Origin of the sequence: Serratia proteamaculans, from assembly GCF_008830365.1 — a bacterium.
Classification (GTDB): domain Bacteria; phylum Pseudomonadota; class Gammaproteobacteria; order Enterobacterales; family Enterobacteriaceae; genus Serratia; species Serratia proteamaculans.
This window is the reverse complement of record NZ_WBKI01000004.1, coordinates 1-230,686: the sequence shown is the minus strand read 5'-3', so window position 1 is coordinate 230,686 and position 230,686 is coordinate 1. Positions and strand designations below refer to the sequence as shown.

The window sequence follows — 230,686 nt, the reverse complement described above, 5'->3', positions numbered from 1 at the left end:
CCAGGTTAACGGTCTTAAGTTGCACAGGAATGACAGAACGTCACACCGGCCGGGTGCCACGTTCAATGATCACCCCAACCCGGCTGGCATGTGCAACCGCGCCCGGTTTGCTGACCTTAATACGGACCCACGGGGAATTGAAGCGCTGGAGTAATATTTCAGATATTTCCTCTGCAACCCGCTCCACCAACGCAAAGCGATTGGGTTCCACGTGCTGGATAATGGCTTCACTGATATCGGCGTAGCTCAGGCAGTCATTCACATCGTCACTGGCGGCGGCCTGGCGGTTGTCCCAACCCATTTCGATATCGAACACCAGCTTCTGGCGAATGTTTTGTTCCCAGTCATAAACGCCAATGGTAGTAATTACGGTAAGCTCTTCTATAAATACGATATCCATCACGTCATTCTCTGTTTTTGGCCTTGCCGGATACCACTTCCAGCGGAATATGAGTATTATCCATATATGTTGCGAGTAAAACGACCCTTATTAAACGGAACCGCGTTATGAGTGCTACCGCGCTTGGCATGATTATCTTCGCGTATCTGTGTGGCTCAGTTTCCAGTGCGATCCTGGTTTGCCGGATCGCCAGGCTGCCCGATCCGCGTGAAAATGGCTCTGGGAATCCAGGAGCGACCAACGTCCTGCGCATCGGCGGTCGCGTCGCTGCGGCGGCGGTGTTGGTATTCGATATTCTCAAAGGGATGCTGCCGGTCTGGTTGGCATACAAACTTGATGTCCCGCCGCTGTATCTCGGCCTGACGGCGATTGCCGCTTGCCTGGGACATATCTACCCAGTGTTCTTCCATTTCCGCGGCGGTAAAGGCGTGGCGACGGCGTTTGGTGCCATAGCGCCGATCGGCTGGGATCTTACCGGCCTGATGACCGGTACCTGGCTGCTGACCGTATTGCTCAGTGGCTATTCCTCGCTGGGTGCGATTATCAGCGCGCTGATTGCTCCGTTCTACGTCTGGTGGTTCAAACCACAATTCACCTTCCCGGTAGCAATGCTGTCGTGTTTGATCCTGATGCGACACCATGACAATATTCAGCGCCTGTGGCGTGGCCAGGAAGGGAAAATCTGGAGTGTCTTCCGCAAGAAGAAAACCGACGCGGCAGGGGCAAAGCAGGAAGAAGAGAAGAAAGAAGAGTAATTAAAAAGGCCGGAGAGCTCCGGCCTTTCGACTATTTATACTGCAGGCAATTCAGCCAGCGGCCAACGCGGACGCACCGAAACGCTCAGTTCCGGATTTGCACCGCTCTGTAACCGCACCAGACCCGCATAAGCGATCATCGCGCCGTTATCCGTGCAGAATTCCGGACGGGCATAAAACACCTCACCGCCGCGTTTGCGCATCATTTCCGCCATTTTGGTCCGTAGCGTACGGTTGGCACTGACGCCGCCGGCCATAACCAGTCGTTTGAAACCGGTTTGCTCCAGCGCGCGTTTGCATTTGATCGCCAGCGTATCGACCACCGCATCCTCAAACGCCCGGGCAATGTCCGCACGCGTTTGATCGTCATTACCGTTGGAGCGAATGGTATTGGCGGCAAAGGTTTTCAGCCCGGAGAAGCTGAAATCCAGCCCCGGACGATCGGTCATCGGCCGCGGGAAGGTGAAACGGCCCGCGCTACCCTGCTGCGCCATTTTCGACAACATTGGCCCGCCGGGATAGTCCAGCCCCAGCAGCTTGGCAGTTTTATCGAAGGCTTCACCCGCCGCATCGTCGACCGACTCACCCAGCAGTTGGTATTGGCCAATGCCGGTCACGCTGATCAACTGGGTATGGCCGCCGGAAACCAGCAGCGCGACAAACGGGAACGCCGGTGGATTATCTTCCAGCATCGGTGCCAGCAGGTGGCCTTCCATGTGGTGCACCGGTACTGCCGGCACGCCCCAGGCAAACGCCAGCGCACGACCAATGGTCGCGCCGACCAACAACGCCCCCACCAGGCCGGGCCCGGCGGTATAGGCAACGCCGTCGATATCGGCCGCGGTCAGGTTCGCTTCCATCAATGCCGCCTGAATCAAGGGCACGGTTTTACGCACATGATCGCGGGAAGCCAGTTCCGGCACCACGCCGCCGTAGTCGGCGTGCAGCTTCACCTGGCTATACAATTGATTCGCTAATAAACCGGCCTGATCGTCATACACTGCAATTCCGGTTTCATCGCAGGAGGTTTCTATACCCAGTACTCGCATTACATTTCCCATCATTCACGTGCGGCCGTCAGTTTAGCACAATCAGGCCTGTTTACCGCCAGCGCGGCGCATCTTGTCAGCCACATTGGGCTATGTTGATGATTCCAGCCATAAATGCCTATTTGATTAAAAACGAGCATTTTTTTCTGATTAGTCTATAATCAGCGCCCGATGCAAAATTGCGCATGTTTTACCAGGGTGGCCGCAGGTTTCAATTTGCTGTGGTGCTTTACAAAGCAGCATCCGTTGAAGTAAAATTCCGCACCATTTTGAAATTGCTGGCGCTTGGCCAGCAGCAAACCGAATTTTATTGAGGTGAGAGGCACATGCCTGTAATTAAAGTACGTGAAAACGAGCCATTTGACGTTGCTCTGCGTCGTTTCAAACGCTCTTGCGAAAAAGCAGGCGTTTTAGCTGAAGTTCGTCGTCGCGAGTTCTATGAAAAACCGACTACCGAACGTAAACGCGCTAAAGCTTCTGCTGTGAAACGTCACGCGAAGAAACTGGCTCGCGAAAACGCACGCCGCACTCGTCTGTATTAATTCTTCGGGGGTAACCCCGCCGCGTGAATTTCTGATTTTAAAAATCGCGCAGACCGAGTAGTTGCATACGAAGGCCGTGCTTTCCGAAAGGAATGCGCGGCTTGTTCTCGTTTATAGGCTAGTGAAGTAAGGGCTTATGGCTGGACGAATTCCGCGTGTATTTATCAATGACTTGCTGGCTCGCACCGACATCGTCGATCTGATCGATGCCCGGGTAAAGCTCAAGAAGCAGGGCAAGAACTACCACGCGTGCTGTCCGTTCCACCACGAAAAAACGCCTTCATTTACCGTTAATGGCGAAAAGCAGTTTTATCACTGTTTTGGTTGTGGTGCGCACGGTAACGCCGTCGACTTTCTGATGAATTACGACCGACTTGAGTTTGTCGAAACCATCGAAGAGCTGGCAACCATGCACGGACTGGAAGTGCCTTACGAGGCAGGCTCCGGACCGACACAAATCGAACGTCATCAGCGCCAAAGCCTGTATCAACTGATGGAACAGCTCAGTGCGTTCTATCAACAGTCACTGCATCAATCTTCCGGTACGCCGGCGCGTGATTATCTGCAACAGCGCGGGTTGAGTGACGACGTTATCCGCCATTTTGCCATCGGCTTTGCACCTGCCGGTTGGGATAATGCATTAAAGCGTTTTGGTCGCGACGCCGACAGCCGCAGCGCATTGAACGATGCCGGCATGCTGGTGACTAACGATCAAGGACGCTCGTACGATCGTTTCCGTGAACGCGTGATGTTCCCTATTCGTGACAAACGCGGGCGAGTGATCGCCTTTGGCGGGCGCGTGTTGGGTGACGGCATGCCGAAATACCTGAACTCGCCGGAAACTGAAGTATTCCACAAAGGTCGTCAATTGTACGGCCTGTATGAAGCGCAGCAGAATCACCCTACCCCGCAGCGTTTGCTGGTAGTGGAAGGCTATATGGACGTGGTGGCGTTGGCGCAATACGGCATTGATTATGCCGTCGCCTCGCTCGGAACCTCAACGACGGCTGAACATATTCAGCTGCTGTTCCGCGCCACCGACAACGTGGTCTGTTGTTATGACGGTGACCGAGCCGGCCGTGAAGCGGCCTGGCGCGCACTGGAAACCGCGCTGCCCTATCTGAATGACGGGCGTCAGCTGCGGTTTATGTTTTTGCCTGATGGCGAAGACCCGGACACATTGGTACGCAAAGAAGGCAAAGAGGCCTTCGAACAGCGAATGGAGCTGGCGCAGCCGCTTTCCACTTTCCTGTTCGAAACCCTGATGCCACAGGTCGATCTGAGCAGCCCGGACGGTCGCGCCAAGCTGAGCACGCTGGCACTGCCGCTGATTACTCAGGTGCCGGGCGAAACGTTGCGCTTGTACCTGCGACAACAGCTCGGCAGCAAGCTTGGTCTGCTGGATGATAGCCAGCTCGACAAGCTGATGCCCAAACAGGCTGAAAATGCGAATACCTACCAGGCGCCCCAGCTAAAACGCACAACCATGCGTATACTAATAGGGTTACTGGTACAAAATCCGCAACTGGCTACACTTATCCCTTCACTCGAGGGATTGGAGCAGACCAAACAGGCCGGTTTACCGCTGTTTGTCGAGCTGGTGCAGACCTGTTTAGCGCAACCGGGCCTGACTACCGGCCTGTTGTTGGAGCAGTATCGCGACAACAAATTGAGCCAGCAACTTGAAACCTTGGCGACATGGAACCATATGATCGTTGAGGAAAGGGTCGAACAGACCTTTTTGGATACCTTGGCCAGCCTTTATGACTCGGTACTGGAGCAACGGCTGGAGACATTGATCGCCCAGGCCAGAACGCACGGCCTCAGCCCGGAAGAACGTGAAGAAGTCCGTTCTCTTAACCAAGTGCTAGCGAAGAAAAACTGAATACCTAAACGGCTTAAGTGCCGATAAATGCGAGGGCAGAGCCCTGCAATATGCCGCCACAGTGGGCCGCGGCAACAACAAAAACGCCCCAAATGCTATTGTTGGCGGTTTCGCCGACCGACACCAACCCCAATACTCTGAAGTGTGGATACCGTCTTATGGAGCAAAACCCGCAGTCACAGCTAAAGCTACTTGTCACCCGTGGTAAGGAGCAAGGCTATCTGACCTATGCTGAGGTCAATGACCATCTGCCGGAAGATATCGTCGACTCCGACCAGATCGAAGACATCATCCAGATGATTAACGACATGGGCATCCAGGTGCTGGAAGAAGCACCGGACGCCGATGACCTGATGCTGGCCGAGAACACCACCGACACCGATGATGATGCGGCGGAAGCGGCTGCTCAAGTGTTGTCCAGCGTTGAGTCTGAAATTGGCCGTACCACCGACCCGGTGCGCATGTACATGCGCGAAATGGGGACCGTTGAACTGCTGACGCGCGAAGGCGAAATCGACATCGCCAAGCGTATTGAAGACGGCATCAACCAGGTTCAGTGCTCCGTTGCCGAGTACCCGGAAGCCATCACCTATTTGCTGGAGCAGTACGATCGCGTCGAAGCGGGCGAAGCTCGCCTGTCCGACCTGATCACCGGCTTCGTCGATCCTAATGCGGAAGAGGACATCGCTCCTACCGCGACGCACGTCGGTTCTGAGCTGTCGACCGAAGAGCAGAAAGACGACGAAGAAGAGGAAGACGACGAAGAAGAAGAAGACGACAACAGCATCGATCCAGAGCTGGCTCGTCAGAAATTCTCCGACCTGCGCGATCAGTATGAAGCGACGCGTGTTGTCATCAAAAAGAACGGCCGCAGCCACGCCAGCGCAGCAGAAGAAATTCTGAAGCTGTCTGAAGTGTTCAAGCAGTTCCGCCTGGTGCCAAAACAGTTCGACTTCCTGGTCAACAGCATGCGCATCATGATGGACCGCGTTCGGACTCAAGAACGTATCATCATGAAGCTGTGCGTTGAACAGTGCAAAATGCCGAAGAAAAACTTCGTTACCCTGTTCTCAAGCAACGAAACCAGCGATACCTGGTTCGCAGCCGCACTGGCAATGGCCAAGCCATGGTCAGAAAAGCTGAAAGACGTCGCGGATGACGTCCAGCGCAGCCTGCAGAAACTGCGTCAGATCGAAGAAGAAACCGGCCTGACCATCGAGCAGGTGAAGGACATCAACCGTCGTATGTCTATCGGTGAAGCGAAAGCCCGCCGTGCGAAGAAAGAAATGGTTGAAGCCAACTTGCGTCTGGTTATTTCTATCGCCAAGAAATACACCAACCGCGGTCTGCAGTTCCTGGATCTGATCCAGGAAGGCAACATCGGTCTGATGAAAGCGGTAGACAAGTTTGAATACCGTCGTGGTTATAAGTTCTCAACTTACGCCACCTGGTGGATCCGTCAGGCTATCACCCGCTCTATCGCCGACCAGGCGCGTACCATCCGTATTCCGGTGCATATGATTGAGACCATCAACAAACTCAACCGTATTTCGCGCCAGATGTTGCAAGAGATGGGCCGCGAGCCGACGCCGGAAGAGCTGGCTGAACGCATGCTGATGCCGGAAGACAAAATTCGCAAAGTGCTGAAGATCGCCAAAGAGCCGATCTCCATGGAAACGCCAATCGGTGATGATGAAGATTCACACCTGGGCGATTTCATCGAGGATACCACCCTCGAGCTGCCGCTGGATTCTGCTACCTCAGAAAGCCTGCGCTCTGCAACGCACGACGTCCTGGCTGGCCTGACCGCCCGTGAAGCGAAAGTGCTACGTATGCGTTTCGGTATCGATATGAACACTGACCACACGTTGGAAGAAGTGGGCAAACAGTTTGACGTTACCCGTGAGCGTATTCGTCAGATCGAAGCCAAAGCGCTGCGTAAACTGCGCCACCCAAGCCGTTCCGAAGTGCTGCGTAGCTTCCTGGACGACTAAGGTTTAGCTGCTTGCAAAAAACCCCGGCTCGCCGGGGTTTTTTATTGCCTAAAATCCATCAAACTTATTTCAATGCCAGGTACAGCTCGCGATAGCTCTCTGTAAGCTGCTCCAGCGTGGCACGGTTCAATCCACTGGGGTTCGGCAGCACCCACACTTCAGTTTTACCGATCGTCATGTCCTGACGTCCCCAGGACGCTTTACGCACCCCAAAGGCACTGCTGAACGCCTGTTTGCCCAAAATCGCCAACGCACTCGGCTGGTAACGCAGGATCTTTTCCTTTAACGCCTCACCGCCGCTGAGCAGCTCGTCACGCGTTACCTCACTGGCTGCCACAGTAGGCCGCGCCACCAAGGCGGTGATGCCACAACCGGTCTCCTGCAGCTGTTGCCATTGCTCCGGCGCTAACTGACTATCGGTAAAACCGGCCTGATGCACCACTTTCCAGAAGCGGTTGCTGCCGTTAGCAAAAGGGTAGCCTTGATGGGCCGAAGACAGGCCAGGGTTGATGCCGCAAAACACCACCCGCAGGTTGGGCGCCAGGAGTTCCATAGGGTTCGAGAGTCCATTAAAGGGATTTACAGCGGTTATCGCAAAATCCGCCAGCAATTACAACAGGCTAGAACTGCGCAGAAAAGCAACATACAGATGGTTAACAGTAGACCTGCGCCGGAGGATTACCGTATAATCTCGCCGCTTGGCCCCTTAGCTCAGTTGGTTAGAGCACGCGACTCATAATCGCTTGGTCACTGGTTCAAGTCCAGTAGGGGCCACCAAATTTTAGCTGATATAACAGCAAATCAAGCCACCTTCCTGAAGGTGGCTTTTTATTTTTAACTATCTAATGCCTCAAAATTGCCTCACCAGTCGCAGCAGCGGCCCCAATCGACACATGCACCATTATGGTTTTCTGTTCAAAAAGGATTTTTGATTATGGCCTTGAAGAAGTGCAAAGAGTGTAAAATGGCGTGTCATCATCCGCGGCCGTAGGCTTGTAATCTGTGGTATAAATCCGTGACCACTTCACCCCGTTTTCCGGCCTGTTAGAAGCACCGATAAAGCCATACCCTAAACCTGACGCACTGACATAACCGGTGGACGGTGCAGCATCACAAGGCAGGCTAATGACCCCGGCAGCAATGTTACCGCTAGTGGGTGGCTTGTTTTCTGATGCCGCATTAACACGATAAATCTGCGCGGTATTGCAATAGGCATTATCAAAGCTCGCGCACCTGCCTCCAGCCCAAACGTGCCCACGGCCATCAGTTGCCCGCCCTCAACGCCGACGTTTTTCGTCGCAGCACTGCCTAACGCCAGATTGCCACGAGCGGCGGATTTGTCGGTCAGGTCGGACAGATTGGCGGACTTTTTGGCGCTGGCATCGTTAACGGCCTTCGGCGTGGCGGCTTTGGTTTCTTCCGCGCTGGTTGTCGCGCTACTCAGTTGCACCAACCCTTTAGCGGTGGTGCTGGCGTCCAGGTGGCTGCGGGTTTTCTCATGCTCTTTGATGACGTCCGCAACAAAATCTTTGGTTGCCAGTACGGTATCGCCCCGGCAATCACGCTCATAGCGGCGGCGCTGCTAACTATCAGGATCATGCGCAGCGTCTGCGTGCGGCCGCTGCCCTCCTCCAGTTTCGGCTTGTAGCTTTCAGCCATATTAGCGACCGCAATCAGCGTGCCGAAATCGTCATACAACCCCATCTCACGAAGCCAGAACCCGCCCACGCTCGCCGGGACAATCAGCTCCGCTGACAATATGATTCTTTATCGCTTTATCAATGATCAATCCGTTGAGGGGAGCGCGATATTTCTCATTGATCAGCTTGGTCTGCGCCGGGTTCGGAGTGGGTAGGTGAAGAGGTGATCCGCTTCTCGCCCTATGAGCTACCGAGCGAATAAGCAAAAGCCGCCAGTGATTGGCGGCTTTTTTGTTACCGGTGGCTCAGGAATGTTTTTCGATAACCAAATCAACGCCTTCATTCAGCAACTCATTGATTGACTGCCCTGTGGCCTGTGCCGCTATCGCTAACGCCTGATGACGTTCCGGCGACAGGCGGGTGGTCACTTTGCCGCTGTACGATTTGTAAGGCGCAATGCCATCTTTTTCACACTCATCCAAAAAGACCGCAAGCGAGGTAGCACCTTCTTTCTTCAACTCTTCAACGCTGTAGGCGTAGAAGTCAGCCCCGCCATTCAGCCCGACAAACTCGCCCCGGAACATTTCGAGCTCTGGGTCGAAGTTGATGATGGCCACGTGGCCGTCAATTTTCATGGTATTGTTCATCATGATTTAATTCCTAAGCTATCCAACCAGATCCGTATGGAGTTAACCGCCCCCTTGTCAGTGGTAGGTCTGGGGTGTGGCCGGTGAAAGATACGTTTCTCACCTTTCAACAGCACCGCGATCCTAGAACCTTCCCTTTCATGAATTTCCGCTCCTAATGCGGTAAAAAGCGCCTCAATATCAGACCACTTTATGACACCATCGCAAGAACAACATAGTGTCAATTTTTAGTGTCACTATTACGAGCTAATTAACCGAGGTTACAAGCGCCCGAGAGCGCCGCTGTCACGTTGCATTCTAAATCTACGTGGGGATATTTGGATATTTAGATAAATCGCCGTGACGGGCCGCTGGCGATATCATGTAGAGAATCACCTTGCTTATATCTGTCCCAGATAATCGCCTTTTGTTCCGGCGTGTAGTAAATGCAAGTTCTTCGTTTCATGGCAACGTCCCCCATTAATTAAGGATAGCGTTGCATCGACCCGTTAAACTCACTGCGGAAAGCGGAGGTTAAGGTTTTCAGTAAGTTTGACACTTAGCAGGACGAAAACACATACACAAATTAACTTTGATACAAACCGCTATTTTACCTTTTTCTGGTACGATAATTCGTAAGTCATCTACCAGGACAAGGGGATTCCCATGATGATAAAAATCATAGGTTTCAGATTAACAGTTGTCTTCTTCCGTATCCGTAACTACTTTCGTTATTGCTCTTATCAGGACATCAAGCCGTGAATCAGCGTAAGTACATTCAGTCAGTAGAGAGAGCCATGTTGCTACTGGAAACTCTGGTATCTCGCAAAGAAGGATTCCGTCTGGCTGACCTTTCAGAACAGTTGTCACTGAATAAAACGACTTTGCACGGGTTACTCGCCACGCTTTCTTCACTGGGGTACGTTTCTCGTCGGGGTCAATACTATATTGCGGGGCTGCGGTTGCGGGATATTGCCCGGCCACTGACTGATACGGACCAGCAACTTCGCGAACAATTTACTCCGGCATTGCGCCGGTTGTCTGCGTTGAGTGGCGAAACCTGTTGGCTGGCAGTTCCTTGCGGTACACGTGAGTACCTCTATATTGAAGCGATTGAAGGCGGTAGTGCACTGCGTGTGGCTAGTCCACGGGGAACACGGGAAGGGCTGACCACTTCAGCAATCGGGCGTGTATTTCTGGCTTTTGATTATGACCTCACGAGAACCCTCAGAAAGGAGGGACTTATTACTGACAAGCTGAATAACATGCTGACACAGATCGCAGAATGTGGATATGCGCTTGATATAGAGGAGGCTGAGGAAGGACTCAACTGCTTGGCAATCCCCCTTCGTCATCATGGTTACGTCGTCGCTGCTCTGGGTATGGCTGGCCCCTCGTATCGCCTGCATCATGATTATCTCAGACGACTGGCTGTCAGAGTTATGCGAGAAATGTTCGACATTATCAAACTTTAAAGACGGATCTTAACCATTGCTTGGGTAAACAAATTAGATTCTTTATAAAAAATACTCTTTTAATGACCGGAGTATTTTATATGTTCGAACAAATTTCACGTGATGCCATCCGTAAAATCACTTCACTCGCTCAGGAACGTAAACAGGCCGTGTGTATCAGTATTGTGGACAATGCAGGTCTACTGAGAAGCTTCCTGCGTATGGATGGTGCTGTTGCCGGAGCAATTGATGTCTCGATCAAAAAAGCACGCACTGCGGCTCTGTTTGGTTCTGATTCAGCGACTCTGGGACTGGAGGCTCGTCCGGGTGGGAGCATATATTCACTTGAATCAACCAACGGTGGCCTAATCAGTTTTGGTGGCGGTGTTGTGCTTCGCGATGATCAGGGGGCCATACTTGGCGCTGTTGGTGTTGCTGGTGCTACTTTAGATTTAGACCAACAACTGGCTCTGTCCGGGGTAGCGGCAACGTCAGCAGCAGGAAGAGTGTAAAGCTATGCAGCGTATTCATCCCGGTTTGCTGGCATTGTCAGTGACAGCGTTTGCAATTGGCATGGCAGAATTTATTGTTGTAGGTATTTTGCCTGAAATCGCGACAGCACTGAGTATCGATTTACCCCGTGCCGGAAATCTTGTTGGTTTGTATGCGCTAGCACTGGCACTGGGCACACCATTACTTGTGATGGTAATCTCTGGTTTATCCCCAAAACCTGTCCTGATTGCCCTGATCGTCATATTTCTGGCAGGAAGTATGATCTCGGCAATGTCCGGTAGTTATGCTCTTTTTCTTGCCGGACGATTAATGACTGCCGTGGCCCATGGTAGTTTTTTCGCCATCGGAGCTACAGTTGCGGCCAGAATAGCCCCCACAGGGAAAGCAGGTAAGGCCATAGCTGTTATGTTTGCCGGACTGACGCTAGCCATGGTTATAGGTGTCCCGCTTGGCAGCTTACTCGGGCAAATAATGGGCTGGCGTGTGCCATTAATGATGGTCAGTATACTGGCTTTTATCGCATTACTGTCAACAATGGCCTGGTTGCCTGATATTAGAAAGGATGAATCAGGTAGTGTCAGCGAGCAACTGCGGGCGCTGTTGCACCCGGCTATCCTGACTATGATGGTTATTACCATCCTAGGGTTTGGAGCCAGCTTTGCTGCATTCACTTTTGTGATCCCCATACTGACCTTACTCAGCGGATTTTCTTCCGAAGCTGCGAGTATTTTGCTGATGGTCTTCGGCTTGGCCACACTGGTAGGTAATGTGACGGGCGGTCATTTTTCATCAACACGGGGCTGGGAAAGTACGCTGGGTATTCAGTTTGTATTACTGGCAGTGTCATTGATTGCTTTGGCTGTTCTTCTTCCATGGAAAGCCCCTGTCGCTGTGTTACTTTTCCTGTGGGGGGCTCTGGCATTTGGTATATCTCCGGCGGTGCAACAGGGTATGTTGTCAATGGCGGAACGATACACTCCACAAGCCGTTGGATTTGCTTCTGCTTTGAATATATCAGCTTTTAATCTGGGTATTTTTTTCGGGGAAAGCATCGGAGCTGCGCTCGTACATCATGACCTGCTGGCATATACCCCCTGGGCTGGGACAGGTATGTGTCTACTTGCGTTATTTCCTCTCTGGTTTCAGGTCAGATATACCAGACGGCATGATATCGCGGAGTAATTTCGTTTCTGGTGGATCATAGATATTTGCATTGTTAATTCTTTCCGCTGAATTTTTGGCCTTCGGAACGGGCAATGCGTATTTACACCGTAAGTTTTTCCCCTGCGGGCCAAGATTGAGTCCGCAGGGGTTTCCTGCAAATAACTCCCGCTTCGGGCACAGCGCTGCCGTGTTAGATTTGGCGAGAGTCGTCACATTGTGGCGCTTTTTTGTTTCCGCCCGCTCGCGTAATCACCCTCCACCATTCTGCCGCTGGTGCGCCAGCTGTTCGGCACGCAGCAGGATTTCCTGCAGGTCATCTTCGTCGATATCAAACAGTTCGCCCTGCATCAGCGCCTCGTGCAGATCGGCACGGGTGATAGACACCGCATCAATCGGCAGATTGGCTGGCTTGGCTTCGGCCGAGGCCAAGGGGTGCGGATAACGTCGTCCGGCCAGGTTATTGAAGATAATCGCCAGCACGGCCAATAGCACCGAGTTCAGCAGCACCGGGTACAGCACAAAGCTGTAGCCCAGTTGGTGAATACCCGGTCCGCCGAGGATCGCGGTCAGCGCGACCGCGCCGCCGGGCGGATGCAAACAGCGAAGTTTGAACATCAACCCAATCGCCAACGCCGCCGCCGCCCCACAGGCCAGGCCGGGATCGGCAATCAGCAGGCTGGTGCTGACCCCTACCGCCGCAGCCGAGACATTGCCGCCGACGATCGACCATGGCTGCGCCAGCGGACTGTTTGGCACGCCAAACAACAGCACCGCAGAAGCCCCCATTGGGGCAATAAACCACAGGTTGACCTCACCCAGGACAAAATGGCTGATCCAACCGGAAATCATTAGCCCTAACCCAGCGCCGACGCTGGAAAGCAAAATCTCTTTTTTGCCGACGGCTAAGGGATGCGGCCATAAACGTGCACACCCCATTTTCAAACTTTCTACCCACTGCTTCTTCATGTTACTTCACGCTGCCAAACTCAACTTAATGGCAACAAATATATCACAATGCCAGTGGCCATCGCCTGCAGCACGAGTCTTCGTTGAAATAACTTTCCGCTAACAGATTGATCTTTAGCCACTGCTCGTCAATTATCAAAGTTCGCCTCCCTTTGCCTTGAGGAAAACCCGATGTCTCAGCCGATTGCCGAACTCTATACCGATGCCAACTTTTTCAGCCCCTATGCCATGTCGGCGTTTATTACACTGACGGAGAAAGGCATTCCCTTCACTCTGAAGCCGGTCGACCTGTCGCAGGGGAAAAACCAAGAGCCGGCCTACGCGGCGCTGTCATTAACGCGCCGCGTACCCATGCTGGTGGTCGGCGAGTTTCAGCTGTCGGAGTCCTCAGCCATCGATGAATATCTCGATGAGATCCACCCGGCCCACCCAGTGTACCCGCGTGATGTCAAACAACGCGCCAAGGCCCGCGAAGTCCAGGCGTGGCTGCGTAGCGATCTGTTGGCACTGCGTGCCGAGCGGCCGACAGAGGCAGTGTTCCTTAACGCCAAGTTTCCTCCGTTGTCTGCTGCCGCACAGGCTGCCGCCAATAAGCTGATCGCCGCAGTCGAAAAGCTGCTGAGTCACGGCCAGGATAATCTGTTCAGGGAATGGTGCATTGCCGATACCGATCTGGCATTGATGCTCAATCGGCTGGTGATACACGGTGATGCGGTGCCGGAAAACATTCGCCACTATGCGCAGAAACAGTGGCAACGTCCTTCGGTGCAGGCCTGGTTGGCGCTGCAGGATAAAATGCGCGGGTAAAAAAACCGGCGGCCACGACGCCGCCGTTCTCAATTATCGAGAAACAACATCACTTCTTGAGGGAAGGCAATTCACCATCCAGAGGGCAGATAGCCAAACAGCGACGCAATCGCGTACACCGCGCTGCCCAGATACAGCAATACGATGCTGACCTGCAACAACGGGTGAGTGATCCAGCTGCACTGCCAGCGTGGCGTCTGGTCGCCGTGCTTACGCGCCCCACGCAGGATCAGCATCGGCATAATCGACAGGATCACCCCACTGAATACCCCGGCGAAATACAGCGCGTTAACGAAGGACACCAGCCCGCTGTATGCCAGCACAAACGGCGGCAACACCACCAGCATCAACACACCGAAGCGGCGCAGTGGCTGTTCGTCATTACCCAGGCTGAACTGGTCGAAAATATTGGTCAGGAAACTGCCGCCCAACCCCCAATAAGAGGTCAGCATCGCGCACAGAGCAAAGATGTTGGCGGAGAAGAACGCCCACTGTCCTAACGCCTGGCCCCAGGAGATGGTCGCCACATCAGAGATACCCGCCAACCCGCTGAGCGCAATCACCGACATCGGCACCGCCGCCAGCAGCACAAAGGTCACCGCCATGCCGACCATAATCGCCTTGGGCAGTTGCTCCGGCTTATCGGAGAAACCGCGTGCCATTTCCGGCACGATGTACTGCGCCGAGAAGCAAAACACTACCACGTTGAATACCGGCACCATAAAGCGCCAGTCACCGTCCAACAGGTTGCGCATCTGGCTGGTGTCTTTAAGCAGTGTGGCCGCCACCAGCGCGGTCAGCATCACCACCATACCGATACTGATAAACTTTTCGCCGCGGCCAATCGCCTTCAGCCCCAGGTACAACACCCCCGCCGCCGGCACGAAAAACAGCAGGCTGCCGATCGCCGGAGAGATGCCAAACAGGGACTGCAACAGCTTGCCGCTGCCGGTCATGTAGGCGGTCAGCGCCCCGACGCTGTTAACGCAAACCGAAGCAAACATCAGCCAGGCACCAATGCCACCGACATAACGTTTCGCCAGCCCGCTTAATTGCAGGTGGGCGCGGGTGCGCAGGGTAGATTCGGCAACGTACAGCATGGTGATGGTGGTCAGGCTGCCCACCAGCACCAGCCAAAACAACAGCGGTAAAAAACCGGCCTTGCTGGAAGCGTAAGCGATAGACAACACGCCGGCGCCAATGTTGGTGCCGACAATCATCGCCACCCCTTCGAGGAAACTCAGTGATTTGGTGGGTGCAGGTGCTCGCACCCCGGCGGCAAGCGCCGGAGAAACAGAGGTATTTTCAGCAGACATACGGCATCCTTTGTCTCCCGGCGGCCCTGGCCACCGGGATCGGTTAATTTCCCGGTGGTTAACAGCTCACATCGATACACAGGTATTTCAACTCCAGATATTCTTCAATCCCGTAACGCGATCCTTCACGTCCGAGCCCTGACTGCTTCACGCCGCCAAACGGCGCGACTTCGTTAGAAATCAGTCCGGTATTGATGCCGACCATGCCGTATTCCAACGCTTCCGGTACCCGCCACTGGCGCGAGGCGTTCTGCGTGAACAGGTAGGCGGCCAGGCCAAATTCGGTATCGTTGGCCATCGCGATGGCTTCCGCCTCATCATGGAAACGGAACAGCGGCGCTACCGGGCCAAAGGTTTCTTCTTTGGCGAAGCGCATTTTTTGCGTCACCCCAGTCACGACCGTCGGCTGGAAGAAGGTCCGTCCCAGCGCGTGTGGCTGACCGCCGATAGCGATCTGTGCACCCTTGATCAACGCATCGTCGATGTGGCTTTGTACTTTTTCCACTGCGTCCTGGTCGATCAACGGCCCCTGTGTGGTGCCCTCCTGGCTGCCGTCACCAACTTTCAGTTGTTCGACCGCCGCCACCAGTTTGTCCACCAGACGGTCATAAATACCGTCCTGTACATAGATACGGTTGGCGCAAACGCAGGTCTGGCCGCTGTTGCGGAATTTGGAGGCCATAATGCCCGCCACCGCCGCGTCCAGGTTGGCATCGTCGAACACGATCACCGGCGCATTACCGCCCAGTTCCAGCGACAGTTTTTTGATGGTTGGCGCGCACTGCGCCATCAGAATGCGGCCGACCTCGGTCGAACCGGTAAAACTCAGTTTGCGTACTACCGGGCTGTCGCACAGCACCTTGCCCACCTGAGCAGCATCGCCGGTGACCACCTGCAACACGCCCGCCGGAATGCCGGCATCCTGCGCCAGCTTGCCTAACGCCAGCGCGGTCAGCGGCGTTTGTTCGGCCGGTTTAACGATAATGGCGCAGCCTGCTGCCAGCGCCGGTGCTACCTTGCGGGTAATCATCGCCGCCGGGAAGTTCCACGGCGTGATCGCCGCGCAAACGCCAATCGGTTGTTTGACCACCACCAGGCGCTGTGAGGCCAGCGGCGCCTGCAATACCGCCCCGTCGACCCGTTTAGCTTCTTCGGCAAACCAGGTGATAAACGAAGCGGCATAGGCCACTTCGCCACGCGCTTCCGCCAATGACTTGCCCTGCTCAGCGGTCATCAGCTGAGCCAAATCTTCTTGCGCTGCCAGTACCTTGTCGGCCCAGGCCAGCAGCAGTGCGGAACGTTGCTTGGCCGTCAGTTGTTTCCAGCCTTGCTGCGCCACCTGCGCCGCGTTAATCGCCTGTTGGGTTTCCTCACCGCTGACCAGCGGAATACTGGCCAATTCGACGCCGGTCGCCGGGTTGATCACTGCTTCACGCTTGCCGCTCAGCGCATCACACCACTCACCGTTAATCAGGCACTGGCTGCGCAGCAGCTCGGGATTATTCAATTTCATTGCCGATCACTCCTTATTGGGCCAGCGCGCGAGAAAGAATGCCCAGCGCCTTGGTGAACTGATCTTCAGGAATGGTCAGCGGGTACAGGAAGCGGATCACGTTGCCATTGACGCCGCAGCTCAGTAGCAACAGGCCTTCTGCCAACGCTTTCTGCTGTACCTGACGGGTAATCTCCGCCGAAGGTTTGCCGGTCTTCGGATCGTTGAACTCCACCGCGACCATCGAACCCTGCGCACGGATATCCACGATCGCCGGGTTGGTCTGGCGCGCCTGTTGCAACACTTCCACCAGATGCTGACCCAGACGTTGCGAACGCTGGCACAGTTGTTCTTCTTCAATCACCTCCAGTACCGCCAGCGCTGCCGCCACTGCCAGTGGGTTACCGGCATAGGTACCACCCAGCCCACCCGGTGCCGGAGCGTCCATCACTTCGGCACGCCCGGCCACCGCCGACAGCGGCATACCGCCCGCCAGGCTTTTCGCCATGGTGATAAGGTCGGGTTTCACGCTGTAATGATCCATGGCGAACAGCTTGCCGGTACGGGCAAACCCGGTTTGTACTTCATCGGCAATCAGCAGAATGCCGTGCTCGTCGCACAGTGTACGCAGCGCTTGCATGAATTCGGCCGGTGCGATGTTGAAACCGCCCTCGCCCTGTACCGGCTCCAGCACGATGGCCGCGACCTGCTTGGGATCGATATCCGCTTTAAAGATGCGTTCCAGGCTGTTCATCGCGTCTTCGGTGGTCACGCCGTACAGCGCATTCGGGTATTGCCCGTGGAACACTGAACCGGGGAAGGGTCCGAAGCCCAGCTTGTAAGGTGCCACTTTGCCAGTCAGCGCCATGGTCATGTAGGTACGGCCGTGGAAACCGCCGCCAAAGGTGATAAGCCCTGGGCGACCGGTATGGGCACGGGCAATTTTGACCGCGTTCTCTACCGCTTCGGCACCGGTGGTAAAGAAGGCGGTTTTGCATGGGCCTTCGATTGGCGCACGCTGGTTGATACGTTCCGCCAGGGTTACGTAGCTTTCGTAAGGAACAATTTGGTAAGCGGTGTGGGTGAAAGCCTTCAGCTGCTTTTCAATCGCGGCGATCACCTTAGGGTGGCGGTGCCCGGTATTCAGTACCGCAATACCGGAGGCGAAATCGATCACTTCATTGCCTTCGACATCCCACAGCGTGGCGTTCTCTGCGCGCTCTGCGTAAAAATCACACATCACACCTACCCCACGAGGGGTGGCATCCTGACGACGTTGATTCAATTCTGCGTTTTTCATGTTGTTCTCTCCGGTCGGTGGGCGGTGCCATCTGTACGTTTCGTTCACATTTGTGAAACAATGACGTTTATTTACACAGGATGTGGCCCTATAATCGAGAGCCAGTTACGATTAATTGAGGGATCCAATTGCGCTCATTGAGTGGTGACCTGTTATTGCAGCGTCTCGGCGAACAGCCCGATGACAAGCTGCATAAACGGCTATATAACGCGATCCGCACCAGCATTCTGGACGGCAGCCTGCCGCCCTCCAGTCGCCTGCCCGCCTCACGCGATCTGGCGCAGGAGCTTAGCCTTTCACGCAACACGGTTTTAACCGTTTACGAACAATTGCTGGCGGAAGGATATGTTTTGGCGCGCGCCGGAAGTGGCACATTCGTCGCCGAAACCGTGCCGGACAGTTGTTTATCCACTGCCAGTGCTCCTGCCGGCAGTGACGGGGAGCAACGAGGTATTGAGCTGTCGGCGCGTGGCGCCGCTCTGTTGCATCACGCCAGCGCCAGCCCCAAACAATGGGGCGCATTTATCCCCGGCGTACCCGATGTGAATGCCTTCCCTCATCAGTTATTCAGCAAGATCCAGGCACGCATTAGCCGTCGCCCAGCCCCGCAGAAACTGACCTACAGCAACCAGGGTGGCAGCCCGGAACTGCAACATGCGCTGGTGGATTATCTGCGTGTGGCGCGCTCGGTACGCTGTTCGCCGGAGCAAATTCTGATTACCGAGGGCATCCATCAGGCGATAGATCTGGTGACGCGGCTACTGTGCAATCCTGGCGACGACGCCTGGATTGAAGAACCGGGCTATTGGGGGATCCGCAATATCCTGCGAATGAACGACGTGAATATCTGCCCGCTGGCGGTTGATGAGGCCGGCATGGTACCGCCTGAGCAACCCACAGGTGCACCGCGACTGATATTTGTTACTCCGTCGCACCAATATCCGCTGGGATCGGTAATGAGTCTGGCGCGGCGACAACGCTTGCTGGCGCTCGCGCGCAACGGCGGCAGTTGGATCGTTGAGGATGACTACGACAGTGAATTCCGCTTTTCCGGCCAGCCGATCCCGGCATTGCAGGGACTGGAAGCCGACGCACCGGTGATCTATATCGGCACCTTCAGTAAAACGCTGTACCCGGCACTACGGCTGGGCTACGTGGTGTTGCCAAAGCCGCTGGTCGCGGCGTTGAAAACCGCCCATGCCGAGCTGTACCGCGGCGGTCATCTGCTGATCCAGACCGCATTGGCGCAGTTTATTCAGGAAGGCCACTACACCGCGCATATCCGTCGCATGCGGTTGTTGTATGCCCGCCGCCGGGCGTTTTTGACCGCATTGATCGAACAGCACCTGGGCAAACAGGCGTTGAGCGAATTCAACAACAACGCCGGGCTGCACCTGATCCTTAACCTGCCGGACCAGACTGACGATGTCGCGATCGCCGCCGCCGCCAACGAACGCGGCGTACTGGTGCGGCCGCTGTCGCGTTACTACATGCTGCCCAACCATCGCCGTGGCCTGCTGATGGGCTTCGCCTGCGTGCCGGAAGAGCAAATGGCCGCCGCCTTTACCCTGCTGCTGGAATGCATCCGTCCCTGACCGCTGTTTTCCATCAAAGGCTCTGCAATTGCCACCCTTCCTGCCGCCATTGCAAACGGTGAGTTAATTTCAGTGCCTGCAAAAACGCTTCATCATGGGAGACCACCAGCATCGCGCCGGGAAAACTGGCCAACGCGGCCTCGATCGCCAGTGACGATGCCAGATCCAGGTGATTGGTCGGTTCATCCAGCAGCAGCAACTGCGCCGGTTCCTGCCGCCACAACATGCAGGCCAGCGCCGCTTTCAGCCGTTCCCCTCCACTCAGCGCCGCCAGGGGCAACAGTACGCGCTCGGCGTTTAGCTGCAACTGTGCCAACTGACTGCGCATCCTGCCCTCATTTAGCGGCGAATCCTGCAGGCCAAGATGCTCAACCACCGAGAGCGACAGATTGAGCTGCGAAAGGTTTTGGTCGAGATAAGCCGTCGGCAACGGACAGTGGCAACGACCGCCCCTGGCTGCCCATTGCCCCAGGATCACCTTCAGCAAGGTGGATTTACCGCAGCCATTCGGGCCGGTCAGCGCCACGCGCATCGGGCCATCGATACGTAAATCCAACGGCGGCATAGTGATAAAAGGCAGTTGCAGCTGTTCCAGCACCAGAACCTGTTTGCCCGCCGCCACAGCGCTGCCCGGCAGGGTCAACATTACCGGGCTGTCTTCCTCTACCCGCTGCCAGGCTTCATTTACTGCGGCATCGAGGGCGCCTTTCTGCTCCTGATGCTGTTTGCACAGCGTACCCAGGCTCTCTTTGGCCGCCGCCTTGTAAGCCACGCGCTCAAAGGAGGCGATGTTCAGCGTATCGACAGTTTTCAGCGTCTGCGCAGAGCGCCGCTGGCTAATGTCGTGCTCTTTCTGCTGTCGGGCACGAGTGCGCCGACGCTCCTGACGCGCATGTTCCAGCCCGGCACGTGCCGCCTGCTGCTCCAGCTCACGCTGGTGGCTATAATCATGGTAGTTACCACCGTAGCTGTGCAGTGCGCCGGGCGTCAGCTCGACAATACGCTGCATACGCGCCAGCAGTTGTCGATCGTGGCTGGCGACCAGCAAACCGCCGCGCCAGTTTTCTAACTGCCGATACAGCCCCTCGCGAGCGCGAGTATCAAGATGGTTGGTCGGTTCGTCCAATAACAAGAAGTCAGCATTGCCCAGCATCGCACCGCACAATGCGGCGCGCATCCGTTCGCCACCACTGAGATCCTTTGCCGGCCGTTGCGGATCGAAAGCCGGTAACCCGGCGGTGGAAAATGCAGCCTGCAAACGATCGTTCAGATCCCACTGCCCTTCCAGACGATCGATATCGTCCGGCTGCGGTCGCCCCTGCTCAAGGCGGGCCAGTGCGGCAAAGGTCTCGCCGTAGCCCAACAGTTGGGCCAGCGTAGTCTGTGGCGCGATGTCTGGCTGCTGCGCTACGTAGGCCAATGAAGCATGCGATTCGACATGCCCACCACCGGGCAGATCCAGCCCGGCAATCAGCCGTAGCAGACGAGTTTTTCCGACGCCGTTACGCCCAACCAGGCCGCAGTGCTGTTGATCGAAAGTGAGATCCAACGGGCCGAACAGCGTTTCGCCGTCAGCAAACTGGCAGGTCAGTTGATGTAAAACAAAATGAGGGGACTGCGCAAAATGAGCCATAAGCACTCCTGGATGAGATCAAAATATCCCCACATGGCACTGATGTGCGCTACGTGGGACAAGATATCAACAGGCGTGTTTGTTCATTTTCGGTAATGGCTCCGCAGAAAGAAGGAATTTCAACGCGCAAATGCTAACCGATTTGTTGTTCACGATGCAAACAACAATAAAGATCCATGACATCTATCACATTCAGCGCAACGCAGATTCCCAACGGCAGAGACAACGGCTAGATTTATCTCATCCGACCACTTGGTCGTACATAATAATAACAACTGATCATACCCAAAAGCTTTCGAGCTGCAGTTAGGCGGCAAGTTTGAGAGTCCCCTGGAGCTTACTTTGGTAAGTGACTGGGGTGAACGAACGCGGCCAACAACGCTGCAGTTTGAAAGATGCGGGGGGATGAGCGATGGAGACTGCAATGAGCAATTACCCACACCTGCTGGCGCCGCTGGATCTCGGCTTCACCACCCTGAAAAATCGGGTGCTGATGGGATCGATGCACACCGGCCTGGAAGAACTGCCCAATGGCCCCGAGCGTATGGCCGCTTTCTATGCCGAACGCGCGGCCGCCGGCGTGGCGCTGATCGTCACCGGCGGTATCGCCCCCAATGAAAAAGGCGTGGTGTACCGCGGCGGCTCCACCCTCAGCCAGCCACAGCAGCTCAGTCATCACCGCATTGTCACCGAGGCCGTCCATCGGGCCGGCGGCAAAATTGCGCTGCAAATCCTGCATGCTGGCCGCTATAGCTATCAGCCGCAGCCAGTCGCGCCCTCCGCGCTGCAGGCACCGATCAATCCCTTCGCCCCCACCGCGCTGAGCGAAGCAGACATCCTGCAGACCATCGCCGACTTCGCCCAATGCGCGGCACTGGCACAGCAGGCCGGTTACGATGGCGTCGAGGTGATGGGTTCCGAAGGCTATTTGATCAACCAATTCCTGGTGTCGCGCACCAACCAGCGCGACGACCAATGGGGCGGCAGCTTCAGCAACCGCATGCGTTTTGCCGTGGAGATCGTCCGGGCCGTACGGCAGGCTGTCGGCAACGACTTCATTCTGATTTACCGTCTTTCGATGCTGGATCTGGTGGAGGACGGTTCCAGCTGGCAGGAGATCGAACAGTTGGCGCTGGCGGTTGAGCAGGCGGGCACGACGATTATCAACACCGGCATCGGCTGGCATGAGGCGCGTATTCCGACCATCGCTACCATGGTGCCGCGCGCCGGTTTCAGTTGGGTGACCCGTAAGCTGATGGGCAAAGTGCGCATTCCGCTGATCACCACCAACCGCATTAACGATCCGGCAGTCGCAGAGCAAGTGCTGGCAGACGGCTGCGCCGACATGGTATCGATGGCTCGCCCGTTCCTGGCCGACGCCGCCTTTGTGCAAAAAGCTGCCGAGGGCCGTGCCGACGAGATCAATACCTGTATTGGCTGTAATCAGGCCTGCCTCGACCAGATTTTTGAAGGCAAACTCACCTCTTGCCTGGTTAACCCACGCGCCTGCCGCGAAACCGAAATGCCCCTGATCGCGGCAGAAAAACCGAAGAAACTGGCGGTGATCGGTGCCGGACCGGCCGGACTGGCGTTTGCCACCACTGCCGCCAGCCGTGGCCACCGAGTGACGTTGTTCGACGCCGCCGATCAGATTGGCGGCCAGTTCAATATTGCCAAACAGATCCCCGGCAAAGAAGAATTCCATGAAACCCTGCGCTACTTCCGCCGCCAACTGGCACTGCTGGAGGTGACACTAAAACTGGGCAGTTGGGTGACGGCGGCCGATCTGGCTGAATTTGACGAAGTGATCCTCGCCTGTGGCATTGTGCCGCGTACCCCGGAGATCCCCGGTATTGATAACGCCAGAGTCCTGACCTATCTGGATGTACTGCGTGACAAAAAACCGGTCGGCCAGCGGGTGGCGATTATCGGTGCTGGCGGCATCGGCTTCGACACTGCCGAGTACCTCAGCCAGCACGGGGTATCAAGCAGCCTGGATCAGGCTGAGTTTAACCGTGAATGGGGCATCGACGACCAGCTCAACCAACGCGGCGGGCTGGCAGCCCAGGGGCCCGTGGCGGCGCGTGCGACCCGGCAAATCTATCTGCTGCAGCGCAAAACCAGCAAAGTGGGCGAAGGCCTGGGGAAAACCACCGGTTGGATCCACCGCACCAGTCTGGCGATGCGCGGCGTGAAAATGCTCAATAGCGTGAATTATCAGCGTATTGACGATGAAGGGCTGCATATTTCGCGAGCCGAGCAGGAAAGCTGCTTGCCGGTCGACACGGTGATCATCTGCGCCGGGCAGGAACCGCGTCGTGAACTGCAGCAACCGCTGCTGGAGATGGGCAAAACGGTGCATTTGATTGGCGGAGCGGACGTTGCCGCCGAGCTGGATGCCCGTCGCGCTATCGATCAGGGCACACGGCTGGCGATGGCGCTGTAATGACAATCAGGGGCGCATTCACTGCGCCCCTCAATCAATCAGTAACGCGCACCGGATTTCACCGCTTTCAGGATCACGAACTTCTTGTTGGATGCGATCAGGGTGCAGTTGCCGAACAAACGCTTTAGTTTCTGGTGGTAATCCAGATGGCGGTTACCGACGATGCGCAGCTCACCGCCTACCTGCAGGCAACGCTTGGCGTCACAGAACATCTGCCAGGCGGTGTGATCGGTGATCGCATGCTGCTGGTGGAACGGAGGGTTACACAGCACCGCCTGCACGCTTTCACGCTCAATCCCCGCCAGCGAGTTATTCACTTCAAACTGACAACGATCCATGTCCTGCGGCAGGTTGTGTTCCACGTTAAGTTCGCTGGAGGCCACCGCCATGTAGGACTCATCAACAAAGCTCACCTGCGCTTGCGGGTTCTGCATCAATGCGGCCATGCCGATGATACCGTTGCCGCAGCCCAGATCGATGATGTGGCCTTCAATGTCATGCGGCAGATGATCCAGGAACAGGCGTGCGCCAATATCCAGATTGCTGCGTGAGAACACGTTGGCATGGTTGTGGATAATCCAATCGGTACCGTCCAGCACCCAGTTGGTGGTTACCGGCGCTGCCGGTGGCACGATGTCGGCGACGTCACAGTGGATCAACCGCGCTTTCTTCCATGCCAGGCTGGTGCGAGTAGGACCGAGCACCTTTTCAAACAGCTGCATGGTTGAGGTATGCACGTCACGCGCTTTGGCCCCGGCGATGATCACCGTGTCCGGTGCCACCACATCACGCAACGCACGCAGTTGCTGTTCCAGCAGTGCCAGCGCTTTAGGAATACGGATCAGCACCACCGCCGGTGACGCAGGTAATTCGGCCAAGGTGTCCAGCAGCGTAACCTGCTCCGGATCCAATTCATTGAGCTTCAGGTTATGGCGCGTGGCCAACTGGCTCATATAGGAATCGCTGATGCTGTAAGGCTGATGACCGTGCAGCGCACAGGCCAGCGTGCCAAAGTTGTCGTTGAAAATCAGCACCGGACGATCGCCAATGTTTACATTTTCAAGCTGTTGCAGCAGATATTCATCTGCCGCTTCCCACGCCTGTAGTTGGGTGGATTCTTCCTGTTGGGGATAACGTTCCAGCTCAAGTTGCTGTGTTCCCAGATCGAGTTGGCTCATTGCCCCTCCTGACTGATAAAATTTGGGCTGTTTATCCCCTAAAAACGTCCGGCAGTAAAATGTTTTTTCGGATAAATTGCCCTTTGCGGGCTTTGCGCGAAAAAACATCATACAATGACCCGCTGAATTATGGCCAATACGGGAAGACGATGTCCGAACTGACTTACTTGCAGGGTTACTCTGAACATCTGCAAAGCCAGGTGCAGCAGTTGATCGACCAGCAACGTCTGGGTGAGGTGCTGTTGCAGCGCTATCCCCAGGTGCACGACTGCACCACCGACAAGTCGCTTTATCAATTTACCGTCGATCTGAAAAACCAGTATCTGCGCAATGCCCAGCCGCTGAGTAAAGTGGCCTACGACGGTAAAATCCAGGTAATGAAACACGCACTCGGCATGCACACCGCCATTTCCCGCGTACAGGGCGGCAAGCTGAAGGCCAAGGCAGAAATCCGCGTGGCGACGGTATTCAAGCTGGCACCGGAGCCGTTTCTACGCATGATCGTGGTGCATGAACTGGCGCACCTGAAAGAGAAAGACCACAACAAAGCCTTCTACAGCCTGTGTTGCCATATGGAACCCAATTACCATCAACTGGAGTTCGATACCCGGTTGTATCTGACCCACCTCTCCGTGTTTGGCAATCTGTATGCATAGCAGGATTCGCCTTCGGTAAATGCCGTGATAATCTGATTCTTTCTACCCGTCGCCTGGGAACCGGAGATTTCTATGATTCGCTTTGCCGTTGTTGGTACCAACTGGATTACGGAACGCTTTATTGACGCCGCACACGAAAGCGGCAAGCTGAAGCTGACCGCCATCTATTCGCGCAAGCTCGAACAGGCGCAGGCATTTGGTGCCAACTACCCCGTCAGTCTGTTTTTCGATTCCCTTGAGGCGCTGGCCCAGTCGGACGCCATCGACGCGGTTTATATCGCCAGCCCCAATAGTCTGCACTGCCAGCAGTCGCTGCTGTTCCTCAGCCATAAAAAGCACGTGATTTGCGAAAAGCCACTGGTATCCAACCTGCGCGAAGCCGAGATGCTGGTGGCCTGTGCACGTGAAAATCAGGTAGTACTGTTCGAAGCCTTTAAAAGCGCCCATTTGCCCAATTTCCTGACGCTGCAACAAACGCTGCCGAAAATCGGCCGACTGCGCAAAGCCTTTATCAATTACTGCCAGTACTCCTCACGCTACCCACGCTATCTGGCTGGTGAAAACCCAAATACCTTCAATCCGCAGTTTTCCAACGGTTCGATCATGGACATTGGTTATTACTGCCTGGCCAGTGCCGTGGTGCTGTTCGGCGAGCCGAAATCGGTGATCGCCAGCGCGAGCTTGCTGGATACCGGCGTTGATGCGCACGGCACCGCCTGCCTCAATTACGGCGATTTCGATGTGACCCTCTCCCACTCCAAGGTGAGCAACTCGGACATTCCGAGCGAGATCCAGGGTGAAGAAGGTACGCTGATAATTGAGAAAATTTCGGAGTGTCAGGGCGTGGTACTAACGCCACGCGGTGGTCAGCGCCAGGATCTGACCCAGCCGCAGCATATCAATACCATGCTGTATGAAGCGCAAATGTTCGCCGAACTGGTGGAAAAACGTCAGGTGGACCACCCGGGGTTAGAGAATTCGCTGATTATCGCCCGCCTGCTGACCGAAATCCGCCGCCAGACCGGCGTGGTGTTTCCTGCCGACGGAGCATGACATGAAACCGTTATTACTGATGCAAACCGGCGACGCGCCGGAGGTGATCCGCCAGGAAAAAGCCAATTTCGACGGCATGTTCCTGCAACAGGGAAACATTGACGTCGATCGCGTACAGATCGTGCATCTTCCCGCAGGTGAACAACCGCTGCCGCCGCAACACTACTCTGGCGTGGTGATCACCGGTTCACCGGCGATGGTCACCGAGCAGTTGCCGTGGAGTGAACAGGCCGCCGAATGGCTGCGACAGGCCATGCTGATCAAACTGCCTATTTTTGGCGCCTGCTATGGCCACCAGCTGCTGGCCTATGCGCTTGGCGGGGAAGTCGGCTATCACCCGCAGGGCATGGAGGTCGGCACGCTGGAGATAGAACTGTTGCCAGCCGCCGCCAATGACCGGCGGATGGCGATGCTGCCACCGCGCTTCAAGGCGAATCTGATCCACGCGCAGAGCGTATTGACGCCCCCTGCCGGTGCCGTGGTGCTGGCGCGTTCGCAGCAGGATGCTTATCAGATCCTCAGTTATGGCGAGCAAGTGCTGACCACTCAGTTCCATCCGGAATTTAACGGCGCGGTGATGCACCAGTACCTGGGCTGGCTTGGCGAGCTGTATCCGCAGCAGCAAGCGGAGTATCAGCTTAAGCAACAGCAGGTTAGCGATACGCCGTTCAGCCGACTGCTGTTGCAAGGGTTTGTCGTCAGCCTCGGCGCACAAAAAGCCCTGGCCGGGTAACGCAATAAACGTTGACCACTGACACATTTTGCATTACTTTCTGCCGTGCAAAGGGGAGTAACTTCATTGCCGGTTAATCGTCATTACGGTGCGCAAGCACCCGGTTACCGGGCAACCTGATGTCAGGGCGCACTAAGGTGCACCTTCATCAACGTTGTAAGTGAGACCTTGCCGGAAGGCGAGGTTTGCTTGCAGCGTTCATAAGAGCGGCTAGCGTCTTCCGACGTTGGCCGTTTTTGTTTTGAAGGATACCTCTGATGATGAATACCGTTGGCACACCTTGGTTATGGGGCAGCTTTGCCGCCATCATAGTTGTGATGCTCGCAATCGACCTCCTGCTGCAGGGCCGCAAAGGCGCACATACCATGACGCTGAAGCAGGCCGCCAGTTGGTCACTGGTGTGGGTCAGCCTGTCTCTGCTGTTCAACCTGGGTTTCTGGTACTACCTGAACCAAACTGCCGGACGTGCCGTCGCCGATACTCAGGCACTGGCCTTCCTCACCGGTTACCTGATCGAAAAAGCACTGGCGGTTGATAACGTCTTCGTCTGGCTGATGCTGTTCAGTTACTTTGCCGTTCCGGCCAACCTGCAGCGTCGGGTGCTGATTTTTGGCGTATTGGGCGCGATCGTACTGCGTACCATCATGATCTTCGCCGGTAGCTGGCTGGTGACCCAGTTCCAGTGGCTGCTGTACCTGTTCGGCGCTTTCCTGCTGTTCACCGGTATCAAGATGGCGCTGGCGAAGGAAGATGGTGGAGCGATTGGCGACAAGCCGCTGGTGAAATGGCTGCGTAGTCACCTGCGCATGACCGACAACCTGGAAGGTGAGCGCTTCTTCGTGCGCCGCAACGGCCTGCTGTTTGCTACGCCGCTGGTACTGGTGCTGATCCTGGTGGAACTGAGCGATGTGATCTTTGCGGTCGATAGCATCCCGGCTATCTTTGCCGTGACCACAGATCCGTTTATCGTACTGACCTCTAACCTGTTCGCCATCATGGGCCTGCGCGCCATGTACTTCCTGCTGGCTAATGTGGCTGAACGCTTCTCGATGCTGAAATACGGTCTGTCGCTGATCCTGATGTTTATCGGCGTCAAGATGCTGATTATCGATTTATTCCACATCCCGATCGGTGTTTCGCTCGGCGTAGTCGCCAGTATCCTGACGCTGACGCTGTTGATCAACGCCTGGGTTAACCGCCGGAATGACCGCCTGGCCAATAATAAAGCTCCATAATCTGTTATCCGGGGCGCTAGTCGCCCCGCGATTGTTTGGCAATTCGTCCCAAACGCCAAACGTTATTGCGATCACACAAATGTAACCAGTATGTTATCAAGAGTTGATCCGCCCTTAGAATTTCACCGCTGGCCCTTTCCAACCCCATTGGTTTACTGAATACTGATTTGGCAAACACACTTGGTTACAGATACAAATAAAGTTGTCCGGCGAGGTTCCCGCCGAGATAAAGCTGTAAGCAACATCATCGGGAAGAAAAAGCACTATGCAAAAATTACTACAAAAGATCACTCAGGGCAGTCTGGTCAAACAAATCATGGTCGGCCTGGTGGCCGGTATTATTGTTGCGCTGGTCTCACCGGCAACGGCTTCGGCGGTAGGCTTGCTGGGTGCGCTATTCGTTGGCGCACTGAAAGCGGTGGCGCCGGTACTGGTGCTGGTGTTGGTCATGGCCTCAATCGCCAATCACAAACACGGGCAGAAAACCAATATCCGGCCGATCCTGTTCCTCTATCTGCTGGGAACCTTCGCTGCGGCGCTGGTGGCGGTCGTGGTCAGCTTTATGTTCCCGTCCAATCTGGCGCTGGTGGCCGGCAATGCCGACATCAACCCGCCGGGCGGCATTATAGAGGTGCTGAAAGGCCTGCTGCTGAGCGTGGTAGCCAACCCGTTCCAGGCGCTGATTAGCGCTAACTATATCGGTATTCTGGCCTGGGCTGTGGGTCTGGGACTGGCGTTGCGCCACTCCTCCGACACTACTAAATCGCTGATTAACGATATGTCGCATGCGGTCACCATGGTGGTACGTGCGGTGATCCGCTGTGCCCCACTTGGCATCTTCGGCCTGGTGGCTTCGACGCTGGCAGAAACTGGCTTCGGCGCGCTGTGGGGTTATGCTCAACTGCTGGTGGTACTGATCGGCTGTATGCTGCTGGTCGCACTGGTGCTGAACCCGCTGATCGTGTTCTGGAAAATCCGTCGCAATCCTTATCCGCTGGTGTTCGCCTGCCTGCGTGAAAGCGGCGTGACGGCATTCTTCACCCGCAGTTCGGCCGCCAATATTCCGGTGAATATGGAGCTGTGCAAAAAGCTGAATCTGAACGAAGACACCTATTCGGTTTCTATCCCACTGGGTGCAACCATCAATATGGCTGGCGCGGCGATCACCATTACCGTGCTGACGCTGGCGGCGGTACATACTCTGGGGATCCCGGTTGATGTGCCGACCGCGCTGCTGCTGAGCGTAGTGGCCGCCGTTTGTGCCTGCGGCGCTTCCGGTGTGGCCGGCGGTTCGCTGTTGCTGATCCCGTTGGCGTGTAACATGTTCGGCATCCCGAACGACGTGGCCATGCAGGTGGTCGCCGTCGGCTTTATCATCGGTGTTCTGCAAGACTCCGCCGAAACCGCACTGAACTCTTCTACCGACGTCCTGTTTACTGCCGCAGCCTGTCAGGCGGAAGACCAGCGTTTGGCAGATGAAGATCCGCTGAAGGTGCGTTAATTTCCGAGCTTATTCAACAAGGCGCTCATTATCGGGCGCCTTTTTTTGACCTAAATATCGCAGCCCTACAAAGTTACCCCGCTTTTAAAAATCGCCAGTTCACGGAAATCATTCACTTCATTACGCGCCGCCTGACCATTTGCAATCGCCACAATCAGATCGACAAACTGCTCCAGCAGACTCTCCATCGAGGTGCCGTGGATCAGCCGACCGGCGTCAAAATCAATCCAGTGGGGTTTCTTCGCCGCCAGTTCGCTGTTGGTGGCCAGCTTCACCGTCGGCACGAAACCGCCATAGGGCGTGCCGCGCCCGGTACTGAACAACACCATATGACAGCCGGCACCGGCCAGCGCGCTGGTCGCCACCGCATCATTACCCGGTGCACTGAGCAGGTTTAATCCGGGCTGCCGCAGGCGTTCGCCATATTTCAGCACGTCCACCACCTGGCTCTGCCCGGCTTTCTGCGTACAGCCGAGGGATTTTTCCTCCAGCGTGGTGATGCCACCGGCTTTATTGCCCGGCGAGGGGTTTTCATAAATCGGCTGGTTATGGGCGATAAAGTACTGTTTGAAGTCGTTAACCATACTGACGGTATTCTCGAAGGTCGCCCTATCGCGGCAGCGGCTCATCAGGATCCGTTCGGCGCCAAACATCTCTGGCACTTCAGTCAGTACCGTGGTGCCGCCGTTGGCGATCAGGTAGTCGGAAAAACGGCCCAGCAATGGGTTAGCGGTAATGCCGGACAGGCCGTCCGATCCGCCACACTCCAGTCCGAACTTCAACTCGCTCAGTTTGCCCGGCTGGCGACGATCGTCGCGCATCACCTGATACAGGGCATGTAACTGCTCCAGCCCGGCCTCGACCTCATCGTCCTGCTGCTGGCACACCATAAAGCGTACCCGCTGCTCATCGGTCGCGCCCAGCGTGCTGCGGAACACATCCACCTGGTTGTTCTCACACCCCAGGCCAATCACCAACACCGCTCCGGCGTTCGGGTGGCGCACCATATTTTGCAGCATGGTGCGGGTGTTCTCGTGATCCTGACCCAGTTGCGAACAGCCAAACGGATGGCTGAACAGATGTACGCCGTCGATCCCCTGCGCATCCTGAGTTTCCTTCAGAAAACGCTGCTGGATCTGCCGGGCAATACCGTTAACGCAGCCGACGGTCGGCACGATCCACAGCTCGTTACGGATCCCCACCTCCCCGCTGCGCCGGCGATAAAGCTGAACCTCTCGATCCGCAGCCTGTGGCGGTAACGTGGGAAAAGCCGGTTGATACAGATAGCTGTCGAGATCGCTCAGGTTGGTTTTGGCATTTTGCGAGTGAATATGTTCACCCGGCTCGATGGCTTCCAATGCATGCCCGATCGGCAGACCGTACTTGATGATCGCTTCACCGGCGGCAATCGGTTGCAAGGCAAACTTATGCCCGCGCGCCACCGGTTGTACCAGCCGAATGGCCTGTGTCTCCAGTTCCAGCGTTTCACCGGCGGCCAGATCGTGCAGCGCTACCGCGACATTATCCAGCGAATGAATTTTTACCATGCTTTGCATAAACCCACCTCGGGCAACGGCTACGCCAGTTCAATGGCGAAATAGTTTTTGGCATTGTCGAAGCAGATGTTTTTCACCATCTCACCCAGCAGCGTGATATCCGCCGGCACTTCCCCGTCCTCCACCCAGCGGCCCATCATCTGGCAAAGGATACGGCGGAAGTATTCATGACGGGTATAAGACAGGAAGCTACGGCTGTCGGTCAGCATGCCGACAAAACGGCTCAGCAGGCCCAACTGTGCCAACTGCGTCATCTGCCGCTGCATCCCGTCTTTTTGATCGTTGAACCACCAGCCAGAGCCAAACTGCATCTTGCCCGGCGTGCCTTCCCCCTGGAAGTTGCCAACCATGGTGCCGATCACTTCGTTGTCGCGCGGATTAAGGCAATACAGAATGGTTTTCGGTAACCCGCCCTGGCGTGCCTGGGCATCCAGCAGGCGAGAAAGCGGCTCCGCCAAGGGCCGGTCGTTAATAGAATCGAAGCCAATATCCGGGCCCACGTTGGCCAGCATGCGGCTGTTGTTATTGCGCAGCGCACCAATGTGATACTGCTGCACCCATTCGCGACGCTGATATTCGGCGGCCAGGAACAACAGCACCGCGCTTTTGAACTGAGCACTCTGCTCCGAGGTAAGCAGCTTGCCGCTCAGGCGTGCCGTTAAAATAGCGTCTAATGTACTTTCGTCCGCTTCGCCATACACCACCACGTCCAGCGCATGGTCAGCCACCTTGCAGCCATGAGCGGAAAAATGATCCATACGTTTTTTCAACGCGTCACACAGCGCACTAAAGCGGCCAATATTGATATCCGCTGCCGCTTCCAGTTTTTGCAGGTAATCATTGAAACCCGGCGCATCAATATTGAACGCCTTGTCCGGCCGCCAGCTTGGCAACACCTTGATGTCGAAGCTGCTGTCGGCCGCAATCGCTTTATGGTGGCGTAAATCGTCGATCGGATCGTCGGTAGTGCCGACCATCTTCACATTCATTTGCTGCATGATGCCACGCGCTCTGAAATCCTCCTGCGCCAGCAAGGCGTTGCCGCGCTGCCAGATATCGTCCGCCGTCGTCGGGGAAAGCAACATGCCGGTAATACCGAACGGGCGACGCAGCTCCAGATGGGTCCAGTGGTAAAGTGGGTTACCCAGGGTGTGCGGCACGGTGGCAGCCCAGGCGTCAAACTTTTCACGATCGCTGGCATCACCGGTACAGAGTCGCTCAGCCACACCGTTGGTGCGCATTGCCCGCCATTTGTAGTGATCGCCCTTTAGCCAGATTTCATATAAATTTTTGAAGCGGGTGTTCTCGGCGATCTGGTCCGGCGGTAAATGGCAGTGATAGTCAAAGATCGGTTGGTCTGCTGCATAGTCATGATACAAACGCCGGGCAAACTCACTGCCCAACAGGAAATCTTCGTTTAAAAACGTCGCCATATCTGGCTCCTCACCTTGCTTGCCGTTCGACACTCTGTCCAACGCGACAAAGTTATCACACCAATTTTACTGGGCGTCCAGCAAAATATCACCCTCTGCCTTGGCGCCATCGTCCATAAAAGGCCGTTAACCGGCAGTTTTACGGCAAAAAGCCGCCTGAATCGCATAATTATCCAGCAAACAGTATTGCCCAATTGAAAAACGGCTTTTGTGATATCACTCAACTTTTAAATCTGTATGACAAGTTATTGTCTCGCCACCCAGTCGTTCATGCGGCGGGAATACGTCGGTGACGAACAGGCCGGCGCAGAACAACGAAAAGGGGGAGCCCCTAAAACGCTGCCGCCATCTCGGCGCCACCTATTGAAGACTGGGAGATATTTTGGATGCGTAAAATTAAAGGGTTACGCTGGTACATGATCGGGCTGGTGACCATCGGCACCGTGCTGGGTTACCTGACTCGTAATGCGATAGCCGTTGCAGCACCGACGCTGGAAGGGACCTTACATATCACCACGCAGCAGTACTCATATATTGTCGCGGCGTATTCTGCCTGCTACACCCTGATGCAACCGGTGGCGGGATACGTGCTGGACGTACTGGGTACCAAAGTGGGTTACGCCATGTTCGCCATTCTGTGGGCGCTGTTTTGTATGGGTACCGCACTCGCCAACAGTTGGGGCGGACTGGCACTGGCACGCGGCGCCGTGGGTATGGCGGAGGCAGCGATGATCCCCGCAGGGTTGAAAGCCAGCAGCGAGTGGTTCCCGGCCAAAGAGCGTTCGATCGCCGTGGGCTACTTCAACGTGGGCTCGTCGATCGGCGGCATGCTCGCCCCACCGCTGGTGGTCTGGGCCATCGTGGCACACAGTTGGGAAATGGCGTTTATCATCACCGGCGTACTGAGCCTGATTTGGGCCATCTGCTGGCTGATCTTCTATAAGCACCCGAAAGACCAGAAAAAACTCAGCAATGAGGAACGCGATTACATTCTCGAAGGCCAGGAAGCCCAACACCAAACCGACAACGCCAAGAAAATGTCCGCCTGGCAGATTGTGCGCAACCGCCAGTTCTGGGGCATCGCACTGCCGCGCTTTCTGGCAGAGCCTGCCTGGGGCACCTTCAATGCCTGGATCCCGTTATTCATGTTCAAAGCCTACGGCTTTAACCTGAAAGAGATCGCCATGTTCGCCTGGATGCCGATGCTGTTCGCCGATCTCGGCTGCATCGTTGGCGGCTACCTGCCACCATTTTTCCAGAAACACTTCAAGGTGAACCTGATCGTGTCACGCAAGTTGGTGGTCACTATGGGGGCGGTATTGATGATTGGCCCCGGTATGATCGGCCTGTTCACCAGCCCTTATGCGGCTATCGCGCTGCTGTGCGTTGGTGGCTTTGCCCATCAGGCTCTGTCTGGCGCGCTGATTACCCTGTCTTCTGACGTATTTGGTCGCAATGAAGTGGCCACCGCCAACGGCCTGACCGGCATGGCCGCCTGGACCGCCAGCACCATGTTTGCCCTGGTGGTCGGTGCATTAGCCGATACCCTGGGCTTCAGCCCGTTATTCGCTGCACTGTCGGTATTCGATATCCTCGGCGCCATCGCTATCTGGACCATTCTGCAAAATCGACCGGCCTCCGAGCCGCAGGAAGACCCGCTGCAGCCGGCCCCGGCACGCAGTTAACCCCACCGCCCGGCCGCTGTGCCGGGCGTTCCCCCGCGTCCACTGGTAGCTCTGCCAGATAAGTGGTATAACAAATCCATGGTCACACGACCCTCCCTACCCTAAGAGTATTCACTATGGAATTCACTGAAACCAGACGCCTGTATCAGCAACTGGCCGCCGAGCTTAAGCAGCGTATTGAAAGCGGTCGGTACCCGGTGGGCGATAAACTGCCGGCCGAACGCTATATTGCCGAAGAGATGAACGTCAGCCGTACCGTGGTGCGGGAGGCTATCATCATGCTGGAAGTGGAAGGCTATGTTGACGTGCGCAAAGGCTCCGGGATCCATGTGATGTCCAACCAGCAGAAAAACCTGGTGATACCGGGTGACAGCATTGAGTTTGCCACCGCCGGGCCATTCGAACTGCTACAGGCGCGCCAACTGATTGAAAGCAACATTGCCGAGTTCGCCGCCACCCAGGTGACCAAACAAGACATCGTTCAGTTGATGGAGATCCAGGAACAGGCACGCAAGGAAGATCGCTTCCGCGATTCGCAGTGGGATTTGAAATTCCACGTGCAAGTCGCGCTAGCCACCCAGAACACCGCAATGGCCACCATCGTGGAAAAAATGTGGGTGCAGCGCGTGAATAACCCTTATTGGATCAAGCTGCATGAGCATATCGACGACCGCTCCATCGCCAGTTGGTGTGACGATCACGATCAGATCCTCAAGGCATTGATACGCAAAGATCCTTATGCCGCCAAACTGGCCATGTGGCAGCACCTGGAAAATACCAAGCAAATGCTGTTCAACGCCACCAGTGACGATTTTGAATACAACGCTGACCGCTATCTGTTTGCCGATAACCCGGTGGTTCATTTGGACAACGTGACCGCAGAAAATAAATAGCTCAGGCAGTCAAAAACCGTAGTGTTATGTCAGGTATTGTAAAATCCGCTGAATCGATGCCTGAACGGCGGTTTGCCGTGTAGTATTTCACCGCTGGCAACGTAGATTTCCCTGTTGCCAATCGTGCTATTTTGGTAAAGTTGAGCCACTTTTTTACCCTCTGCTACGGGGCGGGACGCGAATACATGCGCTGGTTGTTTGCCATGCTTATTGCTCTTTTTTGCTGGACCGGTTCGGTCTCCGGCCAAAAGCTATGCGCGGCGTCTTCCAAAGCCATTCCCACCGCACTGAACAGCCAGCCATCGCTAGCTGAACCGGTGTTTTCCCCAGAGGACCCGGTTTACCGGTCACCGGCAGAATTGCGACGTAAAGCGCCAGGTAAAATGCCGCTGCTGCTGCCGCGGGTACATTCTTACCCCGGTTCGCTACCCGTCCCCACCCAACTGCTGCCGGTTTATTCGTTAGCCACTGAGTTGGGCCACAACACTCGACTCCCGCGTCAGAAATCACCTGCGCCAAACCGGCTTGCCCAGGTCAACTGGACGCTGCATACCCCGCAGCAGCAAAACAGGCTGGGCGGCTGGAAAGAAAGTAATATGCTTTATCGTGGCACGCTGACGTATCACTCTTGACCGGTGTCGCACCGATTAGAACCCACTAAAAGCAACGCCGTTTCATCATTATCAGCAGCCAGGATCGCCCACGCGCTCTTCGCCTACTCCCGATCCGCCGCTGAGACAAAAACAAACAATGACGTTTTAGGAACACCGGATGGACATCATTAAAGAACTGTTACATGCCTTATGGCAGCAGGATTTTGAGACGCTGGCGAATCCTTCGCTGGTCTGGACTCTCTACGCCCTGCTGTTTTTGATCCTGTTCCTGGAAAATGGCCTGTTGCCTGCGGCGTTTCTGCCGGGTGACAGTTTGCTGATCCTGGTTGGCGTGCTGATCGCCAAAGGCACCATGAATTTCCCGCTTACCATTTTTATCCTGACCGTCGCCGCCAGTCTGGGATGCTGGGTCAGTTACATACAGGGCAAGTGGCTCGGCAATACCCGAACCGTGCAGGGCTGGCTATCCCATCTGCCGGCTCATTATCATCAGCGTGCCCACCAGTTGTTCCACCGTCACGGGCTTTCCGCCCTGCTGGTTGGCCGTTTCCTGGCGTTTGTCCGCACCCTGTTGCCAACCATTGCCGGTCTTTCCGGCCTGAGCAATGCGCGTTTCCAGTTCTTTAACTGGATGAGCGGTCTGCTGTGGGTGGTGATCCTGACCTCGCTGGGCTTTGCCCTGGGCAAAACGCCGGTGTTCCGCAAGTATGAAGACCAACTGATGTTCTGCCTGATGCTGCTGCCATTGGTATTGCTGGTGGTCGGGCTGGTGGGTTCATTGATCGTACTGTGGCGCAAGAAACGCGCCGACAGCCAGGGGAAAGGGGCGTGATGACCAGGCGCCCGCGCTGGCAGTACCTGTTGCTGATTGCGCTAGCCTTACTGGCGCTCGCCACGCTGCTAGTGCCCTGCATGGTGCGTACTGAAAGCGAACTGCGCATCCGTGCTGGCCAGCAAGGCCTTTCGCTACCCGACGGCTTTTATGTCTATCAGCGACTGGACCAACGCGGTATTCGCATCAAAAGTATCACCCCGGAAGGTGATGGCCTGGTGATCCGGCTGGACTCGCCGGAGCAACAGTTGCTGGCGCGCGAAGCGCTGCAAAACATTTTGCCGCCGGGCTACATTATCGCCCTGAGCGAATCCCCTGTTCCTACCCATTGGGTGCGTGAATTTGCACGCTCCCCACTCAATCTGGGATAATACCCCTTCAAATGAAGGGTTTTCCTTTCATCCGGCCTATCTGTTCAATTAACCATCAATCACCACCGAACTTAGGCGGATTCTTTGGGGGTCTGCGCTTTCCATGACTATGCTGAAGGTTAGCGTCAGTCAGCCGCTTAAGACTCCTGTCGCACTGCCCTATTGGCAGTCAGGAACAGAGGATGCGTGCCAATGCATCCCATTAATAAGGAACTGATAGTATGAAATTACGCCCAGCCATTTTACTGGCTCTCCCATTATTCGCCTTACCGGCTCTGTCGTTCGCAGCAGAAAACGGCTGTGTGACCAAGGCACAAGAAATTCAAAAGCAGATCGATTACGCCACCCAGCACGGCAATACTCAGCGTGTAGCCGGGCTGAAAACGGCCTTGAGCGAAGTGCAGACCCATTGCACCCCAGCCAGCCTGCAGGCCGATCGTCAGAAAAAAATCGATGAAAAACAAAGCAAGGTCACCGAGCGTCAGCAGGAGCTGAAAGAAGCCCAGCAGACCGGTAACCTGGAAAAAGTGGCCAAGAAGCAGAAAAAGCTGACTGAAGCTCAAGCCGAGCTGAAACAGGCCCAGGCGGAATAATTTTTTTACACCAGCGGATTTAACGCTGAGAGCCACGCCACACGGGATTTTTATTGCCTATAAAATGGATGCTTGGTGATATCAGCTACCCATCAGCCCTTTGCTCCGGCGAAAAAATCCGCTATGTTGAAAGTCTGTCGAAGTTAACGTTAAGGAATAATCACATGGCCCATGATTCAAATGCAGAAAACTTACGCGCTGAACTTAAATCCTTAGCCGATACGCTGGAAGAAGTGTTGAACTCTTCCACCGATAAGCCAAAAGCTGAACTGGAAAAGCTGCGTTCCAAGGCCGAAAGCGCGTTGAAAGATACCCGCGTACGCCTGAGCGATGCCGGCGACAAAATTGCCTCCCAGACCAAACAAATCGCCGGCCAGGCGGATGAGTACGTTCGTGATAATCCGTGGACTGGTATCGGTATCGGCGCTGCGGTCGGCGTAGTGCTGGGCGTTCTGTTAGCGCGCCGCTAATATGGCAGAACAACCGCAAGTTCGTGCACAGGGCCCCGCTAAAGGGGTCCTGGATGTCGCCCAGCGCATCATCACCATTCTGGTCGGTATGGTGGAAACCCGGGTTCGGCTGGCCGTGGTCGAGCTGGAAGAGGAGAAAGCCAACCTCATCCAGTTACTGATTATGGCCGGTATGACCCTGTTGTTCACCGCATTTGGCCTGATGAGTCTGCTGATCCTGATTTTCTGGGCTATCGACCCTATCTATCGTCTGATGGCGTTAGGCGCGACTACCGGGGTGCTGTTGTTCCTGGCCGTGGTTGGCGCTATCTGGACACTGGTCAAGGCCCGCCGCTCCACGCTGCTGGGTGCCACGCGCAAGCAGTTGGAGATCGACCGTTCCGAATTGGAAGGTGAAAAATGAATCGCCGCCGCTATCTGGAATGGAGAAAAGAGAAGCTCATTCGCAAGATCCAGCAGCAAAGGCTGGATCTCGCCGAAAACAAAACCCTGTGGCTGGAAAAGACCGAGCGTATCGATCGCGGTTGGCAAACCATTTTCGGCCTGCGTAAATACCTGGTAGTGGGCTCCAGCGTAATGGCGTTATATGGCGTCCGCCATCCCAGCAAGTTGATTCGCTGGTCACGCCGTGCTTTTGGTGCCTTTGGTACTATCCGCTTGATCCAGAAAACTTTTTCCAGCAAGTAGCTTTCCGCAATTCCATCAATACTTCCGATGTTTTGCCCCCCTTTTCACAGAGACTTTACGTTTCTGTCGGTAAAGGCTGGGCAACTTTCTGATTCCCCACGATTTGTTAGCAGGCTAAAGATTCAGTTTTTTTGAAAAAATACGACAGTTTTACTTGCTAACAAAGCGCACGCTTCCCGATTAACATTCACTCCATCAAGATGAAACGGGCAGGACAGGGTCAGAGACCCGGCATACCACCCACTAACATGACAAACGCCAAGACTGGCAAACAAAAATCACTTTGGAGTTGATGATGAAAAAATTAGAAGATACAGGTTTGCTGGTTGCTCGTATTCTGATGCCAATCCTGTTTATCGTAGCGGGCTACGGCAAAATGGGTGATGCATATGCCGGAACCCAACAGTACATGCAATCGATGGGCGTACCTGGCTTCTTGCTGCCACTGACCATCCTGCTGGAATTTGGTGGCGGTCTGGCAATTCTGTTCGGTTTCCTGACCCGTACCGTGGCACTGTTCACCGCCGGTTTTACCATCCTGACCGCATTACTGTTCCATACTAACTTTGCGGAAGGCGTAAACCAGCTGATGTTCATGAAGAACCTGACCATCGCCGGCGGCTTCATCGTACTGGCCGTTGCTGGCCCAGGCGGTTTCAGCATCGACCGTATTCTGAACAAAAAGTGGTAAGATTTTAATACCGACTCAGGGGCCCGCATGTCGGGCCCTTTTGCTTTTTCACTCGGACACGAAGGAGATTCCCATGGGACAACTCGTCGATGGCGTTTGGCAAGACATCTGGTATGACACCTCATCCACCGGAGGTCGTTTCAAGCGCTCAACCTCTCAGTTTCGCAATTGGGTTACCACAGACGGTCAACCGGGCGAACACGGCATCGGAGGTTTTAAAGCGGAGAAAGATCGTTATCACCTTTACGTTTCACTCGCCTGCCCCTGGGCACATCGCACCCTGCTGATGCGCAAATTGAAAGGGCTGGAGTCACTCATTCCGGTTTCCGTGGTGCATCCGCTGATGCTGGAAAATGGCTGGACCTTCGGCAACGACTTCCCTGAAGCCACCGGCGACAGCCTGTACCACTCAGACTTTCTCTATCAGCTTTACCTGCGCGCCGACCCACACTACACCGGCCGCGTAACTGTGCCGGTACTGTGGGACAAACAGCAACAGACCATCGTCAGCAATGAATCCGCCGATATCATCCGCATGTTCAACAGCGCATTTGATGGTGTTGGCGCCCGCGCCGGAGGCTATTACCCCGCCGAGCTGCGCGAAAAAATTGATGAACTGAACGGATGGATTTACGACCAGGTGAATAATGGCGTCTATAAAGCCGGTTTTGCCACCAGCCAGGAAGCCTATGATGAAGCGGTGAACGGGGTATTTGACGCGCTGGCACGACTGGAGCAGATCCTGGGGCAACAGCGTTACCTGACCGGCGATCGCCTGACTGAGGCCGATCTGCGCCTGTGGACCACGCTGATACGCTTCGATCCGGTGTATGTCACCCACTTTAAATGCGACAAACACCGTATCAGCGATTATCTCAACCTGTACGGCTTCCTGCGTGACATCTACCAGATGCCGGGCATTGCCGAAACGGTCAGCCTGCCGCATATCCGCAATCACTATTACCGCAGCCACGCCACCATCAATCCGCACGGCATTATTTCCATTGGGCCGGCGCAGGATCTGGACGAGCCGCATGGCCGCGACCGACGTTTTGCTTAACCCCCCCCCTTGCTTAGCCGCGAGGGGGCGTTTTACTGCCGTTCCAGTTGGGCGAACAGCCGTGGGATTTCACGCAGGAACCAGGCTTTCGCCTCCCCCATGCTGTCACGCCGCCAGGCCATGATGATATCGACTTCGCGGCTGTATTCCGGCCCCACCACGCGTAAGCGCCCTTCTTCTATGTCTTTCTCGACCATCGGGTAAGGCATGGTCGCCACACCCAACCCAGCCAGCAAAGCCAGGCGTTTGTCCTCAATGGTGCTGACCGTCAGACGCTGCTGTTTATCCAACAATTGCACGGTTAACACTGGACGCTCACGTGCAGTATCCGCTACCGCAATACCGCGGTACTTCACGCGTGTCACCTCAGACAACGGCTCCGGCTCCAGATGGATGGGGTGGTTCGGCGCGGCCACATACACGCTCATCACCTTGTACAGCTTGCGGGTGTTAATTTCGGATGACGCGCGGAAATGCATATCAGGAGCGATAACAATATCGGCACGCCCCTGCTCCAGCCTTTCCCAGGCGCCGGCCAGCACCTCAGTGAAGATCGACACCTGGGTATTGGCCTTCAGCGCCAGCTTATCGACCAATGGGAACAGTTTGCTCGGGGGTGACAGTGCCTCGCTGACGATAGTCAGGTGCGTTTCCCAGCCGCGCGCCAGCGCTTCGGCGTCGGTGGTCAACTTGTCTGCCGCTTCCAGCAGGACCCGCCCACGCTCCAGCAACATACGCCCGACGTTGGTGAACTTGGTGCGGTGACCGGAGCGGTCGAACAGCACCACGTCCAATTCTTCTTCCAATTTTTGCATGGTGTAGCTGAGTGCCGAAGGCACACGCCCCAGCTCATCGGCTGCCGCAGCGAAGCTGCCACGTCGGTCGATCGCATCCATAACCCTTAACGCTTCAAGCGTTAACGCCCGATCTCTGGCCATCGAATCTCTCTGTCAGGAAATTTGAATATGCCGACCAGATTAACTGGCTAACAATCCGGCGTCCAGATGCTTACCATCTAGATAATGAATTTAGAGAGCCGATTGCCATGATTACATGCAGAACAGCACAACAATGCGGGCAAGCTGACTTTGGTTGGCTGCAGGCTCGCTACACCTTTTCTTTTGGACACTACTTCGATCCCAAGCTGATGGGCTACGCCTCACTGCGGGTGTTAAATCAGGAGGTGCTGGCGCCAGGCGCTTCATTCCAGCCACGCACCTATCCCAGCGTAGATATCCTGAATTTGATCCTGCAGGGTAAAGCGGAATACCGCGACAGCGAAGGTAATACGGTGAACGCCAGGGCCGGTGAAGCCTTGCTTATGGCGACCCAGCCAGGACTGAGCTACAGCGAGCAGAACATCAGCAGTGATACGCCGCTGACCCGTCTGCAACTGTGGCTGGATGCCTGCCCGGAGCGCAGCAACGAGCGGGTACAGCGCCTGATGCTGCCACAGGCTGGCGTGACGCTGTTGGCTTCCCCAGACGGAGCACAGGACAGCCTGCAATTGCGCCAACAGGTGTGGATCCACCACCTGGATTTACAGCCGGGTGAACAGCAGACGCTGGCGCTGAACGGACCCCGTGCTTACCTGCAGTCGATCCACGGCACTATTGATGCCCATGGCGAGCGTAACGACAACCAACGCCTGACCTGCGGTGATGGGGCGTTTATCCACGAGGAAAACCGCCTGACTCTCCGTGCCGAAACGCCGCTGCGTGCACTGCTGATCGATTTGCCGGTGTAAGTCGGATCCAGAAAGGAAAAAACCCCGCGTAACTTGCGTTACGCGGGGTTTTCTTTATAGAGGGAGTTGACCGGTAAGCCGGGTTCTGTCGTGGACAGTCATTCCTCTAGGCCAGCAATCGCTCACTGGCTCAAGCAGCCTACCCGGGTTCAGTACGGGCCGTACCATGTGAACCCCTATTTGGCCTTGCTCCGGGTGGAGTTTACCGTGCCACGAACTGTTGCCAGTCGCGCGGTGCGCTCTTACCGCACCCTTTCACCCTTACCTGATCCCGCTTGCGCGGGCCATCGGCGGTTTGCTCTCTGTTGCACTAGTCGTAGGCTTGCGCCTCCCAGGCGTTACCTGGCACCCTGCCCTATGGAGCCCGGACTTTCCTCCCCTCCATCTGTCTCCCCCGAAAGGGACGGCAATGAAGCGGCGACTGTCTGGTCAACTCCGGCGCGGATAGTAGCGTCGCGCTCACGGCAGGTCAACCGCTTTACTGTTCTTGTTGCTCTAACGCGTATTTATACAACGCATTTTTCTTCACGCCGTGGATCTCCGCCGCCAGCGCCGCCGCCTTTTTCAACGGCAGCTCTTTTTGCAGCAACGCCAGGGTCCGCAGCGCTTCCAGCGGCAATGCATCATCCTGCGCCTTATGACCTTCGACGATCAACACCATTTCGCCACGACGACGGACTTCATCTTCCTGCACCCAGGCCAGCAGTTCGCCAACCGGCGCGCCGGTGATCGATTCCCAGGTTTTGGTCAGCTCACGCGCCAGTACCACATAACGTTGCGGCCCCCACACGGTGACCATGTCCTGCAAACTTTCCAGCAAACGGTGGGTTGATTCGTAGAAAATCAACGTACGCGGTTCCTCTGCCAGCGCCATCAGCGTATCCTTACGGCCCTTGGTTTTCGCCGGCAGGAACCCTTCGTAGCAGAAGCGGTCAGAAGCCAGACCTGCGGCACAGAGTGCCGTGGTTGCCGCACAGGCGCCCGGCAGGGGCACCACGCGGATGCCGGCTTCGCGGCAGCGGCGTACCAAGTGATAACCGGGATCGTTGATCAAAGGCGTACCGGCATCGGAAACCAGCGCTATGCTCTGGCCTTCCTGTAATTTCGCCAGCAGTTGATCGGCCTTTTGTTGTTCGTTATGGTCATGCAGCGCAAACAACCGCGCGCTAATCGCAAAGTGTTGCAACAGCAACCCGGTATGGCGCGTGTCTTCGGCCGCAATCAGATCAACGCTTTTCAGTACCTCTAACGCACGGTGGGTAATATCCCCTAAATTGCCGATTGGGGTGGGCACCACATACAGCGTTGATGCAGAAATGACTGATTGTTGGTGTTGATTCATTGTTTCATCCGGGTTGCCGATTTAATATTGAGCATCTTGAAAAAAACATCACTGGATACAGTATGCTTTCCTCAACATTCGTTCGTACCAAAGCAGGGCGTTCAAAGCCTGTCCGACTTACCGCAGTGATCGCAGCAGCCCTTTTCCTTGCAGGCTGTCCGAGTCAGGCCCCGCAGACGCCGCCCGCCAATATACAGGACGAAGCGAGCGCCAGTTCCGATTACTATCTGCAGCAGCTGCAGCAAAGCAGCAATGATAACAAGGCTGACTGGCAATTACTTGCTATTCGCGCGTTGTTACGTGAAGGGAAACTGCCGCAGGCCAGTGAACAACTGAACCAACTGCCGAAAAACCTCAGCAGCGTGCAGCAGGTGGAAAGCCAGCTGCTGACCGCAGAACTGCAGGTGGCAAACAAAAGCTACGTTAGCGCTCGCAGTACGCTGGGGCATCTGGATACCGGCTCACTGTCGGCCAACCAGTTGGTACGTTTCTATCAGGCGCAGATCGCCGCCAATCAGGGTAAACCCTCCCTGCCGCTGATCCGCGCTTACATTGCGCAAGAGCCGTTGCTGACCGGCAAGGCACATCAAACCAACCTGGACCAAACCTGGCAGTCGCTGCTGCAACTGACGACGCAGGACATGAACAGCCTGGTGATCAACGCTAATGAAAATGTATTGCAGGGCTGGCTGGATCTGCTGCGTGTCTATCAGGACAACAAGCAGGATCCCGATCTGCTGAAGGCTGGGATTAAAGACTGGCAAAACCGCTATCCACAGAACCCGGCGGCGAAAACACTACCGGCCCAGTTGAACCAGGTGCTGAACTTCACCCAGGCCTCCACTTCAAAAATCGCACTGCTGCTGCCGCTAAATGGCCAGGCAAAAGTGTTTGCCGATGCGATCCAAAAAGGCTTTGAAGCAGCCAAGAACGGTGTGACCCCTTTGGCCCCGGTGCAGCAACAGCAATCACAGCCTGACAGCGCGCCAGTGCAGAGCGCAGATCCCGCGTCAGCAGACCAGAACGCCAACGGTGCAGTCAGCACCTCGGCGCCGGATGCTGTCCCGGTGACGGCTGCCCAGCCTGCTGCACCTTCTACTGCGCCGATTACTCCGCCGCAGGCCGCTAACGCACAGATTAAAGTGTATGATACCTCCAGCCAACCGCTGGCCGCGTTGCTGACGCAGGCACAGCAGGATGGCGCAACCCTGGTGGTCGGCCCGTTGCTGAAAGAAAACGTCGATCAACTTGCCAGCAGTACTACCACGCTGAACGTGCTGGCGCTCAATCAGCCGGAAATGCCGAAAGATAACCCGAACATCTGTTACTTCGCGCTTTCACCGGAAAATGAAGCACGTGACGCCGCCCGCCACATTTGGGAACAACAGAAACGGCAGCCGCTGTTGCTGATCCCTCGCGGTGCCTTCGGCGACCGCGTTGCCAAAGCCTTTAACCAGGAGTGGCAGAGCCTGGGCGGACAGACCGTGCTGCAGCAGAACATTGGCTCCGCCAGTGAACTGCGCCAGATGGTCAACAGCGGTGGTATTCGCATGTCCGGGTCGCCAATCTCCGCCGCACCGGCACCGCAGGCCGTGACCATTGCCGGGCTGACCATTCCGGCACCGCCAAGCGATACGCCTGCAACCAACGGCGGCAGCGTAGACTCGGTCTATATCGTCGCAACCCAGTCCCAGTTGACGCTGATCAAACCGATGATCGACATGGCCACCAACTCACGCAGCAAGCCAGCAATGTACGCCAGCTCACGCAGCTACCAGGCCGGGGCCGGTCCGGACTTCCGTCTGGAAATGGAAGGCTTGCAGTTCAGTGATATTCCGTTGTTGGCCGGTGCTAACCCTCAGTTGTTACAGCAGGCAAGCAGCCAGTTCCGCAACGATTATTCGCTGGTGCGTCTGTACGCAATGGGGATGGATGCCTGGACATTGTCCAACCACTTTGCTGAAATGCGTCAGTTACCCGGTTTCCAGGTCTCCGGCACGACTGGCATGCTCACCGCCGCACCGGGCTGTGTGATCAACAGAAAACTGCCTTGGCTGCAATACCGTCAGGGCATGGTCGTTCCGGTCTCTTGAGTCAACGCGCCATAGGGGCGGGCTATGAGTTACAGGCCCGCCACTATCTGGAACGCGCCGGGCTCACCTTCTGCGCTGCCAATGTGGCGCTGCGCGGTGGTGAGCTCGATCTCATCATGCGCGATGGTCAAACCTGGGTGTTCGTTGAAGTCCGCTACCGCCGCAGCGATGCTTTTGGCGGTGCGGCCGCCAGCGTCACTTATCGCAAGCAGCAGAAGTTGCTGCATGCCGCCGCCGTTTGGCTGGCGGGACGCGGAGCCAGTTTTGACACATCGTCTTGCCGTTTTGATGTTTTGGCCATCACAGGTAGCCAGTTAGAATGGATACCCAACGCCTTCAATGCGGATTAATCGTGGTTTACCGGTGCAGACCGGCCCTTTGACTTAGTGGATTAATACAACGTGCTGGATAGAATTAAAGCCTGTTTTACCGAAAGCATCCAAACCCAAATTGCGGCGGCGGAGGCCTTGCCCGACGCCATCTCGCGTGCCGCGATGACGCTGGTTCAATCCTTACTTAACGGTAATAAAATTCTGTGCTGCGGCAACGGCACCTCGGCAGCCAACGCGCAGCATTTCGCCGCCAGCATGATCAACCGCTTTGAAACCGAGCGCCCAAGCTTGCCGGCCATTGCGCTAAATGCCGATAACGTGGTGCTGACGGCGATCACCAACGATCGGCTGCACGACGAAGTCTACGCCAAACAAGTGCGCGCGCTCGGCCATGCCGGCGACGTGTTGCTGGCAATTTCCACCCGCGGCAACAGCCGTGATATTGTGAAAGCGGTCGAAGCCGCGGTAACGCGCGACATGACGATTGTCGCGTTGACCGGTTACGACGGCGGTGAACTGGCCGGCTTACTCGGTCAACAGGATGTCGAGATCCGCATCCCATCACACCGCAGTGCACGCATTCAGGAAATGCATATGCTTACCGTAAATTGCCTATGCGACCTGATAGATAGTACGTTGTTTCCCCACCAGGACGAATAAGGAACTGAGATGAAGCTGAAAGCCACATTTGCAGTGCTGTCCAGCGCCCTGCTGTTACAAGGCTGTATTGCAGGCGTTGTCGTTGGCAGCGCTGCCGTTGCCACCAAAACCGCCACTGACCCACGCAGCGTGGGCACTCAGGTAGACGATGGCACACTGGAAGCCCGGGTTGAAAACGCCCTGAGCAAAGATCAGCAGTTGAAGAAAGATGCCCGGGTGGTTGCGACCGCCTATCAGGGTAAAGTGCTGCTGACCGGCCAGGCGCCAAATACCGATCTGGCCGCCCGCGCCAAGCAGATCGCGATGGGTGTTGAAGGCACTACCGAAGTGTACAACGAGGTCCGTCAGGGGACGCCGGTCAGTCTGAGCACCGCGTCTTCCGACACCTGGATCACCACCAAGGTCCGTTCGCAATTGCTCACCAGCGATGCAGTGAAGTCGTCCAATGTGAAAGTCACCACCGAAAATGGTGAAGTGTTCCTGCTGGGTCTGGTCACGCAACAGGAAGCACAATCTGCGGCTCAGACAGCCAGCCAGGTGGGCGGAGTGAAACATGTCACCACCGCCTTTACCTACGTGAAATAGCAAGTGCTCAATCCCCTCTCCCACGGGAGAGGGGAAAAATCTCACTCAATCCAGATTATGTTCTTTCAGAAACCCTTCCCCGCCCAACTGACGCATTTGACGCATGATCCACTGCTGCCGTTGTACCACGTAACCGGAAGGCGCATTGGCCTTGAAGCGGTGCGGGTTAGGTAATACCGCTGCCAGTAATGCAGCTTCTGACGCGGTCAGACGCTTGGCCGGTTTATTGAAAAAGCGCTGTGACGCTTCCTCCACGCCGAAAACACCGTCGCCGAATTCGACGATATTCAGGTATACCGTCAAGATCCGTCGCTTGGTCCACACTAGCTCAATCCCCGATGTCAGCCCGGCCTCCAGTCCCTTGCGCAGCCAACTGCGGCCATCCCACAGGAACAGGTTCTTTGCCGTTTGCTGGGACAGCGTAGAGGCGCCACGAATGCGCGTGGGCCTACGCTCATTGTGACTGAGCGCCTTTTCGATCGCCGCCACGTCAAAACCCCAGTGCTCCGGGAATTTCTGATCCTCCGCGGCCATCACCGCCAACGCCATCTGCGGGGAAATATCGTCAATCGACACCCAGTCGGAATGTGCCACATAACCAAAATCGCCACTCAGCCAGGCACCAAGCTGTCGTTCAACCATCACCGCAGAAAAAGGCACGGGCAGAAAAGCAAAGGCGACGATCCCCAGTAGCCACACGCCGACCAACGTAATTAATCCGCGTTTCAGCCAAAACCAGGGCCGGGAAAAAATCGATTTGCTCGCAGATTTTCTCATTCAGTCAAATCCAGCACCCGTGAAACCAGCTTATCAATTCCGCTGGCTGCCTCACCGATCGATTTCGCCAGCATATAGGCCGGCGTGGTCACCACTTTGTTCTCAGCATCCACCACAATGTCATCAACCGGACAAATCACCGGCTCACCGCCCATGGCATCAATCACTTCACCCAGGTCGGGATCGTTGCCAATGGTCAGCCGCACTTGTTGATCCAACAGTTTTGGTAGCAACGCGGGGGCAATACACATGAAACCAATTGGTTTATTTGCCTTATGCATTTGCTGCGTTAACTTAGCCAAATCCTTATCAATCCAGCATTCCGCCCCTTCACTGGCGAAACTGCTGAGGTTCTTTGCCGCGCCAAAACCACCGGGGACGATCAAGGCATCCAGTTGGCTGGCGTCGGCCTGCGAAAGCGGCTGGACTTTCCCTCTGGCAATGCGCGCAGACTCCACCAGAACATTGCGAAACTCTGGCACCTCATCGCCGGATAAATGATTAATAACATGAAGTTGAGGCTTATCAGGGGCAAAGCATACCGCCTGCGCCCCTGCCCGGTCCAACGCCAGCAGCGTCAGGACGACCTCATGGATCTCCGTACCGTCATAAACCCCACAGCCGCTCAGCACTACGCCAACGTTTTTCATCACCCTTCCTCCTGTCGATACTGTCAACTGGTAAGTGCTCTGAGTTGACAAACACTAATCTACATCACACATTTTAATGAATCTTCTAACAAGAGCGCTTACATTTGCTATGTTGTTGGCTGTATGATGTTTAGGAATTCTCTACAACCTGCTCGACCAGAACATTAAAACCAATACGCAGGTTCACAATTTCCCTGGTGTTGGCGCAATATTCGCGCACCCCGGCCTAGGTCGGGGTCATTTTTTTTCAGCTTCCGCTACCCACTCACGCAGTACCTGCACATCGTTGCGCCACTCTTGCTTCAACTCATCAACCCAATCCTGCACGTTATCCCACCATGCCGGCAACGTCGGGGTTTGAATTTGCTGTGCAATCTGTTGTAAATGACGCAGGCCAACCGAGCCGGCAGCACCTTTGATTTTGTGCCCCTCTTCGGTGATGCCCTTCTGGTCGCGTGCCGTCATATTGGAATCCAGCACCGCCAGATAACCCGGCATCATCTGCTCAAACATCTCCAGGCTCTGATGAATCAACTGCGGCCCCACCAGGTCCATGTACTGTTCCAGCATGGTGGTATCCAGTAAAGACTCATTAATCTTCATCGTCTTTTGCTCCGTTTTCTTTGTGGTGTGAGAGGGTTGATGATCCCAGTAATGTTTTATCACCTTGGTCAGCGCCGGTACGGACAACGGCTTGCTCAGCACATCGTCCATTCCCGCGTCGAGGTACTCTTTTTTGTCTTTCAGCACGTTGGCGGTCAGTGCAACCAACGGCGGCAGCGCCTGCCCGGTATAGCGTTCACGCAGTATCCGGGCGATATCCAGCCCGGTCATGTCCGGCAACTGGATGTCCAGCAGCACCAGATCGAACTCGTCCGGATCGAACATCGCCAGCGCATCCTGGCCGTTCATCGCCACTTCAACGCTGTTGCCCAGCTTCTCCAGCACCGAACGCGCCACAATCACGTTCAGCTCAATATCTTCCACCAGCAGGATGTGCAGCGCCGGCAATGGCTGCGCCTCTTCGACTGCGGTCTCACTTTCCGCTTCCTGTACCGCCGGTGCCTTGATGGATAAGGTAAAGCAAGAACCGTGCCCCTGTGCGCTGCTGACAGTGATATCACCGCCCATGCTCTGCGCCAGACGCTTGGAAACCGCCAGCCCAATGCCCGTACCGGTCGCCGGACGGCCGCCGTGCTGATCCTTCACCTGATAATACATGGCGAAGATTTTGTCCTGTTCATCCTGCGGAATGCCCATGCCGGAGTCTTCCACTTCAAACACCAGCCGATCCTGCTCTTCACGCCGCACACGCACCACAATTCGCCCCTGCGGGGTAAACTTCACCGCGTTGCCGATCAGGTTCCACAGGATTTGTCGCAGGCGGGTGCCGTCGGCAATGATTTGTTGCGGCAGCGGTTGTTGCGGCTCCATCACAAACTGCAGCCCTTTCGGCTGTACCAACAGGCCAGAGAGATTTTCCAGATCGGCCAGGAAGCCAGTGAAGTCCACCGGTTGATTGTCGAGCTGCACTTTACGACGCTCGAGCTTATCCATCTCAATAATGTCATTGAAGATATTACCCAGCGTGATGGCGCTGACATGGATGGTTTTGAGATACTTCAGCTGTTCGTCGTTTAATTCGGTATCGAGCAGAATGCGACTCAGGCCGACGATGCCGTTAAGCGGCGTACGAAGCTCGTGGCTGATTGTTGAGATGAAGGTGGTCTTGTCCCTGCTGGCATTCTCCAGCGCGTCCTGGTAGCGCTTACGCTCGGTTATATCGCGACCAAAGCCCATCAGGCCGTGGCGTTTGCCCACGCGGTCGTAAAACGGCACCTTGCGCAGCTCAAAACAGGCCTTGCGCCCATCCGGGTAAACCAGCCACTGTTCATAGGTCAGTGAGACGTTGTGACGGAACACTTTCTCGTCGGTTTCGATCACCTTCTCGGCGATTTCCTGACCGTAGACGTCAAATGGCGTCAGGCCGATCAGCTGTTTTTCGCTTTTGCCGGTCAGCAGTTCCATCGCCCGGTTACAGCCGGAGAACTCTTTGTCTTCGTTGCGGTAATAGACCAGATCCGGCGAAGCATCGAGGAAGGAACGCAACAGCGCCGACTGCTGACCCAGTTCAATCTGCGCCAGTTCACGCTGCTCCATCTCTCCCGTCAGCTTGTCCATCACCTGCTGACGCTCTTCTTCCGCCTTGATACGGTCGGCAATTTCCTGATTCAGTTGGCTGATATTGTCCTTCAACTGCTGGTTAAGCTCCAGGTCGCGGTGGCGCATCTCTTCCAGCTTATCCACCAGCCGCGTCAGGCGCTGGCGTGACTCCTCAAGCTGTTCGACCACCACCGACAGAAAGTAGACCGCCCATGGCGTAATCAGCAGGCCGAAGAAGATTGAACGCACCACGTCGATGCTTTCTACCTCTCCGCGCAGCAGCATGGTGACCGCCATCTGCACCACCATTGCCAGCACCACCAGTGCCGATGCCAGCAGCAGCGAAAAGCGTACCAGCCCCAGTTTTACCATTAAATCAACGTAGTACTGGGCTAACACCCGGATTTGCTTCATAGCCGCTCCCATCAGACAGAATCTTGTAAATCATACCGTAAAACCCCGATGAGATAAGAAAGCAAACGCCGAAGTGTGGGAAAGATTGCAAATCAAAACAGTGCGCAAGGACGGTATTGCTGCTTTTCTGTCAATGCACTGCCCTGCCCGCCATGCTGTTGCAGATAGCCCCCCACCGCCTGCATGCCGTTCCAACGGTTTTCGCACCACAATGGTGCCAACAGCGTCGGCTGGCGCGCGCTGGCGGAGATACGGTGATATATCACCTCTTTCGGCGTATGGCGGATCATCTCACCGGCGCTGGCGGCATAGTGCTCGAGCGACAGTTCTGGCAATCGCCCAGCCTGCCAGGCCCGCGCCAGGGTGCTGCCGGTCACGATATGCAGCGGGTGCAGCTTGATGCCGTCCACACCGCTGTCCACCACTTGCTTCAGGGTCGCCAGATGGTCGGCGGCCGTTTCCCCCGGCAACCCGACAATCAGGTGGCTGCACACCTTCAGCCCGCGTTCACGTGCCAGCCGGGCGGTGTGTTGATAACAGGAGAAATCATGGCCGCGATTGATACGTTTCAGAGTTTTATCGTGCGCCGTCTGTAGCCCCAGTTCCAGCCACACCTCATACCCCTGCTCAAGGTAGCCCGCCAGCAGATCAAGCGCCGCGGGCGGTACGCAGTCTGGGCGAGTCCCAACGCAGATGCCAACCATGTCGGCCTGCGCCAAAGCCTGCTGATACATCTGTGCCAGCAGGCTCACTTCTGCATAAGTACTGGTGTAGGCCTGAAAGTAAGCCAGATAACGCTTCGCGCGGTTGACCCTGACCGCCTGCAACGCCAACTGTTCGGCGATACTTTGCTGCTGCATCTGTTCATCGACGAAAGAGGCCACATTGCAGAAGGTACAACCACCGCGCCCCAGAGTGCCATCGCGGTTCGGACAACTGAAACCGCCGTGCAGCGTGAGTTTATGGATCTTTTCACCATAGCGGCGCTGGAGATCTGCGCCAAACATATTGACTAATTGCGGCAACTGCATAATCTTGGAGATCTCTGTGCTCAAAGCCCGTGATGCTAATAAGAAACGGCTTTTCCCGCGATGACAGAGATCAACGCTTTCCCCGCAAGGCTTCACCAGGCATAACTATTCATTATAAATGCAAATAAAATCACTCAGGCCGAGATGAATTTTTCTTATTCTCGCGCAACCGTTCACGTCAATATGACAAAGCGATGAAAAATAGTTATAAACAACGAAAAAGATTAACTTATTAGAATAAAACTCCGACATTCACACCCGCACTAGCATGGTGCAGAGATTCAGGCATTGCACTATAGTGAGACAGCTCACATTTCTCCGGGGTTCACCACTCCCCTGCGCAAGCTCAAAACTTGCCATAACATATTAAATATCAATTAATTGACCGCGATAAATCCCATAAGAAACCCCCTTAGGCCTATAGTTGACCTGCGTATTCTTTCTCGCTAAGTTGGAAGTCCGCTGGAAGCTTTCTGGACGGGCAAACGTCTCGTCATATTTATGCAGTAATTTAAGACTCCCTCTTAAAACAAGTCATTTACCACTTGTGAGAACCGTCACGAGAGGCCATTAACGGAGGGCGGAAAAGCAGATCGGCGCTATTAACCTTGCTGATTGGACTTCTGCCTGAAGGGAAGCCCCCTCGTGAAAGGTTGTGAGAGTCACGCAGAGCCTGGGGAGGTTCACTGATATGTTGTACGATAAATCCCAAGAGCGGGACAACTGTGGTTTCGGCCTGATCGCCCACATAGAAGGCGAACCTAGCCATAAGGTGGTGCGTACCGCTATTCACGCACTGGCCCGTATGCAGCACCGTGGCGCAATCCTTGCTGACGGCAAGACTGGCGACGGTTGCGGCCTGTTATTACAAAAGCCTGACCGCTTTTTCCGCATGGTGGCGGAAGAACGCAGCTGGCGTTTAGCCAAGAACTACGCCGTTGGCATGATGTTCCTCAGCCAGAACGAAGAGGAAGCCCGTGCCAGCCGCCGCATTGTCGAAGAAGAACTGCAGAATGAAACGCTGTCAGTGGTCGGCTGGCGTGAAGTGCCGACCAATCCGGACGTATTGGGTGAGATCGCCCTCTCTTCTTTGCCACGCATCGAACAGATCTTTGTTAACGCCCCGGCCGGTTGGCGTCCGCGCGATATGGAACGCCGCCTGTTTATCGCGCGTCGCCGTATCGAGAAGCGCGTCCAGGACGATAGCTTCTATGTCTGCAGTTTCTCAAACCTGGTAACGATCTATAAAGGCCTGTGCATGCCTGCGGATCTGCCGCGTTTCTATCTTGATTTGGCGGACCTGCGTCTGGAGTCGGCCATCTGCCTGTTCCATCAGCGTTTTTCCACCAACACCGTGCCGCGCTGGCCGCTGGCACAGCCGTTCCGCTATCTGGCGCACAACGGCGAGATCAACACCATCACCGGTAACCGCCAGTGGGCACGAGCCCGTACTTATAAATTCCAGACGCCGCTGATCCCGGATCTGCAGACTGCCGCGCCGTTCGTGAATGAAACCGGCTCCGACTCCAGCTCGCTGGATAACATGCTGGAACTGCTGCTGGCGGGCGGGATGGATCTGATCCGTGCCATGCGCCTGCTGGTGCCACCAGCCTGGCAGAACAACCCGGACATGGACACCGACCTGCGCGCCTTCTTCGACTTCAACTCGATGCACATGGAGCCGTGGGACGGCCCTGCCGGCATCGTGATGTCCGATGGTCGCTACGCCGCCTGTAACCTGGACCGTAACGGTCTGCGTCCGGCGCGCTATGTCATCACCAAAGACAAGCTGATTACCTGCGCCTCGGAAGTCGGGATCTGGGATTACCAGCCCGATGAAGTGGTAGAGAAAGGCCGCGTGGGCCCTGGCGAGCTGATGGTGATCGACACCCGCAGCGGCAGGATCCTGCACTCCGCCGAGACCGACAACGATCTGAAAAGCCGCCACCCGTATAAAGAGTGGATGGAAAAGAACGTCAAGCGTCTGGTGCCATTCGAAGACCTGCCGGCCGATCAGGTCGGTAGCCGCGAACTTGACGATTCACAGCTCGAGACTTACCAGAAACAGTTCGGCTACAGCAGCGAAGAACTGGATCAGGTGATCCGCGTGCTGGGTGAAATTGGCCAGGAAGCCACTGGCTCAATGGGTGACGATACCCCGTTCGCCGTGCTCTCCAGCCGTCCGCGCATCATTTATGACTATTTCCGTCAGCAGTTCGCCCAGGTGACCAACCCACCGATCGATCCACTGCGTGAAGCGCATGTGATGTCACTGGCGACCAGCATCGGCCGCGAAATGAACGTGTTCTGCGAGGCCGAAGGTCAGGCGCACCGTTTAAGCTTCAAATCGCCGATCCTGCTGTACTCCGACTTCAAACAGCTCACCACGCTGGAAGGCGAATATTATCGTGCCGATACGCTCGATCTGACCTTTGATCCGGCCGAGCAAGACCTGGAGCAGACCATTCGCGCCCTGTGCGACGAAGCGGAACGCAAAGTTCGCGACGGTGCCGTGCTGCTGGTGCTGTCCGACCGCGCTATCTCCACTAGCCGTCTGCCAGTGCCTGCACCGATGGCCGTAGGGGCGATCCAGACCCGTCTGGTAGAGAAGAGCCTCCGTTGCGACGCCAACATTATCGTTGAAACCGCCAGCGCTCGCGATCCGCACCATTTCGCCGTGCTGCTGGGCTTCGGCGCGACGGCGGTCTACCCGTACCTGGCCTACGAAACCCTGGCCAAACTGGTAGATACCCAGGCGATCGACAAGAAATACCGTGAAGTGATGCTGAACTACCGTAACGGCATCAACAAAGGCCTGTACAAGATCATGTCCAAAATGGGCATCTCGACGATTGCTTCTTACCGCTGTGCCAAACTGTTCGAGGCCGTCGGTCTGCATCGCGATCTGTCCGATTTGTGTTTCCAGGGCGTGGTCAGCCGCATCGGCGGTGCCAGTTTCAGCGATATCCAACAGGATCTGCAAAACCTGTCCAAGCGTGCATGGCTGAAACGCAAGCCGCTGGAACAGGGTGGCCTGCTGAAGTTTGTCCACGACGGCGAGTACCATGCGTACAACCCTGACGTGGTAAGCACACTGCAAACCGCGGTTCACAGCGGCAAATACAGCGACTATCAAACTTACGCCAAACTGGTGAATGAACGTCCGGTGGCAATGCTGCGCGACCTGTTGGCCATTACGCCGAAGGGCACGCCAATTCCAGTCGATCAGGTTGAACCGGCCGAATCGCTGTTCAAACGTTTCGATACTGCAGCCATGTCTATCGGTGCACTGAGCCCGGAAGCGCATGAGTCGCTGGCGATTGCCATGAACAGTCTCGGTGGCTTCTCCAACTCCGGTGAAGGCGGCGAGGATCCTGCGCGCTACGGCACCAACAAGGTGTCACGCATCAAGCAGGTGGCGTCCGGCCGTTTCGGCGTGACCCCGGCCTACCTGGTGAATGCCGATGTGATCCAGATTAAAGTGGCTCAAGGGGCCAAGCCGGGTGAAGGCGGTCAGTTGCCTGGCGATAAGGTAACCCCGTATATCGCCAAACTGCGTTACTCGGTGCCGGGCGTGACCCTGATATCGCCACCGCCACACCACGACATCTACTCGATCGAAGATCTGGCACAGTTGATCTTCGACCTCAAACAGGTCAACCCGAAGGCGATGATTTCGGTGAAGCTGGTTTCCGAACCGGGCGTCGGCACCATAGCTACCGGTGTGGCGAAAGCCTATGCCGACCTGATCACCATCGCCGGCTACGATGGCGGTACCGGTGCCAGCCCACTGTCTTCGGTGAAATATGCCGGTTGTCCGTGGGAACTGGGCCTGGTGGAAACCCAGCAGGCGCTGGTGGCTAACGGCCTGCGCCATAAAATCCGCCTGCAGGTGGATGGCGGCCTCAAAACCGGCGTGGATATCGTCAAAGCGGCGATCCTCGGTGCAGAGAGCTTTGGCTTCGGCACTGGCCCTATGGTGGCGCTGGGTTGTAAATATCTTCGTATCTGTCACCTGAATAACTGCGCAACCGGCGTGGCAACTCAGGACGAAAAACTGCGCCGCGATCACTATCACGGCCTGCCGGAACGTGTGGTTAACTACTTCCAGTTTATCGCGCGTGAAACCCGAGAAATCATGGCGCAACTGGGTGTCAGCCAACTGGTCGATCTGATTGGTCGCACCGAGTTCCTGACCGAGCTGGATGGCATTTCTGCCAAGCAGAACAAGCTCGATTTGTCGCCGTTGCTGCAAACCGCTACGCCGCACCCAGGCAAGGCGCTGTACTGCACTGAAAGCAGCAACCCACCGTTCGACCAGGGGTTGATGAACAAAGATCTGCTGGCGCAGGCGGAACCGCATATCGAAGCCAAGCACAGTAAGGCTTTCTACTTCGATATCCGCAATACCGACCGCTCAGTGGGCGCTACCCTGTCCGGTGCCATCGCTACCGTGCATGGCGATCAGGGCATGGCAGCCGATCCGATCAAGGCGTACTTCTCCGGTACTGCAGGCCAGAGCTTCGGCGTCTGGAATGCGGGTGGGGTTGAACTGACCCTGACCGGCGACGCCAACGACTACGTCGGTAAAGGCATGGCCGGTGGCCGTATCGCCGTACGCCCACCGATTGGATCTGCATTCCGCAGCCACGAAGCCAGCATCATCGGTAACACCTGTTTGTACGGTGCTACCGGCGGCAAGCTGTTCGCCGCAGGCCGTGCCGGTGAGCGTTTCGCCGTGCGTAACTCCGGTGCCATCACCGTAGTCGAAGGCATCGGTGACAACGGTTGTGAATACATGACCGGCGGCATCGTCTGCGTGCTGGGGAAAACCGGCATCAACTTTGGTGCGGGTATGACCGGCGGCTTCGCCTACGTGCTGGATGAAGACGGCGAGTTCCGTAAACGTGTGAACCCGGAGCTGGTAGAAGTGTTGGATGTCGAACAACTGGCGATTCATGAAGAGCACCTGCGTGGCTTGATTACCGAGCACGTTCAGGCGACCGGTTCTTCGCGTGCGGAAGAGATTCTGGCTAACTGGCCGGAATGGGCGCCGAAGTTCGCTCTGGTCAAGCCGAAGTCCAGTGATGTCAAAGCATTGTTGGGTCACCGTAGTCGTTCCGCAGCCGAGCTGCGGGTTCAGGCGCAGTAAGAGGTCATTAATGAGTCAGAATGTTTATCAATTTATCGACCTGCAGCGCGTTGATCCGCCAAAGAAACCGCTCAAGATCCGTAAAATTGAGTTTGTAGAGATTTACGAGCCGTTTTCGGAAACTCAGGCGAAGTCGCAGGCGGACCGCTGTCTGTCCTGCGGTAACCCGTATTGCGAATGGAAATGCCCGGTTCACAACTACATCCCGAACTGGCTGAAGCTGGCGAACGAAGGCCGCATCATGGAAGCTGCGGATCTGGCGCACCAGACCAACAGCCTGCCGGAAGTGTGCGGCCGCGTTTGCCCACAGGATCGTCTGTGTGAAGGCTCCTGCACCCTGAACGACGAGTTCGGTGCGGTGACTATCGGTAACATCGAGCGCTATATCAGCGATAAAGCGATTGAGATGGGCTGGAAACCGGACATGTCCCACGTGCTGCCTACCGGCAAACGCGTGGCGGTGATCGGTGCCGGTCCTGCCGGCCTGGCCTGTGCCGACGTGCTGACTCGCAACGGCGTGAAAGCGGTGGTTTACGATCGTCATCCGGAGATCGGTGGCCTGCTGACCTTCGGTATCCCGGCCTTCAAGCTGGAAAAAGAAGTAATGGTGAAACGCCGTGGCATCTTCAGCGAGATGGGCATTGAGTTCCAACTCAATACTGAAGTGGGCAAAGACATCACCATGGAGACGCTGCTGAGTGAGTATGACGCGGTGTTCCTCGGTGTCGGTACCTATCAGTCCATGCGCGGTGGCCTGGAGAATGAAGAAGCGCCGGGCGTCTATGACGCACTGCCGTTCCTGATCGCCAACACCAAACAGCTGATGGGCTATCAAGCCGAGCAGCACGAGCCGTATATCAGTATGGAAGGCAAACGCGTGGTGGTACTGGGCGGTGGTGATACCGCGATGGACTGCGTGCGTACCTCTGTCCGTCAGGGGGCAACCGACGTTATCTGTGCCTACCGCCGTGATGAAGCCAACATGCCAGGCTCCAAGCGTGAAGTGAAAAACGCGCGTGAGGAAGGGGTTGATTTCAAATTCAACCTGCAGCCGCTGAGCATCGAACTGAACAGCGCCGGTCGCGTGGCCGGCGTGAAAATGATTCGTACCCAGTTGGGTGCACCGGATGCCAATGGCCGCCAAACGGCTGAGCAGGTACCGGGCTCCGAGCACATCATCGATGCCGATGCCGTGGTTCTGGCCTTTGGTTTCCGCCCGCATCAGATGGACTGGTTGGCCGCTCACGGCGTTGAGCTCGACAAACAGGGCCGTATTGTGGCGCCGGAAAGCACCGATAATGCCTTCCAGACCAGCAACCCGAAAATCTTCGCCGGTGGCGATGCGGTGCGCGGTTCGGATCTGGTAGTGACGGCGATTGCCGAAGGCCGTAAAGCAGCCGATGGCATCATGAGCTACCTGGAAGTCTAAGCTCCTAAGCTTTCCCCCAAGGGCCCGCGGTTAACTCTGCCGGGCCCTTTGTTTTTTCCCGGGGCGCAGGCAATAAAAAAGGTCGCCAAAGCGACCTTTCGTGTTCACCACTGCGGGGTTATTTCACCACGCGCAGTGCTGGGCGACCACCACGTGGCGGCGGTGGTGGCTCATCATCCGGATCGTTACCTTCATCCAGATCAGGGCGATCACCATCAATTACCGACATCAGGCTTTCCGAAGGGATCGTCTCATTGTCCAAACCTTCAAACGTGCCTTCCGCTTCATAAGCGGCTTCCGGTTCGAACATGGTGCCTGCACCGTTTTCACGGGCATAAATTGCCAGCACCGCTGCCATTGGCACCAGGACCTCACGTGGCACACCACCGAAACGCGCGTTGAAATGCACTTCGTCGTTGCCTAATTCCAGGTTGCCTACTGCACGCGGCGCGATGTTCAGAACGATCTGGCCATCACGGGCAAATTCCATAGGTACCTGCACGTCAGGACGCGTCACATCCACCACCAGGTGCGGTGTCAACTGATTGTCCAGCAACCAGTCATAGAACGCCCGCAGCAGGTACGGACGGCGTGGAGTCATCTGAGACATATCCATAACGCTTAGCCCCGAGTCTGCAGGCGCATTTCGCGCTCGGGTTCGGTCAGGGAGGCCAGGAAGGCATCACGCTCGAACACGCGAGTCATGTAACCTTTCAGCTCTTTGGAACCGGCACCGCTCAGTTCAATGCCCAACTGCGGCAAACGCCACAGCAGCGGCGCCAGGTAGCAATCTACCAGGCTGAACTCTTCGCTCATGAAGTACGGGGTCTGGCCAAAGATAGGGGCAATCGCCAGCAGTTCTTCGCGCAGTTGACGGCGTGCTGATTCAGCTTCCTGACCGTTGCTCTGTTCGATTTTGTACATCAGCGAATACCAGTTTTTCTCGATACGCAGCATCATCAAGCGGCTCTCACCACGAGCAACCGGGTAGACCGGCATCAATGGTGGGTGCGGGAAGCGCTCATCAAGGTATTCCATGATAATACGGGATTCATACAGGGTCAGTTCGCGATCGACCAGGGTAGGCACCGTCTGGTAGGGGTTGAGGTCAATCAGATCCTGCGGCAGGTTATCCAACTCAACCTGCTCAATCTCAACGCTGACACCTTTCTCCGCCAGTACGATACGTACTTGATGGCTAAAAATGTCGGTCGGGCCAGAGAACAGCGTCATTACCGAACGTTTGTTGGCAGCGACAGCCATGAAAACCTCCAAGTTATCTAGAAAATACTGCGAATAGCCAACGGACAGGCTGCTATCCTGAATGATCTTGACCGCAGGCCAGCAACTTGCAGCGAAACCTTAGGTCATAAAAACGACCTCGGAGGTAGACTGATAACTGCTGCATGGCGAACAGGCGCAAAAGTGGATGATAGTTTACCAGATTTTGCTTGTTTTGTGGGGGCTGTACGGTGATTTCGTATTGAATTGTCTGATATACCAAAGATTTTAGTAGCGACAAGTTGATTTTCAGGCATAAAAAAACCCGGTGAAGCACCGGGTTTTTGGCGTAAATTCCACTGCCGAGGCAGTAAAAAATTAACGCTTGGAGAACTGCGGACGACGACGTGCTTTACGCAGGCCGACTTTCTTACGTTCAACCTGACGGGCGTCACGAGTAACGAAGCCAGCTTTACGCAATTCACCGCGCAGAGTCTCGTCGTACTCCATCAGTGCACGGGTGATACCGTGACGGATAGCGCCAGCCTGACCAGAGATACCACCACCTTTAACGGTAATGTACAGGTCAAATTTACCAACCATATCGGTCAGTTCCAACGGTTGACGAACTACCATGCGGGCAGTTTCGCGACCGAAGTACTGTTCCAGGGTACGCTGGTTAATTACGATGTTACCACTGCCCGGCTTGATGAAAACGCGAGCTGCGGAGCTTTTGCGGCGACCAGTGCCGTAGTATTGATTTTCAGCCATTGCCTATAATCCCGATTAGATGTCAAGAACTTGCGGTTGCTGTGCCGCGTGAGTGTGCTCGGTGCCCGCGTAAACTTTCAGTTTACGGAACATTGCACGACCCAACGGACCCTTTGGCAGCATGCCTTTAACCGCGATTTCAATCACACGCTCTGGATTGCGGGCAATCATCTCTTCAAAGGTCGCTTGCTTGATACCACCGACGTAGCCGGTGTGACGGTAATACACTTTGTCTGTACGCTTGTTGCCGGTTACAGCAACTTTTTCTGCGTTCAGAACGATGATGTAGTCACCGGTATCAACGTGCGGGGTGTATTCCGCTTTATGCTTGCCGCGCAGACGACGAGCCAGTTCAGTAGCGAGACGGCCTAAAGTTTTACCATCTGCATCAACAACGTACCAGTCGCGTTTTACGCTCTCTGGTTTAGCTGTAAAAGTTTTCATTAGAAAGCTTACCCAATAATTAGTTACACGTTGGTGAACACCCAAACGCTCGAAAACAGTTGAGGCTCACACGACCATACAAGTCCAGCAAACCTACCCCTTCGAATAGCCATTGCCGGCACTAAAAAGTTTTTGGGAAAAAAACTTTGTTGTAACGTGGGGTCGCAAGATTATAGAGAAGTCGCTCACAAAGATCGAACGCTTTTTGAATAGAAACGCAATTTAGCGCTAACGGCGGAAATGCGGGGACACCGGCGGTCAGGGTCCCCCTGGGCGTCACGGCAGATGCGGCAACTTCAGATACTCCTCGCTCTGCATTTCTTGCAGCCGCGACAGGCAGCGCTGGTACTCAAACTTCAGCCGTTCCCCCTGGTAAATATCGAACATCGACGCTTCAGCGGCGATCACAAGCTTGACGTGACGTTCGTAAAATTCATCCACCAACGCCAGGAAGCGACGTGCAGTATTTTCCTTCAACGGGCCCATTATTCGCACATTATACAGGATCACACTGTGGTATAGGCGCGACAATGCAATATAGTCCAACTGGCTACGCGCCTCTTCGCACAACGTGTGGAAATCTACTGCCAGCACGCCGTCTACCGCGCGGATCGCCTGCAACGGCCGGTGATTAATCTGCAATACCGGCGCCGCCTCCCCTTCCTTGCCGGCCAGCTTCACAAACATCCGGTCCATGGTCTGCCGGGTCTGCTCATCAAGCGGCGTCAGGTACAAATGGGCCTGAGTCAAAGTACGCAAGCGGTAATCAATGCCGGCATCAACGTTCATCACGTCACAATACTGGTTAATCAGATCGATCGCTGGCAGGAAACGCGCACGCTGCAAGCCGTTGCGGTACAGATCGTCTGGCGGAATATTGGAGGTCGCTACCAGCGTAATGCCACGGGCAAACAGCGCCTGCAACAAGGTTGCCAGCAGCATGGCGTCGGTAATATCGGAAACAAAGAATTCGTCAAAACACAGCACGTCGGTCTGCGCCTTGAAACCGTCAGCGATGATTTCAAGTGGGTTTTCCTGCCCCTGCAGCTCCGTCAGCTCTTCGTGCACCCGCAGCATAAAACGGTGGAAATGCAGACGCAGTTTGCGGTCCCCCGGCAGGCTGTGGAAGAACATATCCATCAGCCAGGTCTTGCCGCGGCCAACGCCGCCCCACATATATAAGCCCTGAGCCGGGCGCTGCTGAGCCGTTTCACTGCTCTTGCCCAGCCAACGGTTGAACTTGCCGCGCAGGCCACCGACCGACGCACTGACAGCGGGCGTCTGCTGCAATAATGCCTGATAGATATGATCCAGTTGAGTCACGGCCTCCATCTGGACTTCATCAGCCTGGTATTCTCCCGCAGCAAGCAGCCGCTGGTAGCGTGATAACGGTGATTGTGCCTGCATCTGTTCGATGTTCCCTAACAACGCTTAGAAATTATTTAGCCCATTTTCGCGGCAATTTTACGGGGCTTCTTGCCCTTATCGCTACAAATACCCGCTCAGGCCGCTACTGAAAACCCTGAAGAAAACAGGTCATGGCTCATCAGGATTCCACTCGGACAAGGTTAACGGTTATAGTGGATATTATTAAGTGAAAAATCCCTGCGGAACAACGAAGTCAAAATAGGAGTCATCATGACCTGGGAGTATGCGCTGATTGGTTTGGTAGTCGGTATCGTCATTGGTGCGGTAGCGATGCGTTTTGGTAACCGTAAATTACGTCAACAACAAGTTTTGCAAAATGAGTTGGACAAGAGCAAAACCGACCTGGAAGAGTATCGCCAGGAGTTGGTCGGCCACTTTGCCCGTAGCGCTGAGCTGCTGGACAACATGGCACGAGACTATCGCCAGCTGTATCAGCACATGGCGAAAAGCTCCAACAACCTGCTGCCGGACCTGCCAATGCAGGAAAACCCGTTCCGTTATCGCCTGAGCGAAGCCGAAGCGGATAACGATCAAACGCCGGTAGAGATGCCACGCGATTACTCTGAAGGCGCATCTGGCCTGCTGCGTGGCGAACGTCCGCGCCGCGACTAAACGCCGTTCTTCGCCCGTGGGCCAGTCCCACGGGTCTTTGCTTTCCCCGGTTTTTCTTCCCCACGCTGAGCTATTCTTAAAGCTGGCGCCTGAGTGAACTTTTCACGCAAATTCACGGTCTTATCCTTCACTATGGTAGTGCTGCTGCATTATCATCACCCTTTCACCGGCAGGTATTGAGAGAGTTATAATCAATGAATAAAAAGTCGTTAATTCTTAGTGCATTGGCAATGAGTATTGGCCTCACACTGACCTCCGTACCGGCAGCCACCGCGGCGATGCCCGTCGCCGTTCAGGGACAACCGCTGCCAAGCCTGGCACCGATGCTGGAAAAAGTTCTGCCCGCCGTCGTCAGCGTGCATGTTGAAGGCACACAGATACAGCGTCAGCAGGTTCCGGAGGAATTCAAACGCTTCTTCGGCCCCGATGCCCCAGGGCAGCAACAAAGTACACGTCCGTTTGAAGGGTTGGGTTCTGGCGTCATCATCGACGCCGCCAAAGGCTATGTGTTGACCAACAACCACGTGATCAACAACGCCGACAAAATCAGCGTACAGTTGAATGACGGACGTGAAGTGGATGCCAAGTTGTTGGGACGTGACGAACAGTCCGACATTGCCCTGCTGCAGCTCAACGATGTGAAAAACCTGACCGCGATAAAAATGGCGGACTCCGATCAACTGCGGGTCGGCGACTTTGCCGTGGCCGTCGGCAACCCATTCGGCCTGGGTCAGACCGCGACTTCCGGCATTATTTCTGCGTTGGGCCGCAGCGGCCTGAACCTGGAAGGGCTGGAAAACTTCATTCAGACCGATGCTTCCATCAACCGCGGTAACTCCGGCGGCGCACTGGTTAACCTCAACGGTGAGCTGATCGGCATCAACACCGCCATTTTGGCGCCAAGCGGCGGCAACGTGGGCATCGGCTTTGCCATCCCAAGCAACATGGCGCAGAACCTCAGCCAACAGCTGATCGAGTTTGGCGAAGTCAAACGCGGTCTGCTGGGCATCAAAGGCAGTGAAATGACCGCCGATATGGCCAAGGCGTTTAATACCGATACCCAACGCGGCGCCTTTGTCAGCGAAGTATTGCCTAAATCCGCCGCTGCCAAGGCGGGTATCAAAGCCGGTGACATTCTGGTTTCCGTCGACGGCAAGGCCGTCAGCAGCTTCGCGGAGCTGCGTGCCAAGGTGGGAACCACCGCGCCGGGTAAAATCATCAAGATCGGGTTGTTGCGCGACGGTAAGCCACAGGAAGTTTCCGTTACACTGGATAACAGCGATGGTGCCTCCACCAATGCCGAAACGCTTTCTCCGGCCTTGCAGGGTGTTTCACTCAGCAATGGTGCCATTCCAAGTGGCGACAAGGGCGTGAAGATCGACAGAGTCGATAAAGGTTCTGTGGCTGCGCAGATCGGACTGCAGAAAGATGATGTGATCATTGGTATCAACCGCCAGCGTATTGAGAACATCACTGCGTTACGCAAGGTACTTGAAGCCAAACCACCGGTGATGGCACTGAACATCGTGCGCGGCGGTGAAACAATTTATCTGCTGTTGCGTTAATCGGTAATTTGTTTAAAAACCGGGCTCGGCGACATACTGCGCCCGGTATTCTCATGTTATCCTCCGTGTATCTTTTACCTCACGTACTAAAACTCCATGTTTGCTAAGCTCTTGCGTTCCGTCGTTATTGGTCTAATCGTTGCCGGCCTGCTGCTGGCTGCGCTTCCCGTGCTACGTTCCTCCAATACCCTGTTCGCAGACAAACATGATAGTACCCGTGACGAAACACCGGTCAGCTACAACAAAGCGGTACGCCGCGCTGCGCCTGCCGTCGTGAATATCTACAACCGCAATATAAATGGCACCACCAACGTTTTGTCGCTGGGTTCCGGGGTGATCATGAACGATCGCGGTTATATCCTGACCAATCGCCATGTGATCAAAGATGCGCAACAAATTACCGTGGTCGTCCAGGATGGCCGCCGCTATGAAGCCTTGTTGGTCGGATCTGACAGCCTGACCGATCTGGCGGTGTTGAAAATAGATCCGGGCAACCTGCCGGTTATCCCAATCAATACCGCCCGTACCGCTCACGTGGGTGACGTCGTGCTGGCTATCGGCAACCCCTATAATCTCGGCCAGACTGTTACTCAGGGGATCCTCAGCGCCACCGGTCGTATCAGTATGAGCACCACCGGGCGCCAAACCTTCCTGCAGACCGATGCCTCGATTAACCGCGGCAATTCGGGTGGCGCGCTGGTCAACTCGCTGGGTGAGTTAATCGGTATCAATACCCTGACCTACGATAAAATCACCGATGGGGAAACGCCGGAAGGTTTGGGCTTCGCTATTCCCATAGAGCTGGCTACCAAGATCATGGATAAACTGATCCGTGACGGCCGCGTCATTCGTGGTTATTTCGGTATTCAGGGTAAAGAAATTATTCCCCTGCGCTCGTCCAATTCCGGCATCGATCGCCTGCAAGGCATTATCGTGACCGAAATTACGCCGAACGGACCGGCAGGTAACGCCGGCTTCCATATCAACGACGTGATTATCAATGTCGACAACAAACCGGCAATATCGGTATTGGAGACCATGGATCAGGTGGCGGAGATCCGCCCCGGTACAGAAATTCCGGTGGTCGTACTGCGCGAGGGCAAACGCATCACGCTGAAGATGACGGTGGGTGAATTCCCGGAAGATAACAATTAAAAAGGGCCCGGCAAAGCCAGACCCTTCAATACTACATTTCCGCCGGGGCAACACCCCGGCATCCAACAGATTATTCGCCTTTCACACGCTCGATATTCGCACCCAGCGCACGCAGCTTGTCTTCAATACACTCATAGCCACGGTCAATGTGATAGATACGATCGACCACGGTTACACCGTCAGCGATACAACCCGCAATCACCAGACTGGCTGAAGCGCGCAGATCGGTCGCCATCACCTGTGCACCGGACAGTTGCTCAACGCCGTGACAAATCACAGTGTTGCTCTCGATCTCGGCGTGTGCGCCCATGCGGATCAGTTCAGGCACATGCATGAAGCGGTTTTCGAAGATGGTCTCGGTGATCACACCGGTGCCTTCTGCGACCAGGTTCAGCAAGCTGAACTGGGCCTGCATATCGGTCGGGAACCCCGGATGCGGCGCAGTACGAATGGTCACTGCTTTCGGACGCTTGCCATGCATGTCCAGGCTGATCCAGTCTTCGCCTACTTCGATATCCGCACCAGCTTCACGAAGCTTGGCCAGCACCGCATCCAGCGTATCTGGACGGGTATCACGGCACATCACTTTGCCACCGGAAACCGCGGCAGCGATCAGGAAGGTACCGGTCTCGATACGGTCCGGCAGCACGCGATAAACACCGCCGCCCAGGCGCTCAACGCCCTCGATGGTGATGCGGTCACTGCCTGCTCCGGTGATTTTCGCACCCAGCGTGTTAAGGAAGTTGGCGGTATCGACAATTTCCGGCTCGCGAGCCGCGTTCTCAATCACGGTGGTGCCGGTCGCCAGCGTTGCCGCACTCATGATGGTCACGGTAGCGCCAACGCTCACCTTGTCCATAACGATGTGTGCGCCCTTCAGGCGGCCGTCAACGGAAGCTTTAACATAGCCTTCTTCCAGTTTGATCTCAGCACCCAGCTGTTCCAAACCCGTGATGTGCAGATCAACCGGACGCGCCCCGATCGCACAGCCACCCGGCAGGGAAACCTGGCCACGGCCAAAGCGAGCGACCAGCGGCCCCAGTGCCCAGATAGAAGCACGCATGGTTTTCACCAGGTCATAGGGGGCGCAGAATTCATTCACACCGCTGGCGTCAACAAACACCGAGCCATTGCGTTCAATCTTGGTGCCTAACTGGTTGAGTAGCTTAATGGTGGTATCGATGTCCTTCAGCTTCGGGACATTCTGCAGCTCGACCGGCTCTTCCGCTAATAATGCGGCGAACAGGATCGGCAGGGCGGCATTTTTAGCCCCGGAAATAGCAACTTCACCGCTGAGGCGGGTCCGGCCCTGCACACGAAATTTATCCATTTGACTACTCTCTATTATCTAAACTGACGCTGCCCGCCCCGCTGGGCAAACAGCCTTAAAATCCGTTGAGTTTGCGGTCTCGCTGCCACTCTTCAGGGGTGTATGCCTTAATCGACAAGGCATGAATGCGGTTGTCCGCAATGTATTCCATCAGCGGTGCATACACCGTCTGTTGTTTCTTGACGCGGCTCATGGCAGCAAATAGCTCACCGACCACAATCACCTGAAAATGGCTACCGTCGCCAGTAACATGTGCTTCATCCAGTGCCAATGCTCGCATCAACACGTCTTTAATCTCGTTATTTTCCATAGTATCCAGTTCTGCATCAAAAGGATCATAATCAGCCTGACATCTTAGTGGAATCAGACGTTTTCTTAAACTAAAGAAAAAGCCCCTGTGTAACAGGGGCGTTCTGAGGAGAAACCGTCTATAGCCAGCCGAAAGTAGGGCTAACCAGCGGTATCAACAGGCATTATTGCTTGCAGGTTGTACAGCGTGATCAAGGTTTTCAGGCGATCGCTGACGCCAGAAATTTTTAATTCCACACCGCGCTGACGCTGCTGTTCACGCAGATGTACCAGCAATGCCAGCCCGGAAGAGTCCACACGCTGCAGTTGCGTAACGTCGAGGACGGTTTTATCCGCCAGCAACGTTTCCCGCTGTTCCCACAGCGGCAACAGAGTTTCCCGATCCAGTTCACCGCGCAGGATCAGGGTCTGCTGCTGCGATTCAAAGCTGAGGACCGTGGTCATCAGTTTTTCTGATCCAGCGTGATTGGACGCTGCGCCGCTGCCTGCAGCTGTTTGGTCAGGCCGTCAATCCCTTGGGTACGCAGGGTAGATGCCCACTCGTTTTGCTTGGTGGTGATCATGCTGACGCCTTCGGCAATCATGTCATATGCCTGCCAGTAACCCGTTTTGCTGTTTTTGCGCCATTGGAAATCCAGACGCACCGGCGGACGACCGCCTTGATCAATGATGGTCACGCGAATGGCCACAATGTCGGCATTATCCAGCGGCTTTTCAGGTTCAATCTGGTAAGTTTGGCCGTGGTACATAGCCAGTGCCTGGCCATAGGCCTGCTCCAGATAAGCCTGGAATGCGGTGAAGTAAGCTTCACGCTGTGCCGGCGTCGCGTCTTTGTAATAACGGCCCAACACCAGCGCACCGGCGTATTTGATCTGCACAAATGGCATCAGTTCCTGATGTACTACGGAACGAAGGTAGTTAGGATCCTGCTTGATCTTTGGCTGCTCGGTTTTCAGACGGGTGAAGGTCTTTTGAGCCGCGTCTTGCATCAGGCTATAAGGATTGGTTTGATCGACCGCATTCGCCAGCGGCGCAACCACCAGCAGAGCAACCATAAGTAAACGTTTAAACATGCAGGTTTCCTCTCTTAATGAATAGGGGCAGCAGGTTGCGGCGCAGCAGTCGCGTCGCCCGCTTTGGCTGCGTCATCCTGACCGCCGCTCTTATACAGGAACTGGCCGATCAGATCTTCCAGTACCATGGCTGATTTGGTGTCCTGAATAGTGCCGCCGTCTTTCAAAATGGCGGTGCCCATATCCGGATCTTCAAAACCGACGTTCAGTGCCAGATATTGCTCCCCCAGCAGGCCGGAGGTGCGGATCGCCAGCGAGCTGGTGTCCGGGATCTGGTCGAATTTATCCTGGATGTCCAGGGCGACGCGCGGCGTATAGGTTTTCGGATCAAGCGAGATATCGGCCACCCGGCCTATCATTACCCCGCCGATCTTCACCGGTGAACGCGCTTTCAGACCGCCGATATTATCGAAGGTCGCGTAAATACGGTAGGTCGGTTCGTTACCAATCGACTTAATGTTCGCCACTTGCAGGCACAAAAACACGATGGCGCACAGCGCAATCAGCATAAATGCCCCAACCCAGATTTCACTCTTCTTCGTTTGCATCGAATCAATTCCCAAACATCAGTGCTGTCAGCACGAAATCCAATCCCAACACCGCCAGTGACGAATGTACCACGGTACGCGTTGTTGCCCGGCTAATCCCTTCAGAGGTCGGTACCGCATCATAGCCGTTGAAGATGGCAATCCAGGTCACGGTAATGGCAAAAACCACGCTCTTGATCAGGCAGTTGAGCAAGTCTTTTCTCCACTCTACCGCGCCCTGCATCGCCGACCAGAAGAAGCCACTGTCTATGCCCTTCCAGTCCACGCCAACCACCGAGCCGCCCCAGATGCCCAGCGCGACAAAGATAAGCGTCAACAATGGCATACTGATCAAACCGGCCCAGAAGCGCGGTGCAACAATACGCCGCAGCGGATCGACCGCCATCATTTCCAGGCTGGATATTTGCTCGGTCGCCTTCATCAGACCAATTTCGGCCGTCAGCGCGGAACCGGCTCGGCCGGCAAACAACAGTGCGGTGACCACCGGGCCCAGTTCACGCAGCAGCGATAACGCCACCATCATGCCCAGACTGGCTTCGGCGCTATACGTAGTCAGCACCAGATAACCCTGCAGGCCCAGCACCATGCCGATAAACACCCCGGAAACCATGATGATCAACAGCGACTGTACGCCCACGCTATGCATTTGCTTGAGCAACAGCGGCCACTGCTTACGCGGTTCAGGCCGCCCGACCAGCGCGTTGAACAACATCAATCCGGCGCGCCCAAAGCTGGCGCTGGTGTTGATGCCACGGCGTCCTAACGACGCTAACGCCTGTAATAACATCAGCTTATTTACTCCCTAAACCTAACAGCTCGGCCTGATAATCGCCGGCCGGATAACGGAAAGGTACCGGCCCATCGGCAATACCATCCAGGAACTGGCGCACACGCGCATCAGGATTGTTCTGTAATTCTTGCGCCGTGCCTTCGGCAATCACCCGATGATCGGCAACAATGTAAGCGTAGTCGGCGATGCTCAGCACCTCCGGCACGTCGTGCGAAACCACGATGCAGGTGATGCCCAGCGCGTGATTGAGCTCATCGATCAGCTTCACCAGCACACCCATGGTGATCGGATCCTGGCCGACGAAAGGCTCATCGAACATGATCATCTCTGGGTCGAGCGCTATCGCCCGCGCCAACGCGGCACGCCGCGCCATACCGCCTGACAACTCATTGGGCATCAGCTCAGCCGCACCTCGCAGCCCAACCGCCTCCAACTTCATCATCACCGTGCTACGCAGGATCGGTTCCGGCAAACGGCTGTGTTCACGCAGCGGATAAGCCACGTTTTCAAATACCGTCAGATCGGTAAACAGCGCGCCTGACTGGAACAGCATGCTCATTTTTTTGCGCGCTTCATACAGCTGATGGCGGGACAACGCGGGTATGTTATCGCCATCAAACCAGATCTCACCGCTGTCCGGTGCCAGCTGGCCGCCAATCAAACGCAGCAGCGTCGTTTTACCAATACCGGACGGCCCCATGATCGCCGTCACCTTGCCACGGGGAACCGTCAGGTTGATGTCTTCGAATATCAGTCGATCGCCGCGCGAGAAAGTCATGTCGCGAACTTCGACCAGATTCTCTGCCTTCTGGTGCATGTTAATGGATCCTTTACGGCTCATTTTTGCCAAATCTACCCGCGATGTTAAAGCAACGGGCGCAATGCGTCTCATCTTTACAAAAACTTACCGGCATTTCGCTACCAATGGTGCCATAGGTTTTACTTTTACGCGCCACCCGGTCAAAATTGGCGCCATAACGAAAAAAAACGAAAGTGTTCATATATTAGCCGGGAAATCCCGTTGCTGCGGCTTTAGTCTGCGCAACGGAGGGCAAAGCAAGATAGCCGAATTACGGCTTTTAACCAACGAACCGGGATAATTCCCAACAAAGGACCCTGCATGTTTCTCGCGATAGCTTTATTAATCGTTGGTTTATTTTTACTGGTATATGGTGCAGACCGCTTAGTTTACGGTGCTGCGGTCATTTCTCGTTCACTTGGTGTGCCACCGCTGATTATCGGCATGACCATCGTCGGTATCGGCACCTCACTGCCGGAACTGTTTGTGTCGACCACCGCCGCGCTGAACGGGCAAATAGATATGGCGGTGGGGAACGTATTGGGTTCCAACATCACCAATATTTTACTGATCCTTGGTGTTGCCGCGTTGATCCACCCGCTGGCTGCGCGTTCCGAAGTATTGCGCCGCGAACTGCCGCTGATGTTGGCGGTCACAGTATTGTGCGGTTTTGTGCTGATGGACGGCACGCTGAGTCGGTTGGATGGCGTGGTGCTGTTGGCCGCCGCCGCCGTATTCATTCTGTTGATGTTGAAAATTGCCCGGCTGGCGCAGCGCGAAGGCAACGACAGCCTGACCGTGGAACAAATGGCTGAACTGCCGCAGGACAGCAGCAACACCGTGGCGGTGTTGTGGCTGGTGCTGGCCTTTATCATTCTGCCGCTGTCTTCCAAAATGGTGGTCGATAACGCCACGGTGATTGCGCACTATTTCGGCATGAGTGAGTTGGTGGTCGGTTTGACCATTATCGCTATCGGCACCAGCCTGCCGGAGCTGGCCACCTCCATTGCCGGGGCACTAAAGGGGGAGGATGATATGGCGATTGGTAATATCATCGGCTCCAACATTTTCAATACGGTGATCGTACTGGGCGTCCCCGCCCTGCTGTCTCCGGGCAGTGTCGATGGCGCCGCCTTCCACCGCGATTACTGGGTGATGCTGGCAGTCAGCATTGTGCTCAGCGCCCTGTGCATTGGGCGTAAACATCGTATCGGTCATCTGGCAGGCGCTCTGTTATTATGTGGTTTTATTGCGTATCTTGCGGTGCTGTTTTTTAACCCTTTCAATTCATTTAGCTATAGCCTATAGCTTTCAAGTTGCAGCCAGGCGGCAACTTGAAAGCTGACGGGTATGACCGATGGGAATGAGCATGTCGAACATTCAGTTGCAACCGGGCTTTGATTTTCAGCAGGCAGGCAAAGAAGTGCTGCAGATTGAGCGTGACGGGCTGGCCCAGCTCGATCAATACATCAATGCAGACTTTACTCGCGCCTGTGAGTTGATCGCCGACTGCACCGGCAAAGTGGTGGTGATGGGCATGGGTAAATCCGGCCATATCGGCTGTAAGATTGCCGCCACCTTCGCCAGCACCGGCACGCCTTCGTTCTTTGTTCATCCTGCGGAAGCCAGCCACGGCGATCTCGGCATGGTGACCGCACAGGATATCGTGCTCGCCATTTCCAATTCGGGTGAGTCCAACGAAATTCAGGCGCTGATCCCGGTATTGAAACGCCAGCAAATCCCGTTGATCTGCATGACCAACAATCCGGAAAGTTCGATGGGCAAAGCGGCGGATATTCATCTGTGCATTAAAGTGCCGCAGGAAGCCTGCCCGCTTGGCCTGGCCCCGACCACCAGCACCACAGCTACCCTGGTGATGGGCGATGCATTAGCTGTCGCCCTGCTGAAGGCCCGCGGTTTTACGCCGGAAGATTTTGCACTGTCGCACCCAGGTGGCGCGCTGGGCCGCCGACTGCTGCTACGCGTGAGCGACATCATGCACAGCGGTGATGAAATTCCCCACGTCAGTGCCGATGCTTCGCTACGTGATGCCCTGCTGGAAATCACCCGCAAAAATCTGGGCATGACGGTCATCTGTGACGATCTGATGAAGATCGCCGGTATCTTTACCGATGGTGACCTGCGGCGGATATTTGATATGGGCATCAATCTCAACGAAGCCAAGATTGTCGATGTCATGACGCTCGGCGGCGTGCGAGTGCGCCCGAACCTGCTGGCGGTAGACGCGCTGAACCTGATGCAGCAACGCCATATCACCGCAGTACTGGTTGCCGATGGCGACCAATTGCTGGGTGTGGTACATATGCATGACATGCTGCGCGCCGGCGTCGTTTAATTATGGAAGAGAACTCAATGAGTCTGGTTGAAACCTGCTACGGGCCTGTAGAACAACACGTCATGGCGCGTGCCGGCAAAATCCGCCTGCTGATTTGTGATGTCGATGGCGTGCTGTCAGACGGCCTGATCTTCATGGGCAACAACGGCGAAGAGTTAAAAGCCTTCAACGTACGCGACGGTTACGGCATCCGCTGCCTGAAAACCTCGGATATTGAAGTGGCGATCATCACCGGCCGCTCTGCCAAATTGCTGGAAGATCGGGCAAAAACCCTCGGTATTACCCACCTTTATCAGGGGCAATCCGATAAGCTTTTGGCCTTCCGCGAACTGTTGGATACACTGTCGTTAACGGCAGATCAGGTAGCCTATATTGGCGACGACCTGATTGACTGGCCGGTGATGGCGCAGGTTGGCCTGTCGGTTGCGGTGGCAGATGCACACCCGCTGCTGTTACCACGCGCCCACTATATTACCCGCATTGCCGGCGGCCGCGGTGCGGTGCGCGAGCTGTGTGACCTTATTCTTTTGGCTCAGAACAAGCTGGAGGACGCCAAAGGGCTGTCGATATGAGTAAAACCAAACTTTGGATCACCATCCTGCTGGCGGTGATCGCATTGGCGCTGATTGGCTGGAACATGACTGATGTCAATGACGATGCCGTGCCGGGACCGGCTAACAGCCAGGATCCGACTTATCAGAGCCAGCATACGGTCACCATAGTGTACAATCCGACCGGCAAGCTGAGCTACAAGCTGGTGGCGGAAGACGTCAAGTATTATACCGCCGATGAATTAAGCTGGTTTACCCAGCCGGTGATGACGCTGTTTGATGAAAACGCGGTGGCTACCTGGTCAGTTCGCGCCGATCGCGCCAAACTGACTAAAGACCGGATGCTGTATCTTTACGGCCATGTCGAGGTGAACAGCCTGACCACCACCTCACAGCTGGAAAAAATTAAAACGGACAATGCTCAGGTGAACCTGGTGACCCAGGATGTGGCTTCGGATGACGAAGTGACGCTCTACGGGACGAACTTCACCTCTAACGGCATGAAAATGCGTGGGAACCTGCGGGCCAAAACCGCTGAGCTGATTGATAAGGTTAAGACCAACTATGAAATTCAGAACCAACAAACAAAGCCGTAATCTGTTGATCGGCAGCTTGATTTTGGCCGCCAGCGCCCCAGCCTGGGCACTGAAGTCCGACTCCAACCAACCGGTGAGCATTGACTCGCTGAAACAGTCTCTGGATATGCAGAGCAACGTCAGCACCTTTACCGATAACGTGGTGATCAAGCAGGGCACTATCGATATCAAAGCGGACAAGGTGGTGGTGACCCGGCCGGGCGGTGATCAGAACAAGACTTATATCGAAGCCTTTGGTAATCCGGTCACCTTCTATCAGATGCAAGACAGCGGCAAGCCGGTAAAAGGCCATGCGCAGAAAGTCCGTTACGATGTGGCGTCGCAGTTGGTGACCCTGACCGGGAATGCCTATCTGGAACAGCTCGACAGCAACGTAAAAGGCGATCGCATCACCTATCTGGTGCAACAGCAGCAAATGCAGGCGTTCAGCGACAAAGGTAAACGCGTGACTACGGTTCTGGTACCGTCGCAGTTGCAAGACAAAAACGGGCAAAAGAAGAGTAACTAATCATCTATGGCTACACTCATCGCAGAAAACCTGGCGAAAGCCTACAAGGGCCGTAAAGTTGTTGAAGACGTCAGCCTGAAAGTGAAATCCGGCGAGATCGTCGGCCTGCTGGGGCCAAACGGCGCCGGCAAGACCACCACTTTCTACATGGTGGTCGGTATCGTTCAGCGTGATGCCGGACGTATCGTGATTGACGAAGAAGACATCAGTCTGCTGCCATTGCACGCCCGTGCGCGTCGTGGCATCGGCTATTTGCCGCAGGAAGCGTCGATCTTCCGCCGCCTCAGCGTGTATGACAACCTGATGGCCGTACTGGAGATCCGTGACGATCTCAGCAGTGAGCAGCGTGCAGACCGTGCGGTAGAGCTGATGGAAGAATTCCATATCACCCACCTGCGCGACAACCTGGGCCAGGCGCTGTCCGGTGGTGAACGCCGCCGCGTCGAGATCGCCCGTGCCCTGGCGGCTAACCCGAAATTCATCCTGTTAGATGAACCCTTCGCCGGGGTTGACCCGATTTCCGTTATCGACATTAAAAAAATTATCGAGCACTTGCGTGACAGCGGCCTGGGCGTGCTGATCACCGACCATAACGTGCGAGAAACGCTGGACGTGTGTGAACGCGCCTATATCGTCAGCCAGGGCAAACTGATTGCTCACGGCACGCCGGATGCTATTCTGGCCGATGAGCAGGTGAAACGCGTTTATCTGGGCGAAGAATTCCGCCTCTGAGTGCCAGCGCGTCCTGATGGACGACTGTTAACGGAAGTAGACTGAAGATTATGAAGCAAGGTTTGCAACTCAGGTTTAGCCAACAACTGGCCATGACCCCCCAGCTCCAGCAGGCTATCCGCCTGCTGCAGTTGTCCACGCTTGAGCTCCAGCAGGAGATACAGCTGGCGTTAGAGAGCAACCCATTGCTTGAACAGACCGATCTGCACGAAGAAGTCGACGCCAAAGAGACCGTCGAAACCGAAGGTTTGGATACCCGCGAGGCGCTGGAACAGAAGGACATGCCCGAAGAGCTGCCGCTGGACGCCACCTGGGATGAAATTTACACCGCCGGTACGCCGTCCGGTACCCGTACCGATTACAGTGACGATGAGCTGCCGGTGTATCAGGGCGAAACCACCCAGACCCTACAGGACTACCTGATGTGGCAGGTGGATCTGACGCCGTTCTCCGATACCGATGCCGCTATCGCCACCTCGATAGTCGACGCCGTTGATGACACCGGCTATCTCACCGTGCCACTGGAAGACATTCTGGAGAGCATCGGTGACGAGAATGTGACAATGGACGAAGTCGAAGCGGTATTGAAGCGTGTGCAGCGTTTTGATCCGGTTGGCGTCGCCGCGCGCGATCTGCGCGATTGTCTGCTGATTCAGCTTTCCCAGTATGCCAAAGACACGCCATACCTGGCTGAAGCACGCCTGATCATCAGCGAACATCTGGACTTGCTGGCTAACCACGACTTTCGCAGCCTGATGCGAACAACCCGCTCAAAAGAAGATACACTGAAAGAAGCGATGCAGCTGATTCAGTCTCTCGATCCGCGTCCGGGCCAGTCGATCAACACCGGCGAATCCGAGTACGTGATCCCGGACGTGTTGGTGCGTAAGGTGCAAGATGTTTGGACGGTTGAGCTCAACAGCGACAGCATTCCACGCTTGAAGATCAACCAGCAGTATGCCGCAATGGGTAACAGCGCGCGTAACGACAGCGACGGCCAGTACATCCGCAGCAATCTGCAGGAAGCGAAATGGCTGATCAAAAGCCTGGAAAGCCGAAACGACACCCTGCTGAAAGTCTCACGCTGCATCGTCGAACAGCAACAGGCGTTCTTTGAACAGGGTGCTGAATTTATGAAGCCCATGGTGTTGGCGGATATCGCCCAGGCCGTGGAGATGCATGAATCGACAATTTCACGCGTGACCACGCAGAAGTTTTTGCACAGTCCGCGCGGCATTTTCGAATTGAAATATTTCTTCTCCAGCCATGTGAATACCGACAGCGGAGGCGAAGCTTCCTCTACGGCGATCCGGGCAGTGGTGAAGAAAATGATCGCGGCGGAAAACCCCGCCAAACCGCTCAGCGACAGCAAGCTGGCTACCCTGCTCTCCGACCAGGGGATCATTGTGGCGCGGCGTACCGTCGCCAAGTACCGAGAGTCTTTGTCCATCCCGCCGTCCAACCAACGTAAACAGTTGGTTTGACCTCTATTGAGAAGGAAGACATTATGCAGCTCAACATTACCGGACACCACATCGAAATCACCGAACCTTTGCGTGAGTTCGTGAACACCAAGTTCGCTAAACTCGAACAGTATTTTGATCGCATAAATCAGGTGTATGTCGTTCTTAGTGTGGAAAAAGTGCAGCAGATTGCGGAAGCGACGGTGCACGTGAATGGAGGCGAGTTGCACGCCACCTCGGAAGACGAGAACATGTATGCCGCAATTGACAGCCTGATCGACAAGCTGGCGCGTCAATTGAACAAACATAAAGACAAACTGAAACAACACTGACATTCTGGGCCGTTTCCGTCAGCGGGTACGGCTCAAACGTAGCCTCGGCCATCGGCGCGTTACCTGTATGGGTATCGCGCCGATAAGCCATCAAGGGTTAAACAAGGCGAAAAATCACCTCACAAGCCTCCTGCTTGCTGGTGTGGTTTTAAGTGAAGATGAGATGAACAACGAAACAATGCAATTAAGCTCGGTGTTAAACATCGAGTGCACCAGAAGCTCCGTCCATTGCACCAGCAAGAAACGGGCTTTGGAAATTATCAGCGAACTGGCCGCCAAGCAGCTCAACCTGTCACCACAGGTGGTGTTTGACGCGGTTCTCACCCGCGAGCGCATGGGCAGCACCGGTATCGGCAACGGTATCGCTATTCCCCACGGCAAACTGGAAGAGGACACACTGCGGGCCGTTGGCGTGTTTATCCGTCTCGACCAACCTATCGCCTTTGACGCCATTGATAACCAGCCGGTCGATCTGCTGTTCGCCTTACTGGTGCCGGCCGACCAGTGTAAAACCCATTTGCATACCCTGTCGCTGGTCGCCAAGCGCCTGGCCGACAAAACCGTATGCCGCCGCCTGCGGGCAGCGCAAAGTGACGAAGAGCTTTACCAAATCATCACCGAGTAACGCCCGGCTGGCGTGACTTCCAGCCCGGATAACGATACTGTTTAGCCACGATGGATCCCGGTTCAGATCGGGATCATAAAGTTTCTAGCGGTGGCGATAAACGCCACTGAGATGCCAGGGGGAGTTGCCACATGGTGCTGATGATTGTCAGCGGCCGTTCCGGTTCAGGGAAATCCGTCGCCTTGCGGGCGTTGGAAGACATGGGTTTTTACTGCGTTGATAACCTGCCCGTGGTACTGCTGCCGCAGCTTGCCAATACGCTGGCGGAACGCAATAGCTCCGCTGCGGTAAGCATCGACGTGCGTAACATGCCGGAATCGCCGGAAGTGTTTGAATATGCGATGACCCAACTGCCGGACAGCTTTTCACCGCAGTTGCTGTTCCTCGACGCCGACCGTAATACGCTGATCCGCCGCTACAGTGATACTCGCCGTCTGCACCCGCTATCCAGCAAGAACCTGTCGCTGGAAAGCGCCATCGATGAAGAGAGCGACCTGCTTGAGCCACTGCGCTCCCGGGCCGATCTGATCATCGATACCTCGGAAATGTCGGTGCATGAGCTGGCCGAAATGCTGCGTACCCGCCTGTTGGGTAAACGCGAGCGCGAGCTGACCATGGTGTTCGAATCCTTCGGCTTTAAGCACGGCATCCCGATTGATGCCGACTACGTGTTCGACGTGCGTTTTCTGCCAAACCCACACTGGGATCCGAAACTGCGTCCGATGACCGGCCTGGATAAGCCCGTTGCCTCGTTCCTCGACCGTCACACTGAAGTGCATAACTTTATCTACCAGACCCGCAGCTATCTGGAACAGTGGTTGCCGATGCTGGAAACCAACAACCGCAGCTATCTGACGGTCGCCATTGGCTGTACCGGCGGTAAACACCGTTCAGTCTATGTAGCGGAACAGTTGGCCGACTACTTCCGCTCACGCGGCAAAAACGTGCAGTCACGCCACCGCACGCTGGAAAAACGCAAACAATGACGGTCAAGCAAACGGTTGAAATCAAAAATAAACTGGGCATGCATGCGCGCCCGGCGATGAAGCTGTTTGAGTTGGTGCAGAGCTTTGATGCCGAGGTGATGTTGCGCAATGACAGCGGCACCGAGGCCGAAGCCAGCAGCGTGATTGCGCTGCTGATGCTGGACTCCGCACAGGGCCGTCATATCGAAGTGGAAGCCACCGGCCCGGATGAAACCAAGGCACTGGCCGCCGTGATCGAACTGATTAACTCCGGTTTTGACGAAGACTAACCGCCAGAGGGCGCTGCATGCTGCGCCCTCTGGCTTCCACCCTATAATTCCCCACTAGATCCGGCTTAAACAGTCCAGCGCCACCGCTTTGAAACTTTCGAAATTATCACTGCCCAACAGGCGGCTCATCGAACGCTCGCGCACAAAGGTGACGAACAGCTCGTAAATCGCCATCGCCTCTTCGTAATCGCTCTTGCTGATCGCCAGCAGGAAAATCACATGGGCAACCTCGCCCTCTCCCCAGGCCACACCCTGCGGCGCCAGCAGCGTCACTACCACGGTTTTTTTCGCCAGCAGCCCCAGTGAGTGCGGCAGTGCAATCCCTTCGCCCAGCAAGGTAGAGACAATCGCCTCGCGCTCCACCACCGACGGATAAAAATCATCGCCGACGTAGCCTTCACGTTCAAGCTGGCTGCATACCTTCTGGAACAATTGCGCCTGAGTCAGCGGCTCGTTGACCAGCATAAAATGCTCGGCGTCGAAGAATTTCTCCAGCATATAGGGCTTGGTACGATCCACCAGCACCAGCTTGCCCAGCTGTTCGAGCTGGTATTCGGTAGGGAACGGCGACATCACCACCACCGGCTTGTTCTTTTCGCTGACCCGCGCGTTGGAAATCACAAAGTCTTCGTCGATGTGGTTGAGCACCTCGTAATCACGCAGCGAAACGATGCGCGTCATCACCAGTTGCGGGTATTTACGTGCAATCTGCGCCTGGATCATACGTACCGTCGAGTTACCGGTATCGCACACCAGCATCACCTGCGGATGCCGCTCATAGCCGATGTTGTAATGCCGCTCCAGCCCAACGCCAATGTGCAGCACCAGATAGCCGATCTCGTTTTCGCTCAGGGTATAAGGCGTGTATTTCCCCCAGCTGGAGACCGCGGCCAGCGTCACATCATAGGCCATCGGGTAGTGCTGTTTAATGTTCGCCAACAGCGGGTTGGGAATATTAATCTGGTACTTTACCCGGGTGATCATGGTCTTGATATGGGTAAGCAGATCGGCACGCAGCTGCTTGTCGCCCTGCAGGTTGTAGTTATAGTGCGCGTTGATGTACGAAAGGATGTAATCCACCAGCGCTTCTTCATCATCGGCATTGATCTCGGTCGGCTGTACCTCCTGCACCCGCCGCGCGGCGATATTCACCCGCAGATAGGCTTCCTCCGCCATCGACACCTCTTTGCCGCTGGCTTTGCGCAGCTCCCCCGCCAGCCAGGTCGATACCTTGCGTACCGCGTCATCGCCGTCCTCAACGTCAAAGTCCGGCAGCGGATAACCGTCGGTAATGCGCCGCAGCGCCACCGCACAGTAGAAAATCAGATATTGCTCGCCTTCGTCGGTCAGGCGGATGGCATATTGCGATAGCAACGGATGCAACAGCCCGGCAAAGTTCGCTACCTGCGGTTGCAGCAGGATCTCATTGTTGAGCAGCGGATTCTCGGTGTCGGCCAGGTGCAGTTGGAATAACAGATCCGTCAGACAGGCGCGGATCGCCATCTCCGAACCAAACAGCTTCATGCCGTAGCGCGGTTTGGTTTCAATCGTCAACTGGTAGTGCGCCAGGCGCTCTCTCACCTCAGCCATGTCGTTTTGCAGCGTACCGCGGCTGACAAACCATTCATCGGCTAAATCTTCAAGCTTCAGAGAAAAGGCTGAGGTCAAAAAACGAATCAGCAGATAGTGCACCCGTTCCTGCGCACTGCGTGGCGTGGCATGTTTCTTACGTTCCCGATGCTGCAGGGCGCTGAACAGCGCGGCATCATCGATCTGCAGGCGATAGCCCGCCCCACGGCTATGCACAAAGTGGGCGCCGTACTTTTCCAGAATATCGTTCAACGCGGTGATATCGGCGCGCACGGTGCGGGTGGACACCGCGAAGCGCTTCGCCAGCTCATCCTGGGGCAAAGTCTCAGATTGCAGAGCATCGAACAGATAGGCCAAACGCGGGTAGGGAAATCGCACCATTCTCTTTCCGTCAATTAAGGTGCCCGCCTGGGGAATCAGGCGGGCAACGAGTTACTTCGCCACCGGCAAGAACACCATTTGCGAGGGGCTGCCCACCGGCGTATAGCCTTCAACAAAGCTGAGTTTGCCGCTGGCCTTGTCTACGCTGAAGCGGGTGACGTTATCGCTGCGTTGGTTCATTGCATACAGATAATGTCCGTCCGGACTTAGCGTTAACGAGCGTGGATAATCGCCGCGCGTCCAGGTTTCCGCCACCGACTGCAGTTCACCGTCACTGCCGACGCTGAACTGAGCGATGCTGTTATGCAGCCGGTTAGCAACATACAGATTTTTGCCGTCCTCGCTGAGAACCAGACCGGCAGCAAAGTTGGTGCCCTTATAGTCGGCGGGCAGCGAAGAGACGACATGTAACTGTTTCAGAGTACCTTTTTGGTTATCAAAACGGTAGCTGGTCAGCGTAGAAGCCTCTTCGTTCACCAGCAGCACAGTTTTACCGTCCGGATGGAATACAAAGTGACGCGGACCGGCACCCGCGGAAGACGCGGCGATCCACGGCGGATCGTTCGGTGTCAGCGTGCCGCTGGCATCGTCAAAGCGCCACTGGTAGATCCGATCCAGCCCGAGATCGGTGGAGAATACAAACTTGCCGCTCGGATCGCTGGCGATCATATGCGCATGCGGCCCATTGTGATCGCTGATGGCGAAACTGCCTTCCACCGCGCCTTCTGGCTTGCCGGCACCTGCCGGCCCCTGCTGTTGCTGCACCGAACTGGCTTTACCCAGCTTGCCGTCGCTCTCGATCGGCAAAGCAGCCACGGTGCCGCTGACGTAGTTCGCTACCAGCAGATAACGGCCGTTTGGCGTAGGAGAAAGATATACCGGCCCCGCGCCTTGTGAATCGACCTGGTTCAGCTGCGTCAAATTGCCATCGGATGGATTGATACGGTAAGCGATAATGCCGCCGTGTTTAGTGCCGTTAAAATTTGCCACTTCGCTGGCGACATACAGTGTCTGGCCTTTGGCATCCACGGTGAGCTGCGCCGGATTGCCCTGTTTGCTGACCAGCGTTCTGGCGCTCAGCACTCCGCTGGCCGGGTCAACCTGCACCCGGTAAACGCCTTCACCGTTGGGATTATAGGTACCGATATAAGCAAAATGAGATGACGTAGATTTCATTGCATCCTCAGCATGCAGCGCCGGGCTGGACATCGCCAGTAGCGCCAGGGTTAACGCGGTGCGTAGGGTTGGAGACTGCCAGTTTCGCATAGTTATCCTGATTATAGATAGCGGCGCGGTGTGCCCGCGCCTGTGGATACAGAGCCTGTCGCCTCCCTGCCTTACGTCATCCGATAATGCGTTTATCCCACCAGCTTTTTGGTGATTGCCAGCAGGGTTTTGACGTCCTGTGGGCGGGTATTGCCTGTGGAGGAATCGATGATTGAGCTGTAGATATGCGGAATCACCCGTTTCACACCGGCGGCCAGTGCGATCTCGACGATCGGCTCGAAGTTTTCCAGATCGATACCTCCGGTCGGCTCCAGCATAAAATCATGCTCGGCGCAGGCCTGGGCCACATACTGGTATTCTTCTTTGCATGCCAGCCCACCCATCGGGAAATACTTGATTGAGCTGCCGCCCATGTCTTTTAACAGGGCAATGGCGGTTTCCACCGGCACAATGCCGTCTGGCGCAGCAGCGCTCAGTGGGCCCGTCGAGATCTTCACCCAGCCGACGCGGCCGGTAGGCGATACCAGACCGTTCACCACGCTGTCATGTTGTCCCAACAGCGCGCGGCTGGCCCCGACACCGGTAAACACCTGGTTCACGTGCTGTGGTTGCACCCGTTGGGAAATCAGGCTGACCATCGTCGATTGTTTCGGATCGCCCGCGCCCAATCCCACTGACAGCGCATTTTCAATCAGCCGTGCATAGCGCTGCATGTCCGCCACCGCACTGTCGACGTCCGGGTAGTTCTTGGAGAGAACGCCCACCAGCACATGCCCTTCCGCTGCCGAATAGATGTCCTGCGCATTGTCTTTCGATCCGGCCAATACGTTGAGGCACACGCGATCGCGATAGTAGTTAGGTTGCAGCTTCATGCTTGTTTCTCCGTAAACAGATTTTTAATACAGGTGAAGACGGTCATCAGCTGTTGTTGGTCAACGCTGCGCACGTCTACTTCAATCTTGCCTTCGTTGGCCTTATAGCCACGGAAGTAGATGGCGATCTCGCCGGTTTTCAGCGCCTGCACGATGTCGTAGGTCGAATGCCCGAGCATCGCTTCGTCAAAGGTGATTTCCGCCCGCGCAATGTCGCGGCCGGCGCTGTCCCAGACGGTTTTGGCGCTGATGCCGGTCAGGGTATTCAGACTGTCGATAAACGGCGTCATTCTTTCTACCATTTGCTGGCCGGTGGTTTTCTCCAGCGTCAGATAGCTTTCGATCGCCTGCGTCAGGCCGAGAATGCCCTCTTTGCCGACTTTCATTGCCCGGCCGATACCGCCGGATTGCAGCTTCACCCATTCAACGTATTGCTTCTTGCCGATCACCAACCCACTGGTTGGCCCTTCGATGGCTTTGGCGCCGCTGTAAACCACCAGGTCGGCTCCCATCTGGTAGTAGCACAGCAAATCTTCTTCCGCCGCGGCGTCGACGATCAATGGCAGGTTATGTTTGCGCGCCACCACCACCGCCTGTTCAACGGAAAGAATGCTTTTCTGCACGCAGTGGTGCGACTTGATGTAGAGAATAGCGGCGGTCTGCGGCGTAATGCAGGCTTCGAGCTGCTCGGCAGAACACTCGTTGGCGTAGCCCGCTTCGACCACCTTGCCGCCCCCCAGTGCGACCATGGTGTCCACTGGCGCGCCAAAGTTAACGTTATGGCCACGCGGCAGCACAATCTCACGCGGAACGGTGATCGGCGCGGAGTGCAGGTTCACCAGCAGGTTGGCGTTATCTTTGACGATCAGGGCCGCCACCGACTGGGCGATGCCCGCCGAGGCGCAGGAAACGATCACCGCATCTTCGACGTTCAGCAGGTTGGCAATGTAGGCACCGGTCTTGTCGACCAGATCCTTGATTTCAAAATAGTGATTCAGGCCATAATCAACGGCGTCAATAACGTCCTGACGCGGCGTGGACACACCGAGCATGGTCATACGACCGGAAGTGTTAATGACCTGCTTTAAATTATATTTTTCATAAATCGAAGACATGAGCGGCTTTCCCTTCATCGGTTAATAGGATTTCCCCGGCCACGACGGCAGCCAGCGGAACCAGCAACTGTTGGCCGGTGGCCGATTGCCCTTCTGAGTCGGCAAATACCTGCGGCCCCTGGCGGAGATCAAACAAGGTGAAATCGGCATCGCAGCCCACGTCAAGCCGGCCCTTGTTGACCAGGCGCAGCGCCGAGGCGGCGTTCTCGGTCACGCAGGCGATCACCTGCGGCAGCGACAACCCGACGCTGAAGAATTTGGACATCACCGTCGCCAGGCTGTGTACCGGCCCGGCCATGCGGTTGCGGCAATAAATATCGGAACTGATGGTATGCGGCAAAATGCCCAGCGCAATCGCCTGCCGGGCGACTTCAAAGCTGAAACTGGCGGTACCGTGGCCGACGTCGAGCAACACACCACGCTTTAATGCGCGCTGGATAGATTCACGCAGTGTGCCCGCCGGGGTCAGAATACGGTTCGGTTTGCCGTTGTAGCAGTGGGTGATAATGTCGCCACGGGTCAGCAGATCGGCAATCTCGTCCAGATCCGGCGGGTTATTGCCGATATGCACCATCAGTGGCAATAGGTTGTTTTCCTGCTGGATCTCTTTGGCGAGTACCAGCGGCCGGGTGCCATTCTGCCCAACCACGCTGCTGCTCATACGCGCCTTGATGCCGATGATAAAGCCCGGGTGGTCGCCAATTGCCTGGCTGACTTTTTGCTTATCGATATCCGCCAGATCGGCCAGTTCGTTCTGCCGCAGCAGGCCAATACGTGAAATATTCAGGAAGGCGAAGACGTTGGTTTTGGCACTGCGTGTCAACGCATAAAACGCATCGATATCATCGGTGCCGGTGCTACCGGCGTCGACCACCGTGGTGACTCCGCAGGCGGTGCCGACCAAATCCGGTTGGTCATGGTAAATCGGCGAAGAGGGGTAACAATGCACGTGGGAATCGATCCAACCGGCGCTCAGGTGGTGCTGACCCGCCAGATCCCAGTGCCGATGAGCACTAACGTCGTCAGCCAACTGCCCTACCTCGGCAATCTTGCCATCCTGCACCGCCAAATCGACCAACCGGCCATCCGCCAGTCTGGCGCGTCTGATCACTAAGTCATACATACTGCATTACTCCTTTTCAAGCAGGGGAGCGGCGAACCGCTCCCCGACAATCACAGTCGCATTTAAGCGATGGCTACCGGGAAAATAGCCCCTAACAGCATCGCCCCGAGGATCGCCCCACCGGTGATTGGCTTATTCCAGATATAGAACAGCAGTGCGCCGAGCAGTGAACCAATGCCAATAGGGATTGAGGCGGTCATCGCAGATAGGATGATCAACGGCCCCAGGAAGCGGCCTGAGGAGTTACCGGCCCCCATCATCACGTCAGCCCCGTAGGTGGAGTTGCTCTGATTGATGGTGAATTTACGCGCCAGAATGATCAGGTAGCCAATCGCCAAACCAATCACCAGACCCGTTATCAGCGAGGCAGCAAAGTTGGCGACCGGGAAGATAATCCCCGCCCCCAGCAACAGTGCCGGCACCCCCAACCCTACACCGGTCTGGATCGCACCGCCGATGTCCAGGATCCCCACCAGCGAGCCTTCGATGATGCGCGCAAACAGGAAGCTGGCACCGAATGCCGCAACCGCGCCATAAACGCCGGTGTCCATTCCGGCCCGCAGCATGGATACGAAGGCCACTTCGTTAAAGGCACCGATGCCATACAGGTAGTACATGTGCGTCCCGGCGAACACGCCGGAAGAGAGCAGGCCAACAAAAATCGGGAATGACCAGTCGGCATACCAGAAGCCTTTTTGGGTTTGTTCTTCCATCATCCAGCTCCTTATTTACCGCTCAGGGTATTGTGAATGGCATCCAGCCAGCCCGGCACACCGAGGCTGAAGGACTCGAGGACTTTCATGTCGAAGCCGCGGAAGAAACCGCTCAGCACGAACAACAGCACGATCACCGCCATCATGATCTTGGTGATTTTGTTCCAGCCACTCTCTTCCACGCCTTTACCGATCAGGATACCCAGCACCAGACCCGGTACGGCGTTACCCATGATCAACTGCGCCAGGCCACCGAAGATGGTGCCCCAGAAACCGGAGCGACGCCCGGCGTCGATCGCCGCCAGCCAGAAGATCACCGGCATCACGGTGTTCACCAGCAGGTTAGCGGCCGGTACCAATACTTTAATCGCCGTGACCTGCAGCGCAGCAGGCACTGCAGAAGCAGTAGTGTTGAGGAAAGCCACTACCAGCATGCCGATAATGCCGCAGGCGATAGCCATTTTTTTCGGATCGTGCAGCGTTTGCGCCAGGTTGCGGTTTTTGACCATCAACGCCGCCGCCCCCCAATGTGGGATGATGCGGTGGTCAACGTCCTGCGTGAAGGCCCCCGCCGCCACGGAAGACGCCCAGGCGTTGAAGAAGAAGCCCAGACCGAATGAGAAATGAGAAGCCGGATCGCCCTCGCAGGAGTTCAGCTCGCCCAGGGTGCGGAAAGCGCCCATGCCCTGTGTGGTCGGGGCATGGAACATACGTGCGGCGCCGGCCCCTACGCCAACCCCCACCAGTCCACCTATAATAAGCGACTTAAATAAGATGATTAAAAACATCAGTATACCCTTTGATTTATGCTAACGTTTTTATTTCGCGACGAAGACAACTTTTTCTGTATTGATGATTGTCACGTTCACGGTTATTTCCAGAGTAACGGAATAGTTCTTTCTTTCGCGCGGCAGAAAGAAGAACAGAAATTTTTCTTTTGTTATTTTCTCTTCCGCTTTTAATACGCTGACATCCTGCGGTTCAATACGCAGCAGAATATTACTGGTGGATTTTAATACCGCGCCCTGCACATTGGCCAAGGCGGAAGCAAAAGCTTTCGCTTTGCTGTCGCCCTTACCCTCCACCTTTACCGACGTTGTATATTGCTCTTTCATTACGGATTGCCGTGTTTTTTAACGTAAGCTTCAACCAGCCTCTGGCCCAGTTCTTCTTTATCCATAAAACCGAAACCTAACACAGTGCAGCCTTCGTTAATTGCCGTCACACCTTCATCAATCGAGCGCATGCCGTATTTGGCTTTATAGCCGTATTTGGTTTGAGCGGTAATCGCACCAGCACCGCCGCTGCCGCAGAAAGAAATACCCAACTGCGCGCCTTCCGCTTTCATCACGTCGCCGAGTTTCATGTCTGCCGCTACGCCTGGGATCACAATGGCTTTTCCACCTGCGTTTTCAATGCCCTGCCCCACTTTTTGACCTTTACCCAAACGATCGCCAATCACTACGGTAATCTGACCCATGGTATTTCTCCTGATTAAATTAATTCGTTAACTGCTATTGGTTATTATCTTTTGCCACTTCAAAATGTACGGAAAGCAAATAAGCTTCTTCTATCGGTAGAGTGCTAAATGGATCCACGACCCTTTCCGCCATTTTCATTGATTCCTCTGAGATTTCATCAAACAATGATTTATCCACCTCAGGCAAAGGCTCGCCGGTTATTGAGCGTAGCACCATGGCGCGAATATGCGATTCCAGCATCTGTTGCTGTACGGCATTGGTATAAATGCCTTCTGCGCTCAGCATCGCGGTAATATCAGTAAGCACCTGCTCGGTTATCGCCCCGGCCTGACTGATATCGGGTTGCTCACTATTTTCTCTCGCAGCAGATCCATCATTCACTTTTCAGTACCCCTAGATCCAAACATGATTCTGTCAATCGCATAGCGCATCACCTGAATAACCCGCCTTCTCTGATGTCTTTACCCTAACCCCGGGAAGATTTTCTGTGTAGCGTGTTTTTTTCCAGTTGGAAGTGGAAATTCAGTGACCGTCAGGGATCCATTTCGCAAAATAGGTATTTGCCAGATAATTCAATTAAATTACAAAAAGATAACACCACAAACTGTTTCCAGTTCGCGCAGCGGTGGTGAAAAGCTTCGTGATCGGGATCTCTTTCTTTTCCCCGCTTAACCGCCTACTATCGGTAAGACAATTCGACATCAACAACACCCCCCGCTCCTCTGGCGCGGGGGGTGTTGCTTTTGTGCTGTTTTTCCGAATTTATGGGCGCGTAACCTGCGCCCTTTGATTTGACTGGAGAGTGGAATGACCAAACCAACCATTACTATTAATGAGCTGGATGCGGAGCGCCTGGATGCGCTATTGGCACAACCGGCCTATGCCAACACCGATGTCGCCGCTGCGCTGAACATCGAGCTGGATCGCGCCGAAATCCTGCCGCCGTCCCAGATCCCAGCCAGCGTGGTGACCATGAACAGCCGCGTACGTTTCCGCGACCTGCATACGGCAGAAGAACACGTGCGTACGCTGGTTTACCCGGCTTCGCTGAAGGATAGCCACGAGCAGCTTTCTGTGATGGCGCCACTGGGCGCAGCGCTGCTGGGCATGCATATAGGTAACCAGATTACCTGGCAGTTGCCAAACGGTGAAGAAGCGCATATCGAAGTGCTGGAACTGTTGTACCAGCCGGAAGCGGCGGGTGAATACCACCGCTAAATGGTTATCGGGGCGGTACCTTACCGCCCTTTCTGTCTGTGTCTTACAAGCTGATAGCGATCAAAACCAGGATCAACAACAACACGTAAATTCTGGCATGCAGCCTGTCGTTGACCTTCGGCAACCACCTTTTGGCAAACAGGATCCCCGAAATACCTGCAGCCACCAGCAGCCCAAGAATGGTGAGATTGACATAGCCCAGGTATTGCGGCCCGGTCATTTCCTTCCAACCCAATCCGACATACATCAATGCACCAATGACGGCGACCGGGATCGACAACGGATTGGCCGCGCTGACGCAATGCTTCATTTCGTAGCCATGCCGACGCAATAAAGGCACCGTCAGCACACTTCCCCCCACGCCGAGCATAGTAGCAATCACCCCGATTAATGGCCCCCCGATCCACAGGGTTGCCTTTGACAGCACCGCACGAGCCGGCTTGACTAAAAAACCCTGTCTGAACAGGCAATCTGCGATCGTCACCAGCATATAAATTACAAACAGCAGCCTAACCACCCCGTCTTCCAGCAAGCTGGAGGCAAAAGCCCCCAACGCAGCGCCAATGCCGATAAAATAGATCAGCGGGACGATGGTTTCACGCAGCAGGTTGCCGCTGCGCCAGTTGGTGAAGGTGGCATAGCCCGAATTCAGGATCATCACCGCCGTCGAGGTCGCCACCGCGATATGCATTGCCTGACCTGACTGTTCGCCCGAAGCGGCAACCAAATGATAAACAAAGGGCACCACCACAAAGCCGCCGCCAAAACCGAACAAAATGGTGGTGATGCCGGTAATAAAACCGGCACCGAGGATGACCAGCGTCTCAATCATGGCTATGCGCCCGAATGAAATCATCAAAACCGGCTGCGAACTGACCGGCCAACGCATGGAATGCATCGCCGACAAACAAAGCCAGGTAATGGCGGCGAATAGCATCATGGTCGACGAGTTCAATCCCCACCGCCTGTGCCTGTTCCAGGGTTTGTGCATCCGGGAAGCCCCAATAACGGTAGTCGCCTTGCCGTTCCACGGTTATCGGTTTCCGCTCACCCACCCGCATTAACTGATTCGCCAAAAAGGCGCCGGAACGGATCCCCAGCAGCAACATATTTTCCAAAAATGAAAGGTCATAGCGCAGTTCGGCGGGCTGGCGAGCGATCACCGGGCCGGCATCCCATTGCTCATCCATCTCGTGCAACGTTAATGCGCAGCGTTCCTCACCGTTCATCATGGCACGAAAGAGCGTCATGACGCCGCGATAATGCGGCAAATCCCCTGGATGCAGGTTCCACAGCAATTTACCGCGCTGGCTGAAAGCCCGTACATAGTCAGCAGAAAACTTCTGATAACAGCGCAATGAAATCACCGCATCCATATTTCCCAAGCTGCTGATAAAGGCGCGGTCATTGATATTCGTAATACGATGCGCATTCACCGCAGCGCCCGCCAGGAAAACCTGCGGTGCCTGATAAGCCCCCTGGCAAACATCGGCATGTCGGCTGGCAAAGGGAAAGACGAAGTCATTCAGCACCTGACGCTCATAAAGCCCCAGTTGCCGCACCGCAGGCTCCTGCAAACGGCTCGACGCTTTCGCCAGGGGAAAATAAACCGTAAAAGTACACTCCTTGTTTAAGGCGCTAATAACATCCTGACATGCCAACCAGGAAAAAATATCGTTGCCAACAAATAGCGCTACGTTTTTCATACTGTTACCTTCTTGGTATTAAATATGCTGTTATTGAAAACTATTTTACTGATATCCCGGGTTATGGATTCCATTGCCGAGGTATAAAAAAGATCCCCTTTCGCCGGAGCACCCAGAGAGTAAAGGTTTTGTTCATTGCCCTGTTCGTCCGGTATTTTTAGTGTCAGGGGATCACACTTCACGCCGCCAAATATATTTTCTTGCACCAGGCCACCCTGCAACAAAGTGTCGTTTAACCGGTTTGGTTTCATTTGATAAGAAGGGGCCGTGCAATTAAGCAGATATTGGGTATGAACCGCCGTATTATGGCAAAAAGCTTTAAAACCTTGATCGTTCTTCTCGATATTGATCACACCGCCAAAAGCACGCAGCCGTTGGCATTCAAATGCAGTGATAATTTTATTGGCATTTTTTAATGGCATGGCGTGCCGGTTGCGCATCCAAGACGAATTATAGAAGCGCATAAATACCTGTCGATTATTTTCATCCATTTTTACCCAAGCCTCACACACCGCAGGATGGATAGCGGCCAGGTAGCTACAAATATGCTCACGGGCGAAGCGCGCCCGGCTCAGGCTTTCAGCCAGATCGCGATAACAATCCTTACCGGCCCCCATCGCCGACAGCACCGTCAGCCGCTCCGGACCTGGGTAGTATTGCTCCAGCGCCGCGTTAATCACATGAACCAACTGATGCGCGTCGATATAGCTATGGTCGGCGACGAAACGGACCAGGCGTTGCCTGAATGCGGGTGGCGGTGCGCGCATCAGTGCAGGCTGCACGCTGGGGAATAATCCGGAACGCGACAAAGCGGATATATCACTCGCGCCCACCCGTTCAATCAGCTCGATAATCGCGTCTATCGCCGTCAGACTACAGCCAATCACACCGACTGCTGAAGCAGGGCTGATAGCCGGCAATTCCCGATTAGCCTGGTAGGCAATAACGCCATCAATCGGATACAGGCTTTCCGCTTCATTATGCCCCGAACACAACACTAACGCGTTCATCTGCTCCGCAGCGCCACCGGCGGTGGTCAACAAATACCCCCCGGAATGCGAGCCGATCGCTTCGACTTCAGCGGTAATAAAATTCAGCGTAACGTTGCTGTCAGCCGCCATAAACACCGACATATCGCGAATAAAATCGAGATAGTCTTTATAAACCCAGCGAGGCGGATAGCGGTCTTTACAGTAGCGAGGGAAATGCATCGAGATCCAATCGGAAAAATGCGCACGGTCAAAAATATCCGCCGACATGTTCTCCGGCGTCATATTGAGGATATGGCTATCGAAGTCACTACTGTAAGCCATGCCACCATTAAAACCTTGTTTGTCATAAACCTTCAGCGAAAGATGCTTATTGCAATTATTAATCGCCTTATTCTTAATAAAGTTATACGCAAAAGAAATACCCGCCGCGCCACCACCAATCACACCGATCTTATACATGAAATATCACCTTATAGTCACAGCATTAAAAGAATAACTATTGCTTCAGGTGTTGGAATAAACAGTCATTTATTCCTTATTAACTTCTTGTATTACACAGGTGAGATAACCCACCCTGCCCCGGCGTAAAATAATGAGGGTTCAATCAACAATAAAATACCTCGCCACCAAGGCAGCGTTATTTTTCTGCCCTGATAGTAGAGTGATGGCGACTGGCTTGCTTTATATGAAAGGCCAACTATCATTGCGTTTCGGCCAAACTACACAACGACAGGGTTTATGCGCAACGTACGTATTGATGACCTCGACCACGTGCCGAGGCCGGTGATTGCCATAGGGACCGACTACCCTTCAGGCCATCTGTTGCCCATGCACAGCCACAGGCGCGCTCAGCTACTCTATGGTGCCACCGGGGTGATGCACGTATTTACCCTCCAGGGTAACTGGCTTGTGCCACCACAGCGGGCGGTGTGGCTGCCGCCACAGATGCCGCACGAGGTGAGAATGGTCGGCGTCACGACCCGCAGCCTGTACATTGAACCGACGGCGCTACTGGCCTCTCAGCCTCAGGTTTGTCAGGTGGTTAGCGTGACACCGCTGATGCGCCAACTGTTGATGGCGGCAGTCGATATGCCCCTCGAGTATCAGCAGCAAGGTCGGGATGGCGCGCTGGTCAGTTTGCTGTTACATGAGCTTGCCCAGCTGCAGTCCCTGCCGCTGCACATCCCGCTGCCTGCCGATCGGCGACTGGGGGAACTGTGCCAGAGATTCCTGCAGCAGCCCGACGCGCACGACTCACCGCAGGTGTGGGCTACACGCCTGTATATGAGTATCCGCAGCTTCAGCCGCTTGTTCCGGGATCAAACCGGCATGTCATTTTCACAATGGCGTCAGCGGGCCTGCGTGGTGTTGGCGCTGGCCCAATTGGCCGAAGGCAGTAGCGTCACTCAGGTGGCTCTGGAATTGGGTTATGAAAGCAGCGCGGCGTTTGCAACCATGTTTCGCCGCGTGCTGGGGCAGGCGCCATCCTGCTATCTGGCTTCAGAACGGCGCGAAAGGGCTTAACGGAATTTCTTGTGGTTGGTGTCGCGAGTTTGCTTGAAGCCCTGCGCGACCTGTTTGGCTTCGGCCAGCTTGCCCTGGTTGGCCAGCGCCAGCGACTGATCGATCTGGCCGATCAACGTATCCAGCCCGTGGTGAAAATCTTTTATCTCTGGGCTATCGTTGGCTTTGTCTTCCATTTTCGGCGGCTTGCTTTGCTTGGCATCTACCGCCGCGGCACGCATATTCTGCAGGCTTTGTTTGAGAGTATCCGTGGAATCGGTGCTCAGCACCTTTTTGTAATTGCCTGCGATGGTATCCATATCGTCGGCCAGATCGGCCGCGACCGCCAGTGTACTGGCACCCAGCAGCGCCAACGCCAACAGCGCTTTCAGTTTGTTCGACATGCTTGCTCACCTTCCGGTTATTGTTTTATTTGACCCAGCCTAACCATAGGCAAGGGCGCTGAAAACCGAAACCGAAGATTTGTAAGCAAGGTTAAAACGGGGGAAGGAAAGAAGAGAGATGCGGCTGGCAACAGAAGCGGCCAGCCGTAGCAGAGATTACTGACCGGCGATTTTCATGTCCGGCAGCAATACGGAGCCGCACTGGATATTGCTGCGGGTTTCGATATCGCTGCCCACGCTGACAATATTGCGCAGCATGTCTTTCAGGTTACCGGCGATGGTGATCTCACTGACTGGATACTGGATCTCCCCATTTTCCACCCAGAAACCGGCAGCACCGCGTGAGTAGTCACCGGTAATGCCGCTGACACCCTGGCCCATCAGCTCGGTAACCACCAGGCCGGTACCCAACTGCTTGAGCATGCCGGCAAAGTCATTGCCCTGCCCGGCGATGCGCCAGTTGTGAATGCCGCCCGCATGGCCGGTGCTGTGCATGCCGAGCTTACGCGCCGCGTAGCTGGTCATCAGCCAGGTTTGCAGCACGCCATCTTTAACAATGTCGCGCCGTTGGGTACGTACGCCCTCGCTGTCGAACGGCGTGGAAGCCAGCCCTTTCAGCAGGTGCGGATGCTCTTCAATGGTCAGCCAGTCCGGTAAGATCTGCTTGCCCAACGAATCCAGCAGGAAGGTCGATTTACGATAGACGCTGCTGCCGCTGATGGCGCCAACCAGGTGGCCGAACAGACCGGTCGCCACTTCCGAGGCGAACAGGACCGGGGCAGTCATGGTCGACAGCTTGCGCGGTGCCAGACGCGACAAAGTGCGACGGGCACATTCCTGGCCCACCCATTCAGGGCTTTCCAGATCGCTCATGGCACGGCCGATGGTATAGGCGTAATCACGCTCCATATCACCGCCCTGCTCGGCAATCACACAGCTCGACAATGAATGTCGGCTGGAGCAATAACTTTGCAGCATGCCGTGGCTGTTGCCGAACACCTTGATACCGTAGTGGCTGTTAAAACTGCCGCCTTCAGTGTTGGTGATGCGTTTATCCGCCGCCAGTGACGCCTGTTCGGCGCGAGCAGCCAGTTCGATACCGCGATCGGCGTCCAGCTCTGCCGGGTGGAACAGATCAAGATCCGGTGCTTCAAACGCCAACAGGTCTTTCTCTGCCGGACCTGCATGCGGATCCACCGAGGTATAGCGGGCAATATCCAGCGCCGCCTGCACGGTGCGGGCAATGGCATCCGGGCTGAGATCGGTAGAAGAAGCACTGCCTTTGCGTTGCTGATGATAGACGGTAATGCCCAACGCACCATCGCTGTTGAACTCAACGTTCTCCACCTCGCCGAAGCGGGTGCTGACGCTGATACCGGTAGATTTGGTCACGGCAACTTCTGCCGCATCGGAGCCGGCGCGCGCCAGTTCCAAAGCCTGTGAGACGGCCTGTTCCAGCGCCTTGCGCTGTTCTGCAACTTGAGTGACTACTTTCATCAATCTGCCATACTTAATCAGAAAATCGTTGAGAAAAGTGCCGTGGCGGCGTGGTTGCGCGCGGAGTCACGCGCAAAAATCATGAGATTTATGCTTTTGAGTCTAACAGGAACCGCGTGGAATTTCGCATAAAGCCGGCAACCTGTTAGGATTAGCCTCTTTTTAACGGAGCCTACCATGAACAAACAGCCTGAAGACTGGCTCGACGATGTCCCGGAGAACATTGACGAGGAAGATGACGAGATTATCTGGGTCAGTAAAAGTGAAATTAAACGTGATGCCGAAGCGCTGAAAGACCTGGGTGTCGAACTGGTCGAGCTGGGTAAGAACGCGCTGGAACGCATCCCGCTGGATGAAGATTTGCGCGCTGCGATTGAACTGGCGCAGAAGATCAAGAAAGAAGGCCGCCGTCGTCAGCTGCAACTGATTGGCAAGATGCTGCGTGCCCGCGACATAGAGCCGATTCAGACCGCGCTCGACAAGCTGAAGAACCGCCATAACCAACAGGTTTCGCTGTTCCACAAGCTGGAAGCGCTGCGTGACCGCCTGGTGGAAGAAGGCGATGATGCAATCCCGCCGATCCTGGCGCTGTATCCAGAAGCCGATCGTCAGCAGCTGCGCTCACTGGTGCGTAACGCACAGAAAGAGAAAGCCGCTAACAAGCCGCCGAAAGCTTACCGTCAAATATTCCAATACCTGCGCGATCTGGCCGAGACCGCCCAATGATCGCCGCCGTCACCACGGGATGAACTCGATTCATCCCCGGTGATGTGCAGGTTCACCGCTGCTTTCACGAATATTGAAACGCAGGCTGCCTTCCAGCTCTTCCTCCGCCTCTTCAAACAGCAGGATAATCGCGCCAAAGCGTCGTTTGCTGCGGGCGTTGAGATGGGTGAATTCTATCTCCACCGGCAAGCCGATGTCGGCAGTCACCACGTCCCACAGTGCATCCAGATTGGCGCCAAACGCCTCATCCAGCGCAAACTTATGCGCAAAGTCGCGGTAAAACGCCGGCAAATCGTTAATCTGATTAAAATCGAACTCTACTTTTGCCATCAAGCTCACTCCACCCGAATGAAGTTTTTATAATGGTCACGCGTGACAAAAATCAGGCCATCGCTGGAATACAGCAAGCGATCGGCACCGCGCCGGCCGCATTGATAATTGATATCCGCCTCGCGCCATACCCGACTGCGGGCCGTGGGCAATTGCCCTTCTCGGTTTGAGAAACGGTCGCCGCCAATCGCCTTGCCCGGCAGCACCGAACACAGATTACCGCTACGTGCATCCCATCCCTGCTCACGCGCCTGCTTCTTGGTGATGTAATAGTCCGGCAACCGCTGATGCTGCTGCAGGTAGCTCACCACCCTTTTCTGCTGCGTCAGTTGGTCAATACTCTGACCTTCGGCCACCACTGGCACGTTGGCAATCACTCGATCGTTACCGCGCAATGCGTTAAAACCGGCTATCACAACGGCGATAACTATCGCCACGAGGATCCGCTTGTTCATTGCTGTCCCTGATTTATGGCCTACAGGGGTGCATCAGCACCCATGCTGGTTGGATTTATAGATGAAAAGGATGAAGCAGAGATGACTGGCATGTAACGTTTTCACTTCAGGGAAACCGCGCCGAACAACCTGCATCACCCGTTCAAGCTAATCATGCCATTTTGCCGCGCGTCTGGCACTCAGTGCAACTCTGAAACAGGGCCAACTCAGGCAAGTATAGCCCCGGCAGGGATATTTGAGGTATCAGTCAATCAGCGCATGGCGATAGCGGTGCAGCATGTCGGCCAGGCGTTTTACCGGCCCGGTGACGCTGAGCGGTGCCTGATAATCCACCAGTTTCTGCTGATAATCGTTCATTTCGCTCAACAGCCGATCGTAATAATAAGCACGTTTTACGTCGTTCTTCGCCGAGACCATATGGTCGGCGGTATTGCGGATCTGTTTATGGAATACCGAAAGCTCCTCGCTGACCGGGATCTCCGCTCGCTGCATACGCTGGTGAGCAATGATCAGGTTCAGCGCCAGCCGGTACTTGGCAATATCGTTCGGGAACATCATCAGCAGCTGATTCAACTGTTGATACAGCGCAGGCAGGTGGTTTTGCTGACGGCGTGAGGTCTTGGTGGTCAGCGCCGATACCGCACTGCCGACAAACTGGTTCAGCAGCGTGCGGCCGGTACGTTCGCGGGAGTTATCACGGATCAGCAACAGCACCATCAGGCCCACGCAACTGCCGAGGAACTGGCCGAGCGCACCATCGAGAAACTGTGTGACGTTGAACTCCATCGGGTTACTCAACACCAGAATATTGATGGTCCCCGCCAGCAAGCCGAGTGAACCCAACCGCCGTTTTTGTACTTCGATACCGATGAAAAACGCCAGCAGACCCAGGCTGAGGCACAGCAGTAAAATACTTTGCTGAGTCGCCGGCAGGATCACCATAAAGAACAGTGAACCGACCGGGATCGCCGCCAACATGCCCAGGATAAAGTCCATAGCCACCATACGTGGTGCCGGGGTACGCATCGCCAGCGAGGTGATCACCGCGATGATCACCATAAAACCGCTGCCGGAGGTCCAGCCTGTCCACAGCCACAGCAGGCTACCAAACGCCGTCGCCACAAAGGTGCGCAGGCCGTTAATTATCGCGTGGTGACCTTCCGCCGAAGTCGGTTTAACCACCACCTCACTGCTCAGCACACCCTCTTCAACCGCACTGATACTGCTGTTGGTGTGCACCCCTTTAGCCAGCAACAGGTAACGGGTAGCCGCCCCCACCCAACTGGTAATGGTCAGCAATGTTTCGTCGGTACGGTTGGTGGTTAACACCTGTCGCAACAGCTTCATACGCTTATGAATTTCCTGCGGCGTTTCCGCCGGGACCATCAGCAACTCACGGATATTTTCCTTCAGTGCATCCGGGTGGTTCAACAGGATTAAATAGGTTTCACAGGCCTGGGTTATCAGCGTCAGAGACAGCGTATGCATCGCCAGAACGCGCCGGTTTACTTTCTGCCAGCGTGATGACTCCATCATCAGGTGGCTGCGCATGCCGTTCAGCGCAGTGGTGCTCTTCACCAGATTGCTCCAGGCACGGTCGATGTCTTCTTTCTCGGCGTTGCTGATGCACATCTGCATCAACAGGTACTGATCCACCAGCAGTTTATCCACCGCCCGGTCGATATCCTGTTTGATCGAACGTGGTGAGAACAGCAGGTCCGCCAGCACGGCGCTGACGATCCCCAGCACGATCTCGCTGCAGCGCTCAATGGCGAACTGCGGCGCTTCCAGCAGGTGAGATTCACTGCTGGCAACGGTCACGATAATAATCAGCGCGGTATAACCCGCCAAACCCCAGGCATAGGAGTTTTCAACTTTCACCAGAGAGGAAACCCAGGTGCAAAAACCAGCCCAAATGCAGCACAACAACAACATCACCACCGGTGCACGCGCCGTAGTAACGATAATCACGATGCCAACAAAACAGCCAATAAAGGTGCCAATAATACGCAGCCAGCCACGATGACGAATAGCACCGGAAAAAGGCTCGCCACCCGCCGCAAAGGCCGTGCCGGCGGCCACGATGGCGGCGGTCATCGCCGACCAGCGTGGGGTTTCCAGATTGAGATGGAAACCGACAAACAGGGCAAACACCACCGCAAAGCTGAGCTTGAAGGCAAATCTCAGCCGGATAAAGGTTGGGTTATTCATTAACCGAACTCACGCAGCCGATGCATCAAACGCACAAAAGGCGAGCCGCTGTCGGTAGCACGATCGTTCTTACCGGTGATCACCACCGTGGCGGTGGTCCCCGCCGGGTACGGATGCAACTGGTCTTTGTCGTCCAGCAGGATCTTCACCGGCACGCGCTGGGCCAAGCGCACCCACTCCAGGTTGCTGTCGATCGACGCCAGCCCTTTGCTGTTCACGGTGCTGCTGCTGTTGTTGACGGCGGCAGCCACGCTATCGACGGTGCCGTGCATGATGCGATTGCTGCCCAGCGGGGTGATTTCCGCACGGTCGCCCTTGTTCAGGCCATTCAACTTGGTTTCTTCCAGGTAGGCCAGAATGTAGAAACTGTTTTTCTTCACCAGCGCCACCGCGACTGAACCCCGGGTGATGTATTCACCGGCATGTACGTTCAGGTTGGTGATCCAGCCATCGGCCGGTGCGCGCACCGTGGTGCGTTCCAGATCCAATTTAGCCAGTTCACGGGTCGCCACTGCCTTCGCCAACTGATGCTCTACGGTTTGCAGCACGTTGTTAGCCTGGTCGATCTCTTCCTGCGACATTGCCTGCACACCGAGGCGCACACGGCGACCGGCTTCACGTCTCTTTTCCGCCGCCAGCGTCTGGTAATAGGCAACGTCGGCGTTGGCTTCTGCCAGGGCCTGTTGGTAGCGCGGCTGGTCGATAACCAGCAGCACCTGCCCTTTCTTCACCAGTTGGTTGTCCACCAGAGGCACGTCGGTCAACAGACCGGTGACGTCCGGGGCAATGGCCACCACGTCGGCGGTGAACTTGGCGTCACGCGTCCAGGGAGATTCAGTGTAGAACACCCAGGCTTTGAATATGGCGACGATCCCCAGCAGGACCAGAATCAGAGTGATCGCGATTCGGGTTATTTTTATTGAAAAATTTTTCACAGCGACCTCAAACGAAAAGACAGGTAATCAGATAGAACAAACAGCAGTACAGCGCGGTGTTAAACAGCGCTGGATGCCAGACAAAATCGTAAATCCCGGTGGGTTGCAGCAGGCGGCGCAGTAAAAAAAACAGCGCTAGCGAAAGCAGCAACTCAAAAAATATCGGGGGAAACGACAGTCCGAAAATGACCATAACCGGAAGCAAACTCATCAATTTTTCCTTATCACTCACTGCACCGGGCGTTAAGAACTCTATCCATTCACATTCTCTTTACATTTTAGCCGACACGCACCACTAATTCCGGCCCAGGCAGGTCAGGAACCTGAAATAAGAGTAAACTCTGGAGCGTACATCCGCGATAGGGACTGCGAGGATACCGGAGGGATCGGCCATTATGGCGCTGCCGATCGCGCTCGCGCGTTGGTAAGGTCTTTCCACCCGACCGGTTTATATTAGCGTGCTTACTATCAACTCATCAACAATCTGTGATCTAAATCACTTTTAAGCCAGAGTGAATAATGGAAAGACTAAAACGGATGTCGGTATTCGCCAAAGTGGTTGAATGCGGGTCATTTACTGCGGCAGCGCGCCAATTGGATATGAGCGTTTCGTCTATCAGCCAGACCGTCTCCAAACTGGAGAATGAGCTGCAGGTCAAGCTGCTAAACCGCAGCACGCGCAGCATTGGCCTGACGGAGGCCGGAAAAATCTATTATCAGGGCTGTCGCCGCATGTTGCTGGAAGTCAGCGAGGTGCACGAACAGCTGTACGCGTTTAACAATACGCCGACCGGCACGCTGCGTATTGGCAGTTCCTCCACCATGGCGCAAAACGTGCTGGCGACCATGACCGCCGATATGTTGAAAGAGTACCCTGGCCTGACGGTGAACCTGGTGACCGGCATCCCCGCCCCGGATCTGATTGCTGACGGGCTGGACGTGGTGATCCGTACCGGCGCGCTGCAGGATTCCAGCCTGTTCTCCAAACGCCTGGGTTCAATGCCGATGGTGGTGTGTGCCGCCAAAAACTATCTCAGCCAGTACGGCACGCCACAAAAACCGAGCGACATGGTCAATTTTTCCTGGCTGGAATACAGCGTACGGCCAGATAGCGAATTCGAGCTGATCGCGCCGGAAGGCATCAGCACGCGCATCGCACCACAGGGACGCTTTGTCACCAACGATTCACAGACCATGATCCGCTGGCTAAAAGCCGGGGCCGGTATCGCCTATGCGCCGCTGATGTGGGTGATCGAAGAGATCAAACGCGGAGAGATCGAGATCCTGTTCAAAAGCTATCATGCGGATCCTCGCCCGGTGTACGCGGTGTACACCGAGAAAGATAAACTGCCGCTCAAGGTACAGGTGTGTATCGACTACCTGACCGAGTACTTTAAGCGCGTGGGGGAAGTCTATCAGGGCTATCGCTGAGCAGAACACGGCGCGCCAGGGCACCAAGCAGCAACAGCGCCAGCATGCCCAGCCCCCAGATTAACCAAACGGCGTAGCCCGCCCAGGTGAGCAACAGCGGGAAAGAGCCGGCCAGCCAGCGCCCCAGTTCTTGCAGCATCGGCAACCACCCCTCCAGCAGCGCCTGCGGCACCAGGCTGAGCAAGCCGGTAAACTGGGGCGCCAACTGCGCAGAGCCGTTCTCCGCCATGCCCACCAGTGCAGGTAACCAGCCCAGCACGCCGGAGACGCCCCAGGCTAGCAGCGTCCATAATCCCATTACCGCCAGCACGGCAGCCAGCGCCCACCCGTTCTTTGTCATGATTTCCCCCTTTCTATGTTGCACTAAACAGCAATGTAAACCATGGACTCCACTCCAGGGTAAAGCGCCGGGGAGGGGATTTACGTTTAATTACACCGCAACATTGGCAATGCTTTGATGCGATTAACAAAAGCACCATTGGCATTACTCCGCTCTGCAACGCTGCGCTATGCTGCGGTCACCTCTCCTCTGCATCGGGAATAAAAATGAAAAAAATCATACTGGATTGTGACCCTGGGCATGACGACGCCATCGCCTTGCTGCTGGCCTGGGGCAACCCGCAGATCGAACTGCTGGCGGTGACCACCGTGGTAGGCAACCAGACGCTGGATAAGGTCACCCGCAACGCGCTGGCCGTCGCGCGTATCGCCAATATCACCGACGTCCCCTTTGCCGCCGGCTGCCCGCGCCCGCTGGTGCGGCAGATTGAGGTAGCGCCCGATATTCACGGTGAGTCCGGCCTCGACGGCCCGGCATTGCCGGAGCCGACCCTGACGCTGGAGCCGCGCCATGCGGTGGACTTGATCATCGATACGCTGATGGCGCATCCGCCGGGTAGCGTGACGCTGGTGCCGACCGGCGGCCTGACCAACATTGCCATGGCGGTGCGCAAAGAACCGCGCATCGTCGAGCGGGTAAAGGAAGTGGTGCTGATGGGCGGCGGCTATCACGTGGGCAACTGGAGCGCGGTGGCGGAGTTCAATATCAAGATTGACCCTGAAGCGGCGCACATCGTGTTTAATGAAAAGTGGCCGCTGACCATGGTCGGGCTGGACCTGACCCATCAGGCGCTCGCCACGCCGGAGGTGTGTGAACGCATTGCCGCCATCGGCACCGGGCCGGCGAAATTCGTCGGCGAGCTGCTCGCGTTCTTCGGCAAGATGTACCAACAGGCGCAGGGATTTAGCGCACCGCCGGTACATGACCCTTGCGCGGTGGCCTACGTGATCGACCCTGAAGTGATGACGGTGCGTAAGGTGCCGGTGGATATCGAACTAACAGGTACCCTGACGCTGGGCATGACCGTGGCTGACTTCCGCGCCGCGCCGCCGCCGGACTGCCACACGCAAGTGGCGGTAACGCTGGATCAGGATAAGTTTTGGGATTTGGTGGTGGATGCACTGGAGAGGATTGGGGAAGTGCGGGTTTAGAGTGCAGGGCTTGCATGACGGCTACCGCCCCAACGGCGGCAGGCCTTGTATTCCGCCTCGTTATCGATGGCGTACCGATCGACAGCTGGTTTTTGATGCTGTCCGCCGTCGAGGCAATCACCCCGCCATTAAGCTGAGTGTGTTTGCCGACGTTAATATCAAACCCTTTATCACCCGCGAACAGCCCGCTTTGCTCTCCCACGCTGGCGTATTCGCTGTCTATCTTCGTTTTGTTAACGCTCAGCGAGGCCGAGCCCGTCATCGAACCGAAGGTGAAACTCGCTCCGCCGCTGACGTCTTTTTGTTCGCTGTGATATTCATCCGTGTCTTGCAAACTGCTCAGGGTCAGGTCACGCCCAACATCGGCGGTGATTCTATCCCCCAGCGCCTGCGCGCCGGACAGCACCGTATCGCGCCCGCTGTTCAGGCTCAGTTCATCCCGCGCATTCACCCGCGTGTTAACGTACTAACTGGAGATCCCCCCCGCACCCAGTGTGATCCAGTTGTAGCAGCGGGAAGTGGGAAGATTTAGGGCGTAGAAGCGAGAACCCCGGCCTTCGCCGGGGTTAGATGAAGCACGATTAATAAAAATCCTGATCTATGCTGCCTTCCGCTTTCAGGATCTCAAGGAACCGCTTATAGGCGGTTTCGTCATATTCTCGAAGGTCATCCAGTAAATTCTCTTCAATTAACGCTCTATGATAGATACCTGAGTAGTAATAAATAAAGCCATCGGGTATTGACGGATCAATAATTTCCACTCTATCTACAAGCTTACCTGTTATTCGATAAGGAACTAAGCCACCACTATTTTTCGGTAAACCAAGAAATATTGTTTCAGTGCAGGAACCATCCACTGACAAAACCCAGTAAATACCAAGTATGTCAATAATACGTCCACTAATTCGGCTTTTAATCTTCATTTGCCACCCCCAAAAGATGGGCCTGCCTGTAACTCAGAACGTTTAGGCGTAATGATTTTCATATCATATGCTTTATTAGTCACTGAGTTGTATTGATAATGAATTTCAATGTTACTTCCATCAGGAAGTTCATGGCTAACCGTCATTTTTTCAAATCCAGCAGATTTAGGGAAGCGAGGATCATTATTTAACCCCATTCCTTTATCTGAGAATTTAATCCCACTTGATGGGGCTTTTTCAATTTGATTCCACAATACCTGCTCATTCAGATCTCTCGGCGCTGTAAATTGTTTCCCAATTTTCGCCGTTGAGATCTTCTCCGCTGCACTGATCAGCATCTTATTGCTGATAACAGTGGCGCCCTTGCTTACCACAGCTAACGCTTTTTCTGCAGGGATCGACGTCAGTAGCGCTAGCGCGTAATCTTTCGCTTCTTCCGCTGTCAGCAATGCCATGATGGTATCGGAGCCAGGGTTGTTGCTCAGGATGGCCTTAACGATATCAGCGCCTTCCGGCAAATCACCTTTTACCATCCGGGCCAGATCGGCCTGAACCTGTTCCGGTGGCAGGTTCTTGTCCTGAGCATATTGCGCGTAGGATTGTACCGATTGACCGTAATTCACCATGCCCTTCCCGAAGTCATTCGGACTCAGCGCATTATTCTCCACCGCCGTCTTACCGGCCACGCTACCGCCCACGGCGCCCGCCGTGCTGTCCGCTATCAGTCCGCCCGCCAGCCCTGCCGCCAGTTGGCTCAGCGCGCTGACGTTTTGCTTCTCGGCCTCCGTCAGCGCCGGCGGCACCTTGCCATAATACTGCTCGCTGATAATTTTAGCAGCCAGTTCACCACTCGCCGCACCCGCAGCTCCCGCCGCCCCGATATCACCGCTGCAACCGGGATGATCCGGTTACTGCGGCGAGAAGAGGAAGTTCTCAGGGCATAGAAGCAAAGACCCCGGCCAAGGCCGGGGTTGCATCGATTTACGAAGATTCTTTTTCTGGATTTATATATGTATATCTACTGTCTATTTCCAAGCCAAGATCGTTGGCTATTTTAAGCACTTGTATATACTCATCTTTACTAATCACAACATCATGATCAGCGATATGGTCACATAGAGTTTCGAACGCTAATACATTCTCTGAGAACCCAATATACTCAAGAGCAAAGTCGACCAGAGAAGGATCCAACCGATCCTTTAGTCCTTCACCTAATGATCTAATTTTGTCATTAATATCCATTACATCCACTCTATTTCTTAATCTGTTTTAAGGCTGGAGGGGTAGGATTACTATCTGGGAACGCTGTTATAATTTTCCCATTAGCTGGCTCGTATACCACTCGAACTCTAACACCATCCCGCACTTCCCAAGCAGCCCATCTTGCCGGTTTCCCGGCATTCGTATACAGCCCGCCAGTCCCAGTCTGAGCGAACCATTGAGTATCAGGTGAAGTAGCTATATCACCTATCTCATGGACAACTTTGTCCGCTGACCAGTTTTGAGGGAAGACTGTTTTACCTGAATTTCCTGGATATAGATGTCCACCCTGCGTAGGGCTATCACCGTACAAGATATGCTGTTTAGCTTCTGGTGAAAGGATATCTACATATTTCTGATTCGATGCCGATAGCCCCAGATCAGAACTTTTTGCCACGGTTAGAACGGCTTTAGCAAGCACATACTGCACCAGTTTCGCTTCACTGGTTGGTACACCGCTGGCCATGATTTCTGCGGCTTTTGCTGGCGTCATTTCTCCATTTGCCGTCAACGCACTGACCGGCACCCCGAAGAACTCACCCCAGGCGGTCAACAGACCTTTAACCGCATCTTGGCCTTCCGGCATATCTCCCTGAGAGTTCTTGACTAGCGCTGCTATGATTTCATCCGGTGAAGCACCACCTTGCAGCATGGAGGCACCGAGCGAGGTTTGCGACATGCCTATATCCGCCATGCCCTTCCCGAAGTCATTCGGACTCAGCGCATTATTCTCCACCGCCGTCTTACCGGCCACGCTACCGCCCACGGCGCCCGCCGTGCTGTCCGCTATCAGTCCGCCCGCCAGCCCTGCCGCCAGTTGGCTCAGCGCGCTGACGTTTTGCTTCTCGGCCTCCGTCAGCGCCGACGGCACCTTGCCATAATACTGCTCGCTGATAATTTTAGCAGCCAGTTCACCACTCGCCGCACCCGCAGCTCCCGCCGCCACGTTATTGCCCGACACCAGCGCCACCAGGGCTCCCGCCACCGCATGCGCTGCCGCGTTCGCCGCCGTGTTGCCCTCCGTCCGGCTTTTGATTTCCTTCGCCAGATAGGGGGCCAGCGCACCACCCACCGCCGCCCCGATATCACCGCCGCTGAGCCCCGCCAGCGCCGCGCTGATGGCCGTACCCGCGGCCCAGAAGTTGCTGCCGACCCCATACGCTTCTTGCGCCGCCTTATACTCCGGCGAGGCCTCCAGCATCTGCTGCCGCTGCTCTGGCGAGGCACTCAGGTAAGCCGGGTCTTTGCTCAATTTCTCCGCCGCTGCACGCTGCGCCTGCAACAACTGCTTGTTGCCGTAGTCGCTCACCAGCTGCGTTGCCAGTTGCGTCACCCCCTGGGTAAACGCCAGATTGTCCTTCACCTTCGCTTCATCGAAGATTTTATCGATGCGTCCGTTGGCGTTGTCCGTATCCCGGCTTAACTCTGCGACATCCTGAGTTTGGTTCGCCGTATCGCGGATATCAATCTGGCCCGCAGCGATGGCCGACTGCGTGGTACCGCTCGCCTTGCCCTTCTCCTTCGCCAACCCGCCACCGGTTGGCCCGCCGGTCGACAGGCCGAACCCGCTGCTGCCGGCCTTGTATTCCGCCTTGTTATCGATGGCGTCCCAGCCCAGCGTACCGGTCGACAACTGGTTTTTGATGCTGTCCGCCGTCGAGGCAATCACCCCGCCATTAAGCTGAGTGTGTTTGCCGACGTTAATATCAAACCCTTTATCACCCGCGAACAGCCCGCTTTGCTCTCCCACGCTGGCGTATTCGCTGTCGATTTTGGTCTGGCTCATGCTCAGCGATGCCGACCCCGTCATCGAACCGAAGGTAAAGCTGGCTCCCGCGCTGCTGTCCTTCTGCCAGCTGTGGTAATCGTCGGTATCCTGCAGGCTGCTGATGGACAGGTCACGACCGGCATCCACCTTAATCTTGTCACCCAACGCCTGAGCGCCGGACAGCACCGTATCGCGCCCGCTGCTCAGGCTCAGTTCATCCCGCGCATTCACCCGCGTGTTAACGTACTCGGTGCTGTTACCGTCGCTGGCACCTTTCGACTGATAGCCGCTGGCCGAGGCACCAATGCCGGTCTCTTGTCCCAGCGAGATATGCACCCCGGCGCTCCAGCCGCTGCTGTTGTTCTTGCTGGTCTGCTCCCTGTTGTTGCTTGCCGCATCCAGCAACACGTCGTTTTGCGCCACCAACGTCACCTTGTTGCCAGTGATACCGCTGCCGCTGACATGCACGTCACCGCCGGCTCCGTTCGCCCCCGTGGCGACCAGCGCGACATTGCCGCCCGCCGTCAGGTTGCTGCCGCGTACCTGGTTTTGCGCCAGTTCAGACTCGGAGGTGCTTTTGCTGGCACCCACGCTCAGTTGCACTTTCACGCTATTGGACAGCTCACCGTTGGCCAGCCCCTGCGCCTGATCGGCGCTAGCCTCCGAGTTAACCCAACCGGCGCGCACGGCCTGTACCGCGTAGAGGGCTTTCAGCCTGCCGTCGCCGGTGTCCTCCACACGCTTCAGCGAATCATTGATCGCCAGCAGGGTATCGGTGATGGGGCTGGACACCGACACCGTCAACCCGCTCTGCTTCTGCTCGTAGCGCTCCTTGCGCCGCAGCAGGTCATTGCCCGGATCGATCCTGATGTCCCCCGCCACCACGTTCAGATTCTTATCCGCAATCACATCCGCGCCGCCGATATGCGCCTTGCCGCCTGCGATGATATTCACGTCGCCGCCGGTCGAGCCAATGGTGCTGACGCTCTGGCTTTGGGTGGTGCCGTCTTCGTTCAACTGGTGGCGCGACGAGGTGCTGCCGAAGGTTACGCCGATGCCGCCGCCGCTGAACATGCCGCTGGTTTTCTTCTCGTTCAGCCGGTAACTCGATTGTTCTTCGGTGGCCGCCACGATCGCGACATTATTGCCCGCCTGCAGGTTGACCTTGCCGTCGCCCACTACCGTCGAGCCCTGTACCTTCAGGTCGTTGCCCGCGTTGAGCGAAACGTTATTGCCGCTCAGCAAGCTGCCCTTCTCGCGGGTGGCATAGTCCTCTTTCACCGTATGGGTGGTGGTTTTGGACAGCAAGCCTTTCCTGGTTTTGGTCTCCTCGAAGAAGCTGTAGTCGCTCTCGGTGGCGCTGTTGAGCGCGATATCGCGCCCGGCGTTGACCGAGACGTCGCCGCCTGCCTGCACCTGCGCGGCGTTGAGGGTCGCGTCGCGTCCGGCCTGCATGTGCGTATCGCCGCCGCTGGCGATGTCAGTGCCTGTTGGCGGAAAGAGTCGTTCACCTGCTGCTTGCCGCCGTCGTGGCTCGCCTGATACTCCCGACTTTGCTGCGCGTTGAGGTTAAGGTCACGCCCGGCGTTCAGCCCGACATGGTTATCCGCCACTATCGCCGCCGCCTGCGAGTTCAGGTCACGCCCGGCCTGCAATTGCAAATCGCCGCCGCTGCTGAGGGCGCTGCGGGTAGCGCCACTGCCGATGCGCTCGTTGCCGTCGGTTTTCTGGCGTTGGCTCTGTTCGGCGGTGTGCAGGTTGATGTCGCGGCCTGCACTCAATGCGGCATCCCCCTTGCTGCCGATCTGGCTGGCTGCCAGGTTAAGATCCTGCCCGGCTTTCACGCCCAGCGCCCCGCCTGCGCTGATCTCACTGGCCTGGCTGCCGCGCACTTCGCTTTCTTTAAGCCCGCCCCCCCAGCGGCCGCCGTCCGCGCTGTCGGCGGTATAGGTGTTGTTGGCAATCAGGTTAACGTCGCCACCCGCTTGCAGGCTCATCCCACCACCGGAGGTCACTTTCGCGCCGGTGATGTCGATATTCCGCCCGGCCTGCATGCTCAGCCCGTCTTCGGCACTGATGGCGGCAATATCGCCGATTTCAGTGCGCGACAGGGTCAGGGACTCGCCGCCCAGAGAACCTTTGGCATCCCATTGACGGGTCTGGGTTTTATTGATGATGCTGCCGTCGAGGCTTTCCAGCGCCACCTGCCGGCCGCTGAGGGTGGAACCGACATTGTTGATATCGCCGATGGCGGTGAGTTGCAATTCGCCCGCGGCGTCGATCAGCCCGCGATTGATATTGCTGATGCCGCTCTGGCTGGTCGCGCTCAGCCGTTCGCCGCCCTGCAACGTACTGTCGTCGTTGCCGATGCTGCCGGCATTCAGATTAACGCTGTTGCCTGCAATCACGCTGCCACTGAGCGGTGCCAGATCTTTTTTGGCCAGGTACAGCTTCGGTGCCAGCACCGTCTGGCCATTGACCGTCACCTTCTCCCACCAGACTATGCTGCTGTCCAGTTGTGCCACCTGCTGCGGTGTCAAGCTGATCCCGAGCTGCAAATTCAGGCCGCTCTGCGCCTGGGCGGCATTGTCGATAAGCTGTTGCATCTGATGCAGATCGGAGCCGACGCCGTTGATATAGCGCTTGCCGGTCTGGGTCAGCAGGGCGTTGCTGATATAACGGGTATCGAACGCCGCATCACCAAGGAAGCGGTAGTCGTAGTCCGGATTCAGTTTGAGACGATCGAGGAAATAGGCCGAACCGATAAACTGCGTCTCGTTAGTGAAACGGCTGTCATTCTCGCGCGGCGCAGCGCCGGGCTGCTGGCCCAGCATGGCGTACAAATCGTTGAACAGGCCGCTGTCCAGTTGCCCCAGACCATCCAGTTTGGGGTTGGTGGTGATCAGATACGGGCTGTTCGGATCCTCGGTCGGGACGAAGCGGCCATTGCCGCCATTCGGCAGCGGGTAATCCGCCAGTTCGGCGGCGTTGTTGCCGAGCGAACCCAATGCACTCTGCAGACTGTCGCGCCATGCCGGGCCGCCGACGGCGACACCCTGATCGCCCGCCAGCCCCTGCTGTTGTGCACCGTCGATGGCACCCGGCTGTTGCAGGCTGTCGAGCGTCGGCCGGGCGATCGTATGCCCCAGGCTCCCGGCATTCGGCGTTACTGCCGTGTTGCTGATCGTGTCAGTAAAGCTGGCATTAACCGCACCGCCAGCCTGAATCACCGAACGGTAGACGCCGTCGTCGGTGCGTTCGGTCCGCACCTCACCACTGGCCTTGTAGTGAATATGTTTATCGTCGATTTTCCCTTTCGAATAGTCATTGATGGGGGAAACCTCCGATACCCGAGGTGGGCGATCCGAGCCCGGCAGCTCAGGTTTTTGATAGGTATAAGTTTGATAACGCGTTTCCGTGCCCGCCGCCCAGGACTGGTTATTCAGTGTGCCGCCGGAGAGCGCAATATCCCCGTTGGCCAGAATATCGCTGGCCAGGTTATCCAGGGTCGCGGCATTCACAGCCATATTGCGGCCGGCGGCAATGCGCGCCGCACCGCCCTCGCTGCTGACCGTCACTTTGCTGACCGACAGCGCTACCTCACGGGTGGTGGCATACGGCGAGGCGTAGGTGTACACCTTGGTGATTTCCCGCGCGTCATTCCCCGCCAATTGATGCCAGGTGGTGACGGTGTAGTAACCATACTCGTCGTCGTTAAAGAAACTCAACGGAATGCTGGCGGTAGCGCCGTTCAGCCAATCGTATTTCTGCGTCAGATCCTCCTGCGTAACCGAGGTTTTCAGGCCATCACGTTGATTAAGCAGGTGCGCGGTTTTTATCTGGATATCGCCGTTTTCGGTCTCGACGGTGCCGGAAGTATTGACGATCTCGCTGTTGGCATTGCCGTCGGCATCTTTCTGCATCCACAGGCTGTTGCCCGCCAGAATATCGCCACGCTGGTTGACGATGCGATCTGCCAGCAGTTGCATATTGCCGCCGCCGTACAGCATGCCGCTGTTAAACAGCTGATTGGCGGCAATCAGCAGCAGATCGCCGGCGGTACCGATAAAACCCTTGTTGGTAATGTCGCTGCGGCTGAGCAGTTGCACTCGCCCACCCGATTGCAAGCTGGCGCCATCGTTTTGTTTGATGCTCTCAGCCTCGAGACGCACCTCTCCGCCACCGCCGCGTACCGTGCCGGCGTTAGTCAGCAATCCATGGCTGCGCAGGTTCAGGCTTTGCCCCTGAGTGGTCCCTTGCAGCAGAATATCGCCGTCGGCTTCAAGGCTCAGCGCATTGCCCGCCGCCAGAATACCTTGCTGAGTAAAGGCCTCTTTCAGCGTCAGCGCGATATTGCCCAACGTCACCAGTTGCCCGTACTGATTCAACAGGCTGCCAGCCAGCACCGCATCACCGGCGCTGAACAGCTTGCCGCTCTGTCGGTTATTCATCTGCCGCGCTTCGATCGCCATCTGGCGCGTCGCCAGCAGCGTACCGGCATTCTCCAGGCTGTCCGCCTTCAGTTGCAGATTGCCGCCTTGCAGCGTCCCCTGATTGTTCAGCTTGTTAAGCGTCAGTTGGTTATCGCCGGCGGCGAGCAGTGTACCGCTGTTATCAAGCTGCGATCCGTTGACGATCAGGCTACCCGCCTGCAGCCAGCCAGCGTTATTCAGCGTTGGTGCCCGCAGATCCAACGCGCCGCCGACGATCAGTTTGCCCGGGTTGATCAACTGACGATCCAGCCGCAGTTCACTGCGGCCATCTCCCTGCATCTCACCGCCGTTGTTCAGCTCCGCCGCCGTCAGTTGCAGCGCATTTTGGCTGCGCACGTTGCCGCCGGCCAGGTTATTGAACACCCCACTCAGCTCAGCATTAAGGCTGTTTTTCCCCAGCAACCTGCCGCCGTTGTCCAATTGCACGGCAGTAAGCCGCAGATCCTCCGCCTGCATCAGGCCCGGATTCTCGATGCGTTCCGCATTCAGCCGCAGTTCACCGTCGCTCAGCATCTGTCCCGAGGCCTGCTGCACTGCTGCACCGGCGATCTCGGCATCGAGCCGGTTAACGCCGGCCAGCACGCCGCCGTTATTCAGATTATCGCCTTTCAGGCGCAATGCGGCGGCCTGCCAGCTGCCCTGATTGTTCAACGCCAGCGCCGTCAGCGCCACTTCGCCATTAGAGACGATTTTGCTGCCCGCACCGGCGTTGAGATCGCCGCTCAGATCCACGCGGATCAACTGTTGCGCCTGCAAGGTACCGGTATGATCCAGCTGCCGCGCCGACAGCAGAATGCGATCGCCCTGCCAGAGCCCGGCGTTATTGACCGCTGCCGCCGCGACGTTGAGTTCGCCGCCGCTCAGCAACCGGCCAGCGGCAAGGTTATGCAGATCCTGTTGCAGTTGCAGCGCCAGCTTTTTCACGCCGATCAGGTTGCCGCTGTTGTTCAACGCGTCGGCTTCGATCTGCGCACTGTCACCCTGAACTTCCCCCCGGTTATCGATGCTGTCGGTCTTCAGCCGCAGCGCACCTTCCGTCAAGACCTTACCGCGGTTGTCCAGCCTGTCGCCGTTCAACGCCAACGCCCCGCGGCTCAATATCTGCCCCTGGTTATCCATTTGGCCGCCCCGCGCGGTCAGCCCGTCAATTCCCAGCGCGCTGCCGGCGTTGTCCCAGCGTTGCGCGGTAATATCAATAGCCTGCCCCTGCAACTTGCCGGCGTTGTTCAGTTGCCCAGCTTGCAGCGCCAGCGCACCGCCGGCCAAGATCCTGCCCGACAGGTGGTTCTTCAGCTCATTGGCGGTGACATCCGCCTTGCCTTTGGCCTGCAACAACCCACCGTTGTCCAAATCGTCCGTATTGATTGCGACGTCGTTCGCCGCAAGCCGTCCGGCGTTATTCAGCACCGGGGTAGCCAGCGTCAGCGCGTTGTTCGCCACCAGCTCGCCCAGGTTATCTAGCGACTGCGTGAAGGCCAAATCCAGCGCCGCAGCACCTATTGATCCGCTGTTGGCCAGCCGTTCGCCGCGCAGGGTCAGTTGCTTGCCGGCCAGCAATTCACCCTGCTGGTCAAGACGATTTACGGCCAGCGTCAATTGCTCACTGGCGTGTAATTGCCCGCGCTGACTCAAATAATTCCCACGCCAGTCGAGGTTGCGCGCGCCGATCTCTGCGGTATTGTCCACCGTAGCGCCGCTGACCTTCAGATCCCCCAGCGTGCTGAACACCCCGGCAAGTTGCGCCCCCTCGGCGACGTTCAGAGACATGCCCTGTTTGGCCTGAGTTTGCCCGCTCGCAGCGGCAATCAGCCGTTGGCTGTCGATCGTCAGCTCGCGCTCCGCAGAAAGCAGCCCGCCGAGCCGCACCTCACCCGCCTGGAGCGCGATGTCGCCATCACTGAGTAGCGAGGAACCCTGTGCGGTTTTCAGCACGCCGCCATTAAATGCGACGCCCTGTTTGCCGGTAGTGCTGCCGGCCAGTAAAAACTCGCCCGCCTGCACCCTCAGCGGGCCGTCGGTATACAGCGCCCCGTCCAGGTTCAGGCCGTTTTTCACCGTCAAATCAAGTCGTTGTTGAGAACCGATCAGCCCCTGATTGTTCACGCCATCGGCGTTGATCGTCAGCGTACCGCCCGCCTGCAGTTTGCCGTTGTTATCCAACTGGCTGCCGGTCAGGTTCTGCGCCCCCTGCGCCTGCATCAATCCGGTGTTGGTCAGTTGTTGCGCCTGAACCCGGCTGTCGCGATTAGCGGCCAATTGGCCATGGTTATTTAACTTGTTAGCTTGCAATTGCAGGTCACGCCCGGCAGTCAACGTTCCCTGCCAGTCGCCATCACCGCTGAGCGTCAGCCCGATATCGCCTTCGGCGCTCACCCGGCTGGTCGTTCCACCATTGAGGCTAGCGGCGTTCAGTTGCAGATCGCCGCCAGAGGCAACCTTACCCGCCAGCGTCAACGCGCCGGCCTGCAGATCCAACCGCTTCAACCCGGTGAGCGTCGATGTACCGTCCAGCTGCAGGCCACCTTGCGCCTGCACCGTTATCGCCCCGGCCGTGAGGCGGCTGTTATTCCATTGCTGCTCCCCGGCGTTCACCTTCAGCGTTTGCGCGGCGGTGGCCCGTAGTTGCTGATCGGCGCCGGCCAGCAGTGTGCTGCCGTCGGCCTGCAGTTTGCCGGCAGCGTCAAGCGTCATATCGCCTGTCGCGCTCAGCGTGGCCTGATCCAGCGCGATATCGCCGCCGTTCAGGGTCATCGCCTGCCCGGCCTGGTGGCTGCCGCTCAGCGCCATGTCGGCCGCATTCGCGCTCAACGCGCCCTGCGCCAACGAATTGTGCAGCGTCAGCTTGCCCCTGGCGTCGAGGTTGATATCCCCCTCGCGGGCGTTAAGGTTGCCGAGGTTTACCCCCACGCCCTGTTCGCTGGACACCAGATGGATGCGGTTGGCATACATGCCGCCGAGCGCGCCGGTATCGATGGCCACCCTGGGTGCGGCGCCGTGGCCGGCGATCGGCGTGGCGTTGCCTGCGGCGTCTACCCGGTTGGCACCGAGCGTGACACGGGCGTCTTTGGCATGCAGTTTTGCGTTGATCTCGGTGGCGCGGGCGATCAGGGCGAATTTATCGCTCTGGCTGGCGTCCAGCCCTTTGCCCTGAACGGTGATCGCACCCTGAGTCACCTCCAGCGCCTGCAGCTTGCCGTCGGCACCCAGCACCGGTTTGCCGGTGGTCAACGTCACATTGGGGGTATTGATAAAACCGCAGCCGTCGCAGGTGATGCCATAGGGGTTGGCCACCATCACGCTGGCCTGCTTGCCCGCTACTTCCAGGTAGCCTTGCAGCTGCGAAGGATTGGGCGCCACCACTTCGCTAATGATGCCCTGTGCTGCCTTGCCGGCCTGCAGGTTGGGGTTATTCTGGATCAGGCCGCCCAGTTGGCTCTGGTTGAGCTGACCGGTAGCGTTATTGAGGATCAGACCTTCTTTGCCGACGTTGAAATCGTCGTATTTATTATGAGAAATACCGGCCTGGTTCGGTGTGGCGATATTAACCACCGGCACGCCATTGGCGGCCTGATCGACGCGGGTATTCCCTTCGGCGACGTTAATGCCTGCGGCAAAAACCGGGAGCAGCGGCTGGCCGGCCAGCAGGCCGCACAGGGTGTAGCTCAGCAGGCGCTGATAGGCATTGAGCGGTTGATTATGTTTGTGTTTCATCCCTGAAACCTTCCTGTACGTTAGGGTTAAAGTACGATATTGACCCGGTAATACACCGAAACCCGATCCGGCTTCAGCCAGTCAGGGTAAGCCAGCGGCCAGCCGACGGTCAGCTGGCTGCCGAAATGGCGGTTACGGCTGCCCAGCCCGATGGCACCGCCCCACAGCGTGCCGGAAGCGTTGGTGTCCAGCGCGTCGTGATGCAGCCAGCCGCCGTCCAGCGCGGCCAGGGCGTTGATACTGCCCAGATACGGCAGCGTCACCAGCGTCCGGTTAACTTCATTGCGCCAGTAGCCGCCCTGGTCGCCGGAAAGATACTGCTCTTTGAAGCCGCGCACCGAGCTCTCGCCGCCGATAGTCAGGCGCTCGCTGCCGTACAAACGTTGGGGTGTCCACTGGCCGTACAGGCTGGTGAGGTAAGTCCAGTCCTGCGTCAACGGCAAGTAGTAACTGCCGGAAAGCGAAAGCTTGTGAAACTCGGCGCGTGGCGCTTCCTTGATTTTGCCGCTGTCGTCTTCGGCACCCAGCCAGGGCACACCGCGGCTGTAAGCCGGGTTTAGCGTGGCAAAGCCACCCAGCAATTTCTGGCTATGGCTGAGCCCCAGCGTAACGCTGGTCAGCTTGCGGCTGCTGCTTTCCAGCCGGGTATCGTTGAGAGCGTTACGGTTAATGCGGTGCGTCAGCCCCAGAGACAGGCCGGTTTTCATTTCACCGTCGCGAAACAGTACCCGCGACAAACTCAATCGGTGAGTCTGGCTGTCGCCGCTGGATCGCCAGTCAAAGCCCTGATTGTCGATGGTGGTCAGGTAGTCGCTGTAGGCATAGTTATAATCCAACAGCCAATAGCCATAAGGCAGGCTGACGCCAGCCTGCACGCTGCGTGCGTCGTGATCCTTGGCGAAATCGCTGCTGCGCGCGCCGGAAACGAACCACTGGTCCGCCACGCCAAACAGATTATTGCCGGTCAGCGAGCCGTTGATTTGACCGGTGCCGGTGCTCTTCTGACCGCTATTATCAAACCCCAGCCCCAGCATCAGCGGGAACTCGGGTTTGGCGCTCAAATTGACCACCGAATAACCCGGTTTGCTGCCGGGCAGAATTTCAATCTGCACCGGCTGCTGCCGCAGGCGATTGAGCTGCTCCATGCCCTGTTCGATATCCCGCAGATTGAGAAGATTGCCCTGCAGGCCGGGGAAAGCCATTTTCAACATGCGATCGTCGCGCTGTTCCAGCAGGATCTTTTCCAGCTTGCCTTCCAGCACCAGCAACCGTAGCTCGCCACGCGACAAATCCTGCTCGGTCAGGAATGCGCGGCTGGTGATATAGCCGCGGCTGATATACCAATCGGAGATCTTCTGTATCAGCGTTTGGATTTGGCCCAGATTCAGGCATTGCTGCAGATAATCCTGAGTAAGTTTGCGTTGCGCACTGGCAGGCAGGTGATCCGCGCCTTCCAGCCGAATATGGTTGATGGTGAAGCAAGGGCCACCAGCGCTGGCATTGGGTGCCGGGGTTACGGGCAAGGTCGGCGTCAGGCTGCGTTGCAGTTCCTGCCGCTGCTGCTGGTTTTGGTCCAGCAATTCGCGCTGCTGCTGTTGGATGGTGTCACGATCCGCCGGGCTAAGCAGGTTAGCGCCGGTGGCGGAGGAGAATAAAATGCACAATAAAGCTGCCGAGAGCCGTTGAGTAACTGAATCCATTCAGAAGGTCATCCGTGTGTTTTTTCGGCATTTTAACGACAGAACGAGGGATGTAACAATATGCGAACCATTAGCCGCGCCCCGGATTTGGCCCTTCAGTAACGAACATTCCTAAAGCAGGTAGCGGAAAGTCACCTGGAAAGGGTAAATGTAGCTTATTGATTTTCTCTAGCAGAAAAAAACAGTGAATCACTCTTAATTTAAGCCAGAAGTAGGAAATTTGCTGTTAATGCGATTAGCACCGCAAAAAAGAGGCTAACAGGGGCCGTGAACCGGCCCCTGGAAATGTATTACGCGGTACCGCCAACGGTCAGCATATCCAGCTTCAGGGTCGGCTGGCCGACGCCCACCGGCAGGCTTTGCCCCTCTTTACCGCAGACGCCGACGCCTTTATCCAGCGCCAGGTCGTTACCGACCATCGAAATCTGTTGCATCGCCTCAATGCCGGAGCCAATAAGCGTGGCGCCCTTCACCGGCTTGGTGATGCGGCCATTTTCGATCAGATAGGCTTCGGTGGTGGAGAACACAAATTTGCCAGAGGTGATGTCTACCTGGCCGCCGCCAAAGTTTGGCGCATACAGGCCGTATTCAACGCTGGCAATGATCTCTTCCGGCGTCGACTTGCCCGCCAGCATGTAAGTGTTGGTCATGCGCGGCATCGGCAGGTGCGCATAAGACTCACGGCGGCCGTTGCCGGTCGGCGCAACGCCCATCAGACGCGCATTGAGCTTGTCCTGCATGTAGCCTTTCAGGATACCGTTCTCAATCAGCATGTTGTATTGGCCTGGCACGCCTTCGTCATCGATCGCCAGTGAACCACGACGCCCCTGCAGAGTACCGTCATCCACCACCGTACAAAGCTCAGAGGCCACTAACTGCCCCATCTGGCCGCTGAATACCGAGGTACCGCGACGGTTGAAGTCGCCTTCCAGACCGTGGCCCACCGCTTCATGCAGCAGGACGCCCGGCCAGCCCGCGCCCAGCACCACCGGCATATTGCCGGCCGGGGCCGCCACCGCGGAAAGGTTAATCAATGCCATGCGCACCGCTTCTTTGGCGTAGGCATCGGCGCGGACGTCGCCATCAGCGATTTCCAGGAAATAGTCATAGCCGAAACGGCCGCCGCCACCACTGGAACCGCGTTCACGCTTGCCGTCTTGTTCCACCAGCACGCTGACTGACAAACGAACCAGTGGGCGAACGTCCGCCGCCAGAGTGCCGTCGGTAGCCGCCACCAGGATCTGCTCGTACACGCCGGTGATGCTGGCACTGACTTCCTGCACCCGCTTGTCAGCCGCACGCGCGACCTTGTCAACACGGTGCAACAGGGCGATTTTCTCTTCACGCGGCAGACTTTGCAGCGGATCAAGCAGGGGATACAGCGCCTTATGGCTGATTTCACCCAGGGTATGCACCTGACCATTACCGATGTCACGCACAATGCTGCGCGCCGCATGGGCGCTTTGCTGCAAGGCGCTCAGGGTGATCTGATCGGCATAAGCGAAGCCGGTTTTCTCGCCGCTAACGGCACGCACCCCGACCCCTTGATCGATATTGTAGGAGCCATCCTTGATGATGCCGTCTTCGATCACCCAGGCTTCGTGGTAGCTCGACTGGAAATAGAGATCGGCATAATCGAGGCGGCGTTCGGCCAGTTGCCCCAGGACGGAAAACAGATCCTGGTGGCTCAGCTTATTGGCAGCAAGTAACTGCTCACTGACAAACGTCAGACTCATAATTTTTTCACTCTTTAATGGAGGATTTTTTGTCAAACGGCGCCGTCAGCGACGTCTGGAATCGGTTGTGTTGCAATACCGGCATCTGTTCGCGAATCGTTTTGAGCCCGGCAATATCGACCCGAACTTTCAATGCCGAGACCGCATCCGGGTTTTCAGCCAGAACCTTGCCCCAGGCGTCCACCGCAAGCGAATGGCCCCAGGTACGACGAGTCGGGCCATGGCTGCCAACCTGCGCCGGTGCCAGGATCACACACTGGTTTTCAATCGCTCTGGCGCGCAGCAGGATTTCCCAGTGCGCTTCGCCAGTCACGCGGGTAAAGGCCGCTGGTACGGAAATCAGTTCAGCGCCCTGCGCTCGCAACGCCTGGAACAGCGCCGGGAAGCGCAGATCGTAGCAAATGGTCATGCCAAGCCGCCCGACCGGGGTATCCACCACCGTGAGTTGCTGGCCATGCTGATAGGTATCTGACTCTCGATAATGGCCGTGGGAGTCGTTAATGTCCACGTCAAACATGTGCAGCTTGTCGTAACGCCCACGGATCTCGCCCTGGTCGTCAAACAGCAGGCTGCTGGTGGTGATCAGCGCAGGGTTTTCACGGCTGACCAGCGGCATCGAGCCGATCAGCAGCCAGACGCCATAGCGCCGCGCCATCTCGCGCACCGCATTCTGCAGCGGTCCGTCGCCCTGGTGTTCCGCATGTTCACGATAAGCCGCGGAATTGGCAAACAGCAGGGCGTTCTCCGGCGTCATCACCAGTTTTATCCCGGCATTGAGCTGCTTAATCTGCTGTTCAATCTGGGCCAGGTTGTCACGCACCCGATCACCACTGCACAACTGTAACAACGCAACGTTAGCATTTCTCATGGCGCCTTATTCTCCTTTGGCTTACGCAACACCTCATTGACCTTCGGCTGGTCCAGATCGCCACTGATATGGTAACGAATCAGTGAGATCTTGTTCCACAGCGGCCCCAGCACCTGCGAGGCAGCAAACACCGCCGCGCCGACGATCGGATTAATCACGAATGCGGTGGCGACACCGACAGTGGTCGAAATGGCCGGTGCGACAACCGCTTCCATATCAATCCGTCGGCGTGCCAAATCGACCTGACCGCTCATGGCGATATCCGCCGCCAGTCCGTCAACCAATAGATTATCGGTATGCATTATGCCATCTTTCAGCCACGCGGTGCTGCGGATGGAGTCAAAGTAGAAACCTTTGCCGAAGGTATCGCTGAAATCGAACTGCAACTTACGTAACAAGGAGTCGACGCTGACCAAACGCAAGAGCTGGCCAGCACGACCACCGCCCATGCTGTCGATCTCTCCCTTGCCCATATTGACCTTCAGTGCACCGCTGAGGGTATTCATCTGCGGTTTCCACGGCGTGCCACGCCAGTACAGATCAAAATCAATGTCATAAGGCGCACCTTTCAACGGCGTGGTGATGCCGAAGAAAGCGGCGGTTTCGTCAATTTTGCCGCCCAGCAGCTTGCCTTTCAGCGAACTGCGCTCTTCCTGAGCGTTCTGTTTCCACAGGCCGCTGGCGGTCATGCGCCCTTTGCCGGTGTCGATCAAGCCATGCTCCAGGGTCAGGGTATCGCCCTGATTGGCCAGATCTGCCTCCACCTTGCCGAGGTTTTGCCCCATCACCCAGCACGACTTGCAGCGCAGCATCAACGACGGCCAGTCACGGAAGGAAACCTTATCTACCACCTCCAGCGGGTTGGTTGCCGCGGTCGGGGTGCCCTTGCTGCCGCTAAACTGCGGATTATAATAAAGATAGTTGATATCGGCACGCCACGGCCCACGTTCTGTCACCCGCAGGCTGCCGTCGACTTCCTCGCCTTTGGCGCTGATCAGGGTGCCACCGAGCTGTTGCTCCGCCGAGAGTGTCAGCTTGTGCCAGGCCTGTCCGCCCAGCAGTAACTGCGGCGTTTTCAGGGCTACGGTGGTCGGGAAGTTAAAACCACCCACCTTGCCCGAACCGCCACTTTGTTTCATCGCCGGTGCCATCAGGCCCAGCCACTTCTCACCGTCCAGCGCCGGCAAATTCAACGTCAGTGATTTACCGGCCGGTAACGGCGGGGTCCCGCTGCCCTCGGTTTGCCATGCCGCGCGCGCCAGCGTCACCTGCTGTTTGGCGAAGGTCCATTCGCTGTTGAAATGATTTTGCTTGCCGGCGTTGCCAGTCAGCATGAACCCATTCAGGCCACCCTTCACTTTTACGCTCAACGGCAAGGACTCACCCGCCGGTTTATCTAACGGAGAAGGTAAGTGACTGCTTACTTTTTTGAGGTCAGCATCAACACCAATGTCATAGCTGGCTACGCCCTTATGCGGTAAGACAATGGCAACCTGACCCTGCCAGGGAGCACTGCCGCTCAACGCATCGGCCACTTCCTGCGGGATACCCGGGAATTTGCCCGGCTGCCAGTCGGCCTTCAAGCCAACATTGACCTTGTAGTCGCTTTTGCCTTCCAGGGTGGTGAAATTTACCGCGACCGGTTGCCCGAACCAGTTGGCCGACAACGTATCACTGCTCAGGTTGCCGTTATCGAAGCGGAACTTGCCGCTGACCCTTTGCAGCTCACTTTCAATCGGCTTCACCAGCAGTGAATTGTTGTTCAGCGCCACCTCGCCTGTGGCGCGAACCAGCTCACCGTTCAAGGGAATATCTAGGTGTAAGCGCCCACTGACATTGCCGCCAATCTGCAGCTCATCCAGGGCCGCACCCAGCGAATCGTGCAGCGGTGTTTGTTCGAAATAGTTATGGATTTCCGCGCCCTGGCCCGCCACGTCGGCATCAACCAGCAAACGTTCTTTCAGGTAGTCCGGAATAACGGCGGTGACATTCTTACCGTCCACTTTGCCCAGTTTGGTCTGCGGGGCATTCATCCACAGCCCTTCGTTGGCAAAGTCGAGATCGATAGCCAGATCGGTCAGCGCCGGCCACTCCGGCTGGAACTGGAAAGTGGAGTGGCGCAGCGGAACAAACACCTCAAACTGGCCTTCGTGTTTGCGGTAAGGGAAATGCTGTGGGTCACCGTTGTAAAGCAGCGTGGCGTTATCTACCTGCCCGCCCTGAATGGCACCGCTGAGGTAATCCACCAGGTGCTTGCCCATCAATGGTTCCGGGAAGTAACGCCAGGCGTCCGCCGCGTCATACAGGCGGATACCGGCCAGAATACTCAGCCACGGGTCGCCTTTGGCCGGTTGCTGGTAGCGGAAATCGCCGTTAACCCACAGTGATTTGGCCTTCACATCCAGATTTTTGCTCGCCAGTTCCCAGCCCTGATCGTTGTTCAACCAGGTCAGTGCACCACGCGCGCTGCTGACTTCCAGCGGAGCACGGAACATATCGCCGTACGGCAAGGTGCTGTCGTTGAGATCAAGCTGCAGGCGGCCATTCTCCACGCCACCGCTCAGTGCGCCAGAGAAGTGGTTAATCCCCGGCAGCAGTTTCCACGGCTGCCAGCTAACATCCTGCCAACGGGCCTGGAAGCGGGTTTTTTCCGGCTGTTTCAGCGGGATATCTAATGCCAGCGCGTTGAGCCGGCCTTGCGGCTGCAAATCGTTCCAGCGATCAAGTACGTCCGGGCTGAGGAACGAGAAGGTCGGCAACAGCGCAGCCAGGCGTTCTAGCTGAATATTGGAGGTGCGCACGCGCAGTTCTTCCGTCTGCCCCGGTCCCATAAACTCGGTGTTTTCCGGCAACCACAATGCAGAAAGCTTACCCTGCGGCCAGGCCTGACCGTCGGTGGCCAGGTTTAGCTGTGGCACTTCGACCTGCCAGCCGGTCCCCTGGCGGCTGAGCGTCAGCGCCAGATTGTCCACGTCCAGCCGGTGTGGCTGTTTCCCCACGCTCCAGTTGGCCGCGCCCTGCTTTAGCAACGCATTGCCACCGGCGATCTCCCCGTTTTTGATCTGCAGCCAGGCCGCCAGGCTAAAATCGGCGCTTTCCAGACCGGTATTAATGCGCAGCCAGCGGGTGAACCAGGGTTTCATGTCAATATTATCGGCCTGCATATAGACCGTACCTACATTCAATAAGCCCTGGTTATCACGCAGGTCCATACGCAGCTGTACCACGCCATGCTGGCCATTCAGCGTCGACAGGCTAATCTGCCCTTCGGCACGGTGGCGATCGCGGCCGTTAAGCCAGGTAAGCTGTGGGATCTCAAATTCGGCGCGCGCACCGGCGGGCGTAAGGAATGAAATACGGCTGTCGCGCAGGTTGAAGTGATCCAGCTGATGCAACAGTAAATCGCTGACTTTCCCCGGCTCGATGGTGCTGCCCTGGTGCTCGTCGCCACCCAGGGTAGTATTGAGATCGAACTGGAGTTGGTAGAAGGTGAGATCGCGGAACTGCCAGCGCCAGTGCAACAGCGACTGCCACACATCCAGCGCCAGCGTGACGCGTTCAATACGCAGGTTACTTTTAGGCAGCGTGGCGCGTACGTTGCGCATTTCCAGCTGCGGGCCGAATGTTTCCCAACTTCCCTGCATAAAGTCGACCTGGACCGGTACGCCGGAGAGGCTTTCGACCTTGGCCAACAGTTGCGGGCGATAGTTGTTCAGTTCAGGCAGCGCCAAACGCAGCCCGCTGATCAGCAACGCCACGACGACAATCAGACTGGCGCCTGTAGCTAACAAAATCCCAGGCAGTCGCCTCACGCAGTTCTCCTTGCTTCCGCTGCCTGGCAACGGGAATATCTATGCATGGGGGGCCCAGCACGCTGAGCCCCACTCATACCGGACTTTGGTCGCCAACAGGCGAACTACATCATGACAACATCAAACTGTTCCTGGCTGTACAAAGGTTCGATCTGCACCTTCACCTGTTTGCCAACAAAGATTTCCACTTCGGCCAGCGCATGGGATTCTTCGCTTTTCAGCGCCTCACCCACCGCCGCAGAGGCATAAACCAGGAAACGATCTGAATCATAAGCATGGTGCACGCGCACAATTTCACGCAAAATTTCGTAGCACACGGTTTCCACAGTTTTCAGAGTGCCGCGTCCATGACAGGTAGGACAATCATGACACAGCACATGTTCAATGCTTTCGCGCGTGCGTTTACGCGTCATTTCAACTAAGCCTAGCTGAGAGAAGCCGTTAATCGTGGTTTTTACCCGATCTTTACTCAGCGCCAGCTCCAGTGAATGCAACACCCGGCGACGATGCTCATCATTGTTCATATCAATGAAGTCAATGATGATAATACCGCCCAGGTTGCGCAACCGCAGTTGGCGGGCAATCGCCTGGGTTGCTTCGATATTGGTATTGAAAATGGTTTCGTCGAGATTACGATGGCCGACAAAGGCACCGGTATTGATATCCACGGTGGTCATCGCCTCGGTCTGGTCGATGATCAGGTACCCGCCGGATTTCAGCTCAACCTTGCGCTCCAGCGCCCGCTGGATCTCGTTTTCGACGTCGTACAGGTCGAAGATCGGCTGGCTGCCGGTATACAGCTCCAGCTTGGCGGTAATATCCGGGATGTACTCACCGGTAAACTCCACCAGCAGATCGTGGGTCAGGCGCGAGTCGACGCGGATCCTGTCCAGCGCAGCTCCAGCAAAGTCGCGCAAAATACGCTGCGCCAGTGCCAGCTCGCCGTACAGTTTGTATTTGGTCTGGTTGCGTTTTTTACGCTCCATCACCTTGGTCCACAGGCGTTTGAGGAAGGCGGCGTCTTGCGACAGCTCTTCTTCACCAATACCTTCTGCTGCGGTGCGGATGATAAATCCACCCAGTTCATCGCAGTAACCGGCAACGGCTTTTTTCAGGCGATCGCGCTCGGCTTCACTTTCTATACGCTGCGAAACGCCAACGTGCGCAGCCCCCGGCATGAACACCAGGTAACGCGAAGGTAAAGTGATGTCGGTAGTCAGACGTGCGCCTTTGGTGCCCAGCGGATCTTTCACCACCTGCACCATCAGATCCTGCCCCTGGCGCACCAGTTCGGCAATATCTCGCACGTGGAAATTTTTCTGCTCATCACCGGCGACACATTCGGTGTGCGGCATGATATCGGAGGCGTGCAGGAAGGCCGCTTTGTCCAGGCCGATATCGACGAATGCCGCCTGCATACCCGGCAACACGCGACTGACGCGCCCTTTATAAATATTGCCGACGATGCCGCGCTTGGATTCGCGCTCGATATGGATCTCTTGCAGGATGCCGCCATCAATATAGGCAACCCGCGTTTCAGACGGTGTGATATTAACCAGTAGCTCAGCTGTCATGCCTTCTCCTCAGAGCCGGTCGATAATGGCAGCGCCCATCAACCGGTTCTTACATCACGTAATGCGACAAAATGACTGAGCAGCTCATGTGTTTCGACTAACGGCAAGCCCATCACCGCATGATAACTCCCGGTTATCGTTCTGACGAAACAACCACCCTTTCCTTGAATTCCGTAGGCGCCCGCTTTATCCATCGGTTCGCCCGTTGCAATATAGTCGCAGATATCCTGCTGTGACAGGTTGCGGAATGTCACGTCTGTCACCACTAGCTGGCACAGAACGTCATGGCGATCGGCGATCGCTACCGCGGTCATCACCTGATGCTGTTTACCCGACAGCGCCGCCAGCATTTGGGCCGCATGCGCTTCGTTTTGCGGTTTTTCCAATACCCGACCATTGAGCACCACAATGGTGTCGGCGCCCAGCACCGGACAATCCTGTGGAGCCAGTGCCACGCCTGCTCTGGCCTTATCTTGCGCCAAACGACGCACATAGGCTTCGGCAGCCTCTCCTTCCTGCCGCTGTTCTTCGGTATCCGTCAGGATGATTTCAAACGCCACGCCCAACAGGGTCAGTAATTCACGTCGACGGGGAGAGCCGGAGGCCAGATAAAGCGAAGTCATTGATATACCCTTACTGTACGGCGAACTGACGGCGGATTTTGCGCATCAGCAGGAATAACCACGGCCACAAAATGCCGTTTACCACACTACTCCAGAACACCTCTGGGCGGAAAGAGACGTTGATCACTAAAAACTCGGCCCAGAACACCACAACGTCCATCGCCAGGGACAATAGCACCACGATCAGCGCCTGTTGCCAGAGAGCCATGTTGCGGAACAGTTGGAATTTGAACGCGACCAGATAGGCAATGATCCCCAGCGCCAACGCTCGCACACCCAGCGTCGAACCGAGGATCAGATCCATAATCAGCCCCAGCACAAAGCCGGTGCCGACGTTAACCCGGTGTGGCAGCGCCATCACCCAGTAGATCAGGATCAATGCCAGCCAGGAAGGTCGAAACATGTAGATCTGTTCCGGCCACGGCATGATTTGCAGCACCAGCGCCACCAGGAATGACAGCCAGATTATCCAGCGCCCATTACTGCGGTAGCGATTCATTGGGTGACTCCAGTGACCGGTGCGGCGGTTGGCGGTACGGCAGTGCCGGTTGCCGGTGCCGGCAGAGGCATTGGCGGCCCCATAGAATCGGCCGGCGGCAGCACCTGCGGCATCATCTGCATCAGGCGCTCGTTGGCAACACGGTGCACTTCGTCCGGCGGCAACGGCATATCGCCATTACGGTCGGCACCCCACAGCAATAACAGATAGCGCAAGCGCTGCAGGCCCGCCGTAGGGCGTGCCTGGATCACCGTGTAGGCACGCTGATTATCCACTTTGACCGAGGACACTACCGCCACCGGATAACCTTCCGGGAAGCGACCGCCCAGGCCGGAGGTAACCAGTACATCACCCACGCGAATATCGGTATTGTTTGGCAGATGCTCGAGCTGTAGATCATCGGCACAACCGCTGCCTGCGGCGATCACCCGGATATCGTTACGCAACACCTGGATCGGTAGTGCATGTGATGCATCGCAGATCAGCAGCACGCGGCTGGTGACCTTCGCCACCGCCACCACCTGGCCGACCACGCCTTTATCACTGATGACCGGCTGGCCTTCATAAACGCCGTTATCTGATCCTTTGTCGATCACTACCTGATCGCTGTAAGGATCGGAACCGGTCGAGATCACTTGGGTGACCATTTTGTGTTCGTCCTGGCGCAGCGGCGAGCCTAACAGCTCACGCAAACGGGCATTTTCCTGCTTGAATTGGCCAAGAAGAAGAACATCGCTGTTTTTCAGCAACAGTTCCTGTCGCAGAGCCCGGTTTTCCAGCTCCAGCTGTTGGCGGGTAGCCAGCGTTTCTGAAACGCTGTCCAAAACTTTGCGTGGCCCATTGGCCAGGAAATAGAAAGGGCTGACAGCCGTGTCCATGTAGTTACGTATTTTCACGAACGTACCGAGACGGCTATCGGCAACGATCAGGCAAATAGCCACAATCACTGCCAAAAAAAGTCGTAGTTGCAGGGAAGGTCCCCTGCTAAAAATCGGCTTCATAAATTATGCGTGTTCCTCGACAACAGAAAGAGGAACCGTACCTGATTTTCGCTTTGCGCATTCATCCGATACGATTCCTCCTTCCTGGGGCTGACTATTCTTCGCTGAACAAATCGCCGCCATGCATGTCGATCATTTCCAACGCTTTGCCGCCACCGCGAGCTACGCAGGTCAGCGGATCATCTGCCACGACGACCGGAATACCGGTTTCTTCCATCAGCAGGCGATCCAGGTTGCGCAGCAATGCGCCACCACCGGTCAACACCATGCCGCGTTCGGAAATGTCGGAAGCCAGTTCCGGCGGACACTGCTCCAGCGCTACCATCACCGCACTGACGATGCCGGTCAACGGCTCCTGCAGCGCTTCGAGGATTTCATTGGAGTTCAGGGTAAAGCCGCGCGGCACGCCCTCAGCCAGGTTACGGCCACGAACTTCGATTTCATGCACTTCATCGCCCGGATAAGCGGAACCGATACCGTGCTTGATGCGTTCTGCCGTCGCTTCACCAATCAGTGAGCCATAGTTACGACGCACATAATTAATGATGGCTTCGTCGAAACGGTCACCGCCGATGCGCACGGAAGAAGAGTAGACCACACCGTTCAGTGAGATCACCGCGACTTCTGTAGTACCGCCACCGATATCCACCACCATTGAACCGGTCGCTTCAGAAACCGGCAGGCCTGCACCAATTGCCGCAGCCATAGGTTCTTCGATCAGAAACACTTCACGCGCACCGGCCCCTTGGGCGGATTCGCGGAACGCACGACGTTCAACCTGAGTTGCGCCGACCGGTACACACACCAGCACGCGCGGGCTTGGCCGCATGAAGCTGTTGCTGTGAACCTGTTTGATAAAGTGCTGCAGCATTTTTTCAGTCACGAAGAAGTCGGCGATAACGCCGTCTTTCATCGGACGAATAGCCGCGATATTGCCGGGCGTACGCCCCAGCATTTGTTTAGCCTCATGACCCACGGCCGCAACGCTCTTGGGTGAACCGGCACGATCCTGGCGAATGGCAACCACCGAAGGTTCGTTCAGTACAATGCCTTGCCCTTTAACATAAATCAGGGTATTGGCGGTACCCAAGTCGATGGACAAGTCATTGGAAAACATGCCACGAAATTTCTTAAACATAACTAAAGGATAATCCTGCAAGCTGGGGGCGGAAAATAAAATCCGCCTACTTTACCAACCACACGAAGCAGCGACAAGGCGCAAAAACGTTCTACTTCGGTGAAAAATAGTCTGTATTGTTTCTGCTCGAATGCACGGAAATTGGATGAGGCCTGAATTCCCTGAACAAAGGCTCAGTTTACCACCCTGTCAGCGCACGAAACGGCGTAACACAGCTCATAAAATCTAACATATTCCCTGATTGCCGTTGGTGGTAAGCACCTACCAACGCTCAACAGAAAAGGACTGACAAGAGCCTATATCAAATAGGCGTCATTGTCGCAGGCAGTTTGGGGGTTATCCCAAAAAGACAGATAAAATAGCCCAGATGAATTGGCGCTCATTCTACGTCAATTTTTGCCCGGCATTCAGGTTAAACGCGATAACGACGCGAATATTTTTTGCGCCCTACGTCTATCGGTTCCGGCGACGCGAAAAAGTCGCCCTGCCCACCGAGGATCCCGCGATCTTTCAGCGTCTGCCATTCGTTGCGCGTCCGCACGCTGGCGGCAAAAACCTGGGTGCTGGTACCTTCGCAGGCGCCCGTCAGGCTCTGAACAAACAGCTGATTTTCATCACGCCGGTCAATACTCCGCACCAAACCAGGATGGAGCTTAACCAGTTCCACCGGTAAGGACTTGATATAGGAGGTACTCACCACGGTTAACCCCGCCTGGGACACCACCAGACGACAGCCCAATCCTGAGAGTAATCTCAGCACCGGACGTAAACGGTCGATATGTTGACACACGTCTGCCTCTGCAAGTTCAATCAGAATTCGCCGACGATGACTTTTTTCACACTGAAGCAGGCTATCTCGCAGCCAGCGCTGGAAAGAACGCTGCAATAAAGAGTCTACGCACAGCGTAAATGCCAGCGTTTCTTCGGGCCACAGTGCCAATAAAGGAAGGATGCGGCTCAGATGCTGACGATCGTAACTTTCCGCCAACCCCAACTGCTGTACCAGCGGCATATATTCAGATGGCAGCAGTTCCTGGGTACCATCATAAATCCGGCTCATGATCTCACGGTGATGGACTTCTCCGTCCACCGTCACCGCCGGTTTCTGGTACAACCGCGGGCCACCCCGCGCCAACACCTGCTCCAACAGGGTGCGCCATTTGACGCTGCCACGCCCTTTTTCCGGCACCTGGCTGTCATAAACATACCAGCCGTTTTCCCCCTGCAGCGTGGCATGACGCGTGGCCTGCTCTGCGTAATCAATTACCTGCTCGGTGGTTTGCCCGCTGCGGTATGCCACGATGCCGATATGCAAAAACGCTTCGCGATCGATAAGCGCGGTTGAAGGCAGGGCATCAATCGCGTGAACCAGCTGTGAAGCGATACCGTCAGCCTCTTTCAACGTGCGGTGCGGTAACAGCACGGTGAAATCACTGTGGAAATAGCGCGCCAACAGCGCAGCCGGATAGCGCATCACGAAGGTCGACAATAGATTGACCAGTGAATACATCAGTTCCTGTACCGCACTGTTACCGTGGATTTCCCGCAGCGTGTCGAAATCGGGTAATCGCACCATCATGACGATGCCGTGCGAGCCTTCCTCTTCCAGTTGGGTGGTCAGTTGGTTATCAAAGAACAATCGGTTGTTCAGCCCGGTTTTGGCGTCCTGCGCGGCAAAGGCGCGGATCAGCGTATCGACCCGGCTGCGCTCCTCGCGCGCTTCCGTCAGATCCGCCAACAGACGATCGAGCGCACCGCTGACGTTCGCCGGCCATTCACGTACGTCGCCCTGCATCACGCTCTCCCGCTCGCCATTAAGAATGCGGCGGGCGCGGCGCTCCAGCCTGTCCTCCCCATCGGCCTGCTCTCGCAGCCAACGTAAACTGAACAGCAGGATCACCACCATGATAACGATCGACAGCGTGACGGCCACGGTGGATTGCAGAGAACGTACGTCGCTGGCGAAAGGGTCAATATAGGTAATGCGTAGCGAAGCGCCGGGATGCTGCATCAGCGGCAGTGAAACTTGCCGGTAGCCATTGAGTGACTCCCAGGGCTGCTTTAGCGTCGGCAGATTATAAGAAAGGAGATTGCTGTGGCTGGTATCCACGCTGACGGCCACGATCCCAAGTGGGCGCATAACCAGAGGAAGCCATTTTTCCTGCTCCTGCGGAGGTTCATGCAACATCGCCTGATCGAGCGAAGTCATCAGCGAGTCGAAGCGGCGCTCCAGTCGCTCCTGAGTGACGTAAAAGTAACTGTATGAACAGCCCATCAGCATCAAAAACATCGCCAAAGCAACCAGCAGGGTGATCAATGCAGAGAGCTTGGTGGTGAATCGCATCCCTGTGCCTTGTCCGTTATCGTTACGTGGATTTTCACCTTTGGTCGTATAAAGGCCCCGAATTCGCTCAAAAGAATCCAATACAACACCCTGATTTTTTAATGATTCACTGGCTTTGCCCTGACGATACTCGCCGACAATTCATGTCGCTCAAGCTACCAAGCATCGTCGACGAAGAAAACCTTCAATCACCCTTTTTTGTCTTTAATCAGGACATACAATTCTTATATGCATATAGTCAATTAAAGACAGATTCAGAAAATTAGCTAACGAGAGGAAGAGTGACATGCGTGCACTGTTATTGGAACAACAAGACGATCAAACTCTGGCTCAAGTCAAAGATATCACCAGCGATCAACTGCCCGACGGCGATGTCACAGTAGACGTCAACTGGTCCAGCCTCAATTATAAAGACGCGTTGGCGATCACCGGCAAAGGCAAGATTGTACGCACCTTCCCGATGGTGCCAGGCATCGACTTCGCCGGTACCGTGCGCCACAGCCGTGACGATCGCTTTAAAGAAGGCCAGAGCGTGGTGCTTACCGGCTGGGGCGTGGGTGAAAACCATTGGGGCGGCCTGGCAGAACAGGCCCGTGTCTCCGGCGAATGGCTGGTGCCGCTGCCAAACGGGTTGGATGAACGCAAGGCGATGATCCTCGGCACCGCCGGTTTTACCGCCATGCTGTGCGTGATGGCGCTGGAAGAAGGTGGTGTTCGCCCGGATGACGGCGACATTTTGGTTACCGGCTCCAGCGGCGGCGTGGGCAGCACGGCGATCGCTATTCTGGCCGCGCTGGGCTATCACGTCACGGCAATCAGTGGCCGCGAAAGCAATACCGATTACCTGAAAGCGCTCGGTGCCAAAGAAGTGCTGTCGCGCAGCGGCTATCTCGAAGCCCCGCGCCCGCTGGAAAAACAACTGTGGGCCGGTGCAGTCGATACCGTCGGCGACACTATGCTGGCACGAGTGTTGGCGCAAATGAATTATAACGGTACCGTCGCTGCCTGCGGCCTGGCCGGCGGTTATCACCTGCCGACCACGGTGATGCCATTTATTCTGCGCAATGTGCGCCTTCAAGGCGTGGACTCGGTGCACACCCCGCTGCATCGCCGTCAAACCGCCTGGGAACGCCTGGCCGGTATCCTGCCAGACAGCTTCTACCAGCAAGCCACCCAGGAAATCACGCTGGAACAGGCGCCGGCCACCGCTGCCGCGCTGCTGGATAACAAAGTCACCGGCCGTACTCTGGTGAAAGTCCGCTAAGCCTGAACGCCCCCCAACAACGGGGGGCATGTCCCGTCTGCGAAATTTCATATTTTCCCGCGGTCTCTCGCATAAGGCCTGGTTTCACGCCATGCTTACTTCATATTCGCGGAGAAAAATAGCATGAGCAAACAACCTAAATTAACTGAGGTCGATGTCACGCCAGAGAGCGTGTTTTATCAACGGCGAAAAGTGTTGCAGGCGTTAGGCATCACCGCCGCGTCACTGGCCCTGCCGCTTAACGCACAGGCCGATTTGCTGTCATGGTTTAAAGGTCACGATCGACCCAAGGCACCGCCGGTCAAACCGCTGGAATTCAGCAAGCCGGCAGCCTGGCAGGCCCAACTGGCCTTGACGCCGGAAGATAAGGTCTCCGGCTACAACAACTTCTACGAGTTCGGTCTGGATAAGGCCGATCCGGCGGCCAATGCCGGCGGTTTGAAAACCGAAGGCTGGCAGGTGCGCATCGACGGCGAAGTCGCCAAACCGATCACGCTGGACATCGATGACCTAATTAAACGCTTCCCGCTGGAACAGCGCATTTACCGCATGCGTTGCGTCGAAGCCTGGTCGATGGTGGTACCGTGGATTGGCTTTGAATTGGGTAAGCTGATCAAGCTGGCGGAGCCGAACAGCAACGCGCGCTACGTCGCCTTCCAGACGCTGTACGATCCGGAACAGATGCCGGGCCAGAAAGATCGTTTTATCGGCGGCGGGCTGAAGTATCCGTATGTCGAAGGGCTGCGTCTCGATGAGGCGATGAACCCGCTGGCGCTGCTGACCGTCGGCGTGTACGGCAAAACGCTGCCGCCGCAGAATGGTGCGCCGCTGCGCTTGATCACCCCATGGAAATACGGTTTTAAAGGCATCAAGTCGATCGTCCATATCAGTCTGGTGCGCGATCAGCCGCCGACCACCTGGAATCAGTCTGCGCCTAATGAATACGGTTTCTATGCCAATGTGAACCCGCACGTCGATCATCCACGCTGGTCGCAGGCCACCGAGCGCTTTATCGGCTCCGGCGGCATTCTGGATGTTAAACGCCAGCCAACGCTGCTGTTTAACGGCTATGCCGAACAGGTGGCTTCACTGTATCGCGGCCTGGATCTACGGGAGAATTTCTAAGTGCGTTTGACTCCAATCCATATCAAATGGATCAAGGTCGCCATTTATCTGGCGGCATTTTTGCCTTTTCTCTGGCTGGTTCTGTCGGTGGATCAGGGCTGGTTCAGCGCCGATCCGGCCAAAGATATCCAGCATTTTACCGGCAGGATGACGCTGAAACTGTTGCTGGCAACCTTGATGATCGCTCCACTGGCACGCTATACCCGCCAACCTCTGTTGATCCGTTGCCGCCGCCTGGTGGGCCTGTGGTGTTTTGCCTGGGGTACGCTGCATCTGATAAGCTATTCGACGCTTGAATTGGGACTGAGCAATATTGGCCTGTTGGGGCGTGAACTGGCCACCCGCCCTTACCTGACGCTCGGCATCATCAGTTGGCTGATCCTGTTAGCGCTGGCCGCGACCTCAACGCTGTGGGCGATGCGCAAACTCGGCGCCAAATGGCAGACACTGCATAATTTGGTGTATCTGGTGGCGATCCTGGCACCGATTCATTACCTGTGGTCGGTCAAAACCTTTTCGCCACAGCCCTTCATTTATGCCCTGCTGGCCGTCGTGCTGCTGGCACTACGCTACAAGAAATTCCGTAATTGGTGGCGTTAAAAGGCGGAACTTTTCTGTGTTCTACCCCTCATAATGCGATAACACCCTCATCAGTTTGCAGGTTTTGGGTTGAATATCTTCGCTGATAAGACCAGTATTTAGCTGCGAATTGCTACGATATCGTTATAATGCCCGACCTTGTTCCTGTTCTCAGGGTGAATTTCCCCCTTAACAGGTGACAAATCGGTGACATCGGGTTATTTTCTACGATGATGGTTTTATTGCCGGAGATACCAGCACAATGGCGGATAAGTTTCACATTTTGCTTCTGAACGGCCCCAATCTGAATCTGCTGGGGACGCGTGAGCCGGAGAAGTACGGCAGCACGACGCTAACAGAGATTGTTAACGGATTGGAAAACCAGGCATCCGCACTGGATATTACCCTGAGCCATCTGCAGTCTAACGCTGAACATGCGCTTATCGACTGCATACATCAGGCACGCGGCAACACAGATTTTATTCTGATCAACCCTGCCGCGTTCACGCATACCAGCGTGGCGCTGCGCGATGCATTGCTGGCGGTGCAGATCCCGTTTATCGAGATCCACCTCTCCAACGTGCATGCCCGAGAACCTTTCCGTCATCACTCCTACCTTTCCGATATTGCGGTGGGTGTGATTTGCGGCCTCGGCGCAGATGGCTACACATTTGCTTTACAGGCAGCGGTTAACCGTCTGTCGAAAACCCACTAATTGCTACGCAAAAAGAGTACGGAATCACACTCATGGATATTCGTAAAATCAAGAAACTGATCGAACTGGTTGAAGAATCAGGTATTTCTGAACTGGAAATCTCTGAAGGCGAAGAGTCAGTTCGCATCAGCCGTGCCGCTCCGGCACAGGCTTACCCAATGATGCCGCAGGCATACGCAATGCCGGCACAGCCGCAGCCAGCACTGGCTACTGCCGTTGCTGCCGCGCCAGCCGAAACCCCTGCAGCACCAGCGGCCATGAGTGGCCACATCGTCCGTTCTCCAATGGTCGGCACCTTCTACCGCACGCCAAGCCCGGATGCGAAAGCCTTCATCGAAATTGGCCAGAAAGTGAATGCCGGCGACACGCTGTGCATCGTTGAAGCCATGAAAATGATGAACCAGATCGAAGCGGATAAATCCGGCGTGGTGAAAGCCATTCTGGTAGAGAACGGCCAACCGGTAGAATTTGACGAGCCACTGGTCGTCATCGAATAACGAGGCGAACATGCTTGATAAAATTGTTATCGCCAACCGTGGCGAGATCGCGCTTCGTATCCTGCGTGCTTGTAAAGAGCTGGGCATCAAAACCGTTGCCGTGCACTCCACAGCCGATCGCGATCTGAAACACGTACTGCTGGCTGACGAGACCGTGTGTATCGGTCCTGCCCCATCGGTAAAAAGCTATCTGAATATCCCGGCTATCATCTCTGCGGCGGAAATCACCGGCGCAGTGGCGATCCACCCGGGCTACGGCTTCTTGTCTGAGAACGCTGACTTCGCCGAGCAGATCGAACGCTCCGGCTTTATCTTCATTGGCCCGAAAGCCGAAACCATCCGCCTGATGGGCGACAAAGTTTCTGCCATCAACGCCATGAAGAAAGCCGGCGTGCCTTGCGTACCTGGTTCCGACGGCCCGCTGACCGATGACATGGATAAAAACCGTGCCTTCGCCAAGCGCATCGGCTACCCGGTGATCATCAAGGCATCTGGCGGCGGCGGCGGCCGTGGCATGCGCGTTGTGCGCAGCGACAAAGACCTCGAGCAATCCATTTCCATGACAAAAGCGGAAGCCAAAGCGGCTTTCAACAATGACATGGTTTACATGGAAAAATACCTGGAAAACCCACGCCATATCGAAATTCAGATTTTGGCCGACGGTCAGGGTAACGCCATCTATCTGGCCGAACGTGACTGCTCCATGCAGCGCCGCCACCAGAAAGTGGTTGAAGAGGCACCAGCACCAGGCATCACCAGCGAAATGCGCCGTTACATCGGCGAGCGCTGCTCGAAAGCCTGTGTTGAGATCGGTTACCGCGGTGCGGGTACTTTCGAGTTCCTGTATGAAAACGGCGAGTTCTATTTCATCGAAATGAACACCCGTATTCAGGTTGAACACCCGGTTACCGAAATGATCACCGGCGTGGATCTGATCAAGGAGCAGCTGCGTATCGCTGCCGGTCAACCGCTGTCGATCAAACAGGATGAAGTGAAGGTTCACGGCCACGCGGTGGAATGCCGTATCAACGCCGAAGACCCGAACACCTTCCTGCCAAGCCCAGGCAAGATCACCCGTTTCCATGCGCCAGGCGGTTTCGGCGTGCGTTGGGAATCTCATATCTACGCCGGTTATACCGTACCGCCGTACTATGATTCCATGATCGGCAAACTGATCACTTACGGTGAAAACCGTGACGTGGCAATTGCCCGCATGAAGAACGCCCTGGCTGAACTGATCATCGATGGCATCAAAACCAACGTTGAACTGCAGCAGCGGATCATGAGCGACGAAAACTTCCAGCACGGTGGCACCAACATCCACTATCTGGAGAAGAAGCTCGGTCTGCAGGAAACCTAAGGCAGGCTATTCGCATCGCCTGACAAAAGGCCGGTTAATCACCGGCCTTTTTCTTTTGTAACAGCTTGGCAAAAGCCGGCCTTGCCGTAGAATTCCTTACCTTTGGCAAAACCATCACCGTAAACCTATGGGGAACACTGATGGAAACACGCTTTATTCAAGCCCACCGCGAAGCACGATGGGCGCTCGGTCTGACGCTGCTGTATCTGCTGGCCTGGTCGCTGGCGGCCTACCTGCCGGACAGTGAATCTGGTATTACCGGCCTGCCGCACTGGTTCGAAATGGCCTGTTTGCTGGTCCCGCTGTTGTTTATCGGCCTGTGCTGGCTGATGGTGCGCGGCGTATTCCGTGATATTTCGCTGGAGGACGGCGATGCAAACTGAAGTCATTTTGCCGCTGGTTGCCTATCTGGTGCTGGTGTTTGGGTTGTCGGTCTACGCGTACAGCCGTCGTCAAACCGGCAACTTCCTCAGCGAATATTTCCTTGGCAGCCGCTCTATGGGTGGCTTCGTGCTGGCCATGACGCTGACCGCCACCTATATCAGTGCCAGTTCGTTTATCGGTGGCCCCGGTGCCGCCTATAAATACGGCCTGGGTTGGGTGCTATTGGCGATGATCCAACTGCCGGCGGTGTGGTTGTCGCTCGGTGTACTGGGCAAGAAATTCGCTATTCTGGCGCGCCGCTACAACGCCATCACCCTGAACGACATGCTGTACGGCCGTTACCAAAGCCGTCTGCTGGTCTGGCTGGCGAGTCTTAGCCTGCTGGTGGCGTTCCTGGGGGCCATGACGGTGCAGTTTATCGGCGGCGCACGCCTGCTGGAAACCGCCGCCGGTATCCCTTACGATACCGGCCTGCTGATCTTTGGTATCAGCATTGCGCTGTATACCGCCTTTGGCGGCTTCCGTGCCAGCGTGCTGAACGACGCCATGCAGGGTCTGGTAATGTTGATCGGCACCGTGCTGTTACTGGTTGCGGTGATCCACGCCGCCGGCGGTCTGCATAGCGCAGTGGACAAACTCCAGCAGATTGACCCGGCGCTGGTGTCGCCGCAGGGCGGTGAACAGATCCTCAGCCTGCCGTTTATGGCATCGTTTTGGATCCTGGTGTGCTTTGGCGTGATTGGCCTGCCGCATACGGCGGTGCGCTGCATCTCCTACAAAGACAGCAAGGCGGTACATCGCGGCATCATCCTCGGCACCATGGTGGTGGCGGTGCTGATGTTCGGCATGCATTTGGCCGGCGCGCTGGGCCGTGCGGTACTGCCGGATCTGAAGATCCCCGATCAGGTGATCCCAACGCTGATGATCACCGTGCTGCCGCCATATGCCGCCGGTATCTTCCTGGCTGCGCCGATGGCGGCAATCATGTCGACCATTAACGCCCAATTGCTGCAATCATCCGCCACTATTATTAAAGATCTCTACCTTGGCGTACGGCCGCAGCAAATGCAGAACGAACGCCTGATCAAACGCTTCTCCAGCCTGACCACGCTAATCCTTGGCTTATTGGTGCTGCTGGCGGCCTGGCGACCACCGGAAATGATCATCTGGCTGAATCTGCTGGCGTTCGGCGGTCTGGAAGCGGTGTTCCTGTGGCCACTGGTACTGGGTCTGTACTGGGAACGCGCCAACGCGCAGGGAGCACTTAGCTCAATGGTGACGGGTGCGGTATGCTATACGCTATTGGCCAGCTTCAAGCTGCAGTTGGCGGGGTTGCACCCTATCGTGCCTTCACTGCTGTTTGGCCTGTTGGCATTTTATATCGGTAACGTCGTCGGCGAAAAACGTCGGACGGCGTCATCATTACCCTCTTAAAAGAGAATTGCTATGCCTTGGATCCAACTCAAACTGAACACCACCGGCAGCCAGGCAGAAGACCTGAGCGACGCACTGGTTGAAAGCGGCGCGGTCTCGGTGACCTTTCAGGACACCCACGACAATCCGGTGTTCGAACCGCTGCCAGGTGAAACCCTACTGTGGGGCGATACCGATGTGATCGGCCTGTACGACGCCGAAACCGATATGGCTGAAGTGGTGGCCATGCTGGAACAGCATCCGCTGCTGGGCGCCGGTTTCCGCCACAAGATCGAACAGCTGGAAGATAAAGACTGGGAACGTGAGTGGATGGATAACTTCCACCCGATGCGCTTCGGCGAGCGTCTGTGGATCTGCCCAAGCTGGCGTGACGTGCCCGACCCAACTGCGGTCAACGTGATGCTCGACCCGGGCCTGGCGTTTGGTACCGGCACCCACCCAACGACGGCGTTGTGCCTGCAGTGGCTGGACGGCCTCGATCTGGCCGGTAAAACCATTATCGACTTCGGCTGCGGTTCCGGCATCCTGGCAATTGCCGCACTGAAACTCGGTGCAGCGCGCGCTATCGGCATCGATATCGATCCTCAGGCCATTCAGGCCAGCCGTGACAACGCGCAGCGTAATGGCGTTTCAGAACGTCTGGAGCTGTATCTGCCAAAAGACCAACCGGCCGATCTGCTGGCCGACGTGGTGGTCGCCAACATCCTGGCCGGCCCATTGCGTGAGCTGGCACCGCTGATCGGTTGCCTGCCGAAGTCCGGCGGCTATCTGGGCCTGTCCGGCGTGCTGGCGACCCAGGCCGCGAGCGTGGCGCAAGCCTATGAAGATAAATTCACGCTCGATCCGGTCGCAGAACGCGAAGAATGGTGCCGTATTACCGGTCAACGTAACTAATTCCATTTTTGCTTTGATAAAAACTACCGATAACTTAACAGGTTACGGTGGTTTTTTTTCGCCCCAAGATTTCACTGACTTATCCTGACAAAAAGCGAGCGTATTCTGCTGCAGGCGCGGGCCTGGCAGCAGATGCCGACAGCCGTCGGTCAGACTGCGGTACTGACTACACCGCTGGATATCAAAATCCTGCTGCCAAAAAGGGTTTAACTTCTATCGGTTCAGCGGTTCGTTGACCACTCCCCCTGTTCTGAAGGCGTAAGCTGGATGGTACTGGATAAGCCCGTCAGCGCATCTGCCGAGCAGATCGCCCAATTCCGCACCGCAGTTCAACATGCGAACAATCGCCCGCTACAGCCGCTGAATGGCCGCGTTATCATCGACTAAGGCTATAGGGAAGACTTCACCGCCGGTGTCATAGCCGGTGGTGAACCAGACCGCTTTATACCAAAACCCTCACCACGCAACTTCAACGTAATTGTGCCTATTCTCAATGGAATACCCTGATAAATGCCCTGAAATACTGTCAATATCCAGCTGAATCGAGACTCATTACAGATAAAATTCTGTTGTGTGGGGAATATTTTATTGCACGCAAAATAACCACATTTCGTCAACTCATTGTTAAATATATATAATATTTTTATAGATCCTGACGAGGTGCATTTTTATTGCCAAATAGCGCCTGATTGGTCAAAGTTTGGCCTTTCATCTCAACGCAAAAATGCGTAATATACGCGCCCTTGCGGACACAGTATGGTTACTCTTTGTCTATGCGCATTGGACACCACCAGCTTACAAATTGCTTGATTGCGGCCCCGATGGCCGGCATTACAGATCGCCCATTTAGAGCCCTATGTCATGCAATGGGTGCTGGGATGGCTGTATCCGAAATGCTCTCCTCCAATCCGGAGGTGTGGCGGACGGATAAGTCGCGTCTGCGTATGGTCCATAGTGATGAACCAGGGATCCGTTCCGTGCAGATTGCCGGATGTGATCCAGATGATATGGCCGCTGCGGCGCGTATTAACGTGGCCAGTGGCGCACAAATCATCGACATCAATATGGGTTGCCCGGCCAAGAAAGTGAACCGGAAGCTTGCAGGGTCTGCATTGTTGCAGTACCCGGATTTGGTTAAACAGATCCTCCACGCGGTAGTTAACGCTGTGGATGTGCCGGTAACACTTAAGATTCGCACCGGCTGGGAACCAGAACACCGTAACTGTGTAGAGATTGCCCAACTGGCCGAAGACTGTGGTATACAGGCCCTGACGATTCATGGCCGAACCCGTGCCTGCCTGTTCAACGGCAACGCGGAGTACGACAGCATTCGGGCAGTTAAGCAGAGTGTTTCCATTCCGATTATCGCGAATGGCGACATTACTGACCCGCATAAAGCCAGAGCAGTGCTCGACTACACTGGGGCTGATGCCCTGATGATAGGCCGCGCTGCTCAGGGGAGACCCTGGATCTTCCGGGAAATCCAGCATTATCTGGACACTGGGGAACTGCTGCCCCCTCCGCCGCTTGGCGAGGTTAAGCGTTTGTTGATAGGGCATATTCGGGAATTGCACGGCTTTTACGGCCAAGGCAAGGGATTCCGGATTGCTCGTAAGCACGTATCCTGGTATCTCCAGGAGCACGCCCCGAATGACCAGTTTCGGCGCACATTCAACGCCATAGAGGATGCCAGCGAACAGCTGGAGGCGTTGGAGGCATATTTCGAAAATCTTGCGTAACAAAAAAGAGCTGACAGAACTATGTTCGAACAACGCGTAAATTCTGACGTACTGACCGTTTCTACCGTGAACTCACAGGACCAAGTGACTCAAAAGCCTCTGCGTGACTCGGTGAAACAAGCACTGAAGAACTATTTTGCTCAACTGAACGGTCAAGACGTTAACGATCTGTATGAGCTGGTATTGGCTGAAGTTGAACAGCCACTGTTGGACATGGTGATGCAATACACCCGTGGCAACCAGACCCGTGCCGCCCTGATGATGGGCATCAACCGTGGTACGCTGCGTAAGAAATTGAAAAAATACGGCATGAACTGATACTAGTCAGTTTGCATGTTGAAAAGGCGCAACCTCGCAAGAGGCGGCGCCTTTTTCTTATTGGGTCTTCTGCCAAAGTGATGTCAATGCGAATAAGAATATTCGCATGCCACTCCTCCTTATCAGACCATATTCTGTGTTACAATATACATTCCTGGAGCCGCCTTCGCGGGCCTACAGCATCCCTCCGAAGCCTGATAGCAGCGCGAACCGCCCTTCGAGTGTAAAGATTTAGTCAATTATGGAATCTGGCTAAACGATAGTGATGTCTGGGTGTCTGAGTGGTCGTATCGCAATTGAGGGGATCCTTGTGCGTTACAGGTTGCTGCCCCTAATTAATGCATAAATGAGTTCATATGAAGCGTCCGCAAAAATTCAAAATGGCCCTACTGCATCCGCGCTACTGGCTTACCTGGTTCGGCTTGGCCTTTCTGTTCTTACTGGTTCAACTCCCCTACCCGGTGCTGCACAAACTCGGTATTTGGATGGGCCGCACCTCGATGAGATTCCTGAAGCGCCGGGTTTCCATTACTCGTCGTAATCTGGAACTGTGCTTCCCGGACATGGACGTGGCGCAGCGCGAACACAAAGTGACAGGTAACTTCGAATCCCTCGGCATGGGCCTGCTGGAAACCGGTATGGCCTGGTTCTGGTCAGATAAACGCGTCAAACGCTGGTTCAACGTTTCCGGTATCAATCATCTGAAAGCAGCCCAGCAGAATCAACGCGGCGTGCTGGTGATTGGCGTGCACTTTATGTCGCTGGAGTTGGGTGGCCGTGCCATGGGCCTGTGTCAGCCAATGATGGCGATGTACCGCCCGCACAACAATAAAGCAATGGAATGGGCACAAACCAAAGGCCGTATGCGTTCCAACAAGGCCATGCTCGATCGCAAAGACCTGCGCGGCATGGTTCAGGCTCTTAAACGCGGTGAAGCCGTGTGGTTCGCTCCGGACCAAGACTACGGCCCACGTGGCAGCGTGTTTGCTCCGCTGTTCGCCGTCGATCAGGCCGCAACCACCAGCGGGACCTATATGCTGGCACGCCTGGCCAAGCCTGCGCTGGTGCCGGTGGTGCTGATCCGTCGCGAGAAAGGCCGTGGATATGATCTGTTGATCCAACCGGCACTGGAAAATTACCCTATCAGCGACGAGATCGCCGCCGCGGCTTACATGAATAAAGTGGTTGAGAAAGAGATCATGCGCGCGCCAGAGCAGTATATGTGGCTGCATCGTCGCTTCAAAACCCGGCCGGCAGGCGCCCCGTCGCTGTACTGAGCCAAACCCCAAACCAAGGCCCGGCCAACGCCGGGCTTTTTTGTGCGCCGCATTTAGAAAACTACAGATTGGCGTTCGGCTTTACTGTAATCTCCTTTTTTACCCGCACAGGAAAAGGAAATGATGAAAGCTCAAGTTCGCATTGCTCTGGTCGGTGACTACAAACCCGAGGCCGTTTCTCACCAGGCCATCCCAATTGCTCTCCAGCTTACCGCCACACACCTTAACGTCGATATCCAATCTCACTGGCTGCCCACAGCAACCATTACTGCCCCCTCGGTACTGCAAGGCTATGATGCGATCTGGGTGGTGCCCGGCAGCCCGTATAATCATGACGACGGTGCCTTTATGGCGATCCGCCATGCCCGTGAGCAGAACGTCCCCTTCCTCGGCTCCTGCGGTGGCTTCCAGTATGCGATTGTGGAATACGCCCGTAACGTCATGGGCTGGCACGATGCCGGACATGCGGAAACCGACAGCGGTGGCCGGTTGGTGATTGCTCCGCTGAGTTGTTCGCTGGTCGAAAAAAGCGGTGCCATTCTTTTCCAACCGAATACGCTGGCCGCCCGTGTCTACGGCAAGCTGGAAACACATGAAGGCTACCACTGTAACTTCGGCGTTAACCCGGAGTTTGTTTCCGATTTACAGCGGCATCCGCTGATTATCAGCGGGCATGACAGCGAAGGTGACGTGCGGTCAGTGGAATTGCCGGGGCACCGTTTTTACGCTGCCACGCTGTTCCAGTCTGAACGTGCGGCATTACGTAACGAGCTCTCCCCGTTGGTGGTAGAACTGATCAAGACCGCTGCAACGGCCTGACAAAGCGGATAATGAGGGCCATGTCGATATGGCCCTCCATCGGCGATACAACCGCAGGCTTACCACATCAGTTGCCCTATCAGTGGGGCGGCAATCACTGTGATAATCCCCGCCAACATCATCACCAGGCTGGAGACGACGCCTTCTTCCTGCCCCATCTCATAAGCTTTCGCGGTACCGGCACCGTGCGACGATGCCCCGAGCCCGGCACCTTTAGCCAGACTGCTGCGCACCGCCAACCGCAGGAACAGCATGTCCCCCACCGCCATGCCGAACACCCCGGTGATCACCACGAACAGCGCCACCAGATCCGCCTGCCCGCCCATCTGTTTGGCGGCTTCCAGGGCAAACGGCGTGGTGATGGATCGCACCGCCAGACTGCGTTGCACCTCTTCCGGCAATGTCAGCAGGCGTGCCAGCCACACCGAGCTGTAAACCGCCACCAGCACCGCCGTCAGCACCCCGGCGCTGAGCGACAGCCAATGGCGACGAATGATATGCAGATTCTCGTACACCGGCACCGCGAAGGCGATAGTGGCCGGCCCCAACAGCCACAGCAACCAGTGAGTTTCGCCAATGTAATCCTGGTACGAAATATGGGTGACCACCAGCAACAGCACCAGGATCATCGGGGTCAGCACCAGTGGCATCAGCAGTAAGGTACGGCGGCGGCGGTAGAGTTTTTTATTGGCGAAGTACAGCGCCAGCGTCACCAGAAAGCAGGCGATGCTAAGGGTAAAATCATTCATCGCGCTGTTTTCGCCGCTGCAGCCAGACTTCCAGTCGATAGACCCGATCGACCACCAGACCCGTCGCGCCCAACGTCAGCGTAGTGCTGACCGCAATCACCAGGAAAATCTTCCAGCCTTCTACCATCAGCAGTTGGGCATAGTTAACCACCGCCACCACCGCCGGGACGAAGAACAACAGCATCTCGGCCAGCAGCCAGCGAGAACCCGCCCTGACCCAGTTCAACGGCAGAATACGCAGCAAGATCAGCGCCAACAGCATTAACATGCCGATAATATTGGCGGGCAGCGGCAGATGAAACTGTTGCACCAGCCGATCGGCAATCAAAAATAACACCGCGTATAAGACAACCTGGATCGGCACCTGCAAGCGGGCCAGCAAAGAGGGAGCAGCATGGCGTAACGCCAGTAACATGAAAGATGACCTTAAACAAAAATTCACGGTTTACAGTATACGCAGCCAGGAAACCTCCCATGAAATGAATTAAAATTATCAACATCATGCCATCAGGGAATAATTTCCCGAGGGTATTGTCCCTGAGGAGAACCCAACGTGGATGTCCGCACTTTGCGCTACTTCGTCGAAGTAGTGCGGCAACAAAGCTTTACCCGCGCGGCCGAAAAATTGTTCGTCACCCAGCCGACCATCAGCAAGATGCTGCGCCATCTGGAAGAGGAGCTGGAGTGCACGCTGCTGATCCGCGAAGGGCGCAAGCTGCACCTGACCGACAGCGGCCAGGCGGTGTATCAGCGCGGTCTGGCGATTATCGATGAATTCCGCCAGCTGGAGGCGGAGCTGGAAGACATCAGTTCGGTAAAAAAAGGGGTGCTGCGGCTGGGTATTCCGCCGATGGTTGGCCGGCAGATTGCCGATTTGATCCGTCAGTTCCGCCAGACCTATCCCGGTATCGAGCTGAAAATCTCAGAGCTGGGCGGGCTGTCGGTTGAGCAGGCGGTGATGTCCGGTGAACTGGATCTGGCAATGACTATTCTGCCGGTTGATTCCGATCAGCCACTGACCTTCCTGCCATTACTCGCTCACCCGATGTGCGTGGTCACACCGCGCACATCCCACTGGCTGAACCGCACCAGCATCAATATCAATGAATTGGCCAACTGGCCGATCCTGCTTTATAACGAAGACTTTGCGCTCTACAAAATGCTGATGAAAGCCTTCCGTCAGGCCGGTTTTGAGCCACAGATAGCAGTGCGCAGCGGGCAATGGGATTTTCTGGCGTCGATGGTGCAGGCAGGGGTCGGTATCGCCACCCTGCCGGAACCGGTCTGCCAGTGGCTGGATAAAGAAAGCCTGCTCTGGCTACCGCTGGAGCCACGTATGGAATGGAAAGTCGGGTTGATCTGGCGCCAGGGCAGTTACCTGTCGCACAGCGCCCAGGCCTGGATAGCCTGCTGTCGCGACTACTGGCCGCCGGTGAAATGAACGGGGCCGCATCTGCGGCCCCGTGGGTATTAGCCTTCGCGCTCTATCAACAGCGCTTCCAGCAGGTCGAGATCGTGCAACAGTTTTTGCAGCGTCTCATTGCTGATTTTCTGCGTGGCGCGCAGGTGATACAACTCACCACGTTCAGCACGCAGCGCCGTCAGGCGGAAGCGCCGCTCGAGGTTTTCCAGCATCAGCGCATTCTCGATATCGTCTTTGGTGGTGATACGCCGCCGTAGCGCCCCCACCACCCGCGAACTGATTTCTTTCAGCACCTGCGGATCGATATTTTCCTCGGTATCGACAGCCAGGCGTTCTTCCATTTTGTTGATGCTTTCGATCGCCACCTCAGCCGCCATGGCAATCGCCATCCGCTCTTCACTCTTGCTGACGCTCTTGTCTGCCACCTGTACGCCGCGCAACAACAGCGGCAGCGCCATGACACCGGCAATCAGCGAAAGCAGGATCACACCGGCGGCGATAAACACCAACTGATAGCGCGCCGGGAAGGCGCTACCGTCACTCAGCAGCAGTGGAATAGACAGCACACCGGCCAGCGTAATCGCCCCGCGTACCCCGGCGAACGACGCCACCCACAGTTCACGCGTGGTGAAATCACCAAACTGCAACGGCCGTTTTTTCATAAAGCGGCGGCTGGCGTTTTTCATCAGCCACAGCCAGGTGAAACGTAATATCAATAACGCGCCGTAGATAATGGCGACATCGGCAAACAGGTACCAGGTCTGAATGGTCGGATCCAGTTCCGCCTGCAGGATGGAGGTTTCCAGGATCCCCGGCAGTTGCAGACCCAACATGATGAATACCATGCCGTTGAATACAAATTCCAGCATCGCCCAGACGCTGTTCGCACGCAGACGCATCGCCAGTGGTGCGTTGCGGATCACGCCGGACTGGCTGATGGTCATCCCCGCGGCGACCGCAGCCAGGATACCGGAGACGCCAATGTGTTCGGCAATCAGGTAAGAGGCAAACGGCAATAACAGCAGGAACACGATTTGTGTCGCCGGGTCGTCACCACTCCAGCGGCTCATTACGCGCAACGACTTACTGTAGAGCCAGGTGACCGCCACGCCAGCCAGCAGGCCACCAATCGCCACCTTAAGAAACTCGAGGGTCGCGCCACCCACGGTAAACACCATGGTGCCCATCGCCACCGCAATGGCAAATTTGAGTGAAACCAGGCCGGACGCGTCGTTCATCAGCGCCTCGCCCTCCAACACACCCATGATCGGCTTCGGAATACGCCCTTTACCGACGATACCGGACAGCGCCACGGCATCGGTGGGCGACAGTACCGCCGCCAGCGCAAACGCCGCAACCAGCGGGATCCCCGGCACCATGGCGTAAATCAGGTAACCCACGCCGACCACGGTAATCAGCACCAGCACCAGCGCCAGACCAAGGATTTCACGGCCGTGGTGCAAGAATTCGCGGGTTGGGGTTTTCCAGCCATCGGCAAACAGCAACGGCGGGATAAACAGCACCAGAAACAGTTCGGGATCAAAATCGACGTGCAGCCCGAAATGTGGCCAGGCCAGCAGCGCCCCGATACCGATTTGCATTAACGGCAGCGGTACCTGGAACGGCAACATACGCGTCACCACCCCGGACAGGGAGACCACCAAAATTAAGATGAGGATTGTAAAAAAGATTTCCATGCTTTCCTTAGACTCTAGGGTTCAAACCACAACAGCACATAGCCGGAGTATGCCCCCGATAGTAGATCACTTTTTTTACAGCGGTTAAAGCTTGTTGTGCCATTCAAAATGCAGTAACGGCAGAAGGAGACTTATCTGAAGTAGAAATGGGGATAAAACATCCCCCGCCGAAGCGACGGGGGAAACGACAAACCGATTAGATTGCCCAACCGCCGGCATAGAACGCCACCAGGGCTACGGCGATCAGCACGGTGCCGATATTCAACCGACGCCATTCACCGGAGAAGATACGGCCAATCACCAGTGAGCTAAAGCCCAGCATGATGCCGGTGACGATATTACAGGTCAGTACGATAAACACCGCGCACAGCAGGCCGGACATCGCATCAACAAAGTCGTTGAAGTCCAGCTTGGTGACGTTGCTCAGCATCAGCAGGCCCACATACATCAGCGCCGGTGCGGTCGCGTAAATCGGCACCAGATAAGATAACGGTGACAGGAACAGGATCATCAGGAACAACAGACCGACCACGGTCGCAGTCAGGCCGGTTTTACCGCCTGCTGCAGTCCCTGCGGCAGATTCGATATACACCGCCGCCGGGGCTGCGCCCACCAGACCGGAGAAAATGCTGCTCAGGGAGTCCGAAGTCAGCGCTTTGCCGCCGTTGATAATCTGCCCGTCTTTATCCAGCAGATTGGCCTGACCGGCCACCGCACGGATAGTGCCGGTGGCGTCAAATACTGCCGTCATCACCAGCGCCAGCACGCTTGGCAATACTAACGGCTGCAATGCCCCCATGATATCCAGGCTGAAGATCAGCGAATGGCCGTTGGCATCCGCCAGGCTTGGCATGGCAAACAGACCCTGATATTTCACCGCCGGGTCAAACACCAGGCCAATTACCGAAATGGCGATAATCACCAACAGGATACCGCCCGGCACGCGCAGTTTCTCCAGACCAAAAATCACCGCCAGCCCGAGCAGCGTCATCACCACCGGGAATGAAGTGAAGGCGCCCAGCGCCACCGGCAGGCCATCCAGTGGGTTCTTCACCACCAGGCCCACGCCGTTAGCGGCGATCAGCAACAGGAACAGGCCGATACCAATGCCGGTACCGTGCGCCACGCCCATCGGCAGATTACGCAGGATCCAGGCGCGGATGCCGGTTATCGAGATAATGGTAAACAGCACGCCCATCAGGAATACCGCGCCCAACGCCACTGGAATGCTGATGTGTTGGCCCAGCACCAGGCTAAAGGCGGTGAAAGCCGTCAGTGAAATCGCACAGCCGATGGCCATCGGCAAATTCGCCCATAATCCCATCAGCAGCGAGCCCAGACCGGCGACCAGACAGGTGGCAACAAACACCGCCGTTGGCGGGAAACCGGCCTTGCCCAGCATGCTCGGCACCACGATCACCGAGTAAACCATCGCCAGGAAGGTGGTTAACCCCGCCACCACTTCCTGACGTACGCTGCTGCCACGCGCAGAAATATTAAAATAGCCATCAAGCCCGCCTTTTGGTTTAACGGCGTTATTCGCTTGAGAATTCGACATGTTGCTGTCCCCTGTGTTTCATTGCCAGCCCGTTTCAAAGGCTTGTTATTCCGCTCACGCCTGTTTTGTAAGGTATCGTTTGCTTTCCGGTACTTTACTCACGTCGCCAACTGGCGGCGCTCACAAAGGCAAACGATTAACTCTCAATGCGTGATGCGGGTGATTTGCGGTGGTTTATTCAAGGCAAACGATTATCCAGCCTTATATACCCTCTGATCAACCAAAGATCGCGGCAATTTATGCAGAAAAGTATTGGGATCCATCATTATCGAAAAGACGGTATTTGTCACATAGGTAAATCTGATGGGAAAGCCCCCCGAACGGAGGGCAAAAGGGTTACTGAGCCTGTGCGGCCTTTTCATCCATGTACATCAGTTCCCAGATATGACCGTCCAAATCCTGGAAACCGTGGCCGTACATAAAGCCGTAATCTTGTGGCTGGTTATAGGTGTTGCCCCCGGCGGCAATCGCCTTGCGCACCAGAGCGTCCACCGCAGCCCGATCGGGCTGCGACAGGCACAGCAAAACCTCGGTCGCCTTCCTGGCGTCGCCAATCGGATTCGGGGTGAACATTTTGAATTTGTCGTGGGTCAGCAGCATCACATAGATACTGTCGCTGACCACCATGCAGGCGGCGGTGTCATCGGTAAACTGTGGGTTGAAGCTAAAGCCCAACTGGGTGAAAAACGCCACCGATGCGGGCAGATCGCCCACCGGCAGGTTAACAAAAATTTGCGTAGCCATGGGCTACCTCCGATGAAGGTTGACCTCATCGAGTATAGCCCATTCCCTCAGCTCAGCAGGTCATAAGGCCCACCCTGCTCGAGCGCCCGCTGGTAGGCCGGGCGTGTATGAATGCGCTGCAGATAACCGCGCAGCTTAGGGCAACCGTCCAATGCACCGCGTGCCGCCATTGCTTCCAGTGGGAAACTCATCTGGATATCCGCCGCGCTGAACTCGTTGCCGACAAACCAGGTACTTTTGTTCAGGTGCTGTTCCAGATAGTCGCAATGCGGCGCGATCTGCTTATCCAGATACTCCCGCTGCACCCCTTTGCCAATGGCCCCTGCCACCGGCCGCAACAACCAGGGGATCGGCGGTTGCCCCAGCCGGCTAAAGACCAGTTTCATCACCAGCAGCGGCATTAGCGAACCTTCGGCATAATGCAGCCAATATCGGAACTGCTGACGGGCGTGGTAGTCCGTCGGCATAAACTGCCCCTGTGCATCATAGGCTTCCTGCAGGTATTCAATAATGGCGCCGGACTCCGCCAGCGTCAGATCGCCATCGACGATTACCGGCGACTTGCCCAGCGGATGGATCCTCTTCAACTCCGGGGGCGCCAGCATGGTTTGCGGATCGCGCTGGTAGCGCTGCACCTGATAGGGCACATCCAATTCTTCCAAAAACCACAGGATGCGTTGCGAACGTGAGTTATTCAGATGGTGAACAGTGATCATAAGGTGGCTCCTATCCGTTGCCACACCAGTTCGCCGATCTGCACGCCGTTGCCAAGCTGCAACGGTACAGTGCGAAGCTGGAGGCGATCGCCGGTGAAATGATAAAAGCGCACCTGTCGGCTACCGATCCAATTGGGGAACGAGCTACCTTCAACCTGATGCACTATCCGCTGGTCGCTCTCATCCACCTGATAGCGACCAAAATAACAAATCATATTGATAAAAGCGGCGTGGGTTTCCTGCCCGGTGCCCTGCGCCAGATCCTCGGCGGCAAAACGTGGCCGGGTGGCGCTGTAGAGCTGCGCCGCCATGGTGCCATTGGGCTCGTAGTTAATGCGACCCAACACCTGCTCGCCCAGCGGGTGATTGACCTTGCCGTCTTCCCCTTTGAACACGGAAGATACCAATGACCAGCTACCGATAAACGCGTTGACTGACATGCCACTTGCTCCTTTAAGGATATTGCTGCCCTAAAGGGTAGTGGCGAATTTTGCCGCACGCCAGCGGGAATAACTGCGCTCAAAAAATAAGTCAATTTATTTGATTGAGATTATCAAAACTCTCCGATTTTCTATTCAATCGCTTCAGCCTATTATCTATCACATCGAGAGGGAACAGCCTCTCACCTAAAAAATACCCTGAGGATTGAATCATGAAAAACATCAAAATTTTTGCTACTGCTCTGCTACTGACTACCGCCTCTTTCGCCAGCGTTGCTGCCGATCAGCCGACTAACCAGCCTGCGGCTAATGCCCAGAAAATCGGTGTGGTGTCCGTTAGCGGCGCTTCTAACCTGAGCACGCTGGAAACTGAACTGGCCAACAAAGCCGCAGCATCAGGCGCCAACTCTTACCGCATCATCTCCGCCGGTGGCCAGAACAAACTGTACGGCACCGCAGAAATCTTCAACTGATCGTCAGACAGTCAACTGACGGAAGAATGAAGCCCCGAAAGGGGCTTTTCTCGTTTCTAACGCGCGTCAAAGCGTGTCGCCAGCTTTTGCAGACGGAATTGTTCGGTGATGTAATCGACAAATACCCGGGTTTTGGTCGGCAGGAATTTGGTGGTGGGGAAGTACAGGCGCACGCTACCGCGATCGACATACCAGCCAGGCAAGACTCGCACCAGGCGGCCACTCTCCAGATAAGGCAGAGCGTTCGGCATGCTGATCAGCCCAATGCCCAGCCCCATTTCGGCAGCCCGTGCCGCCGCTTCCGGCTCATTGACCGTCATTTTTATCGTCATGGTCGGCGCGTGCTGCTCGTTATCCGCATTGCGCAGCGGCAGATTACGGATGCGCCCGGTTTGCGGTGAGCGAATAAAAATACCCGCATGACTCGCCAACTGTTCCGGCTGCTGAAGCGGCGGATGTTGTTGCAGATACGCCGTCGAAGCCACCAGCACACCGTGTGCCGGTGCCAGTTCGCGGGCGATCATCCCCTGAGCCAGCTCGATACCGCCGCCCATTGCCGCGTCAAAATGCTCGCCAATCAGATCAACCTGACGATTATCAAAATGCCAGTCTGGAACAATCGCCGGATAATGGGCAAGGAAGTCCGGCAGCATCGGCAAGACAAAATGCAGGCCGAAAGCTGTGCCCATACTGACCTTCAGTGTGCCCGCCGCGACCCCACCGCTACTGCTCAGGCCTTTCAAGGCGCACTGGATCGACAGCAATCCCCCGCTGACCTCCTGCAAAAAACGTTCGCCCTCTTCGGTCAGGGTCAATTTGCGCGTATTGCGCTGGAATAGCCGCACCCCCACCAACGACTCCAGTTTGGTAACGTTCTTCCCCACCGCCGCAGAACTGATCCCCAGCTTGCGACCGGCGGCAGAAAAACTGCCACTCTCTGCGCTACTGACAAAGCACTCCAGATGCCCGAGCATAATTTATTCCGTCGATTTCAAACCATTGGTTTAAGCTGATTATAGCTCTTTGTGGCTAGTTCCCAATTCGCGTTTCTCCGATACTGGACCGGTAGCTTTATTAACCTAATCCCACTCTGGAGAAACATCATGTCCGCAACTCTCTCTCTGCAAGGCAAAGTCGCATTCATTCAGGGCGGTTCACGCGGTATCGGTGCCGCCATCGCCAAACGCCTGGCGCGCGAAGGTGCCGCCGTGGCATTTACCTATGTCGCCTCTGCCGATAAAGCCGACGCATTGGTCAGCGAAATCACTTCTGCCGGCGGCAAGGCTTTGGCCATCAAGGCAGACAGTGCCGATGCCGCGGCTCTGCAGCAGGCGGTACGCCAGGCAGTAAACAGTCTGGGCAATCTGGATATTTTGGTGAACAACGCCGGTGTGCTGGCCATGGGCAGCACCGAAGAACTGCCGCTGGAAGATTTGGACCGTACGCTGGCGGTTAACGTACGCAGCGTGTTCGTCGCCAGCCAGGAAGCGGCGCGCCATATGAATGACGGTGGCCGCATCATCAATATTGGCAGCACCAACGCCGAACGTATGCCATTTGCCGGCGGCGCGGTGTATGCAATGAGCAAATCTGCGCTGGTCGGTCTGACCAAGGGTATGGCTCGCGATCTCGGCCCGCGCGGCATTACCGTCAATAACGTGCAGCCCGGCCCGGTAGATACCGATATGAACCCGGCCAACAGCGATTTTGCCGAGCAGTTGAAAGCGATGATGGCGATCAGCCGTTACGGCAAGGATGAAGAGATTGCCAGCTTCGTCGCCTACCTGGTTGGCCCCGAGGCAGGTTATATCACCGGCGCCAGCCTGAGCATTGACGGCGGCTTCTCGGCTTAATATCCCCAGATAATTAAAAAGCCCCTCTCGGGGCTTTTTTAGTTTGACTACAATGAAAAGACGCACCATTCGGAGTGTCTTCCATGAATGCCTTCTCTTCTCAACGATTGCTAGTCGCCTGCCTGGCATGTATCACGGCCATGCTGTTCGTCAGTTCGGTGCATGCAGCTCCGGTGAAGGAAAAGCCGCCGGCGCAGGAGGAGCGAGAGGCACTGGAAGTCAAAATGGTCGACATCATGCAGCCCTGGAAAGGAGATTTTCCCGGCATGCTCGACCGACGGGTGATCCGGGTGTTGACCACCTACAGCAAAACCTTTTTCTTCACCGTCAAGGGCACTCAGCGTGGCCTCACCCATGACATATTTATCGAGTTCGATCGCAACCTCAATCTCAAGTTGGCGAAGGATAAAAAGCTCAAACAACGCCATCTGAAGGTGCGCATCATCTTTGTGCCGGTAGCGCGCGATCAGCTACTCACGGCACTCAACGAAGGCAGAGGTGACATCATTGCTGCCAACCTCACGGTCACTCCCGCACGTCAGGAACTAGTGGCCTTCACCACGCCTCTTTACCCTAAAGTTCAGGAACTGTTGCTCTCTGGCCCCGCGTCGCCGAAGGTAGAAAACCTGGAGCAACTCTCCGGCAAGACGGTTTTTGTGCGTTTTTCATCGAGCTATCACGAAAGCCTGCTGGCCCTTAACGCGCGCTTTGCCAAAGAGTCACTTCCGCTCATGACCCTGGAAGCAGCTCCTGAATCGCTCGAAGATGAAGACCTGATCGAGATGCTGAACGCCGGTCTGATCCCGCTTATCGTGGTCGATCGCCACAAGGCCCTGTTCTGGAAACAGGTTTTCCCCAAAATTCAGGTGCACGAAAATGTGGTGCTGCGTGACGATGCCAACATCGCCTGGGCCGTTCGCAAGGAGAGTCCGCAGTTGCTCGCCCTGCTTAATGACTTCGTCAAGGACAACCGCCAGGGCAGCAAATTGGGCAACACCCTCCTGTTGCGCTACCTGAAGAGCGCCAAATATGTCAAAAATGCGGCGGCAGAGAGAGAACGCAGCAAGATGCTGGCGCTGGTAGACGTGTTCAGAAAATACGGCGATCAATATGATGTGGACTGGTTGCTGATGGTGGCTCAGGGTTATCAGGAGTCGCGCCTCAACCAGTCGGTCCGTAGCCGGGTAGGAGCCATCGGGGTGATGCAAGTGATGCCGAGCACAGGTAAGGAACTGAAAGTCGGTGACATCCGCAAGCTGGATCCCAATATCAATGCCGGGGTGAAATACATGCGCTGGATGATTGATCGCTACTACGCTGACGAACCGATGACCCCCCTCGACAAAGTGCTGTTCTCATTTGCCTCCTACAACGCCGGACCGGCCCGTATCGCCCGTCTGCGAACCGAAAGTGAGAAGCGCGGTTTTAACCCCAATGTCTGGTTTGGCAACGTGGAATACCTGGCCGCCGAGCGGATCGGGGCCGAGACAGTGACCTATGTCAGTAACATCTATAAGTACTACATCGCTTATCGCCTCATCATGGACGAACAGGGCCGCAAACAGCTGGCAATGGATAAAACCAGGAGTACGCCAGTACCAGAAAAGGCCAAAGGCTCCCCCGTCGAGCCGTGACTCTGGCGTGAAAGCGCTATCCCTTAAACACAAAAAAGCCCCTCTCGGGGCTTTTTCATCGGCTTCAGACAACCTGATATCAGAAAGGAATATCGTCGTCGAAGTCCATTGGTGGTTCGTTGCTGCTGGCTGCCGGCGCGTTGTTCTGCGCTGGGCGAGCCTGCTGGCCACCGCTGAACTGGTTGCCGCCCTGTGGCTGCTGAGGTTGACCCCAACCGCCCTGGCCACCCTGACCACCGGAAGCCTGGCCGCCGCCTGCAGGTGCACCGCCGCCTTGACGGCCGCCCAGCATCTGCATGGTGCCGCCAACGTTCACAACGATCTCAGTGGTGTATTTTTCTACGCCAGCCTGATCGGTCCATTTACGGGTCTGCAGAGCGCCCTCGATATACACCTGGGAACCTTTACGCAGATATTCGCCCGCAACTTCAGCCAGCTTGCCGAACAGCACCACGCGGTGCCACTCGGTCTTTTCTTTCTGCTCGCCAGTCGCCTTGTCACGCCAGCTTTCGGAGGTTGCCAGGGTAATGTTGGCCACTGCGCCGCCATTCGGCATGTAACGGACTTCTGGGTCTTGGCCCAGATTCCCGACCAGAATTACTTTGTTTACGCCTCTGCTGGCCATGAGAACTCTCCTGATGATTGATTTTTACACAGTATAAACGAGTAAGTTTAACACGCTCAGCCCGAAACGACACCCGTGTTGATAACTGCGTATTGTATTCCAGAATTGTCCTTTCTATCGACCTGATTGCATTCGTGTACTGGATATTCATTCAGGTTTTTTTGTGTCATAATTATGCGTTTCGTACTGGCTGTGCCGGTTTTTTGCGCGTTTGATCACAAAATCGCCCGTAAATCACCCAGACAGGCGCGGTGTATCATCAAGACGGGAAGTGTAAATGGACAATATCGAAGTTCGTGGTGCTCGGACCCATAATCTCAAAAACATCAACCTGATTATCCCGCGTGACAAGCTGATCGTCGTCACCGGTTTGTCCGGTTCAGGCAAGTCCTCGCTGGCCTTTGATACTCTGTATGCCGAAGGGCAGCGTCGCTACGTCGAGTCGCTCTCCGCCTATGCACGCCAGTTCCTTTCGCTGATGGAAAAGCCGGACGTCGACCACATTGAAGGTCTGTCACCGGCAATCTCCATTGAACAGAAGTCGACCTCACATAACCCGCGATCCACGGTCGGTACCATCACCGAGATCCACGATTATCTGCGCCTGCTATTTGCCCGCGTCGGTGAGCCACGCTGCCCGGAGCACCATGTGCCGCTGGCCGCGCAAACCGTCAGCCAGATGGTGGACAACGTGCTCAACCAGCCGGAAGGCAAACGTCTGATGTTGCTGGCCCCGGTGGTGAAAGACCGCAAGGGTGAGCACACCAAAACGCTGGAAAACCTGGCGACCCAGGGCTACATCCGTGCGCGTATCGACGGCGAAGTCTGCGATCTTTCCGATCCGCCAAAGCTGGAATTGCAGAAGAAGCACACCATCGAAGTGGTGGTCGATCGCTTCAAGGTCCGTGACGATCTGTCACAGCGCCTGGCGGAGTCCTTTGAGACTGCGCTGGAACTGTCCGGCGGCACTGCGGTAGTGGCTGATATGGACGATACAAAAGCCGATGAGCTGCTGTTCTCCGCCAACTTCGCCTGCCCCATCTGCGGCTACAGCATGCGCGAACTGGAGCCACGGCTATTCTCGTTCAACAACCCGGCCGGTGCCTGTCCGACCTGTGACGGCCTGGGGGTACAGCAGTTCTTCGATCCGGAGCGTGTGGTACAGAACCCCGAGCTTTCGCTGGCCGGCGGTGCGATCCGCGGCTGGGATCGCCGTAACTTCTATTACTTCCAGATGCTGCGTTCACTGGCAGAGCATTACGCGTTCGACGTCGAAGCGCCGTTCAACAGCCTGGATGCCAACGTGCAGAAAGCGGTACTGAGCGGCTCCGGCAAAGAGACCATCGAATTCAAATACATCAACGATCGCGGTGACACCACCGTGCGCCGCCATCCGTTCGAAGGCGTGCTGCACAACATGGAGCGCCGCTATAAAGAGACCGAATCGAGCGCAGTGCGTGAAGAGCTGGCGAAGTTTATCAGCAACCGCCCTTGCGCCTCGTGCCACGGCACCCGCCTGCGTGAAGAAGCACGTAACGTGTTCGTTGAAGACACCACGCTGCCGGAAATCTCCGATCTGAGCATCGGCCACGCCATGACCTTCTTCCAGAACATGAAGCTCAGTGGTCAACGCGCCCAGATTGCCGAGAAAGTGTTGAAGGAAATTGGCGATCGCCTGAAGTTCCTGGTGAACGTCGGCCTGAACTACCTATCACTGTCACGCTCGGCGGAAACCCTGTCCGGCGGTGAGGCGCAGCGCATCCGTCTGGCTAGCCAGATTGGTGCCGGCCTGGTGGGCGTGATGTACGTCCTGGATGAACCGTCAATCGGCCTGCATCAGCGCGACAACGAACGCCTGCTGGAAACGCTGATCCATCTGCGCAACCTCGGCAACACGGTGATCGTGGTAGAGCATGACGAAGATGCCATCCGCGCCGCCGATCACGTGATCGACATCGGCCCCGGTGCCGGTGTACACGGCGGCCAGGTGGTGGCAGAAGGCACCGTCGAAGACATCATGGCGCAGCCGGAATCACTGACCGGCCAGTTCCTCAGCGGCAAACGCGAAATTGCCATTCCTGAGCAGCGTGTGCCGGCCGATCCGACCAAGGTGCTGAAACTGAGCGGTGCGCGTGGCAACAACCTGAAAGACGTGACGCTGACGCTGCCGGTGGGGCTGTTTACCTGCATTACCGGGGTTTCCGGCTCGGGCAAGTCAACGCTGATCAACGACACGCTGTTCCCGATCGCCCAGCGCCAGCTCAACGGTGCCACCCTTGCCGAACCGGCCCCGTTCCGCGAAGTGACCGGCCTGGAGCATTTCGACAAGGTGATCGACATCGATCAAAGCCCAATCGGTCGTACTCCTCGATCTAACCCGGCGACCTACACCGGTATCTTCACTCCGGTGCGTGAGCTGTTTGCCGGCGTACCCGAGTCGCGTAGCCGCGGCTACAACCCGGGCCGTTTCAGCTTTAACGTTAAGGGCGGCCGCTGCGAAGCCTGCCAGGGCGACGGTGTGATCAAGGTGGAAATGCACTTCCTGCCAGACATCTACGTGCCGTGCGACCAGTGCAAAGGCAAACGCTATAACCGTGAAACGCTGGAAGTGAAGTACAAAGGCAAAAGCATTCACGAAGTGCTGGAGATGACCATCGAGGAAGCACGTGAATTCTTCGACGCAGTCCCGGCGTTGGCGCGCAAGCTGCAAACCTTGATGGAAGTTGGCCTATCGTATATCCGTCTCGGCCAGTCGGCGACCACGCTGTCCGGCGGTGAGGCGCAGCGCGTCAAACTGGCTCGTGAGCTGTCAAAACGCGGGACCGGCCAAACGCTGTATATCCTGGATGAACCGACCACCGGTCTGCACTTCGCCGATATCCAGCAACTGCTGGCGGTGCTGCATCAACTGCGCGATCAGGGCAATACCATCGTGGTGATTGAGCACAACCTGGACGTGATTAAAACCGCGGACTGGATTGTCGACCTGGGGCCGGAAGGCGGCAGCGGCGGCGGCGAGATCCTGGTTGCCGGTACGCCGGAAACCGTGGCTAACTGTGAAGCTTCGCATACCGCACGCTTCCTCAAGCCGTTACTGAAGAAGAAATAATCCCTGCCCGGCGGGCCGTTCCTGTGATGGCCCGCGCTATTTCCTGTTTCGCTCAAATTGAACAGAAACAGGCAAGATTTAGACATTTTCAGGCATTTCCCTCCCCGCTCGCAGCTTTTATCATCAATGTTCCCTCTGTGGCCACCTGCTGTATTCAGGCCGCGTCTCACCGGTATCCTGCTGCCGGAAGCCATGCCCTACCCACTGATGACTGGAGTGACCATGAACATTACGCACGCCTATGCCGCGCACGACGCCAAGTCCGCGCTCGTTCCTTTTGATTACACGCCGCGCGTCCTGCGCGACCACGATGTACAAATCAACGTTCTGTTCTGTGGCGTTTGCCATTCTGATCTGCACCAGGCCCGCAACGAATGGAGCAACACGATTTTCCCGGTGGTGCCCGGCCACGAAATTGTTGGCCGCGTGAGCGCCGTCGGCAACCATGTTTCACGTTATCAGGTCGGCGATTTGGTCGGCGTGGGTTGCATGGTGGATTCCTGCCGTAGCTGTCCGAGCTGTGAGGAAGGGCTGGAGCAATACTGTGAAAACGGCTTTACCGGCACCTATAACGGTCAGGATCGGCAAACCGGCGCCATCACCTACGGTGGCTATTCAACCGCGATGGTGGTGGATCAGGACTTTGTACTGCGGGTGCCGGAAAATCTCGATCCGGCCGGTGTAGCTCCGCTGCTGTGCGCCGGTATTACCACTTACTCCCCGTTGCGCCAATGGGGGGCCGGTCCCGGTAAAAAGGTCGGCATCGTGGGTCTCGGTGGGCTGGGGCATATGGGCGTCAAATTGGCCCGGGCGATGGGCGCGCATGTGGTGCTGTTCACTACATCTCAGTCCAAAGTGGAGGACGCCAAGCGCCTCGGAGCCCACGAAGTGGTGATCTCCCGCAACCCGGAAGAGATGGCGCAGCACACCAACAGCTTCGACTTTATTCTTAACACGGTGGCCGCCCAGCACGATCTGAACCCGTTCCTTAACCTGCTGCATCGCGACGGCACCCTGACGCTGGTTGGTGCGCCGGAACACGACCATCCATCACCGCAGGTGTTTAACCTGATTATGAAGCGCCGCCGCATCGCCGGTTCGCTGATCGGCGGTATTGCAGAAACCCAGGAGATGCTGGATTTCTGTGGTCAGCACGGTATTACCTCAGACATCGAACTGATCCCGATGCAGCAGATCAACCAGGCCTACGAGCGGATGCTGAAAAGCGACGTAAAATACCGTTTCGTGGTGGATATCAACTCGCTGCGAGCTTAACTCTAAGGGCGCCATTCATTGTGGCGCCCGATTTTTGCTTACAGTTGTTTAATCACCCGTGCCGGGTTGCCGCCGACCACGCAGTTGGCCGGCACATCTTTAGTGACCACCGCCCCGGATGCCACCACCACGTTATCCCCCAGAGTCACGCCAGGGTTAATCACCGCCCGACCGCCAATCCACACGTTGTCGCCAATGTGCACCGGTTTGCCGAACTCCGCCCCGCCAACGCGGGTTTCCGCATCCAGCGGATGGGTAGCGGTATAGATATGCACTCCCGGTGCCAGCATGCAGTTATCACCGATATGCACTTCACACACGTCGAGGATCACGCAGTCAAAATTGGCGTAGAAGTTTTTACCCAGGAAAATGTTGTAACCGTAATCGCAGCGAAAAGTCGGCTCGATGGTTCCTCCCTGATACCGGCCCAGCAGCTCGGCCAACCCCTGTTTACGCAGGTCAGCCTCGTCCGGGGAAGAATGGTTGTAATGGTGTACCAACTGGCGTGCTCGTTTGCGCTCGCTGCGCAGTAACTCGTCACCGGCGTCATACAGCTCACCGGCAATCATCTTGCGTTTCTCTTCACTCATGGCCATCTGACGGCATCCTTTGGTCTGGTGGTTTATCGAGTATAAAAGCCTAGCCGTTTCCGGCAGACAATCAACGGGGAACGTTCCCATTATCGAGTCGAGATCACAATTTGGCCGACAAAAGAAAGGATGAGTTATGGGAAAAGGCAGGCGACACGCCTGCCCTCAATGCTTAAGCGCGCAGTTCCTGGCGCACGTGGTCAGGTAACCCTTCAAGCACCAACTGATATGAACTGTCGATCAGGGTATAAAACTGCGAGTTGGGCAAGTTGCCGTCGAGAAACACCGTATTCCAGTGCGCTTTGTTCAGCCGCTCGCAGGCGACAATCTCCGGATGGTGTTCCCGCAGGCTTTCCGCCAGTTCCGGACTGGATTTAACCGCCAGCGCCGGCCGCCCCTGCACCTCGCACACCATGGCGAACATCACGTCGCCGACTTTGATCTGACTGGCCTGCCACTGGTTCTGATCGCTCTGTTCCGCGCCCGGCTTCGCCATGCAGTATTCCAGCAGTGCTGTGTTATTCATTGGGTTATTCCCCCTGTAACGTGGCCACAACACGGCGTGAACCGCCGTGAATGCGGTGCTCCCCCAGCCAAATTCCCTGCCATGTGCCCAGCATCAGTCGCCCGTGACCGACAGGCAGCGTCAAGGACGTGCCCAACAGAGAGGATTTGATGTGTGCCGGCATGTCGTCCGGCCCTTCATAGTCGTGCTGATAGGGTGCGTTCTCTGGCACCTGACGCAGGAAATGCTGCTCCATGTCGGCTCGCACCGTAGGATCGCAGTTCTCGTTCAGCGTCAGCGAGGCCGAGGTATGTTGCAACAACAGATGCAACAGGCCAGTTTGCAGGCGGTGTAAGTGGGTTAGCTGGTCGGTAATCTCTTCGGTAACCAGATGAAAACCACGCGCTTTTGCGCTGAGGATTAGCGTTTGCTGATGCCACATGAGTGAGCGCCCCTCAATCAGTATATTCTCTATCCAGTTTGCGGCAACTCCGGCGGCAAACCGACAACAAAAAAGGGAGCGATATCGCTATCGCTCCCTTCGCATTACGATGAACGTTAATTCACCCTAACAATATTACTGCACTGCGGCAAACGCCTCGGCCACCTGATGCACGTTGTTATGGTTCAGGCCGGCCATGCAAACACGGCCGCTGTGGATTAGGTACACGCCGAACTCTTCACGCAGGCGATCAACCTGTGCCGCGCTGAAGCCGGTGTAACTGAACATGCCGCGCTGTTCCAGCAGGTAATCGAAGTTACGCTGTGGCAGAGCAACTTTCAGCGCTTCCACCAGCGTTTTACGCATCTCAAGAATACGGGTGCGCATGGTTTCCACTTCTGCCAGCCATTGGGCCTTCAGTTGCGTATCGTTCAGCACCTTCGCTACCACCTGCGCACCGAAATTCGGCGGGCTGGAATAGTTGCGACGTACCGTGGCCTTCAGTTGGCCCAGTACGCGCCCGGCCGCCTCTTCGCTTTCGCAAACCACCGACAGACCGCCAACGCGTTCGCCATACAGCGAGAAGATTTTCGAGAACGAATTACTCACCAGGCATGGCAGACCGGCGGCGGCGATAGAGCGAATGGCATAAGCATCTTCATTAATGCCGCCGCCAAAGCCCTGATAGGCGATATCGAGGAACGGGATCAGTTCACGTTCGGCGATCACCTTGACCACTTCATCCCACTGAGCATTGGACAAGTCAGAACCGGTCGGATTATGGCAACACGGGTGCAGCAGCGCGATGCTGTGCTTCGGCAGTTGTTTCAACGCGCTCAGCATGGCGTCAAACTTCACGCCCAGACTTTCACTGTCGAAGTACGGATAGGTGTTCACCTTGAAGCCGGCACCGCCAAAGATGGCGATGTGGTTTTCCCAGGTCGGATCGCTGACCCACACCTGCGAATCCGGGAAGTAGCTTTTCAGGAAGTCGGCACCGACTTTCAGCGCGCCAGAACCGCCCACGGTCTGAATGGTGGCGATGCGGCCTTGTTGCAACATCGGGTGCTCGGCACCGAACAACAAGTGCTGAATGGCAGTACGGTAAGGCAGCAGGCCTTCCATCGGCAGGTATACTGACGCACCGTGATCCGCGCTATTCAGCTGCGTTTCCGCTGCGGCCACCGCTTTCATCTGCGGGATAATGCCCTGCTCATCATAGTAAAGGCCGATACTCAGGTTAACCTTGTGCGCACGGGGGTCTTTTTTGAATTTTTCCATCAGCGACAGGATCGGGTCACCTGCATAGGCATCAACGTTCTGGAACACGGGTTGTTCTCCTGGATTATTGTGGGTCGGGCACAGCGTTATGTTCCTAATATAGACGGAAAACGGCGATCGGTTTTAGCTTTATCTCGCCACCGGCAGCAAACCATTTTCCTTGATTCGATTGAGCACCACCGCCGTTTTGATATGCGCCACGCTTTTGTGCCGCGAGAGCGTCTGGCTAATCAGGTCATCCAGCGCCGGCAGGTCTGCCACCGCCACCTTCAGCAGATAATCGGCATCGCCGGTAGTTTTATAGGCGTCAAGAATAGCGTCCACTTCTTCCAGCATCTGGTGGAAACTGTCGATCTGCTCCTGACCGTGTTGGGTCAGGCTGACTTCTATCAGCCCCACCAGCCCCAGCCCAACGGCCTCCGGTGCCAGCCGTGCATGGTAGCCGCGGATCAGCTGCGCCTGCTCCAGGCTGATACGCCGCCGGGAACACTGGGAAGCCGACAGCCCCACCAGATCGCTCAGTTCCTGATTGGTCAGGCGACCATTGGCCTGTAACAGCGTCAGGATTTTCATATCAAAATCGTCAATGTTGTACATAGCCACCTGTAAACTGTGTTAATAAATGTTGACGTTACAGCCTATCAGTTTTTTGACTGTGGATACCCTTCCCCCGCCGAGGTTGTGAAGCGCACAGCAGCAATGCCGAACGTTTCCACCTGCTAATGGCATAAAAAGTGGGTAACTCGCGCAAGTCAGCAACAATGAACGGCTAAAGCGCGCATAAAACCACGAATGTATAAAAAGGACGCCGATGAAAAAGTTATTACCTCTCGCACTACTGATAGCCGCCGGGAGCGCCAGCGCCCAGTCGCACCTGGATAAGGTGATACAACAAGGCGCACTGGAAGTGTGCACCACCGGTGATTACAAGCCCTACACCTTCCTGAAAGAAGACGGCAGCTATGAAGGCATTGATATCGACATGGCGGAATCGCTGGCCAAGAGTCTGGGAGCCAAGGTGAAATGGGTGAAAACCAGTTGGAAAACCCTGACACCGGATTTTGTTGCCGGTAAATGCGACATTGCCATGGGCGGTATTTCCGTCACGCTACAGCGGCAAAGGCAGGTGTTCTTCGCCGACATGCTGGATACCGACGGCAAGATCCCGCTGGTGCGCTGCACTGATGTGAAGAAATACCGCACCATCGACCAGATCAATAAACCCTCCGTGCGCCTGCTGGAGCCGGCGGGTGGTACCAACGAAGCCTTCGTGCATGCCTATCTGCCCAAAGCCAAGCTGACGTTGACCCATGATAACGTGGGGATTTTCCAGCAGTTGGTCGACAAGAAAGCCGATGTGATGATCACCGACGCCTCCGAGGCGCTGTATCAGCAAAAACGTTATCCGAAGCTGTGCGCGGTTAATCCCAAAAAACCGATGCAGTACGGCGAGAAGGCCTACATGCTGCCGCGTGATGATTTGAGCTGGAAACTCTATGTGGATCAGTGGCTGCACCTGTCCAAAGCGACCGGTGAGTATCAGAGCATTATCGATCGGTGGTTGGCGGTAAAGAAGTAACGCGTTAATGATTGGGACCGGCAGGCGCCGGCCCCTCACAGACTATTCGCCGATGTATTCCATCGACACACGCTGCGTCAGTTTGGTAATCAGTTCATAAGCGCTGATGCCGGTGCAGTCGGCAATACGTTCAACCGGCAACGCCTGGCCCCACAGCACCACTTCATCGCCGACCTTGTCGGTAGCATCCGGCCCGAGGTCGACCGACATCATGTCCATCGACACCCGGCCCACGATCGGCACTTCACGGCCGTTAAGCCATACCGGTGTCCCCGTAGGTGCACTGCGCGGGTAGCCGTCGCCATAACCCATGGCTACCACGCCCAAACGCGTATCGCCTGCGCTGATCCAGGTGCCGCCGTAGCCCACCGGCTCACCGGCCTTGTGCTCGCGCACCGCGATCAGGTTAGATTTAAGCGTCATGGCCGGTTGCAGGTCATACTGACAGCCTTTGGAACCTTCCATCGGCGAGACGCCGTACAGGATAATACCTGGGCGTACCCATTCATTGTGCGCATCCGGCCACAGCAGGGTTCCGCCGGAGGCGGCGATCGAACGTTGCCCCGGTTTGCCGGTGGCAAAGCTTTCAAAACACTGCATTTGTTTCAGCGTTGTATCAGACTCAGGTTCATCGGCGCGACTGAAGTGACTCATGATATTAACCGGCTGCACCACGTTACGGCAGGCGCTCAGACGTTGGTAGAACGCCTCGGCCTGTTCCGGACGCACGCCCAGGCGATGCATGCCGGTATCCAGCTTCATCCACACCGGTACCGGCCGCGCCAGCGTGGCCTGTTCCAGCGCTTCAAGTTGTTCAATGCTGTGTACCGCGGTTTCGATATTATTAGCTACCAATACCGGCAGATCTTCGGCGGAGAAAAAACCTTCCAGCATCAGGATCGGTTTGACGATGCCGCCGGAGCGCAGCATCAGCGCCTCGCCAATGCGCGCCACGCCGTAGCAGTCGGCGTCTTGCAGGGTGTGCGCTGTTTCCAGCAGGCCATGTCCATAAGCGTTTGCTTTCACAACGGCAATCAGGCGACTTTGTGGCGCCTGACGGCGCACCTGTTGCAGATTATGTCGCAGAGCGCGGCGGTCGATTACAGCGGTTGCCGCTTTCATTTCACATCCTTAGCTGATTATTCGTCATCATATTGTGGTCCCGCGTAGTTATCGAAACGCGACCACTGGCCGTTAAAGGTCAGGCGTACGGAACCGATTGGACCGTTACGCTGCTTACCCAGAATAATTTCGGCAATCCCTTTCAGATCGCTGTTCTCGTGATAAACCTCATCACGGTAGATGAACATAATCAGGTCGGCATCCTGCTCGATGGAACCGGACTCACGCAGGTCGGAGTTGACCGGGCGCTTGTCGGCACGCTGCTCCAGGCTTCGGTTCAACTGCGACAGCGCCACCACCGGCACCTGCAGTTCTTTCGCCAGCGCCTTCAGCGAGCGAGAAATTTCGGCGATTTCCAGCGTACGGTTGTCGGACAGGGACGGCACGCGCATCAGTTGCAGGTAGTCGATCATGATCAGGCTCAGACCGTCATGCTCACGGAAAATACGCCGCGCACGGGAGCGAACTTCGGTTGGCGTCAGGCCAGAGGAGTCATCAATGTACATATTGCGCTTCTCCAGCAGGATACCCATGGTGCTGGAAATACGCGCCCAGTCCTCGTCATCAAGCTGGCCGGTACGGATGCGCGTTTGGTCTACGCGCGACAGCGACGCCAGCATACGCATCATGATCTGGTTACCTGGCATCTCGAGGCTGAAGATCAGCACCGGTTTTTCCTGCGTCATCGCGGCGTGTTCACACAGGTTCATGGCGAAGGTGGTTTTACCCATCGAAGGACGGGCGGCGACGATGATCAGATCCGATTTCTGCAAACCGGCGGTTTTCTTATTGAGATCCTGGTAGCCGGTATCTACCCCGGTGACACCGTCGTGCGGCTGCTGATACAGCTGTTCGATACGCGCAACGGTATCTTCCAGGATGCGCTCGATGCCTTTCGGGCCTTCATCTTTACTGGCGCGGTTTTCCGCGATTTGGAACACCCGGGATTCGGCCAGATCGAGCAGATCTTCACTGCTGCGGCCCTGCGGATCGTAACCCGCATCGGCGATCTCATTAGCCACTGAGATCATTTCACGCACTACCGCACGTTCACGTACGATATCTGCATAAGCACCGATGTTGGCAGCACTTGGGGTATTTTTCGATAATTCAGCCAGGTAAGCGAAACCGCCGACGGAATCCAGTTCGCCCCGCTGTTCCAGTGATTCGGACAGGGTGATCAGATCGATCGGTCGACTCATTTCCAGCAGGCGCTGCATCTCGGTAAAGATCAGGCGGTGCGGGCGACTGAAGAAATCGTTGGAGACTACGCGTTCCGACACGTTGTCCCAGCGTTCGTTATCCAGCATCAAACCGCCCAACACGGACTGTTCCGCCTCCAGCGAATGTGGCGGCATCTTCAGCCCTTCCATCTGGCGATCTCGTGGGCGATCTCTGGCTTCGTCTGCGTTTGTTCTGTTGGTTGGTTTTTTTCCTGCCATGAAACGTATTCTTTATCCGGTGGCGAATGGAGGATCCTGACGCGAGAGTATACGTGATTTTTATCTGTGATTCCTGCGCATAACCGATGCAAAAAAGGTATCAATCCGCAACAGGGCAAACTGGATAGTCGATGCTAAAACGCGTAGGGTGAAATCAGACTCCCACACGAGGTAATGAAATGGCAAAGCGCATCCAATTCTCCGCCACCGGCGGCCCGGAAGTATTGCAATACGTTGATTTTACCCCCGTAGACCCGGCAGCCGGTGAGGTGCAGGTCGAGAACAAGGCGATCGGCATCAACTATATCGACACCTACGTCCGCAGCGGTCTGTACCCGCCCGCCAAGCTGCCGAGTGGGTTGGGTACCGAAGCGGCCGGGGTGGTGATCAAGGTCGGTACCGGCGTCAGCGCAGTGAAACCGGGTGACCGGGTGGTTTACGCACAGTCAACGCTTGGCGCTTACAGCGAAGTCCACAATGTTGCGGTAGAAAAAGTGGCGCTGTTGCCGCATAACCTGAGTTTTGAGCAGGGGGCGGCCTCCTTCCTGAAAGGGCTGACGGTGCATTATTTGCTGCGCCAGACCCATGAGGTACAACCGGGCGAAGTGTTCCTGTTCCATGCCGCCGCGGGCGGTGTCGGGCTGATTGCCTGCCAGTGGGCCAAAGCGCTTGGAGCCAAACTGATCGGCAGCGTCGGCTCCGACGAAAAGGCCGAACTGGCAAAACACGCCGGCGCCTGGGCAACCATCAATTACCATAAGGAAGATATCGCCCAACGCGTGGCTGAACTGACACAGGGCGAGAAAGTCGGCGTAGTGTACGACTCGGTAGGCCAAAGTACCTGGCAGGCCTCGCTTAACAGCCTGAAACGCCGTGGCCTAATGGTCAGCTTCGGCAATGCCTCCGGCCCGGTCACCGGCGTCGATCTGGCGCTGCTTAACCAAAAAGGCTCGCTGTACGTCACCCGCCCTTCGCTTAACGGCTACATTACCAACCGGGCTGAGCTGCAATATGCCAGCAATGAGCTATTTTCGTTGATTGGCAGCGGGGCTATCAAGGTCGACGTGAAGGAAGAGCAAAAGTTTGCGCTGGCCGATGCGCAACGTGCGCATCAGGTGCTGGAAAGCCGTAACACCAGCGGTTCAAGCCTGCTGATCCCCGGTCGCTGAGTTCCTCATATCGCTGGATTTTGACCAACAAAAAGGGCTCCGTTAGGAGCCCTTTTTGTTACTGCGTTTGTAGGGGTAGAGCAGAGTCCGCCCGAGACAGCGGGTTGCTTGAGCAACACTCGTATTGGGTCAATGTCTCTTGCGGTGATGAAATCGGTCGCATCGCTGCATCGACAAATATCCTAACAGCCCGGAAAGGCAAAAAACACGGCTAATACGCCGCATTAACATTTAAAATACCAAGCTGTGATCGCCGCCGCATTCAGAGCAAGTCTGTTGCGTAGATTTCAGCGTGACTGACTGATTATTCGGCAAAAAATCAGTAGCGGCGTATTTGCGGTTTCTGCATCGAACGGTAGACCCAAACGACCACCACCGCCAAAATCAGCCACGGCAACAGCTTAATCACCATCGCAAACAGGCCACCGATCAGCATAAACGCCGCTGCCACCAATAACGCGGCGAACACACCCAGCAGCGAAACCCCAGTCACCATCAGCATGACGACAAAACCGACCAGAAAGAAGAGTTCCAACATGATTTTGCTCCTTCGCAAAACAAAGTATCTGCTGAGCTATTACAAAAAGCGTGCCAAAACTGCGTAAAAACTAAGTCATTGAAATTAAAAAAAAGGCATATCACATAACGCGACATGCCTGGTCAAAACAACTAACTTTTAGTCAGATTTTATCTCTGTCATGCCATCTCGGTACGCGGTAAGCGCACCAGGTCCAGTGCCTGCTCAACCACCCGGACATCGGCCCCTGGTTTGTGGGCATTTTCGCTCAAATGTCGGCGCCACTGGCGCGCACCCGGGATCCCCTGGAACAGGCCCAGAATATGGCGGGTAATATGGCCCAAATAGGTGCCGCTCGACAGTTCACGTTCGATGTAAGGGTACAGCGACTCAATAATCGCCACGCTGTCCATCACGTCGGTCTGGCGACCGAATAGTTCGCTGTCGACCCGCGCCAGAATACCTGGGTTCTGATAGGCTTCGCGCCCCATCATCACACCATCCAGGTGCTGCAGGTGCTCCTTCGCCTCTTCCAGCGTTTTTACCCCGCCATTTATGGCCAGAGTCAACGTTGGAAAATCACGTTTAAGCTGATAGACGCGCGGATAGTCGAGCGGCGGCACTTCGCGGTTCTCTTTCGGGCTCAGGCCAGACAGCCAGGCCTTGCGCGCATGAATGGTGAACATGTCGCACTCGCCGCGCCCGGCCACGGTGGCGATAAAATCACACAGGAACTCGTAGCTGTCCTGGTCGTCGATGCCGATACGGGTTTTTACCGTCACCGGGATCGACACCACGTCACGCATCGCCTTGATGCAATCGGCAACCAGCGTTGCCTGCCCCATCAGACAGGCCCCAAACATGCCATTCTGCACCCGATCGGACGGACAACCGACGTTGAGGTTAATCTCGTCGTAGCCGCGCTGCTCGGCCAATTTGGCACAGTGTGCCAGGGCGGCCGGATCGCTGCCGCCCAATTGCAGCGCCACCGGATGTTCTTCTTCGCTGTAAGCCAGATAGTCACCCTTGCCGTGGATAATCGCGCCGGTAGTCACCATCTCGGTGTACAGCAGCGTTTCCTTGGTCAGCAGGCGGTGGAAGTAACGGCAATGACGATCGGTCCAGTCGAGCATCGGCGCGATGGAGAAACGATTGGCGGCGTATTTTGGGGCGTTGTTGTCTGTCGTCATGCTGGGCTACTGGCTACCTGATTCTGTCTGGTTTCAACGAACGGCGTACTGCCGCAAACGGCTATTATAACGACAATCGGCGACATTGGGAAAACAGTCGTGCCGCCGGGTTAAAAAAGAACCCTAAAAAACGAATAAAAAAGCCCTGTAGGGTGTTCTCTCGACAGGGGCGCAGCTCTGCGCCCTTCCCAATGAGGAAACAACCATGAACAGTTTAGTGAAACGCCTGCTGTTGCCTGTGATTGCCGGTTCGTTGCTGTTTTCCGGGGCGGCTCTGGCGATGGGTGGTGACAGTAGCGACCAGACCACGCCTACCTGCCCGAAAGGCCAGATATACGATACAAAAACCAAGACCTGCATGGTGGAAAAAAGCAGCATGATCGACGACAACGATCGGGCGAACTATGCCTATGCGCTGGCAAAAAGCGGTCGTTACCAGGAAGCGCTCGATATGCTCAATACCCTGAAGGATCCCAACACCGCCGTGGCGCTCAACTACCGGGGTTATGCTACCCGCAAGCTCGGCCGCACCGATGAAGGGATCGGCTACTATTTAAAATCAGTGGCGCTGGATCCGAAATACCCAAAAGTCCGTGAATATCTGGGCGAAGCCTATATGGGCAAGGGCCGTCAGGACCTGGCGAAAGAACAACTGAAGGTGATCCAATCGCTGTGTGGCACGGGCTGCGAAGAGTACCGCGATCTGGCTGCGGCCATCGATAACCCCCCAGAATCATGATCTAGCCGAACCGGAGGCTAACATCAGTAGCGACGCAATCCGCAACGAAATCGGCCAGTATCTATCCCGCCTGTGGCGCTACGGCCTGGTGCTTTCCCACCGGCGGGATGTTGCCGACGATTTGGTGCAGGCCACCTGTGTGCGGGCGCTGGAGCGCGCCGCACAGTTTGCCGTGGGGACGCGTATGGACCGCTGGCTGTTTGCCATTCTTCACTCCATCTGGCTTAACGAGATCCGCGCCCAGCATATCCGCCAAGGGAAAGGTTTTGTCGACGTCGATGAACTGACCGGGGTAGAAAATAGTGAGGATCCTATTTGGGCTAATGAGGTGATGCAACGCGTGAACCGGCTGCCGGAAGCGCAGCGGAACACGCTGTTTCTGGTGTACGTGGAGGAGCTTTCCTACCGTGAGGCCGCCGAGGTGCTTGGCGTTCCCATTGGCACTATCATGAGCCGCCTGGCGGCGGCACGCCTGAGATTGGCAAACGATAGCGTGCTGCAAGCCCGCTCCCCGCAGGCAAAAGGAGAACAATCATGAGCTCAACCTACGCCGCGGATGAACTGTTGGTCGCCTACCTGGATAATCAACTGGATCCACAGCAGCGCCAGCTTCTGGAACAGCGCCTGGGCGGCGAACCGGCACTGGCCGAGCGTTTATCGTTACTGGCACGCAGCAACCTGCCCTTTAAGCAGGCATTTGAGCCTTTGCTTGATGAAGCGCCGGTACAACGGCTGCGGGCCGAAGGCCCCCTTACTGCCCCTGCAATGCAGCATGGTGTCAGCCGGCGTGGCCTGATAGCCGCCGCCGTCGGTTTTTTGGCACTCGGCATCGCAGGCGATCGCGCCTATTTACAGCTCAGCCAGCCAGAAGAGAACTGGCGCAGTTTGGTCGCCCAGTATATGGCGCTATACACACCTGAAACGCTGGCAGGCTACAATGACACGGCAACGCAGATCGCCCATCAGTTACAGCAAACCGGCGAGCGACTGGGTATCGCCCTCTCGGCACCGAAATTGATACTGAGCGGCGCCGAGTTGAAAAACGCCCGCGTGCTGGCTTACGACGATCGGCGTATCGCTCAATTGACCTGGCAGGATGCGCAGTATGGTGCGCTGGCATTGTGCATCATTCAGCAATCGGGCAAGCCGCTGCCCGCAGAGAGCGAGCGCCGCCAGGGCATGAACGTAGTCTACTGGGCCGATGGCCGTCATGGCTTTATGCTGATTGGCCATAATCCCGCGCCGGATCTGGCCGCATTGGCGGGTCGCTTGCAACACTCACTCGCCAGCTAAGGATTGACTGCCTCCGACTTCAGCCGCCAAGTGTGAACATCATCACAATCCAGGCTGGCGGCAGGCGGTAAACCAGTCGATTAGTGCGCCATATCAGAGGAAAAGGGGCCAACTCTCGGCGATTCGGCTGAAGCATGGTAAAATCGGCTTTTTTACGTACCGGGAAATTTGCCATGAACTCAAGCACCCAGGAAAAGCTGCTGGCGCAGGCTGAACAACTCTGTCAGCAACGCAATGTGCGATTGACACCGCAGCGGCTGGAAGTGTTACGCCTGATGGCACAGCAGCCCGGTGCCATCAGCGCTTACGACCTGCTCGATCTGCTGCGCGTCGCCGAACCTCAGGCCAAACCGCCAACGGTGTACCGTGCGCTGGATTTCCTGCTGGAACAGGGGTTCATTCATCGGGTTGAGTCAGCCAACAGCTACGTGTTGTGCCATCACTTCGAACAGCCGACGCATACTTCCGCGCTGTTTATCTGCGATCGCTGTGGTCAGGTGACCGAACGGACGACCGAAGGGGTCGAAGAGACGCTGCAAAAACTGGCGAAAGAGTCTGGTTTTGTCCTGCGTCACAACGTGGTGGAGGCCCATGGCCTGTGTGCGGGTTGCGTTGAGGTAGAAGCCTGTGACAGCAAGCATGACTGTGGCGAACACGATCACAGCATTGCCATCAAAAAGAAATAGGTTGGATTTTCAGGTACCTCCCTGTACCTGCGCCATAGCGTCAAGGGGATAAAAACGCCAGGCCTTTAAAAGTAGCCTGTGGCCGCAATCCGCTGCGGCCCATCGCGCTACCAGCGATACTTGTTGTGGTCTTCCCAGGATTTCACTTCTTTCTCGGCCGCCTCTTTCTGGTAGCCGTAACGTTCCTGAATTTTACCGACAAGCTGTTCGCGTTTCCCTTCAATGACCGTCAGATCGTCATCGGTCAGCTTGCCCCATTGTTCCTTCACTTTCCCTTTAAACTGCTTCCAGTTACCGTCGGCTTGATCTTTGTTCATAACCTCTCCGTTACCTGTGATTAGTCAGTTTTAAAAACTCGTCGCTGGGCTTAACTGAGTAATAATATTGGTCAATTGACCAGAACAAAAGGAATACTCATTCCCATTCATTCCGCCAGCCACATGATTAACTATAGCTACAGATAGCGATAAAAAGGAAAAAGTCAGGATAAAAACTCACAAAATAAATATAATTCAGTAAAAAATCCGACAAAACAGCAAGTAAGCGGAAACAATTTGGCTCAAGAAAATGTAACTTAATATGAATAAAAAACATAAATAAAATTAATAATTTATTGCTTTTTATCGTGCCGAATCCGCTGCAAACCAGGTCCCATCCACTCTGTGGCGATGCCAAATCCAACCGAGTGCGATGCCACGCAGTGAAAGAAATACCGCCAGCGCCAGCCATAGCCCATGATTGCCCAGTACCGGTAGGGTAAACAGCGTCAGGCCATAGCCAGCCGCCGCCACTGCCATGCTATTACGCATTTCTGCACCGCGTGTGGCACCAATAAACATGCCGTCCAGCAAATAGCACCATACCCCCACCAATGGCAGCACCACCTGCCACGGCAAATAGTGGTTCGCCAGCGCACGCAGCTCCGGTAAAGAGGTCAACGCCGCAATAATTTGTTGGCCGGCCACGGCATAGAGCAGGCCAAAGCCCAACGCCACCAGACAGGCCTGCCGGCAAGCCGCGCGCCATACTTTACGCAGTTGGCTATCGTCACGGGCCCCATAGGCATGGCCCGAATGTGCTTCCACCGCGTAGGCAAAACCGTCGAGCGCGTAAGCCGTAAAGGTCAGCAAATTCATCAACACCGCATTTACCGCGACCACCTCGCCGCCAAGCCGGGCACCGAAAATAGTCAGCGAAGCAAAGCACAATTGCAGCAACAATGAACGCAACATAATATCGCGATTCAACGCCAGCAGACGTCGCAGATTACCGCGCCAGGCCTGGCGCAGCATCGGCACAGAAATACCGCGTATACGCATCACTCGCCAGGATAGCCCTAACCCCAGCAGCAACGTGGCATATTCAGAGATAGCGGTCGCCGTCGCGGCCCCCTGCACGTTCCAACCCAGCCCCATCACCAGCCAGATATCCAATACGATATTCAGGAGATTGCCGACAATCAGCAGGATCACCGGCGCACGCACGTATTGCACGCCAAGCAACCAACCCAGGATCACCATATTGGCCAGCGCCGCCGGGGCACTTAGCCAGCGGATCTCGAGGAATAACCGAGCCTGCTCCAGCACCGCCCCGTCGCCACCGACGATTTTTAGCGCCAACTCAATCAGCGGATAGCGCAGCAGTACAATGGCCATCCCGGCCAACACGGCCAGCAGCAACGGTTGCATAAAGGCACGCGCCAGCCCCTGCGGATTTTGCGCCCCCAGCGCCTGTGCGGTCAGTCCGGTGGTACTCATACGCAGGAACAACAGCAGCATAAACAGGAAACTGGTCGCCATGGAGCCCACAGCTACACCGCCCAAATAGGTCGGGCTATCGAGGTGGCCGATCACCGCGGTATCCACCAGCCCAAGCAATGGCACGGTGATATTGGAAAAAATCATAGGCAGCGCAAGGCGCCACAGGGCTTTATCGGTATCGCTGGTGAAGGCAGAAAGCAGGCGCATAGTGAAATGTTCCCGTGTATACCCGTCATCTTTCAAGTTGCAGCGTTGTTATCTGCACTTGCTCACCCCAGTTACTTACCTGAGTAAGCGCCTGGGGATGAGCGAGTTGGCCGCCTAGCTGCAACTTGAAAGCTATAGGGTATATAGTGAATCAGATATGACATCGCCCCAGAGCTGGGGCGACTTAAATCAGAGGACGGTGTTCAAGCGTGGGGATTAAACCCAATCGCCGTTGCGGATCACACCGACCGCCAGACCTTCAATGGTGAAATTCTGCTGACGCAGATCGACCACAATCGGCTGGAATTCGCTGTTTTCCGGCAGCAGTTCAACTACGTTACCGTGTTTTTTCAGTCGCTTAACCGTGACTTCATCTTCAATGCGCGCCACGACGACCTGGCCATTACGCACGTCCTGGGTTTTATGCACCGCCAGCAGATCGCCGTCGAGAATACCGATGTCACGCATCGACATGCCGTTGACCCGCAGCAGGAAATCCGCGCTTGGTTTGAACAGGGAAGGATCGACCTTGTAGTGCCCTTCGATATGCTGTTGCGCCAACAGCGGCTCACCGGCGGCTACGCGGCCAATCAGCGGTAAACCTTCTTCATCTTCCATCAGCAGGCGAATACCACGCGAAGCGCCGGAGATAATCTCGATGACGCCTTTACGCGCCAGCGCTTTCAGGTGTTCTTCTGCGGCATTTGGCGAACGGAACCCCAGACGCATGGCGATTTCGGCGCGCGTTGGCGGCATGCCAGTGGACGAAATATGATCGCGAATCAGATCATAGACCTCTTGCTGTCTGGTAGTTAGTGCTTTCATTCCGCCCCCTGTTTGTTTATACAGTCTTGCTGTGAGTATATACAGGTAAGTGCGGCTTGGGAACTGAAGAGTGAATAAAAATCAGGGATTAGCGACCCGCGTCGCAACAGAACTCCCCCACTCAGGCAAAGTGCTGCCACAGCACCGAACCCCAGACAAACAGCGCCAGAATAATCGCCAGCAAGACCGCCGCCGAGCCCATATCCTTTGCCCGACCAGAAAGCTCGTGATGTTCGGTGCCCACCCGGTCGACAATCGCTTCAATCGCGCTATTCAGTATCTCGACGATCATCACCAGAAACACCGATCCGATCAGTAAAATGCGCGCTATCGCACCCACGTCCAGCCAAATCGCCAGTATGATAGCCAGCACCGTCGCCACCAATTCCTGGCGAAATGCCGCTTCGTGCTGCCAGGCGGCGGAAAAGCCTTTATAAGAGTAGCCGGCAGCTTTAATAATACGGGTCAGGCCGGTTGCTTGCTTTGTCATGTTTTTTAGTGCCTTTCGCAGAGGTAAGTCATAATTAAACAGGCTAAGCCAGGAAACGCTCCCGGCTCTCGGTTTTCCAACACCACAGATCTGCTACCCGGATTCTGGTATGCTTGCGGCGCATTGCTAACAAGAGGCTTCACGTTGTTATGTCAGGTTGGCGTAAAATTTATTATAAACTATTGAATTTACCACTCAAACTGTTGGTAAGAAGTAAGGTTATCCCTTCAGATCCGGTCACGGAGTTAGGGTTGGATCCCTCACGGCCGATTCTGTACGTTTTACCTTATAATTCCAAGGCGGATTTACTGACGCTGCGCACCCAGTGCCTGGCGCAAGATCTGCCCGATCCCCTCAATCCGCTGGAGATAGACGGTACCGTGCTGCCCAGCCACGTGTTTATTCACGACGGCCCGCGCGTATTCCGTTACTACACGCCGAAAGAAGAGTCGGTAAAACTGTTCCACGACTATCTGGATCTGCATCGCAGTAATCCGGACCTCGACATTCAGATGTTGCCGGTCTCGGTGATGTTCGGCCGCTCTCCGGGGCGCGAAGGTCACGGCACCCCGCATCTGCGTCTGCTGAACGGCGTCCAGAAATTCTTCGCCGTGCTGTGGCTCGGCCGCGACAGCTTTGTCCGTTTCTCCAATACTGTTTCGCTGCGCCGCATGGCGACTGAACACGGTACGGACAAAATCATTGCGCAAAAACTGGCACGCGTGGCGCGCATGCATTTCTCGCGTCAGCGTCTGGCCGCCGTCGGTCCAAGCCTGCCGGCCCGTCAGGACCTGTTCAACAAGCTGTTGGCGTCCAAGGCGATCGAAAAAGCGGTCGAAGACGAGGCTCGCAGCAAGAAGATTTCCCACGAAAAAGCCCAGCAGAATGCCATTGCGCTGATGGAAGAGATCGCTGCCGACTTCTCTTACGAGACGGTGCGCCTTTCCGATCGCGTGCTGAGCTGGACCTGGAACCGCCTGTATCAAGGCATCAACGTCACTAACGCCGAACGCGTGCGTCAGTTGGCGCAGGACGGCCACGAGATTGTTTATGTGCCCTGCCACCGCAGCCACATGGACTACCTGCTGCTGTCCTACGTGCTGTATCACCAGGGTCTGGTGCCGCCGCACATTGCTGCCGGCATTAATCTCAACTTCTGGCCGGCCGGGCCGATCTTCCGCCGTCTGGGCGCTTTCTTTATCCGCCGTACTTTCAAAGGCAACAAGCTGTACTCGACGGTGTTCCGCGAATACCTCGGCGAGCTGTTTACCCGCGGTTACTCGGTGGAATATTTCGTCGAAGGCGGCCGTTCCCGTACCGGACGTTTGCTGGAGCCGAAGACCGGCACCCTGTCGATGACCATTCAGGCGATGCTGCGTGGCGGTACCCGCCCTATCACACTGGTGCCGATCTACATCGGTTACGAGCACGTGATGGAAGTGGGCACCTACGCCAAAGAGCTGCGTGGTGCGACCAAGGAAAAAGAGAGCCTGCTGCAGATGCTGCGCGGCCTGCGCAAGCTGCGCAATCTTGGCCAAGGTTACGTCAACTTCGGCGATCCGTTGCCGTTGACTACCTATCTGAACCAGAATGTGCCGCAGTGGCGTGAATCGATTGATCCGATCGAATCCCAGCGCCCAAGTTGGCTGACGCCAACGGTCAACGATCTGGCGGCCAAGATCATGGTTCGCATCAACAATGCTGCCGCTGCCAACGCCATGAACCTGTGTTCCACGGCGCTCTTGGCCTCACGTCAGCGTTCGCTGACCCGTGAGCAGTTGCTTGAGCAGTTGGAATGCTATCTGCAATTGATGCACAACGTGCCTTATGCCAGCGACGTTACCGTGCCAACCCAAACGCCGGATGAGTTGCTCGACCACGCGCTGAACATGAACAAGTTCGAGGTGGAGAAGGATAACATCGGCGATATCATTATCCTGCCGCGCGAGCAGGCGGTGTTGATGACCTATTACCGTAACAATATCCATCACCTGCTGGTTCTGCCTTCGCTGATCGCCACTATCGTGATGCACCACCGCCGGGTTTCGCGCGCCGAACTGCTACGGCAGATTAGTCTGATTTACCCGATGCTGAAGGCCGAGCTGTTCCTGCACAACGATAAGGAACAACTGCCGGAAGTGCTGCGACCGCTGATCGATGAAATGATCCGTCAGCAACTGATCTGCGACAAGGGCGACGATCTGGCGCTGAACCCAGCGCGTATCCGGCCGCTACAGCTGTTGGCCGCCGGTGTCCGTGAAACGCTGCAACGCTATGCCATCACCATGTCAATCCTCAGCGCTAATCCGAGCATCAACCGCGGTGCACTGGAGAAAGAGAGCCGTATCATGGCCCAACGCCTGTCGGTACTGCACGGTATCAATGCGCCGGAGTTCTTCGACAAGGCGGTGTTCTCCACCTTGGTGGCGACGCTGCGTGAAGAAGGCTACATCAACGACATCGGCGATGCGGTCCGTGAGCACACCATGGAGGTGTACAACATGCTGAGCGATTTGATTACCCCGGAAATCAAGCTGACCATTGAAAGCGTCAGCATGCCGGCGGAAACCAACGCCCTGCCGGAGACGGCCGCAGTGGAAGTGAAAGAAGACTAATTCACTGATACTAAAACGAAAAAGGCACCCTCGGGTGCCTTTTTTATTGCTGTCAGTCGTTAGCCCTGCCAGTAGCTCAACGCGATGCCGAGAAACAGCACCAGCCCAACGTAGTTGTTGTCCAGGAACGCTTTAAAGCAGGCGTCGCGTTCGCGGGTGGCGATCTGCTTTTGCTGATGGATAAACAAAGCGCCTGCCAGCAACAGCGACCAATAAAAAGCGCCGCTCATCTGCGTCAGATAGCCGACCCACAGCATCAACAGCAGCGTGGCGAACTGCAGCAAACCGACGATCAGTTTGTCGTAGCGGCCAAACAATATGGCGGTAGATTTAACGCCAATCTTCAGGTCATCGTCACGGTCAACCATGGCGTACAGCGTGTCGTAAGCCACCGTCCAGCAGATATTGGCCAGCAGCAACAGCCAGCAGCTCAGCGGCAGTGATTCGCTAACGGCGGCATAGGCCATCGGAATGCCCCAGCCAAACGCCGCGCCCAACACAAATTGCGGTAGATGAGTGACCCGCTTCATGAACGGATAGGCCCATGCCAGCGCCAGCGCTGCCAATGACAGCCAGATGGTCATCGCATTCAGCGTCAATACCAGCCCAAACGAGATCAGCACCAGCACCACAAACAGGATCTTGGCCTCTTTCTCGCTCACCCGGCCACTCGGCATCGGCCGCCCGGCAGTCCGCTTCACGTGGCCATCTACGGCGCGATCGGCATAGTCATTCACCACACAGCCGGCGGCGCGCATCATGAAGACCCCGACCACAAACACCACCAGGACAGACAGCGACGGTACGCCCTTTCCCGCCAGCCACAGTGCCCACAACGTCGGCCATAGCAACAGTAAGGTGCCAATCGGCTTATCAATGCGCATCAGATGGCTATAAGCCTGCCATTTGCTTTGAATCACGCTTCCCTCCAAGGTATTTCCTCTCCTCATTATTCAGGGTCTACACTGCCCGCAGCGTACAGCGGTGAAGCCGGTAAAAACAGTTCGGTCAGCAACAGCGGTTTACCCGCCAGCCGCAGGCGGGAGCGGCGTGCCCACAACTCATCTTGCCGCCCCATGTGAATATAATCGCGGGTCAGGTCATCACTGCTGAACAGATAGCGGCCCAACGGCAATGTCCCCAAATCCACCAGCGCCAGATCCGGGCCGGTCAGCGTTTCCTGCGGGATCACCGTGCGCCCCAGCAGCCAGGGCTGGTTGTCGCCCAACAGCACCACTTCACGCAGCCAATAGCGCGGGCTGTCCGGCAGGTGTTCGGCCTCTTCACCCAGTTGCTCGCGGGTCAAAAAACATTCGCGCTGCGGCTCAACGTGCACCCGCCCGCAGTGGCGTTCAAAGCGACGCGTCATGGAGCCGGGCTCCATCAGCCAGTCGCTGATGGCGGCAGGCACCGGAGGATGTTGCGCAGATAACCACTCCAGCGGCGGTAGGATCGAATCCCTATTGCCAAACATTGTTCTACTCCATGCCTGACGCTGCGGCCGCGCCAGACCAGACAAACTGTAAACAGGCGCTCATTGTAACGCAGAAATTCAAAAGCGGCAGGCTGATTCGTGGGGTCACGCGCAGCAAAATACGCGCCGAAAAAGCAGCGCGATGTCATCTTTCTGCCATCTGTTTTCTTTACCTTCGTTCCCCGGAGCGATGGGGATTCTGTGATCTTCAGCAAACTTTCACCTCTACAGCATTGTTTTATCTACGCGCGTAGATACCCTTGTACTGCAGCGTTGAATCGCCATCAGTCCGACACTTTGTCAGCAAACTTTTTTGCCGACACCAGGGAAACCATCTTTACCGCGATCACGCCATAGGTGTGGCGCAGACGAAAAGAGGATCAATGCCATGAGCGAAACAACGCTTGCAACCCCAAAGGCCACCGACGAAACGTTGGCGGCCGATGAACGTTTGGCCACCAAAGAAGGGCGCGGTCAATTCTGGCGCGCCACTTTCTCGTGCTGGCTCGGTACGGCCATGGAGTATGTCGATTTTGCCCTGTATGGCCTGGCGGCCGGCATGGTGTTCGGCGACGTGTTCTTCCCCGAAGCCACCCCCATGGTGGCGTTGCTGGCCAGCTTCGCCACCTATTCCGTCGGTTTTATCGCCCGCCCTATCGGCGCGTTGGTTTTCGGCTGGATTGGCGATCGTAAAGGCCGCCGCGTAGTACTGCTCACCACGGTGGCGCTGATGGGCGTCTCTACCACGCTGATCGGGCTTATCCCCTCCTACGCACAAATCGGCGTCTGGGCTCCCATCTGCCTGGTGATCCTGCGTTTTGCTCAGGGCTTCGGGGCCGGAGCCGAGCTTTCCGGCGGTGCGGTGATGCTGGCAGAATACGCCCCAGCCAAACGCCGTGGCCTGGTCGCTTCGATCATTGCGATCGGCTCCAACAGCGGTACTCTGTTAGCCTCGCTGGTCTGGTTGCTGGTGTTGCAATTGGACAAGGCCGATCTGATCGCCTGGGGCTGGCGCATTCCGTTCCTCGCCAGCATCCTGATCGCTGGGGGGGCTTTGTACCTGCGCCGTCACGTGCGTGAAACGCCGGTGTTTGAACGCGAGCTACAACAAAACCGTCAGCGGATGCTGGACAACACTCCCGTCGCAGCGGATCACCGCAGCTATCTGCAACGCACCAAAGCCTTCTGGATCATGCTTGGCCTACGCATCGGCGAAAACGGCCCATCTTATCTATGCCAGGGCTTTATCGTGGGTTACGTCGCCAAAGTGTTGATGGTGGATAAGTCGGTGCCGGCGCTGGCGGTGATGATCGCCTCACTGTGCGGTTTCCTGGTGATCCCCCTGGCGGGTTGGCTTTCCGATCGTTTCGGCCGCCGTATTACCTACCGCTGGTTCTGCCTGTTGCTGGTACTGTACGCCTTCCCGGCGTTCTGGCTGCTCGATAGCCGCGAACCGGCAATAGTGATTTCGGTGATTGTGGTCGGCATGTGCATCGCATCACTGGGTATTTTTGGCGTGCAGGCCGCCTACGGCGTGGAACTGTTCGGTGTCAAAAACCGCTACTCAAAAATGGCGTTTGCCAAGGAACTGGGTTCGATCCTCTCCGGCGGTACCGCACCGCTGATCGCGACCGCGCTGCTGGCCGGTTTCGGTCACTGGTGGCCTGTTGCATGCTATTTTGTTGTAATGGCAGGCATTGGCTTAATCACTACCTTCTTTGCACCAGAAACCCGCGGTCGCGATCTTAATCTGCCGCAGGACGCGGTGTGATCAGGGTGCACAGGAACCCAACTTGGATAATCAATCCGCACGGCGTATCACCCGTGCCGACGTCGCCCGCGTAGCGGGTACCTCGGTTGCGGTCGTCAGCTACGTGATCAACAACGGCCCGCGTCCGGTGGCAGAAGCCACCCGTCTGCGGGTGCTGGCGGCGATCGAGCAAACCGGTTATCGGCCGAACGATATCGCCCGGGCATTGGCTTCCGGCAATACCCTCACCTATGGGTTAGTGGTGCCCGACATTTCCAATCCGTTTTTTGCCACGCTGGCACAGGCATTACAGCGCGAGGCATTCAGTCACGGCCGCGTGCTGCTGTTGGGTGACGCCGGGGACGACCGGCAACGGGAGCATGACCTGATTAACCATCTGCTGCGCCGTCAGGTTGATGGGTTGCTGTACACTAGTGTCGATCGCCATCCGTGGTTCGATCTGATCCGCGCCTCCGGTACCCCCTGCGTGATGATCGACACCATCGACAGCCATGCCGGCATCTGCGCCATTCGCGTCAATGAACGCGACGCCGCCTGCCAGGCCACTCGCCACCTGCTGCAGCACGGCTACCGGGAACTCGGCATTTTTGTTGGCCCGCTGACCATGCTCAATGCACAGGATCGTCTGAACGGCTGGCGCGACGCTCTGCTCGAAGCCGGTATCACGCCGCACGAAGAGTGGATTTTTGAAGCGCCCTATACCCGCCAGGGCGGCTATCAGGCCAGCCAGATAATGCTGCAAGGGCCTCGTCCACGGGCCATCTTCACCTCCAACGAGCAGCAGGCGCTCGGCTGCCTGTCGGCGCTGGCGGAATATCAGCTACGGGTGCCGGACGATCTGGCTATCATTTGCTTTAACGGCACCCAGCAATCCGAGTTCAGCGTACCGCCGCTCAGTGCGGTCGAACAGCCGATCGACGCCATGGCCAGGCAGGCCATCGCCATGCTGGCCGCCGGTGCCGCGCAGCCAGAGCTGCACGAGTTCGCCTTCCAGCTGCATATCCGCCGATCGTGCGGCTGCTAGTTTATTGATTCAGGTAACTGTTATGCGTTTGATTATTGATTGCGATCCCGGCAACGGCATTCCCGGTGCCAACGTTGACGACGGGCTGGCGCTGGCGCTGGCATTGGCGGCCAAACCGCAGCTCTCACTGGAGTTGATCAGCATCGTGGCCGGCAATACGCCACGCGACGTCGGCTTTGCCGTGGCCAACCATCTTTTACAACAAACCGGTTATCAGGTACCTGTGGTGGCAGGCGCGGCGCGAGCATTGAATGAAGCGCCAGAGCCCTGGCGCACTCATCTGGATCGTGCGATTACCGATCCGCAGCTGGCCACTCTGTGGCGTAATACGCCTTACCCGCAAGCAGCAACGACACCAGCACCGAACGCCGCCGTCGCGATCGGTGAACTGATCTGCAATCACCCCGGTGAAATCACCCTGGCGGCGATCGGCCCGCTGACCAACGTTGCCCATGCCCTGCAGCTGTACCCGCAGATGGCGCAGGCGGTGAAGGAAATCGTCATTATGGGAGGAGTGTTCAACGTCGAGGGCTACATCAAGGACACCAATTTCGGCCTGGATCCAGAGGCTGCACGGCAGGTACTGACCAGTGGTGCCAACATCACGCTCGCCCCGCTGGACGTCACCACGCAAACCATGCTGACCCAGGCAGACCTGCTACAAATGACCCAGCCGGACACGCCGCTGTGCCGCTACCTGCGGGCCACAACCCAGCCCTGGATCGACTATTCCCGCCATACCCGTCATCTGCCGGGTTGCTGGATCCATGATGCACTGGTCATCGCCTGGCTGCTGGAGCCGCAATTGGTCACTACGGAAGAGTATTTTGTCGATGTGGCGCTGGAAGGAGCCATGACGCGAGGCAGCTCCCGTCGCTGGCGACCGGAAAGTCTGCGCCTGTCGGTCGGCATGCCGGAACCCGAAGGCCAACCGGTGCGGATAATGCAGCAGGTGGATAACGCGCGTCTACTGGCGTTGATCGGCGAAACTCTGGCCCGCCGCGAATGAAAAAAGGTGCGCCGGGGCGCACCAATCATCAAGCCAGCATCGGTAGCGTCGGGTACTACCCCTTGCCTTTCACGCTGCCAATAAACGTTTCACGCGCTGTGGTAGAACCCAGTTTTTCAGCCTCATTCATCAGTTTCAGCGCTTTATCGATATCGCCCGCCTTCACCGCCTGTTTGATGCCGTTGTTAAAGTAAGTTTCAGTGTCATTCAGCATCGGTTCCGCCGGTTTGGTCGGTGCCGGAGTCGGTGCAGCCACAATCGCCGCGGTAGAACCCACCACCACTGGCGTCGTCGCCGGTGCCGGTTGCAGCATACCGATCATGATATTGCCGCTGCCCTGTTCAGCCGTCACTTTCAGTTTGATGGTGCCACTGGTGCTGTGGCTGGCAATTGGATCCGGAATATCCGGCACCGCGTTGCCCACGCCCTGCGCATAAGCCTTCGCCGGGTTAGTCAATTGGGTGGTTTTCGCCAGATCCTGACGGGTGGTGTACACCAGTAGATAAATTTGTTTCTGGCCGAGCGCCGGGGTCAGTTTCAACGTGCCCTCAAGGCGATCGGACGACATTGCCCCCGGAGGCTGATAAGGGAAGTAGCTGCTCGGGTAATAGGCGGCCGGACGCAGGTGCTCATCGAGCACCAGTACGCTCGGGGCGTAAATGGCGTTGTTCTTGCTGATGCTGCTCAGCGTGACTTCCAGCGACCCGCGATCGGCCGGCAGCGTATAGGCGGCGATAGCGCCCTGAATGTCACCCTGATTAATTTGCGGGCTGACATTATCCAGTTTTACGTCCTGGCTGACCGGCGGTACCAGCGGTTGCCATGGCAGGCTTTGCAGCGTGCTGGCGCTAATAGCCGGAGCGATGGAAACATTAGCCGGTGTATCGGCATTGGCCACCAGTGGCGCGCCCACGGTAAGCGCCAGTGACAGGCAGAGTGACAGCAGATTCTTTTTCATTGTTATTACCCCATGGTATCCGACGCGGCTCAGGCAAGAGAGACGGTGTCGGCGAATACAGGTTGGGGAGAGCACCTGGCTCTCCCCGTTATCTCATTACCACCAGATTTCCATCTGGGCGCCGAAGGTGACTTCATCGTCATTACCGCGGCTGAAGGTATGCATGCTGGTGTCGTTGTAGGCGGTACCTGAGGTGTAACCGGTGCCGGAATCGCTGTTAGCGTAACCCCATTTCTCATCCCACTTGGCGTAGGTTGCAAATACGCGGATCGCCGGACGAGACCAGATGCTGTTGCCCGCCTGCCACTGTTGCGCCAGGGTGACTTTGTACTGGCCGTTGCGATCGCCGGTACGCTGAGATTTCACGTTGTCGTAACCGGCTTCCAGCAGGGTGCTCATGATTGGCGTCCATTTGTACATTGGGCGCACGCCCACGGTGTACCAGGTGGTGCCGTTGTTGTTGTCGCGATCGATATCCTGGAACATGGCGACATACATCATCGCCCATTGATCGTTGAAGTCGATGGCGCCGTGATCCAGCACACGGATCATCTTGCCGTTGTTGTCGATGGTGGAGCCTTGACTACGGCCGTTGTTCTGCGAGGTCATAGAATCGGTGGCGTACTGCAGCACAAACTTGTTGTAGCCGGTCAGGATGCTCTGAGTATGTTCCGCAGTCACCAACCAACCGTCTTTGCTGGCACCGTCAGCCAGGCTGTAGCCGTCCTGCGCGTTAGCCCGACCGTAATCCAGGCCCAGTTCCAGGGTACCGCCCGGGTTCAATTCCAGACCGGCCAAACGCACGTCGAAGGTGTCGTTGACGGTAGGGCGTTGGTCCAGTTCATTATCCAGATAACCGTAAGAACCGCCGGATTCGGAGTTACGGGTCACGGCAGCAGACAGCTTGCCGAAGCCCAGATCGATGTTTTCCAGACCCGCCCCCGGGCCGGAGATATCCCAGTAGTAGAAGTCGATCATATGGACGTCATGACGCTGATAGAAACGCTTACCGGCCCACATATTGGCCCCCGGCAGCCATTCGATCAGGTTTTTACCCTGCACGTTCACTTCACGGAAGCCTGGCGTCACATCTTCCCAGTCAGAACGTTGTGAAACCGAGTAAGCCAGGTTGGTATCGAAGTAGAAGCTTTTATCACCTTCTTTCCACACTTCCTGACCCAGCTTCAGTTCGGCGTAAGTTTCACATTCGTTACCGAGACGGTATTTGCTGTCGGCGCCGGTGGCCTTGAAGCACTGTTGCTCACCACCGCTACCGGTCCAGCCGATGCCGGAACGCGCATAGCCTTTAAAATCAAGAGCCATTGCCTGAGTGGTGAGAACACCAGCGGCGATTGCCAGTGCCAGAGGAAGTTTGCGCAGAGTAGTCATCATTATTCTCCTGTTATACAGACTGTGATGCTTTAAACGCCCGGCTCCTGGTGCAGCCGTTTACATGCCGTACCGTCTTCACGGAACAGATGGCAGCGGTGAGGCGGCAGGCCGATAGCGAATGTTGCACCTTCTTCTACCAGCACCACGTCGTTCTGGCGGTAAACCAGGTTTTGACGAATTGCCGGGATTTGGATGTGGATTTGCGTCTCGTTGCCGAGTTGCTCCACCACCTGTACGTCACCGGTCAGCCGAACTTCAGAGGCGTCACCCGGCAACAGATGCTCCGGGCGAATGCCCAGCGACAGATTCGAGCCAACCTGTACCTCTGTGCCTTCGACCGGCAACCACACCAGTTGGCGGTTAGGCAGTTCGACCTGGACCTGTTGCGGTTCTGCGGCGGTCACTTTGACCGGCAGGAAATTCATTTTCGGCGACCCGATAAAGCCGGCGACAAAGCGGTTGGCCGGATAGTGATACAGCTCCAGCGGCTTGCCGATCTGGGCGACACGCCCGGCGTCCAGCACCACGATTTTGTCGGCCAGCGTCATCGCTTCAACCTGATCGTGGGTGACGTAAATCATGGTGCGCTGCAAACGCTTGTGCAGACGGGAGATCTCAATGCGCATCTGCACCCGCAGTGCGGCGTCGAGGTTGGACAGCGGTTCGTCGAGCAGGAATACGTCCGGCTCCGCCACCAGCGTACGGCCGATTGCCACCCGCTGACGCTGCCCACCGGACAGCGCTTTGGGCCGTCGGTCGAGCAGGTGAGCCAGTTGCAGCACTTCCGATACCTGATTCACCCGCTGGTTGATTTCCGCTTTTTTAGCCCCCGCCAGCTTCAGGCCAAACGACATGTTGTCGGCCACCGACAGGTGCGGATACAGCGCATAAGACTGGAATACCATGCCGATGCCGCGCTCGGACGGTGGCACCTCATTCATCCGTTTATCGCCGATCATCAGCTCACCGGAGGTAATGTCCTCCAGGCCGGCGATCATGCGCAGTAGAGTCGACTTGCCGCAGCCCGATGGCCCGACAAACACCACAAACTCACCGTCATCGATCGTCAGATTGACGTCCTTGGAAATCACCGTTTCGCCGAAAGCCTTATAAACGCTGCGCAATGTGACGCTAGCCATGCGTTACTCCCCTGCTTTCGCAGTTAACGTTTCGTGTAAAAATGGCGGACGCAAAACCCGCCAAAACCCATTGATGACCCTCTTGCTGCGCGCCGTGCTGCCATGCCAGTGGCAAGGTCGCCTCAGACGGCGCGGCCGCCTGAGTATAAGGCTGCAGGTTAATCAGCGCTTCAAGGCATTGATCCTGATGGGTAATAAGTAAGCGAACTACGCCATTACGCTGGCTGATGGCGCTCAGCTCACCCTGTTGGATCACCGGCAAACGGCGCAGCGCCAACAGAGACTGGCAGTAACGTAAGGTCGAGTGGTTGTCATGCTGTTGGCGGCTGATGGCCAACGCGCGGTGTTCGATCGCCACCTGCTGATACCAGTGGATCTCACCGGCGGTCACTTGCTCCGGCGCTTCATGCCAGGGCATCGGCGTTTGTGCACCAAGCGGATCCTGCAAACCGGCCGCGTGCGGCAGACCCAGCTCTTCTCCCTGATACAGACAAATCGGCGCGGGCAGCATAGCCAGCAACGTCAAAAAAGCATCGGCGGAACGCAAGTTACCCTGCCCCCAGTGGCTGACTACCCGAGGCTGGTCGGCATCACCGGTGCTCCACAGGCTGTCGGCCAGCGTGGCCCGGCGAGCATTCAATACCTCAACCAGTTTCTCCACGCTAAAAGGCACCACTTCCAGCGCCAATGGGCTGCGGAGGTACTGTTGCGGCGTTGCGGCGCGACGAATGTGGTTTGGCCCATCGCAGTACCACAGTGCCAGCCCTTGGGCGGCGACGGCGGCGTCATCTTGTGCCGCCAATGCCTGCGGCAATACCAGGCCGTCGATCGACAGCGTACTCAGGTAAGGCAATGCCGCAATCATGCCGCGAGCGTCGCCTACACCGTCCCCGTTTCCGTCGCGGAAACTGACCGGGTGGATCCGGTACAGGGTTGGCTGGGTGGCGGTAGGCATTGGCGACATAAATCCGGTTCCTGTTGCATTGGGCGTTGAAAATCAATGTGGCCGATAGTGCGGTAAACCCCACAAAGGGTAATCATCCGTAACAGGATTTTTCATGGGGGAGGAGATGGGAGGATGAGAGAACGACTGTGGCGGTGAGAAGTTCCACGCTTAAGACAAATCTGTGATCTGCCTGGCAAAAATCGTCCCCCTATTTTGTGTCTGACACCACAGAATAGAGAGCAATGTTAACTGGATCACACTCCGCAGGCTTGGGGCGTAGAGGGGGGGAGGATGAGAATGTGTCGCTTTGTGACCCACTATTACCGCGAAACCTCTCTCCTTGATTTACGTGCCCATAAAAAAGAAGGATTGGATTATGACTCGCAGCTTTACCACCGCCCGCACACTGGTGCTTTCGGCTCTGACCACCCTGGTGCTTTCTTCTTCCGCCTTCGCCAAGATCGAGGAAGGGAAACTGGTTATCTGGATCAACGGCGATAAAGGCTATAACGGCCTGGCCGAAGTCGGCAAAAAGTTTGAGAAAGACACCGGTATCAAAGTCACCATCGAGCATCCGGACAAGCTGGAAGAGAAATATCCGCAGGTGGCTGCCACCGGCGACGGCCCGGACATCATCTTCTGGGCCCATGACCGCTTTGGCGGCTACGCGCAGTCGGGCCTGCTGGCCGAGATCCATCCTTCCAAAACCTTCCAGGACAAGCTGTTCCCGTTTACCTGGGACGCGGTGCGCTACGATGGCAAGCTGATTGGCTACCCGATCGCAGTAGAAGCGCTGTCGCTGATTTATAACAAAGACCTGATCAAGCAGGCGCCAAAAACCTGGGAAGAGATCCCGGCGCTGGACAAAGAGCTGCGCGCCAAAGGCAAGAGCGCCATCATGTGGAACCTGCAAGAACCCTACTTCACCTGGCCGATTATCGCCGCCGACGGCGGTTATGCCTTCAAGTATGAGAACGGCAAGTACAACATCAAGGACGTAGGCGTGGCCAATGCCGGTTCACAGGCCGGGTTGCAGTTCATCGTCGATCTGGTGAAAAACAAACACATCAACGCCGATACCGATTACTCGATTGCCGAAGCCGCGTTCAACAAAGGCCAGACCGCGATGACCATCAATGGCCCCTGGGCCTGGTCCAACATCGAACAAAGCAAAATCAACTACGGCGTGACCCTGCTGCCAACCTTTAAAGGCAAGCCGTCCAAACCTTTCGTCGGTGTACTGACCGCCGGGATCAACGCCGCCAGCCCGAACAAAGAGCTGGCAACCGAATTCCTGGAAAACTACCTGCTGACCAACGAGGGGCTGGCGGACGTCAACAAGGACAAACCGCTGGGCGCAGTCGCACTGAAGTCTTATCAGGAACAGTTGGCGAAAGATCCGAAGATTGCCGCCACCATGGAAAACTCACAGAACGGCGAAATCATGCCTAACATCCCGCAGATGAGCGCCTTCTGGTACGCCGAACGCAGTGCGGTGATCAACGCCGTCAGCGGCCGCCAGACGGTGAAAGCCGCACTGGATGACGTACAGACACGTATTACCAAGTAACACACTACGTTGTGCGGGGTGCGGATCTGCGCCCCGCTGTAGATCCACAGAAAGGAACGCCCTATGCAATTAGCTCACGCCGGGTCACCTGCGCGCAAAAAGTCGAAGTGGTGGCAGAGTGACATACTGAAATGGCTGGTCATCGGCCTGTTCAGCCTGGTTACCTGCTATCTGATTGTGTTGATGTATGCACAGGGTGAATACCTGTTTGCCATTCTGACGCTGATCTTGGTCAGCGCTGGGCTTTACGTCTTCGCCAACCGCCGTGCTTACGCCTGGCGCTACGTTTATCCGGGCATCGCCGGTATGGGGCTGTTTGTCCTGTTTCCGCTGATTTGTACCATTGCCATCGCTTTTACCAACTACAGCAGCACCAACCAGCTCACTTTTGAGCGCGCCCAGTCGGTGCTGATGCAGCGTCAATTCCAGACCGGCAAGACCTTTACCTTCGGCCTGTATCCGGTGGAAAACCAACGCTGGCGTCTGCAGCTAACCCACCCGGACAGCGGCCAACAGCTGATTTCCCAACCTTTCAGCTTTGATGCCAACGCACCGCAAACGCTGAAACTGGTTGAGGAAGGCAGCGAACCGACAGGCGAACGCGCCACGCTGCGGGTGATCACGCAAAACCGCCAGGCGCTGAGCCAACTGGTAGCCCAGTTACCGGACGGCGGTGAGCTGCGCATGAGTTCCCTGCGCCAGTTTTCCGGCACCACCCCGCTGTACGCACTGGATAAGGACAGCAGCCAGCTGACCGACCAACAAACCCATATTCAATACCGACCTAACCCGGAGATTGGCTTCTATCAGGCGGTAAATGCCGACGGCAACTGGGCCAAAGAGACCCTCAGCCCAGGCTATACCGTGGCTATCGGTGGGAAAAACTTCCTGCGCGTCCTGCAGGATGAAGGCATCAAGAAGCCGTTCGTGTCGATCTTTATCTGGACCATCGTGTTCTCGGTGATGACCGTGATCCTCACCGTGGCGGTAGGCATGGTGCTGGCCTGCGTGGTGCAGTGGGATGCGCTGAAAGGCAAAGCCATTTATCGCGTGATGCTGATACTGCCCTATGCGGTGCCGTCATTTATTTCGATTCTGATTTTCAAAGGCTTGTTCAACCAAAGCTTCGGTGAAATCAACATGATGCTCAGCCATCTGTTCGGCATCAAACCGGCCTGGTTCAGCGACCCCATCACCGCCAAGAGCATGATTTTGATCGTCAACACCTGGTTGGGCTACCCGTACATGATGATCCTGTGCATGGGGCTGTTAAAGGCGATTCCTGACGATTTGTACGAGGCTTCGGCAATGGACGGCGCTACCCCGATGCAGAACTTTTTCCGCATCACTCTGCCGCTGCTGATTAAGCCGCTAACGCCGCTCATGATTGCCAGCTTCGCCTTCAACTTTAATAACTTCGTGCTGATCCAACTGTTGACCAACGGCGGACCGGATATGATCGGGACTACCACACCGGCCGGTTATACCGACCTGCTGGTCAGCTATACCTACCGTATCGCCTTCGAAGGCGGCGGCGGACAGGACTTTGGGCTGGCGGCGGCAATTGCCACGCTGATCTTCCTGCTGGTGGGCGCCCTGGCGATCCTGAATCTGAAAGCCAGCAAGATGAACTTCGACTAGGAAGAAAAATAATGGCTATGGTCCAACCCAAATCCCAGCGCCTGCGCCTGTGGATGACCCATACTCTGATGTTGTGCTTTATCGCCCTGATCATGTTCCCGCTGCTGATGGTGATAACTATCTCACTGCGATCCGGCAACTTCGCCACCGGCAGCCTGATACCGGAGCAAATTTCCTGGGATCACTGGCGCCTGGCGCTTGGCATGAGCGTGACGCACGCCGACGGCAGCGTGACCCCACCGCCCTTCCCGGTACTGTTGTGGCTGTGGAATTCGATCAAGATCGCGGTGATTACCGCCATCGGCATCGTTACGCTGTCTACCACCTGCGCCTACGCTTTTGCCCGCATGCGTTTTCGCGGTAAAAGCACGCTGCTGAAAAGCATGCTGATTTTCCAGATGTTCCCGGCAGTGTTGTCACTGGTGGCGCTGTACGCCCTGTTCGATCGCCTGGGCCAATACATCCCGTTTATCGGCCTGAATACCCACGGCGGGGTGATCTTCGCCTATATGGGTGGCATCGCGCTGCACGTCTGGACCATCAAAGGCTATTTCGAGACCATCGATAATTCGCTGGAGGAAGCCGCAGCGCTGGACGGTGCCAGCCCGTGGCAAGCCTTCCGCCTGGTGCTGTTGCCGTTGTCGGTGCCGATTCTGGCGGTGGTGTTTATTCTGTCGTTTATCGCCGCCATCACCGAAGTGCCGGTCGCCTCACTGCTGTTACGTGACGTCAACAGCTACACGCTGGCGGTGGGCATGCAGCAATATCTCAATCCGCAAAACTACTTGTGGGGCGACTTTGCCGCTGCGGCGGTGCTGTCAGCCATTCCGATTACCGCCGTATTCCTGCTGGCGCAGCGCTGGCTGGTTGGGGGCCTGACGGCCGGTGGGGTCAAGGGTTAAAGGTTTTTTGCCACTGTAATGCGCTTGCTGTACTTACGTTTTTTTCCGATCAATACCTGTGTCTTCGGCGGCCCCTACGGGCCGCCATTTTTATCCCTGTTTATTCTCTTTTTAAGCGGTCGGTATTGGCCAGATAAAGCGTTACCACTAGTAACAATATCGCGGCAGAATAAATTAGCGTATCGATTGGATTTTCATGATCCACAATGATCAAACGGATAATTGCGGTAATGCCGATATAAATAAAGTAACGCAGCGGGAAGTGATAACCCGACTCAAAATACTTCACAATCAAGGCGATAAACTCAAAGTAGAGGAAGTAAATCACAATCCCTTCAATCAGCAGATAGGACGTCGACTCCTCGTTGTTGACAAACAAGACTTTCGCCAAATGAATGGTTTCTTTAACCAAAAAGACGATCAGGATCGCTGCCAGCAGCAGCAGTCCGACATTCAACACCCGTTGCAACCCTTTGGCGATCGTCACCGAGCGGGAGGTTTTTGCCATAAATATTCCCCATCAATACAACTGTAGTTATCCGCGCATCCTAACATAGGCATTATCTTAAAAATTAAAATCCGCACGGTGCCAGGAAAAAATTAATACTATTCAGACTGTTATAAATAAATGTTTCGTATGGATATATTTGTAGCAAATTGAAATGTCAACTATGATGGGTCATAGATCTTTACATAAAACAAACAACTCGAATTAACAAGGGAATATTTATTTATGCGCGCTAAACTTAACGGACTGGTCGCCGCAGGCCTGTTTACCTGTGCATTAAGCAGTCATGCCAGCGGATTGGTCACCCCTGATAATGATCTGCGTAATGACCTGGCCTGGCTGTCCGACCGCGGTGTCATCAACGTCAGCCTGTCGACCTGGCCGCTGAGTCAGGAAGAAATCACCTCCGTTATTTCCCAGGCCAAACCGGTAACCAATACCGAGAAAAACGTCCTCGACCGCGTTCAACGCCGCGTCGGTGACTTAAAAGCCAATATTCGCATCAGCGGCTACGCTGCCACCGACAAGCCGGGCACACCGCAGGGCTTCGGTCAGAACCAGTACGCAGACCAAAGCCTGACTATCGGTGCCGGTGCCAACGGCGAGTTCTGGGACGTGCGCGTCCAGGGGTCGGTTGAGGGCGATCAACGCGTCAGCGACGGCTCCAAATTCAACCTTAATGGCTCCTATGGTGCAGTAAAAATCTGGAACCAATGGTTATCCTTCGGTGAAGTATCCCAATGGTGGGGGCCGGGCTATGACGGTAGCCTGATTCGTTCCGACGCCGCACGACCGGTTGCCGGATTTATGCTGCAGCGCGCCGACCAATCGCCGTTTGAAACCCCTTGGCTGTCGTGGATTGGCCGTTGGCAGTACCAGCTTACCGCTGGCCAGTTGTCACAGTATTCTTCGGTACCACACACCAAACTGATCGGCGGTCGTTTGACCATGATGCCGACCAACTTCCTCGAGCTGGGTGCTTCGCGCATCATGCAATGGGGCGGTGAGGGTCGTCCGCAGTCCTGGAGCTCCTTCTGGGATGCGTTTTCAGGCAATGACAACGATGACTCCGGCCAGGGCAACGATCCGGGCAACCAGCTTGCCGGTTTCGACTTCAAGCTGAAAATGCAGCCGCTGATTGGCCTGCCGGTCAGTTTGTACGGTCAGTTGGTGGGTGAAGATGAAGCCGGCATGCTGCCGTCGCAAAACACCTATCTGCTGGGCCTGGAAGGTCACCCGGAATGGGGCCCAACCACCATCAACTGGTATATCGAAGGTGCGGATACCCGCGCCGACATGAACCGCAAAAACTATGTTTACACCCATTACACCTACAAAGGTGGCTACTACCAGCAAGGCTACCCGCTGGGTCATGCCATGGGCGGCGACGGGCAAATGCTGTCCGGCCGTGTAGAGCTGGTGCTGGACGACAGCCAACGCTGGAGCACCCGTTTGGTGTACGCCAAAGTGAACCCGAATAGCCAGTCAATCAACCAGGCGTTCCCGAAATCTGACACGCTGAAAGGCATTCAGCTCGGCTGGGGTTACACCCTTCCTTCCCAGGTCAAATTCGATACCAGCCTGTGGTACACCGATAACAACGCCAGCACCGCCGATGACGTGGGCGCAGGCATCAGTTTCGAAGTGCCAATCAATCTGTAATCGTTCAGACGTAAAAAAACCCGCCGCGGCGGGTTTTTTATTGGCATCAATTCAGGCGGTAATTAACGCCATTCTTTGAAGCGGTTGATCAGCGCATTGGTTGAACTGTCATGGCTGCTGACCGCTTCGTCACCCGCCAGCTCCGGCAGGATACGGTTAGCCAGCTGTTTGCCCAGCTCCACGCCCCACTGATCGAAGGTGAAGATGTTCAGGATCGCGCCCTGGGTGAAGATCTTGTGTTCATACAGCGCGATCAGGCTACCCAGGCTGAACGGGGTGATCTCACGCAGCAGGATGGAGTTGGTCGGACGGTTGCCTTCAAACACCTTGAATGGCGCCACGTGCTTGACCTCTTCCGGCGTTTTGCCCTGTGCAGCGAACTCTTCTTCTACCACTTCCAGCGACTTGCCGAACGCCAGCGCTTCGGTCTGCGCGAAGAAGTTCGACAGCAATTTGGCGTGGTGGTCGCTCAGCGGGTTGTGGCTGATGGCCGGTGCGATAAAGTCGCAAGGCACCAGTTTGGTCCCCTGGTGAATCAACTGGTAAAACGCGTGCTGACCGTTGGTGCCTGGCTCACCCCAGATGATCGGGCCGGTCTGGTAATCCACCGGGTTGCCGTTGCGATCGACATATTTACCGTTAGATTCCATGTTGCCCTGCTGGAAGTAAGCGGCAAAACGGTGCATGTACTGGTCGTATGGCAGGATAGCTTCGGTTTCTGCACCGAAGAAATTGTTATACCAGATGCCGATCAGCGCCAACAGCACCGGCAGGTTTTGCTCCGCCGGGGTTTGCGCGAAGTGTTTGTCCATCGCGTGCGCGCCGCTCAGCAACTGCTCGAAGTTCTCGTAACCCAGTGACAGTGCAATCGACAGACCAATCGCCGACCACAGGGAATAACGACCACCGACCCAGTCCCAGAACTCGAACATGTTGGCGGTATCGATACCGAACTCACCCACTGCCTTGCCGTTGGTAGACAACGCCGCGAAGTGTTTCGCTACGTGTTTTTGATCGCCGGCAGTGCTCAGGAACCAGTCGCGCGCGCTGTGGGCGTTGGTCATGGTTTCCTGGGTGGTGAAGGTTTTGGACGCCACCAGGAACAGGGTAGTTTCCGGGTTCAGCGGCTGCAGCGTTTCGGCGATATGGGTGCCGTCAACGTTGGAGACAAAATGCATATTCAGGTGGTTCTTGTAAGGGCGCAGCGCCTCGGTCGCCATATAAGGGCCGAGATCCGAGCCACCAATACCGATGTTCACCACGTCGGTAATGGCCTTGCCGGTGTAACCTTTCCAGTCACCGCCAATCACGCGGTCACAGAACTGTTTCATTTTGGCCAGCACCGCGTTCACTTCCGGCATTACGTCTTTGCCGTCCACAATAATCGGGCTGTTGCTGCGGTTACGCAGGGCAACGTGCAGCACCGCACGGTCTTCGGTACGGTTAATTTTCTCACCGGCAAACATGGACTTGATCGCGCTTTGCAGATCGGTCTCTTTCGCCAGTGCCTGCAGCTTCTCCAGGGTCTCCGCGGTTATGCGGTTTTTAGAGTAGTCCACCAGCATCTGATCGTTGAAGGTGGCGGAGAACTTGGAGAAACGCTCACTGTCCTGAGCAAACAGATCGCTGATCTGCACATCTTTCATCTGTTCAAAATGTTGCTGCAGGGCTTGCCAAGCAGCGGTTTGACTAGGATTGATATTTTTCATAGCAACACTCTTAGGCTTGAGAATAAAGGTGACGTGGTTGTCCGATTGTAGCCTGTTCGACTGTGATTATGATCTCTTTTCTTGCGATAGGCGCTAACTGTCAAACGCCGCCGCATCGTTTCAGCTCTTCCCCTATACTTTTGGATAACAGCCTGTTATCAGGGTTAGTTAACTGTCACTAAACTGTGTCAGGTTATCACCACGTCATTGACGTAATTAGGCGAAGGATGCGCGACCAGCAGGCTGCGCTTTGAAACACGAAGGACACGACTATGGAATTATCTGCCCCGTTGATGTTAGTGGTTATTGGCTTGAGTTCACTGCTGGCGCAGTGGTTGGCCTGGCTGTTGCGCCTGCCGGCCATTCTGCCGCTGTTGGTGTTTGGCGTGGTGTTGGGGCCGGTGGTGCATCTGGTTCAACCGGACGCGTTGTTTGGCGATCTGCTGTTCCCGCTGGTGTCGCTGTCTGTCGCCATTATTCTGTTTGAAGGAGCGCTGACGCTGCGGGTCGAGGAAATACGTGGCCTCGGTGGCGTAGTGCGCAACCTGGTGACCATCGGCATGCTGATGACCTTCCTGGTGATCGGCGTAGCCTGCTGGTGGCTACTGGACTTTCCGCCCGAGCTGGCCGCGCTGATCGGTGCAGTCACGGTGGTTACCGGTCCGACGGTCATCGCCCCGCTGATGCGAGTGGTACGGCCCAACGCCAATATCAACCAGGTGTTGCGCTGGGAAGGCATAGTGATCGACCCGGTCGGCGCTATCTTCACCCTGCTGGTGTTTGAATTTATCGTACTGAAACAACATTCAGAGTCTTACACCCACCTGTTCTACACGCTGGGGATCACCGCTGCCGTTGGCCTGGTGGCCGGTGCGTTGTTCGGTTACCTGCTGGGTCTGGCGCTGCGCCGCGTCTGGTTGCCGGGCTACCTGCAAAACCTGGCGGTGCTGGCGATCATGCTGACCGCTTTTGGCGTGTCCAACGCCATTGCCGACGAGTCCGGGCTGCTGACCGTCACGGTAATGGGTATCTGGCTAGCCAATATGCGCGATGTAGATACCAGCGACATACTGGCATTCAAGGAAGAGCTGTCGGCGATCCTGATTTCAGCGTTGTTTATCATTTTGGCGGCGCGGCTTGATATCCAGGCGCTGTGGAATATGGGCTGGCCACTGCTGGGTCTGTTGCTGGTGGTGCAGTTTATTGCAAGGCCGCTGTGTATTGCTGTATCGACCTGGCGCTCTTCCCTGCACTGGCGCGATCGGCTGCTGCTGTGCTGGATTTCGCCGCGCGGCATCGTCGCCGCGGCGGTCAGTTCGCTGTTCGCCCTGACCTTGCAGCGTAGTGGCTACCCGGGAGCCGATCGGCTGGTAACCGTGGTATTTGCCGTGATCATCGGTACCGTGGTGCTGCAAAGTCTGACCAGCAGCATGATGGCGCGCTGGCTGCGGGTGCAGCAGCAAAAACCGCGCGGGGTATTGATCGTCGGTGCCAACAGCGTGGCGCGCATGCTGGCGCAGGCGTTGAGAAAAATGAATATCCCGGTGATCGTCACCGACAGCAGTTGGGAGTATTACCGTCAGGCGCGCATGGACGGTATCCCCGCCTATTATGGGCATGCTTACTCCGAGCATGCCGAGAACTACCTCGATCTCAGCGATACCGCGCAGGTGTTGGCGCTGTCGCCTAACCGCCATCAGAATGCGCTGGCGGTCTATCACTTCGGCCATATTTTTGGCGAAGGACAGGTATTCGCCATCCGCTCCGGCGCGCCGCTGAAAGGCCGTGGCAACAGTGGGGAAAGCTCACGCTTCCGTCGGCATGAAGTTTTGTTCAATCAAGAAGCCACCTACGGCCGGTTAAGCAGCCTGATCGCCCACGGCGCCACCATCAAGGCTACCAAGCTGAACGAAAACTTTGGCTGGCTGGAATATATTGAAAAAAATCAGGGGATTATTCCGTTATTTAGCCAACGGGAGGATGGCACTCTGCAACCCATTGGTACCGGTTTCGTCCCGGCGATGCCCTGTACGTTGATTGCGCTGGTGCAAGATGAAAATCCCTCAACGTCCGGACGTTGACAGCAGCGTGATTACCGGCTATTCCTAACAGCCTACTTGCGCACCCGGTGCGCAAGCCAGAAGAGGTGCGTCGCCCAGGTAGAGTGTCAGAGGAGCCGTTTTCCGATGACGGCACTTGAGGGGGAGCGACGCCGAGGTAAGGTGATGTGCGGCATTCATCGTATCGACCACAGGGGCTGAATCCTCTGGGTTGTCACCAGGGATTGTCCGTAATGACAATCAGCAAGGTGGGGCGCTTCTGGGTGTATCGTAGCTTTAACCCCTACGCCTGCCCCCGTTTATCGCTCCTCCCTTGTGCCAAGGCTATGAAAAAAGCGCTCTCTGAATAGAGCCACCCTGACACGAGGTTTTTACATGAACCAAGCAGCACCCCAGAATTCCACCGTTGTCGCCAAATTCGGCGGCACCAGCGTTGCCGACTTTGAGGCTATGAACCGCAGCGCCGACGTCGTACTCGCCAATCCGGAGGTACGCCTGGTGGTCTTGTCCGCTTCCGCGGGCGTCACCAACCTGTTGGTGGCTCTGGCCGAAGGCAGCGATGCCGACAAACGCCATTTCCAGCTCGATGAAATCCGTCGCATCCAATACGCCATCCTTGATCGCCTCGATAGCCCGACGGTTATTCGCGAGGAAATTGACCGCATGCTGGAAAACATCGCCATGCTGTCCGAAGCAGCTGCGCTGGCAACCTCAACGGCCTTGACTGACGAGCTGGTTAGTCATGGTGAACTGATGTCTACCCTGCTGTTCGTTGAGATCCTCCGCGCCCGCCAGGTACAGGCAGAGTGGTTTGACGTGCGTAAAGTGATGCACACCGACGACCATTTCGGCCGTGCTACACCAGATAACGCGGTGCTGAAACAACTGGCCCTGTCGCTACTCAAGCCACGCCTGCAAGAAGCGCTGGTGGTCACTCAGGGCTTTATCGGCAGCGAGCCGAAAGGCCGTACCACCACGCTGGGCCGTGGCGGCAGCGATTACACCGCGGCACTGCTGGGCGAAGCGCTGAGCGTCAACCGGGTAGATATCTGGACCGACGTGCCAGGCATCTACACTACCGATCCACGCGTGGTCCCGTCAGCAAAACGCATCGATAGAATCACCTTCGAAGAAGCGGCAGAAATGGCCACCTTCGGCGCGAAAGTGCTGCATCCGGCCACCTTGCTGCCGGCCGTACGCAGTGATATTCCGGTGTTTGTCGGTTCAAGCAAAGATCCGGCCGCCGGGGGAACGTTGGTGTGTAACACCACCGAGAACCCGCCGCTGTTCCGTGCGCTGGCACTGCGCCGCAAGCAAACCCTACTGACGCTGCACAGCCTCAACATGCTGCATGCCCGTGGCTTCCTGGCCGAAGTGTTCAACATTCTGGCACGTCACAACATCTCGGTGGATCTGATCACCACATCAGAAGTCAGCGTAGCGCTGACCATGGACACCACCGGCTCTACCTCTACCGGCGGCAGCCTGCTGACCACCTCATTGCTGACCGAGCTGTCATCACTGTGCCGGGTAGAAGTCGAAGAAAATCTGGCGCTGGTGGCGTTGATCGGCAACAAACTTTCCCAGGCCTGTGGCGTGGGCAAAGAAGTGTTTGGCGTGCTCGACCCGTTCAATATCCGCATGATCTGTTACGGCGCCAGCAGCTATAACCTGTGCTTCCTGGTACCGGGCAACGACGCGGAGCAAGTGGTACGTACCCTGCACCACAATCTGTTCGAATAATTCTAAAAATATATGCGCCAATAGGCGTATATCGTCGCCGTCAGTTTGGTCCCGGACAGCGCACAAGAACCGGAGCGTACTTAGAGTACGCGAGGATTCTGAGCACTGCCCGGGTTCAAAATGGCAAGTAAGATAGCCTAGTGAAGGGAAACCACATTCATGCTGGCAATATTCACCCGATTATTCCCCCTGTGGGCGGTGCTGCTTGCCGTCGCCGCCTACTTCACCCCCACCACCTTTACCAGTATTGGCCCCTATGTCAGCCCGTTGTTAATGCTGATCATGTTCGCCATGGGCGTCACGCTGCGGCTGGATGACTTCAGGCGTGTGCTGTCCCGCCCAGGCCCGGTGGCCGCAGGGATCTTTCTGCATTATCTGATCATGCCGCTGGCGGCCTGGCTGTTGGCGATGCTGTTCAACATGCCACCGGATCTTTCCGCAGGCATGGTACTGGTGGGCAGCGTTGCCAGCGGTACGGCTTCCAACGTAATGATCTATCTGGCCAAAGGCGATGTGGCACTGTCAGTGACCATCTCGGCGGTCTCCACGCTGGTGGGCGTCTTCGCCACGCCGCTGCTGACCCGCCTGTATGTCGATACCGAGATCAGCGTCGACGTCATGGGCATGCTGCTGAGCATTCTGCAGATCGTAGTGATCCCGATTGGCCTGGGGTTGATCGTCCATCACACCTTTACCAAAACCGTCAAACGCATTGAGCCCATTCTGCCGGCGCTGTCGATGGTGTGCATTTTGGCGATCATCAGTGCAGTGGTGGCCGGTAGCCAAAGCCATATCGCCTCGGTCGGGCTGGTGGTGATCATCGCGGTGATCCTGCATAACGCCATCGGGCTGCTGAGCGGTTACTGGGGCGGCAAGCTATTTGGCTTTGACGAATCTACCTGCCGCACGCTGGCAATTGAGGTCGGCATGCAGAACTCCGGGCTGGCGGCGACGCTGGGCAAAATCTACTTCTCACCGCTGGCCGCACTGCCGGGTGCCCTGTTCTCGGTGTGGCATAACCTGTCCGGCTCACTGCTGGCAGGTTACTGGTCCGGTCGGCCGATCAACAAAAAATAATTACACCCTGGGGCACAAATGACTGTGCCCCACCCCTTCTGCGAAATTTCGTATTTCCCACTGGTCGGATTGTCAGAATTACCCTCATCCTCTATTATCCCCCAATAAAATAAAAATTCAGATTCTTCCTATCCGTGCCGATAAAGTTTAAATGGCGGAGGAGTTAATTACTTTTTTTAGTTAATTAACTCAAGAGATCTGAAAATTAAAACAAGCAGCCTAATTATTATTTAGATATACACCCACCGTCTTAATTTGCCTGTGGCAAGTCGAGATATCACGCAATGTGCTTGTCGCTCGCTATTTCGGGCCGGCCGCTGGCCGCCCGTATATTGACCTCATGGATTGAGCAGGCCGCCCCGGCGGCTTCTCATAATGGATTACAATGATTAAAAAAACCGCCGCCCTGGTGCTGCTGTTCAGTACCGCGATCCCTGCCGCTACCCTGCCGGAAATGGAGCATTTCTCGCCGATGAGCGAATCACGCCGCGCTTTGCAAGATGGCACGCGTGAAGTCAATCAACAGATCGAGCAGCGACGCTACCAACAGCTTAAACAACAGCAATTACTGGCAGAACCCGAACCCGCGCCACCGACACTGCCACGTTCTGCCCAGTGCCTGCCCATCGACGGCGTGTATCTGCAGGGCGTTACTCTGCTGTCGGCGAAAGATTTGGCGGCACTCAGCGCATTGCCACAGCGTTGCATCAGCAGTAATGACATCAACCGTCTGACCCGCGAACTCACCCACTTATATCTTGATAAAGGCTATATCACCGCCCGCGTACAGTTTATTCGCCCCAATGCCGAGGGTGAGTTGGGCCTGCGGGTCACTGAAGGATTTATCGAAAAAATAGAAGGGGGAGATCGCTGGGTTAACAGCCAGTTATTATTCCCAGGACTGGAAGGTCAGCCGCTGAAATTAACTCAGCTCGATCAGGGATTGGATCAGGCCAATCGTTTGCAATCGAATAAAACCCGACTGGATATATTGCCGGGTACCCAAACCGGCGGTTCTATTATTCGGTTGCACAACCAACATGCCAAACCCTGGTTGCTATCTGCCACCCTGGACAACTATGGCCAGAAAAATACCGGCCAGTGGTTGGCGCGCAGCACCGCAACGCTGGACAGCCCGTTCGGCCTGTCGGACTTTGTCAGTCTGAACGTCGCCGGTACTCTGAAGGATCCGTCGCAGCGCTACAACCGCGCCTATACCCTGCTCTATTCTATGCCCTACGGCGCTTTTACCTTCAGCGGCTTTGCCAGCTATTCGCAATACATGAACCGTCAGCAGTTGGTGTTCAACAGCTATAAGCTGCACGGCCAGACTCAACAGTATGGTCTGCGCGGAGATTATGTGTTTTACCGCGATCGCGATCAGATCAACGCCCTGAGCGGCCAACTGACCCATAAGCGCATCAATAACTATTTCGAGAACGTACGTATCGGTCTCGGCAGCCCGACACTCAGCCTGTTCGAACTGGGGGTTAACCACCTGCAGATCCTGCCTACCGGGTTGATCAGCGCCAACCTCAGCGTAGAGCAAGGACTGCCGTGGTTCGGTGCCGATCGCCACAGCGGTGCCGGTCTGCCCGATGCCCAATTCACCAAGGGCAAGCTGTTCACCAACCTCACTCAACGCTTCACCCTGGCCGGTTCCAGTTACCAGCTCAGCAACCTGCTGTACGGGCAATACAGTCGCGATCGCCTGCCCGGCGTGGAATGGCTCAGCCTGACCGACCGCAGCGCGATCCGCGGTTTCAGCCGCAGCACGCTGTCCGGCGATAACGGTTGGTATCTGCAAAACACCCTGTCCCGCAGCTTTAATCTGGGCCAAAGCACCCTCACCCCTCGCCTCGGTGGCGACGTCGGCCGGGTGCTGCCACGTGACAATCGGCCTTCGGGCTGGCAAAGCAGCGCCGGACTGAGCGCCGGAGCCACCCTGCGTTATCAGCGCGCCATCATCGACGTCGAAGCCAGCCGAGGCTGGCTGTTGTCCAGTCACACCCTGCCGGACGACCCGATCCAGGTGCTGGCCCGCTTCTCGTACACCTTTTAGTCAGTTGTTTTTTTTGCAGTACCACACGGCGATATACGGAGATACATGGATGAAAAATAATAACTTCAGGCTTTCGGCGGCGGGCAAGTTGGCCGCTTCACTGGCGATCATTCTCGCCTCACTCGGCAACGGTTACGCCGGTGATATTGTGGCGGCCAACGGGGCTAACGGCCCCGGGGTTTCCACCGCCGGTAACGGCGCACAGGTGGTGAATATTGTCACACCGAATGACCACGGGCTGTCGCATAACCAGTATCAGGATTTCAACGTCAACCAGCCCGGCGCGGTGTTGAATAACTCACGCGAGTCCGGACTGTCTCAATTAGCCGGTCAGTTGGGCGCCAACCCGAACCTGAACAGCCAGGCGGCCAGCGTGATCCTCAACGAAGTGATCAGCCGTAATCCGTCGCTATTGCACGGCCAGCAGGAAATCTTCGGCATGGCGGCCGACTACGTGTTAGCCAACCCGAACGGCATCAGCTGTGACGGCTGCGGTTTTATCAATACCAGCCGCTCGTCACTGGTCGTGGGCAACCCGTTGGTGGAAAACGGTATGCTGCAGGGCTACAGCACGCTGGGTAATCGCAACACCCTGAGCCTGAATGGCAAACTGAACGCTGATGGCATACTGGACTTGATTGCCCCGCGCATCGACAGCCGCGGCGAGGTGATCATCACTGACAAAAATGACAAGGCGGTGTCGGCTATCAACGCTGTCACCGGCAATAACCGCGTCTCACGCGACGCACAGGTGCTCAGCAGCCAACAACCCTTGAGCGCGCTGGACAGCTACTATCTTGGCAGCATGCAGGCCGGACGCATCAACATCATCAACACCGCAGCAGGCAGCGGCGTGAAGCTGGCGGGCAAGCTGCAGGGCAGCGACGAAATCAGGGTGAAGGCAGGCAACATTCGTGCCGAAAGCCAGATTAGTGATGACAGCAGTAGCCGTAACAGCGGTGAGAACTATCAAAACTATCGCGGCGGCATCTACATCAACGACCGCAACACCAGCCAAAAGCTGACCCGCACCGAGCTCACGGGCAAAAATATCAGCCTGCTGGCCGATAACAGCAACCATCTGACCGCCACCGATATTCGCGGCGAAGAGGTTAATTTGCAGGGTGCCAGCCTGGCGCTCGACGGCCAGCAACTGAAGCAAACTCAGGGGCATACCAACGACCAATGGTTCTACTCCTGGCAGTACGACGTCACCCGCGAGAATGAACAGCACCAGCAGGTCGGCAGCAGCGTCAGCGCCAGCAAAAATGCCACGCTGACCGCCACCGCGCAGGATGTGAAGCTGCTCGGCGCCACTGTTGTGGCAGGTAACTCGCTGAAAATTAAAGCCAAACACGATGTACAGATCGCCGGGCTGGTTGAGCGGGAGAAAACCCATGAACGCGGTTATCAGCGTAACCATACTTCCAGCCTGCGAACCGGCAGTTGGAACAACAGCAATGAAACCGAAAACCTGAAGGCCAGCGATTTGCATGCCGGGGGGGATTTGACGCTGAGTGCCGGTAACCGTGTGCAGGCTCGGGGGGCAAAAGTGTATGCAGCGCGCGATCTGACAATCAATGCCAACGACCAGATCAACATCGACGTGCAGAAGACCGCCAACGCCAAATCGGTGCGTGACAATAAAACCTCATGGGGCGGCATCGGCGGCGGCGATAACAAAGACAACAGTCACCACCACGAAGTCAGCAACGCTTCCGACCTGACCGCCGATGGCACCCTGTGGCTGAACGGCAAACAGGGCGTGACCATTACCGGCAGCAAGGTCAAAGGCAACCTGGGCGGTTTTGTTGCAGCCAGCGCCGGAGGCCTGCGGATTGATAACGCGCTCAGCACCAACGTCGACAAGATCAATGCCCGCACCGGTACCGCCTTCAACATTACCAGCAGTTCGCAAAAGTCCAACAACAGCCACCAACAGTCCACTGCCAGTGAACTGGTTTCCGATACCAACCTGCAACTGGTCAGCAAACAGGATACCGACGTGGTGGGCAGCAAAGTAAGCAGCGCCGGCAAACTGGATATCAAAGCCGGCGGCAATATCAATGTCAGCGCCGCAGAGCAGCAGCAACGTATTGACGAGCAGAAAACCGCGTTGGCGATCAACGGCTATGCCAACGAAAAAGGCGATAAACAATACCGCGCCGGTTTACGCATAGAACATACCAGCGACAGCGAGAAAACCACCCGCAGCGAGCAACAGTCGTCGATGTTGAGCGGCGGCAGCGTGACGTTGAAGGCGGATAAAGACGTGACCTTCAGCGGCTCCAAACTGGTGACCACCCAGGGAGATGCCAGCGTCAGTGGCAACAACGTCGCCTTCCTGGCGGCTGACAACAAGACCACCAGCGACACCGAGCAAACCAAAGTCGGCGGTGGGTTCTATTACACCGGCGGCATCGATAAAGTCGGCTCGGGTATTGAAGGCGGTTATGAGAACAGTAAAACGCACTCGCAAAGCAGCCAGGCCGTCACCTCAGGCAGTGATATCAAAGGCAACCTGACGATTAGCGCCAATGACCAACTGACTCAGCAAGGTGCACAGCATCAGGTTGGCGGTAAATATCAGGAAAATGCCAACAGCGTGGCCCATCTGGCCGCCACGGACAGCGAAAGCAGCAATACCCGCAAAACCGACGTCGGCGTGGATATCGGTGCCAACGTTGATTACAGCGCCATCACCCGCCCGGTTGAACGCGCCGTGGGCAAAGCCGCCAAGCTGGACGCCAACGGCGTGATTAACGATATCGGCAGCATCGGTCTGCCAAACGTCGGGATCGACGTCGCTGCCAACGGCGGCAGCAGCGAAAACAGTAACAGCAGTTCGCAGGCCGTGGTCAGCACCATTAAGGCCGGGGAGATTGCGGTTAACGCTGGCGGGGAATTGCTGGATCGCGGAACCCAATATCAAACCACTCAGGGTACCGTAACACTGAAGGCGGACAGCCACCGCAGTGAAGCGGCAGAAAATAGCCAACAGCAGAGCCAAAGCGATACCCGTGGCGGCGCCAGCGTGCGCGTTTACACCAATACCGGCAATGACCTGAACGTCGACGGCAAAGGAGAAGGCGGCAACAAACACAGCGCCGGCACCGGCAGCCAGGCAGTGACTGGCAGCATCACCGCCGCCAATGGCATCGAAATCAACGTTAAGCAGGACGCGGTTTATCAGGGCACTTCACTGGATGCCGGCCAGGGTAAGGCTCAGGTGAAAGCCGAAGACGGCAACATCCGTTTCGAGCAGGCTACCGACCGCAGTCATGAGAGCCACAACGGTTTCAATGTCAAAGTGTCAGCCAAAGGTGGCTCCACCCCGGAGACCAAAAACTTCGGTGTTGGGCTGGGCGGCGATCGCAGCGTGGGGGAAAGCGACGGCAGCAGCGCACAGGTTAGCCACATCAGTGGGAAACAGGGCGTAGAACTGGAGGCCGGGCGTGGGCTGACGCTGCAAGGCAGCACGGTCACCAGCCAGGGCGACGTTACGCTGAAGGCAGGCGATAAGGTGGCGCTACAGGCAGCCGAGTCGCACCAGACGCGTAAGGACGATACGCTGTCAGGGAATATCGATATTGGTGGTAACAGCACCGACAGCGACAAAAAAAGTGCGGGCGGTATTTCCCTCGGCGGTGCATTTGACATCGCCAAGGTCGATGAATCCGCCACCACCCAGCAAGGGGGAAAAATCACCGGCGGTGGCGCAGTGAACATTACCGCCAAAGGCAGTGACGACCAGGCGTTACACCTGCAGGGGACCGAGGTCAAAGGCAACAGCGTCGCCCTGAATGCCGGGCACGGTGGAGTGATCTTGGAATCGGTGCAAAATCAGGAGCAGAAAAACAACTGGAACCTGGGGCTGAAGGCGAACGCCAAAGGCGGCCAATCCTTCAACAAGGACGCCAACGGCAAGGTTGATACCACCAGCGGCAGCGATACCCATACTCTGGGTGCCGGAGTGAAAGTCGGTGTCGACAAACTACAGAAAACTACCCAGGGCAACAGTCTGATTAATGCAAACGAAGTGACGATCAACAGCGGCAAAGACACCACCCTGGCCGGTGCCCGGATCGATGCCGAACGCGTACAGGGCAACGTCGATGGCAACCTGCACGTCGAGAGCCGCAAAGACAGCGAAAGCAGCGTTAAGGTCAACGTGGACGTCGGCCTGAACCACAGCAACGACCCGGCCAGCAGCATCACCTCCAAACTGTCGAAAGTGGGCACGCCGCGCTATGCCGGTAATGTGAAAGAGAAGCTGGAAGGGGGTATCAACAAGGTCGCTGACGCCACCACCGACAAGTACAACAGCGTGGCCCGTCGTCTCGATCCAAAACAGGACACCACTGGCGCGGTCAGTTTCAGCAAGGCCGATGGTAAAGTGACGTTGCCGGAAACGCTGGTCGGCGAAAAAGAGAAGGCACCGTTGTGGGATCGCGGCGCTCGCTTCCTCGGTAACAAGTCCAAAGAGAGCCTGACCGGCCCCGCCGGGCTGCAGGGTCAGTTCAAGGTCAACGCCGACGTAGTCAATAACGATGCGGTTGGCACGCAATCTGCCATCAGCGGGAAAAATGACGTGGCGCTGAACGTGCAGGGTAGCACCCACCTGACCGGCGCTGAGATCCGCAGCCAACAAGGTGAGGTGACGCTGGGTAACGGCAAGCTGGAACAACAGGACGTGGCGGGCAGCCGTTATCAGGGTGGCGGTCACCTGGATGCGGCCGCCTCTGCCGGTGGACTGTTGGGGATCGCCGGTAAAAGCGTGGTGAATCTGGAGACACCGGTCGGCGGCTACGGCAATAGCCAGACTGCCGATGCCAAGGCGGGTGTTTTCTCGGGTAAATAACTAGCGGTAAATGGTCCCCTCTCCCCCAGGAGAGGGAGACGCTTGCCTAAGCAATACCGTTGGCAGCCGGGGGCATTTTTTTACAGCGTGCTCGGCGTATCCTCCCACTCGCGCTCGTCATCCTTCTCATCCTGATCCAGCACGTTATACGCCACCGCACAGAACAGCGAGTTCAGGCGTTTCATGTCCCCCAACAGCCCCAGATGCAGCGAACTGGTTTCTATACTTTGCACGTTCTGTTGGTGTAAACGATCGACGTGCGCATGCGCATAACGGCGATCCAGTATGCGGAAGCGATGCTTGGAACGTCGTAACCGCTTGGCGCTGGTGAGGTCGCCGGACAGGAACACCGACAGGCTCAGCCGCAGGTTGCCGATCAATCGCTCATACAGCGTGTCCAGCTCCGCCAGCCCTTCGGCCGAAAACGCCCGCCGTGCCGCATGCGACTTCGATGCGATATCGCCGGTCATGCGTTCAATGATGTCCCCGGCCTGCTCCAGGTTGAGCGCCATTTCGATAATTTCGGCCCAACGGCGCGAGTCTTCCTCGCCCAGATCCTCTTTCTGGATCTGCGCCAGATACAGTTTGATGGCGGTGTAGAGTACGTCGACGTCGTCGTCCAATCGACGCACCTCTTTATCCTGCCCGATCTTACCGTGCAGCACTTCGCGGTGCAGGATCATCATGTGTTCTACCACGTCACCCATGCGCAGGGTTTCACGCGCGGCATTGGCCAAAGCCAGCGTCGGCGTATCCAATGCGCTGGCATCCAGATGCCGTGGTCGCAGCCGGGGATCGTCAGCCGCCACGTCGGCAATCAGCGCTTCACACAGCCGTGCCATCGGCCCGGCCAGAGGGATCAGCACCAGACAGCGGATCAGGTTGTAGAACACGTGAAAATAGATCACCAACTCTTCGTTCTCACCGGGTAGCCGGGCCATCGCGTCTGCCAGATAAGAGACAAAGGGCAGCACCAGCACACAGCCGATCAGCTTGAACAACAGGCTGCCCAGTGCCACCCGACGGCCGGCGGCGTTCTGGCCGCTGGTGTTGATCACCGCCAGCAGGCCACTGCCAAGATTGGCACCAATCACCAGACACAGCGCTACTTTCAGTGAGATCACGCCGGAAGCGGTCAGGGTGGCGGTCAACAACACCGCCGCCAGGCTGGAATAGCTGACAATGGCGAACAACGCGCCGGTCAGGGCATCCAGCATCACATCGCCGGTCAGTGACGAGAACAGTACCTTCACTCCCGCGCCCTGGGTGATCGGCGTTGCGGCGGCGACAATCAGCTCCAGAGCCAGGACAATCAACCCGAGGCCGATGCACACCCGGCCCATTTGCCCCACCCGGGTTTGCTTGCGGCTAAGAAACAGGAACACGCCGACCAGGATCAGCAACGGTGATAGCCAGGAGAGATCAAAAGTCAGTATTCGCGCCATCAGCGCGGTACCCACGTCGGCGCCGAGCATGATCACCAGCGCAGGCGTCAGCCCCACCAGCCCTTGAGCAACGAAAGATGTCACCAGCAGCGCAGTAGCGTTGCTGCTTTGCACCAGCGCGGTCACGCCGATGCCAGAGACGAACGCCAGCGGTTTTTTCTGCACGCTGTCGCTCAATACCCGACGCAAATTAGCGCCGTAGACCCGCATGATCCCGGTGCGCACGATGTGGGTACCCCACACCAACAGCGCCACCGCAGAAAGCAGATGAAGAAGGGTCAACACGGAAAATACGCTCCATTCACGCCCGGCAAGACACAGCAAGCTATCCTGCCTGCCAGGCGTGTATCGGGCAGGACAGCGGCAACAGGCTGCAGACCGCTTATTGGAGGGTTAACGCAACGGCAGGAATTACCCTGGAGTTATCATTGAATGCCGCAGCGATGTCATGCAACTTCCCGTAATGTAACAGTTTCTAAGTGTAGCCCAATTTCACTGCCGTCAGGCCGCAAATCTTCGACCGAACGGTTGAGCACATCGACCAGCAGCTCCACGCCACGGGCCTGAACCCGATAGCGCACCACGTTGCCCAACAGACTATGGCTGAGGATCACCGCGGCGATCCCCTGCCCTGCAGGCAGTAGGGTCATGGACTCCGGACGAACAGCTACCTTACCCCGGTAAGTACTGCCGGTCAAAACCGTCGCCTGTTCGGCGCTCAGCAGGTTGTAGTTGCCGATAAACCCGGCGGCGAAAACGTCGGCCGGCTGGGTATACAGGGTTTCTGCATCACCGCTTTGTACGATTTGCCCTTTGTTCATCAGCACGATGCGATCCGACAGCGTCAAAGCTTCTTCCTGATCGTGGGTGACGAAGATGGCCGTCAGGTTCAGCTCACGCTGGATCCGACGGATCTGTTCGCGCAGATGTTTGCGGATCCGCGCATCCAGTGCCGAGAGCGGTTCATCAAGCAGTAACAGACGTGGACGCGTCACCAACGATCGTGCCAGCGCCACCCGTTGGCACTGGCCACCGGACAGCTGATGCGGATAGCGCTTCGCCAGCTCGGTCAGTTCTACCAGCGCCAGCACCTCCTGCACCCGCTGTTGGATCTGCCCGGCCGCCAGCTTTTGCATTTTCAGGCCGAAGGCCACGTTGCCTTCCACCGTCATGTTCGGGAATAACGCATAGCTCTGAAACACCATGCCGATACCGCGTTTTTGCGGTGGCACCGGCACCAGATCCTGGCCCTCCAGCAGGATCTGCCCACTGTCGACCGAGGTCAGCCCCGCCAGACAGCGCAGCAGCGTGGACTTACCACAGCCGCTCGGCCCGAGCAGCGTGACAAACTCGCCCTCCTCGGCGGTGAAATCGATATCCTGAAACACCTGGGTCTGCCCATAGTGTTTGTTAAGGCGGGTGACATTGAGATAAGCCATCGGGTTAGCCCTTATTTTTATTCAGCAAGTTCGCCAACCAGGTGACGAGCAGCACCACGGCGAAATAAGAAATGACCAGTGCGCTGGTGAAATGGCCGCTGCCGTTACGCATGTTGAACAGGTAGACCTGCAGCGTTTCATACTGGCTGCCCACCAGCAGGTTGGCGAAGACAAATTCGCCAATCAGGAAAGAAAACGACAGCAGCACCGCGATCATCCCGCCTTTGCGCAGGTTCGGCAGCACCACCCACAATGCGGCTTTCCAGGTGCTGGCCCCCAGCAGATGCGCAGCATCCATCAGATCACGCAGGTTGATCGCCTGCATGTTGTTGCTGATGGCTCGGTAAATAAATGGCAACGCGATGGAGAAATAACAACCAATCAGGATCCATGGCGTGCCCAGCAGCGGCAGCGGATCGGCGGCGAACAGCTGCATCAGCCCGACCGCTGACACCACCGGCGGCACGGCGAACGGCAGCAGGATCAGTACGTTCATCACCGCATCCAGCTTGGGGAAATAGTAAGCAATCACAAACATCATCGGCAAAATCACCACCACCGCCAGCACCAGAGTACCGAAACAGATCAGCAGCGAGTGCCACAGCGCCAGCAGGAAGCGCGGATCGCTCCATAACGCCACCAGCCATTTCAGGGTAAAACCGTCCGGCAGAATGGTCGCACCCCATTGGGTGGCCAGCGCATAAATCAGCGTCGCCGCCAGCGGTAACAGCAGGATCAGCAACAGCAGGCCGCCCACCACACGGTGATAACCGGTTTCAAAACGCAACATGGCCGCCCTCCGCAATATTATGAGCTGGCATTGAGGTAGCTCCTGCGTAACAGCCACTGATGGATCAGCGTGATAAACGCCATCATCGCTACCAGCAGCATCGCCAGCGCGCTGGCCAGATTCGGATCGAGGGAGATATCCCCCGCCACCAGCGCAGAAATACGTATCGGTATCACGTTGAAATTGCCGGTGGTCAGCGCATACACCGTGGCATAGGCACCCAGCGCATTGGCCAACAGGATGACGAAAGTGCCCATCAACGCCGGGGCCAATACAGGCAGGCCGATATGCCGCCAATAGCGCCACGGGCTGGCACCAAGCAACGATGCCGATTCGCGCCAGTCTTCACGCAGCGCATCAAATGCCGGGTACAGCAGCAGTACCCCGAGCGGGATCTGGAAGTAGGTGTAGAGCACGATCAGCCCGGTTTTGGAGTAAAGGTTAAAGCTCTCCATCAGGCCGTACTTGCGCAGCAGTAAGGTCAGGCAGCCATTCAACCCCAGCAGGATGACAAAGGCGAACGCCAGCGGCACCCCGGCAAAGTTGCTGGTCATGTTGGTAAACGACATCACAAAATCATGGAACCGCGTCTGGCCCAGTTGGCGCAGTGAGTAACTGCCCACCAGGGCAATCAACAGCCCATAGACGCTCGACCAGAGGGAAATCTCCAGCGAGAACTGAAACGCCTGCAGATAGAACGGCGAAGTCAGCACATCAACATAGTTGCCCAGCCCCCAGCCGCTGGTCTGGCTGAAAAAGCTGCTTACCGCAATCCACACCAGCGGCGCGATTTGAAACGCGCCGAACAGCAGGATGAACGGCAGCAGGCATAGCGCAGCAATCCACTTAGCTTTCATTATTCGCCCTTATGCCAACAACGCACGGCAACGCGGCTTGTCATGCGCCACCTGTAGCAGCTCGCACAGCGTACCGCACAGGTCGGTTTGCTGCGGATTGGCGTCGCTTTGGCTGAATGCGCTACCGAAGACAAACAGCGGCACCTGACGCTCTTCCGGCAACACGCCACCATGGCTGCGATCGTCATTCATCCCGTGATCGGCGGTGACCATCACCTGATAGCCATCGGCCAACCAGTCGGCCAGATAGCGCGACAATACCCCGTCGGCATTGCGCGCCGAATTACGGTACTGCGGCGAAGATAGACCGAAGCGGTGCCCGGCGTCGTCAATATTCATCGGGTGGATCAGCAAGAAATCGGGCTGATGACGGCGGCGTAAACTTTCCGCGTCGTCAAACAGATGAGAGTCCGGGTAGCGGTCGTCATAATAAAAATGACCGTGCTGGATCGGCAGCCCGGTATCGTCGGTATGGCGATCGCGCGCGGCGTCGAACGGGGTACGGTTGTACAGCTCACTGAACCAATGATAGGCGGCCGCCGCGGTGGTTAACCCGGCGGCACGCGCATAATGAAACACGCTCTGCTGATGTGAGAGGCGTGACACCTGGTTATGCACCACGCCGCTCTCCACCGGCGGCACACCGGTGAGGATACATTCATACAGAGGTCGGGAGAGCGAGGGTAGCTCGCTCTCCAACTGATACAACCGTCCGCGCCCTGCCGCACATTCGGCCTGCAGATAGCCCATGGCGTCATGCGCCACCTGATAGTTCAGACCGTCCAGCAGCACGAGGATCGTTTTCATAATGGTTTAACTCACTGCTGCATAAACATAATGACGTTTTCCTGCCACTGACGCGGCAGCGTTTTAGCGCTTTGTTCCCAGGCCGCCGGATCGGCGATTGGGTGGGCATTTTTATACTGTTCGGCCGGCAGCAGCTTGGCTTTGACGTCGTCCGGCAGCGTCAGATGTTCTGCACGGATTGGGCGGGCATAGCCACGCGCCAGGTTAATCTGGCCGGCATCAGAGAAGATGTATTCACGCGCCAGCTTGGCGGCGTTCGGGTGCTTGGCGTATTTGTTGATGATGGTGGTGTAGCCGGAAGTGATTGAGCCGTCGGACGGGATCAGCACTTCAAAGCGGGTTTTGTCGATCTGGTCACGGTAGTTAAGCCCGTTGAAGTCCCAAACCACGCCGACCTGCACTTCGCCTTTTTCCAGCGAGGCGATCACTGGGTTACTCAGGCTCAAACGCCCGGCCTTGGCCAGCTTGCCGAAGAACTCCAGGCCCGGCTTCAGGTTCTTTTCATTGCCGCCCATGGCGTAAGTCGCGGCCAGCACACCGCTGGCCGCCTGCGAAGCGGTCCCCACGTCACCGATAGTGACCTGATAAGTCCCTTTCAGCAGATCCGCCCAGCTGTGCGGGATCTCTTTTACCTGTTTCTTGTTGATAATGAAGGCAATGGTGCCGGTATAGGCCAGTGCCCAGTGGCCGTCCTTGTCTTTCGCCCAGTCAGGCACCTGATCCCAGGTGGATGGCTTGTACGGCTGGGTCACCCCTTTCTGTACCGCAATCGGGCCGAAGGCCGCACCTACATCACCAATATCCGCCGTAGCGTTGCTCTTTTCCGCGTCGAACTTGGCAATTTCCTGCGCCGAGCTCATGTCGGTATCGGCATGCTTCAGGCTGTACTTGGTCAACAGATCCTGCCAGGTGTCTTTCCAGTTAGCCCAGCTGTCCGGCATGCCGACGCTGTTGACTTCCCCTTCCTTCTTGGCAGCCTGTTCCAGCGCCGCGAGGTCGGAATCGGCAGCCCAGCTCATTTGGCTGGACAGGACAATGGCACTGGTTAACACAGAAGCGCACAAACGTTTCATAACTGATGCTCCGGATGGTAGTGTGGAAGTGGCTGGACTAGTCCAGCAAGAACCAAGCCAATCTAACGGACGAATGTGATAATTATATGTCAGTCTAAAAAAGCAGCATTTTTATCGTATTTGGCGCGTCACAGGGCTGCCGTTGGTCTACCTTTAGCGGGGCAAGAAGCACTGAAATGGGGCAACTGTGCATGAATGATGTACCGACCACGGTGGCGGCGATCTGCCGAACATTGAGCGCCCGAATCGCCAACGGAGAATTTAACAAAGATGGCAAACTACCTTCTGAACGCGCCCTGAGTGAACAGTTTTCTACCACCCGCATTACGCTGCAGGAAGCGCTCGGCCAGTTGGAGGCGCAGGGAATGATTTACCGCCAGGTCAGGCGCGGCTGGTTTATCTCGCCGCCCCGGCTGGTGTACAACCCGTTGCAGCGCAGCCATTTCCACGCCATGGCACAGCAGCAGGGGCGTGATGCCTATACCGAGGTGATCGACACCGCTACCCTGCCGCTGTACGGCGAGCTGTGCCAACGGTTGGCTTTGCCACCCGGCAGCGAGGTTTACCGCATTCGCCGGTTGCGTTATATCGATGACCGCGCGGTGTTGTACTGTGAGCACTACCTCAATCCCGCCTACTTTGCCGGTATTCTGGACGAAGACTTAACCCAGTCGCTAACCGGGCTATATGCCGAACGCTACGATATTCGCTATGGGCGAGTACGTTTCGATATGCTGCCGACCCTGCTGCCGCAGGAAGCAGCCGCAATGCTGAAAGTGACCTACGGCAGCCCGGCGCTGTTTATTACCCGGGTTAACCGCGATCAGCACGATCGGGTGATTGATTGTGATTTGGAATATTGGCGTTACGACGCACTGCACATTGACGTGGAGGCACAATGACAGGGGCGCGACCAGCGCGCCCCTAAAGAAGGATGATCAGTCGGCGTCGTAGCCGAGGTTAGGTGCCAGCCAGCGTTCAACCTCGCTGACGCTCATGCCTTTACGCGCCGCATAGTCTTCAACCTGATCGCGCTGGAGCTGCGCCACCGCAAAATACTTGCTCTGCGGATGGCTGAAGTACCAGCCGGACACTGCCGCCCCCGGCCACATGGCGAAGGACTCGGTCAACACCATGCCGGTATGGCGATTAACATCCAGCAGGCGCCAGATCTCCGCTTTCTCGGTGTGCTCCGGACAGGCCGGATAGCCCGGTGCCGGACGGATACCCTGATAGTTTTCGCGGATCAGCTCTTCATTGCTCAGGTTCTCTTCGGTCGCGAAGCCCCAGTGCAGCTTACGCACTTGCTCATGCAGGTACTCGGCGAAAGCTTCGGCCAGACGATCCGACAGCGCTTTGACCATGATTTTATTGTAATCATCGTGCTGCGCATCATAGGCCGCCGCCAGTTCATCCTCTTCCAGACCGCCGGTTACCGCGAAGGCACCGAAGTAGTCGGCCTTGCAGCTGCTTTTCGGCGCGACAAAGTCCGCCAGGCAGTAGTTCGGAAAATCGGTTTTTTCGGTCTGCTGACGCAGGTGGCGGCTGACCACCAGCACCTCATCACGGCTCTCGTCGCGATACACCTCAACGTCGTCGCCAACGCGGTTGGCCGGGAACAGGCCATAGACGCCACGCGGGTTGAGGCTACCGTTGGCAGCCAGCAGGTCCAGCATCTGGTTGGCATCGGCGAACAGTCGCTTGGCCTCTTCCCCCACCACTTCATCTTCCAGAATGCGCGGATATTTACCCGCCAGCGACCAGGTCATAAAGAACGGTGTCCAGTCGATATAATGACGCAGCGTCTCAATGTCGGCCTCAACCGGATAAACACCCAACTGCTTTGGCACCGGCGGCTGGTAGTTTTCCCAGTCCAGTACCATGGCGTTATCACGGGCTTTCTGCAGGTCAACCGGCGGGGTACGCGGTTTTTTACGCGCGTGCTGGATACGCACGGTTTCATATTCTTTACGGGTACGCGCCACAAAGTCATCGCGTTGGGTGGCGGAAAGCAGTGCCGATACCACGCCCACGGTGCGCGAGGCATTCTGTACGTAAGTGGTTGAGCCGCTGTAGTTCTGCTCAATCTTCACCGCGGTATGGGCCTTGGAGGTCGTCGCCCCCCCAATCAGCAACGGCAGGGTAAAGCCCTGACGCTCCATCTCTTTTGCCACGTTGACCATCTCGTCCAGTGACGGGGTGATAAGCCCCGACAGGCCGATGATATCCACGTTTTGCTCACGCGCAGTTTTCAGGATTTTCTCCGTCGGCACCATCACGCCCAAATCGACAATTTCGTAGTTGTTGCACTGCAGTACCACACCAACAATGTTTTTGCCGATGTCGTGCACGTCGCCCTTCACCGTCGCCAGCAGGATTTTGCCTGCCGTAGAGCCTTTCTCTTTGCTGGCCTCGATGTACGGCTCCAGATAGGCCACCGCCTGCTTCATTACGCGGGCAGATTTCACCACCTGCGGCAGGAACATTTTGCCTTCGCCGAACAGGTCGCCAACCACGTTCATCCCCGCCATCAGCGGCCCTTCGATCACTTCGATCGGGCGATCCGCTCTCTGCCGGGCTTCTTCAGTATCCAATTCGATAAACTCGGTGATGCCTTTGACCAGCGAATATTCCAACCGCTTTTCGACCGGCCAACCGCGCCATTCTGCCTGCTGAACCGCCACTTCGTTGTCTTTGCTGCCGCGGTATTTTTCCGCCAGTTCCAGCAGGCGCTCAGTGCCATCGTCACGACGGTTGAGGATCACATCCTCCACCGCATCGCGCAGTTCGGCACTGAGATCGTCGTAGATCGCCAACTGCCCGGCATTAACGATGCCCATGTCCATGCCGTTGCGGATCGCGTGGTACAGGAACACCGCGTGGATCGCCTCACGCACCGGATCGTTGCCACGGAATGAAAACGAGACGTTGGAAACGCCACCGGAGATCATCGCGTGCGGCAGGTGAGTTTTGATGTCGGCACAGGCTTCGATAAAGTCGACGGCATAGTTGTTATGCTCATCGATACCGGTGGCGACGGCAAAAATATTCGGGTCAAAAATGATGTCTTCCGGCGGGAAGCCGACGCGCTCGGTCAGGATTTTATAGGCACGGCGACAAATTTCGAACTTGCGCTCGCGGGTATCCGCCTGGCCTGCCTCGTCAAATGCCATCACCACCACCGCAGCACCGTAGCGGCGCACCAGTTTGGCATGGTGGATAAAGGCCTCTTCGCCCTCTTTCATCGAGATCGAGTTAACGATGCCTTTGCCCTGGATACACTTCAGGCCTTTCTCGATCACCGACCATTTGGAGGAGTCGATCATGATCGGCACGCGGGCAATATCCGGTTCACCGGCGATCAGGTTAAGGAAGCGCACCATCGCCGCTTCGGCGTCGAGCATCCCCTCATCCATGTTGATGTCGATAATCTGCGCGCCGCTTTCCACCTGCTGGCGGGCAACGGCCAGCGCTTCGCTGTATTTTTCTTCTTTGATCAGTCGCTTAAAGCGGGCGGAACCGGTGACGTTGGTGCGCTCGCCCACGTTGACGAACAGCGTTTTGGCGTCGATGTTCAACGGTTCAAGGCCGGCCAGACGGCAGGCAACCGGGATTTCAGGCAGTTGACGTGGCGGTACGCCCGCCACCGCTTTGACCATCGCGGCAATGTGTTCCGGTGTGGTGCCACAGCAGCCGCCGATAATATTCAGGAAGCCGGCATTCGCCCACTCGCCAACCTGTTTCGCCATCTCTTGCGCATCCAGATCGTATTCGCCGAAGGCATTGGGCAAACCGGCGTTGGGGTGAGCAGTAACGTAGCTCTCCGAGATGCGCGACAGCTCAGAAACGTATTGGCGCAGTTCGTCCGGGCCCAGCGCACAGTTCAGGCCAAAGCTCAACGGCTTGACGTGACGCATCGAGTTATAGAAGGCTTCGGTGGTTTGGCCGGACAGGGTACGGCCGGAAGCGTCGGTGATGGTGCCGGAAATCATGATCGGCAGCGCAACGCCCAGGGCTTCAAATTCGGTTTCCACCGCGAAGGCAGCGGCTTTGGCGTTCAGGGTATCGAAGATGGTTTCGATCATGATCAGATCGACACCGCCCTCTACCAGTGCACGCGTCGATTCGCGGTAGGCTTCCACCAGCTCATCGAAAGAAACATTACGGAACGCCGGATCGTTGACGTTCGGTGAAATAGAGGCGGTGCGGTTGGTCGGCCCCAATACCCCAGCCACGTAACGCGGCTGCTCTGGCGTACGTGCGGTCCATTCATCGGCGCAGGCTCGTGCCAGGCAGGCAGCCTGATAGTTAATTTCGGCGGACAGCGACTCCATATGGTAGTCGGCCATGGCGATAGGCGTGGAGTTGAAGGTATTGGTTTCGAGAATATCGGCCCCGGCTTCCAGGTAGCCGTAGTGAATGGCGGTAATCACTTCCGGCTTGGTCAACACCAGCAGGTCATTATTGCCTTTCAGATCGCTCTGCCAGTCGGCAAAACGTTCGCCACGAAAGTCGCTCTCTTCCAGACGATAGCTCTGGATCATGGTGCCCATGCCGCCGTCCAACACTAAAATTCGCTGCGCTAACTGCCGGCGCAGTTGTTCTACTCGATTTGTCACTGTAGCCCCTTCAATTACCGATCCAGCCCATCGCTCAATTGCTGCAAAAACCAACGAGCCATCCTAGCACAGGTTGTGGTGGCAAAGGGGTGAGCGCTAATTGAGAGTTTTTCAGGTTGCCGGACAACAGATCCGATGAGCTGATTGATGGCTTGCAATTCATACGTAAAAAACGAAAATGAATTCCATCATACGGAAAAAGGAATGTGAAATATGGTCACCCCTGCTCCTGCCAAACGCGGCAAAAAGCCCCGTGCTGCATCCCCGGCCGCCAGTGCGCCCACCGGCCAGGTGCAGTCGTTGACCCGTGGTCTGAAATTATTGGAATACATTGCCGAAGCGCAGGGTAACGTGGCACTGACCGATCTGGCCCAACAGGCCGGCTTGCCCAATTCCACCACCCACCGCCTGCTTACCACCATGCAACAGCAGGGATTCGTGCGTCAGGTGGGCGATCTGGGCCTGTGGACCATCGGCTCACATGCCTTTGTAGTCGGTAGCAGCTTCCTGCAGAGCCGCAACCTGCTGGCGATGGTACACCCGACGCTACGCCGCCTGATGGAAGAGTCCGGCGAGACGGTCAATCTGGCGGTGCTGGATACCAGCGAGTATCAGGCAATTATTATCGATCAGGTGCAGTGCACCGCGTTGATGCGCATGTCGGCACCGATCGGCGGCAAACTGCCGATGCACGCTTCCGGCGCCGGAAAAGCCTTTCTTTCCACCCTGTCGGATGAGCAGGTCACCAAACTGCTGCATAAAAAGGGCATGCAAACCTATACCCAGCATACCCTGACGCCGCACAACCTGAAGGAAGGTCTGGCGCAGATCCGCAAGCAGGGCTTTTCCTTTGACGATGAGGAGCATGCGCTCGGCCTGCGCTGCGTCGCGGCCTGTATCTTCGATGAGCACCGTGAAGCCTTCGCCGCTATCTCGATCTCCGGCCCGGTGTCACGCATTACCGACAACCGCGTAATTGAGCTGGGTGCGTTGGTGATCCACGCCGCGAAAGAGATCAGCCTGGAATATGGCGGCGTGCGTTAAACATAGCCCTCTCTGGGGTGCAGTTTCTGCGCCCCGGCCTGTTTCGCCCGCTGCTGTTGTCAGCATGTAAAACGCTGTACCGATCCTGTTTATCCCGCCCAATAAAAACTTGAAGCCGATCACAGATAACGATCCTGCCTGCGAAAGCCCATTGCAACCGGCGAAACTTCCTTCGACAATGTTACCGATAACATGTTACCGGTAACAATTAGCATAGGGTAACGCCACTTGTCGTTTTGGAGCTAAGCCATGACCAATAATCAAAACCGTATTTACGTCATTATGGGCGTTTCCGGCAGCGGTAAGTCCGCCGTGGCCGCTGCAGCGGCCCGCCAATTGTCCGCCGGGTTCCTCGACGGCGATTTTCTGCACCCGCGTAGCAATATCCTGAAAATGGCCGCTGGTGAACCGCTGAACGATGAAGACCGTGCCCCGTGGCTGGCCGCACTCAACGATGCCGCCTTCGCCATGCAACGCACCAATAATGTCTCGGTCATCGTCTGCTCAGCGCTGAAAAAACACTACCGCGATCGCCTGCGCGCCGGTAATGGCAACCTGTCGTTCATTTACCTGCACGGTGACTTCCCGGTGATCGAAGCCCGTCTGGCAGCACGTAACGGCCACTTCTTCAAACCGCAGATGCTGGTGACGCAGTTTGCCGCACTGGAACAGCCGGGCGCAGACGAGAGCGATGTGATGTCTGTGGACATCAACCAACCGCTGGAAAGCGTGATCGCCGACACCGTTCGGCATATCCAGAGCTTCCTGCCACAGGACGTGTGCGCGTGAATACTGTAACGCTGGTCGGTACCGCAGTCGGCTCGGTTCTCTTACTGCTGTTTCTGGTGATGAAGGCGCGTATGCACGCCTTCGTTGCGTTAATGCTGGTGTCTATCGCTGCCGGGATCTTCTCCGGCATGCCGCTGGACCGCATCGCCGATACCATGCAGAAAGGCATGGGCGACACACTGGGCTTCCTGGCCATCGTGGTGGCCCTGGGGGCAATGTTCGGCAAGATACTGCACGAGGTCGGTGCACTGGACCAAATTGCGGCGCATTTGCTGAAACGTTTCGGCCAGAGCAAGGCCCATTATGCGCTCGGTATCGCCGGCTTGATCTGTGCCCTCCCGCTGTTCTTTGACGTGGCCGTAGTGCTGCTGATCGGCATCGTGTTTGCCGTGGCGCGCCGTACCGACGGCAACATCGTTAAGCTGGCTATTCCGCTGTTTGCCGGTGTCGCCGCCGCCGCTTCATTCTTGTTACCGGGGCCGGTACCGATGTTGCTGGCGTCACAAATGAAGGCCGACTTCGGCTGGATGATCGCCATCGGCCTGGTCGCCGCGGTTCTCGGCATGCTGATTGCAGGCCCGTTGTACGGCAGCTTTATCAGCCGCTATGTGAACTGGCCGATGCCGGCGGATGAAAACGAACCGACGCTGAACACCGCCAACCTGCCGTCATTTGGCCTTAGCCTGGCGCTGGTACTCTGCCCACTGGTGCTGGTCGGCATGAAGACCATTGGTGCCCGCCTGGTCACGCCTGGCTCGCAGTTACAGCAGTGGCTGGAGTTTATTGGCCACCCGTTTATCGCCATTTTAGTCGCCTGTTTAATCGTGATTTATGGCCTGGCAAAACCACGCGGCATGACCAACGAGCAAACGCTGGCCATCTGTTCTGCGGCGGTCCAGCCCGCCGGGATCATCCTGCTGATGACCGGTGCCGGTGGCGTATTCAAACAGATCCTGGTGGATTCCGGCGTCGGCCCGGCACTGGGTGACGCCATGATCGGCACCGGTCTGCCGATAGCCGTCGCAGCCTTTGTATTGTCCGCCATGGTGCGGGTGATCCAGGGCTCCGCCACCGTAGCCTGTCTGACCACCGTCGGCCTGGTGCTGCCGGTGACCAGCCAACTGGGACTCGGCGGCGGGCAACTGGCCGCGCTGGCAATCTGTATTGCCGGTGGGTCTATCGTGCTCAGCCACGTTAATGACGCCGGCTTCTGGCTGTTCGGTAAATTTACCGGGGCCAATGAGCTGCAAACGCTGAAAACCTGGACGGTGATGGAAACCATTCTGGGCAGCGTGGGCGGCATCATCGGCATGATCGCTTTCACCCTGTTTTAAAACACCATAACGACATAACAACGCCCCCGACCTTTGCACATCAGGGCCGCAAACCACCACCGGGGGCACCGCCACAGGCGGCGTCTATAACAATAGCATGTGAGGAAGGTATGATTAATCCAACCCTATCCCGTGTCACACAACGCATCATCGACCGTTCCAAACACAGCCGTGCCGCCTATCTGGCACGCATTGAGGCGGCTCGTTCACAAACCGTACATCGTGCACAACTGGCCTGCGGCAACCTGGCGCACGGCTTCGCTGCCTGCCAACCGGATGATAAAAACGCGCTGAAGAACATGGTGCATAGCGATATCGCCATCATTACCGCCTATAACGACATGTTGTCCGCCCACCAGCCTTACGAAAACTACCCGCAGCGGCTGAAGCAGGCGCTGCACGCGGTGGGTGCTGTCGGTCAGGTGGCCGGTGGTGTACCGGCCATGTGCGACGGTGTGACCCAGGGGCAAGACGGCATGGAGCTGTCGCTGATGAGCCGCGATGTGATCGCCATGTCCTCCGCCATCGGCCTGTCGCACAATATGTTCGACGGCGCATTGTTCCTCGGCATCTGCGACAAAATCGTCCCGGGCCTGGTGATGTCGGCCCTGTCCTTCGGCCACTTGCCGTCGCTGTTTGTGCCCGCCGGCCCGATGAGCAGCGGCTTGCCGAACAAAGAGAAAGTACGGGTACGCCAACTGTATGCCGAAGGCAAGGCTGACCGTCTGGCACTGCTGGAGGCCGAAGCCGCCTCCTATCACGGCATCGGCACCTGCACCTTTTACGGCACCGCCAACACCAACCAGATGGTGATGGAAGTGATGGGGCTGCATCTGCCGGGCGCTTCCTTCGTGCATCCGGATACACCGCTGCGCAATGCGCTGACCGACGCCGCCGCCCGTCAGGTGACCCGCCTGACCGAGACTGCCGGCAACTATCTGCCGATCGGCCAACTGGTGGATGAAAAAGTGGTGGTGAACGGCATCGTGGCACTGTTGGCCACCGGCGGCTCCACCAACCTGACCATGCATATGGTGGCTATGGCTCGCGCCGCCGGTATCATTATCAACTGGGACGACTTTTCCGAGCTGTCGGACGCCGTGCCGCTGTTGTGCCGTATCTACCCGAACGGCCCGGCGGACATCAACCAATTCCAGGCATCTGGTGGCGTAGCCCTGGTGGTACGCGAACTGTTAAAGCACGGTCTTCTGCACGAAGACGTGCATACCGTGGCCGGTTTTGGCCTGGCGCGCTACACCCAGGAGCCGTGGCTGGACAATGGCCAACTGGCCTGGCGTGAAGGGACGGAGACGTCGCTCGATGCCAAAGTGATCGCCAGCGTAGATGAGCCTTTCGAGCATCACGGCGGTACCAAAGTGTTGGCCGGTAACCTCGGCCGGGCGGTAATGAAAACCTCGGCGGTACCGACGGACAACCAGATTATCGAAGCACCGGCGGTGGTATTTGAAAGCCAGCATGACATCGTACCGGCGTTTGAAGCCGGCAAGCTGGATCGCGATTGTGTAGTGGTGGTGCGCTTCCAGGGACCACAGGCCAACGGCATGCCCGAACTGCACAAACTGATGCCACCACTGGGCGTACTGATGGACCGTGGATTTAAAGTGGCGCTGGTGACCGATGGCCGCCTGTCCGGTGCTTCCGGCAAGGTGCCTTCCGCCATCCACGTGACCCCGGAAGCCTACACCGGCGGCATGTTGGCCAAGGTGCTAAACGGCGACCTGATCCGTGTGAACGGCCGCACTGGCGAGCTGGCATTATTGGTCGATGCCGAGCAGTTGGCCCAACGCGCGCCTTACCAGCCCGACCTGAGCGCAGAACATATCGGCTGTGGTCGCGAACTGTTCGGTGCCTTGCGCAGCCAGCTTTCCGGGGCCGAACAGGGCGCCTGCTGTATTAAATTTTAACCGATAGCATGACCGTGCAGCCCGACGGCGACGGCCATAACTGGAGAAAACCATTGATGAAAAATTGGAAGACAAGCGCAGAACATATCCTGATGGCCGGACCGGTAGTCCCGGTGATCGTCATCAACAAGCTGGAACACGCGGTACCCTTAGCGAAAGCCCTGGTAGCCGGAGGCGTGCGGGTATTGGAAGTCACCCTGCGCACCGCCTGCGCGATGGACGCGATCCGCGCCATTGCCAAAGAAGTGCCAGATGCGATTATCGGCGCCGGTACCGTCATTAACCCGCAGCAGTTGCAGGAAGTGACCGATGCCGGTGCCCAGTTCGCCATCAGTCCGGGCCTGACCGCCGATCTGCTGGAAGCAGCCAGTGCCGGTTCAATTCCATTAATTCCCGGTATCTGTACCGTGTCGGAACTGATGCTGGGCATGGATCATGGCCTGCGTGAGTTTAAATTCTTCCCGGCAGAAGCCAACGGAGGCGTGAAAGCGCTGCAGGCTATCAGCGGCCCGTTCCCACAGGTGCGCTTCTGCCCAACCGGCGGCATTTCACCGAACAATTACCGTGACTATCTGGCGCTGAAAAGCGTGCTGTGCATCGGCGGCTCCTGGCTGGTACCGGCAGATGCACTGGAAAGCGGCGACTACGCACGCATCACCGAATTGGCGCGAGCCGCCGTTGCGGGTGCGAAAGCTTAATCGTATTGGGCGCGGTAATAAACTGCGCCCTTAAGCCGTGGCCGAGGTCGCAGGCAGCGCCGCCCCACTGCGCTGGCTGAAACGACGTTTTTTACGGTAAGCAAACACGTCCTCCACATGCCCATCGCGGATGCGCTGTTGCAACCCGCGCCAATAATCGGCCTCGAACAGGTCGCGATGCATCTCTTCAAACACCTGTCGGATGCGCCGGTCGCCACACAAGAAATGCCTGAACTCCTCCGGAAACACATCATTGGGTGACACGCTGTACCAGGGTTCGCTGGCCAACTCATCTTCCGGGTAGCGCGGCGGCGGAATATCGCGGAAGTTGACCTCGGTCATGTAGCAAATCTCATCATAATCGTAGAACACCACTCGCCCGTGCCGGGTCACGCCAAAGTTCTTGAACAGCATGTCGCCGGGGAAAATATTGGCGGCGGCCAGTTGCTTGATCGCATTGCCGTATTCTTCTATCGCATCACGCATTTGTTGTTCATCAGCCTGCTCCAGATACAGATTCAGCGGCGTCATGCGTCGTTCCATATACAGATGCTTGATCGCGATGCGATCGCCCAGATCCTCCAGCTTGTCCGGCACCTCACGCTGCAGTTCCGCCAATAATTCCGGACTGAGACGCGCCTTGTCGACGACAAAATTTTCGTACTCCTGGGTATCCGCCATGCGCCCCACGCGGTCGTGTTCCTTTACCAGTTGGTAGCACGCCATGACCTGCGCCTGCGTCACCTCTTTTTGCGGCGCAAACTCATCTTTGATCACCTTGAACACCCGATCAAACGACGGCAGGGTAAAGACCAGCATCACCATGCCCTTGACCCCTGGCGCGATGATGAACTGCTCCTGCGAACCGCTCATAAACGTCAGGTACTCGCGGTAACATTCTGTTTTCCCGTGCTTCTGGCAGCCGATCGCCATATACAGCTCGGCGGTGGTTTTGCCCGGCAGGATTTCGCGCAGCCACTCGACCATCGCCGCCGGCAGGGGGGCGTAAACCATAAAATAAGAACGGGCGAAGCCGAACACGATGCTGGCCTCGGCCTTGCTGGTCAGGCAGGTATCAATAAACAAGGCGCCAGAATCACTGTGGTGGATCGGCAACAGAAAAGGATAGACTCGGTCTGCCACTCGCAGCTTACCTACCAACCAGGCCGCTTTGTTACGGTAAAACAGCTCGTTGGCGATTTGGAACGTCGCTCCTGCCAACTGCTGCGCACTGAAGCTTTGCTGCAACGCCTGGGTGATGTAATCAATATCACGCAATAAGTTTTCCCACGGCAACCGCAGAGGCAAGTCGGTCAGCAGGTTGTACAGCATCGCCGAGACGTCGCCGTTGGCGGTGAAATCGCGTGACAGAGGACGCGGGATGTCGCGAAAGCGCCCTTCCGGCTGGGAACTGAAAACGAACAGTTTTTCCGGCGTCAGATCGCGGTGCCGGAACAACCGACAGTAGACGGAATTGAAGAAGCTTTCGGCGATCTCAAAGCGCGGGTACTCCGGCAGCAAATCGGTATACACCGCCTTCACCCGGCTGGGGAAATCCGCATCAAAATACTTTTGCCCGGTGATGCACTTCAGTTGCTCGACTACCAGGCCGACGTGATGATCATACAGGTGGATACGCTTTTTCATCGCCTGCTGCACTGCCGGCCAGTCCGCTCGCTCAAAACGCTGCTGCGCACCGGCGGTCACCTCCAGGAAGCGGCCGTACTGTGCATCAAAGCCCTGCAGGATCGTCTGCGCGATCAACAGCTCCAGTTTTGCCGCCATCCTTACCTCCCGCCAGAAAATAGAGCCTGCACAAGCAGGCTCCAGGTTACAACTTGTCAGCGTTGCCGCCTCAGAACTGCTGTTCTTCCGTCGAACCGGTCAGCGCAGTAACCGATGAAGCACCGCCCTGAATAATGGTAGTCACCTTGTCGAAGTAACCGGTGCCCACTTCCTGCTGGTGTGAGGCAAAGGTGTAACCGCGTGCCACGGCGTCGAACTCCGGCTGCTGTACTTTCTCGACGTAATGCTTCATGCCCTCACCCTGCGCATAGGCGTGCGCCAGGTCAAACATGTTGAACCACATGCTGTGAATGCCTGCCAGCGTGATGAACTGGTATTTGTAGCCCATCGCCGACAGCTCTTCCTGGAAGCGAGCGATAGTCTGATCGTCCAGGTTCTTTTTCCAGTTGAATGACGGCGAGCAATTGTAAGCCAGCAGTTTGCCCGGGAATTTGGCATGGATCGCATCGGCAAAGCGCTTGGCCGCCTGCAGATCCGGCGTGGAAGTCTCGCACCACACCAGGTCAGCGTACGGGCAATATGCCAGGCCACGGCTGATCGCTTGCTCAACACCAGCATGAGTGCGGAAGAAACCTTCGGCGGTGCGCTCGCCGGAAACAAACTCGCGGTCGTAAGGATCGCAGTCAGAGGTCAGCAAATCGGCAGCATCGGCATCGGTACGCGCAATCACCAGCGTCGGCACACCGAGTACGTCGGCCGCCAAACGTGCAGCAACCAGCTTCTGGATCGCTTCCTGGGTTGGCACCAGCACTTTGCCGCCCATATGGCCGCATTTTTTCACCGCCGCCAATTGGTCTTCGAAGTGCACCCCGGCAGCACCGGCCTCAATCATCGCCTTCATCAGTTCGAAGGCATTTAGCACGCCGCCAAAGCCGGCTTCGGCATCGGCCACGATCGGCAGGAAGTAGTCGGTGTAACCTTTGCTGCCCGGTTCAATTTTGTTGGCCCACTGGATCTGATCGGCTCGGCGGAAGGTATTGTTGATGCGCTCAACCACGCCCGGTACGGAATCGACCGGATACAGTGACTGGTCCGGGTACATCGCAGACGCGGTGTTGGCATCGGCCGCCACCTGCCAGCCGGACAGGTAAATCGCCTCGACACCAGCCTTGGCCTGCTGCAACGCCTGACCGCCGGTCAGTGCCCCCAGGCTGTTGACATAACCTTTGCGTGACTTACCGTGCAGCAGTTCCCACAGCTTAGCGGCACCGTTTTGCGCCAGCGTGCAGACCGGGTTAACCGAACCGCGCAGATTAATCACGTCTTCCGCACTGTACGGGCGGGTGACACCTTCCCAGCGGGCCGATTTCCATTCCTGTTCCAGCTGTTGGATCTGTTGAGCTCGAGAGGTAGACATAATTTTTATCCTTTTCAATAATGTAGGGTTAATGGTCAGGAACAGGTTCAGGCCAGCAGCTCATAGCCAGGTAAAGTCAGGAAATCGATTAATTCGTCTTGCGTAGTGATACGTTCCATCAGGCGCGCGGCTTCTTCGAACCGGCCAGCGTTAAAGCGCGCCTCACCCAACTCTTCACGTACCACCAACATTTCTTCTTTCAGCATCTGGCGGAACAGTGCCTTGGTGACCAGTTGGCCATCGCTCAGACTCTTTTCGTGGTGGATCCACTGCCAGATAGAGGTTCGGGAAATCTCTGCCGTCGCCGCATCTTCCATCAGGCCGTAAATCGGTACACAACCATTGCCGGAGATCCAGGCCTCGATGTATTGCACCGCCACGCGGATATTGGCACGCATGCCGGCTTCGGTACGTTCACCGTCACAAGGTTCCAGCAGCTGCGCAGCACTGATTGGCGCGTCGTTTTCACGCAGCACTTCCAGTTGGTTGCGGCGCTCACCGAGTACCTGGCTGAACACTTCCATGACGGTATCCGCCAGGCCTGGATGTGCCACCCAGGTACCGTCGTGGCCGTTATTGGCTTCCAGCTCTTTATCCGCCCGGACCTTGTTCAGCACCCAGGCATTTTTCTCCGCGTCTTTGCTCGGGATAAATGCCGCCATACCGCCCATGGCAAAGGCACCGCGCTTATGACAGGTCTTGATCAGCAAGCGGGAGTAGGCGCTAAGGAATGACTTGTCCATGGTGACCGACTGACGATCCGGCAATACTCGGTCAGCATGATTTTTCAGCGTCTTGATATAGCTGAAGATGTAATCCCAACGGCCGCAGTTCAAACCGACGATGTGATCGCGCAAGTGGTAGAGGATCTCGTCCATCTGGAATGCCGCCGGCAGCGTTTCGATCAGCACCGTGGCTTTGATGGTGCCACGTGGCAGGGAGAAACGATCTTCGGCAAAGCTGAAGACTTCGCTCCACCAGGCGGCCTCCTCCCAGGACTGGGTTTTCGGCAGGTAGAAATAAGGGCCGCTGCCTTTGGCCAACAGTTGACGATAGTTGTGGAAGAAATACAGTGCGAAATCAAACAGGCCGCCCGGGATCGCTTCCCCCTGCCATTGCACGTGCTTTTCCGGCAAATGCAGGCCGCGTACGCGAGCAATTAATACCGCCGGGTTCGGCTTCAACTGATAAATCTTGCCGGCTTCATTGGTGTAAGAGATGGTGCCGTTCACCGCATCATGCAGGTTGATTTGGCCATCGATCACTTTGTCCCAGCTCGGCGCCAGTGAATCTTCGAAGTCCGCCATAAACACCTTCACATTGGCGTTCAGGGCGTTGATCACCATCTTGCGTTCAACCGGACCGGTGATTTCCACCCGGCGGTCGCGCAAATCCTCAGGTATGCCGCGGACAGACCACTCACCATTACGAATGGAAGCAGTTTCCGAAATGAAGTTTGGAAGATCGCCTTGATCGATCCTCTGCTGCCAGCAGGCGCGCGCAGCCAACAGTTTGTTGCGCTGCGGAGTAAACTTACTCACCAGTTCCGCCAGGAATTCGACCGCGTCATCCGTCAACACCTGTCGTTCAGCAGCGGTGAAATCCTGCGTAAACGTTAACTCCGTGCCTACTATCAGTTGCGTCATTGTCTTGCTCCTTCCCATCGTTGCGCACCGCTGCCGCTAGCCAGCCCGGCGCATCTTCATCAAAAATCAGTGTGGATCAGGGCCGATAAAACGATCCTTAACTGGTCAGATCTCTTCTCGCTGGATCTAAGAATACCCAACTAAAAATAAAAATCAAAAACGATTTCCATTTTAATATAAAATATTTTATTAACCTTTCATTATCAATTAGTTAATATAAATAACAATAAGCACCAGTAAGGAAACCGGTTCCATAAACTGCCAAGAATTAATTTAAGTGATTGTTAGGAAATGACTTTTACTAGAATAGAGAAGAAAAGAAGGGATGCAGATGAGGGGTAAGTGACGTCGGCGGCCTCGATTCAGCCGCCGATTGGGGCAAAAAGGTTACTCGAGAGTTGGGTTCATATGACGCAGATCGTATGGCGTGATTTGGTAAACATAGTAGTTGAGCCAGTTGGCAAACAACAGATGACCATGGCTACGCCAGGAGGCTTTTGGTGTGAGTTCGGGGTTATCATCGGGGAAGTAATTCAAGGGTACTACAGGATTAAGCCCAGCCTCGTTATCGCGACAATACTCGCCCGCCAACGTCAGCGCGTCATACTCCGGGTGCCCGGTAACAAACGCCAGGCGCTTGTCTTTACTGGCGAACAAATAGGCCCCGGTCTGCTCTGATTCGGCCAAGATATCCAGATCCGTGTACTGGCGGATGATCTCCGTGGGGAAGTCCGCATAGCGTGAATGGGGAGCCAGGAAGGTCTCATCAAAACCGCGGGTCAGCAACGCGTGCTGTTGCAGTGTTTGATGCTGATAAACACCCGACAGTTTCACTTCACGGGTCATCTTCGGGATGCCGTACAGAATGTTCAATGCAGCCTGTACCGCCCAACACACAAACAACGTGGAGGTGACGTGGTTCTTGGCCCAATCAATCACCCGTTCAATCTGTGGCCAGTAGGCAACGTCGCAGAAATCAACCAGCCCTAACGGTGCCCCGGTGACAATCAAGCCATCAAAGTTCTCATCCTGAATGTCTTCAAAATCACAGTAGAAGTTGTTCAGATGCTCCGCCGGCGTGTTCTTCGACTCACGGCTATCGATACGCAGCAGCTGGATATCAATTTGCAGCGAAGAGTTGGAAAGCAGACGTAAAAATTGGTTTTCCGTCTCGATCTTTTTTGGCATCAGGTTGAGGATCAGCACTTTCAACGGCCTGATTTCCTGTGTTTTTGCCCGAGAGGATGTCATCACAAAGACATTCTCATTGCGCAAGAAACTTACTGCAGGTAACTCATCAGGAACACGAATCGGCATTGCTTAACCCTCACACATCCATTTAAACGTTTAGACTTCTAGATGCCCGAAGATAGCGTTTTTTGGGCACAATGTCGAGTGTTCTACAGGAAGGTGAAAATGTTTCATTGCGCTGGTATAGGTCGAATTCATGCGTTTTTTGAAGACGCAAAGCAAAAAGGCCATCCTTTCGGATGGCCTCTTGGCTTAATTGATGCTTGGCAGTGTCCTACTCTCGCATGGGGAGACCCCACACTACCATCGGCGCTACGGCGTTTCACTTCTGAGTTCGGCATGGGGTCAGGTGGGACCACCGCGCTATTGCCGCCAAGCAAATTCTTTTAATTCTTTTCGCCGAACTTCTAAACCCACTTTAATAAAGTGGTGCTGATACCCAGAGTCGAACTGGGGACCTCACCCTTACCAAGGGTGCGCTCTACCAACTGAGCCATATCAGCACACTAATTTGATGCCTGGCAGTGTCCTACTCTCGCATGGGGAGACCCCACACTACCATCGGCGCTACGGCGTTTCACTTCTGAGTTCGGCATGGGATCAGGTGGGACCACCGCGCTATGGCCGCCAGGCAAATT

205 protein-coding genes, 2 tRNA genes, 2 rRNA genes, 1 other RNA gene, 4 pseudogenes and 1 riboswitch are annotated in these 230,686 nt (G+C 56.3%); of the genes and pseudogenes, 99 read left to right on the top strand and 115 right to left on the bottom strand.

The window, feature by feature from the left end; all coding sequences use genetic code 11:
- Positions 1-40 precede the first annotated feature (40 nt).
- Complete coding sequence (folB, locus tag F8R23_RS16945; protein ID WP_006320572.1) at positions 41-400, bottom strand: bifunctional dihydroneopterin aldolase/7,8-dihydroneopterin epimerase; 360 nt, start codon at positions 398-400, stop codon at positions 41-43.
- Between the two features lie 107 nt (positions 401-507).
- Between folB and plsY the strand changes: the two genes are divergently transcribed.
- Positions 508-1,155 (top strand): glycerol-3-phosphate 1-O-acyltransferase PlsY, encoded by a 648-nt coding sequence (gene plsY / locus F8R23_RS16940; protein ID WP_129938863.1) that lies wholly within the window; start codon positions 508-510, stop codon positions 1,153-1,155.
- 35 nt (positions 1,156-1,190) lie between these two features.
- On the opposite strand, the gene tsaD is transcribed toward plsY, so the two are convergent.
- Positions 1,191-2,204, bottom strand: coding sequence for a tRNA (adenosine(37)-N6)-threonylcarbamoyltransferase complex transferase subunit TsaD (tsaD, locus tag F8R23_RS16935; protein WP_151415835.1), 1,014 nt, complete (start codon positions 2,202-2,204; stop codon positions 1,191-1,193).
- Positions 2,205-2,530: 326 nt separating this feature from the next.
- Here tsaD and rpsU point away from each other — a divergent pair, with 326 nt between their 5' ends.
- From rpsU to rpoD, 3 genes are all read left to right on the top strand, one after another.
- Positions 2,531-2,746: a 30S ribosomal protein S21 gene (rpsU, locus tag F8R23_RS16930; RefSeq protein WP_001144069.1), complete on the top strand. Its 216-nt coding sequence runs from the start codon at positions 2,531-2,533 to the stop codon at positions 2,744-2,746.
- Between the two features lie 136 nt (positions 2,747-2,882).
- The gene (dnaG, locus tag F8R23_RS16925) at positions 2,883-4,631 is read left to right on the top strand and encodes a DNA primase (protein ID WP_085119308.1); all 1,749 of its coding nucleotides are present in this window, start codon (positions 2,883-2,885) and stop codon (positions 4,629-4,631) included.
- Between the two features lie 158 nt (positions 4,632-4,789).
- A complete protein-coding gene (rpoD, locus tag F8R23_RS16920; protein WP_112347077.1) occupies positions 4,790-6,625 on the top strand; it encodes an RNA polymerase sigma factor RpoD in 1,836 nt (611 codons plus the stop codon).
- Between the two features lie 64 nt (positions 6,626-6,689).
- Here the strand turns inward: rpoD and mug are convergent, their stop codons facing one another.
- Entirely contained in the window at positions 6,690-7,178 is a 489-nt protein-coding gene (mug, locus tag F8R23_RS16915) for a G/U mismatch-specific DNA glycosylase (protein ID WP_129937266.1), read from the bottom strand.
- Positions 7,179-7,325: 147 nt separating this feature from the next.
- Between mug and F8R23_RS16910 the strand changes: the two genes are divergently transcribed.
- Positions 7,326-7,402 (top strand) — tRNA-Ile (locus tag F8R23_RS16910).
- Positions 7,403-7,694: 292 nt separating this feature from the next.
- Here F8R23_RS16910 and F8R23_RS24415 read toward each other — a convergent pair.
- The 4 genes from F8R23_RS24415 to F8R23_RS16890 all read right to left on the bottom strand — a co-directional run bounded on the left by F8R23_RS24415 (position 7,695) and on the right by F8R23_RS16890 (position 9,136).
- On the bottom strand, positions 7,695-8,075 hold the full coding sequence (locus tag F8R23_RS24415; protein WP_170287993.1) for a tail fiber protein: 381 nt from the start codon (positions 8,073-8,075) through the stop codon (positions 7,695-7,697).
- Positions 8,066-8,383: a phage tail protein gene (locus F8R23_RS24320; protein ID WP_314725597.1), complete on the bottom strand. Its 318-nt coding sequence runs from the start codon at positions 8,381-8,383 to the stop codon at positions 8,066-8,068. Before F8R23_RS24320 ends, F8R23_RS24415 begins: the two co-directional genes overlap by 10 nt.
- Before the next feature lie 187 nt (positions 8,384-8,570).
- Complete coding sequence (locus tag F8R23_RS16895) at positions 8,571-8,915, bottom strand: type II toxin-antitoxin system HicB family antitoxin (protein ID WP_232811084.1); 345 nt, start codon at positions 8,913-8,915, stop codon at positions 8,571-8,573.
- The gene (locus tag F8R23_RS16890; protein WP_129938862.1) at positions 8,912-9,136 is read right to left on the bottom strand and encodes a type II toxin-antitoxin system HicA family toxin; all 225 of its coding nucleotides are present in this window, start codon (positions 9,134-9,136) and stop codon (positions 8,912-8,914) included. The genes F8R23_RS16895 and F8R23_RS16890 overlap by 4 nt, the downstream gene beginning before the upstream one ends.
- Positions 9,137-9,649: 513 nt before the next feature.
- Between F8R23_RS16890 and F8R23_RS16885 the strand changes: the two genes are divergently transcribed.
- The 3 genes from F8R23_RS16885 to F8R23_RS16875 are packed head-to-tail and all read left to right on the top strand — an operon-like array spanning position 9,650 to position 12,040.
- A complete protein-coding gene (locus tag F8R23_RS16885) occupies positions 9,650-10,366 on the top strand; it encodes an IclR family transcriptional regulator (protein ID WP_242506436.1) in 717 nt (238 codons plus the stop codon).
- Positions 10,367-10,386: 20 nt separating this feature from the next.
- On the top strand, positions 10,387-10,857 hold the full coding sequence (locus tag F8R23_RS16880; protein ID WP_232811083.1) for a GlcG/HbpS family heme-binding protein: 471 nt from the start codon (positions 10,387-10,389) through the stop codon (positions 10,855-10,857).
- A 4-nt stretch (positions 10,858-10,861) separates the two neighbouring features.
- Positions 10,862-12,040, top strand: a complete 1,179-nt coding sequence (locus tag F8R23_RS16875) for an MFS transporter (RefSeq protein WP_129938861.1) — start codon at positions 10,862-10,864, stop codon at positions 12,038-12,040.
- Positions 12,041-12,271: 231 nt separating this feature from the next.
- On the opposite strand, the gene F8R23_RS16870 is transcribed toward F8R23_RS16875, so the two are convergent.
- Positions 12,272-12,988 carry an HPP family protein gene (locus F8R23_RS16870; protein ID WP_129937264.1) on the bottom strand — a complete coding sequence of 239 codons (717 nt, stop codon included), beginning with the start codon at positions 12,986-12,988 and terminating at the stop codon, positions 12,272-12,274.
- Between the two features lie 171 nt (positions 12,989-13,159).
- On the opposite strand from F8R23_RS16870, the gene yfcF reads away from it, so the two are divergent.
- Complete coding sequence (gene yfcF / locus F8R23_RS16865) at positions 13,160-13,795, top strand: glutathione transferase (protein ID WP_129938860.1); 636 nt, start codon at positions 13,160-13,162, stop codon at positions 13,793-13,795.
- A 71-nt stretch (positions 13,796-13,866) separates the two neighbouring features.
- On the opposite strand, the gene F8R23_RS16860 is transcribed toward yfcF, so the two are convergent.
- The 3 genes from F8R23_RS16860 to F8R23_RS16850 are packed head-to-tail and all read right to left on the bottom strand — an operon-like array spanning position 13,867 to position 17,903.
- Positions 13,867-15,111: an aromatic amino acid transport family protein gene (locus F8R23_RS16860; RefSeq protein WP_099062144.1), complete on the bottom strand. Its 1,245-nt coding sequence runs from the start codon at positions 15,109-15,111 to the stop codon at positions 13,867-13,869.
- A 58-nt stretch (positions 15,112-15,169) separates the two neighbouring features.
- The gene (locus tag F8R23_RS16855) at positions 15,170-16,624 is read right to left on the bottom strand and encodes an NAD-dependent succinate-semialdehyde dehydrogenase (protein WP_099062143.1); all 1,455 of its coding nucleotides are present in this window, start codon (positions 16,622-16,624) and stop codon (positions 15,170-15,172) included.
- 13 nt (positions 16,625-16,637) lie between these two features.
- Positions 16,638-17,903 (bottom strand): 4-aminobutyrate--2-oxoglutarate transaminase, encoded by a 1,266-nt coding sequence (locus tag F8R23_RS16850; RefSeq protein ID WP_151415833.1) that lies wholly within the window; start codon positions 17,901-17,903, stop codon positions 16,638-16,640.
- A gap of 128 nt (positions 17,904-18,031) precedes the next feature.
- On the opposite strand from F8R23_RS16850, the gene pdxR reads away from it, so the two are divergent.
- Positions 18,032-19,498, top strand: coding sequence for a MocR-like pyridoxine biosynthesis transcription factor PdxR (pdxR, locus tag F8R23_RS16845; protein WP_151415832.1), 1,467 nt, complete (start codon positions 18,032-18,034; stop codon positions 19,496-19,498).
- Positions 19,499-19,511: 13 nt separating this feature from the next.
- Here pdxR and F8R23_RS16840 read toward each other — a convergent pair whose 3' ends face one another.
- Positions 19,512-21,131, bottom strand: coding sequence for an ABC-F family ATP-binding cassette domain-containing protein (locus tag F8R23_RS16840; RefSeq protein ID WP_151415831.1), 1,620 nt, complete (start codon positions 21,129-21,131; stop codon positions 19,512-19,514).
- A 424-nt stretch (positions 21,132-21,555) separates the two neighbouring features.
- Here F8R23_RS16840 and F8R23_RS16835 point away from each other — a divergent pair, with 424 nt between their 5' ends.
- Positions 21,556-23,577 (top strand): oxidoreductase, encoded by a 2,022-nt coding sequence (locus F8R23_RS16835; protein ID WP_151415830.1) that lies wholly within the window; start codon positions 21,556-21,558, stop codon positions 23,575-23,577.
- A 38-nt stretch (positions 23,578-23,615) separates the two neighbouring features.
- Here the strand turns inward: F8R23_RS16835 and rlmG are convergent, their stop codons facing one another.
- Positions 23,616-24,755, bottom strand: coding sequence for a 23S rRNA (guanine(1835)-N(2))-methyltransferase RlmG (gene rlmG / locus F8R23_RS16830; RefSeq protein WP_112347093.1), 1,140 nt, complete (start codon positions 24,753-24,755; stop codon positions 23,616-23,618).
- 149 nt (positions 24,756-24,904) lie between these two features.
- Here rlmG and F8R23_RS16825 point away from each other — a divergent pair, with 149 nt between their 5' ends.
- The 5 genes from F8R23_RS16825 (at position 24,905) to sstT (ending at position 29,933) form a co-directional block, all read left to right on the top strand.
- Complete coding sequence (locus tag F8R23_RS16825; RefSeq protein ID WP_099062136.1) at positions 24,905-25,411, top strand: M48 metallopeptidase family protein; 507 nt, start codon at positions 24,905-24,907, stop codon at positions 25,409-25,411.
- Between the two features lie 72 nt (positions 25,412-25,483).
- Complete coding sequence (locus tag F8R23_RS16820) at positions 25,484-26,464, top strand: Gfo/Idh/MocA family protein (RefSeq protein WP_129937259.1); 981 nt, start codon at positions 25,484-25,486, stop codon at positions 26,462-26,464.
- A 1-nt stretch (position 26,465) separates the two neighbouring features.
- Complete coding sequence (locus F8R23_RS16815; RefSeq protein WP_129938854.1) at positions 26,466-27,197, top strand: glutamine amidotransferase; 732 nt, start codon at positions 26,466-26,468, stop codon at positions 27,195-27,197.
- 257 nt (positions 27,198-27,454) lie between these two features.
- On the top strand, positions 27,455-28,432 hold the full coding sequence (locus tag F8R23_RS16810) for a TerC family protein (RefSeq protein WP_099062133.1): 978 nt from the start codon (positions 27,455-27,457) through the stop codon (positions 28,430-28,432).
- Positions 28,433-28,697: 265 nt separating this feature from the next.
- Positions 28,698-29,933 carry a serine/threonine transporter SstT gene (gene sstT / locus F8R23_RS16805; protein WP_129938853.1) on the top strand — a complete coding sequence of 412 codons (1,236 nt, stop codon included), beginning with the start codon at positions 28,698-28,700 and terminating at the stop codon, positions 29,931-29,933.
- A 65-nt stretch (positions 29,934-29,998) separates the two neighbouring features.
- Here the strand turns inward: sstT and F8R23_RS16800 are convergent, their stop codons facing one another.
- Positions 29,999-31,489 carry a UxaA family hydrolase gene (locus F8R23_RS16800; RefSeq protein WP_151415829.1) on the bottom strand — a complete coding sequence of 497 codons (1,491 nt, stop codon included), beginning with the start codon at positions 31,487-31,489 and terminating at the stop codon, positions 29,999-30,001.
- A 20-nt stretch (positions 31,490-31,509) separates the two neighbouring features.
- Positions 31,510-32,922 (bottom strand): glucuronate isomerase, encoded by a 1,413-nt coding sequence (gene uxaC, locus F8R23_RS16795; protein WP_129937256.1) that lies wholly within the window; start codon positions 32,920-32,922, stop codon positions 31,510-31,512.
- A 386-nt stretch (positions 32,923-33,308) separates the two neighbouring features.
- On the opposite strand from uxaC, the gene F8R23_RS16790 reads away from it, so the two are divergent.
- From F8R23_RS16790 to F8R23_RS16740, 11 genes are all read left to right on the top strand, one after another.
- Positions 33,309-34,607 (top strand): MFS transporter, encoded by a 1,299-nt coding sequence (locus tag F8R23_RS16790; RefSeq protein ID WP_129938851.1) that lies wholly within the window; start codon positions 33,309-33,311, stop codon positions 34,605-34,607.
- A 116-nt stretch (positions 34,608-34,723) separates the two neighbouring features.
- Positions 34,724-35,500, top strand: coding sequence for a transcriptional regulator ExuR (gene exuR / locus F8R23_RS16785; protein ID WP_085119120.1), 777 nt, complete (start codon positions 34,724-34,726; stop codon positions 35,498-35,500).
- A 185-nt stretch (positions 35,501-35,685) separates the two neighbouring features.
- The gene (locus F8R23_RS16780; RefSeq protein WP_099062128.1) at positions 35,686-36,132 is read left to right on the top strand and encodes a hypothetical protein; all 447 of its coding nucleotides are present in this window, start codon (positions 35,686-35,688) and stop codon (positions 36,130-36,132) included.
- Between the two features lie 139 nt (positions 36,133-36,271).
- Positions 36,272-36,946, top strand: a complete 675-nt coding sequence (locus F8R23_RS16775) for a DedA family protein (RefSeq protein ID WP_085119124.1) — start codon at positions 36,272-36,274, stop codon at positions 36,944-36,946.
- Positions 36,946-37,317 (top strand): EnvZ/OmpR regulon moderator MzrA, encoded by a 372-nt coding sequence (gene mzrA / locus F8R23_RS16770; protein ID WP_099062127.1) that lies wholly within the window; start codon positions 36,946-36,948, stop codon positions 37,315-37,317. Before F8R23_RS16775 ends, mzrA begins: the two co-directional genes overlap by 1 nt.
- Before the next feature lie 221 nt (positions 37,318-37,538).
- Positions 37,539-37,910, top strand: a complete 372-nt coding sequence (locus F8R23_RS16765) for a DUF1090 domain-containing protein (RefSeq protein WP_112347102.1) — start codon at positions 37,539-37,541, stop codon at positions 37,908-37,910.
- A gap of 164 nt (positions 37,911-38,074) precedes the next feature.
- Positions 38,075-38,380, top strand: a complete 306-nt coding sequence (locus F8R23_RS16760) for an ElaB/YgaM/YqjD family protein (RefSeq protein ID WP_085119129.1) — start codon at positions 38,075-38,077, stop codon at positions 38,378-38,380.
- Position 38,381: 1 nt separating this feature from the next.
- Entirely contained in the window at positions 38,382-38,783 is a 402-nt protein-coding gene (locus F8R23_RS16755; RefSeq protein ID WP_099062125.1) for a phage holin family protein, read from the top strand.
- Complete coding sequence (locus F8R23_RS16750; RefSeq protein ID WP_099062124.1) at positions 38,780-39,067, top strand: YqjK-like family protein; 288 nt, start codon at positions 38,780-38,782, stop codon at positions 39,065-39,067. The genes F8R23_RS16755 and F8R23_RS16750 overlap by 4 nt, the downstream gene beginning before the upstream one ends.
- Before the next feature lie 295 nt (positions 39,068-39,362).
- Complete coding sequence (locus tag F8R23_RS16745) at positions 39,363-39,758, top strand: DoxX family protein (RefSeq protein ID WP_099062123.1); 396 nt, start codon at positions 39,363-39,365, stop codon at positions 39,756-39,758.
- A 73-nt stretch (positions 39,759-39,831) separates the two neighbouring features.
- Positions 39,832-40,818, top strand: coding sequence for a glutathione S-transferase family protein (locus F8R23_RS16740; RefSeq protein ID WP_151415828.1), 987 nt, complete (start codon positions 39,832-39,834; stop codon positions 40,816-40,818).
- 32 nt (positions 40,819-40,850) lie between these two features.
- Here F8R23_RS16740 and F8R23_RS16735 read toward each other — a convergent pair whose 3' ends face one another.
- Positions 40,851-41,756, bottom strand: coding sequence for a LysR family transcriptional regulator (locus tag F8R23_RS16735; RefSeq protein ID WP_085119136.1), 906 nt, complete (start codon positions 41,754-41,756; stop codon positions 40,851-40,853).
- A gap of 107 nt (positions 41,757-41,863) precedes the next feature.
- Between F8R23_RS16735 and F8R23_RS16730 the strand changes: the two genes are divergently transcribed.
- The gene (locus F8R23_RS16730; RefSeq protein WP_112347106.1) at positions 41,864-42,565 is read left to right on the top strand and encodes a pirin family protein; all 702 of its coding nucleotides are present in this window, start codon (positions 41,864-41,866) and stop codon (positions 42,563-42,565) included.
- A gap of 58 nt (positions 42,566-42,623) precedes the next feature.
- Here F8R23_RS16730 and rnpB read toward each other — a convergent pair.
- Both rnpB and rsmI read right to left on the bottom strand, forming a co-directional pair.
- An RNA gene (gene rnpB / locus F8R23_RS16725) (RNase P RNA component class A) lies at positions 42,624-43,002 on the bottom strand.
- A 41-nt stretch (positions 43,003-43,043) separates the two neighbouring features.
- Positions 43,044-43,907, bottom strand: coding sequence for a 16S rRNA (cytidine(1402)-2'-O)-methyltransferase (gene rsmI / locus F8R23_RS16720; protein WP_085119140.1), 864 nt, complete (start codon positions 43,905-43,907; stop codon positions 43,044-43,046).
- 62 nt (positions 43,908-43,969) lie between these two features.
- Here rsmI and F8R23_RS16715 point away from each other — a divergent pair, with 62 nt between their 5' ends.
- Genes F8R23_RS16715 through dolP form a run of 4 tightly spaced genes read left to right on the top strand, consistent with a single transcriptional unit; the run spans position 43,970 to position 47,577 of the window.
- Positions 43,970-46,000: a penicillin-binding protein activator gene (locus F8R23_RS16715; RefSeq protein WP_151415827.1), complete on the top strand. Its 2,031-nt coding sequence runs from the start codon at positions 43,970-43,972 to the stop codon at positions 45,998-46,000.
- Positions 45,997-46,350, top strand: coding sequence for a YraN family protein (locus F8R23_RS16710; protein WP_170925084.1), 354 nt, complete (start codon positions 45,997-45,999; stop codon positions 46,348-46,350). Before F8R23_RS16715 ends, F8R23_RS16710 begins: the two co-directional genes overlap by 4 nt.
- A gap of 51 nt (positions 46,351-46,401) precedes the next feature.
- The gene (gene diaA, locus F8R23_RS16705) at positions 46,402-46,992 is read left to right on the top strand and encodes a DnaA initiator-associating protein DiaA (RefSeq protein ID WP_004948462.1); all 591 of its coding nucleotides are present in this window, start codon (positions 46,402-46,404) and stop codon (positions 46,990-46,992) included.
- Between the two features lie 9 nt (positions 46,993-47,001).
- Positions 47,002-47,577, top strand: a complete 576-nt coding sequence (dolP, locus tag F8R23_RS16700) for a division/outer membrane stress-associated lipid-binding lipoprotein (protein WP_099062118.1) — start codon at positions 47,002-47,004, stop codon at positions 47,575-47,577.
- 45 nt (positions 47,578-47,622) lie between these two features.
- Here dolP and mtgA read toward each other — a convergent pair whose 3' ends face one another.
- From mtgA to mnmL, 4 genes are all read right to left on the bottom strand, one after another.
- Positions 47,623-48,354 (bottom strand): monofunctional biosynthetic peptidoglycan transglycosylase, encoded by a 732-nt coding sequence (gene mtgA, locus F8R23_RS16695; protein WP_129937251.1) that lies wholly within the window; start codon positions 48,352-48,354, stop codon positions 47,623-47,625.
- Positions 48,351-49,004, bottom strand: a complete 654-nt coding sequence (gene elbB, locus F8R23_RS16690; protein WP_151415826.1) for an isoprenoid biosynthesis glyoxalase ElbB — start codon at positions 49,002-49,004, stop codon at positions 48,351-48,353. The genes mtgA and elbB overlap by 4 nt, the downstream gene beginning before the upstream one ends.
- Positions 49,005-49,241: 237 nt before the next feature.
- The gene (gene arcB, locus F8R23_RS16685; protein ID WP_151415825.1) at positions 49,242-51,581 is read right to left on the bottom strand and encodes an aerobic respiration two-component sensor histidine kinase ArcB; all 2,340 of its coding nucleotides are present in this window, start codon (positions 51,579-51,581) and stop codon (positions 49,242-49,244) included.
- 92 nt (positions 51,582-51,673) lie between these two features.
- Entirely contained in the window at positions 51,674-52,612 is a 939-nt protein-coding gene (gene mnmL, locus F8R23_RS16680; protein ID WP_151415854.1) for a tRNA modification radical SAM protein MnmL/YtqA, read from the bottom strand.
- A gap of 691 nt (positions 52,613-53,303) precedes the next feature.
- On the opposite strand from mnmL, the gene gltB reads away from it, so the two are divergent.
- On the top strand, positions 53,304-57,764 hold the full coding sequence (gltB, locus tag F8R23_RS16675; RefSeq protein ID WP_129937250.1) for a glutamate synthase large subunit: 4,461 nt from the start codon (positions 53,304-53,306) through the stop codon (positions 57,762-57,764).
- 10 nt (positions 57,765-57,774) lie between these two features.
- Entirely contained in the window at positions 57,775-59,193 is a 1,419-nt protein-coding gene (locus F8R23_RS16670; RefSeq protein WP_151415824.1) for a glutamate synthase small subunit, read from the top strand.
- A gap of 118 nt (positions 59,194-59,311) precedes the next feature.
- Here F8R23_RS16670 and sspB read toward each other — a convergent pair whose 3' ends face one another.
- The 5 genes from sspB to zapE all read right to left on the bottom strand — a co-directional run bounded on the left by sspB (position 59,312) and on the right by zapE (position 63,036).
- A complete protein-coding gene (sspB, locus tag F8R23_RS16665) occupies positions 59,312-59,809 on the bottom strand; it encodes a ClpXP protease specificity-enhancing factor (protein WP_099062111.1) in 498 nt (165 codons plus the stop codon).
- A 5-nt stretch (positions 59,810-59,814) separates the two neighbouring features.
- Positions 59,815-60,456: a stringent starvation protein SspA gene (sspA, locus tag F8R23_RS16660; RefSeq protein WP_085119652.1), complete on the bottom strand. Its 642-nt coding sequence runs from the start codon at positions 60,454-60,456 to the stop codon at positions 59,815-59,817.
- A gap of 336 nt (positions 60,457-60,792) precedes the next feature.
- On the bottom strand, positions 60,793-61,185 hold the full coding sequence (rpsI, locus tag F8R23_RS16655) for a 30S ribosomal protein S9 (protein WP_112347113.1): 393 nt from the start codon (positions 61,183-61,185) through the stop codon (positions 60,793-60,795).
- Positions 61,186-61,200: 15 nt separating this feature from the next.
- Complete coding sequence (gene rplM, locus F8R23_RS16650; protein ID WP_012147045.1) at positions 61,201-61,629, bottom strand: 50S ribosomal protein L13; 429 nt, start codon at positions 61,627-61,629, stop codon at positions 61,201-61,203.
- 276 nt (positions 61,630-61,905) lie between these two features.
- Positions 61,906-63,036: a cell division protein ZapE gene (gene zapE / locus F8R23_RS16645; RefSeq protein ID WP_129938847.1), complete on the bottom strand. Its 1,131-nt coding sequence runs from the start codon at positions 63,034-63,036 to the stop codon at positions 61,906-61,908.
- A 231-nt stretch (positions 63,037-63,267) separates the two neighbouring features.
- Between zapE and zapG the strand changes: the two genes are divergently transcribed.
- From zapG to degS, 3 genes are all read left to right on the top strand, one after another.
- The gene (gene zapG, locus F8R23_RS16640; RefSeq protein WP_085119655.1) at positions 63,268-63,669 is read left to right on the top strand and encodes a Z-ring associated protein ZapG; all 402 of its coding nucleotides are present in this window, start codon (positions 63,268-63,270) and stop codon (positions 63,667-63,669) included.
- A 194-nt stretch (positions 63,670-63,863) separates the two neighbouring features.
- A complete protein-coding gene (gene degQ, locus F8R23_RS16635; protein WP_129937247.1) occupies positions 63,864-65,234 on the top strand; it encodes a serine endoprotease DegQ in 1,371 nt (456 codons plus the stop codon).
- A gap of 96 nt (positions 65,235-65,330) precedes the next feature.
- On the top strand, positions 65,331-66,389 hold the full coding sequence (gene degS, locus F8R23_RS16630) for an outer membrane-stress sensor serine endopeptidase DegS (protein ID WP_129937246.1): 1,059 nt from the start codon (positions 65,331-65,333) through the stop codon (positions 66,387-66,389).
- Positions 66,390-66,459: 70 nt separating this feature from the next.
- Here degS and murA read toward each other — a convergent pair whose 3' ends face one another.
- The 7 genes from murA to mlaF all read right to left on the bottom strand — a co-directional run bounded on the left by murA (position 66,460) and on the right by mlaF (position 71,256).
- Positions 66,460-67,719 carry a UDP-N-acetylglucosamine 1-carboxyvinyltransferase gene (gene murA / locus F8R23_RS16625; RefSeq protein ID WP_099062107.1) on the bottom strand — a complete coding sequence of 420 codons (1,260 nt, stop codon included), beginning with the start codon at positions 67,717-67,719 and terminating at the stop codon, positions 66,460-66,462.
- 55 nt (positions 67,720-67,774) lie between these two features.
- Positions 67,775-68,029 carry a BolA family iron metabolism protein IbaG gene (gene ibaG / locus F8R23_RS16620; RefSeq protein WP_012147051.1) on the bottom strand — a complete coding sequence of 85 codons (255 nt, stop codon included), beginning with the start codon at positions 68,027-68,029 and terminating at the stop codon, positions 67,775-67,777.
- Positions 68,030-68,169: 140 nt separating this feature from the next.
- Positions 68,170-68,472: a lipid asymmetry maintenance protein MlaB gene (gene mlaB / locus F8R23_RS16615; protein WP_129937245.1), complete on the bottom strand. Its 303-nt coding sequence runs from the start codon at positions 68,470-68,472 to the stop codon at positions 68,170-68,172.
- A complete protein-coding gene (gene mlaC / locus F8R23_RS16610; protein WP_129937244.1) occupies positions 68,472-69,101 on the bottom strand; it encodes a phospholipid-binding protein MlaC in 630 nt (209 codons plus the stop codon). The genes mlaB and mlaC overlap by 1 nt, the downstream gene beginning before the upstream one ends.
- A gap of 14 nt (positions 69,102-69,115) precedes the next feature.
- On the bottom strand, positions 69,116-69,649 hold the full coding sequence (gene mlaD / locus F8R23_RS16605; protein ID WP_112347120.1) for an outer membrane lipid asymmetry maintenance protein MlaD: 534 nt from the start codon (positions 69,647-69,649) through the stop codon (positions 69,116-69,118).
- Positions 69,650-69,653: 4 nt separating this feature from the next.
- A complete protein-coding gene (mlaE, locus tag F8R23_RS16600) occupies positions 69,654-70,436 on the bottom strand; it encodes a lipid asymmetry maintenance ABC transporter permease subunit MlaE (protein WP_129938845.1) in 783 nt (260 codons plus the stop codon).
- Positions 70,437-70,440: 4 nt separating this feature from the next.
- On the bottom strand, positions 70,441-71,256 hold the full coding sequence (gene mlaF / locus F8R23_RS16595; protein WP_099062102.1) for a phospholipid ABC transporter ATP-binding protein MlaF: 816 nt from the start codon (positions 71,254-71,256) through the stop codon (positions 70,441-70,443).
- A 4-nt stretch (positions 71,257-71,260) separates the two neighbouring features.
- Here mlaF and F8R23_RS24180 point away from each other — a divergent pair, with 4 nt between their 5' ends.
- From F8R23_RS24180 to npr, 12 genes are all read left to right on the top strand, one after another.
- Positions 71,261-71,539: a hypothetical protein gene (locus tag F8R23_RS24180; RefSeq protein ID WP_157765416.1), complete on the top strand. Its 279-nt coding sequence runs from the start codon at positions 71,261-71,263 to the stop codon at positions 71,537-71,539.
- A gap of 20 nt (positions 71,540-71,559) precedes the next feature.
- On the top strand, positions 71,560-72,546 hold the full coding sequence (locus F8R23_RS16590; RefSeq protein ID WP_112347121.1) for a calcium/sodium antiporter: 987 nt from the start codon (positions 71,560-71,562) through the stop codon (positions 72,544-72,546).
- Between the two features lie 61 nt (positions 72,547-72,607).
- On the top strand, positions 72,608-73,594 hold the full coding sequence (gene kdsD, locus F8R23_RS16585; protein ID WP_085119664.1) for an arabinose-5-phosphate isomerase KdsD: 987 nt from the start codon (positions 72,608-72,610) through the stop codon (positions 73,592-73,594).
- A gap of 17 nt (positions 73,595-73,611) precedes the next feature.
- The gene (kdsC, locus tag F8R23_RS16580; protein WP_151415823.1) at positions 73,612-74,166 is read left to right on the top strand and encodes a 3-deoxy-manno-octulosonate-8-phosphatase KdsC; all 555 of its coding nucleotides are present in this window, start codon (positions 73,612-73,614) and stop codon (positions 74,164-74,166) included.
- Positions 74,163-74,741, top strand: coding sequence for an LPS export ABC transporter periplasmic protein LptC (lptC, locus tag F8R23_RS16575; protein WP_151415822.1), 579 nt, complete (start codon positions 74,163-74,165; stop codon positions 74,739-74,741). The genes kdsC and lptC overlap by 4 nt, the downstream gene beginning before the upstream one ends.
- Positions 74,710-75,249: a lipopolysaccharide ABC transporter substrate-binding protein LptA gene (lptA, locus tag F8R23_RS16570; protein ID WP_085119667.1), complete on the top strand. Its 540-nt coding sequence runs from the start codon at positions 74,710-74,712 to the stop codon at positions 75,247-75,249. The genes lptC and lptA overlap by 32 nt, the downstream gene beginning before the upstream one ends.
- A gap of 6 nt (positions 75,250-75,255) precedes the next feature.
- Complete coding sequence (gene lptB, locus F8R23_RS16565) at positions 75,256-75,981, top strand: LPS export ABC transporter ATP-binding protein (RefSeq protein ID WP_085119668.1); 726 nt, start codon at positions 75,256-75,258, stop codon at positions 75,979-75,981.
- 50 nt (positions 75,982-76,031) lie between these two features.
- A complete protein-coding gene (gene rpoN / locus F8R23_RS16560; RefSeq protein ID WP_129937242.1) occupies positions 76,032-77,465 on the top strand; it encodes an RNA polymerase factor sigma-54 in 1,434 nt (477 codons plus the stop codon).
- A 23-nt stretch (positions 77,466-77,488) separates the two neighbouring features.
- Positions 77,489-77,776 carry a ribosome hibernation promoting factor gene (gene hpf, locus F8R23_RS16555; protein WP_012147063.1) on the top strand — a complete coding sequence of 96 codons (288 nt, stop codon included), beginning with the start codon at positions 77,489-77,491 and terminating at the stop codon, positions 77,774-77,776.
- A 163-nt stretch (positions 77,777-77,939) separates the two neighbouring features.
- Positions 77,940-78,401, top strand: a complete 462-nt coding sequence (ptsN, locus tag F8R23_RS16550) for a PTS IIA-like nitrogen regulatory protein PtsN (protein WP_099062098.1) — start codon at positions 77,940-77,942, stop codon at positions 78,399-78,401.
- A 131-nt stretch (positions 78,402-78,532) separates the two neighbouring features.
- The gene (rapZ, locus tag F8R23_RS16545) at positions 78,533-79,387 is read left to right on the top strand and encodes an RNase adapter RapZ (RefSeq protein WP_012147065.1); all 855 of its coding nucleotides are present in this window, start codon (positions 78,533-78,535) and stop codon (positions 79,385-79,387) included.
- On the top strand, positions 79,384-79,656 hold the full coding sequence (gene npr, locus F8R23_RS16540) for a PTS phosphocarrier protein NPr (protein WP_129937241.1): 273 nt from the start codon (positions 79,384-79,386) through the stop codon (positions 79,654-79,656). The genes rapZ and npr overlap by 4 nt, the downstream gene beginning before the upstream one ends.
- Positions 79,657-79,710: 54 nt before the next feature.
- On the opposite strand, the gene F8R23_RS16535 is transcribed toward npr, so the two are convergent.
- From F8R23_RS16535 to F8R23_RS16490, 10 genes are all read right to left on the bottom strand, one after another.
- The gene (locus tag F8R23_RS16535; RefSeq protein ID WP_129938844.1) at positions 79,711-81,627 is read right to left on the bottom strand and encodes a BglG family transcription antiterminator; all 1,917 of its coding nucleotides are present in this window, start codon (positions 81,625-81,627) and stop codon (positions 79,711-79,713) included.
- A gap of 51 nt (positions 81,628-81,678) precedes the next feature.
- Positions 81,679-82,893, bottom strand: a complete 1,215-nt coding sequence (locus F8R23_RS16530; RefSeq protein WP_151415821.1) for a lactonase family protein — start codon at positions 82,891-82,893, stop codon at positions 81,679-81,681.
- Positions 82,894-82,985: 92 nt separating this feature from the next.
- On the bottom strand, positions 82,986-83,726 hold the full coding sequence (gene dagF / locus F8R23_RS16525) for a 2-dehydro-3-deoxy-phosphogluconate aldolase (RefSeq protein ID WP_112347124.1): 741 nt from the start codon (positions 83,724-83,726) through the stop codon (positions 82,986-82,988).
- On the bottom strand, positions 83,723-84,841 hold the full coding sequence (locus F8R23_RS16520; protein WP_151415820.1) for a DgaE family pyridoxal phosphate-dependent ammonia lyase: 1,119 nt from the start codon (positions 84,839-84,841) through the stop codon (positions 83,723-83,725). The genes dagF and F8R23_RS16520 overlap by 4 nt, the downstream gene beginning before the upstream one ends.
- Positions 84,825-85,964 (bottom strand): amidohydrolase/deacetylase family metallohydrolase, encoded by a 1,140-nt coding sequence (locus F8R23_RS16515; RefSeq protein ID WP_129937238.1) that lies wholly within the window; start codon positions 85,962-85,964, stop codon positions 84,825-84,827. Before F8R23_RS16515 ends, F8R23_RS16520 begins: the two co-directional genes overlap by 17 nt.
- Positions 85,965-86,026: 62 nt before the next feature.
- Positions 86,027-86,677, bottom strand: coding sequence for a DUF4310 family protein (locus tag F8R23_RS16510; protein ID WP_037416299.1), 651 nt, complete (start codon positions 86,675-86,677; stop codon positions 86,027-86,029).
- Between the two features lie 11 nt (positions 86,678-86,688).
- Positions 86,689-87,465, bottom strand: coding sequence for a DUF4311 domain-containing protein (locus F8R23_RS16505; RefSeq protein ID WP_012147073.1), 777 nt, complete (start codon positions 87,463-87,465; stop codon positions 86,689-86,691).
- Between the two features lie 30 nt (positions 87,466-87,495).
- On the bottom strand, positions 87,496-87,792 hold the full coding sequence (locus tag F8R23_RS16500; protein WP_099062091.1) for a DUF4312 family protein: 297 nt from the start codon (positions 87,790-87,792) through the stop codon (positions 87,496-87,498).
- On the bottom strand, positions 87,792-88,157 hold the full coding sequence (locus tag F8R23_RS16495; protein ID WP_012147075.1) for a glycine-rich SFCGS family protein: 366 nt from the start codon (positions 88,155-88,157) through the stop codon (positions 87,792-87,794). Before F8R23_RS16495 ends, F8R23_RS16500 begins: the two co-directional genes overlap by 1 nt.
- A gap of 34 nt (positions 88,158-88,191) precedes the next feature.
- Complete coding sequence (locus F8R23_RS16490; RefSeq protein WP_112347127.1) at positions 88,192-88,539, bottom strand: glycine dehydrogenase; 348 nt, start codon at positions 88,537-88,539, stop codon at positions 88,192-88,194.
- A 426-nt stretch (positions 88,540-88,965) separates the two neighbouring features.
- Between F8R23_RS16490 and rnk the strand changes: the two genes are divergently transcribed.
- On the top strand, positions 88,966-89,376 hold the full coding sequence (gene rnk / locus F8R23_RS16485) for a nucleoside diphosphate kinase regulator (RefSeq protein ID WP_085119679.1): 411 nt from the start codon (positions 88,966-88,968) through the stop codon (positions 89,374-89,376).
- A 43-nt stretch (positions 89,377-89,419) separates the two neighbouring features.
- On the opposite strand, the gene F8R23_RS16480 is transcribed toward rnk, so the two are convergent.
- The 3 genes from F8R23_RS16480 to F8R23_RS16470 are packed head-to-tail and all read right to left on the bottom strand — an operon-like array spanning position 89,420 to position 92,533.
- Positions 89,420-90,208, bottom strand: coding sequence for a sulfite exporter TauE/SafE family protein (locus tag F8R23_RS16480; RefSeq protein WP_099065074.1), 789 nt, complete (start codon positions 90,206-90,208; stop codon positions 89,420-89,422).
- The gene (locus F8R23_RS16475) at positions 90,201-91,082 is read right to left on the bottom strand and encodes a formyltransferase family protein (protein WP_129937237.1); all 882 of its coding nucleotides are present in this window, start codon (positions 91,080-91,082) and stop codon (positions 90,201-90,203) included. Before F8R23_RS16475 ends, F8R23_RS16480 begins: the two co-directional genes overlap by 8 nt.
- Positions 91,079-92,533, bottom strand: coding sequence for an FAD/NAD(P)-binding protein (locus F8R23_RS16470; RefSeq protein ID WP_112347129.1), 1,455 nt, complete (start codon positions 92,531-92,533; stop codon positions 91,079-91,081). The genes F8R23_RS16475 and F8R23_RS16470 overlap by 4 nt, the downstream gene beginning before the upstream one ends.
- A 279-nt stretch (positions 92,534-92,812) precedes the next feature.
- On the opposite strand from F8R23_RS16470, the gene F8R23_RS16465 reads away from it, so the two are divergent.
- Entirely contained in the window at positions 92,813-93,598 is a 786-nt protein-coding gene (locus F8R23_RS16465) for an AraC family transcriptional regulator (protein ID WP_099065077.1), read from the top strand.
- Here F8R23_RS16465 and cybC read toward each other — a convergent pair.
- Positions 93,595-93,981 carry a cytochrome b562 gene (cybC, locus tag F8R23_RS16460; RefSeq protein WP_085119680.1) on the bottom strand — a complete coding sequence of 129 codons (387 nt, stop codon included), beginning with the start codon at positions 93,979-93,981 and terminating at the stop codon, positions 93,595-93,597. The genes F8R23_RS16465 and cybC overlap by 4 nt on opposite strands.
- A gap of 156 nt (positions 93,982-94,137) precedes the next feature.
- Entirely contained in the window at positions 94,138-95,478 is a 1,341-nt protein-coding gene (gene pmbA / locus F8R23_RS16455) for a metalloprotease PmbA (protein WP_099065079.1), read from the bottom strand.
- A 177-nt stretch (positions 95,479-95,655) separates the two neighbouring features.
- Here pmbA and yjgA point away from each other — a divergent pair, with 177 nt between their 5' ends.
- A complete protein-coding gene (gene yjgA / locus F8R23_RS16450) occupies positions 95,656-96,204 on the top strand; it encodes a ribosome biogenesis factor YjgA (protein ID WP_085119683.1) in 549 nt (182 codons plus the stop codon).
- 30 nt (positions 96,205-96,234) lie between these two features.
- Here yjgA and F8R23_RS16445 read toward each other — a convergent pair whose 3' ends face one another.
- The 5 genes from F8R23_RS16445 to aaeX all read right to left on the bottom strand — a co-directional run bounded on the left by F8R23_RS16445 (position 96,235) and on the right by aaeX (position 100,346).
- Entirely contained in the window at positions 96,235-96,534 is a 300-nt protein-coding gene (locus tag F8R23_RS16445) for a barstar family protein (protein WP_037416266.1), read from the bottom strand.
- A 5-nt stretch (positions 96,535-96,539) separates the two neighbouring features.
- Positions 96,540-96,989 carry a ribonuclease gene (locus F8R23_RS16440; protein WP_129937232.1) on the bottom strand — a complete coding sequence of 150 codons (450 nt, stop codon included), beginning with the start codon at positions 96,987-96,989 and terminating at the stop codon, positions 96,540-96,542.
- Between the two features lie 243 nt (positions 96,990-97,232).
- A complete protein-coding gene (aaeB, locus tag F8R23_RS16435; RefSeq protein WP_151415819.1) occupies positions 97,233-99,200 on the bottom strand; it encodes a p-hydroxybenzoic acid efflux pump subunit AaeB in 1,968 nt (655 codons plus the stop codon).
- Positions 99,200-100,135, bottom strand: coding sequence for a p-hydroxybenzoic acid efflux pump subunit AaeA (gene aaeA / locus F8R23_RS16430; RefSeq protein WP_112347133.1), 936 nt, complete (start codon positions 100,133-100,135; stop codon positions 99,200-99,202). The genes aaeB and aaeA overlap by 1 nt, the downstream gene beginning before the upstream one ends.
- A gap of 7 nt (positions 100,136-100,142) precedes the next feature.
- Entirely contained in the window at positions 100,143-100,346 is a 204-nt protein-coding gene (aaeX, locus tag F8R23_RS16425; RefSeq protein WP_012147087.1) for a p-hydroxybenzoic acid efflux pump operon protein AaeX, read from the bottom strand.
- Positions 100,347-100,654: 308 nt separating this feature from the next.
- On the opposite strand from aaeX, the gene aaeR reads away from it, so the two are divergent.
- Positions 100,655-101,566 carry an HTH-type transcriptional activator AaeR gene (gene aaeR / locus F8R23_RS16420; protein WP_129937231.1) on the top strand — a complete coding sequence of 304 codons (912 nt, stop codon included), beginning with the start codon at positions 100,655-100,657 and terminating at the stop codon, positions 101,564-101,566.
- Here aaeR and F8R23_RS16415 read toward each other — a convergent pair.
- Positions 101,529-101,906, bottom strand: a complete 378-nt coding sequence (locus F8R23_RS16415) for a hypothetical protein (protein ID WP_129937230.1) — start codon at positions 101,904-101,906, stop codon at positions 101,529-101,531. The two genes, aaeR and F8R23_RS16415, sit on opposite strands and share 38 nt — an antisense overlap.
- 206 nt (positions 101,907-102,112) lie before the next feature.
- Between F8R23_RS16415 and uriH the strand changes: the two genes are divergently transcribed.
- Positions 102,113-103,057: a uridine-preferring nucleoside hydrolase UriH gene (gene uriH, locus F8R23_RS16410; RefSeq protein ID WP_151415818.1), complete on the top strand. Its 945-nt coding sequence runs from the start codon at positions 102,113-102,115 to the stop codon at positions 103,055-103,057.
- Between the two features lie 70 nt (positions 103,058-103,127).
- Here the strand turns inward: uriH and F8R23_RS24435 are convergent.
- From F8R23_RS24435 to csrD, 16 genes and pseudogenes are all read right to left on the bottom strand, one after another.
- Positions 103,128-103,523 (bottom strand): annotated as a pseudogene (locus tag F8R23_RS24435) (hemagglutinin repeat-containing protein); the annotation flags it as partial.
- A gap of 115 nt (positions 103,524-103,638) precedes the next feature.
- On the bottom strand, positions 103,639-103,980 hold the full coding sequence (locus F8R23_RS16395; protein ID WP_129938842.1) for a hypothetical protein: 342 nt from the start codon (positions 103,978-103,980) through the stop codon (positions 103,639-103,641).
- Positions 103,977-104,783 (bottom strand): VENN motif pre-toxin domain-containing protein, encoded by an 807-nt coding sequence (locus F8R23_RS16390; RefSeq protein ID WP_244953398.1) that lies wholly within the window; start codon positions 104,781-104,783, stop codon positions 103,977-103,979. The genes F8R23_RS16395 and F8R23_RS16390 overlap by 4 nt, the downstream gene beginning before the upstream one ends.
- A 178-nt stretch (positions 104,784-104,961) precedes the next feature.
- Positions 104,962-105,222 carry a MafI family immunity protein gene (locus tag F8R23_RS16385; protein ID WP_129938841.1) on the bottom strand — a complete coding sequence of 87 codons (261 nt, stop codon included), beginning with the start codon at positions 105,220-105,222 and terminating at the stop codon, positions 104,962-104,964.
- Positions 105,223-105,232: 10 nt separating this feature from the next.
- Positions 105,233-105,499, bottom strand: a pseudogene (locus F8R23_RS24430) (EndoU domain-containing protein); the annotation flags it as partial.
- 447 nt (positions 105,500-105,946) lie between these two features.
- Positions 105,947-115,212: pseudogene (locus F8R23_RS16370) on the bottom strand (hemagglutinin repeat-containing protein); the annotation flags it as partial.
- A 26-nt stretch (positions 115,213-115,238) separates the two neighbouring features.
- The gene (locus tag F8R23_RS16365) at positions 115,239-116,912 is read right to left on the bottom strand and encodes a ShlB/FhaC/HecB family hemolysin secretion/activation protein (RefSeq protein ID WP_151415817.1); all 1,674 of its coding nucleotides are present in this window, start codon (positions 116,910-116,912) and stop codon (positions 115,239-115,241) included.
- A gap of 290 nt (positions 116,913-117,202) precedes the next feature.
- Positions 117,203-118,648: a metalloprotease TldD gene (gene tldD / locus F8R23_RS16360; protein WP_129937226.1), complete on the bottom strand. Its 1,446-nt coding sequence runs from the start codon at positions 118,646-118,648 to the stop codon at positions 117,203-117,205.
- A 7-nt stretch (positions 118,649-118,655) separates the two neighbouring features.
- Positions 118,656-119,516, bottom strand: a complete 861-nt coding sequence (gene nit1, locus F8R23_RS16355) for a deaminated glutathione amidase (RefSeq protein ID WP_129937225.1) — start codon at positions 119,514-119,516, stop codon at positions 118,656-118,658.
- Positions 119,513-123,328, bottom strand: coding sequence for an AsmA2 domain-containing protein YhdP (gene yhdP, locus F8R23_RS16350; protein ID WP_151415816.1), 3,816 nt, complete (start codon positions 123,326-123,328; stop codon positions 119,513-119,515). The genes nit1 and yhdP overlap by 4 nt, the downstream gene beginning before the upstream one ends.
- A gap of 104 nt (positions 123,329-123,432) precedes the next feature.
- On the bottom strand, positions 123,433-124,902 hold the full coding sequence (gene rng, locus F8R23_RS16345; RefSeq protein WP_012147102.1) for a ribonuclease G: 1,470 nt from the start codon (positions 124,900-124,902) through the stop codon (positions 123,433-123,435).
- Between the two features lie 38 nt (positions 124,903-124,940).
- Entirely contained in the window at positions 124,941-125,525 is a 585-nt protein-coding gene (locus F8R23_RS16340) for a Maf family protein (RefSeq protein ID WP_085119690.1), read from the bottom strand.
- A 10-nt stretch (positions 125,526-125,535) separates the two neighbouring features.
- Positions 125,536-126,024, bottom strand: a complete 489-nt coding sequence (gene mreD / locus F8R23_RS16335) for a rod shape-determining protein MreD (RefSeq protein WP_012147104.1) — start codon at positions 126,022-126,024, stop codon at positions 125,536-125,538.
- On the bottom strand, positions 126,021-127,025 hold the full coding sequence (mreC, locus tag F8R23_RS16330) for a rod shape-determining protein MreC (RefSeq protein ID WP_129937223.1): 1,005 nt from the start codon (positions 127,023-127,025) through the stop codon (positions 126,021-126,023). The genes mreD and mreC overlap by 4 nt, the downstream gene beginning before the upstream one ends.
- 94 nt (positions 127,026-127,119) lie before the next feature.
- Positions 127,120-128,163: a rod shape-determining protein MreB gene (gene mreB, locus F8R23_RS16325; RefSeq protein ID WP_151415815.1), complete on the bottom strand. Its 1,044-nt coding sequence runs from the start codon at positions 128,161-128,163 to the stop codon at positions 127,120-127,122.
- Between the two features lie 412 nt (positions 128,164-128,575).
- Positions 128,576-130,507 carry an RNase E specificity factor CsrD gene (csrD, locus tag F8R23_RS16320; RefSeq protein WP_151415814.1) on the bottom strand — a complete coding sequence of 644 codons (1,932 nt, stop codon included), beginning with the start codon at positions 130,505-130,507 and terminating at the stop codon, positions 128,576-128,578.
- A 286-nt stretch (positions 130,508-130,793) separates the two neighbouring features.
- On the opposite strand from csrD, the gene acuI reads away from it, so the two are divergent.
- From acuI to F8R23_RS16250, 14 genes and pseudogenes are all read left to right on the top strand, one after another.
- Positions 130,794-131,771 carry an acrylyl-CoA reductase (NADPH) gene (gene acuI / locus F8R23_RS16315; protein WP_129937222.1) on the top strand — a complete coding sequence of 326 codons (978 nt, stop codon included), beginning with the start codon at positions 130,794-130,796 and terminating at the stop codon, positions 131,769-131,771.
- Positions 131,772-131,894: 123 nt separating this feature from the next.
- Positions 131,895-132,896, top strand: a complete 1,002-nt coding sequence (gene msrP / locus F8R23_RS16310; RefSeq protein WP_151415813.1) for a protein-methionine-sulfoxide reductase catalytic subunit MsrP — start codon at positions 131,895-131,897, stop codon at positions 132,894-132,896.
- Positions 132,897-133,496 carry a protein-methionine-sulfoxide reductase heme-binding subunit MsrQ gene (msrQ, locus tag F8R23_RS16305; protein ID WP_129938838.1) on the top strand — a complete coding sequence of 200 codons (600 nt, stop codon included), beginning with the start codon at positions 132,897-132,899 and terminating at the stop codon, positions 133,494-133,496.
- 241 nt (positions 133,497-133,737) lie between these two features.
- The gene (gene aroQ, locus F8R23_RS16300) at positions 133,738-134,190 is read left to right on the top strand and encodes a type II 3-dehydroquinate dehydratase (protein ID WP_012147111.1); all 453 of its coding nucleotides are present in this window, start codon (positions 133,738-133,740) and stop codon (positions 134,188-134,190) included.
- 32 nt (positions 134,191-134,222) lie between these two features.
- Complete coding sequence (accB, locus tag F8R23_RS16295; RefSeq protein WP_012147112.1) at positions 134,223-134,687, top strand: acetyl-CoA carboxylase biotin carboxyl carrier protein; 465 nt, start codon at positions 134,223-134,225, stop codon at positions 134,685-134,687.
- Positions 134,688-134,697: 10 nt separating this feature from the next.
- On the top strand, positions 134,698-136,047 hold the full coding sequence (gene accC / locus F8R23_RS16290) for an acetyl-CoA carboxylase biotin carboxylase subunit (protein ID WP_012147113.1): 1,350 nt from the start codon (positions 134,698-134,700) through the stop codon (positions 136,045-136,047).
- A 140-nt stretch (positions 136,048-136,187) separates the two neighbouring features.
- Complete coding sequence (locus F8R23_RS16285; protein WP_112347145.1) at positions 136,188-136,430, top strand: YhdT family protein; 243 nt, start codon at positions 136,188-136,190, stop codon at positions 136,428-136,430.
- On the top strand, positions 136,420-137,865 hold the full coding sequence (gene panF, locus F8R23_RS16280) for a sodium/pantothenate symporter (protein ID WP_112347146.1): 1,446 nt from the start codon (positions 136,420-136,422) through the stop codon (positions 137,863-137,865). The genes F8R23_RS16285 and panF overlap by 11 nt, the downstream gene beginning before the upstream one ends.
- Positions 137,866-137,877: 12 nt before the next feature.
- Positions 137,878-138,759 (top strand): 50S ribosomal protein L11 methyltransferase, encoded by an 882-nt coding sequence (prmA, locus tag F8R23_RS16275; protein WP_099065502.1) that lies wholly within the window; start codon positions 137,878-137,880, stop codon positions 138,757-138,759.
- A gap of 114 nt (positions 138,760-138,873) precedes the next feature.
- Positions 138,874-139,146: pseudogene (locus tag F8R23_RS16270) on the top strand (carbonic anhydrase family protein); the annotation flags it as partial.
- 386 nt (positions 139,147-139,532) lie between these two features.
- Positions 139,533-140,498, top strand: coding sequence for a tRNA dihydrouridine synthase DusB (gene dusB / locus F8R23_RS16265; RefSeq protein WP_037410551.1), 966 nt, complete (start codon positions 139,533-139,535; stop codon positions 140,496-140,498).
- 21 nt (positions 140,499-140,519) lie between these two features.
- The gene (fis, locus tag F8R23_RS16260; protein WP_000462905.1) at positions 140,520-140,816 is read left to right on the top strand and encodes a DNA-binding transcriptional regulator Fis; all 297 of its coding nucleotides are present in this window, start codon (positions 140,520-140,522) and stop codon (positions 140,814-140,816) included.
- 356 nt (positions 140,817-141,172) lie between these two features.
- Complete coding sequence (gene lpxP, locus F8R23_RS16255; protein ID WP_151415812.1) at positions 141,173-142,093, top strand: kdo(2)-lipid IV(A) palmitoleoyltransferase; 921 nt, start codon at positions 141,173-141,175, stop codon at positions 142,091-142,093.
- Between the two features lie 120 nt (positions 142,094-142,213).
- Positions 142,214-142,912: a CTP synthase C-terminal region-related (seleno)protein gene (locus F8R23_RS16250; protein WP_422917688.1), complete on the top strand. Its 699-nt coding sequence runs from the start codon at positions 142,214-142,216 to the stop codon at positions 142,910-142,912.
- A 59-nt stretch (positions 142,913-142,971) separates the two neighbouring features.
- On the opposite strand, the gene F8R23_RS16245 is transcribed toward F8R23_RS16250, so the two are convergent.
- A complete protein-coding gene (locus tag F8R23_RS16245; protein WP_112347148.1) occupies positions 142,972-143,661 on the bottom strand; it encodes an LrgB family protein in 690 nt (229 codons plus the stop codon).
- Positions 143,654-144,076, bottom strand: a complete 423-nt coding sequence (locus F8R23_RS16240; RefSeq protein WP_099063569.1) for a CidA/LrgA family protein — start codon at positions 144,074-144,076, stop codon at positions 143,654-143,656. The genes F8R23_RS16245 and F8R23_RS16240 overlap by 8 nt, the downstream gene beginning before the upstream one ends.
- Before the next feature lie 138 nt (positions 144,077-144,214).
- On the opposite strand from F8R23_RS16240, the gene F8R23_RS16235 reads away from it, so the two are divergent.
- Positions 144,215-145,102 (top strand): LysR family transcriptional regulator, encoded by an 888-nt coding sequence (locus tag F8R23_RS16235; RefSeq protein WP_112347149.1) that lies wholly within the window; start codon positions 144,215-144,217, stop codon positions 145,100-145,102.
- A 29-nt stretch (positions 145,103-145,131) separates the two neighbouring features.
- Here the strand turns inward: F8R23_RS16235 and F8R23_RS16230 are convergent, their stop codons facing one another.
- The 5 genes from F8R23_RS16230 to F8R23_RS16210 all read right to left on the bottom strand — a co-directional run bounded on the left by F8R23_RS16230 (position 145,132) and on the right by F8R23_RS16210 (position 150,239).
- Positions 145,132-146,781, bottom strand: a complete 1,650-nt coding sequence (locus tag F8R23_RS16230; protein ID WP_099063571.1) for a Na+/H+ antiporter — start codon at positions 146,779-146,781, stop codon at positions 145,132-145,134.
- A 196-nt stretch (positions 146,782-146,977) separates the two neighbouring features.
- The gene (locus F8R23_RS16225) at positions 146,978-148,339 is read right to left on the bottom strand and encodes an NCS2 family permease (RefSeq protein ID WP_112347150.1); all 1,362 of its coding nucleotides are present in this window, start codon (positions 148,337-148,339) and stop codon (positions 146,978-146,980) included.
- A 336-nt stretch (positions 148,340-148,675) separates the two neighbouring features.
- Positions 148,676-149,083 (bottom strand): VOC family protein, encoded by a 408-nt coding sequence (locus F8R23_RS16220; protein ID WP_112347151.1) that lies wholly within the window; start codon positions 149,081-149,083, stop codon positions 148,676-148,678.
- Between the two features lie 47 nt (positions 149,084-149,130).
- Entirely contained in the window at positions 149,131-149,799 is a 669-nt protein-coding gene (locus tag F8R23_RS16215; protein ID WP_112347152.1) for a glutathione S-transferase family protein, read from the bottom strand.
- Positions 149,796-150,239, bottom strand: a complete 444-nt coding sequence (locus F8R23_RS16210; protein ID WP_112347153.1) for a lipocalin-like domain-containing protein — start codon at positions 150,237-150,239, stop codon at positions 149,796-149,798. Before F8R23_RS16210 ends, F8R23_RS16215 begins: the two co-directional genes overlap by 4 nt.
- 212 nt (positions 150,240-150,451) lie before the next feature.
- Here F8R23_RS16210 and bhsA point away from each other — a divergent pair, with 212 nt between their 5' ends.
- Positions 150,452-150,712, top strand: coding sequence for a multiple stress resistance protein BhsA (gene bhsA, locus F8R23_RS16205; protein WP_112347154.1), 261 nt, complete (start codon positions 150,452-150,454; stop codon positions 150,710-150,712).
- 56 nt (positions 150,713-150,768) lie between these two features.
- On the opposite strand, the gene F8R23_RS16200 is transcribed toward bhsA, so the two are convergent.
- Positions 150,769-151,686 (bottom strand): LysR family transcriptional regulator, encoded by a 918-nt coding sequence (locus tag F8R23_RS16200; RefSeq protein WP_129937215.1) that lies wholly within the window; start codon positions 151,684-151,686, stop codon positions 150,769-150,771.
- 129 nt (positions 151,687-151,815) lie between these two features.
- Here F8R23_RS16200 and F8R23_RS16195 point away from each other — a divergent pair, with 129 nt between their 5' ends.
- Both F8R23_RS16195 and F8R23_RS16190 read left to right on the top strand, forming a co-directional pair.
- Positions 151,816-152,565 carry a 3-oxoacyl-ACP reductase family protein gene (locus tag F8R23_RS16195; RefSeq protein ID WP_129937214.1) on the top strand — a complete coding sequence of 250 codons (750 nt, stop codon included), beginning with the start codon at positions 151,816-151,818 and terminating at the stop codon, positions 152,563-152,565.
- Between the two features lie 83 nt (positions 152,566-152,648).
- Positions 152,649-154,199, top strand: coding sequence for an MltF family protein (locus F8R23_RS16190; RefSeq protein WP_129937213.1), 1,551 nt, complete (start codon positions 152,649-152,651; stop codon positions 154,197-154,199).
- 79 nt (positions 154,200-154,278) lie between these two features.
- Here the strand turns inward: F8R23_RS16190 and ssb1 are convergent, their stop codons facing one another.
- A complete protein-coding gene (gene ssb1 / locus F8R23_RS16185; protein WP_085119715.1) occupies positions 154,279-154,824 on the bottom strand; it encodes a single-stranded DNA-binding protein SSB1 in 546 nt (181 codons plus the stop codon).
- A 277-nt stretch (positions 154,825-155,101) separates the two neighbouring features.
- On the opposite strand from ssb1, the gene uvrA reads away from it, so the two are divergent.
- Together uvrA and F8R23_RS16175 are read left to right on the top strand one after the other, a co-directional pair.
- A complete protein-coding gene (gene uvrA / locus F8R23_RS16180) occupies positions 155,102-157,933 on the top strand; it encodes an excinuclease ABC subunit UvrA (RefSeq protein WP_112347163.1) in 2,832 nt (943 codons plus the stop codon).
- Between the two features lie 222 nt (positions 157,934-158,155).
- Positions 158,156-159,208, top strand: coding sequence for an NAD(P)-dependent alcohol dehydrogenase (locus tag F8R23_RS16175; protein WP_099063616.1), 1,053 nt, complete (start codon positions 158,156-158,158; stop codon positions 159,206-159,208).
- Positions 159,209-159,246: 38 nt separating this feature from the next.
- Here F8R23_RS16175 and maa read toward each other — a convergent pair whose 3' ends face one another.
- The 5 genes from maa to F8R23_RS16150 form a co-directional block, all read right to left on the bottom strand.
- Positions 159,247-159,804 (bottom strand): maltose O-acetyltransferase, encoded by a 558-nt coding sequence (gene maa, locus F8R23_RS16170; RefSeq protein ID WP_112347164.1) that lies wholly within the window; start codon positions 159,802-159,804, stop codon positions 159,247-159,249.
- A gap of 166 nt (positions 159,805-159,970) precedes the next feature.
- A complete protein-coding gene (locus F8R23_RS16165; RefSeq protein WP_012147137.1) occupies positions 159,971-160,324 on the bottom strand; it encodes an MmcQ/YjbR family DNA-binding protein in 354 nt (117 codons plus the stop codon).
- 4 nt (positions 160,325-160,328) lie between these two features.
- Positions 160,329-160,745 (bottom strand): secondary thiamine-phosphate synthase enzyme YjbQ, encoded by a 417-nt coding sequence (locus F8R23_RS16160; RefSeq protein WP_017894193.1) that lies wholly within the window; start codon positions 160,743-160,745, stop codon positions 160,329-160,331.
- A gap of 135 nt (positions 160,746-160,880) precedes the next feature.
- Positions 160,881-162,074 (bottom strand): amino acid aminotransferase, encoded by a 1,194-nt coding sequence (locus tag F8R23_RS16155; protein WP_129937210.1) that lies wholly within the window; start codon positions 162,072-162,074, stop codon positions 160,881-160,883.
- An 81-nt stretch (positions 162,075-162,155) separates the two neighbouring features.
- On the bottom strand, positions 162,156-162,623 hold the full coding sequence (locus F8R23_RS16150) for an Lrp/AsnC family transcriptional regulator (RefSeq protein WP_099063584.1): 468 nt from the start codon (positions 162,621-162,623) through the stop codon (positions 162,156-162,158).
- Between the two features lie 214 nt (positions 162,624-162,837).
- Between F8R23_RS16150 and F8R23_RS16145 the strand changes: the two genes are divergently transcribed.
- On the top strand, positions 162,838-163,605 hold the full coding sequence (locus F8R23_RS16145; RefSeq protein ID WP_099063585.1) for a transporter substrate-binding domain-containing protein: 768 nt from the start codon (positions 162,838-162,840) through the stop codon (positions 163,603-163,605).
- A gap of 42 nt (positions 163,606-163,647) precedes the next feature.
- Here the strand turns inward: F8R23_RS16145 and alr are convergent, their stop codons facing one another.
- Together alr and dnaB are read right to left on the bottom strand one after the other, a co-directional pair.
- The gene (alr, locus tag F8R23_RS16140) at positions 163,648-164,727 is read right to left on the bottom strand and encodes an alanine racemase (protein ID WP_129937209.1); all 1,080 of its coding nucleotides are present in this window, start codon (positions 164,725-164,727) and stop codon (positions 163,648-163,650) included.
- A 17-nt stretch (positions 164,728-164,744) separates the two neighbouring features.
- A complete protein-coding gene (gene dnaB, locus F8R23_RS16135; RefSeq protein ID WP_085119722.1) occupies positions 164,745-166,169 on the bottom strand; it encodes a replicative DNA helicase in 1,425 nt (474 codons plus the stop codon).
- A gap of 179 nt (positions 166,170-166,348) precedes the next feature.
- Here dnaB and F8R23_RS16130 point away from each other — a divergent pair, with 179 nt between their 5' ends.
- Positions 166,349-167,338, top strand: coding sequence for a quinone oxidoreductase (locus F8R23_RS16130; RefSeq protein WP_112347168.1), 990 nt, complete (start codon positions 166,349-166,351; stop codon positions 167,336-167,338).
- A gap of 319 nt (positions 167,339-167,657) precedes the next feature.
- Here F8R23_RS16130 and pspG read toward each other — a convergent pair whose 3' ends face one another.
- The gene (pspG, locus tag F8R23_RS16125) at positions 167,658-167,876 is read right to left on the bottom strand and encodes an envelope stress response protein PspG (protein WP_112347169.1); all 219 of its coding nucleotides are present in this window, start codon (positions 167,874-167,876) and stop codon (positions 167,658-167,660) included.
- Between the two features lie 158 nt (positions 167,877-168,034).
- On the bottom strand, positions 168,035-169,045 hold the full coding sequence (gene dusA, locus F8R23_RS16120; RefSeq protein ID WP_129937208.1) for a tRNA dihydrouridine(20/20a) synthase DusA: 1,011 nt from the start codon (positions 169,043-169,045) through the stop codon (positions 168,035-168,037).
- Between the two features lie 205 nt (positions 169,046-169,250).
- Between dusA and F8R23_RS16115 the strand changes: the two genes are divergently transcribed.
- From F8R23_RS16115 to zur, 4 genes are all read left to right on the top strand, one after another.
- Complete coding sequence (locus tag F8R23_RS16115) at positions 169,251-169,784, top strand: tetratricopeptide repeat protein (protein ID WP_129936902.1); 534 nt, start codon at positions 169,251-169,253, stop codon at positions 169,782-169,784.
- A 49-nt stretch (positions 169,785-169,833) separates the two neighbouring features.
- On the top strand, positions 169,834-170,322 hold the full coding sequence (locus F8R23_RS16110; RefSeq protein ID WP_129936904.1) for an RNA polymerase sigma factor: 489 nt from the start codon (positions 169,834-169,836) through the stop codon (positions 170,320-170,322).
- Positions 170,319-171,077, top strand: a complete 759-nt coding sequence (locus F8R23_RS16105; protein ID WP_129938833.1) for an anti-sigma factor family protein — start codon at positions 170,319-170,321, stop codon at positions 171,075-171,077. The genes F8R23_RS16110 and F8R23_RS16105 overlap by 4 nt, the downstream gene beginning before the upstream one ends.
- A 173-nt stretch (positions 171,078-171,250) precedes the next feature.
- Positions 171,251-171,763 carry a zinc uptake transcriptional repressor Zur gene (gene zur, locus F8R23_RS16100; protein ID WP_012147151.1) on the top strand — a complete coding sequence of 171 codons (513 nt, stop codon included), beginning with the start codon at positions 171,251-171,253 and terminating at the stop codon, positions 171,761-171,763.
- A gap of 107 nt (positions 171,764-171,870) precedes the next feature.
- Here zur and F8R23_RS16095 read toward each other — a convergent pair whose 3' ends face one another.
- From F8R23_RS16095 to F8R23_RS16080, 4 genes are all read right to left on the bottom strand, one after another.
- Positions 171,871-172,080, bottom strand: coding sequence for a CsbD family protein (locus F8R23_RS16095; protein ID WP_012147152.1), 210 nt, complete (start codon positions 172,078-172,080; stop codon positions 171,871-171,873).
- Positions 172,081-172,383: 303 nt separating this feature from the next.
- Positions 172,384-173,730, bottom strand: a complete 1,347-nt coding sequence (gene dinF / locus F8R23_RS16090; protein ID WP_129936900.1) for an MATE family efflux transporter DinF — start codon at positions 173,728-173,730, stop codon at positions 172,384-172,386.
- Positions 173,731-173,946: 216 nt separating this feature from the next.
- Positions 173,947-174,555, bottom strand: coding sequence for a transcriptional repressor LexA (gene lexA / locus F8R23_RS16085; protein WP_012147154.1), 609 nt, complete (start codon positions 174,553-174,555; stop codon positions 173,947-173,949).
- 121 nt (positions 174,556-174,676) lie between these two features.
- Positions 174,677-175,045, bottom strand: a complete 369-nt coding sequence (locus F8R23_RS16080; protein ID WP_112347174.1) for a diacylglycerol kinase — start codon at positions 175,043-175,045, stop codon at positions 174,677-174,679.
- Positions 175,046-175,194: 149 nt separating this feature from the next.
- Between F8R23_RS16080 and plsB the strand changes: the two genes are divergently transcribed.
- Positions 175,195-177,660, top strand: coding sequence for a glycerol-3-phosphate 1-O-acyltransferase PlsB (plsB, locus tag F8R23_RS16075; protein ID WP_151415811.1), 2,466 nt, complete (start codon positions 175,195-175,197; stop codon positions 177,658-177,660).
- A 59-nt stretch (positions 177,661-177,719) separates the two neighbouring features.
- On the opposite strand, the gene ubiA is transcribed toward plsB, so the two are convergent.
- Entirely contained in the window at positions 177,720-178,592 is an 873-nt protein-coding gene (ubiA, locus tag F8R23_RS16070) for a 4-hydroxybenzoate octaprenyltransferase (RefSeq protein WP_112347176.1), read from the bottom strand.
- A gap of 17 nt (positions 178,593-178,609) precedes the next feature.
- Positions 178,610-179,134 carry a chorismate lyase gene (gene ubiC / locus F8R23_RS16065; protein WP_112347177.1) on the bottom strand — a complete coding sequence of 175 codons (525 nt, stop codon included), beginning with the start codon at positions 179,132-179,134 and terminating at the stop codon, positions 178,610-178,612.
- A gap of 388 nt (positions 179,135-179,522) precedes the next feature.
- Between ubiC and F8R23_RS16060 the strand changes: the two genes are divergently transcribed.
- Genes F8R23_RS16060 through F8R23_RS16050 form a run of 3 tightly spaced genes read left to right on the top strand, consistent with a single transcriptional unit; the run spans position 179,523 to position 182,938 of the window.
- The gene (locus tag F8R23_RS16060) at positions 179,523-180,905 is read left to right on the top strand and encodes an MFS transporter (RefSeq protein WP_129938831.1); all 1,383 of its coding nucleotides are present in this window, start codon (positions 179,523-179,525) and stop codon (positions 180,903-180,905) included.
- Positions 180,906-180,927: 22 nt separating this feature from the next.
- Complete coding sequence (locus F8R23_RS16055; RefSeq protein ID WP_129938830.1) at positions 180,928-181,929, top strand: LacI family DNA-binding transcriptional regulator; 1,002 nt, start codon at positions 180,928-180,930, stop codon at positions 181,927-181,929.
- A gap of 22 nt (positions 181,930-181,951) precedes the next feature.
- Positions 181,952-182,938, top strand: coding sequence for a nucleoside hydrolase (locus F8R23_RS16050; protein WP_129936896.1), 987 nt, complete (start codon positions 181,952-181,954; stop codon positions 182,936-182,938).
- 55 nt (positions 182,939-182,993) lie between these two features.
- On the opposite strand, the gene malM is transcribed toward F8R23_RS16050, so the two are convergent.
- The 4 genes from malM to F8R23_RS24410 all read right to left on the bottom strand — a co-directional run bounded on the left by malM (position 182,994) and on the right by F8R23_RS24410 (position 187,391).
- A complete protein-coding gene (malM, locus tag F8R23_RS16045; protein WP_129936895.1) occupies positions 182,994-183,896 on the bottom strand; it encodes a maltose operon protein MalM in 903 nt (300 codons plus the stop codon).
- 96 nt (positions 183,897-183,992) lie between these two features.
- Positions 183,993-185,288: a maltoporin gene (locus F8R23_RS16040; protein ID WP_129936894.1), complete on the bottom strand. Its 1,296-nt coding sequence runs from the start codon at positions 185,286-185,288 to the stop codon at positions 183,993-183,995.
- A 29-nt stretch (positions 185,289-185,317) separates the two neighbouring features.
- Positions 185,318-186,427 (bottom strand): maltose/maltodextrin ABC transporter ATP-binding protein MalK, encoded by a 1,110-nt coding sequence (gene malK / locus F8R23_RS16035; RefSeq protein ID WP_099063603.1) that lies wholly within the window; start codon positions 186,425-186,427, stop codon positions 185,318-185,320.
- Complete coding sequence (locus F8R23_RS24410; RefSeq protein WP_099063604.1) at positions 186,420-187,391, bottom strand: alpha-amylase family glycosyl hydrolase; 972 nt, start codon at positions 187,389-187,391, stop codon at positions 186,420-186,422. Before F8R23_RS24410 ends, malK begins: the two co-directional genes overlap by 8 nt.
- A gap of 358 nt (positions 187,392-187,749) precedes the next feature.
- Between F8R23_RS24410 and malE the strand changes: the two genes are divergently transcribed.
- The 3 genes from malE to malG all read left to right on the top strand — a co-directional run bounded on the left by malE (position 187,750) and on the right by malG (position 191,486).
- Positions 187,750-188,943: a maltose/maltodextrin ABC transporter substrate-binding protein MalE gene (gene malE / locus F8R23_RS16025; RefSeq protein WP_129938828.1), complete on the top strand. Its 1,194-nt coding sequence runs from the start codon at positions 187,750-187,752 to the stop codon at positions 188,941-188,943.
- A gap of 63 nt (positions 188,944-189,006) precedes the next feature.
- Positions 189,007-190,584: a maltose ABC transporter permease MalF gene (malF, locus tag F8R23_RS16020; RefSeq protein ID WP_129936892.1), complete on the top strand. Its 1,578-nt coding sequence runs from the start codon at positions 189,007-189,009 to the stop codon at positions 190,582-190,584.
- A gap of 11 nt (positions 190,585-190,595) precedes the next feature.
- Entirely contained in the window at positions 190,596-191,486 is an 891-nt protein-coding gene (gene malG / locus F8R23_RS16015) for a maltose ABC transporter permease MalG (RefSeq protein ID WP_112347184.1), read from the top strand.
- Between the two features lie 100 nt (positions 191,487-191,586).
- Here malG and psiE read toward each other — a convergent pair whose 3' ends face one another.
- A complete protein-coding gene (psiE, locus tag F8R23_RS16010; RefSeq protein WP_099063607.1) occupies positions 191,587-191,994 on the bottom strand; it encodes a phosphate-starvation-inducible protein PsiE in 408 nt (135 codons plus the stop codon).
- A 225-nt stretch (positions 191,995-192,219) separates the two neighbouring features.
- On the opposite strand from psiE, the gene F8R23_RS16005 reads away from it, so the two are divergent.
- Positions 192,220-193,656, top strand: a complete 1,437-nt coding sequence (locus tag F8R23_RS16005) for a capsule assembly Wzi family protein (protein WP_151415810.1) — start codon at positions 192,220-192,222, stop codon at positions 193,654-193,656.
- A gap of 62 nt (positions 193,657-193,718) precedes the next feature.
- On the opposite strand, the gene pgi is transcribed toward F8R23_RS16005, so the two are convergent.
- Complete coding sequence (gene pgi / locus F8R23_RS16000; RefSeq protein ID WP_151415809.1) at positions 193,719-195,365, bottom strand: glucose-6-phosphate isomerase; 1,647 nt, start codon at positions 195,363-195,365, stop codon at positions 193,719-193,721.
- A 272-nt stretch (positions 195,366-195,637) separates the two neighbouring features.
- Between pgi and F8R23_RS15995 the strand changes: the two genes are divergently transcribed.
- The 5 genes from F8R23_RS15995 to F8R23_RS15975 all read left to right on the top strand — a co-directional run bounded on the left by F8R23_RS15995 (position 195,638) and on the right by F8R23_RS15975 (position 207,168).
- Positions 195,638-197,446 (top strand): cation:proton antiporter, encoded by a 1,809-nt coding sequence (locus tag F8R23_RS15995; RefSeq protein WP_129936890.1) that lies wholly within the window; start codon positions 195,638-195,640, stop codon positions 197,444-197,446.
- Between the two features lie 52 nt (positions 197,447-197,498).
- A riboswitch (Lysine riboswitch) is annotated at positions 197,499-197,692 on the top strand.
- A 108-nt stretch (positions 197,693-197,800) separates the two neighbouring features.
- The gene (gene lysC, locus F8R23_RS15990; RefSeq protein WP_129936889.1) at positions 197,801-199,168 is read left to right on the top strand and encodes a lysine-sensitive aspartokinase 3; all 1,368 of its coding nucleotides are present in this window, start codon (positions 197,801-197,803) and stop codon (positions 199,166-199,168) included.
- A gap of 159 nt (positions 199,169-199,327) precedes the next feature.
- Positions 199,328-200,245 carry a ketopantoate/pantoate/pantothenate transporter PanS gene (gene panS, locus F8R23_RS15985; RefSeq protein WP_129936888.1) on the top strand — a complete coding sequence of 306 codons (918 nt, stop codon included), beginning with the start codon at positions 199,328-199,330 and terminating at the stop codon, positions 200,243-200,245.
- Positions 200,246-200,630: 385 nt separating this feature from the next.
- Positions 200,631-202,307: a ShlB/FhaC/HecB family hemolysin secretion/activation protein gene (locus F8R23_RS15980; protein WP_151415808.1), complete on the top strand. Its 1,677-nt coding sequence runs from the start codon at positions 200,631-200,633 to the stop codon at positions 202,305-202,307.
- A 49-nt stretch (positions 202,308-202,356) separates the two neighbouring features.
- Positions 202,357-207,168 (top strand): hemagglutinin repeat-containing protein, encoded by a 4,812-nt coding sequence (locus tag F8R23_RS15975; RefSeq protein WP_151415807.1) that lies wholly within the window; start codon positions 202,357-202,359, stop codon positions 207,166-207,168.
- An 80-nt stretch (positions 207,169-207,248) separates the two neighbouring features.
- Here the strand turns inward: F8R23_RS15975 and F8R23_RS15970 are convergent, their stop codons facing one another.
- From F8R23_RS15970 to F8R23_RS15945, 6 genes are all read right to left on the bottom strand, one after another.
- A complete protein-coding gene (locus F8R23_RS15970) occupies positions 207,249-208,898 on the bottom strand; it encodes a Na/Pi cotransporter family protein (RefSeq protein ID WP_129936885.1) in 1,650 nt (549 codons plus the stop codon).
- Positions 208,899-209,059: 161 nt separating this feature from the next.
- Positions 209,060-210,052, bottom strand: a complete 993-nt coding sequence (locus F8R23_RS15965) for an ABC transporter ATP-binding protein (protein ID WP_129936884.1) — start codon at positions 210,050-210,052, stop codon at positions 209,060-209,062.
- Positions 210,053-210,056: 4 nt separating this feature from the next.
- Positions 210,057-210,842, bottom strand: a complete 786-nt coding sequence (locus tag F8R23_RS15960) for an ABC transporter permease (RefSeq protein WP_129938826.1) — start codon at positions 210,840-210,842, stop codon at positions 210,057-210,059.
- A 17-nt stretch (positions 210,843-210,859) separates the two neighbouring features.
- Positions 210,860-211,699 carry an ABC transporter permease gene (locus tag F8R23_RS15955; RefSeq protein WP_112347193.1) on the bottom strand — a complete coding sequence of 280 codons (840 nt, stop codon included), beginning with the start codon at positions 211,697-211,699 and terminating at the stop codon, positions 210,860-210,862.
- Between the two features lie 9 nt (positions 211,700-211,708).
- A complete protein-coding gene (locus F8R23_RS15950) occupies positions 211,709-212,506 on the bottom strand; it encodes an alkaline phosphatase family protein (RefSeq protein WP_129936882.1) in 798 nt (265 codons plus the stop codon).
- An 11-nt stretch (positions 212,507-212,517) separates the two neighbouring features.
- Complete coding sequence (locus F8R23_RS15945; protein WP_099065628.1) at positions 212,518-213,579, bottom strand: ABC transporter substrate-binding protein; 1,062 nt, start codon at positions 213,577-213,579, stop codon at positions 212,518-212,520.
- 191 nt (positions 213,580-213,770) lie between these two features.
- On the opposite strand from F8R23_RS15945, the gene F8R23_RS15940 reads away from it, so the two are divergent.
- Entirely contained in the window at positions 213,771-214,481 is a 711-nt protein-coding gene (locus F8R23_RS15940) for a UTRA domain-containing protein (protein ID WP_129936881.1), read from the top strand.
- Between the two features lie 36 nt (positions 214,482-214,517).
- Here the strand turns inward: F8R23_RS15940 and metH are convergent, their stop codons facing one another.
- Entirely contained in the window at positions 214,518-218,213 is a 3,696-nt protein-coding gene (gene metH / locus F8R23_RS15935) for a methionine synthase (protein WP_390900948.1), read from the bottom strand.
- Between the two features lie 198 nt (positions 218,214-218,411).
- On the opposite strand from metH, the gene iclR reads away from it, so the two are divergent.
- The 5 genes from iclR (at position 218,412) to F8R23_RS15910 (ending at position 223,988) form a co-directional block, all read left to right on the top strand.
- Entirely contained in the window at positions 218,412-219,242 is an 831-nt protein-coding gene (iclR, locus tag F8R23_RS15930; RefSeq protein ID WP_099065625.1) for a glyoxylate bypass operon transcriptional repressor IclR, read from the top strand.
- 249 nt (positions 219,243-219,491) lie between these two features.
- A complete protein-coding gene (gene gntK / locus F8R23_RS15925; protein ID WP_112347196.1) occupies positions 219,492-220,031 on the top strand; it encodes a gluconokinase in 540 nt (179 codons plus the stop codon).
- On the top strand, positions 220,028-221,365 hold the full coding sequence (gntU, locus tag F8R23_RS15920) for a gluconate transporter (RefSeq protein ID WP_129936879.1): 1,338 nt from the start codon (positions 220,028-220,030) through the stop codon (positions 221,363-221,365). Before gntK ends, gntU begins: the two co-directional genes overlap by 4 nt.
- Positions 221,366-221,475: 110 nt before the next feature.
- The gene (gene edd, locus F8R23_RS15915; RefSeq protein WP_129936878.1) at positions 221,476-223,290 is read left to right on the top strand and encodes a phosphogluconate dehydratase; all 1,815 of its coding nucleotides are present in this window, start codon (positions 221,476-221,478) and stop codon (positions 223,288-223,290) included.
- 56 nt (positions 223,291-223,346) lie between these two features.
- Positions 223,347-223,988 (top strand): bifunctional 4-hydroxy-2-oxoglutarate aldolase/2-dehydro-3-deoxy-phosphogluconate aldolase, encoded by a 642-nt coding sequence (locus F8R23_RS15910; RefSeq protein ID WP_129936877.1) that lies wholly within the window; start codon positions 223,347-223,349, stop codon positions 223,986-223,988.
- A gap of 30 nt (positions 223,989-224,018) precedes the next feature.
- Here the strand turns inward: F8R23_RS15910 and aceK are convergent, their stop codons facing one another.
- The 7 genes from aceK to rrf (F8R23_RS15875) all read right to left on the bottom strand — a co-directional run bounded on the left by aceK (position 224,019) and on the right by rrf (F8R23_RS15875) (position 230,680).
- Complete coding sequence (gene aceK, locus F8R23_RS15905; protein WP_112347200.1) at positions 224,019-225,773, bottom strand: bifunctional isocitrate dehydrogenase kinase/phosphatase; 1,755 nt, start codon at positions 225,771-225,773, stop codon at positions 224,019-224,021.
- 70 nt (positions 225,774-225,843) lie between these two features.
- Positions 225,844-227,151, bottom strand: coding sequence for an isocitrate lyase (aceA, locus tag F8R23_RS15900; protein ID WP_099065619.1), 1,308 nt, complete (start codon positions 227,149-227,151; stop codon positions 225,844-225,846).
- 47 nt (positions 227,152-227,198) lie between these two features.
- Entirely contained in the window at positions 227,199-228,797 is a 1,599-nt protein-coding gene (gene aceB, locus F8R23_RS15895) for a malate synthase A (RefSeq protein WP_151415805.1), read from the bottom strand.
- Positions 228,798-229,184: 387 nt separating this feature from the next.
- Positions 229,185-230,114 (bottom strand): homoserine O-acetyltransferase MetA, encoded by a 930-nt coding sequence (metA, locus tag F8R23_RS15890; protein ID WP_099065617.1) that lies wholly within the window; start codon positions 230,112-230,114, stop codon positions 229,185-229,187.
- Between the two features lie 195 nt (positions 230,115-230,309).
- Positions 230,310-230,425 (bottom strand): 5S ribosomal RNA (gene rrf, locus F8R23_RS15885).
- Positions 230,426-230,475: 50 nt separating this feature from the next.
- Positions 230,476-230,551: transfer RNA gene (locus F8R23_RS15880), tRNA-Thr, on the bottom strand.
- Between the two features lie 13 nt (positions 230,552-230,564).
- A 5S ribosomal RNA gene (rrf, locus tag F8R23_RS15875) occupies positions 230,565-230,680 on the bottom strand.
- Between the last annotated feature and the right edge of the window lie 6 nt (positions 230,681-230,686).

Coding starts and splice junctions, on each gene's coding strand:
- F8R23_RS16535 (WP_129938844.1), bottom strand. CDS start 81,627: ATGGTGCGATTTCCCTACCCGCGTTTGGCCTATCTGTTCGATGCTCTG.
- F8R23_RS15955 (WP_112347193.1), bottom strand. CDS start 211,699: ATGAAAGCTAAGTGGATTGCTGCGCTATGCCTGCTGCCGTTCATCCTG.
- F8R23_RS16165 (WP_012147137.1), bottom strand. CDS start 160,324: ATGAATAACACAGCACTGCTGGAATACTGCATGGCGAAGCCGGGCGCG.
- dagF (WP_112347124.1), bottom strand. CDS start 83,726: ATGAAGCTGCAACCTAACTACTATCGCGATCGCGTGTGCCTCAACGTA.
- F8R23_RS16340 (WP_085119690.1), bottom strand. CDS start 125,525: ATGACTTCGCTTTATCTGGCCTCCGGCTCTCCCCGTCGACGTGAATTA.
- F8R23_RS16825 (WP_099062136.1), top strand. CDS start 24,905: ATGTCCGAACTGACTTACTTGCAGGGTTACTCTGAACATCTGCAAAGC.
- dnaB (WP_085119722.1), bottom strand. CDS start 166,169: ATGGCAGGAAAAAAACCAACCAACAGAACAAACGCAGACGAAGCCAGA.
- panS (WP_129936888.1), top strand. CDS start 199,328: ATGCTGGCAATATTCACCCGATTATTCCCCCTGTGGGCGGTGCTGCTT.
- ptsN (WP_099062098.1), top strand. CDS start 77,940: ATGAACAACGAAACAATGCAATTAAGCTCGGTGTTAAACATCGAGTGC.
- degQ (WP_129937247.1), top strand. CDS start 63,864: ATGAATAAAAAGTCGTTAATTCTTAGTGCATTGGCAATGAGTATTGGC.
- F8R23_RS16495 (WP_012147075.1), bottom strand. CDS start 88,157: ATGGGTCAGATTACCGTAGTGATTGGCGATCGTTTGGGTAAAGGTCAA.
- F8R23_RS16500 (WP_099062091.1), bottom strand. CDS start 87,792: ATGAAAGAGCAATATACAACGTCGGTAAAGGTGGAGGGTAAGGGCGAC.
- F8R23_RS16790 (WP_129938851.1), top strand. CDS start 33,309: ATGCGTAAAATTAAAGGGTTACGCTGGTACATGATCGGGCTGGTGACC.
- F8R23_RS16510 (WP_037416299.1), bottom strand. CDS start 86,677: ATGGAAGAACAAACCCAAAAAGGCTTCTGGTATGCCGACTGGTCATTC.
- uriH (WP_151415818.1), top strand. CDS start 102,113: ATGAAAAAAATCATACTGGATTGTGACCCTGGGCATGACGACGCCATC.
- F8R23_RS16850 (WP_151415833.1), bottom strand. CDS start 17,903: ATGAAAAACGCAGAATTGAATCAACGTCGTCAGGATGCCACCCCTCGT.
- rpsU (WP_001144069.1), top strand. CDS start 2,531: ATGCCTGTAATTAAAGTACGTGAAAACGAGCCATTTGACGTTGCTCTG.
- dolP (WP_099062118.1), top strand. CDS start 47,002: ATGAAGCTGAAAGCCACATTTGCAGTGCTGTCCAGCGCCCTGCTGTTA.
- F8R23_RS15975 (WP_151415807.1), top strand. CDS start 202,357: ATGAAAAATAATAACTTCAGGCTTTCGGCGGCGGGCAAGTTGGCCGCT.
- F8R23_RS16715 (WP_151415827.1), top strand. CDS start 43,970: ATGCTTTCCTCAACATTCGTTCGTACCAAAGCAGGGCGTTCAAAGCCT.
- aaeX (WP_012147087.1), bottom strand. CDS start 100,346: ATGAGTTTGCTTCCGGTTATGGTCATTTTCGGACTGTCGTTTCCCCCG.
- F8R23_RS16810 (WP_099062133.1), top strand. CDS start 27,455: ATGATGAATACCGTTGGCACACCTTGGTTATGGGGCAGCTTTGCCGCC.
- F8R23_RS16105 (WP_129938833.1), top strand. CDS start 170,319: ATGAGCTCAACCTACGCCGCGGATGAACTGTTGGTCGCCTACCTGGAT.
- lptB (WP_085119668.1), top strand. CDS start 75,256: ATGGCTACACTCATCGCAGAAAACCTGGCGAAAGCCTACAAGGGCCGT.
- F8R23_RS16250 (WP_422917688.1), top strand. CDS start 142,214: ATGATGAAAGCTCAAGTTCGCATTGCTCTGGTCGGTGACTACAAACCC.
- F8R23_RS16515 (WP_129937238.1), bottom strand. CDS start 85,964: ATGTATGACTTAGTGATCAGACGCGCCAGACTGGCGGATGGCCGGTTG.
- dinF (WP_129936900.1), bottom strand. CDS start 173,730: ATGCGCCTGCTTTCTGCCTTCACCAGCGATACCGATAAAGCCCTGTGG.
- lpxP (WP_151415812.1), top strand. CDS start 141,173: ATGAAGCGTCCGCAAAAATTCAAAATGGCCCTACTGCATCCGCGCTAC.
- F8R23_RS16765 (WP_112347102.1), top strand. CDS start 37,539: ATGAAATTACGCCCAGCCATTTTACTGGCTCTCCCATTATTCGCCTTA.
- exuR (WP_085119120.1), top strand. CDS start 34,724: ATGGAATTCACTGAAACCAGACGCCTGTATCAGCAACTGGCCGCCGAG.
- rsmI (WP_085119140.1), bottom strand. CDS start 43,907: ATGAATCAACACCAACAATCAGTCATTTCTGCATCAACGCTGTATGTG.
- F8R23_RS16395 (WP_129938842.1), bottom strand. CDS start 103,980: ATGAAGATTAAAAGCCGAATTAGTGGACGTATTATTGACATACTTGGT.
- mreB (WP_151415815.1), bottom strand. CDS start 128,163: ATGTTTAAGAAATTTCGTGGCATGTTTTCCAATGACTTGTCCATCGAC.
- sspB (WP_099062111.1), bottom strand. CDS start 59,809: ATGGATATGTCTCAGATGACTCCACGCCGTCCGTACCTGCTGCGGGCG.
- rng (WP_012147102.1), bottom strand. CDS start 124,902: ATGACAGCTGAGCTACTGGTTAATATCACACCGTCTGAAACGCGGGTT.
- sspA (WP_085119652.1), bottom strand. CDS start 60,456: ATGGCTGTCGCTGCCAACAAACGTTCGGTAATGACGCTGTTCTCTGGC.
- mlaF (WP_099062102.1), bottom strand. CDS start 71,256: ATGCACCAGAAGGCAGAGAATCTGGTCGAAGTTCGCGACATGACTTTC.
- F8R23_RS16210 (WP_112347153.1), bottom strand. CDS start 150,239: ATGTCAGTCAACGCGTTTATCGGTAGCTGGTCATTGGTATCTTCCGTG.
- F8R23_RS15965 (WP_129936884.1), bottom strand. CDS start 210,052: ATGGCTTATCTCAATGTCACCCGCCTTAACAAACACTATGGGCAGACC.
- F8R23_RS16225 (WP_112347150.1), bottom strand. CDS start 148,339: ATGTCGAATTCTCAAGCGAATAACGCCGTTAAACCAAAAGGCGGGCTT.
- npr (WP_129937241.1), top strand. CDS start 79,384: ATGACGGTCAAGCAAACGGTTGAAATCAAAAATAAACTGGGCATGCAT.
- gntK (WP_112347196.1), top strand. CDS start 219,492: ATGACCAATAATCAAAACCGTATTTACGTCATTATGGGCGTTTCCGGC.
- malM (WP_129936895.1), bottom strand. CDS start 183,896: ATGAAAAAGAATCTGCTGTCACTCTGCCTGTCACTGGCGCTTACCGTG.
- F8R23_RS16815 (WP_129938854.1), top strand. CDS start 26,466: ATGAAACCGTTATTACTGATGCAAACCGGCGACGCGCCGGAGGTGATC.
- F8R23_RS15950 (WP_129936882.1), bottom strand. CDS start 212,506: ATGAAAACGATCCTCGTGCTGCTGGACGGTCTGAACTATCAGGTGGCG.
- F8R23_RS16475 (WP_129937237.1), bottom strand. CDS start 91,082: ATGAAAAACGTAGCGCTATTTGTTGGCAACGATATTTTTTCCTGGTTG.
- cybC (WP_085119680.1), bottom strand. CDS start 93,981: ATGTCGAACAAACTGAAAGCGCTGTTGGCGTTGGCGCTGCTGGGTGCC.
- F8R23_RS16200 (WP_129937215.1), bottom strand. CDS start 151,686: ATGCTCGGGCATCTGGAGTGCTTTGTCAGTAGCGCAGAGAGTGGCAGT.
- aceB (WP_151415805.1), bottom strand. CDS start 228,797: ATGACGCAACTGATAGTAGGCACGGAGTTAACGTTTACGCAGGATTTC.
- iclR (WP_099065625.1), top strand. CDS start 218,412: ATGGTCACCCCTGCTCCTGCCAAACGCGGCAAAAAGCCCCGTGCTGCA.
- plsY (WP_129938863.1), top strand. CDS start 508: ATGAGTGCTACCGCGCTTGGCATGATTATCTTCGCGTATCTGTGTGGC.
- mreC (WP_129937223.1), bottom strand. CDS start 127,025: ATGAAGCCGATTTTTAGCAGGGGACCTTCCCTGCAACTACGACTTTTT.
- lexA (WP_012147154.1), bottom strand. CDS start 174,555: ATGAAAGCACTAACTACCAGACAGCAAGAGGTCTATGATCTGATTCGC.
- accB (WP_012147112.1), top strand. CDS start 134,223: ATGGATATTCGTAAAATCAAGAAACTGATCGAACTGGTTGAAGAATCA.
- F8R23_RS16800 (WP_151415829.1), bottom strand. CDS start 31,489: ATGCAAAGCATGGTAAAAATTCATTCGCTGGATAATGTCGCGGTAGCG.
- rpoN (WP_129937242.1), top strand. CDS start 76,032: ATGAAGCAAGGTTTGCAACTCAGGTTTAGCCAACAACTGGCCATGACC.
- F8R23_RS16520 (WP_151415820.1), bottom strand. CDS start 84,841: ATGTCTTCGATTTATGAAAAATATAATTTAAAGCAGGTCATTAACACT.
- msrP (WP_151415813.1), top strand. CDS start 131,895: ATGAGCAAACAACCTAAATTAACTGAGGTCGATGTCACGCCAGAGAGC.
- aroQ (WP_012147111.1), top strand. CDS start 133,738: ATGGCGGATAAGTTTCACATTTTGCTTCTGAACGGCCCCAATCTGAAT.
- F8R23_RS16215 (WP_112347152.1), bottom strand. CDS start 149,799: ATGATCACTGTTCACCATCTGAATAACTCACGTTCGCAACGCATCCTG.
- zapG (WP_085119655.1), top strand. CDS start 63,268: ATGACCTGGGAGTATGCGCTGATTGGTTTGGTAGTCGGTATCGTCATT.
- pgi (WP_151415809.1), bottom strand. CDS start 195,365: ATGAAAAATATCAATCCTAGTCAAACCGCTGCTTGGCAAGCCCTGCAG.
- F8R23_RS15960 (WP_129938826.1), bottom strand. CDS start 210,842: ATGTTGCGTTTTGAAACCGGTTATCACCGTGTGGTGGGCGGCCTGCTG.
- aaeB (WP_151415819.1), bottom strand. CDS start 99,200: ATGAATAACCCAACCTTTATCCGGCTGAGATTTGCCTTCAAGCTCAGC.
- F8R23_RS16130 (WP_112347168.1), top strand. CDS start 166,349: ATGGCAAAGCGCATCCAATTCTCCGCCACCGGCGGCCCGGAAGTATTG.
- F8R23_RS16750 (WP_099062124.1), top strand. CDS start 38,780: ATGAATCGCCGCCGCTATCTGGAATGGAGAAAAGAGAAGCTCATTCGC.
- pmbA (WP_099065079.1), bottom strand. CDS start 95,478: ATGAAAGTAGTCACTCAAGTTGCAGAACAGCGCAAGGCGCTGGAACAG.
- F8R23_RS16735 (WP_085119136.1), bottom strand. CDS start 41,756: ATGGCCAGAGATCGGGCGTTAACGCTTGAAGCGTTAAGGGTTATGGAT.
- zapE (WP_129938847.1), bottom strand. CDS start 63,036: ATGCAGGCACAATCACCGTTATCACGCTACCAGCGGCTGCTTGCTGCG.
- F8R23_RS16860 (WP_099062144.1), bottom strand. CDS start 15,111: ATGTCTGCTGAAAATACCTCTGTTTCTCCGGCGCTTGCCGCCGGGGTG.
- acuI (WP_129937222.1), top strand. CDS start 130,794: ATGCGTGCACTGTTATTGGAACAACAAGACGATCAAACTCTGGCTCAA.
- F8R23_RS16115 (WP_129936902.1), top strand. CDS start 169,251: ATGAACAGTTTAGTGAAACGCCTGCTGTTGCCTGTGATTGCCGGTTCG.
- mzrA (WP_099062127.1), top strand. CDS start 36,946: ATGACCAGGCGCCCGCGCTGGCAGTACCTGTTGCTGATTGCGCTAGCC.
- accC (WP_012147113.1), top strand. CDS start 134,698: ATGCTTGATAAAATTGTTATCGCCAACCGTGGCGAGATCGCGCTTCGT.
- F8R23_RS16285 (WP_112347145.1), top strand. CDS start 136,188: ATGGAAACACGCTTTATTCAAGCCCACCGCGAAGCACGATGGGCGCTC.
- rplM (WP_012147045.1), bottom strand. CDS start 61,629: ATGAAAACTTTTACAGCTAAACCAGAGAGCGTAAAACGCGACTGGTAC.
- F8R23_RS16145 (WP_099063585.1), top strand. CDS start 162,838: ATGAAAAAGTTATTACCTCTCGCACTACTGATAGCCGCCGGGAGCGCC.
- mug (WP_129937266.1), bottom strand. CDS start 7,178: ATGGAACTCCTGGCGCCCAACCTGCGGGTGGTGTTTTGCGGCATCAAC.
- F8R23_RS16365 (WP_151415817.1), bottom strand. CDS start 116,912: ATGGATTCAGTTACTCAACGGCTCTCGGCAGCTTTATTGTGCATTTTA.
- F8R23_RS16590 (WP_112347121.1), top strand. CDS start 71,560: ATGTTTCTCGCGATAGCTTTATTAATCGTTGGTTTATTTTTACTGGTA.
- dusB (WP_037410551.1), top strand. CDS start 139,533: ATGCGCATTGGACACCACCAGCTTACAAATTGCTTGATTGCGGCCCCG.
- F8R23_RS16220 (WP_112347151.1), bottom strand. CDS start 149,083: ATGGCTACGCAAATTTTTGTTAACCTGCCGGTGGGCGATCTGCCCGCA.
- F8R23_RS16840 (WP_151415831.1), bottom strand. CDS start 21,131: ATGGCTCATTTTGCGCAGTCCCCTCATTTTGTTTTACATCAACTGACC.
- bhsA (WP_112347154.1), top strand. CDS start 150,452: ATGAAAAACATCAAAATTTTTGCTACTGCTCTGCTACTGACTACCGCC.
- mlaB (WP_129937245.1), bottom strand. CDS start 68,472: ATGACCACGGTCCTCAGCTTTGAATCGCAGCAGCAGACCCTGATCCTG.
- plsB (WP_151415811.1), top strand. CDS start 175,195: ATGTCAGGTTGGCGTAAAATTTATTATAAACTATTGAATTTACCACTC.
- edd (WP_129936878.1), top strand. CDS start 221,476: ATGATTAATCCAACCCTATCCCGTGTCACACAACGCATCATCGACCGT.
- kdsC (WP_151415823.1), top strand. CDS start 73,612: ATGAGTCTGGTTGAAACCTGCTACGGGCCTGTAGAACAACACGTCATG.
- kdsD (WP_085119664.1), top strand. CDS start 72,608: ATGTCGAACATTCAGTTGCAACCGGGCTTTGATTTTCAGCAGGCAGGC.
- rapZ (WP_012147065.1), top strand. CDS start 78,533: ATGGTGCTGATGATTGTCAGCGGCCGTTCCGGTTCAGGGAAATCCGTC.
- F8R23_RS16195 (WP_129937214.1), top strand. CDS start 151,816: ATGTCCGCAACTCTCTCTCTGCAAGGCAAAGTCGCATTCATTCAGGGC.
- arcB (WP_151415825.1), bottom strand. CDS start 51,581: ATGAAGCAAATCCGGGTGTTAGCCCAGTACTACGTTGATTTAATGGTA.
- rlmG (WP_112347093.1), bottom strand. CDS start 24,755: ATGAGCCAACTCGATCTGGGAACACAGCAACTTGAGCTGGAACGTTAT.
- degS (WP_129937246.1), top strand. CDS start 65,331: ATGTTTGCTAAGCTCTTGCGTTCCGTCGTTATTGGTCTAATCGTTGCC.
- F8R23_RS16530 (WP_151415821.1), bottom strand. CDS start 82,893: ATGCGAAACTGGCAGTCTCCAACCCTACGCACCGCGTTAACCCTGGCG.
- F8R23_RS16040 (WP_129936894.1), bottom strand. CDS start 185,288: ATGATGACTACTCTGCGCAAACTTCCTCTGGCACTGGCAATCGCCGCT.
- rpsI (WP_112347113.1), bottom strand. CDS start 61,185: ATGGCTGAAAATCAATACTACGGCACTGGTCGCCGCAAAAGCTCCGCA.
- F8R23_RS16050 (WP_129936896.1), top strand. CDS start 181,952: ATGCGTTTGATTATTGATTGCGATCCCGGCAACGGCATTCCCGGTGCC.
- mnmL (WP_151415854.1), bottom strand. CDS start 52,612: ATGCAGTTGCCGCAATTAGTCAATATGTTTGGCGCAGATCTCCAGCGC.
- F8R23_RS15995 (WP_129936890.1), top strand. CDS start 195,638: ATGGAATTATCTGCCCCGTTGATGTTAGTGGTTATTGGCTTGAGTTCA.
- F8R23_RS16095 (WP_012147152.1), bottom strand. CDS start 172,080: ATGAACAAAGATCAAGCCGACGGTAACTGGAAGCAGTTTAAAGGGAAA.
- maa (WP_112347164.1), bottom strand. CDS start 159,804: ATGGCCATGAGTGAAGAGAAACGCAAGATGATTGCCGGTGAGCTGTAT.
- F8R23_RS16745 (WP_099062123.1), top strand. CDS start 39,363: ATGAAAAAATTAGAAGATACAGGTTTGCTGGTTGCTCGTATTCTGATG.
- F8R23_RS16230 (WP_099063571.1), bottom strand. CDS start 146,781: ATGGAAATCTTTTTTACAATCCTCATCTTAATTTTGGTGGTCTCCCTG.
- fis (WP_000462905.1), top strand. CDS start 140,520: ATGTTCGAACAACGCGTAAATTCTGACGTACTGACCGTTTCTACCGTG.
- F8R23_RS15940 (WP_129936881.1), top strand. CDS start 213,771: ATGAATGATGTACCGACCACGGTGGCGGCGATCTGCCGAACATTGAGC.
- ubiC (WP_112347177.1), bottom strand. CDS start 179,134: ATGTTTGGCAATAGGGATTCGATCCTACCGCCGCTGGAGTGGTTATCT.
- F8R23_RS16415 (WP_129937230.1), bottom strand. CDS start 101,906: ATGACAAAGAACGGGTGGGCGCTGGCTGCCGTGCTGGCGGTAATGGGA.
- F8R23_RS16760 (WP_085119129.1), top strand. CDS start 38,075: ATGGCCCATGATTCAAATGCAGAAAACTTACGCGCTGAACTTAAATCC.
- F8R23_RS16465 (WP_099065077.1), top strand. CDS start 92,813: ATGCGCAACGTACGTATTGATGACCTCGACCACGTGCCGAGGCCGGTG.
- mlaE (WP_129938845.1), bottom strand. CDS start 70,436: ATGTTATTACAGGCGTTAGCGTCGTTAGGACGCCGTGGCATCAACACC.
- ssb1 (WP_085119715.1), bottom strand. CDS start 154,824: ATGGCCAGCAGAGGCGTAAACAAAGTAATTCTGGTCGGGAATCTGGGC.
- F8R23_RS16440 (WP_129937232.1), bottom strand. CDS start 96,989: ATGAACAAGCGGATCCTCGTGGCGATAGTTATCGCCGTTGTGATAGCC.
- F8R23_RS16080 (WP_112347174.1), bottom strand. CDS start 175,045: ATGACAAAGCAAGCAACCGGCCTGACCCGTATTATTAAAGCTGCCGGC.
- mreD (WP_012147104.1), bottom strand. CDS start 126,024: ATGAATCGCTACCGCAGTAATGGGCGCTGGATAATCTGGCTGTCATTC.
- panF (WP_112347146.1), top strand. CDS start 136,420: ATGCAAACTGAAGTCATTTTGCCGCTGGTTGCCTATCTGGTGCTGGTG.
- rnk (WP_085119679.1), top strand. CDS start 88,966: ATGACCAAACCAACCATTACTATTAATGAGCTGGATGCGGAGCGCCTG.
- yfcF (WP_129938860.1), top strand. CDS start 13,160: ATGTCTCAGCCGATTGCCGAACTCTATACCGATGCCAACTTTTTCAGC.
- F8R23_RS16820 (WP_129937259.1), top strand. CDS start 25,484: ATGATTCGCTTTGCCGTTGTTGGTACCAACTGGATTACGGAACGCTTT.
- tldD (WP_129937226.1), bottom strand. CDS start 118,648: ATGAGTCTGACGTTTGTCAGTGAGCAGTTACTTGCTGCCAATAAGCTG.
- aceK (WP_112347200.1), bottom strand. CDS start 225,773: ATGGCGGCAAAACTGGAGCTGTTGATCGCGCAGACGATCCTGCAGGGC.
- pspG (WP_112347169.1), bottom strand. CDS start 167,876: ATGTTGGAACTCTTCTTTCTGGTCGGTTTTGTCGTCATGCTGATGGTG.
- F8R23_RS16870 (WP_129937264.1), bottom strand. CDS start 12,988: ATGAAGAAGCAGTGGGTAGAAAGTTTGAAAATGGGGTGTGCACGTTTA.
- mlaD (WP_112347120.1), bottom strand. CDS start 69,649: ATGCAAACGAAGAAGAGTGAAATCTGGGTTGGGGCATTTATGCTGATT.
- F8R23_RS16855 (WP_099062143.1), bottom strand. CDS start 16,624: ATGAAATTGAATAATCCCGAGCTGCTGCGCAGCCAGTGCCTGATTAAC.
- F8R23_RS16505 (WP_012147073.1), bottom strand. CDS start 87,465: ATGTTTTTAATCATCTTATTTAAGTCGCTTATTATAGGTGGACTGGTG.
- F8R23_RS16895 (WP_232811084.1), bottom strand. CDS start 8,915: ATGATGAACAATACCATGAAAATTGACGGCCACGTGGCCATCATCAAC.
- F8R23_RS16445 (WP_037416266.1), bottom strand. CDS start 96,534: ATGGCAAAAGTAGAGTTCGATTTTAATCAGATTAACGATTTGCCGGCG.
- F8R23_RS16875 (WP_129938861.1), top strand. CDS start 10,862: ATGCAGCGTATTCATCCCGGTTTGCTGGCATTGTCAGTGACAGCGTTT.
- sstT (WP_129938853.1), top strand. CDS start 28,698: ATGCAAAAATTACTACAAAAGATCACTCAGGGCAGTCTGGTCAAACAA.
- F8R23_RS16160 (WP_017894193.1), bottom strand. CDS start 160,745: ATGTGGCATCAGCAAACGCTAATCCTCAGCGCAAAAGCGCGTGGTTTT.
- psiE (WP_099063607.1), bottom strand. CDS start 191,994: ATGGCAAAAACCTCCCGCTCGGTGACGATCGCCAAAGGGTTGCAACGG.
- F8R23_RS16150 (WP_099063584.1), bottom strand. CDS start 162,623: ATGTACAACATTGACGATTTTGATATGAAAATCCTGACGCTGTTACAG.
- metA (WP_099065617.1), bottom strand. CDS start 230,114: ATGCCGATTCGTGTTCCTGATGAGTTACCTGCAGTAAGTTTCTTGCGC.
- dnaG (WP_085119308.1), top strand. CDS start 2,883: ATGGCTGGACGAATTCCGCGTGTATTTATCAATGACTTGCTGGCTCGC.
- rpoD (WP_112347077.1), top strand. CDS start 4,790: ATGGAGCAAAACCCGCAGTCACAGCTAAAGCTACTTGTCACCCGTGGT.
- malG (WP_112347184.1), top strand. CDS start 190,596: ATGGCTATGGTCCAACCCAAATCCCAGCGCCTGCGCCTGTGGATGACC.
- malK (WP_099063603.1), bottom strand. CDS start 186,427: ATGGCTAGCGTCACATTGCGCAGCGTTTATAAGGCTTTCGGCGAAACG.
- F8R23_RS16775 (WP_085119124.1), top strand. CDS start 36,272: ATGGACATCATTAAAGAACTGTTACATGCCTTATGGCAGCAGGATTTT.
- aaeR (WP_129937231.1), top strand. CDS start 100,655: ATGGAAAGACTAAAACGGATGTCGGTATTCGCCAAAGTGGTTGAATGC.
- malF (WP_129936892.1), top strand. CDS start 189,007: ATGCAATTAGCTCACGCCGGGTCACCTGCGCGCAAAAAGTCGAAGTGG.
- F8R23_RS16730 (WP_112347106.1), top strand. CDS start 41,864: ATGATTACATGCAGAACAGCACAACAATGCGGGCAAGCTGACTTTGGT.
- lysC (WP_129936889.1), top strand. CDS start 197,801: ATGAACCAAGCAGCACCCCAGAATTCCACCGTTGTCGCCAAATTCGGC.
- csrD (WP_151415814.1), bottom strand. CDS start 130,507: ATGCGATTCACCACCAAGCTCTCTGCATTGATCACCCTGCTGGTTGCT.
- murA (WP_099062107.1), bottom strand. CDS start 67,719: ATGGATAAATTTCGTGTGCAGGGCCGGACCCGCCTCAGCGGTGAAGTT.
- F8R23_RS16060 (WP_129938831.1), top strand. CDS start 179,523: ATGAGCGAAACAACGCTTGCAACCCCAAAGGCCACCGACGAAACGTTG.
- F8R23_RS16835 (WP_151415830.1), top strand. CDS start 21,556: ATGAGCAATTACCCACACCTGCTGGCGCCGCTGGATCTCGGCTTCACC.
- lptC (WP_151415822.1), top strand. CDS start 74,163: ATGAGTAAAACCAAACTTTGGATCACCATCCTGCTGGCGGTGATCGCA.
- uvrA (WP_112347163.1), top strand. CDS start 155,102: ATGGACAATATCGAAGTTCGTGGTGCTCGGACCCATAATCTCAAAAAC.
- malE (WP_129938828.1), top strand. CDS start 187,750: ATGACTCGCAGCTTTACCACCGCCCGCACACTGGTGCTTTCGGCTCTG.
- F8R23_RS16240 (WP_099063569.1), bottom strand. CDS start 144,076: ATGTTACTGGCGTTACGCCATGCTGCTCCCTCTTTGCTGGCCCGCTTG.
- F8R23_RS16480 (WP_099065074.1), bottom strand. CDS start 90,208: ATGATTGAGACGCTGGTCATCCTCGGTGCCGGTTTTATTACCGGCATC.
- aceA (WP_099065619.1), bottom strand. CDS start 227,151: ATGTCTACCTCTCGAGCTCAACAGATCCAACAGCTGGAACAGGAATGG.
- F8R23_RS16190 (WP_129937213.1), top strand. CDS start 152,649: ATGAATGCCTTCTCTTCTCAACGATTGCTAGTCGCCTGCCTGGCATGT.
- hpf (WP_012147063.1), top strand. CDS start 77,489: ATGCAGCTCAACATTACCGGACACCACATCGAAATCACCGAACCTTTG.
- zur (WP_012147151.1), top strand. CDS start 171,251: ATGAACTCAAGCACCCAGGAAAAGCTGCTGGCGCAGGCTGAACAACTC.
- dusA (WP_129937208.1), bottom strand. CDS start 169,045: ATGACGACAGACAACAACGCCCCAAAATACGCCGCCAATCGTTTCTCC.
- mlaC (WP_129937244.1), bottom strand. CDS start 69,101: ATGTTTAAACGTTTACTTATGGTTGCTCTGCTGGTGGTTGCGCCGCTG.
- yjgA (WP_085119683.1), top strand. CDS start 95,656: ATGAACAAACAGCCTGAAGACTGGCTCGACGATGTCCCGGAGAACATT.
- nit1 (WP_129937225.1), bottom strand. CDS start 119,516: ATGAGAAATGCTAACGTTGCGTTGTTACAGTTGTGCAGTGGTGATCGG.
- uxaC (WP_129937256.1), bottom strand. CDS start 32,922: ATGGCGACGTTTTTAAACGAAGATTTCCTGTTGGGCAGTGAGTTTGCC.
- F8R23_RS16175 (WP_099063616.1), top strand. CDS start 158,156: ATGAACATTACGCACGCCTATGCCGCGCACGACGCCAAGTCCGCGCTC.
- F8R23_RS15980 (WP_151415808.1), top strand. CDS start 200,631: ATGATTAAAAAAACCGCCGCCCTGGTGCTGCTGTTCAGTACCGCGATC.
- F8R23_RS16670 (WP_151415824.1), top strand. CDS start 57,775: ATGAGTCAGAATGTTTATCAATTTATCGACCTGCAGCGCGTTGATCCG.
- F8R23_RS16245 (WP_112347148.1), bottom strand. CDS start 143,661: ATGAATGATTTTACCCTTAGCATCGCCTGCTTTCTGGTGACGCTGGCG.
- folB (WP_006320572.1), bottom strand. CDS start 400: ATGGATATCGTATTTATAGAAGAGCTTACCGTAATTACTACCATTGGC.
- F8R23_RS24410 (WP_099063604.1), bottom strand. CDS start 187,391: ATGTCGCCAATGCCTACCGCCACCCAGCCAACCCTGTACCGGATCCAC.
- tsaD (WP_151415835.1), bottom strand. CDS start 2,204: ATGCGAGTACTGGGTATAGAAACCTCCTGCGATGAAACCGGAATTGCA.
- F8R23_RS15945 (WP_099065628.1), bottom strand. CDS start 213,579: ATGAAACGTTTGTGCGCTTCTGTGTTAACCAGTGCCATTGTCCTGTCC.
- alr (WP_129937209.1), bottom strand. CDS start 164,727: ATGAAAGCGGCAACCGCTGTAATCGACCGCCGCGCTCTGCGACATAAT.
- ibaG (WP_012147051.1), bottom strand. CDS start 68,029: ATGGAAAATAACGAGATTAAAGACGTGTTGATGCGAGCATTGGCACTG.
- elbB (WP_151415826.1), bottom strand. CDS start 49,004: ATGAAAAACGTTGGCGTAGTGCTGAGCGGCTGTGGGGTTTATGACGGT.
- gltB (WP_129937250.1), top strand. CDS start 53,304: ATGTTGTACGATAAATCCCAAGAGCGGGACAACTGTGGTTTCGGCCTG.
- F8R23_RS16740 (WP_151415828.1), top strand. CDS start 39,832: ATGGGACAACTCGTCGATGGCGTTTGGCAAGACATCTGGTATGACACC.
- F8R23_RS16005 (WP_151415810.1), top strand. CDS start 192,220: ATGCGCGCTAAACTTAACGGACTGGTCGCCGCAGGCCTGTTTACCTGT.
- F8R23_RS16470 (WP_112347129.1), bottom strand. CDS start 92,533: ATGTATAAGATCGGTGTGATTGGTGGTGGCGCGGCGGGTATTTCTTTT.
- F8R23_RS16385 (WP_129938841.1), bottom strand. CDS start 105,222: ATGGATATTAATGACAAAATTAGATCATTAGGTGAAGGACTAAAGGAT.
- F8R23_RS24180 (WP_157765416.1), top strand. CDS start 71,261: ATGGATCCTTTACGGCTCATTTTTGCCAAATCTACCCGCGATGTTAAA.
- mtgA (WP_129937251.1), bottom strand. CDS start 48,354: ATGAGAAAATCTGCGAGCAAATCGATTTTTTCCCGGCCCTGGTTTTGG.
- F8R23_RS15910 (WP_129936877.1), top strand. CDS start 223,347: ATGAAAAATTGGAAGACAAGCGCAGAACATATCCTGATGGCCGGACCG.
- F8R23_RS16755 (WP_099062125.1), top strand. CDS start 38,382: ATGGCAGAACAACCGCAAGTTCGTGCACAGGGCCCCGCTAAAGGGGTC.
- prmA (WP_099065502.1), top strand. CDS start 137,878: ATGCCTTGGATCCAACTCAAACTGAACACCACCGGCAGCCAGGCAGAA.
- lptA (WP_085119667.1), top strand. CDS start 74,710: ATGAAATTCAGAACCAACAAACAAAGCCGTAATCTGTTGATCGGCAGC.
- F8R23_RS16780 (WP_099062128.1), top strand. CDS start 35,686: ATGCGCTGGTTGTTTGCCATGCTTATTGCTCTTTTTTGCTGGACCGGT.